The 230,686-nt window shown below is 42.0% G+C and carries 216 protein-coding genes, 2 tRNA genes and 1 pseudogene (2 of these 219 cut by a window edge); 113 read left to right on the forward strand and 106 right to left on the reverse strand.

The genetic code is table 11. The annotated features are described in order from the left end of the window. The 3 genes in view from BM043_RS00485 to BM043_RS00495 are tightly spaced (at most 42 nt apart) and all read right to left on the reverse strand, a layout consistent with a single transcriptional unit that may run on beyond the window. A protein-coding gene (locus tag BM043_RS00485; protein ID WP_092788285.1) for a LytR/AlgR family response regulator transcription factor crosses the window boundary here: on the reverse strand, positions 1-507 show its 5' portion. Its footprint begins 267 nt before the window's first position; the window shows 507 of its 774 coding nt (coding positions 1-507); it begins with the start codon at positions 505-507; the stop codon falls past the left edge of the window. After that, positions 504-1,529 carry a sensor histidine kinase gene (locus tag BM043_RS00490; protein ID WP_092788286.1) on the reverse strand — a complete coding sequence of 342 codons (1,026 nt, stop codon included), beginning with the start codon at positions 1,527-1,529 and terminating at the stop codon, positions 504-506. The genes BM043_RS00485 and BM043_RS00490 overlap by 4 nt, the downstream gene beginning before the upstream one ends. A gap of 42 nt (positions 1,530-1,571) precedes the next feature. Then, positions 1,572-2,315, reverse strand: coding sequence for a hypothetical protein (locus BM043_RS00495; protein WP_092788287.1), 744 nt, complete (start codon positions 2,313-2,315; stop codon positions 1,572-1,574). A 229-nt stretch (positions 2,316-2,544) separates the two neighbouring features. Between BM043_RS00495 and BM043_RS00500 the strand changes: the two genes are divergently transcribed. Next, positions 2,545-3,210 carry a C40 family peptidase gene (locus BM043_RS00500; RefSeq protein ID WP_092788288.1) on the forward strand — a complete coding sequence of 222 codons (666 nt, stop codon included), beginning with the start codon at positions 2,545-2,547 and terminating at the stop codon, positions 3,208-3,210. A 59-nt stretch (positions 3,211-3,269) separates the two neighbouring features. Here the strand turns inward: BM043_RS00500 and BM043_RS00505 are convergent, their stop codons facing one another. The 5 genes from BM043_RS00505 to mltG form a co-directional block, all read right to left on the reverse strand. Continuing rightward, positions 3,270-3,551: a hypothetical protein gene (locus tag BM043_RS00505; protein ID WP_092788289.1), complete on the reverse strand. Its 282-nt coding sequence runs from the start codon at positions 3,549-3,551 to the stop codon at positions 3,270-3,272. 247 nt (positions 3,552-3,798) lie between these two features. Then, positions 3,799-3,883: transfer RNA gene (locus BM043_RS00510), tRNA-Ser, on the reverse strand. Between the two features lie 153 nt (positions 3,884-4,036). Beyond that, entirely contained in the window at positions 4,037-5,005 is a 969-nt protein-coding gene (locus BM043_RS00515; RefSeq protein WP_092788290.1) for a YihY/virulence factor BrkB family protein, read from the reverse strand. A gap of 12 nt (positions 5,006-5,017) precedes the next feature. After that, positions 5,018-5,422, reverse strand: a complete 405-nt coding sequence (locus BM043_RS00520; RefSeq protein ID WP_092788291.1) for an acyl-CoA thioesterase — start codon at positions 5,420-5,422, stop codon at positions 5,018-5,020. A 2-nt stretch (positions 5,423-5,424) separates the two neighbouring features. Beyond that, the gene (gene mltG / locus BM043_RS00525) at positions 5,425-6,468 is read right to left on the reverse strand and encodes an endolytic transglycosylase MltG (RefSeq protein WP_092788292.1); all 1,044 of its coding nucleotides are present in this window, start codon (positions 6,466-6,468) and stop codon (positions 5,425-5,427) included. Positions 6,469-6,602: 134 nt separating this feature from the next. On the opposite strand from mltG, the gene BM043_RS00530 reads away from it, so the two are divergent. The 4 genes from BM043_RS00530 (at position 6,603) to BM043_RS00545 (ending at position 11,168) form a co-directional block, all read left to right on the forward strand. After that, on the forward strand, positions 6,603-7,025 hold the full coding sequence (locus BM043_RS00530; RefSeq protein WP_092788293.1) for a (deoxy)nucleoside triphosphate pyrophosphohydrolase: 423 nt from the start codon (positions 6,603-6,605) through the stop codon (positions 7,023-7,025). 11 nt (positions 7,026-7,036) lie between these two features. Then, positions 7,037-7,666 (forward strand): L-threonylcarbamoyladenylate synthase, encoded by a 630-nt coding sequence (locus BM043_RS00535; protein ID WP_092788294.1) that lies wholly within the window; start codon positions 7,037-7,039, stop codon positions 7,664-7,666. Between the two features lie 262 nt (positions 7,667-7,928). Further along, positions 7,929-8,552, forward strand: coding sequence for a WbqC family protein (locus BM043_RS00540; RefSeq protein WP_092788295.1), 624 nt, complete (start codon positions 7,929-7,931; stop codon positions 8,550-8,552). Positions 8,553-8,633: 81 nt separating this feature from the next. Continuing rightward, positions 8,634-11,168, forward strand: coding sequence for an ATP-dependent Clp protease ATP-binding subunit (locus BM043_RS00545; RefSeq protein ID WP_092788296.1), 2,535 nt, complete (start codon positions 8,634-8,636; stop codon positions 11,166-11,168). Between the two features lie 119 nt (positions 11,169-11,287). Here BM043_RS00545 and BM043_RS00550 read toward each other — a convergent pair whose 3' ends face one another. After that, a complete protein-coding gene (locus tag BM043_RS00550) occupies positions 11,288-11,575 on the reverse strand; it encodes a hypothetical protein (protein WP_092788297.1) in 288 nt (95 codons plus the stop codon). A 207-nt stretch (positions 11,576-11,782) separates the two neighbouring features. Here BM043_RS00550 and BM043_RS00555 point away from each other — a divergent pair, with 207 nt between their 5' ends. Together BM043_RS00555 and BM043_RS00560 are read left to right on the forward strand one after the other, a co-directional pair. Next, on the forward strand, positions 11,783-12,769 hold the full coding sequence (locus tag BM043_RS00555; RefSeq protein WP_245752869.1) for an NHL repeat-containing protein: 987 nt from the start codon (positions 11,783-11,785) through the stop codon (positions 12,767-12,769). A gap of 65 nt (positions 12,770-12,834) precedes the next feature. Continuing rightward, complete coding sequence (locus BM043_RS00560; RefSeq protein WP_092788299.1) at positions 12,835-14,130, forward strand: sensor histidine kinase; 1,296 nt, start codon at positions 12,835-12,837, stop codon at positions 14,128-14,130. Here BM043_RS00560 and BM043_RS00565 read toward each other — a convergent pair whose 3' ends face one another. The 3 genes from BM043_RS00565 to BM043_RS00575 are packed head-to-tail and all read right to left on the reverse strand — an operon-like array spanning position 14,131 to position 16,804. After that, positions 14,131-14,700 carry a LutC/YkgG family protein gene (locus BM043_RS00565; protein ID WP_092788300.1) on the reverse strand — a complete coding sequence of 190 codons (570 nt, stop codon included), beginning with the start codon at positions 14,698-14,700 and terminating at the stop codon, positions 14,131-14,133. It abuts the gene before it with no gap. Continuing rightward, the gene (locus BM043_RS00570) at positions 14,697-16,055 is read right to left on the reverse strand and encodes a lactate utilization protein B (protein ID WP_092788301.1); all 1,359 of its coding nucleotides are present in this window, start codon (positions 16,053-16,055) and stop codon (positions 14,697-14,699) included. Before BM043_RS00570 ends, BM043_RS00565 begins: the two co-directional genes overlap by 4 nt. Next, the gene (locus BM043_RS00575) at positions 16,052-16,804 is read right to left on the reverse strand and encodes a (Fe-S)-binding protein (RefSeq protein WP_092788302.1); all 753 of its coding nucleotides are present in this window, start codon (positions 16,802-16,804) and stop codon (positions 16,052-16,054) included. Before BM043_RS00575 ends, BM043_RS00570 begins: the two co-directional genes overlap by 4 nt. A 241-nt stretch (positions 16,805-17,045) precedes the next feature. Between BM043_RS00575 and BM043_RS00580 the strand changes: the two genes are divergently transcribed. The 6 genes from BM043_RS00580 (at position 17,046) to BM043_RS00600 (ending at position 23,545) form a co-directional block, all read left to right on the forward strand. Further along, positions 17,046-18,698: an arylsulfatase gene (locus BM043_RS00580; RefSeq protein WP_317042363.1), complete on the forward strand. Its 1,653-nt coding sequence runs from the start codon at positions 17,046-17,048 to the stop codon at positions 18,696-18,698. A gap of 204 nt (positions 18,699-18,902) precedes the next feature. Beyond that, complete coding sequence (locus BM043_RS19765) at positions 18,903-19,028, forward strand: hypothetical protein (protein WP_262481149.1); 126 nt, start codon at positions 18,903-18,905, stop codon at positions 19,026-19,028. A gap of 348 nt (positions 19,029-19,376) precedes the next feature. Further along, positions 19,377-21,080, forward strand: a complete 1,704-nt coding sequence (locus tag BM043_RS00585; protein ID WP_092788303.1) for a GMC oxidoreductase — start codon at positions 19,377-19,379, stop codon at positions 21,078-21,080. Between the two features lie 43 nt (positions 21,081-21,123). Continuing rightward, positions 21,124-21,990 (forward strand): sugar phosphate isomerase/epimerase family protein, encoded by an 867-nt coding sequence (locus tag BM043_RS00590; protein ID WP_092788713.1) that lies wholly within the window; start codon positions 21,124-21,126, stop codon positions 21,988-21,990. Positions 21,991-22,101: 111 nt separating this feature from the next. After that, a complete protein-coding gene (locus BM043_RS00595) occupies positions 22,102-22,329 on the forward strand; it encodes a hypothetical protein (RefSeq protein ID WP_143071012.1) in 228 nt (75 codons plus the stop codon). Positions 22,330-22,351: 22 nt separating this feature from the next. After that, positions 22,352-23,545 (forward strand): DUF4221 family protein, encoded by a 1,194-nt coding sequence (locus tag BM043_RS00600; protein ID WP_177188394.1) that lies wholly within the window; start codon positions 22,352-22,354, stop codon positions 23,543-23,545. A gap of 279 nt (positions 23,546-23,824) precedes the next feature. On the opposite strand, the gene BM043_RS00605 is transcribed toward BM043_RS00600, so the two are convergent. Continuing rightward, positions 23,825-24,409: a YceI family protein gene (locus BM043_RS00605; RefSeq protein WP_092788306.1), complete on the reverse strand. Its 585-nt coding sequence runs from the start codon at positions 24,407-24,409 to the stop codon at positions 23,825-23,827. Positions 24,410-24,914: 505 nt separating this feature from the next. Here BM043_RS00605 and BM043_RS00610 point away from each other — a divergent pair. Together BM043_RS00610 and BM043_RS00615 are read left to right on the forward strand one after the other, a co-directional pair. Then, positions 24,915-26,021 (forward strand): App1 family protein, encoded by a 1,107-nt coding sequence (locus tag BM043_RS00610; protein WP_092788307.1) that lies wholly within the window; start codon positions 24,915-24,917, stop codon positions 26,019-26,021. Between the two features lie 59 nt (positions 26,022-26,080). Next, on the forward strand, positions 26,081-27,058 hold the full coding sequence (locus BM043_RS00615) for a glycosyltransferase family 2 protein (RefSeq protein ID WP_092788308.1): 978 nt from the start codon (positions 26,081-26,083) through the stop codon (positions 27,056-27,058). A 14-nt stretch (positions 27,059-27,072) separates the two neighbouring features. Here the strand turns inward: BM043_RS00615 and BM043_RS00620 are convergent, their stop codons facing one another. Continuing rightward, the gene (locus BM043_RS00620; protein ID WP_087937557.1) at positions 27,073-27,459 is read right to left on the reverse strand and encodes a helix-turn-helix domain-containing protein; all 387 of its coding nucleotides are present in this window, start codon (positions 27,457-27,459) and stop codon (positions 27,073-27,075) included. Positions 27,460-27,487: 28 nt separating this feature from the next. After that, positions 27,488-27,670, reverse strand: a pseudogene (locus BM043_RS00625) (type II toxin-antitoxin system HicA family toxin). Positions 27,671-28,372: 702 nt separating this feature from the next. Here BM043_RS00625 and BM043_RS00630 point away from each other — a divergent pair. The 3 genes from BM043_RS00630 to BM043_RS00640 are packed head-to-tail and all read left to right on the forward strand — an operon-like array spanning position 28,373 to position 30,758. After that, a complete protein-coding gene (locus BM043_RS00630; RefSeq protein WP_143071013.1) occupies positions 28,373-29,299 on the forward strand; it encodes a hypothetical protein in 927 nt (308 codons plus the stop codon). After that, positions 29,292-30,008 (forward strand): hypothetical protein, encoded by a 717-nt coding sequence (locus tag BM043_RS00635; protein WP_092788310.1) that lies wholly within the window; start codon positions 29,292-29,294, stop codon positions 30,006-30,008. Before BM043_RS00630 ends, BM043_RS00635 begins: the two co-directional genes overlap by 8 nt. An 18-nt stretch (positions 30,009-30,026) precedes the next feature. Next, on the forward strand, positions 30,027-30,758 hold the full coding sequence (locus tag BM043_RS00640) for a hypothetical protein (RefSeq protein ID WP_092788311.1): 732 nt from the start codon (positions 30,027-30,029) through the stop codon (positions 30,756-30,758). A 42-nt stretch (positions 30,759-30,800) separates the two neighbouring features. Here BM043_RS00640 and BM043_RS00645 read toward each other — a convergent pair whose 3' ends face one another. Together BM043_RS00645 and BM043_RS00650 are read right to left on the reverse strand one after the other, a co-directional pair. Further along, positions 30,801-33,224: a penicillin acylase family protein gene (locus BM043_RS00645; protein WP_092788312.1), complete on the reverse strand. Its 2,424-nt coding sequence runs from the start codon at positions 33,222-33,224 to the stop codon at positions 30,801-30,803. Between the two features lie 160 nt (positions 33,225-33,384). Continuing rightward, on the reverse strand, positions 33,385-33,831 hold the full coding sequence (locus BM043_RS00650) for an Hsp20/alpha crystallin family protein (RefSeq protein WP_092788313.1): 447 nt from the start codon (positions 33,829-33,831) through the stop codon (positions 33,385-33,387). 280 nt (positions 33,832-34,111) lie between these two features. Between BM043_RS00650 and BM043_RS00655 the strand changes: the two genes are divergently transcribed. Further along, positions 34,112-35,215 carry a Gfo/Idh/MocA family protein gene (locus BM043_RS00655; RefSeq protein ID WP_092788314.1) on the forward strand — a complete coding sequence of 368 codons (1,104 nt, stop codon included), beginning with the start codon at positions 34,112-34,114 and terminating at the stop codon, positions 35,213-35,215. A 2-nt stretch (positions 35,216-35,217) separates the two neighbouring features. Here the strand turns inward: BM043_RS00655 and BM043_RS00660 are convergent, their stop codons facing one another. The 6 genes from BM043_RS00660 to BM043_RS00690 all read right to left on the reverse strand — a co-directional run bounded on the left by BM043_RS00660 (position 35,218) and on the right by BM043_RS00690 (position 39,189). Then, the gene (locus BM043_RS00660) at positions 35,218-36,186 is read right to left on the reverse strand and encodes an NAD(P)-dependent alcohol dehydrogenase (protein ID WP_092788315.1); all 969 of its coding nucleotides are present in this window, start codon (positions 36,184-36,186) and stop codon (positions 35,218-35,220) included. A 17-nt stretch (positions 36,187-36,203) separates the two neighbouring features. After that, positions 36,204-36,575 (reverse strand): VOC family protein, encoded by a 372-nt coding sequence (locus tag BM043_RS00665; protein WP_092788316.1) that lies wholly within the window; start codon positions 36,573-36,575, stop codon positions 36,204-36,206. 37 nt (positions 36,576-36,612) lie between these two features. Then, a complete protein-coding gene (locus BM043_RS00670; protein ID WP_092788317.1) occupies positions 36,613-37,716 on the reverse strand; it encodes a Gfo/Idh/MocA family protein in 1,104 nt (367 codons plus the stop codon). A gap of 410 nt (positions 37,717-38,126) precedes the next feature. Further along, positions 38,127-38,342: a hypothetical protein gene (locus BM043_RS00680; RefSeq protein ID WP_092788318.1), complete on the reverse strand. Its 216-nt coding sequence runs from the start codon at positions 38,340-38,342 to the stop codon at positions 38,127-38,129. A gap of 48 nt (positions 38,343-38,390) precedes the next feature. After that, a complete protein-coding gene (locus BM043_RS00685) occupies positions 38,391-38,618 on the reverse strand; it encodes a hypothetical protein (RefSeq protein ID WP_092788319.1) in 228 nt (75 codons plus the stop codon). A 22-nt stretch (positions 38,619-38,640) separates the two neighbouring features. Next, positions 38,641-39,189 (reverse strand): hypothetical protein, encoded by a 549-nt coding sequence (locus BM043_RS00690; RefSeq protein ID WP_092788320.1) that lies wholly within the window; start codon positions 39,187-39,189, stop codon positions 38,641-38,643. A gap of 323 nt (positions 39,190-39,512) precedes the next feature. On the opposite strand from BM043_RS00690, the gene BM043_RS00695 reads away from it, so the two are divergent. From BM043_RS00695 to BM043_RS00735, 9 genes are all read left to right on the forward strand, one after another. After that, complete coding sequence (locus BM043_RS00695; RefSeq protein WP_092788321.1) at positions 39,513-40,925, forward strand: anthranilate synthase component I family protein; 1,413 nt, start codon at positions 39,513-39,515, stop codon at positions 40,923-40,925. 11 nt (positions 40,926-40,936) lie between these two features. Next, a complete protein-coding gene (locus tag BM043_RS00700; protein WP_092788322.1) occupies positions 40,937-41,503 on the forward strand; it encodes an anthranilate synthase component II in 567 nt (188 codons plus the stop codon). Between the two features lie 24 nt (positions 41,504-41,527). Beyond that, positions 41,528-42,538 carry an anthranilate phosphoribosyltransferase gene (gene trpD / locus BM043_RS00705; protein ID WP_092788323.1) on the forward strand — a complete coding sequence of 337 codons (1,011 nt, stop codon included), beginning with the start codon at positions 41,528-41,530 and terminating at the stop codon, positions 42,536-42,538. A 9-nt stretch (positions 42,539-42,547) separates the two neighbouring features. Beyond that, on the forward strand, positions 42,548-43,363 hold the full coding sequence (gene trpC, locus BM043_RS00710; protein WP_092788324.1) for an indole-3-glycerol phosphate synthase TrpC: 816 nt from the start codon (positions 42,548-42,550) through the stop codon (positions 43,361-43,363). Next, positions 43,363-44,001: a phosphoribosylanthranilate isomerase gene (locus BM043_RS00715; protein WP_092788325.1), complete on the forward strand. Its 639-nt coding sequence runs from the start codon at positions 43,363-43,365 to the stop codon at positions 43,999-44,001. Before trpC ends, BM043_RS00715 begins: the two co-directional genes overlap by 1 nt. 12 nt (positions 44,002-44,013) lie before the next feature. After that, a complete protein-coding gene (gene trpB, locus BM043_RS00720; RefSeq protein ID WP_092788326.1) occupies positions 44,014-45,192 on the forward strand; it encodes a tryptophan synthase subunit beta in 1,179 nt (392 codons plus the stop codon). Between the two features lie 354 nt (positions 45,193-45,546). Continuing rightward, entirely contained in the window at positions 45,547-46,320 is a 774-nt protein-coding gene (gene trpA / locus BM043_RS00725; RefSeq protein ID WP_092788327.1) for a tryptophan synthase subunit alpha, read from the forward strand. An 85-nt stretch (positions 46,321-46,405) separates the two neighbouring features. Further along, positions 46,406-47,425: a 3-deoxy-7-phosphoheptulonate synthase gene (aroF, locus tag BM043_RS00730; RefSeq protein ID WP_092788328.1), complete on the forward strand. Its 1,020-nt coding sequence runs from the start codon at positions 46,406-46,408 to the stop codon at positions 47,423-47,425. 80 nt (positions 47,426-47,505) lie between these two features. After that, positions 47,506-47,757, forward strand: a complete 252-nt coding sequence (locus tag BM043_RS00735) for a type II toxin-antitoxin system Phd/YefM family antitoxin (RefSeq protein ID WP_092788714.1) — start codon at positions 47,506-47,508, stop codon at positions 47,755-47,757. A 79-nt stretch (positions 47,758-47,836) separates the two neighbouring features. Here BM043_RS00735 and BM043_RS00740 read toward each other — a convergent pair whose 3' ends face one another. The 5 genes from BM043_RS00740 to BM043_RS00765 form a co-directional block, all read right to left on the reverse strand. Then, complete coding sequence (locus tag BM043_RS00740) at positions 47,837-48,124, reverse strand: type II toxin-antitoxin system RelE/ParE family toxin (protein ID WP_092788329.1); 288 nt, start codon at positions 48,122-48,124, stop codon at positions 47,837-47,839. Next, positions 48,117-48,356 (reverse strand): ribbon-helix-helix domain-containing protein, encoded by a 240-nt coding sequence (locus BM043_RS00745; RefSeq protein ID WP_092788330.1) that lies wholly within the window; start codon positions 48,354-48,356, stop codon positions 48,117-48,119. Before BM043_RS00745 ends, BM043_RS00740 begins: the two co-directional genes overlap by 8 nt. Before the next feature lie 78 nt (positions 48,357-48,434). Beyond that, positions 48,435-49,433, reverse strand: coding sequence for a 6-bladed beta-propeller (locus tag BM043_RS00750; protein WP_177188395.1), 999 nt, complete (start codon positions 49,431-49,433; stop codon positions 48,435-48,437). 243 nt (positions 49,434-49,676) lie between these two features. Continuing rightward, positions 49,677-50,711: a BF3164 family lipoprotein gene (locus BM043_RS00760; RefSeq protein WP_092788333.1), complete on the reverse strand. Its 1,035-nt coding sequence runs from the start codon at positions 50,709-50,711 to the stop codon at positions 49,677-49,679. Between the two features lie 100 nt (positions 50,712-50,811). Continuing rightward, the gene (locus tag BM043_RS00765; protein ID WP_092788334.1) at positions 50,812-51,081 is read right to left on the reverse strand and encodes a hypothetical protein; all 270 of its coding nucleotides are present in this window, start codon (positions 51,079-51,081) and stop codon (positions 50,812-50,814) included. Positions 51,082-51,567: 486 nt separating this feature from the next. Here BM043_RS00765 and BM043_RS19435 point away from each other — a divergent pair, with 486 nt between their 5' ends. From BM043_RS19435 to BM043_RS00800, 8 genes are all read left to right on the forward strand, one after another. Beyond that, a complete protein-coding gene (locus BM043_RS19435) occupies positions 51,568-51,744 on the forward strand; it encodes a helix-turn-helix domain-containing protein (protein WP_177188396.1) in 177 nt (58 codons plus the stop codon). A 365-nt stretch (positions 51,745-52,109) separates the two neighbouring features. Continuing rightward, positions 52,110-52,892, forward strand: coding sequence for a phenylalanine 4-monooxygenase (locus BM043_RS00770; RefSeq protein WP_092788335.1), 783 nt, complete (start codon positions 52,110-52,112; stop codon positions 52,890-52,892). A gap of 166 nt (positions 52,893-53,058) precedes the next feature. Beyond that, a complete protein-coding gene (hisH, locus tag BM043_RS00775; RefSeq protein WP_092788336.1) occupies positions 53,059-53,655 on the forward strand; it encodes an imidazole glycerol phosphate synthase subunit HisH in 597 nt (198 codons plus the stop codon). A gap of 148 nt (positions 53,656-53,803) precedes the next feature. Further along, positions 53,804-54,517, forward strand: a complete 714-nt coding sequence (gene hisA, locus BM043_RS00780) for a 1-(5-phosphoribosyl)-5-[(5-phosphoribosylamino)methylideneamino]imidazole-4-carboxamide isomerase (RefSeq protein ID WP_092788337.1) — start codon at positions 53,804-53,806, stop codon at positions 54,515-54,517. Between the two features lie 167 nt (positions 54,518-54,684). Further along, positions 54,685-55,440: an imidazole glycerol phosphate synthase subunit HisF gene (hisF, locus tag BM043_RS00785; RefSeq protein WP_092788338.1), complete on the forward strand. Its 756-nt coding sequence runs from the start codon at positions 54,685-54,687 to the stop codon at positions 55,438-55,440. 346 nt (positions 55,441-55,786) lie between these two features. Beyond that, complete coding sequence (gene hisIE / locus BM043_RS00790) at positions 55,787-56,383, forward strand: bifunctional phosphoribosyl-AMP cyclohydrolase/phosphoribosyl-ATP diphosphatase HisIE (RefSeq protein WP_092788339.1); 597 nt, start codon at positions 55,787-55,789, stop codon at positions 56,381-56,383. Between the two features lie 111 nt (positions 56,384-56,494). After that, the gene (locus tag BM043_RS00795; RefSeq protein WP_092788340.1) at positions 56,495-56,731 is read left to right on the forward strand and encodes a DUF433 domain-containing protein; all 237 of its coding nucleotides are present in this window, start codon (positions 56,495-56,497) and stop codon (positions 56,729-56,731) included. Further along, positions 56,728-57,078 carry a DUF5615 family PIN-like protein gene (locus tag BM043_RS00800; RefSeq protein ID WP_092788341.1) on the forward strand — a complete coding sequence of 117 codons (351 nt, stop codon included), beginning with the start codon at positions 56,728-56,730 and terminating at the stop codon, positions 57,076-57,078. Before BM043_RS00795 ends, BM043_RS00800 begins: the two co-directional genes overlap by 4 nt. Before the next feature lie 2 nt (positions 57,079-57,080). Here the strand turns inward: BM043_RS00800 and BM043_RS00805 are convergent, their stop codons facing one another. From BM043_RS00805 to BM043_RS00845, 9 genes are all read right to left on the reverse strand, one after another. Further along, positions 57,081-58,400, reverse strand: coding sequence for a S41 family peptidase (locus BM043_RS00805; protein WP_092788342.1), 1,320 nt, complete (start codon positions 58,398-58,400; stop codon positions 57,081-57,083). A gap of 49 nt (positions 58,401-58,449) precedes the next feature. Beyond that, positions 58,450-58,842 carry a Dabb family protein gene (locus BM043_RS00810; RefSeq protein WP_092788343.1) on the reverse strand — a complete coding sequence of 131 codons (393 nt, stop codon included), beginning with the start codon at positions 58,840-58,842 and terminating at the stop codon, positions 58,450-58,452. A gap of 194 nt (positions 58,843-59,036) precedes the next feature. Beyond that, entirely contained in the window at positions 59,037-59,927 is an 891-nt protein-coding gene (locus tag BM043_RS00815; protein WP_092788344.1) for a hypothetical protein, read from the reverse strand. 170 nt (positions 59,928-60,097) lie between these two features. Then, complete coding sequence (gene typA / locus BM043_RS00820) at positions 60,098-61,903, reverse strand: translational GTPase TypA (RefSeq protein WP_092788345.1); 1,806 nt, start codon at positions 61,901-61,903, stop codon at positions 60,098-60,100. 224 nt (positions 61,904-62,127) lie between these two features. After that, on the reverse strand, positions 62,128-62,826 hold the full coding sequence (locus BM043_RS00825) for a hypothetical protein (protein WP_092788346.1): 699 nt from the start codon (positions 62,824-62,826) through the stop codon (positions 62,128-62,130). Next, the gene (locus BM043_RS00830) at positions 62,823-63,512 is read right to left on the reverse strand and encodes a hypothetical protein (RefSeq protein WP_245752872.1); all 690 of its coding nucleotides are present in this window, start codon (positions 63,510-63,512) and stop codon (positions 62,823-62,825) included. The genes BM043_RS00825 and BM043_RS00830 overlap by 4 nt, the downstream gene beginning before the upstream one ends. Beyond that, a complete protein-coding gene (locus tag BM043_RS19830; protein WP_092788347.1) occupies positions 63,512-63,856 on the reverse strand; it encodes a DUF5615 family PIN-like protein in 345 nt (114 codons plus the stop codon). The genes BM043_RS00830 and BM043_RS19830 overlap by 1 nt, the downstream gene beginning before the upstream one ends. After that, positions 63,856-64,086: a DUF433 domain-containing protein gene (locus BM043_RS00840; protein ID WP_092788348.1), complete on the reverse strand. Its 231-nt coding sequence runs from the start codon at positions 64,084-64,086 to the stop codon at positions 63,856-63,858. The genes BM043_RS19830 and BM043_RS00840 overlap by 1 nt, the downstream gene beginning before the upstream one ends. Positions 64,087-64,140: 54 nt before the next feature. Then, on the reverse strand, positions 64,141-64,485 hold the full coding sequence (locus tag BM043_RS00845; protein WP_092788349.1) for a PadR family transcriptional regulator: 345 nt from the start codon (positions 64,483-64,485) through the stop codon (positions 64,141-64,143). A 173-nt stretch (positions 64,486-64,658) separates the two neighbouring features. On the opposite strand from BM043_RS00845, the gene BM043_RS00850 reads away from it, so the two are divergent. Then, complete coding sequence (locus tag BM043_RS00850; protein WP_092788350.1) at positions 64,659-65,573, forward strand: glutaminase; 915 nt, start codon at positions 64,659-64,661, stop codon at positions 65,571-65,573. A gap of 14 nt (positions 65,574-65,587) precedes the next feature. On the opposite strand, the gene BM043_RS00855 is transcribed toward BM043_RS00850, so the two are convergent. After that, on the reverse strand, positions 65,588-66,040 hold the full coding sequence (locus tag BM043_RS00855; protein WP_092788351.1) for a YciI family protein: 453 nt from the start codon (positions 66,038-66,040) through the stop codon (positions 65,588-65,590). A gap of 772 nt (positions 66,041-66,812) precedes the next feature. On the opposite strand from BM043_RS00855, the gene BM043_RS00865 reads away from it, so the two are divergent. From BM043_RS00865 to BM043_RS00880, 4 genes are read left to right on the forward strand one after another with little or no spacing between them, the layout of a single operon-like run. Next, entirely contained in the window at positions 66,813-67,175 is a 363-nt protein-coding gene (locus BM043_RS00865) for a response regulator (protein ID WP_092788353.1), read from the forward strand. Positions 67,176-67,234: 59 nt separating this feature from the next. Further along, positions 67,235-68,032 (forward strand): MlaE family ABC transporter permease, encoded by a 798-nt coding sequence (locus BM043_RS00870; protein WP_092788354.1) that lies wholly within the window; start codon positions 67,235-67,237, stop codon positions 68,030-68,032. Further along, positions 68,032-68,784 carry an ABC transporter ATP-binding protein gene (locus BM043_RS00875; RefSeq protein ID WP_092788355.1) on the forward strand — a complete coding sequence of 251 codons (753 nt, stop codon included), beginning with the start codon at positions 68,032-68,034 and terminating at the stop codon, positions 68,782-68,784. The genes BM043_RS00870 and BM043_RS00875 overlap by 1 nt, the downstream gene beginning before the upstream one ends. Beyond that, on the forward strand, positions 68,781-69,755 hold the full coding sequence (locus BM043_RS00880; protein WP_092788356.1) for an MlaD family protein: 975 nt from the start codon (positions 68,781-68,783) through the stop codon (positions 69,753-69,755). Before BM043_RS00875 ends, BM043_RS00880 begins: the two co-directional genes overlap by 4 nt. 9 nt (positions 69,756-69,764) lie before the next feature. Here the strand turns inward: BM043_RS00880 and BM043_RS00885 are convergent, their stop codons facing one another. After that, complete coding sequence (locus tag BM043_RS00885) at positions 69,765-70,811, reverse strand: endonuclease/exonuclease/phosphatase family protein (protein ID WP_092788357.1); 1,047 nt, start codon at positions 70,809-70,811, stop codon at positions 69,765-69,767. 150 nt (positions 70,812-70,961) lie between these two features. On the opposite strand from BM043_RS00885, the gene acnA reads away from it, so the two are divergent. Further along, positions 70,962-73,736, forward strand: coding sequence for an aconitate hydratase AcnA (acnA, locus tag BM043_RS00890; protein ID WP_092788358.1), 2,775 nt, complete (start codon positions 70,962-70,964; stop codon positions 73,734-73,736). 31 nt (positions 73,737-73,767) lie between these two features. Here acnA and BM043_RS00895 read toward each other — a convergent pair whose 3' ends face one another. After that, positions 73,768-74,547: a hypothetical protein gene (locus tag BM043_RS00895; RefSeq protein ID WP_092788359.1), complete on the reverse strand. Its 780-nt coding sequence runs from the start codon at positions 74,545-74,547 to the stop codon at positions 73,768-73,770. 122 nt (positions 74,548-74,669) lie between these two features. Between BM043_RS00895 and pgi the strand changes: the two genes are divergently transcribed. Beyond that, the gene (gene pgi, locus BM043_RS00900) at positions 74,670-76,313 is read left to right on the forward strand and encodes a glucose-6-phosphate isomerase (protein WP_092788360.1); all 1,644 of its coding nucleotides are present in this window, start codon (positions 74,670-74,672) and stop codon (positions 76,311-76,313) included. A gap of 62 nt (positions 76,314-76,375) precedes the next feature. Here the strand turns inward: pgi and BM043_RS00905 are convergent, their stop codons facing one another. The 4 genes from BM043_RS00905 to recQ are packed head-to-tail and all read right to left on the reverse strand — an operon-like array spanning position 76,376 to position 81,765. Further along, a complete protein-coding gene (locus BM043_RS00905; RefSeq protein ID WP_177188397.1) occupies positions 76,376-76,828 on the reverse strand; it encodes a gliding motility lipoprotein GldH in 453 nt (150 codons plus the stop codon). Next, positions 76,821-78,239: a regulatory iron-sulfur-containing complex subunit RicT gene (gene ricT / locus BM043_RS00910; RefSeq protein ID WP_092788362.1), complete on the reverse strand. Its 1,419-nt coding sequence runs from the start codon at positions 78,237-78,239 to the stop codon at positions 76,821-76,823. The genes BM043_RS00905 and ricT overlap by 8 nt, the downstream gene beginning before the upstream one ends. A 40-nt stretch (positions 78,240-78,279) precedes the next feature. After that, complete coding sequence (gene purD, locus BM043_RS00915) at positions 78,280-79,569, reverse strand: phosphoribosylamine--glycine ligase (protein ID WP_092788363.1); 1,290 nt, start codon at positions 79,567-79,569, stop codon at positions 78,280-78,282. Between the two features lie 15 nt (positions 79,570-79,584). After that, positions 79,585-81,765: a DNA helicase RecQ gene (gene recQ / locus BM043_RS00920; RefSeq protein ID WP_092788364.1), complete on the reverse strand. Its 2,181-nt coding sequence runs from the start codon at positions 81,763-81,765 to the stop codon at positions 79,585-79,587. A gap of 97 nt (positions 81,766-81,862) precedes the next feature. Here recQ and BM043_RS00925 point away from each other — a divergent pair, with 97 nt between their 5' ends. Continuing rightward, a complete protein-coding gene (locus BM043_RS00925; RefSeq protein WP_092788365.1) occupies positions 81,863-82,831 on the forward strand; it encodes a KpsF/GutQ family sugar-phosphate isomerase in 969 nt (322 codons plus the stop codon). 8 nt (positions 82,832-82,839) lie between these two features. Beyond that, positions 82,840-83,913: a mannose-1-phosphate guanylyltransferase gene (locus BM043_RS00930; RefSeq protein WP_092788366.1), complete on the forward strand. Its 1,074-nt coding sequence runs from the start codon at positions 82,840-82,842 to the stop codon at positions 83,911-83,913. Between the two features lie 20 nt (positions 83,914-83,933). Here BM043_RS00930 and rlmB read toward each other — a convergent pair whose 3' ends face one another. Further along, entirely contained in the window at positions 83,934-84,710 is a 777-nt protein-coding gene (gene rlmB, locus BM043_RS00935; protein WP_092788367.1) for a 23S rRNA (guanosine(2251)-2'-O)-methyltransferase RlmB, read from the reverse strand. Beyond that, a complete protein-coding gene (locus BM043_RS00940) occupies positions 84,683-85,918 on the reverse strand; it encodes a GWxTD domain-containing protein (RefSeq protein ID WP_092788368.1) in 1,236 nt (411 codons plus the stop codon). The genes rlmB and BM043_RS00940 overlap by 28 nt, the downstream gene beginning before the upstream one ends. A gap of 61 nt (positions 85,919-85,979) precedes the next feature. Between BM043_RS00940 and BM043_RS00945 the strand changes: the two genes are divergently transcribed. Continuing rightward, entirely contained in the window at positions 85,980-86,756 is a 777-nt protein-coding gene (locus BM043_RS00945; RefSeq protein ID WP_092788369.1) for a class I SAM-dependent methyltransferase, read from the forward strand. 50 nt (positions 86,757-86,806) lie between these two features. Here the strand turns inward: BM043_RS00945 and BM043_RS00950 are convergent, their stop codons facing one another. Then, positions 86,807-89,791 carry a glycosyltransferase family 117 protein gene (locus BM043_RS00950; RefSeq protein WP_092788370.1) on the reverse strand — a complete coding sequence of 995 codons (2,985 nt, stop codon included), beginning with the start codon at positions 89,789-89,791 and terminating at the stop codon, positions 86,807-86,809. Positions 89,792-89,950: 159 nt separating this feature from the next. Here BM043_RS00950 and trxA point away from each other — a divergent pair, with 159 nt between their 5' ends. The 13 genes from trxA (at position 89,951) to BM043_RS01015 (ending at position 102,180) form a co-directional block, all read left to right on the forward strand. Next, positions 89,951-90,271, forward strand: coding sequence for a thioredoxin (gene trxA / locus BM043_RS00955; protein ID WP_092788371.1), 321 nt, complete (start codon positions 89,951-89,953; stop codon positions 90,269-90,271). Between the two features lie 86 nt (positions 90,272-90,357). Then, a complete protein-coding gene (locus tag BM043_RS00960) occupies positions 90,358-91,779 on the forward strand; it encodes an MBL fold metallo-hydrolase (protein WP_092788372.1) in 1,422 nt (473 codons plus the stop codon). A 91-nt stretch (positions 91,780-91,870) separates the two neighbouring features. Then, complete coding sequence (locus BM043_RS00965) at positions 91,871-93,283, forward strand: hypothetical protein (protein ID WP_092788373.1); 1,413 nt, start codon at positions 91,871-91,873, stop codon at positions 93,281-93,283. A 37-nt stretch (positions 93,284-93,320) separates the two neighbouring features. Beyond that, a complete protein-coding gene (locus BM043_RS00970) occupies positions 93,321-93,893 on the forward strand; it encodes a YeeE/YedE family protein (protein WP_377901302.1) in 573 nt (190 codons plus the stop codon). A gap of 12 nt (positions 93,894-93,905) precedes the next feature. Beyond that, on the forward strand, positions 93,906-94,394 hold the full coding sequence (locus BM043_RS00975) for a DUF6691 family protein (RefSeq protein WP_092788374.1): 489 nt from the start codon (positions 93,906-93,908) through the stop codon (positions 94,392-94,394). Positions 94,395-94,649: 255 nt separating this feature from the next. Next, complete coding sequence (locus BM043_RS00980; protein ID WP_092788375.1) at positions 94,650-95,807, forward strand: MFS transporter; 1,158 nt, start codon at positions 94,650-94,652, stop codon at positions 95,805-95,807. Then, on the forward strand, positions 95,804-96,541 hold the full coding sequence (locus BM043_RS00985; protein ID WP_092788376.1) for an acyl-[acyl-carrier-protein] thioesterase: 738 nt from the start codon (positions 95,804-95,806) through the stop codon (positions 96,539-96,541). The genes BM043_RS00980 and BM043_RS00985 overlap by 4 nt, the downstream gene beginning before the upstream one ends. A gap of 84 nt (positions 96,542-96,625) precedes the next feature. Next, on the forward strand, positions 96,626-97,690 hold the full coding sequence (locus BM043_RS00990) for a c-type cytochrome (RefSeq protein WP_092788377.1): 1,065 nt from the start codon (positions 96,626-96,628) through the stop codon (positions 97,688-97,690). Continuing rightward, a complete protein-coding gene (locus BM043_RS00995; protein ID WP_092788378.1) occupies positions 97,687-99,039 on the forward strand; it encodes a hypothetical protein in 1,353 nt (450 codons plus the stop codon). The genes BM043_RS00990 and BM043_RS00995 overlap by 4 nt, the downstream gene beginning before the upstream one ends. Positions 99,040-99,533: 494 nt before the next feature. Then, the gene (locus BM043_RS01000; RefSeq protein ID WP_092788379.1) at positions 99,534-100,523 is read left to right on the forward strand and encodes a fatty acid desaturase family protein; all 990 of its coding nucleotides are present in this window, start codon (positions 99,534-99,536) and stop codon (positions 100,521-100,523) included. 2 nt (positions 100,524-100,525) lie between these two features. Continuing rightward, positions 100,526-101,722, forward strand: coding sequence for a DEAD/DEAH box helicase (locus BM043_RS01005; protein ID WP_092788380.1), 1,197 nt, complete (start codon positions 100,526-100,528; stop codon positions 101,720-101,722). A 9-nt stretch (positions 101,723-101,731) separates the two neighbouring features. Then, complete coding sequence (locus BM043_RS01010) at positions 101,732-101,980, forward strand: cold-shock protein (protein ID WP_087937636.1); 249 nt, start codon at positions 101,732-101,734, stop codon at positions 101,978-101,980. Positions 101,981-101,985: 5 nt separating this feature from the next. Next, on the forward strand, positions 101,986-102,180 hold the full coding sequence (locus BM043_RS01015; protein ID WP_087937637.1) for a cold-shock protein: 195 nt from the start codon (positions 101,986-101,988) through the stop codon (positions 102,178-102,180). 79 nt (positions 102,181-102,259) lie between these two features. Here BM043_RS01015 and BM043_RS01020 read toward each other — a convergent pair whose 3' ends face one another. Both BM043_RS01020 and BM043_RS01025 read right to left on the reverse strand, forming a co-directional pair. After that, on the reverse strand, positions 102,260-103,249 hold the full coding sequence (locus tag BM043_RS01020) for a 2-hydroxyacid dehydrogenase (RefSeq protein WP_092788381.1): 990 nt from the start codon (positions 103,247-103,249) through the stop codon (positions 102,260-102,262). Positions 103,250-103,251: 2 nt separating this feature from the next. Continuing rightward, positions 103,252-104,433 (reverse strand): hypothetical protein, encoded by a 1,182-nt coding sequence (locus BM043_RS01025; protein WP_092788382.1) that lies wholly within the window; start codon positions 104,431-104,433, stop codon positions 103,252-103,254. Between the two features lie 131 nt (positions 104,434-104,564). Here BM043_RS01025 and BM043_RS01030 point away from each other — a divergent pair, with 131 nt between their 5' ends. Next, complete coding sequence (locus BM043_RS01030) at positions 104,565-104,990, forward strand: Dabb family protein (protein ID WP_092788717.1); 426 nt, start codon at positions 104,565-104,567, stop codon at positions 104,988-104,990. A gap of 5 nt (positions 104,991-104,995) precedes the next feature. On the opposite strand, the gene BM043_RS01035 is transcribed toward BM043_RS01030, so the two are convergent. Continuing rightward, positions 104,996-105,394, reverse strand: a complete 399-nt coding sequence (locus tag BM043_RS01035; RefSeq protein WP_092788383.1) for a hypothetical protein — start codon at positions 105,392-105,394, stop codon at positions 104,996-104,998. Positions 105,395-105,494: 100 nt separating this feature from the next. On the opposite strand from BM043_RS01035, the gene BM043_RS01040 reads away from it, so the two are divergent. Further along, entirely contained in the window at positions 105,495-106,100 is a 606-nt protein-coding gene (locus BM043_RS01040; protein ID WP_092788384.1) for an alpha-ketoglutarate-dependent dioxygenase AlkB family protein, read from the forward strand. On the opposite strand, the gene BM043_RS01045 is transcribed toward BM043_RS01040, so the two are convergent. Both BM043_RS01045 and msrA read right to left on the reverse strand, forming a co-directional pair. Next, a complete protein-coding gene (locus tag BM043_RS01045) occupies positions 106,097-106,483 on the reverse strand; it encodes a response regulator (RefSeq protein WP_092788385.1) in 387 nt (128 codons plus the stop codon). The two genes, BM043_RS01040 and BM043_RS01045, sit on opposite strands and share 4 nt — an antisense overlap. A gap of 346 nt (positions 106,484-106,829) precedes the next feature. Beyond that, positions 106,830-107,903, reverse strand: a complete 1,074-nt coding sequence (gene msrA / locus BM043_RS01050; RefSeq protein ID WP_177188398.1) for a peptide-methionine (S)-S-oxide reductase MsrA — start codon at positions 107,901-107,903, stop codon at positions 106,830-106,832. Between the two features lie 211 nt (positions 107,904-108,114). Between msrA and BM043_RS01055 the strand changes: the two genes are divergently transcribed. After that, the gene (locus BM043_RS01055; protein ID WP_177188399.1) at positions 108,115-108,711 is read left to right on the forward strand and encodes a porin family protein; all 597 of its coding nucleotides are present in this window, start codon (positions 108,115-108,117) and stop codon (positions 108,709-108,711) included. Here the strand turns inward: BM043_RS01055 and BM043_RS01060 are convergent, their stop codons facing one another. Further along, positions 108,712-109,365 carry a GDSL-type esterase/lipase family protein gene (locus BM043_RS01060; RefSeq protein ID WP_092788388.1) on the reverse strand — a complete coding sequence of 218 codons (654 nt, stop codon included), beginning with the start codon at positions 109,363-109,365 and terminating at the stop codon, positions 108,712-108,714. It abuts the gene before it with no gap. Between the two features lie 220 nt (positions 109,366-109,585). Here BM043_RS01060 and BM043_RS01065 point away from each other — a divergent pair, with 220 nt between their 5' ends. The 3 genes from BM043_RS01065 (at position 109,586) to BM043_RS01075 (ending at position 111,438) form a co-directional block, all read left to right on the forward strand. Continuing rightward, positions 109,586-110,686, forward strand: coding sequence for a DUF4407 domain-containing protein (locus BM043_RS01065; protein WP_092788389.1), 1,101 nt, complete (start codon positions 109,586-109,588; stop codon positions 110,684-110,686). Positions 110,687-110,767: 81 nt separating this feature from the next. Next, on the forward strand, positions 110,768-111,025 hold the full coding sequence (locus tag BM043_RS01070; protein WP_092788390.1) for a DUF6364 family protein: 258 nt from the start codon (positions 110,768-110,770) through the stop codon (positions 111,023-111,025). Continuing rightward, complete coding sequence (locus BM043_RS01075; protein ID WP_092788391.1) at positions 111,022-111,438, forward strand: type II toxin-antitoxin system VapC family toxin; 417 nt, start codon at positions 111,022-111,024, stop codon at positions 111,436-111,438. The genes BM043_RS01070 and BM043_RS01075 overlap by 4 nt, the downstream gene beginning before the upstream one ends. Positions 111,439-111,475: 37 nt before the next feature. On the opposite strand, the gene BM043_RS01080 is transcribed toward BM043_RS01075, so the two are convergent. From BM043_RS01080 to BM043_RS01095, 4 genes are all read right to left on the reverse strand, one after another. Continuing rightward, positions 111,476-112,225, reverse strand: a complete 750-nt coding sequence (locus tag BM043_RS01080; RefSeq protein WP_092788392.1) for a DUF5995 family protein — start codon at positions 112,223-112,225, stop codon at positions 111,476-111,478. Between the two features lie 3 nt (positions 112,226-112,228). Further along, entirely contained in the window at positions 112,229-112,954 is a 726-nt protein-coding gene (locus tag BM043_RS01085) for a VIT1/CCC1 transporter family protein (protein WP_092788393.1), read from the reverse strand. A 259-nt stretch (positions 112,955-113,213) separates the two neighbouring features. Continuing rightward, on the reverse strand, positions 113,214-113,609 hold the full coding sequence (locus BM043_RS01090) for a DUF779 domain-containing protein (RefSeq protein WP_092788394.1): 396 nt from the start codon (positions 113,607-113,609) through the stop codon (positions 113,214-113,216). A 74-nt stretch (positions 113,610-113,683) separates the two neighbouring features. Further along, complete coding sequence (locus tag BM043_RS01095; RefSeq protein ID WP_092788395.1) at positions 113,684-115,210, reverse strand: aldehyde dehydrogenase family protein; 1,527 nt, start codon at positions 115,208-115,210, stop codon at positions 113,684-113,686. A 170-nt stretch (positions 115,211-115,380) separates the two neighbouring features. Here BM043_RS01095 and BM043_RS01100 point away from each other — a divergent pair, with 170 nt between their 5' ends. Beyond that, positions 115,381-116,307: an AraC family transcriptional regulator gene (locus tag BM043_RS01100; protein ID WP_092788396.1), complete on the forward strand. Its 927-nt coding sequence runs from the start codon at positions 115,381-115,383 to the stop codon at positions 116,305-116,307. 447 nt (positions 116,308-116,754) lie between these two features. Here the strand turns inward: BM043_RS01100 and BM043_RS01110 are convergent, their stop codons facing one another. The 3 genes from BM043_RS01110 to BM043_RS01120 form a co-directional block, all read right to left on the reverse strand. Continuing rightward, positions 116,755-117,408 carry a peroxiredoxin gene (locus BM043_RS01110; protein WP_092788398.1) on the reverse strand — a complete coding sequence of 218 codons (654 nt, stop codon included), beginning with the start codon at positions 117,406-117,408 and terminating at the stop codon, positions 116,755-116,757. A 204-nt stretch (positions 117,409-117,612) separates the two neighbouring features. Then, on the reverse strand, positions 117,613-118,689 hold the full coding sequence (gene cydB / locus BM043_RS01115; RefSeq protein WP_092788399.1) for a cytochrome d ubiquinol oxidase subunit II: 1,077 nt from the start codon (positions 118,687-118,689) through the stop codon (positions 117,613-117,615). Positions 118,690-118,691: 2 nt separating this feature from the next. Continuing rightward, positions 118,692-120,086 carry a cytochrome ubiquinol oxidase subunit I gene (locus BM043_RS01120; protein ID WP_092788400.1) on the reverse strand — a complete coding sequence of 465 codons (1,395 nt, stop codon included), beginning with the start codon at positions 120,084-120,086 and terminating at the stop codon, positions 118,692-118,694. A 289-nt stretch (positions 120,087-120,375) separates the two neighbouring features. Between BM043_RS01120 and BM043_RS01130 the strand changes: the two genes are divergently transcribed. Further along, positions 120,376-121,023, forward strand: coding sequence for a Crp/Fnr family transcriptional regulator (locus tag BM043_RS01130; protein ID WP_092788718.1), 648 nt, complete (start codon positions 120,376-120,378; stop codon positions 121,021-121,023). Here the strand turns inward: BM043_RS01130 and BM043_RS01135 are convergent. The 3 genes from BM043_RS01135 to BM043_RS01145 are packed head-to-tail and all read right to left on the reverse strand — an operon-like array spanning position 121,016 to position 122,677. Beyond that, a complete protein-coding gene (locus BM043_RS01135) occupies positions 121,016-122,047 on the reverse strand; it encodes a glycosyltransferase family 4 protein (RefSeq protein WP_092788402.1) in 1,032 nt (343 codons plus the stop codon). The genes BM043_RS01130 and BM043_RS01135 overlap by 8 nt on opposite strands. Further along, positions 122,044-122,385 (reverse strand): HepT-like ribonuclease domain-containing protein, encoded by a 342-nt coding sequence (locus tag BM043_RS01140; RefSeq protein WP_092788403.1) that lies wholly within the window; start codon positions 122,383-122,385, stop codon positions 122,044-122,046. The genes BM043_RS01135 and BM043_RS01140 overlap by 4 nt, the downstream gene beginning before the upstream one ends. After that, the gene (locus BM043_RS01145) at positions 122,369-122,677 is read right to left on the reverse strand and encodes a nucleotidyltransferase family protein (RefSeq protein WP_092788404.1); all 309 of its coding nucleotides are present in this window, start codon (positions 122,675-122,677) and stop codon (positions 122,369-122,371) included. The genes BM043_RS01140 and BM043_RS01145 overlap by 17 nt, the downstream gene beginning before the upstream one ends. Before the next feature lie 171 nt (positions 122,678-122,848). Between BM043_RS01145 and BM043_RS01150 the strand changes: the two genes are divergently transcribed. After that, positions 122,849-123,967: a 6-bladed beta-propeller gene (locus BM043_RS01150; RefSeq protein ID WP_092788405.1), complete on the forward strand. Its 1,119-nt coding sequence runs from the start codon at positions 122,849-122,851 to the stop codon at positions 123,965-123,967. Positions 123,968-124,028: 61 nt separating this feature from the next. On the opposite strand, the gene leuS is transcribed toward BM043_RS01150, so the two are convergent. After that, positions 124,029-126,803, reverse strand: a complete 2,775-nt coding sequence (leuS, locus tag BM043_RS01155) for a leucine--tRNA ligase (protein WP_092788406.1) — start codon at positions 126,801-126,803, stop codon at positions 124,029-124,031. 172 nt (positions 126,804-126,975) lie between these two features. Between leuS and BM043_RS01160 the strand changes: the two genes are divergently transcribed. From BM043_RS01160 to BM043_RS01175, 4 genes are all read left to right on the forward strand, one after another. Next, entirely contained in the window at positions 126,976-128,565 is a 1,590-nt protein-coding gene (locus BM043_RS01160) for a peptidase dimerization domain-containing protein (RefSeq protein ID WP_092788407.1), read from the forward strand. A gap of 137 nt (positions 128,566-128,702) precedes the next feature. Continuing rightward, positions 128,703-129,176, forward strand: coding sequence for a GNAT family N-acetyltransferase (locus BM043_RS01165; RefSeq protein WP_092788408.1), 474 nt, complete (start codon positions 128,703-128,705; stop codon positions 129,174-129,176). A 134-nt stretch (positions 129,177-129,310) separates the two neighbouring features. Further along, on the forward strand, positions 129,311-129,937 hold the full coding sequence (locus tag BM043_RS01170; RefSeq protein ID WP_092788409.1) for a 7-carboxy-7-deazaguanine synthase QueE: 627 nt from the start codon (positions 129,311-129,313) through the stop codon (positions 129,935-129,937). 577 nt (positions 129,938-130,514) lie between these two features. Further along, positions 130,515-131,624: a GAF domain-containing protein gene (locus BM043_RS01175; RefSeq protein ID WP_092788410.1), complete on the forward strand. Its 1,110-nt coding sequence runs from the start codon at positions 130,515-130,517 to the stop codon at positions 131,622-131,624. Between the two features lie 433 nt (positions 131,625-132,057). Here the strand turns inward: BM043_RS01175 and BM043_RS01180 are convergent, their stop codons facing one another. Then, positions 132,058-132,711, reverse strand: coding sequence for a DUF6266 family protein (locus tag BM043_RS01180; RefSeq protein WP_092788411.1), 654 nt, complete (start codon positions 132,709-132,711; stop codon positions 132,058-132,060). Between the two features lie 681 nt (positions 132,712-133,392). On the opposite strand from BM043_RS01180, the gene BM043_RS01190 reads away from it, so the two are divergent. The 10 genes from BM043_RS01190 (at position 133,393) to BM043_RS01235 (ending at position 149,116) form a co-directional block, all read left to right on the forward strand. After that, a complete protein-coding gene (locus BM043_RS01190; RefSeq protein ID WP_317042365.1) occupies positions 133,393-135,501 on the forward strand; it encodes an OmpA family protein in 2,109 nt (702 codons plus the stop codon). 437 nt (positions 135,502-135,938) lie between these two features. Beyond that, positions 135,939-138,911: a SusC/RagA family TonB-linked outer membrane protein gene (locus BM043_RS01195; RefSeq protein ID WP_092788412.1), complete on the forward strand. Its 2,973-nt coding sequence runs from the start codon at positions 135,939-135,941 to the stop codon at positions 138,909-138,911. Positions 138,912-138,924: 13 nt separating this feature from the next. Beyond that, the gene (locus BM043_RS01200; RefSeq protein WP_092788413.1) at positions 138,925-140,361 is read left to right on the forward strand and encodes a RagB/SusD family nutrient uptake outer membrane protein; all 1,437 of its coding nucleotides are present in this window, start codon (positions 138,925-138,927) and stop codon (positions 140,359-140,361) included. Positions 140,362-140,375: 14 nt separating this feature from the next. Next, positions 140,376-141,233: a DUF4843 domain-containing protein gene (locus BM043_RS01205; RefSeq protein WP_092788414.1), complete on the forward strand. Its 858-nt coding sequence runs from the start codon at positions 140,376-140,378 to the stop codon at positions 141,231-141,233. Positions 141,234-141,354: 121 nt separating this feature from the next. Continuing rightward, positions 141,355-144,789 carry a S8 family serine peptidase gene (locus BM043_RS01210; RefSeq protein WP_177188400.1) on the forward strand — a complete coding sequence of 1,145 codons (3,435 nt, stop codon included), beginning with the start codon at positions 141,355-141,357 and terminating at the stop codon, positions 144,787-144,789. After that, positions 144,786-145,487, forward strand: a complete 702-nt coding sequence (locus tag BM043_RS01215; RefSeq protein WP_092788416.1) for a hypothetical protein — start codon at positions 144,786-144,788, stop codon at positions 145,485-145,487. Before BM043_RS01210 ends, BM043_RS01215 begins: the two co-directional genes overlap by 4 nt. 128 nt (positions 145,488-145,615) lie before the next feature. Beyond that, positions 145,616-146,035, forward strand: a complete 420-nt coding sequence (locus BM043_RS01220; protein WP_092788417.1) for a 6-pyruvoyl trahydropterin synthase family protein — start codon at positions 145,616-145,618, stop codon at positions 146,033-146,035. A gap of 254 nt (positions 146,036-146,289) precedes the next feature. Continuing rightward, the gene (locus BM043_RS01225) at positions 146,290-146,598 is read left to right on the forward strand and encodes a four helix bundle protein (RefSeq protein ID WP_092788418.1); all 309 of its coding nucleotides are present in this window, start codon (positions 146,290-146,292) and stop codon (positions 146,596-146,598) included. Positions 146,599-146,646: 48 nt separating this feature from the next. Next, complete coding sequence (gene lpxB, locus BM043_RS01230; RefSeq protein WP_245752873.1) at positions 146,647-147,753, forward strand: lipid-A-disaccharide synthase; 1,107 nt, start codon at positions 146,647-146,649, stop codon at positions 147,751-147,753. Between the two features lie 85 nt (positions 147,754-147,838). After that, positions 147,839-149,116 carry a serine hydrolase domain-containing protein gene (locus BM043_RS01235; RefSeq protein WP_092788420.1) on the forward strand — a complete coding sequence of 426 codons (1,278 nt, stop codon included), beginning with the start codon at positions 147,839-147,841 and terminating at the stop codon, positions 149,114-149,116. Positions 149,117-149,195: 79 nt separating this feature from the next. On the opposite strand, the gene BM043_RS01240 is transcribed toward BM043_RS01235, so the two are convergent. From BM043_RS01240 to BM043_RS01295, 11 genes are all read right to left on the reverse strand, one after another. Further along, positions 149,196-150,971 (reverse strand): glycoside hydrolase family 9 protein, encoded by a 1,776-nt coding sequence (locus tag BM043_RS01240; protein ID WP_092788421.1) that lies wholly within the window; start codon positions 150,969-150,971, stop codon positions 149,196-149,198. An 81-nt stretch (positions 150,972-151,052) separates the two neighbouring features. Continuing rightward, positions 151,053-152,456, reverse strand: a complete 1,404-nt coding sequence (locus BM043_RS01245; RefSeq protein WP_092788422.1) for an MFS transporter — start codon at positions 152,454-152,456, stop codon at positions 151,053-151,055. An 87-nt stretch (positions 152,457-152,543) separates the two neighbouring features. Beyond that, the gene (locus BM043_RS01250) at positions 152,544-152,903 is read right to left on the reverse strand and encodes a DUF2200 domain-containing protein (protein WP_092788423.1); all 360 of its coding nucleotides are present in this window, start codon (positions 152,901-152,903) and stop codon (positions 152,544-152,546) included. A 26-nt stretch (positions 152,904-152,929) separates the two neighbouring features. After that, positions 152,930-153,874 (reverse strand): tetratricopeptide repeat protein, encoded by a 945-nt coding sequence (locus tag BM043_RS01255; protein ID WP_092788424.1) that lies wholly within the window; start codon positions 153,872-153,874, stop codon positions 152,930-152,932. Between the two features lie 41 nt (positions 153,875-153,915). Next, positions 153,916-154,878, reverse strand: coding sequence for an NAD(P)-dependent oxidoreductase (locus tag BM043_RS01260; RefSeq protein WP_092788425.1), 963 nt, complete (start codon positions 154,876-154,878; stop codon positions 153,916-153,918). After that, positions 154,875-155,366 (reverse strand): VOC family protein, encoded by a 492-nt coding sequence (locus tag BM043_RS01265; protein WP_092788426.1) that lies wholly within the window; start codon positions 155,364-155,366, stop codon positions 154,875-154,877. The genes BM043_RS01260 and BM043_RS01265 overlap by 4 nt, the downstream gene beginning before the upstream one ends. A 5-nt stretch (positions 155,367-155,371) precedes the next feature. After that, positions 155,372-156,535, reverse strand: coding sequence for a mandelate racemase/muconate lactonizing enzyme family protein (locus BM043_RS01270; protein WP_092788427.1), 1,164 nt, complete (start codon positions 156,533-156,535; stop codon positions 155,372-155,374). Beyond that, positions 156,532-157,419 carry a sugar phosphate isomerase/epimerase family protein gene (locus BM043_RS01275; protein WP_092788428.1) on the reverse strand — a complete coding sequence of 296 codons (888 nt, stop codon included), beginning with the start codon at positions 157,417-157,419 and terminating at the stop codon, positions 156,532-156,534. The genes BM043_RS01270 and BM043_RS01275 overlap by 4 nt, the downstream gene beginning before the upstream one ends. 322 nt (positions 157,420-157,741) lie before the next feature. Next, positions 157,742-158,644, reverse strand: coding sequence for an NAD-dependent epimerase/dehydratase family protein (locus BM043_RS01285; RefSeq protein ID WP_092788430.1), 903 nt, complete (start codon positions 158,642-158,644; stop codon positions 157,742-157,744). Positions 158,645-158,725: 81 nt separating this feature from the next. Next, a complete protein-coding gene (locus BM043_RS01290) occupies positions 158,726-159,166 on the reverse strand; it encodes a nucleoside deaminase (RefSeq protein WP_092788431.1) in 441 nt (146 codons plus the stop codon). Between the two features lie 69 nt (positions 159,167-159,235). Then, entirely contained in the window at positions 159,236-160,375 is a 1,140-nt protein-coding gene (locus BM043_RS01295; RefSeq protein ID WP_092788432.1) for a DUF4221 family protein, read from the reverse strand. A 510-nt stretch (positions 160,376-160,885) separates the two neighbouring features. Here BM043_RS01295 and BM043_RS01300 point away from each other — a divergent pair. The 3 genes from BM043_RS01300 to BM043_RS01310 all read left to right on the forward strand — a co-directional run bounded on the left by BM043_RS01300 (position 160,886) and on the right by BM043_RS01310 (position 163,844). Further along, positions 160,886-161,248, forward strand: a complete 363-nt coding sequence (locus BM043_RS01300) for a hypothetical protein (protein WP_092788433.1) — start codon at positions 160,886-160,888, stop codon at positions 161,246-161,248. A gap of 205 nt (positions 161,249-161,453) precedes the next feature. Beyond that, complete coding sequence (locus BM043_RS01305) at positions 161,454-162,800, forward strand: outer membrane beta-barrel protein (protein WP_092788434.1); 1,347 nt, start codon at positions 161,454-161,456, stop codon at positions 162,798-162,800. A 207-nt stretch (positions 162,801-163,007) separates the two neighbouring features. After that, positions 163,008-163,844, forward strand: a complete 837-nt coding sequence (locus tag BM043_RS01310) for a hypothetical protein (RefSeq protein WP_092788435.1) — start codon at positions 163,008-163,010, stop codon at positions 163,842-163,844. Between the two features lie 84 nt (positions 163,845-163,928). On the opposite strand, the gene BM043_RS01315 is transcribed toward BM043_RS01310, so the two are convergent. From BM043_RS01315 to BM043_RS01365, 10 genes are all read right to left on the reverse strand, one after another. Further along, positions 163,929-164,201, reverse strand: coding sequence for a hypothetical protein (locus BM043_RS01315; RefSeq protein WP_092788436.1), 273 nt, complete (start codon positions 164,199-164,201; stop codon positions 163,929-163,931). 573 nt (positions 164,202-164,774) lie between these two features. Continuing rightward, positions 164,775-165,821, reverse strand: coding sequence for a hypothetical protein (locus tag BM043_RS01325; RefSeq protein ID WP_143071015.1), 1,047 nt, complete (start codon positions 165,819-165,821; stop codon positions 164,775-164,777). Beyond that, complete coding sequence (locus tag BM043_RS01330) at positions 165,818-166,231, reverse strand: hypothetical protein (RefSeq protein WP_092788438.1); 414 nt, start codon at positions 166,229-166,231, stop codon at positions 165,818-165,820. The genes BM043_RS01325 and BM043_RS01330 overlap by 4 nt, the downstream gene beginning before the upstream one ends. After that, positions 166,228-167,391: a DUF4221 family protein gene (locus tag BM043_RS01335; protein ID WP_092788439.1), complete on the reverse strand. Its 1,164-nt coding sequence runs from the start codon at positions 167,389-167,391 to the stop codon at positions 166,228-166,230. The genes BM043_RS01330 and BM043_RS01335 overlap by 4 nt, the downstream gene beginning before the upstream one ends. A 451-nt stretch (positions 167,392-167,842) precedes the next feature. Continuing rightward, a complete protein-coding gene (locus BM043_RS01340) occupies positions 167,843-170,983 on the reverse strand; it encodes a VPS10 domain-containing protein (RefSeq protein WP_092788440.1) in 3,141 nt (1,046 codons plus the stop codon). A 122-nt stretch (positions 170,984-171,105) separates the two neighbouring features. Next, complete coding sequence (locus BM043_RS01345; protein ID WP_092788441.1) at positions 171,106-172,563, reverse strand: DUF6600 domain-containing protein; 1,458 nt, start codon at positions 172,561-172,563, stop codon at positions 171,106-171,108. A 365-nt stretch (positions 172,564-172,928) separates the two neighbouring features. Next, positions 172,929-173,933, reverse strand: a complete 1,005-nt coding sequence (locus BM043_RS01350) for a Gfo/Idh/MocA family protein (protein WP_092788442.1) — start codon at positions 173,931-173,933, stop codon at positions 172,929-172,931. Then, a complete protein-coding gene (locus BM043_RS01355; RefSeq protein ID WP_092788443.1) occupies positions 173,930-174,130 on the reverse strand; it encodes a hypothetical protein in 201 nt (66 codons plus the stop codon). Before BM043_RS01355 ends, BM043_RS01350 begins: the two co-directional genes overlap by 4 nt. Positions 174,131-174,198: 68 nt before the next feature. Continuing rightward, positions 174,199-175,665, reverse strand: a complete 1,467-nt coding sequence (locus tag BM043_RS01360) for a Gfo/Idh/MocA family protein (RefSeq protein WP_092788444.1) — start codon at positions 175,663-175,665, stop codon at positions 174,199-174,201. Positions 175,666-175,742: 77 nt separating this feature from the next. Continuing rightward, positions 175,743-177,200: a PhoPQ-activated pathogenicity-related family protein gene (locus BM043_RS01365; protein WP_092788445.1), complete on the reverse strand. Its 1,458-nt coding sequence runs from the start codon at positions 177,198-177,200 to the stop codon at positions 175,743-175,745. A gap of 98 nt (positions 177,201-177,298) precedes the next feature. On the opposite strand from BM043_RS01365, the gene BM043_RS01370 reads away from it, so the two are divergent. Next, complete coding sequence (locus BM043_RS01370) at positions 177,299-179,434, forward strand: glycoside hydrolase family 97 protein (RefSeq protein WP_092788446.1); 2,136 nt, start codon at positions 177,299-177,301, stop codon at positions 179,432-179,434. Between the two features lie 96 nt (positions 179,435-179,530). Here the strand turns inward: BM043_RS01370 and BM043_RS01375 are convergent, their stop codons facing one another. Then, positions 179,531-180,691 carry a sialidase family protein gene (locus BM043_RS01375; RefSeq protein ID WP_092788447.1) on the reverse strand — a complete coding sequence of 387 codons (1,161 nt, stop codon included), beginning with the start codon at positions 180,689-180,691 and terminating at the stop codon, positions 179,531-179,533. A gap of 241 nt (positions 180,692-180,932) precedes the next feature. Here BM043_RS01375 and BM043_RS01380 point away from each other — a divergent pair, with 241 nt between their 5' ends. Continuing rightward, entirely contained in the window at positions 180,933-181,517 is a 585-nt protein-coding gene (locus tag BM043_RS01380; protein WP_092788448.1) for a hypothetical protein, read from the forward strand. Here BM043_RS01380 and BM043_RS01385 read toward each other — a convergent pair. Beyond that, positions 181,514-182,086 carry a hypothetical protein gene (locus BM043_RS01385; RefSeq protein ID WP_092788449.1) on the reverse strand — a complete coding sequence of 191 codons (573 nt, stop codon included), beginning with the start codon at positions 182,084-182,086 and terminating at the stop codon, positions 181,514-181,516. The two genes, BM043_RS01380 and BM043_RS01385, sit on opposite strands and share 4 nt — an antisense overlap. A 143-nt stretch (positions 182,087-182,229) precedes the next feature. Here BM043_RS01385 and BM043_RS01390 point away from each other — a divergent pair, with 143 nt between their 5' ends. From BM043_RS01390 to BM043_RS01405, 4 genes are read left to right on the forward strand one after another with little or no spacing between them, the layout of a single operon-like run. After that, positions 182,230-184,293, forward strand: coding sequence for a tetratricopeptide repeat-containing sensor histidine kinase (locus tag BM043_RS01390; protein WP_177188401.1), 2,064 nt, complete (start codon positions 182,230-182,232; stop codon positions 184,291-184,293). Then, complete coding sequence (locus BM043_RS01395; RefSeq protein ID WP_092788451.1) at positions 184,290-185,039, forward strand: LytR/AlgR family response regulator transcription factor; 750 nt, start codon at positions 184,290-184,292, stop codon at positions 185,037-185,039. Before BM043_RS01390 ends, BM043_RS01395 begins: the two co-directional genes overlap by 4 nt. A 54-nt stretch (positions 185,040-185,093) precedes the next feature. After that, on the forward strand, positions 185,094-186,782 hold the full coding sequence (locus BM043_RS01400) for a sulfatase family protein (protein WP_092788452.1): 1,689 nt from the start codon (positions 185,094-185,096) through the stop codon (positions 186,780-186,782). Positions 186,783-186,817: 35 nt separating this feature from the next. Continuing rightward, positions 186,818-188,500, forward strand: a complete 1,683-nt coding sequence (locus BM043_RS01405; RefSeq protein ID WP_092788453.1) for a sulfatase family protein — start codon at positions 186,818-186,820, stop codon at positions 188,498-188,500. A 30-nt stretch (positions 188,501-188,530) separates the two neighbouring features. Here BM043_RS01405 and BM043_RS01410 read toward each other — a convergent pair whose 3' ends face one another. Beyond that, positions 188,531-188,722 (reverse strand): hypothetical protein, encoded by a 192-nt coding sequence (locus tag BM043_RS01410; protein ID WP_092788454.1) that lies wholly within the window; start codon positions 188,720-188,722, stop codon positions 188,531-188,533. 239 nt (positions 188,723-188,961) lie between these two features. Between BM043_RS01410 and BM043_RS01415 the strand changes: the two genes are divergently transcribed. Then, the gene (locus tag BM043_RS01415; RefSeq protein ID WP_092788455.1) at positions 188,962-190,323 is read left to right on the forward strand and encodes a transglutaminase-like domain-containing protein; all 1,362 of its coding nucleotides are present in this window, start codon (positions 188,962-188,964) and stop codon (positions 190,321-190,323) included. Between the two features lie 64 nt (positions 190,324-190,387). Here BM043_RS01415 and BM043_RS01420 read toward each other — a convergent pair whose 3' ends face one another. Both BM043_RS01420 and BM043_RS01425 read right to left on the reverse strand, forming a co-directional pair. Continuing rightward, positions 190,388-190,609: a hypothetical protein gene (locus BM043_RS01420; protein ID WP_245752874.1), complete on the reverse strand. Its 222-nt coding sequence runs from the start codon at positions 190,607-190,609 to the stop codon at positions 190,388-190,390. A 69-nt stretch (positions 190,610-190,678) separates the two neighbouring features. Then, entirely contained in the window at positions 190,679-191,911 is a 1,233-nt protein-coding gene (locus BM043_RS01425; RefSeq protein WP_092788456.1) for an MFS transporter, read from the reverse strand. A gap of 269 nt (positions 191,912-192,180) precedes the next feature. Here BM043_RS01425 and BM043_RS01430 point away from each other — a divergent pair, with 269 nt between their 5' ends. Then, positions 192,181-192,402, forward strand: a complete 222-nt coding sequence (locus tag BM043_RS01430; protein WP_092788457.1) for a hypothetical protein — start codon at positions 192,181-192,183, stop codon at positions 192,400-192,402. Continuing rightward, positions 192,402-192,722, forward strand: coding sequence for a type II toxin-antitoxin system RelE/ParE family toxin (locus BM043_RS01435; protein WP_092788458.1), 321 nt, complete (start codon positions 192,402-192,404; stop codon positions 192,720-192,722). The genes BM043_RS01430 and BM043_RS01435 overlap by 1 nt, the downstream gene beginning before the upstream one ends. A 59-nt stretch (positions 192,723-192,781) precedes the next feature. Here the strand turns inward: BM043_RS01435 and BM043_RS01440 are convergent, their stop codons facing one another. Together BM043_RS01440 and BM043_RS01445 are read right to left on the reverse strand one after the other, a co-directional pair. After that, entirely contained in the window at positions 192,782-193,369 is a 588-nt protein-coding gene (locus tag BM043_RS01440) for a Crp/Fnr family transcriptional regulator (protein WP_092788459.1), read from the reverse strand. Between the two features lie 7 nt (positions 193,370-193,376). Next, positions 193,377-194,693 (reverse strand): aminotransferase class I/II-fold pyridoxal phosphate-dependent enzyme, encoded by a 1,317-nt coding sequence (locus BM043_RS01445; RefSeq protein ID WP_092788460.1) that lies wholly within the window; start codon positions 194,691-194,693, stop codon positions 193,377-193,379. Positions 194,694-194,881: 188 nt separating this feature from the next. Here BM043_RS01445 and BM043_RS01450 point away from each other — a divergent pair, with 188 nt between their 5' ends. From BM043_RS01450 to BM043_RS01470, 5 genes are all read left to right on the forward strand, one after another. Next, the gene (locus tag BM043_RS01450; protein WP_092788461.1) at positions 194,882-195,928 is read left to right on the forward strand and encodes a cytochrome-c peroxidase; all 1,047 of its coding nucleotides are present in this window, start codon (positions 194,882-194,884) and stop codon (positions 195,926-195,928) included. A 122-nt stretch (positions 195,929-196,050) separates the two neighbouring features. Next, positions 196,051-198,243 (forward strand): S9 family peptidase, encoded by a 2,193-nt coding sequence (locus tag BM043_RS01455; protein ID WP_092788462.1) that lies wholly within the window; start codon positions 196,051-196,053, stop codon positions 198,241-198,243. A gap of 206 nt (positions 198,244-198,449) precedes the next feature. Then, positions 198,450-199,652: an ATP-binding protein gene (locus BM043_RS01460; protein WP_092788721.1), complete on the forward strand. Its 1,203-nt coding sequence runs from the start codon at positions 198,450-198,452 to the stop codon at positions 199,650-199,652. Positions 199,653-199,714: 62 nt separating this feature from the next. Further along, the gene (locus BM043_RS01465; RefSeq protein ID WP_092788463.1) at positions 199,715-201,346 is read left to right on the forward strand and encodes a M1 family metallopeptidase; all 1,632 of its coding nucleotides are present in this window, start codon (positions 199,715-199,717) and stop codon (positions 201,344-201,346) included. Between the two features lie 95 nt (positions 201,347-201,441). Then, the gene (locus BM043_RS01470) at positions 201,442-202,275 is read left to right on the forward strand and encodes a cyclase family protein (protein ID WP_245752876.1); all 834 of its coding nucleotides are present in this window, start codon (positions 201,442-201,444) and stop codon (positions 202,273-202,275) included. Between the two features lie 9 nt (positions 202,276-202,284). Here the strand turns inward: BM043_RS01470 and BM043_RS01475 are convergent, their stop codons facing one another. Further along, positions 202,285-203,169, reverse strand: coding sequence for a PIG-L deacetylase family protein (locus BM043_RS01475; RefSeq protein ID WP_092788465.1), 885 nt, complete (start codon positions 203,167-203,169; stop codon positions 202,285-202,287). A gap of 89 nt (positions 203,170-203,258) precedes the next feature. Further along, entirely contained in the window at positions 203,259-204,116 is an 858-nt protein-coding gene (locus BM043_RS01480) for an N-acetylmuramoyl-L-alanine amidase-like domain-containing protein (RefSeq protein WP_092788466.1), read from the reverse strand. A 172-nt stretch (positions 204,117-204,288) separates the two neighbouring features. On the opposite strand from BM043_RS01480, the gene BM043_RS01485 reads away from it, so the two are divergent. Beyond that, positions 204,289-208,029: a DEAD/DEAH box helicase gene (locus BM043_RS01485; RefSeq protein WP_092788467.1), complete on the forward strand. Its 3,741-nt coding sequence runs from the start codon at positions 204,289-204,291 to the stop codon at positions 208,027-208,029. 57 nt (positions 208,030-208,086) lie between these two features. On the opposite strand, the gene BM043_RS01490 is transcribed toward BM043_RS01485, so the two are convergent. The 3 genes from BM043_RS01490 to BM043_RS01500 all read right to left on the reverse strand — a co-directional run bounded on the left by BM043_RS01490 (position 208,087) and on the right by BM043_RS01500 (position 211,205). Then, a complete protein-coding gene (locus BM043_RS01490) occupies positions 208,087-208,896 on the reverse strand; it encodes a hypothetical protein (protein ID WP_092788468.1) in 810 nt (269 codons plus the stop codon). Between the two features lie 194 nt (positions 208,897-209,090). Then, the gene (locus BM043_RS01495) at positions 209,091-210,713 is read right to left on the reverse strand and encodes a Gfo/Idh/MocA family protein (protein WP_092788469.1); all 1,623 of its coding nucleotides are present in this window, start codon (positions 210,711-210,713) and stop codon (positions 209,091-209,093) included. A gap of 3 nt (positions 210,714-210,716) precedes the next feature. Continuing rightward, positions 210,717-211,205 (reverse strand): DoxX family protein, encoded by a 489-nt coding sequence (locus BM043_RS01500; protein WP_092788470.1) that lies wholly within the window; start codon positions 211,203-211,205, stop codon positions 210,717-210,719. A gap of 223 nt (positions 211,206-211,428) precedes the next feature. On the opposite strand from BM043_RS01500, the gene BM043_RS01505 reads away from it, so the two are divergent. Continuing rightward, on the forward strand, positions 211,429-211,818 hold the full coding sequence (locus BM043_RS01505) for a hypothetical protein (RefSeq protein ID WP_143071016.1): 390 nt from the start codon (positions 211,429-211,431) through the stop codon (positions 211,816-211,818). Positions 211,819-211,824: 6 nt separating this feature from the next. On the opposite strand, the gene BM043_RS01510 is transcribed toward BM043_RS01505, so the two are convergent. The 3 genes from BM043_RS01510 to BM043_RS01520 form a co-directional block, all read right to left on the reverse strand. Next, on the reverse strand, positions 211,825-212,517 hold the full coding sequence (locus tag BM043_RS01510; protein ID WP_092788472.1) for a DUF5995 family protein: 693 nt from the start codon (positions 212,515-212,517) through the stop codon (positions 211,825-211,827). A 124-nt stretch (positions 212,518-212,641) separates the two neighbouring features. Beyond that, the gene (locus BM043_RS01515) at positions 212,642-212,839 is read right to left on the reverse strand and encodes a helix-turn-helix transcriptional regulator (protein WP_092788473.1); all 198 of its coding nucleotides are present in this window, start codon (positions 212,837-212,839) and stop codon (positions 212,642-212,644) included. Further along, complete coding sequence (locus tag BM043_RS01520; protein WP_245752879.1) at positions 212,836-213,228, reverse strand: hypothetical protein; 393 nt, start codon at positions 213,226-213,228, stop codon at positions 212,836-212,838. The genes BM043_RS01515 and BM043_RS01520 overlap by 4 nt, the downstream gene beginning before the upstream one ends. 265 nt (positions 213,229-213,493) lie before the next feature. On the opposite strand from BM043_RS01520, the gene BM043_RS01525 reads away from it, so the two are divergent. From BM043_RS01525 to BM043_RS01570, 10 genes are all read left to right on the forward strand, one after another. After that, positions 213,494-215,128, forward strand: a complete 1,635-nt coding sequence (locus tag BM043_RS01525) for a hypothetical protein (protein WP_092788475.1) — start codon at positions 213,494-213,496, stop codon at positions 215,126-215,128. After that, positions 215,125-215,709 carry a hypothetical protein gene (locus BM043_RS01530; RefSeq protein WP_092788476.1) on the forward strand — a complete coding sequence of 195 codons (585 nt, stop codon included), beginning with the start codon at positions 215,125-215,127 and terminating at the stop codon, positions 215,707-215,709. Before BM043_RS01525 ends, BM043_RS01530 begins: the two co-directional genes overlap by 4 nt. A gap of 262 nt (positions 215,710-215,971) precedes the next feature. After that, on the forward strand, positions 215,972-219,046 hold the full coding sequence (locus BM043_RS01535) for a type I restriction endonuclease subunit R (RefSeq protein ID WP_092788477.1): 3,075 nt from the start codon (positions 215,972-215,974) through the stop codon (positions 219,044-219,046). Next, on the forward strand, positions 219,043-220,659 hold the full coding sequence (locus tag BM043_RS01540) for an HsdM family class I SAM-dependent methyltransferase (protein ID WP_092788478.1): 1,617 nt from the start codon (positions 219,043-219,045) through the stop codon (positions 220,657-220,659). The genes BM043_RS01535 and BM043_RS01540 overlap by 4 nt, the downstream gene beginning before the upstream one ends. A gap of 10 nt (positions 220,660-220,669) precedes the next feature. Beyond that, entirely contained in the window at positions 220,670-221,677 is a 1,008-nt protein-coding gene (locus BM043_RS01545) for a virulence RhuM family protein (RefSeq protein WP_092788479.1), read from the forward strand. Then, entirely contained in the window at positions 221,670-223,028 is a 1,359-nt protein-coding gene (locus BM043_RS01550; RefSeq protein WP_092788722.1) for a restriction endonuclease subunit S, read from the forward strand. The genes BM043_RS01545 and BM043_RS01550 overlap by 8 nt, the downstream gene beginning before the upstream one ends. A gap of 49 nt (positions 223,029-223,077) precedes the next feature. Continuing rightward, the gene (locus BM043_RS01555) at positions 223,078-223,488 is read left to right on the forward strand and encodes a hypothetical protein (RefSeq protein WP_245752881.1); all 411 of its coding nucleotides are present in this window, start codon (positions 223,078-223,080) and stop codon (positions 223,486-223,488) included. Further along, entirely contained in the window at positions 223,485-223,922 is a 438-nt protein-coding gene (locus tag BM043_RS01560; protein ID WP_092788481.1) for a helix-turn-helix domain-containing protein, read from the forward strand. The genes BM043_RS01555 and BM043_RS01560 overlap by 4 nt, the downstream gene beginning before the upstream one ends. Continuing rightward, a complete protein-coding gene (locus tag BM043_RS01565; protein ID WP_092788482.1) occupies positions 223,919-224,368 on the forward strand; it encodes a preprotein translocase subunit SecB in 450 nt (149 codons plus the stop codon). Before BM043_RS01560 ends, BM043_RS01565 begins: the two co-directional genes overlap by 4 nt. A gap of 70 nt (positions 224,369-224,438) precedes the next feature. Beyond that, positions 224,439-224,984 carry a hypothetical protein gene (locus BM043_RS01570; RefSeq protein ID WP_092788483.1) on the forward strand — a complete coding sequence of 182 codons (546 nt, stop codon included), beginning with the start codon at positions 224,439-224,441 and terminating at the stop codon, positions 224,982-224,984. A 52-nt stretch (positions 224,985-225,036) separates the two neighbouring features. Here BM043_RS01570 and BM043_RS01575 read toward each other — a convergent pair whose 3' ends face one another. The 4 genes from BM043_RS01575 to BM043_RS01590 all read right to left on the reverse strand — a co-directional run bounded on the left by BM043_RS01575 (position 225,037) and on the right by BM043_RS01590 (position 227,849). Continuing rightward, positions 225,037-226,197 (reverse strand): ImmA/IrrE family metallo-endopeptidase, encoded by a 1,161-nt coding sequence (locus tag BM043_RS01575; RefSeq protein ID WP_092788484.1) that lies wholly within the window; start codon positions 226,195-226,197, stop codon positions 225,037-225,039. A gap of 105 nt (positions 226,198-226,302) precedes the next feature. Next, positions 226,303-226,376 (reverse strand) — tRNA-Asn (locus tag BM043_RS01580). Positions 226,377-226,520: 144 nt separating this feature from the next. After that, positions 226,521-227,375 carry a hypothetical protein gene (locus BM043_RS01585; RefSeq protein ID WP_245752883.1) on the reverse strand — a complete coding sequence of 285 codons (855 nt, stop codon included), beginning with the start codon at positions 227,373-227,375 and terminating at the stop codon, positions 226,521-226,523. A gap of 72 nt (positions 227,376-227,447) precedes the next feature. After that, complete coding sequence (locus BM043_RS01590) at positions 227,448-227,849, reverse strand: hypothetical protein (RefSeq protein ID WP_245752885.1); 402 nt, start codon at positions 227,847-227,849, stop codon at positions 227,448-227,450. A 101-nt stretch (positions 227,850-227,950) separates the two neighbouring features. Between BM043_RS01590 and BM043_RS01595 the strand changes: the two genes are divergently transcribed. Both BM043_RS01595 and ctlX read left to right on the forward strand, forming a co-directional pair. Then, positions 227,951-228,826, forward strand: coding sequence for a hypothetical protein (locus BM043_RS01595; protein ID WP_092788486.1), 876 nt, complete (start codon positions 227,951-227,953; stop codon positions 228,824-228,826). A gap of 3 nt (positions 228,827-228,829) precedes the next feature. Further along, the gene (gene ctlX / locus BM043_RS01600; protein ID WP_177188402.1) at positions 228,830-229,759 is read left to right on the forward strand and encodes a citrulline utilization hydrolase CtlX; all 930 of its coding nucleotides are present in this window, start codon (positions 228,830-228,832) and stop codon (positions 229,757-229,759) included. A 147-nt stretch (positions 229,760-229,906) separates the two neighbouring features. Here the strand turns inward: ctlX and purB are convergent, their stop codons facing one another. Then, positions 229,907-230,686, reverse strand: the 3' portion of a protein-coding gene (gene purB, locus BM043_RS01605; protein ID WP_092788488.1) for an adenylosuccinate lyase. It continues 564 nt past the right edge of the window; the window shows 780 of its 1,344 coding nt (coding positions 565-1,344); its start codon lies off the right edge, out of view; its stop codon occupies positions 229,907-229,909.

Raw genomic sequence — 230,686 nt, forward strand, 5'->3', positions numbered from 1 at the left:
AAAGAAAATCACCTGACTTATTTCCAAAAAGTAAGTTCCCCTAGCATTGGGCACGGTGATTCGTGTTTTAAAATTAGGTTTTGTTTTTCCCTTGCTGTCCATGAGTTGTTGAATTTGCTCCAGCCAAGCGGATTGATTGGCAGGCTTTTGAGAGAGAAAAAGAAATTTATCCCAGGCCTGTTGAAATTTGTCTAGACTGAATGGTTTCAGCAAATAGGCGATCCCATTACCTTCGAATGCCTGCATCCAAAATTCATGATAGGCCGTGGTGAAAATAATAGGGCAGGGGAGCTTAATTTCGTCAAAAATCTGAAAAGCATTTCCGTCTCGCAGTTCGATGTCTGAAATGATTAAGTCAAGTTTTGGATGCTTGCTGAGAAATTCAATCCCATCTGCCACAGACTCCAAATAGTCGACGAGATGAGTAGACTGTTTCATTTCTTTCAGGTAGCGCACAAGTTTTTTTTGAGCGGGAATTTCATCCTCTAGGATCAAAATATGTATCATGGGATCAGGGGAAGGGTGACCGAGAAATGATTTTCAGATTCAGTGATTTTCAGGGAACAGGCACTCAAAAGCTCCACTTGTTTACTGAGATTGCTCAGGCCTGTACCGCCTGCATGTCTTGGCTTTTGGAAAGGAATTCGGTTATTGCTGACTGTCAGGCTATCGCTCAGTCGAATCTGTATGTTTACCGGATTTTTGATGGTGCCAAAGTTGTGAAAAACGGCATTTTCGATCAGCAATTGTAACGTTAAGGGAGGGAGTTGCCCGGAAGGATTTTCCACTTCCGTTTCTAAGTGATAGGCCTCTCCGTATTTTTCTTGAATAAGCTTAAAATAGCTTTTGGCAAAGTCCAGTTCGTCTTTCCATGAAACCAATTTCTTTTCAGATTTGGCGAGGGCATAGCGGTAGAGTTCAGCAAAATTCTGCAAAAAAGTAGCCGCGGATTTGGGATTTTCTTCGATCAACTGATCCAAAACATTGAGATTGTTGAATAAAAAGTGAGGGTTAAGCTGCTGCTTGAGGGATTGTATTTTGGATTCGGCCAAAGCCAAATCATACGCTGAGATGGCTTCCTGATGCGCTTTTGATTTTTGGAATAACAAAAAGGCTAGGTAAAATCCCCCATAAATCATAAAGTCAAGAATGCGGGAAATATGGGTGCTGAGGATGATTTCCGGGGTGAAGTTTCGCTCCCAAGTATCAAATCCCAAGGAAATAAGCATAGAAATGATATTTCCTATGAACAGGTATGCGATCAATCCAACCAAAAAACTCAGGATTGCTTTTTTCCATTGAAGGGGAATCCAGGACTGGGGATGGAATTTTTGAAAAGCAAGTCGTAAACATAGAATAATCAACAGCACCTGAGGAATGGTGACCAAGGCCGATTCTGGCGTAAGTACATACCAGTCAATTAACTGTCCGGGAGCCACACGGTTACGAATGGAGTCCAAATACGCAAATAGAAAAACCAAGCCTAAAAAGCCGGGGCTCAATTGGAGGCGGGAGAATAACTGCTTCATGCTGGGTGTAAAAAAGGGGGATTGCTTCCCCCTAAATTAGCTCTAATTATTTTCTGGCCATGAACTGGTGACATTCCCATTTTGGTCAAAAGCTTCCAGTTTTGGATTGTTGTTTTTGTCCAGATAGAACATTGCTCGGGGCATTCCCCGATCGTCAAACAAAAATAAACCGTTGTTTTGACTTCTTGATTTGCCGAGCATAATTCTTGGCGCGCCTCCGATCAATTCCTGAGATTGATATTCGGCATACTTCTTTTTGAAAGCCTCAGGATCACTTTTTCGAAGTCCTGCTAGTTCCTGCATGATTTCAGCAGTTTTTTCCTGAGATTCATTGGCTGGACGATCATTAAATACCAAGGAAGAACTTACGTATCGCTCATCTCCCTGCTGAGAATCGGTGGTCAGCAGCTGCATGACTTGGTCTCCATCGTACTGGTCAAATGTAAGAGACAGGCCAGCACTATGTCCGTTTTCTTTCTTTTCCCCATCGTAAATCAATCCTCCGCATTCAATCCCGTCTTCGTTGTAAAATAGCATTCCTGCACGCTTTTTCCGGTTGATATTAGTAGGTCTTCCGTTGATTTTTTCGGTTCCGTTTGGGAAAAGCCCCGAATTGGTTAGGATGAGTTTGACAGTACCATCCGCCTCGACGATATTGATCCGCTGCACATCGATGGTTTCAAATTGCTGATTTCCGTTTCCTTTAAAGGAGGAAAAAAAGAGAAATGAAGAGCTGATCGCTGCTGTGGCAGCAAATGTTCTAAGAAAGATGAGTTCTTTGTTCATGTGTTTGTTGGTTTAAATTGATGGTCAAAAGTAGGCGAGAGCCTAGGGGGGAGAAACCCAGAAAAAACAAGCACTGGAAAATTTCAAATGAGCAAAGAAAAAGCGGACTTTAGCGCTTCATTTTTTTTACGTGAAAATAAAGGGAAAGTAAGCGTATCTTCTATTGTACTATCAATCAATAACTTGTATCTTGATCGAAGTTTTCTATTTACTTTCTCAACTGCTTTTTATGGAAAATTTACTTCAAATCGCCATCAATGAAATCGGCGTCAAAGAAATTCCCGGAACGGGCAACAATCCTCAAATCATGAACTATGCCCGAGAGTCGGGATTCCCAGATTATGTTTCCGATGATGTAGCTTGGTGCAGTTTATTTATGAACTGGGTAGCACAAAAATCGGGACTGGAGCGAAGCAAAAGTCTAGCGGCACGATCTTGGCTGAATTTTGGGATACCAATTTCCAATCCCGAACCGGGAGATGTGGTAATTTTCTGGAGAGGAGATCGTGACTCTTGGACGGGCCATGTGGGGATATTTATGGGTTTTTCACATGATCTGAACCGGATTTATTGCCTCGGTGGGAATCAGGGGAATCAAGTTTCAGTCACCGCTTATGGGGCGGATAGATTGCTGGGATTTCGGAGATTGAGGTCGGATTCGGCAGTGGGATTTTCGCGTAAAAATCTGGAAAAAGGAGATACCGGACAGGAAGTGATTTTTCTACAGGATGCGCTAAAACAGCTGGGTTTTGACCCTGGAACATCGGATGGAGTTTTTGGGCCAAAGACACATCAGGCTTTGATTGATTTTCAGTCTACCAATAGTGACCTGACCCGAAACGGGATTTTTGATAAAGCGACAAGGGAGTTTCTGACGCAGCTGCTGAATCGATAAGTTTGGTGGAATTGGATTCGAATGCCTTTTTTCTGGCGAGGTATACTTAAAATAATTTCTCAATCACCTGACTCTTTTCGTCTTTCCTCCATTTTTTTTCTAAATCGTTCTCTTTTCTCCTCCTTGACTCTAATTATTTTTTTCCGAAAAATCAGAAACAAAATAATGATGATGACGGGGATGATAACATAAATAACCAAATTGCTATCCTCGCTGAGGTCCACTGGCCCGGTGGGCTTAGGGAGTCCTGGTTGGTTTTGCGCATAGGATAGAAGCGGAAGGAAGTAGCTTAGTCCAAAAATGAGGGTGATCCTTTCGATGGTTTTTAGTATAAGAGGCATTTTTTTTGGGTTTTCTTTCTCCTTAAACTAATGAAAATTTCACTGAGAATAAAATTTAATTCTTCTGGATTTGGGTTTGCTTTAGGGAAAAGATTACCAAAAAATAGGTCTCGAATGGAAATGGAATAGGTCTCGATTTTTCCGCAAAAAATCCGAATAATATGATTAAAAATGAGTCAAGCGAAAAATAAAAAAGCCCCAAACCATTAAAATTTGGAGCTTTTCGAAAGACTTGATTAACTAAAAGCAGAGGAGGAGGGATTCGAACCCCCGGTACCTTGCGGTACAACGGTTTTCAAGACCGCCGCATTCGACCACTCTGCCACTCCTCTAATTCCTTGTAGGACCGTTATCCCATTTCGGAATGCAAAACTAGTATGAAACTCTACTTTTGCAAAGCAATTCCTCGCAAATATTTTTAACTGATTGATTCATTTTGACTTATTTTTCTAAAAGCTCAAATTGGATCTCTCCTTTTTAAGGTTTTACTTTTCAATTGCCTTGTCTGCATGTTCCTTTTCTTCTTTCCTGACTTTGCGCTCATCAATCAAATCCAAGGTGACATTGACTTCAAATGAGATCAATACAATCAATGAGGTAATATAAAGCCACAGCATCAAACCAATCAAGGTTCCGATCGAACCGTAAAGTTTGTTGTAACTCGCGAAATTATTTAGGTAAAAGGTAAATAAATAAAAGCCCAAGGTGATCAGCAAGCCCGCTAAATTGGCGCCGATAGAGAAAAAATGCCATCGGTCATGCACCACCGGCGCATAGCGGAAAATAAAGGCAGAGGTGAAATAAAACACCGCGATAAGCACCAAGAGCTTGAGAAAGTTAAACAGAAAGATTAAAAATTCAGAATTGAACAACTGCATCTCCTCAATTCGTGCAATAACATAGCCTCCCAAAATCATTATTGAACTTGCCAAAACCACAGCCACGACCAAACTGAACACTATTCCTACTGCGATTACACGACTTCGGATAAATCCGCGACTTTCTTTGGTCCGATAAACAGAGTTAAAAGAACTCATCATCGACATCACTCCCTGAGTCGAAGCAAAAAGCGCAAAAAAGAAACCCAAGGAAAGTAAGCTTTGTCTAGGCTTGGAAACGATATCCATAATGGTGGTTTCCAGTTCTTCATAGATGTCACCAGGTAGGATTTCCTGGACAAAAAGCAGAATATTTTCCGTCGTCACATAGGGAATCAAATCCTGCAAATAAGGAATCAAATTCAACAAAAAAAGGAGTAAAGGGAATAAGGCAATCGTAAAGCTGAAGGCCATCGAACCGGCCCGCTCCGCAATATCGTCCTTGTATAGTTGCCTGACAAAAAGCTCTCCTACATCATAGACGTTTTTGTCAGGGTCCCCAAAGTGTATACAGCGCAGTCTTTGGGCCCAAGTCAATAAACGGTCTTGGATGTTTTCAATTTTTTGTTTTACCACGGGGTAAATCGGCTAAAAGTATGGTTTCAATAAATCTAACAAATTCTTTGGAGGTCTTGTTGGTTGATGGCTTTCTTTTTTCAGAAAAGTAAGGGTCGTCCATCCTTCAGTAATGAGTTCATCCTGTTCATTATACACCTCATATTCAAACCTGATCCGCACCCCGGGCAAAACCGGAATCCTGGTTTTGATGGTCAAAAGCTCATCATATTTTCCCGGCTTGATGTAGCGAAAGTGACTTTCTAATACGGGCATCATCACACCCTCTTGCTCCATTTGACTGTAAGAGAAACCAATACTTCGCATGGCCTCCACCCGGGCTACTTCAAAATACATGGCGTAGTTGCCATAGTAAACATAACTCATCTGGTCAGTCTCTGCATAGCGAACACGCAGTTGGGTTTTGGCTTGATACATGGTTAAAATATTTTGGCAGCGTTCAGGGCAGCCTGATACCTTCGGGCATTGGCATTGTGCTGAGCCAAATTGGTGGCAAAAGCATGATAACCTGAAAAATCCTCCTTGGCACAAAAGTAAAGGTATTTGTGATCCTCGGCGTTGAGCACGGCATCCAAGGCGCTGATATCCGGCAGGTTAATTGGGCCGGGAGGTAATCCGGTGTATCGATACGTATTGTAGGGACTGTCCGTTTCCTTGTGTACATTGAGTACCCGCTTGATGCTAAAGTCGCCCATAGCAAACACCAAGGTGGGATCTGCCTGTAGCGGCATATTCAGCCTCAGTCGGTTGAGGTAAACCCCGGCAATTCTCGGTCGTTCATCCGCTTTTTGACTTTCTGCCTGCACGATACTTGCCAGAGTGGAAACTTCAGTCGGGCTAAGTCCCTTGGCTTCGGCTTTGGCTTTTCGATTTTCCGTCCAAAAATTCTGATATTCTCGATACATTCGGTCAAATAAGGCCTCAGCGCTGGTATTCCACCAGACTTCGTAGGTATTGGGAATAAACATGCTCATGATCGTTTCTTCCTCAAATCCAAATTTGCGGATATTGACCGAATCCTGAATCAAGTCTAAAAATTGAGCTTCCGAAATCTCCAGATTGGAAGTGATTTTTTCGGCAAGATCTTGTTTGGTTCTTACGTTGTTGAAGGTGATCCTGACAGGAGTTTGATTGCCAGACCGCAGCAATCGAACCAACTCCAAATTGGTCATATTGGGCTGAATGGTGTATAATCCCGGTTTGACCAGTTCCTGATAATCCAGAACCTTAGCGACAAAGGCGAAGCTTACCGCATCATTGATCAATTCCTCCTCAAAGAGTTTGTTGGAGACAAATTTGTAATTGGCATTACTCGGAATCCGGAACGCCTGAGGTTGCTCCGTGCGGGTTAGGACATTGGGGCTGTAAAAAACCTGATAGAAATAAAAGGACATGGAAATCCCCAACACCGAAAAGGTGATGATCAAGATGAGTAGCAGTTTTTTCTTTTTATCCTCAAGCATAGTCGGCAAAATTAAATAATCCTCCCGAATAGAACGCAGTCAGCCGCTTTTTGATCCTGGATTTTAAAGGAAATGGGTAAAGTTTTCTCTTTTGGGTAAGTTTGTTCTTTTAATGTCACTGTTCCTTCTATCAAATGAGTTCCGAAAATATCACGCCACTCGCCGTAAGCTGTGCTCTTATTGTACAAAATCAGCAGGTATTGGCCGTGAAGCGATCGGTAGGAATGGACTTGGCGGGCTATTGGGAGTTTCCCGGTGGCAAAGTGGAGACAGGTGAGAATCCTGAGCAATGTCTGATCCGTGAAATTAAAGAAGAGCTTGATTTGATCGTGGAACTGATTTCCGATTTGACTCCGTCGGTTTTTGATTATCCGGGAAAAAGGATTCAATTGATTCCTTTTTTGGTAAGAATAAAATCCGGCGAGATCCTACTTAAGGAACATGAAGGAGCGGTTTGGCTAGGGGAAAATGAACTTTTTGAAGTAAATTGGGCTCCTGCTGATATTCCGATTGTTCGAGAATTGAAGCTTCGATGGAGTGAATTCTTTACAAACTAAAATCATATAAAATGGCTGCCGAATTTATTCGACTGTACGAAGAAAATCCAGATCCCAAGCGTATCAGGCATATTGCCGAGCTGCTCAGGGACGGAGCTGTGGTGATTTATCCGACCGATACGGTTTACGGGATAGGCTGTGATATTACCAATCAACGCGCGGTGGAGCGGATCGCTAAAATCAAGGGAATCAATCCCAAAAAACACAACTTTTCATTTATCTGTGCAGATTTGAGTGATATTGCCCAATACACTCGCGTGATCGGAAAACCCGTATTCAAAATGATGAAAAAAGCATTTCCCGGACCTTTTACTTTTATTTTGGAAGCGAGTTCACAAGTGCCCAAAATCATGCAGATCAATAAAAAGACGGTGGGAATCAGGGTGCCTGATCATAATGTGCCGAGGATGTTGGTCAAAGAACTGGGTCAACCTATTCTGACCACCTCGATTCATGACGAGGACGAAGTAATTGAATACAGTACAGATCCGGAGTTGATTTTTGAAAAATACCAAAATCTCGTCGATGTGGTGATCGATGGGGGCTATGGCCAAAATGTGGGTTCTACCATATTAGATTGCACCGGCGAGGAAGTTGAAGTGGTGCGAGAAGGACTCGGCCAATTGGAGGATATTATCTGATAATTTTTTGGACACTTCGGAATTCATCATTTCTATCTCATCATTCGAAACTTCAATAACTCGGTGGGTAGTTTCGTGATTTTCAGCTTTATCATGTAAAATTTCTGAACAGACCACTGTAAACTACAACTGCCTATTTTATAAGATTTCTGTCTTTACCTAGTCAACTTGCATCTCCCACGGTCTTTTGGGGGACACTGCTTATTTCTTCAATTTCCCCTTATTTTTGTAACCCCATTTCTGTCCATTCACAAGTGCATTCATGTCTACCATTGCTATCGACCTTCAATACTTGCCCAATCTCGAATTTTTTTGTGCGATTTGGGAGGCGGAGGAAATTTGGCTTTGTTCGGAAGATAATTATCAGCGGAAATCCTGGTTTAACCGCACTCAGATCAAACTGACCAATAAAGTAGAAACGCTCTCCGTGCCCATTGTAGGAAGAAGGCCTAGAGTTCCTTTGGCTGAAGTGATGATCGATTATAGCCAAAATTGGCAAAAAAATCATTTGAGGGGAATTCAAAGTGCCTATGGCAAAGCTCCTTTTTTTGAGTTTTTTTTCCCATACCTCGAAAATGTTTTTGAAAAAAAGCCTGCCTATTTATGGGACTTAAATCTGGGATTTCTGACAATCTGTCTTAAACTGCTGCAGCGACCTGTCAAATTGCGAAAGGTCGAAAAAAAGGCAATAGTACAGGCAGATGTCGACCTAAGATGGCTCCTTAGGCCAGGAGGAGACTTTTCGGATCGCAAATACTATCAGCCAATACCTTACCTGCAGCTATTTGGCTTAGACTTTGAGCCAAACCTTTCGATACTGGATTTGCTTTTCTGCGAAGGACCTTCTGCGAGGAGACTAATCCAAAAGTCAATAAAAAAAGAATGAACAATCGTTAAATTGATTGTGTTTTTAAAACAAATTCGGTAACATACGTACAGGATTATTAAACAATCAGAAAGGAATTTAATGGAAGCAAAATTTTCGAACAGAGTCAAAGAGGTGATCTCACTCAGCCGCGAGGAAGCGCTTCGCCTGGGTCATGATTATATCGGTACAGAGCACCTCTTGCTGGGGATGATTCGTGAGGGCGAAGGTGTGGCTGTTTCCATTCTCAAAAAGCTGGGGGTGCCTTTGGATGAGCTTCGATCATCGATCGAACGCGCAGTGAAAGGTACTGCAAACCACAATGTAAAGAATATGGCAAATATCCCTCTGACCCGACAGTCGGAGAAGGTGTTGAAAATAACGTATCTGGAAGCTAAAATTTTCAAAAGTCAATTGATCGGAACGGAGCATCTGTTGCTTTCCATTTTGAGAGATGAGGAAAATATAGCCACCCAGATTCTTAATAAATTTGACATCAATTATGAAGCCGTGAAAGAGATGCTGGAAATGCAATCCGATCCCGGAATGACTCCGCGCTCACGAGCTGAGGCAGAGGATTCGGATGATGATGGATCCAAATTATTTGGTAACCCTGGTAGTGGGAGCGGAGCCTCCAAAGCAGGTGCGGAAAAATCGCGTACCCCGGTTTTGGATAATTTTGGTCGGGACCTGACCAAAATGGCAGAGGATGACAAACTTGATCCGATTATCGGTAGAGAGAAAGAAATCGAGCGGGTAGCTCAGATTTTATCACGAAGAAAAAAGAATAATCCAATTCTTATCGGTGAGCCCGGAGTAGGGAAAACCGCTATTGCCGAAGGTTTGGCATTGAGAATTATCCAGAAAAAAGTATCCCGTGTACTTTTCAATAAGCGCGTGGTTACGTTGGACCTGGCTTCTTTGGTAGCAGGAACCAAATATAGAGGGCAATTTGAAGAGCGAATGAAGGCCGTGATGAATGAGCTGGAAAAGTCGCCGAATGTAATCTTATTCATCGATGAGCTGCATACTATTGTTGGTGCTGGAGGAGCTTCGGGTTCACTTGATGCCTCTAACATGTTCAAGCCGGCACTTGCCCGTGGAGAAATCCAATGTATCGGAGCTACTACACTTGATGAATATCGTCAGTATATCGAGAAAGATGGAGCCTTGGCCCGAAGATTCCAGATGGTGATGGTGGATGCCACCTCTCCGGAGGAAACCATCCAGATCCTAAATAACATCAAGGATAAGTACGAAGATCACCACAATGTAAACTATACACCTGAGGCCATCGATGCCTGTGTGAAAATGTCCGACCGATATATTTCTGACCGATTCCTTCCGGATAAAGCCATTGATATTTTGGATGAGGCTGGGGCACGGGTTCACATCAACAATATCCACGTACCGGAAGATATTTTGAAGCTGGAAGAAGAAGTGGAGAATATCAAAACGGAAAAAAATCGGGTAGTCAAATCCCAGAAATACGAAGAGGCTGCACAGCTGCGGGATAAGGAGAAAAAACTACTCGAGCAACTGGATCAAGCCAAATTGCGATGGGAAGAGGAGAGCAAGTCTAAGCGGTTTACCGTGGACGAGGACAGTGTCGCGGAAGTGATCGCCATGATGACCGGGATTCCTGCCAAGCGAATCGCACAAAATGAAGGTGCGAAACTGCTGAATATGAATACAGAGCTTTCTGGAAAAGTGATTGGTCAGGAAGAAGCGATCAAGAAGTTGACCAAAGCCATTCAGCGAACTCGGGTAGGACTGAAAGATCCTAAAAAGCCGATTGGTTCCTTTATTTTCCTTGGACCTACCGGTGTGGGTAAAACCGAATTGGCCAAAATGCTGGCCACTTACCTATTCGACAAAGAAGATTCCTTGATCCGAATCGATATGTCCGAATACATGGAGAAATTCTCCGTTTCCCGATTGGTGGGAGCGCCTCCAGGATATGTGGGGTATGAAGAGGGTGGACAGTTGACCGAAAAGGTGAGAAGAAAGCCTTATTCTGTGGTATTGCTTGACGAAATCGAAAAAGCTCACCCGGATGTATTCAATATTCTTCTCCAAGTGTTGGACGATGGGATTTTGACAGATGGATTGGGTAGAAGAGTAGATTTTCGAAATACCATCATCATCATGACTTCGAATATTGGGGTTCGTGATTTGAAGGACTTTGGAGCAGGAATCGGTTTTGCAAGTAAGGCGAAGCAGGACAATCAGGATGAAATCATGAAATCCACGATTCAGTCTGCCTTGAAAAAAGCCTTCAGTCCGGAATTCCTCAATCGCTTGGATGACGTAGTGGTATTTAATTCGCTGACTCAGGATCATATCTTTAAGATTATCGATATTTCCCTGAAGAAGCTTTTCCACAGAATCACCGATCTAGGATATCAGATCGAACTGACCGAAAAAGCAAAAACCTTCCTTGCCGAAAAAGGATACGATCAGCAGTATGGTGCCAGACCACTTAACCGTGCGATTCAGAAATACTTGGAAGATGCAGTAGCAGAGGAAATCCTCAAGGGCGACTTGTCCGAAGGAGATGTGATTACTGCCGACTATCCGGGTGAAGGTTCGGAGTTGACTATTTCAGTGAAAAAGAAAGAAAAGGCCGAAGAATAATTGTCAAGTTTATAAAATTGAAAATCCCTAGGCCGATAAGTCTAGGGATTTTTTTATACCCTACTGGTGCAAGTATTCTGATTTACCGTCCAAAAACAAGTTTGTTCCTTCTCTTTTCCTCAAATCGAAAGAATAAAAAACAACAAAGAAACCGCCAAAATCAAGGTCATCACTTTGGCTTTTTCTACGGTTTCCGTACTGATTTTTCGCTTACGAAGCACTAATACAGCAAGACTCAGACCGATCAGTTGAAGTAAAATAGCCACCCCGTTAAGTGGTCCCATAGGAGCTTGATAAAAAATAAAGTGGGAATTCAGTAGGGAAATAGTTCCCAAGACGATTCCCGTAATTCCAAATAAAAAGGAGCGCTGCAATAATACGCTTTCCGGCTGATTGGTCCATTTCATACTTGCTAGACTTAAATTATGCCTCGAAGATAAGCAAGCCACTATCAAATCGTAGCCTTTGAAAGTGAATTCCTGATTAATTATCCCAGTTTTTTGGGTCCAACTGCGATTTGTTAATTTTTCTCCAATAGCTTAACTTCAAAAAACGCTTTCCTTATGTCCTCTCGTCGAAAATTTCTTCAAACCTCCTCCCTAATAGGCCTAGCTATGAGCATCAAACCAAATTTAATCTATTCCAACCCTTCCATGATTTTAGGCCATGGCGATTTTAAATATCAGGTAGATAAAAAATGGGGGATGCTGGATTTCGCAAAATTCCCCGTGAATAATTGTCATGAAATGGTGATGGATCGTAAAAAGCGGATGATTCTGCTCACAGACGAAGCTAAAAATAATGTGATCATTTACGATCAATCCGGGAAGTACCTGGACTCTTGGACGCTGAATCTTGCTGCGGCCCATGGTCTTACTTTGGTGGATGAAGGAGATGCCGAGTACCTGTGGATCGTGGACAATGGAGGAAAAGTCCTGAAAACCACATTGGAAGGAAAAATCGTAACCGAGATTGCTTCTCCGATATCTGAAGGAATCTATGAGCAAAATATGCCCTATGTGCCTACCGAAACAGCCATTGCTCCAAACGGTGACTTGTACATTGCAGACGGATACGGTTCCCAGTACTTTTTACACTATGATTCGAAGGGGAATTTTATCCGGAAATTTGGTGGGGACGGACACGAAGATCATCAGTTTAAGACCGCCCATGGCATTACCATTGATCAGCGAGGAGGGAAAGAACCCACTTTATTGTGTACTTCGAGAGGACATAATTCTTTCAAGCGTTTTACGATGGATGGAAAATACTTGGAGACGATATTTTTACCCGGAGCTTTCGTTTGTCGACCTGTCATTGATGGCGATGAACTCTATGCAGGCGTATGCTGGTCCCGACTTAAGTACCTGGAGCAAATGGATAATTCGGGATTTGTAACGATTTTAAATAAAGAAAACAAGGTAGTTTCCAATCCGGGAGGCACGTCCCCTACGTACGTGGATGGAGAACTGCAATTAATCAAGCAAGAGAATCCCGTATTCCAGCATTGCCATGACGTATGCATAGATCAGGACAAAAACATCTACGTCTGCCAGTGGAACGCCGGAAAATCATATCCTATCAAACTGATCAGAGTTTAATTTCGTTATAACTATCAAAAATGATTTTTATATCTTAATTTTATACTTTCAAATATTTTTCCAGAATGAATTTGTCAAAAATTGACTGGCCTGATTCACTACACGATTTGCAGGCTAAAATTTCAGAAACTTTTGCATTGCTTGCCGGGCTTTTATTATTGTTTTTGGGAGCTTCTGATTACTTTCTCGGCCTGGGAGTCTTCATTATCACGGTCAAGTTTATCCTCGCCTTTCCTTTTTTTCTAGGGTATTTTTGGATGAAAAAAAAGGGGAATCATAATCTGGTGATTCAGTTGCTTTTAGCGGTAGGATTATTGGCTGTGACCTTAAATTATTTCTATAATGAAGGCTATCGTGGACCTACGATTTACACCATTTTTATAGTAATCGTATCTGTTGGAATTTTTATCAAAAAGAAACTAGTTCAGTTTATTTGGCTTGGAGGTGCTATTCTACTTTATTCCACATTTTTCTATTTAGAAATCAAAAACATCATCGTAGTAGAGCAGCATTATACTGGTCTGGAAAATTTATTTTGGGACCATATCGTCACCTTGTTGTGGTGCGGGCTTTTCGTTTTTTTTGGAGTATATATTTTTGTGAGCAACTATCAGAAACAAAATGTTACTTTAGAAAATCTCCGTAAACTCAATGAGCAAAACCTAAAGGAACTTTCGGAAATCAATCTGAAAAAAAATCAACTCCTGGCGATGCTTACCCATGATTTGAAAAATCCTATCGGGACCTTAAGTACAACTCTTGATCTCATGGATGCCATGGAAATGGATGAAAGAGAGTTGGATATTATTTTCAAGGATCTAAAAAATCAAAGTTTTCACCTCAATAATGTCCTAAACAATACCCTGAGTTGGGTGAAAACTGAGCTTTCTGATTTGGAGGCCGAGTTGGTTTCGTGTAGTCTTTTGAAGTTTAGTGAGGAGCTGGTCAAAACAATGGAATCTCAGGCTAATCGCAAAAATCAACACATCCAATTTGAGTTTTTGGGTGAAGATAGAACGCTAGAATTGGAGGCGAATGAGATCAGAATTATTCTCAAAAACCTATTGGATAATGCCATCAAGTTTTCTCCAGAAGGCAGTACAATTCACTTTCAGCTCAGCGTGGATAATCAAAAAATCCGTTGGGAGGTCATTAATAGTGGGATAAGTATTCCTAAAGAAATCCGAAAAAACCTTTTTGAGTTTCAGGTAAAATCCTCTTTTGGAACCAAGCGGGAAAAAGGCACTGGGCTTGGACTTCATTTGTGTAAAAAGATTGCAGATAGCTTAGGAATTCATCTGGGTTTTGATCTCTCAACCCATGGAGAGAACCGCTTTTTTCTAGTTCGGGAAAACCAATAATTAATCTTCACACCAAACTACTCGAAGACTTTTTGCCCCGTGGGCTCCGATGACCAAGGATTGTTCGATATCCGCAGTTTTAGAAGGCCCAGCCAAAAAGAGTCCAAAGCCCGAGTTCGAATCTTGAATCCGTTTATAGGCATCGTGCATCGTCGCGACAAGCTGCTTTTTGCTAAGGATAATGACTAGATGCTCGGTGATAAAAGGAAGGGCTCTTAGGTTTAGATTTTTATCATCCAACCAAATGGCGCCGTTTTCGGCTGTTCCAAACTGTCCGTCTATAATTGCCAAATTCAACTCAGCCAACTCGTGCGCATCTGTTGGGATTTGGATAGAATTAGGGTAATTAAAATGCTTGGATATACTGAGTACTTGTTCAAATTCCTGACTTTTCAGCCAATTTTCAAATTCACTTAGTTCAAAGACTTCCCCTTTATTGGCTTCAATAGCTTTTTTAAATCCAGACACCAGGTTTTTTGCGGAGGATATCAAATTCCATTCGGGCAAAGGTTTATCGGCGACCGGATTGCCAGTTCTGAGTTTTTCTAAAATTATACTTCTGCTGTTCATAAACGATTATTTTTATACCAATCCCGAAAGCTCTCTTTGGGTACTTGGGGCAGGTCCCGTTGCTTTCCCCAGCTATTCAAAGGGTGATACAGAATAGAATTCGGCAATGCTTGAATTACTTTCCGCATCAAGGTACCTGAAATTCGATAGGCAAGGGGACTTTTAAAAATCCCTGAGGCCAGTTTCATGCTTAGGTTTTTTGGCCGATCGGGGTTGGCTTTGGTGATTTCTTGACGCCATTCGTAAAGCTGCTCATGAATATTGATTTTCACTGGACAGACATCACTGCAGGAGCCGCAAAGCGTGGAGGCAAATGGTAGGGTGCTGTGTTTTTTGAGATCTGTCCCAGGAGATAAAATGGAGCCAATTGGTCCCGGAACCGTGCTATCGTAGCTGTATCCCCCGCTTTTTCGGTAGATCGGACAGGTATTCATACAGGCTCCGCAGCGAATGCATTTTAGGGAATTTCGGAATTTTTCCCGTTTCAGTTGCGCACTTCTTCCATTATCCAAAAGGATCAAATGAATTTCCTTTCCGGATGCCGGACTTCTGAAATGGGAACTGTAATTGGTGATGGGTTGTCCCGTGGCCGACCTGGCCAAAATCCGCATAAACACGCCCAAATCTTTTCTGCGAGGAATGATTTTTTCGATTCCCATACAGGCGATATGGACATCAGCTAAGTGCACACCCATGTCGGCATTTCCTTCATTGGTACAAACCACAAATTCCCCGGTTTCGGCAACGGCAAAATTGACTCCGGTTATTGCTACTTTGGCATTTAAGAATTTTTCGCGGAGATGGATTCTTGCAGCCTGTGTTAAGTAGTAGGGGTCTTCATTTCCTTTTTCGGTTTGGAGTTTTTCGTGAAAAAGCTCGGAAATTTCCCGTTTTTTCAAGTGAATAGCCGGCAATACAATATGACTGGGCGGCTGATTCAGAAACTGAACGATCCGCTCGCCCAAGTCGGTGTCCACTACTTCCACTCCGTTTTTTTCCAAAAAGGGATTCAGGTGACATTCCTCGGTCAGGATGGATTTACTTTTGACGATGGATTGACACTGTTTGCTTTGGATAATATCCAGAACCAAGCGATTGTGTTCCTCTGCGTTTTGAGCCCAGTGAACTTGAATTCCATTTTTATTGGCATTTCGTTCAAACTCCTCCAGATAATCCGCCAAGTGATCCAACACATGATCCTTGATTTGGGAGGCAGTTTCCCGTAATTCTTCCCATTCCGGAATAGTCTTGGTGATTAGGTCCCGTTTTTTTCTAACAAACCACAAGGTCTCGTCATGCCATTGGGTTTTCTCAGCATCTTGGATAAATAGGCTTGCTTTTTCCGAATGGCTCATGATATGGCTTGGTTTAGAATCTCGGCGATATGCATGAATTTCAGTTTTTCATGCTGTCTTTTGGCTATTCCCTCCAGGTGCATCAGGCAAGATACATCGCCGCCTGTGATGATTTCTACCTGATGGGAAGTATGATCCCGGAGACGATCATTGCCCATTTGCACGGAGAGAGCTTCTTCACTGACAGCAAAAGTTCCCCCAAATCCACAGCATTCATCTTTTCGATCGAGCTCCACCCAATCCAGCCCTTCCAGTTGACTTAGGAGCTGTTTTGATTTGTTGAAATCTGCAATATTCAGTTCACTACTCGCTCCCAATCTCAGGCCTCTTAAGCCGTGACAGGAGGCGTGATAACCTACCCGATGGGGAAATTTCCCCTGAATCGCCACTTTGAGAATATCAGTGAGAAACTCCGTGAGTTCAAAAATCTTGTCTTTGATTTCGGGAAAAGACGGGTGGATTTTTGCAGAAGCGGGAAAGTGCTCCTTGATATGGAGTACGCAGCTGCCGGATGGGGCTACGATGTAATCGAAATGCTGGAATTGTTCGATGAAATGCAGGGAACTCCCTTCGGTATCACGTTCATAACCCGAATTGGCCAAAGGCTGTCCGCAGCAAGTTTGTCCCAACGGAAAGCCTACTTGGCAACCTAGTTTCTCCAGCAACTCCAAACTGGCAATACCCACCTGGGGATAAAACTGGTCAATGTAGCAGGGGATAAATAATCCAATGTTTTTGTATTCAGGCATGTTTTTAAGCAATAGATCTATCCTGCTTTGAAGAAGAGAATAGCGTAGGATTCTTCAATTTTTGTTTTCCTGTTCAATATCTGGTATCTAATGCTTAAAGCCAATGATATTCCGTGTCAAATTTAAAATTCAAGCGATAATAGCGGAAAAAACACAGCTTTCGATTTAAACGTAACCTGATTAAAGTTTCAGCACAACGGCTTTTCTACTATCTTGAATGCGGAAATGTTAATTCTTTATTATGTATATCCGCTTTCTTACCAGTAAGAATTGTGCACGGACCAAAATGAGGGTTGAAGTTCAATTTAAGCAAACTTCGCCTGCCAGCCGAGGCTGGGTCATCGGTCATCGGTCTCCTGTGCTGAGCAAAGTCGAAGCATCCAGCCGCTTAAGCAAAGAAAATATGGCTACTGGTATAATTGCGGATAATCAGTTTCTTTATCTTATGTCCCGATCAATTTTAGCGCTAATTCTTGGTTTCCTTTTTTCTTGTGACCCAAAGCCAGATTCCAAAACTGAAGCCCAATCCAAACCCAATGTCATTTTCATCTTAGCGGATGATTTGGGCTATGGGGATGTGGGTTTTATGGGTAATCAGATTATCGAGACGCCTAATATCGACCGGCTGGCTGAAGAAAGTTTGGTTTTTACCCAGCATTATAGCGGTAATACCGTCTGTGCCCCATCGAGATCGGCTTGGATTACGGGTTTGCATACTGGACATACCCCAATTCGGGGAAACAAAGAAGTACAGCCCGAAGGACAATATCCCATGCCGGATACGCTGATGACTATTCCCAAATTGATGAAGCAGGCGGGCTATGTCACAGGTGGATTTGGGAAATGGGGTTTGGGATTTATCGGGACAAGTGGGGATCCGATGAGTCAGGGTTTTGATCAGTTTTACGGATACAACTGTCAGCGCTATGCGCACCGTTACTATCCAGGACATATTTGGGATAATGATCAAAAAGTAGAACTCCCGGAGAACGGTTGGGAAAACAAAGTGACCTATGCCCCAGATCTGATTCATCAGCAGTCATTGGAGTTTATGGAAGAAAACCGGGATAATCCCTTTTTTCTTTTTCTACCGATCATTATGCCCCATGCCGAACTGGCAGCTCCTGAGGATGAAATTTTTGAAAAATACCGACAAAAAATCGGAGAAGAGAAGCCGCACATCGGAGGAAAAGCCGCAGACTACGGTCCGGATATGAATATTGGGGCTTATCAATCCCAGCCTTATCCTCGCGCCACACATGCAGCCATGGTGGAGCGAATTGATCGCTATGTAGGTGAAGTTATTGCCAAACTTGAGGAATTGGGAGTTCGGGAAAACACCCTGATCTTCTTTGCCAGTGACAATGGGCCTCACCGGGAAGGTGGACATGATCCAGACTTTTTTGATAGCAATGGTCTTTATCGGGGATATAAGCGGGATTTGTACGAAGGAGGTATCCGCACTTATTTGATCGCCAACTGGCCGGGGGTGATCGATGGAGGAAGGGAAAGTGACCATTCGTCAGCATTTTGGGACATGTTGCCCACCTTGGCTGAACTGACCGGTCAAGAACCTCCAAAAACTGATGGGGTTTCTTTCTTGCCAACTTTGATGAATCAGGAAGAACAGAAGAAACATGAATATCTGTATTGGGAATTTCACGAACTAGGCGGAAGACAGGCCATTCGACAGGGAGATTGGAAACTGGTAAAACTTAATGTGAAAAATCCAGGCGAAACAAAGGTGGAACTCTATAACATTGCTGAAGATCCGGGAGAAGAGCGGGATTTGGCAGTGGATTTTCCGGAGAAAGTGGAGGAATTGGTGTCTTTGATCGAAGAAGCTCATCAACCCAATTCGATATTTCCACTTTTTGAGTCTGAAAAAGAATAAAACATCCATTTTTTGTGCATAAACTGCTAAAATATGTTGATAAGTTGTGTTTTTAAAGCGTTTAAATTGGGGAAAAATTGTTAATAAAAAATTAGGTAAAAACTTGTTTCCAGTCATTTTTTGATGCAATTTTATATCACCAAGTCAGAGATAAAAGAAGGGAGATACGACTCCTGCATCTTAGATTGAAATATGAAGTCGGACATGAAGGAAGGCTTACTCTTGGGTAAGTTTTTGAGACGGGCAACCGCAGAAATGTCATTTAGACTGGCCAGAAGTGTACTTCTCCGAAGTACTCATGATGCTAGCGAAGGGGCAAGATTGTTATGATTTTGTCTGAGAGGGGAAACCACAGAAGCACATGCAGATTGATTTAACTGATGGACGTTCTCATTTGAGATGGTTTCAGTCTAATGATGAAGAACCTGGGTAACTGGGGGAATTCATAATAACTGTAGCTTGGCGCAGTTTAGGAATTACGATTCCTAAGGTGTGAAACGGGAAGTGATCGAGAGATTGCTTCCCGTTTTTGTTTTTAGGGAGTTTGAAAAATTTTTTGTCTCCGGTCTTTGGTCTTCCTGCTTTCAAACCAATTTCTTACCTTTTGTATTGAAAACACTGGGAGAATTGACTGGTTTTTGATTGCTTCTCCCAAATTTTCTCAAACCCAAAACTACCATGTCAAACCTTAACCTAAAGGTCAAACAGCAAAACACCTATGATGCCATCGTCATCGGTTCGGGTGCCAGTGGAGGCTGGGCCGCAAAGGAGCTCTGTGAAAAAGGATTGAAAACGCTGGTTCTCGAGCGGGGCCGAATGGTTCGCCACATTGAGGATTATCCTACCGCATCCAAAGCGCCCTGGGAATTTGAATTCCGAGGAACCGTTCCCATCGAGAAGCGTTCTGGAATCGGTGCTGCCCGTTGGGGACGAGAAGAAACGATGCATTGGGCTTTGGCCGAAGATGAACAGCCCTATATCGAGGAAAAACCATTCCGCTGGTTTCGTGGCTATCATGTCGGTGGGAAATCCCTACTTTGGGCCAGGGGAACGCAACGTTGGTCGGATTATGATTTCGAAGGACCGGCTCGGGATGGTTTTGCGGTGGATTGGCCGATTCGATACCAGGATTTGGTCCCTTGGTATGAGCATGTGGAGCGATTTGTGGGCTTTGCAGGTAGTCGGGATGGTTTGCCCGAGCTTCCCGATCAGATCGTGCAACCCGGCTTTGAGCTGAGTTGTATTGAGAAACACTACAGTGAGCAGTTAAAAAAAATATACGGTGACCGGCATTTGATTCAAGGGCGTTGTGCTCATCTCACCGACCCTCAGGATATTCACCGGGAGCAGGGGAGAAACAAATGTCAGCATCAGAATATGTGCAATCGAGGCTGTGTGTATGGCGGCTATTTTTCAGCGAATGCCTCTACCCTTCCTTGGGCTGAGAAAACGGGTAATCTCACCCTTCGACCGGACTCGGTGGTCGAGTCCATTATTTATGACGAGCAGAAAGAGAAAGCCATTGGCGTGCGTATCATCGACCGATTAAGTAATGAGCAAATCGAGTTTTATGCCAAAGTCATCTTTGTAAATGCTTCTACGATCAATTCCAATGCGATTTTGCTCAACTCTAAATCCAATCGCTTTCCCAATGGCCTTGGGAATGACAATGGCCTGATGGGTAAATTTATGGCCTCCCATAACTATCGCGGGAAAGGCTTTGCTACTTTTGAAGGATTTGAAGATAAAAAAACTGAAGGACAGCATCCAGGGCATGCCTATGTGCCGCGCTTCCGCAATGTATTCAAACAGGATACGGATTTCCTCAGAGGCTACGCCATCGGGATGGCTGGAGGTCGCCAACTCAGATCAGATACCGATGCGATCGGGCATCAGTTGCGGGACAATCTCCTCAATCGAGAATATGGACTTTGGACCATGGCCGCTTGGATGCAGGGGGAAATGATCCCCGTCGAATCCAATCACATGCGGTTGAGTGAAAGTGAAACCGACAAATATGGCATTCCTAAAATTATTATGTCTGTCGAATGGACCGAAAATGACGATAAGATGACACAGGATTTTATCGATCAGCAGACCGAAATGTACGAGCGAATGGGCTTTAAAAATATCAGCGTTTCGGATTCCCAAGCACCTCCTGGCTCGGATATCCACGAAATGGGAGGCGTGCGCATGGGGAAAGACCCGAAAACATCTTTGCTCAATAAGCATAATCAGTTGCATCACTGCAAAAATGTCTTCGTCACCGACGGTGCCTGCATGACAAGTACGAGTACTCAGAATCCTACGCTGATGTTTATGACCCTGACCGCCCGGGCTGCAAACTTTGCAGTGGAGGAATTGAATAAGCTTAATTTGTAAATTATACCCGCTGATTTTGTGGGAATCCAAACCCAAAAAACCTATGAAAAAGAACCTGTTACTATCCCTATTGGCTCTAGCTTGGATGATTTTACCGAGCGAATCCCAAGCCCAGAAAAAAGGAGAACCTTTGTACCAAGCTCCACTTGGAATAGCCTCCTATACATTTAGAAACCATTGGGAGCACGGAGTGGAGAAAACACTGGATATCATTCAAGAGATGGGATTCAAGGAATTCGAAGGGGGTGCACCTCAGGGTGTGGAGCCGGCGGCATTTAAAAGAATGTTGGCTGATCGGGGGATATCTATTCCATCGACTGGCGCGGGATTTGAACAGATCGAATCCGACCCTCAAGCGGTAGCTGATCGTGCCAAAGCCCTGGGTGCCAAATACGTGATGTGTGCCTGGATTCCTCATCAGCGGGGACAGTTTTCCAAAGGAGACGCAGACCGAGCGATCAAGGCATTTAACGAAGGAGGAAAAGTGCTCAAAGAAAACGGCATCACTTTCAAATATCATGTGCATGGCTATGAGTTTCAGCCTTATGAAAATGGAACGCTCTTCGATTATTTGGTGCAAAATACCGATCCCGAATACGTTTCCCTACAGATGGATGTGATGTGGACGCATTTCGGGGGAGGGGATCCCGCTGGATTGCTGAAAAAATACGGAGATCGATGGGTTTCGCTTCATCTGAAAGATTTCAAAAAAGGTGCTCCCAAAGATAAGACGGGATTGACTGGGCCTGAAAATGATGTGCCTCTGGGTGAAGGCGAACTTGATTTCCCCGCTATTTTGAGAGAAGCCAATAAAATCGGGATCAAGCACATGTTTATCGAAGATGAAAGCGAGCATGAAATCGAGGCCCTGCCCAAAAGTATTGCGTATTTGAAGAGTCTGAGGTATTGAGTTTAAACCTGATAAAGACCGGTTAAATTATAAATACGCCTTTTGTAATATATATATATATATAATAAAACGTATTATTATCTCAATAATAGATGATTAATTTTAAACACAATGAAAAATTTATTTACAATTTTAATGTTCAGTGGATCTTTGCTTTTAGGATTTTCTTCAGAAGGTAAAACCTACTGTACTGTTGATGAAAATGGGAACAACCCTAATTTTTGTAGGGCAGGTGCGAATCCCGGGGACGCATATTGTTTTACATGGGGTACTGGAACGGCATGTAATGGAAATGCAACAATTAAACCCAATCCTGACGATCCAGAAATTGGTGATTAAAATGGATTAAATCAATTTCATTTTGGAAAAGGTTTATTGGGTTCAAAGCCTATTGTTTTTACTTATTATTTCCGGTTGTGGTCGGAATAACAATAGTTCCTATCAGGAATTTTCAGAGGAAAATCATCTGATTTTTTCTGATTCGTTAAAATTGTCAGAATCAGGATATTTTTCATTAATGTTAGATCAGTCCATCGGACAAACATCTAATTCAATGAGCTATTCGAGTTCGGATGATGTATTGTCAATTTTTAATATTTTGAACCATTCGCTTTATCTTTTTAATGGGGAGAATGGTAAGATTTCTTCAATAATTCCTTTGGAATTTGAAGGGCCAAATGGTGTGGGGGATTTGGGCTTGATTTCATCGCATTTGATCAAATCTCAGAAAGAGATTTATTTATACAATCAAAACATAGGAGTTTTATTTAAAATTGATTCTAGCGGTGTAATACTGAATAAAGCTCGAGTGACCGATTATAGAGATGAGGCGAATTTACCTGTACCTTATCCATCCACGATGCGGCCTTTTTACGTGAAAGGTGATTTAGTTTTCTTTCCCTGTGAAATAAACAATCGGCTTTCTGATTATTCATCATACCCAGCTGTACTACGATATGATCTTGGAAAAAAGGAAGCTAAGTCCATTATTTCTTTTTCTAGCCCATATAATGAAGCCTATTGGGGGCCTTACTATAAATATCAGCCGTCGCTAACATTTGGGCCAAAAAATAATATTTATGTGAGTTTTCCGATTGATCATACTATTTATATTATGGATTCAAATGGTGATTTTGTAGATTCAAGGTATGTCGGCTCAAAATTCATGAAAGAATTTGAACCTTATCAAGAGGATGTGGAATATTGGAAATCCGTAGATTTATCTGTGGCAGATGAGCGGGAGCGAATTCATGGATATTCGACAAGTGAATATAGATCAATTTTATATGACGAAACAAATTCTCTTTTTTATCGAATTTGTTTTATTAGGCCATCGGAGGAAGAAATATTGAATGAGGTATATGATTTTGATATTTCAATTATTATAATGGATAAAAATTTAAATAAGGTCGGTGAGTCTGTTTATCCTAGCTCGAAATATAACTTTGATATGATTTTTTTAAGGAAAGGAGAATTATTTGTTAAAAGAAATGATTTAAGTGAGAAAATAGAAAATGAAATAGTTTTTGAAATGTTAAAACCAGAAAAGTTATGATGAAAAAATTAATTGTGTTCTTTAGTATTTCCTTTTTGTTCTGTCTTTAACTAAATGCAGGAATTTGTTTAGGAGATCCGGATGAAGAAAAATTAGTTGGACATTGTCGTCCAGCTGCTAATCCAAATGATGGTAATTATTGTTATTTATCGGGTACAGGACCTCTATGTGCTTCTACATTAATTAATGGTAATGTTGTGCCTGTAGAACCTGAGATTGGAGACTAATTACTATAAAAAGGCCAGGGAAGTAATCCTGGCCTTTTTTATGTGTTTTCTATCAAATTGTGGCCACCAACTTCACGTCCAGTTTGACTTCATCGTAAATCATTTGGTCTCCTAAGTTTTCAAAGAAATTTCCTGAGCGAAACTTGATGTCATAATCGGTTCGGTCAAAAGTAAGGGCTCCGACTGCGGTAATTGTGGTGCCAGCCACAGTCACTTTTGCAGGAAAGGAAGCAGGATGACTGATTCCTTTGATGGTCAAAACTCCCGAAATCGTGTAATCCGTGCCATTACTTGTTTTAGCTTCGGTAATCTCAAAGGTGGAGGTATTGAATTTTTCTACGGAAAAGAAATCATCAGATTTCAGATGATTAGTCAGATTGCCATTGGACTTGGGATCGGTGAGGTCTTCAACTGTAAGATTGACCATGTCCATATCGAAGGTTCCTCCGGTGATTTTTTCATCCGAATAGTCCAATTCGGCATTTTTGATTGGGACATAACCCCAATGGTTACCGGTGACTTTGGAAGCTTCCCAGCGAACTTGACTTTCGGAAATAATTACTGTAGCAGGTGTGGCTAGCTCCCATATGGGGAAAATAGTGCTTGCGATAAAGATTAATGCGGCAATGATTTTCATAGGATTGAAGCGTTAGTTTGTTTGAATGATTTTTTGGGATTAAAACCCAAACATTCTAACGCATGGGTAGGTAATTGTTTGTGTTTTTATAATCAATGGTCAAGAAGGATGATAATTGAGCGAAAAAAGCAGGATAAAAGGTTTGTCTATAAAATTGAAATCATGTTTGGCAGATTTTATCTTTGTAAGAGATTCATTTTGAAAAAGTTGCCATTGGAAAATTTTTTCAAGATAATAGATGTGAATATGTCAAACTCAAGTTCCTAACAAAATCCATCCAGTCCCTGGAGAGTGCTCGGGTCTGATGTTTTCCTACCCTCCCACAAAAACGAAACAAACGGACACCGAGCGACGGTTGGTGAGCGATGTCGAACCAAGTCGAGGTGGATATTGAGAAAACTTGTGTACTGGCAGAATTCCGTATTTCCACATAAAAAAAACAATTGAGGAATATTAAAGTATGCCTTGATTTTGCTCATTTCCCAAAATATTCCCTCTTTAAGGGATGAATTTGTCACGGCTACTTCCCGCTCTTTATTTTTTCAAAAGGAAAGTTTCACAAGCCAAACTTTGGGTCTGGATTAAATTGGGCTGGGTAAAATCCATTCTGATTCAGCCGTATTTGGGATTTGGCAGCGAAAAAGAAATTTACCTTGCCGGTCGGGTATTAGTGGACAAGGGCATTACTCCCGCAAACCCCGAGGATCGATTTTGGAAGAATTTCCGCACCATGCAAAAGCGGTTTTTTACCATTGTCATCCCCGAAGTGGCTGTCTTGGCAATCTGGGAAGGAGAGCACGTTGAAGTGCAAACGGATGAGGAAGGCTATTTTGAGTTTAGAATTCACCCAAAAAACAAACCTGATCCGGCATGGCATGCCATTTCCCTCTCTCTCAAAAAGGGCTTGCTCAGGAATCAGCCCCATGTCACTGCCGAGGGACTTATTTTCATCCCCTCTTCACAGGCAGACTTTGGCGTGATTTCAGATATTGATGATACCGTGGTGCCAACCGGAGCGATGAGGCTTTGGGACATGCTGAAAACTACCTTTGCCAAAAACGCCCATTCCCGAGTTCCTTTTCCCGGAGTCTCGGCATTTTACGAAGGGCTTCACAAAGGGGCTGCAGGCATCCCCAGCAATCCGCTTTTTTATGTGTCCAGCAGTCCATGGAATCTCTATGATTTTCTGACCGAATTGATGGAAGTTCATCAGATTCCTCCCGGTCCATTGATGCTGCGAGACTTGGGATTGTCCCGGGATCAATTGATCGCAGGCAGTCATCGAGACCATAAATTGAAACAAATTCGCCATATTTTGGGTGTTTATCCCGAATTGAATTTTATCCTCATCGGGGATAGTGGCCAAGAAGACCCGGTTATTTATCGGGAAATCATCGAGGAGATGCCGGGTAGAATTTTGGCAGTTTATATTCGAAATGTGGCCAATCGAGAACTTAGACAGCTCCAAGCGGAATATCAAAAACTGGAAGTACCTTTTGTTCTGGTCCAAGACACGATGGAGGCAAGTGCTCATGCTGCGCAAAATGGCTGGATATTGGAAGCTGACAGAAGTGAGATTCAGCGTAAGAAAGTAAAGGACGAGGAGGATTAAAACCAACTTGGTATTTTCTCAAACGGGAAGCCTTAAATTTGATAAAGTTTAAAACCCAAATGACCTTTTCAAAACCGGAAAATCCGCTGATCAGTATTTTAATTCCCTTTAAAAATTCCGCTCCATGGCTCTCGGAGTGCTTGGAATCGATTCAAAGTCAAACGTTATCAGATTTTGAGGTCCTGGGAATCGATGATCATTCTGAGGATCAAAGCCGCTTGATTTTTGAAGAATTTGCCAAGAAGGATGCTCGGTTTCAAATCTTCCAAAATCCAGGAGATGGAATTATTCCTGCGCTGGAATTTGCTTTTTTTCATTCTAAAGGAAAAATGATTACTCGCATGGATGCGGATGACACCATGCCGGAGCGGAGACTGGAGCTGATGAGCAATCGCTTGAAGCGATGTGATTTGCGGACCGTGGTTACCGGGAAGGTGCTTTACTTCTCCGAGCATGAAGTAAGTCCAGGCTATCTGGATTATCAGAGTTGGCTTAATGACATCAACATGCACGGAGATCAATACGCCAATATCTATCGGGAATGTGTCATAGCCTCACCCAATTGGCTGACTTTTCGGGAGAATATCGAGTTGGTGGGTGGCTTTGGGGGGTTGAGTTATCCTGAAGATTACGATCTGGCGATCAAGTGGTATGAAAGGGGAGTGAAATTTGAAGCGATTCAGGACTTGACGCTTTATTGGCGGGAGCATCCGGGTCGAACATCCCGAAATTCGAATTCCTACAGTCAAAGAGCATTTTTTGAGCTAAAAATCAATGCTTTTTTAAACCTGGACTATCGAGGAGGCCCCTTGGTCATTTGGGGAAAGAATCCCAAATCCAAGTTGATTTCCAAAATTCTCAAAGGCAGGGGAATAGCATTTGAAATCCAGGATTTGGAAGACTATGAAAGTATCGAAAAACTGGAGAATCCCCAGCTTTTGGTGGCGGTGTATCCGCCTGAAAAGGAACGAATCGAAATCCAGAAATACCTGATGCTAATCGGGATGAAGGAAGGGACCGATTGGTGGTGGGTTTGATTCAACTAATTTCTTTAAACAAAAATACTTGCTTCTTTGAGTTCAGTGGCTAATTTGTGCAATGTCTGTTCGATTTTTTTAGCCTGTTCGAGTGAAGGATTTTTAATTCCAGATACATACTGCCTCAAAAGTCCAGGATTCATTCCTGCTTGTTGAGCCACATTAGAAATTTTTAAAAAATTAAAGCGTTGAAATAAAGCTGAAATATCAAAATGGTGCTCAAATTTGACGGCATTTGGATTTAAGTTTTCAATTTCCAGCAGCAAATTTTTGATTTTTTGTTCGAGTTCTGAAATGGTACTTCCAAAATCGGTAATCAGATTTTCTTCAAACACTACTCGGCCCCAGAGTAATTTGTCTTTGCCTCTTTCAATAATAAGCGGGATTTTTACAATTTTCATTTTTTATACTTTCTGATTTGGCTGTTTATTATTTGAGTCCTGCTTGCTTCAAAATTGAGTTTAATGTCCCAATCGGGATATCTCCGCAATGAACTGGAACAGTTATTTTTCATTTCTTTTCGGAATGGATAAGTCGAAGGTGACTTCCTTTTTGAGCTTTTATGACCCAACCTTTTTGATGAAGTAATTTGAGCAAGTCTTTTACTTTCATTTGCTAAAAGTAGCGAATTTGCTACATGTTAAAAAGATTCAAAGAGAAAATCAATGAGTTCAGGCCATCCTCAATCCAAAAAATGAAGTAAGAATAGGGTTTTTGGTGTAAGGAGGTTATTGAATGATAGTAACTTATTTTTTAAATAATTGTTTATAGCAAACTATTCAATCGTCATCGAATAGCTAATAAAGATTTATAAATATTTGAATAAATTCTTGTTCGTTTAAATTATGAAACCTAGATTACTGCCATTATTTAATCAAACTTTATTTTTATGCACAAATTACACACACACACAGCGGGTAAACTTGGTTTTCCCAAAAGCTTCTGGAATGGGGGCTTGTTCTCTTTTGGTCTTCGATTTTTAGCGTTGATCACAGTTTCCTTAATTTATTTCTCTTGTAGTGAAATAGAAGAACCACCGCAATAGATAAAAGAATTGGAAAAGATTGCAAAAAAATCCAATATCAATCTTGATGAACCCGGGTTGAATTTTGCATCAGCTTTTGCCAATGGATTGAGGAATGAAACGTTAAGGGGTTTTGTTAACGATAAGATCCAAGAACAATTTGATGGGGATTTTAATTTTCTGTATTACACAGAAAACCCAGCCCCATCGGAGGTCCAAATTCGAAGTCCATTACTTTTGAAGAGGCATTGTTCGGTAATCAAAACAATTTTAAGGTCAATAATTCAAATTTGGATTTTGATCCGCTGATGCAGGTGGCTTTGCGGGGAGCAGATGAAGATCTTAATGCAATGAATGAAATTGGGGAGGATATTCCTGTTCTTTATATCTCTCCAAATCAAGATCTTGAAGAAAATCCAATTGTTCCTGTTTTTTATGCTTCAGGCGAAATTGGGGAGTGGGATATCCAAAATGTTCCAGATAATCCGGTATTAGTTGTTAGTATGAATGAGCGACTAGTTAAAGTCAGTCGAGGACAAAATTTAAAAATTGCTTTAAACGATTGTATTGGTGAGTCGGATCCATACTTCAGTGATGAGACCGATGATTATTACTTTTATGATGATTATTATTGTGGGGGTACTTCTGGAGGCGGAGGAAGTGGAGATACAGGTGGAACTGGCGGTAATTCTGGCTGTGACCGAAACCTAAATAATAATCCTGATAAACTTGATCGTGCAAAGTTTGAGTCAATGTATTGGATGAGGCAAGCAGAAGAATGGTTAGATGGAGCACCTGAAGTATACTATATTCTTTTTACAGGATCTTCCCAAGCTAATCTTGCTCAATTACCCCCAAAAGCACTTCCTGTAGTAGATCGAAGTAAATGGAAAGATTGCGGGGTATTTACCTGTAATCCAGAATGGCTATATAATATCAATCTTGAGATGTTTAACTGGGACCTACAGTTGTATGGGCAAGCTGTTACGATTCGCTTTTATGAATATGACCCTGGGGATTCAGAGACTAGATCTTATAGTATGTCGTTCAAAGATGCTGCTGGAAATACACAAACATTGACACAAAGTACTACTGTTTCAAACAATGATTTTGATTTGTTTGGTTCTCCTGTAGATTATTGCGATGATGTTACTGGCTCTGATTTGAAAATTTATACTACAGGGAGATTTCAATTTGGTATTAAAATAGATGGGTAGATTAAAATTTATATTGATTGCCTGCCTGGCATTTTTAGCCGGGCATGCAGTTTTTTCCCAGGACCTCAAAGTAGGGTTTGGTCTGGTAGATGAGCGGGTTTCCAATGGAACCTTTATTGAAATTGATACGGTGTCGGTGTATGAGCAAACCAACTATTCTACCTCTGACCCGATGCCTTATGTTAGGTTTGATTATCCTTTTTCTGATAGATTTTCAGGGAATATAGGTTTTCAGTTTCATAAAAAAGCAATTGCTCTGGCAGTAGAATACACATCGGAAACCTGGTCAGATCCTCTTCAATCTCTTGGAAAAGGTGGGGGTACAGGGATGTATTTATTGGAATTTCCTATAGGAGGAAGTTATAAACTGATCGATAAGGAGCATTTTGACCTTATGGTTGATCTTTCAGCAGTGCCAGTATGGGTGCTTCCTGATCCTATCCCGCTAAATGTAGAACCTCAGGGAATCGATTGGACACAGGAAATAATCGATGCGCTAAATGCTGCGCAAACCATCCCGAAATCCTTTTATATGAACTATCAATATGGTTTATCAGCAGAGTACAAGCGCTTTGGGCTGACACTCTTTAGAACTGCCAATATGAACCGATCTATTAGCAATGGCTATACACTTTATGGTCAACAGTATAATTTCCCCAGGAGGACTCGATCGACGAGAATCGGCTTATATTATACTTTTGGAATGTAAAAGAAAGAAAAGAACTAGATGGTTAAAGTCAAATTCTTACTCACTGCCTGTCTGGTCTTAATTGCCGGGCAGGCCGTTTTTTCCCAGAGTTTTAAAGTGGGTTTTGGACTCGTAGATGAGCAAAGATGGTTCGCTTCTCAAATCTCTTTGGATACTTTAATAGGATATGAACAAACAAATGGATCTACAGGTTATCCTATGCCTTTTGTAAGTTACCAATATCCAGTTTCTGAAAAGATTCAACTTAATATTGGTATCCAATACCATGAATCCAGAATTGCCTTTGCTGTAGAATATACCTCTGATTCTTGGCCGGATCATATTCCTTCGATAGGTAAAGGCTGGGGTACTGCCACTCGAAATATTGAGATTCCCTTAGGTGGAAGCTATCAGCTCATTGGTTCAGAGAAGGTAAAATTATTACTTGACCTTTCCGCTGTTCCTGTTTTTGCAATTCAAGATTTTGAAAAATTGGAGATAGAGCCTCAAGGAATTGATTGGACTCAGGAGGTGATCGATGCGCTGAATGCTTCTGAGACTATCCCGAAATCCTTCTATATGAATTTTCAATATGGACTTTCTCTGGAATACAAGAGCTTTGGGCTTACTCTTTTCCGAACGAACAATATCAATCGCTCAATTAGCAATGGATATAATCTATATGGACAGGACTATACTTATCAGCGAAGAACCCAGTCAACAAGATTGGGTTTGTATTATAGATTTGAATTTAAGAAGGAAAAGGAATAATACTCCTTGTTTGAAAAAGCCTAGGAATACCTTGGGCTTTTTTTATTTATCAGGGTTCAATATCCTTTCCTCCGCCTTCTGCGTCAACACATGTTCCTTGGCGAAGGGAATACCCACAAATTCATCATTGGCCCATTTAGGGAAGAGATTTTTGTAGAACGGACTTTCCGGATTGCCGGACTGACCGGGAGTATTGATCCCGATGGTTTTTTCCCAGTCTTCGGTATCCACCACGATGCGAAAGGAAGCCCCCGAAGTATTATTGTCTCCGTAGGCATTGGCTCCCGGAGTGAAGCTGTATCCTCCCCGGGGCAAGGTTTCGGTATTGAGTTTGGCTTCCCATTCGGCATTCACCACTTCGCCTAAGGGATGACGGATTTTCGCATGTTTGTAGTCTGCCTGTCCGTATTGCCAATCTGATGGGTTTTTCCCTAGTTTTTCTTCCAAAGCTTCGATGGTTTGTTCAAAACTTTCGGCCAGGATCTGATCTCGGTTTTCGACTGGGTTTCGGTCATACATCATTTCGGGATTGTCCATCCATTCCAGTACCTGCGTCAATTGAATACTTCCCAACCAGGGTTTCGCCTCATCAGGAATCATCAATTCGGAAATGGTTCTTCGCAATATCCGCTCCCACATCACATAAACTCCTGCTGCTACCGAGTTTTTATCCAATACAAAATCCCAAGACTGTAGTACTTGATTTAAGGAATCTGCTCGTTCAGTTTCCAAGGATACATTCTTAAGAAAGGGCACCAATTTTCTTGCGGGCAAAGCCAAGTAATCGTTTTGCAAAACCCCTAATTCCTCGACGGTGAATTTTTTATCCTGACTCAGTACCTCTTTGATTCGCTCTCCTCTGAAATCATCGGCCCATTCAAAGCCTAAAGCTTCAGGGTAAGCGTAATCATCCGGTGCTACATTTTGATTGGCTGTAGCGATGAAGCCGGATTCGGGGTTTACTGCATTTGGTCGGTCGGCAATCGGGAGATAGTCCTCCCATTCGTAGCGTCCATCACCCATGGTAGCGACCAAGCCGGAGAAACCTTTTCGGATCGGTGCGATTCCTGTTGCCTGCCAGCCGATCGTTCCGTTTTTATCTGCCCAAACCATATTTTCGGCTGGAATATTATTGTACGTACAGGCATCGCGAAATTCCTCCCAAGTCGTGGACTGATCCATACGTAAACTCGCCAGATAAGGAGCTGAACCCGTTTCCAGCCAAGCACATTCCACAGCAACGGCCTTATTAAGCTCTTCATCGATAAAGGTCACGGGACCATGACGGGTGTAATAATGGGTGATAATTTCATCTTCTTGGCCTTTTACCCGGATCGTATCTTGGATGCTTTCCATTTCTAGCCATTCATCCTTGTATCGGTACTGGGATGGGTTGTCGGGATTTAGATCATAGACCCGCAAATCTTCATTATCGGTGGAGAATATGGTCAATCCCCAAGCCCCATGATCATTGTGACCGATGGAAACTCCTGGAATGACCGGTTCACCAGCACCGACCACATTCCAGCCCGGCGCATTCAGATGTACCCAGTAGCGCAAGGAAGGAATGGCCTGCAAGCGATGCGGATCATTGGCCATCATGGGAAAGCCGCTTTCAGACTTTTCCCCGGCAACCACAAAATTATTACTGCCCTGAGCAAAAGCGTCTGATTCCAAGGTGAAGTTTAATTCCTCATCCAAGTAGGCCGCAGCCTTTTCAAATTCTTCGGCTTCTCTTCGGAATTCTTCCCGAATATCCTCAGGCTGAAAGCGAACTCCCCGCCTAAAAGCCCGATAAGGCACCAAAATATCCTTCATCAGCAATTCATCCGGAATTCTCGGATCCAAATCCAAGACGGGTTCATTGGGGTGGAAATAGTAAAGTTCTTTGGCTTTTTCCGCACCGATTTGACTGACTACCCGGCTGATGTTAAGTTCATCGGTGACATTTTCGAGCAATCCTTGATGGCGGGAAATCACCACCTCCCAGGTCCAGGGCTCGGGTTGGATGCCCAGCATTTGAAACTCGATCGGAAGACTTTCTGGATTTTGTCGCGCTTCCTCGATGTAAGTGTTGATTCCGGCGACGAAGGAATCCACGATTTCCACACCGCGGGGGTGATAGTGTCGAAGTTCTGTTTCTTTGTCACCTCGAAATTTGAAAAGTCGAACGCCCCGATCTCGTTCCAGTTCCCGCTCCCCTAGAATTTCAGCCAAAGCCCCTGTTGCCTGTCTTCGCCAAAGCTCAAACTGAAATAGCCGGTCCTTGGCCGCCAAATAGCCTTGGGCAAAGAAGAGATCTTCCTCATTTTGCGCAAAAATATGATTAATCCCATTCACATCTCTGATGACCTCGACCTCCTCATTTAGCCCTTGGATGGTATTTTTGTTTTCTTGTTTCTGACAAGAAAAAAGCAGGAATGAAAATATCAGAAGAGGCGTGAAGAGTAGCGATTTTGTGTGCATAGGTGGTCAATTTGGTACGGAATATTTGATTTATCCAGCTCCTTTCCAAAGAAAATGTGATGGATGGGATGCTTTCTTGAAAAAAGAAAACCCCGGCTATTCCAACCGGGGCTCAATCAAACCAATTAAAAATATTACTACGAGAAATCTTGAAGTCCTTTTAGCCGACCTCGATTGCTTTTTTGGTTTCACTGACTTTCAGTGCGTTTTTTGGAAGGACGATTTTTAAGAGTCCATTTTCATAAGTGGCGTCGATTGCTTCTTGCCGGATATTTTCTGGTAGCGCAAATGCACGACGGATGCTGGAGTAGGAAAATTCTTTCTTGCGATAGTTTTCCTTTTCCTCTTCTTTTTTGTGCTCCTTTTCGGCTGAAATACTCAGTACACCCTCGTTGACTTCTACTTTAAAGTCCTTCTTTTCAAATCCCGGTGCCGATAGTTCGAGTTTGAATTCTTTTTCATTCTCGATCACATTGGCAGAGGGAACCTCCACGGTTTTATCCGGGAACCAAAATTTCTCCTCCCAATCAAAGGGATTTTCTGCTCCGAAGAAGTCCTGAACCATTTTGGGCCAGAAACCTCCGTTTCTTTTAGCTAAAGTGCCCATAGCTTTGTTTCGTTTTGTTAGGTTAAAGCTCCGTTTATTTTCAGGCTTTTGCTATGATAAAAGTCACAGAGTGAGCTGATTATTGTGAGATTATTCTATTTTTTATTGAAAATTAAATTAATAAAAAGAATCGACCAACCGGTTTAAAAATCACTTTGCTGATTAGTGATACAAGGAAATTTTTGAAGAGGAAATCATCCCTTTTCATGGGTTGGAAAATTGAATTTTTGATTAAAAGCGAAAAGAATTGTATTTTCCATCTAACTGAAAATATTCCGCCATGATTGATTTTTCCCGAAGAAATAGCATCAAAACCATTGGTTTAGCAGCAGGTATCACATATTTAAATCCGATGTCTTTTATACCAGCAAAAAACAAGAAGATGAAAGATAAACTTGGGGTGGCCTTGGTCGGCTTGGGGTATTACAGCACGGATCTTTTAGCTCCTGCTTTACAAATGACCAACCATTGCTACCTGGCTGGAATAGTGACGGGCACACCGGAAAAAGAGAAAATCTGGATGGACAAATATGGGATTCCGGAGAAAAACGTGTACAACTACACCAACTTTGACACGATCAAGGACAATCCGGACATCGATGTCGTGTATGTGGTTTTGCCTCCATCCATGCACCGCGAATATGTGGTGCGTGCTGCTGCCGCAAAAAAAGAGGTATGGTGCGAAAAACCCATGGCTGTCACTGCCGAGGAATGCCAATCCATGATCGATGCCTGCCAATCCAATGGGGTGAGCTTGGCCATCGGGTATCGCTGTCAGCACGAGCCAAACACGCTGGAGTATCAGCGAATTGTCAAAGAAGGTTTATTAGGCTCTGTAAACCGCGTAGAATGTGCCGCAGGCTATCGGGAAAATCGAACCAATCACTGGAAGCAAAAACGTGAAATGGGAGGAGGTGTAATTTATGACATGGGCGTCTATTCTATTCAAGGAGCTCGATTGGGATCAGATCTCGAGCCCATCGCAGTCAAATCCGCTAAAATTTGGACAGAGCGACCGGAAATTTACCAAAATGGCTTAGGTGAAATTGTAGAAGCTGAATTGGAATTTCCAGACGGAGTGACCGCTTGGATTAAAACGAGTTTTGCGGAGAATATCAACTTTTTGACTATCCACTGCGAAAAGGGAGATATTGAAATAGCACCTTTTCAGGCCTATGCCGGAATCAAGGGGAAAAGCCCACTCGGAGAGATCAATTTCCCCTATGAGGTGCCTTGGCAGCAAGCCAATCAGATGGATCAGGATGCGTTGTCCATCATGAACAATCAACCCATGAAGGTGCCCGGAGAAGAAGGAAAACGGGATATTCGAATTGTAGAGGCGATTCTGGAATCAGCGGAGACTGGAAAACGGGTTGTGATCTAGGATCAAATTTCAGGGTCCATTTTTACGATGACGTTTCCGATTTTCTTTCCCTGAGAAACATAGGAATAGGCTTCCTGGATTTCAGCCAATGAAATCACCCGATCAATCAGGGGATTGAACTGCTTTTTAAGCAGAAGTTCGCTCATTTTTGAGAGTGAACCTTTCAGGTCTTGAGGAAGGGGGAAAATCACTTTTTTATTGCTCAAAATCGGTGTGGTTAAAGCAAGGAAAATATTTTCCCAGTTGGGTCCCAATTCGGATGAAAGATAGGATCCTTTAGGATAGAGCAAGGGTTTACAAATGGTAAATCTGCTTTTTCCTACAGCATCTAAAATGGCGTGAAACTGCTCCCCACAGTCCAAAAAGTTTTCCTCCAATCCATTAATAACCCGATCTGCTCCAAGAGCTTTTACCCGATCCACCTGACCTAAGCTTACCGCGGTCACATGGATACGCTTGGCTTTGAGAAGCTGAATTGCAGCCGAACCAATTCCACCCGTTCCGCCGATAACCAAGGCTCTGTCCTCAGGTTGTAAGTCAAGTTTATTGATAAAATTGATGGCGTAATGGGCCCCTTCGATGCAGGCGGCAGCGATAACAGGATCGATTCCTTGAGGCAGTTTTTGGAGGTGTTTGAAAGCGCCGGTACAAAAATACTCCGCATGACTTCCTATCCCATTGTCTTTCATTCCCCAGACCATTTCGCCCTCGTCAAAGTCACTGACTAGATTTCCCACCTTAGTGACTTTACCGGTAAAATCGGTTCCCGGAATCGGGTTTCGGGGTTTGGGCCATCCTACAAAAAGCCGCATAATCCATGGCCAGCCGGTAAGCACTCCCAAATCTGTTCGGCTGACTGAAGTGGCGATGACTTTGATTTGAATTTCATCGGATTGAGGCTCCGGTATGGGGAGTTCTTTCAGGACGATTCCCGAAGAATCGGTGTAAGAAGTTCGGTAGACAGCTTTCATATGAAAAAGGAAAGAAATTAGACGTGCTGATCGATCAAAATGGCATTGCCATCGGGATCAAAAAATAGAATACTCCCTGGCCCGTTTGCATTTGGGTCAGTTTCTTGGGCAAGTTTGATGCCTTTGGATTGGAGTTCATTTTGGATGCTTCTGACATCATCAAAGTCTTCGACTAGTCCCGCTTCTTGATCCCAGCCGGGATTGAAAGTGAGGATGTTTTTTTCAAACATTTCATGAAAAAGGCCGATCAAGGTCTGCTCATTTTTCATGATGAGGTAGTTTTGTTTTTCGCTTCCAGCAAAAACGCTAAACCCTAGGTGTTCATAAAATTCCTTGGAGGCTTGGAGGTTTTTGACGGATAGGCTAATGGAAAAGGCGCCGAGTTTCATAAGCGTGGGGAGTTTGGGTTTTGAAATTTAAGTTATTTCAATCAAAATAAATCGTTTTCCCTTTTTTGGCACTTTCCTTGGCAGCTTCCAGTATTTCCATCACGATCAGATTGTTTTCCAAGGAATAGAGATCAAATGGTGGAAGTTTAATTTCATGGTGAATGACAGCCTTAAGTAAAAGGAATGGATCGGGATAAGGTGGATCAAGCTCGGGGAGTTCAACTGTTTTTTCTTGAAATCCATCATAGCCTTCTGCCATTCTTGTACGCAGTTGGTTGCGATCATCAGCATAGATAATGCCTTTTTCGGCATAGATTTCCATATCTTTTCTGCCGATGGGCCAGTTCCAAGAAGCTTGAATGATTAATTGCTTGTCCGGATAGTTGACGATGATCGTGGCATCATCCTCGACTTTGGGGTTATTTTGAGGCTGAAGTTGCTGGGTGATGGCGGTGACAGACAGGGGGCGCTCCCCATTGGTAAGCCAGGTCATCAGATTTGCTCCATAGCAGCCAAAGTCCATCAAAGCACCACCACCGTTGAGTTTGGGATCGGTCAGCCATTCTAAAAACTCCGGGCCGACCCCGATTTTTTTGGGACCTCGGTGCCCGTCTCGGACGATGACTTTTATTGCTTTGCCAAATTCGCCTGATTCCAAGATTTCCTTGGCTTGGTGATTGGTCGGATACCAGCTTGTTTCGTAATTGGTCAAAAGATGAATCTGATGTGTTTGGGCCAGATTTGCCATTTCTTGGGCATGTTCGAGGCTTACAGCAAGTGGCTTTTCGACCATGACGTGAATGCCTCGTGGAGCAGCGGCTTGTACGATTTTCAGGTGCTCAAAGGTATTTGCGAAGGCAGCCACAGCCTCGGGTTGGGTTTCCTCGAGCATTACTTCCAAATCCTTAAAAACCAAATCCATTGAAAACCCGTACTGCTCTGCGTATTTTTCAGCTAATTCCTGATTTGATTCGGCAATTCCCACCAACTCAAAATCACCACGATCGATGGCTGAAAGCACCCAGCCTACATGGCCGTGGGTGAGGCCAGCAACTGCTAATTTCAGTTTTTCTTCCTGTCCTAATGCAAAGGCAATGGACAAGTAAAAAAGGAAAACAAATGAGGATAGTCGTTTCTTCATGGAAAGAATACTTTTTTCAGGTTTAAGTTTGGGTGTTTTGAGGTTTCAAACTCCGAATAGCCTTCCATTTTGAGTTCAATTCCCCTAATCTCTTAAAGAATCAAGTAGTAATTTGATGTATTGATCGGTTACAGATTCTTTTTTAGACTAATCATAAATAGAAAGAAGGTAAACTATTCCCTCGTCTAATACAAAGCTGGTTATTATTCTAGCTCCTCCAGACTTTCCCTTTCCTTTACTTGCAATAGCTAATCTGATTTTGTAGCAGTTTTTAAAAATTTGAATCCCTTGATTAGGTTTTTGGGAAAGGCTGCTGGCTAATTCTTTAATCTCAAGTTTAAGTGAGGGGTATTTTTTGAGAAGTTTTTTTTATTCTCGATCAAATTCAGGTAAAGTTTTGACTTTGAAAGTCATAATTCCGAGAGGAGCTCGTCGATATCTTTTGCCTGTAATTTTCCTTTTTTTACTTCTTTCAATTCTTTATACCCTTGAGCCACACTTTTTGCAATTTTGATAGATTCTTCATCGGTTTCGGACATTGAAAAATTCACTTTCAAAGCTTCTAAAATTGCTTTAATCGTGGTTGCTTCTTCTTCGTTTTTTGGTTTGATGAGTATCGTTTCCATGTCTTAAATATACGGATAAACTCGTTAATTTTAATCCTTTGAAACTATTTATCCTTTCGCCAATAGCAGCTGAAATTCCAATGCCCCGCAGGGCTGAAATTCATCCTCAGCTAAATCCTCAAAAATCTCTTCGTCAAATTCCATTTCTGTTTTTTCGACCTTGCCATCTGGATGGACGATGAGTTCGGTTCCGGTGAAATCTTCAGGGTTCACCATCACTAAAACCTTATAATCGTCAAAAATGCGCTTAAAATACTGTGCAATCGTTTTGGCCATGATTTTCTTGTAAAACTACAAATTAGCGGTTGGATGTGATCACATGGTTTTGATAAATGACTTCCGTTGGGGGATTTTGAGTTTCTTGGATTCTTCGAAACAAAAACATCGCCTGAGCTAAAAAGTCGCTTTCCTCAAAAGTTTTTGTGGGTGTAAAAGCGTGGTTTTTGACGAGAAATAGCGGTCCATAGGTCCCGGTAATTTCATACCCATTTGGAGATCTTTTTCTCCTCAATTTGATCTCAGATCCATCTGCAAATTCAATCCGGGCATTTCCAAAGAAAAATCCACCCTTACCTCGCGCAATTTGACTATCAGACCTTTGATCCAAGATTCGGATATCTTTAATGAAAGGCCTATTACGATGGTAAAAAAGCCGATAATTCCTTTCTTCTGACTCCAATTCGGCATAGCGAAATCCGGGATCAACTTTTAAAATAGCCTCCTCACCTTTAGAATCTTGATAATTCACTTCAATCATTGGGATTTCCCAAGTAGAGGAACTTTGTGCATTTACCCAATAAAAAGAAAAAAGGAAGACAGCTGTCGAGAGGATGCTTTTGGATTTCATGGTTAAAGAGTTTGGATTCAAAGTTTTTACGCAGGAGAAGATAAGTAAGTTTTCGGTGCCGAATGGAGGATTTCCAGTCCACGATTGTGGATTGAAAAAAAATTGACCAAAATATGTTGAATTTACTTTTTCTTTTCGGTTCCCTTCCTAAATTTGCCGAAGTCTTATGAAAACAACTGCAAACAAGTACTGGTGGTGGCATACTGAAACTTTCCCGGGGAAAGCACAGAAAGCCCTTGCCTAAAATTTGGATGCAAGAACTATACAATCGGCTTACTGGTTTCCCCCGGTAAGCCTTTTTTTATGTCAAAAATTAACCACTCATGAACCACGTCAAATTTCCGATTCTGACCACTTACAAAAAGCGATTGGCTGACACGATCACCCCTGTAAGTATTTACCTTCAAATTCGAGATCGATTTGCCAATCCCATTTTGCTGGAAAGCTCCGATTACCATGGACAGGAAAATAGCTACTCCTATATCTGCTTTAACCCGCTGGCGACCTTCTCTTTCAATGCGGGAAAGGTCTCCGAGAAGTTGCCCAATGGAGAGGAACTAAATTACGAGGTGACTCCCGAAAAGCCACTAATGGATCATTTGAGAGCTTTTGGGAATAAATTTGACCCTACCCCAGACAAATTTAAATTTAGTACAAACGGACTTTTTGGCTACATCCAATATGATACGGTTGGTTGGTTTGAAGACATCAAGCTGAGTAAAACCCAAGCCAATGACATTCCGATGATGCACTACTCCATGTATCAAAATATCATTGTGGTGGATCATTATAAGAATGAATTGCACCTTTTTGAGCATCGGGTAGCCGGCGCCGAAAATCCCGAATACATGCCTGAGATTGAGCAACTGCTTAATAATAAAAATATCCCTGCTTATTCCTTCAAAAAAGTGGGAGAGGAAGTTTCCAACTATACGGACGAAGAATTTCTAAAAATTCTCAATCAAGGTCGCGAGCATTGTTTCCGCGGAGATGTGTTTCAGATTGTACTTTCCAGACGCTTTACGACTGAGTTTAAAGGCGATGAATTCAATGTCTACCGGGCACTTCGTTCAGTCAATCCATCTCCCTATCTTTTCTATTTTGATTACGGTTCGTTCAAGGTTTTTGGGAGTTCGCCAGAGGCACAAATTGTAGTAAAAAGTCGAAAAGCGACGATTTTCCCCATTGCCGGGACTTTCCGACGCACAGGAAATGACGTTGACGATGCAGAATTGGCGAAGAAGCTCTTTGATGATCCCAAGGAAAATTCCGAGCACGTGATGCTGGTTGATTTGGCGAGAAATGACCTTTCCCGATCTTCGGATGTAGTCAATGTAGATGTATTCAAAGAAATCCAATACTATTCCCATGTCATCCACTTGGTGTCCAAGGTAACGGGTGAGCTTCCTGAGGGAGCCAATCCTTTGCAACTCGTCGCTGATACTTTTCCTGCCGGAACGCTTTCTGGAGCGCCAAAATACCGGGCTATGGAATTGATAGATGAGTTAGAAAATATCAGTCGTCAGTTTTATGGTGGCGCGATTGGTTACTTAGGTTTTAATGGGGATTTCAATCATGCCATTTTGATCCGATCCTTTGTTTCAGAAAACAATCAATTGCGGTTTCAGGCGGGAGCGGGAGTGGTGGCCAAATCTTCCATTCCCTCCGAACTTCAAGAGGTGGCGAATAAATTGGAAGCACTGAGAGTAGCGCTAAGAGCGGCAGAAACTATTTGAACCTATAAATCATGAAGATATTAGTTCTTGATAATTACGATTCCTTCACCTACAATCTGGTGTACATCATCCGGCAGCTCGGCTATGGAGATCAAATGGAAGTCTTTCGGAATGATAAAATTTCGATTGAAGACGTCGCTCAATACGATAAAATCTTGCTTTCGCCGGGTCCGGGTGTGCCTTCAGAGGCGGGAATTATGCCCGAATTGCTCAAGCGGTATTCTGCCGAAAAGTCAATTTTAGGAGTTTGCTTAGGTCACCAAGCGATAGGTGAAGCTTTCGGCGGTAGCTTGATCAATCTTTCCGAGGTTTTACATGGAATAGCTTCCCAAGTCAAAGTGGAAAAGGATTTGCTTTTTGAGGGAATCCCCGATACTTTTCCTATCGGAAGATATCACTCTTGGGTCATTGACGAATCCACCCTTTCGCCAGACTTGGAAGTGATTGCGAGAACTCCGGATCGACAGATCATGGCTGTTCGTCATAAACAGTTTGCGGTAAGGGGAGTTCAATTTCATCCCGAAAGTATCCTAACCGAAAACGGAGTTAAAATCATTCAAAACTGGTTGGAATCTTGATTTCTACCAAAAATCACCTGAATAATGAAAGAAATTTTAAACCAACTGATCGAGCATAAAACGCTGAGTCAAATTCAAGCCAAAGAGGTGTTGAAAAATCTCGCTTCTGGGGCGTACAATTCCTCTCAGGTAGCGGCTTTTATGACGGTGTATTTGATGCGTTCGATTACGGTCGAGGAGCTACGCGGATTCAGAGAAGCCATGCTGGAGCTCTGCGTGCCTGTCGATATTGCCGAATACGATGCGATGGACCTTTGTGGTACAGGGGGAGATGGTAAGGATACATTTAATATTTCTACCCTTTCTTCTTTTGTCGTGGCAGGCGCCGGTCAACATGTAGCCAAACATGGCAATACCGGCGTTTCTTCGATTTGCGGTTCATCTAATTTGCTCGCCTATTTTGGCTATGAGTTTACCAATGATATAAGCGAAATTCGTCGCTCGCTCGACGAGGCTGGAATTTGCTTTTTGCATGCTCCGCTATTCCATCCCGCGATGAAAAATGTGGCTCCGATCCGAAAGGAACTAGGGGTGAAGACCTTCTTCAATATGCTTGGCCCCATGGTCAACCCCAGCTTTCCCAAAAAGCAATTAGTCGGCGTATTTAGCTTGGAATTGGCACGGCTCTATGCCTATCTCTATCAGGAAAGTGACGCGCAGTTTTCCATTCTCCATGCTTTGGATGGCTATGATGAAATATCGCTGACAGGAGATTTTAAAATGATTTCTAATTCGGGTGAAAAGCTTTTTAGTCCTGAGCGGATTGGTCTTTCTAAGCTAAAGGCAGCAGAAATTAAAGGAGGGGAAACCGTACAGGAATCCGCTAAAATCTTTGAAAATATCTTGAAAGGAAAAGGAACCAACCCTCAAAACGAAGTCGTTTTAGCTAATTCGGCTGCAGCATTAGTTACCGCAAATCCAAATTTATCATTTCATGATGCGGTAGCTCAGGCTCGAGAAGTTTTGATGAGTGGAAAGGCCCTCGAAGTATTTAACGGTCTTGTCAATCCAAAAACTTCTGTATCATTCGCTTAAACATTGATTATGAATATTTTAGAAAAAATAATTGCAGATAAATATCGGGAAGTAGCCGAGCGGAAAAGCTTGATTCCCACCAAACTTTTGGAGAAAAGTATCTTCTATGATGGCAAGGTGGTTTCCATGAAAAAGTATGTGACTGATCCGGAGAAATCGGGGATTATCGCAGAATTTAAGCGAAAGTCTCCTTCCAAAGGGCTGATCAATGGTTCGGCTTCTGTGGAGCAGGTCAGCATTGGTTATATGCAAGCAGGAGCTTCAGCTTTGTCTATTTTGACCGATCAGGAATACTTCGGAGGCAGCAATGAAGACCTCAAAATTGCGAGAAAATTCAATTTCTGTCCGATTCTCCGCAAGGACTTCGTGGTGGATGAATACCAAATCATCGAAGCCAAATCCATCGGCGCAGACTGCGTGCTATTGATTGCGGCAGCGCTGGAGTCAGAGAAATTGAAGTCTCTTGCCAACTTTGCCAAAAGCTTGGGCATGGAGGTATTGCTGGAAGTACATGATGGGGAGGAATTGAAAAAAAGTCTGAATGATGGAGTGGACTTGGTAGGGGTGAATAACAGAAACCTGAAAACCTTCGAGGTCTCGATTGATACTTCGCTGGAGCTCGTGACTGCGATTCCGGACTCCTTTATCAAGATTTCCGAAAGCGGTATTTCTGATCCCAGGGCATTGATGCAGTTGAAAAAAGCGGGTTTCGACGGATTTTTGATTGGAGAAAACTTTATGAAATCCAGTCGTCCCGAGCAGGCAGCTTATAACTTTATCAAGGAATTTAAACGATTGGCAGCAAGCGAACTTTCAGAAGCCTAATGGAAATCAAAGTCTGTGGCATGCGTGAATTGGGGAATATCCAAAGCTTGATCGCTGAGGTGAAGGCGGATTGGATGGGATTGATCTTTTATCCCAAATCCCCGCGCTATGTTTCCGAGGATCGAGCGACAGAATTGAAAGGAATTGCGGTGAAAAAAGTCGGGGTTTTTGTCAATGAAACAGAAGTGGAAATTCTCAGAAAAGTAGGCTTATTTCAGCTGTCGGCAATTCAGCTTCATGGAAATGAATCCGCAGAATTTGTCAAAAAATTATCAGAACAAACTACTTCTGAGCTTTGGAAAGTAATTTCTGTATCGGAAAAAATTGATTGGAAAAGCTTGGCAGCTTATCTGCCTTATGTAAGCAAGTTTCTTTTCGATACAGCCACCAAAGCGCATGGAGGATCTGGACGAAAATTTGATTGGTCTGTTTTGGAAACTTATCCCTTCGACAAAGGCTTTCTCTTGAGTGGGGGTTTGGATGAAGAAAGTGTGGAGGAAATTGCAGCTTTGCAGCGTCAAATCCCTCAACTCGAAGGGGTAGATTTGAATTCAAAATTTGAAGATGCGCCAGGTTTGAAAAATATTGAAAAACTGAAAAAATTTAAACAAAAGCTTCTTTCTCAAGAAGCAATTTAAACGGGAGAAGATATGATACGCGTAGATGAAAAGGGGTTTTACGGCAAGTTTGGGGGTGCGTACATTCCTGAAATGCTCCATCCCAATATTGAGGAGCTGAGGGAAAATTACGAATCTATTGTGGCTTCTGAGGAATTCCAAGAGGAGTTTCAGTTGTTGTTGCGGGACTTTGTGGGAAGACCGACACCGCTTTATTTTGCCAATCGGCTTTCAGAAAAATTCGGAGCCAAAATTTACTTGAAGCGTGAGGACCTTTGCCATACCGGAGCGCACAAAGTGAATAATACGGTTGGACAGATCATTTTGGCCAAAAAGCTTGGTAAAAAGCGAATTATCGCAGAGACCGGAGCAGGTCAACACGGCGTGGCTACGGCCACCGTTTGTGCCTTGATGGGCATGGATTGCACGGTTTACATGGGGGAGCTGGACATTGAGCGGCAAAAACCCAATGTGGAGCGAATGAAAATTCTCGGTGCGAAAGTAGTACCGGCAACTTCCGGTTCGCGCACACTCAAGGATGCCACCAATGAAGCCATGCGTCAATGGATCAACAACCCCGTGGATACGCATTACATCATTGGATCGGTAGTGGGTCCGCATCCCTATCCAGAGATGGTAGCACGTTTTCAGTCGGTGATTTCGGAGGAAATGAAATGGCAGCTGATGGAAAAAGAAGGGCGAGAAAATCCCGATTTGGTGGTCGCCTGTGTAGGTGGAGGCTCCAATGCCGCAGGAGCATTTTACCATTATTACAATACCCCTGAAGTACGATTGATTGCTGCGGAGGCTGCAGGATTGGGAATCAGCAGTGGAAAATCGGCTGCAACCACCGTTTTGGGGACTCCTGGTATTTTGCATGGTTCGAAGACGATTCTGATGCAAACCGAAGATGGACAAGTGGTGGAGCCACATTCTATTTCCGCAGGGTTGGATTATCCGGGAATCGGACCGGTTCATGCTCATTTGCATGAAATCGGACGGGCAGAATTTGTGGCTGTTGAGGATGAGGATGCGATGAAAGCGGGAATCTTACTCAGCCGTACCGAAGGAATCATTCCGGCCATCGAAACCGCTCATGCCATCCATGCGCTGAATTTGATCGAGTTTCGAAAGGACGACGTGATTGTAATCAACCTTTCCGGTCGGGGAGACAAGGATCTGGAGACGTATATCAAGTGGGGAGGATATTGAGATTTTAGAATTTTGATTTACGATTTACGAGGCCAATTTGGAGTTTGACCTTCAATTATAAAGTTATTCGGAGCAGTTAGTAAATTTTAATTAGCTAAAATTCGAATATTGCTAAAGCGAAATCCTAAAAGGATTGAACCGTGAATAGCCATGGGTGAAACCCATGGTGAAAGGGAGTTTAAAATATATCTCAACCCTGAAGGGGTTGAACTTAATTAGAAAATTAGATTTTAGAATAATGAGCTACGATAATTCATAATGTTTAAATCATTCGTGCCGAAAGTTTAAATTTTGGATTCAAGGTTGGAAGTTCAGCAAGCGTCGTAAGTCATAATTCGTACATCGTAAATATTTATGAATCGCATACACTATTTATTCAAGAACAAACAGGAGCGGGTGCTTTCGATCTACTTTACGGCAGGTTTTCCACTCTTAGAAGATACGATTCCGGTGATGGAAGCCATTCAGGCCGGAGGAGCGGATATCATCGAGATAGGAGTGCCCTATTCTGATCCCATTGCAGATGGTCCGACCATTCAAGACAGCAACAAGATCGCGCTGGAAAATGGAATGAGCATGAAAAAGCTCTTCGAACAACTCAAGGGTTTCCGTGCCAAAATCAATATTCCTGTGGTTTTGATGGGGTATTTGAATCCCATTATTCAGTTTGGAATGGAGGGCTTTTGCAAAAAGTGCAAGGAGGTTGGGATCGATGGGTTGATTCTACCGGATCTGCCCATGCAGCAATATTTGGATGAGTACAAAAGCGTTTTTGAGGAATATGGATTGGTCAATACTTTTCTGATTTCTCCCCAGACTTCTGAAAAACGAATCCGTGAAATTGATGAAAATACCGATGGCTTTATCTATATGGTTTCGGCACATTCGATTACGGGAGCAAAAAGTGGAATCAGCGAAGAGCAAATCACCTACTTCAAACGCGTTCAGGAAATGAACCTTAAAAACCCTCGCCTGATTGGCTTTGGTATTTCCGATGCAGAGACCTTCAGCATCGCTTCAACCTATAGCCATGGAGCCATTATCGGTTCAGCTTTTATAAAAACTGTAAAAGACTCAAAGAATTTAAACCAAGATATTCAAGCTTACCTTCAATCTGTTTTGAATTGAAAAATTATTTAACTCTACAATTACCTTTCAATTAAACATGATTACTCTGAAGTCGTAAATCGTACTTCGTAAATCAAAAATCGATATGATTATCCAACTACAACCCGATATTTCTTCCAAGCAAAAGGAAACCCTGATCGAACAGGTCAACGGAATCGGCTACAAAACCACTGAGGTAAAAACCCAATTGGGGGATTACATCATCGGAATCGGCAAAAAAGAATTTGATATCCGTAAAATCGGTCAACTTGACGGTATTCGGGATATTCATATCGTCTCTGACGAATATAAACTGGTCTCCAAAAAATGGAAAGCAAAACCTACTTCCGTAGACTTGGGAGACGGAGTTTTTATCAAAGACGGAGAAATGGCCATCATCACCGGGCCCTGCTCGATCGAGTCTGAGGAGCAAATTCAAAAGGTGGTCAACCATTGTGTGGAAAACGGAATCCGGATGATGCGCGGCGGGGTCTTCAAACCCCGAACTTCCCCCTATGCCTTTCGGGGAATGGGCATCGATGGTTTGAAACTTTGGCATTCTATCGCCTCCGAAGCCGGGGTGAAGATCGTCACCGAAGTGATGCAAACTTCCCAAATCGAGGAAATGTATCCGTATGTGGATATCTATCAAGTAGGGGCCCGAAACTCCCAGAACTTCAACTTGCTCGACGAGCTTGGAAAAGTAGACAAAGCCGTAATGATCAAGCGTGGAATCTCCGGAACAATCGAAGAATTGCTTCAGTCTGCGGAGTATGTGTTCTCCGGAGGAAATGAAAAGCTGATTTTATGTGAGCGCGGCATCCGAACCTACGAAAAGGCATCTCGAAACACCTTGGATCTTAATGCTATTCCAATTCTCAAAGCCAAGTCCCATCTTCCGGTGATCGTGGACCCATCTCATGGAATTGGTATTCGCGCCTATGTGCCACAGATGGCCTTAGCCGGAGTGATGGCGGGTGCTGATGGTATTATCTATGAATCCCATGAGATTCCTGAAAAGGCCTATTCGGATGGACAGCAGACCTTAGATTTTGCACAAAGCGCACGTTTGGCTGCTTGGATTAGGGAAAGTTTTGCGATGCGGAAAGGGTTTGATTTGCTTTAAGGGCGTGATTCTATCTTTAAGGAAACTTGAATTATTTTATTTACGTACGGAAATAAGTACAGATATAAAAATAATTGGCGATGAAGGTTGTGAATTATACGGATTTGAGGGTAAACCTAAAGAAAGGGTTTGATTTGGTGGTAGATGATCTGGAGGAAGTGATTATAAAAAGAAAAGACAACCGAGACTTGGTCTTGATATCCTTGGATGAATACAATGCTTTGAAAGAAACCAGCTATTTACTTAGTGGAAAAAACAGGGATGTACTTATGAAATCCCTTGAAGAAGCTAAAGCGGGAAAAATCATTGAAAAACCTTTGATTGAAGAATGAGTTTGTTTGGTCGGTGATGGCTTGGGGGTTTACTTTTACTCGCAAAGCATTGACAAGAAAAAATTCAAACGTATCATTACTAACGGATTTGAGAAAGGTCTTGTCTTCCTACGATAGCCATGATTTCTACTATTTCTTGATTGATTTTAAAATAAATACTTTCACTGCCACAGACGCAACGCCTATACTCTGGTTTAATGTGCTCCATAGATTCGAAAGAGAAGGGCCTTTGAGCGATCATTTCAAAACAATTAAATAAATTGTTGTAATATTTCTCCGCTTGACTCATTCCAAATCTTTCTAACCCAAATAGGTAAATTCGAATCAAATCATTTTTTGCCTCTTGGCTTAATTTATATTCAGCCATTGATCAATTTCTTGGCTTCTTTCAAGATTTGGTCCTTGGTATCATTGGTAAAGCCACTGCTTTCCGCTTTTTCTAATTTAGCTCTCAGCCAATCAATTTCTGCCTGTTGCTTTCTTGCCTGCCGAATCAAGTCATTGACCAGTTCGCTTTTACTACTATATTCCTGATTTTCCACTTGTGCCTTTAGCCATTCATCATTTGGTTCCGTCAGTGAAATACTTTGTCTTGCCATGGTTCTTTTATTTGATGTAAAAATACATCAAAATTGAATCACTTTCAATATCTTAGGTTTTGATGATGAAGGGATCAATTAAAAATCAATGGTTTTGATTACAAAGCCTTCATCATTCTCTTTTTGTCCCTGTATGAGTTGATAAAGGGAATTTCCTTTTGTCGTCATCAGGCAAGGACTTGCTCCCAAAATTTTATTGGATTTATAGACTTGGGTCAGTTCAAAGTTATCATCTAAGACATAATATTTGTCAAACCTATGAGAACTGTTGGTGATTCCCTTTTGAGCATCGCCTTCATAATATCCCACTTCGGATATCAAAACCATCCCTTTATCTAAAGCGGAAATCCCCGTAACAGTGCTATTTTCATTGATGAACTTCACAGCTTGATTAAAATCCGAATTGACCATATCCACCGGGTTGGTTTTGATTTCTCCAACCTGAAATTCCTCATCTGTAAGGCTTGTTTCTTCGATAGATTGCATAGTGGTAAGGTCAAACTTGTTGATTTTAAGCTCATCCGAAGGGATGTAAATCAAATAATTGTTTTTTAAATCTATCCCTCCCGAGCAGGAAAAAATATCTAACAACACTTGTTCATTACTGACTTCACCCAGGCTTTTTTCTAATTTCCCTAAACCTAAATCATAGACTTGGATATATGAGTCCATAAAGCCACCTTTAGTGTAGGCGATGAGTTTGTCTTCAAAAGGGGTAAAATTACTAATGGCCCGATCAAAAATTTTAAATTCTTCTATCGGATCACCGTCTGGGGTATAAGTGATGAGTTTTAATTGTTGACTACACCAAAGATAAATTTTCCCATCGTAATACTTTACAATGGAGGGATTCTGAAACTGCAAAGGGCCATTTCCCTCGGCCTGAATTACTTTTTCTTGATTGCCATCTTGATCATAAATAATCATTTTGGGCGAGTTCAGATCAGTCAGGACAATCCTACCGTCCTCCATGATGTCAAAAGATGAAGGGCTTCCCAGTAAAGATAAATTATCCTGAAGTTCTGCCAGCGATTGGAAATTGGGTTCTTTTGGTGAAGATTTTTCGGTATTTGTCAATGAATTGTTTTCACAAGAAAAAAATAGGAAGAAAATGTAACTAAAGAATGGTAGAAGCTTTCTCTGCATTTCTTTGAATAAAATTGTTAATTTCAATATTAGTAATAGAATTCCTTTTTTCAAATCCAGAAAAGAAATCACCGAGGAATTTGAGATTTCTGCCAAAACCCTAACCCGCTGGATTCAAAAGGAAAAACTGGTTATTTCCCGAGGTTCGATTTCCCCTAAGGAACAAGAACTGATTTATTCTAATGTATATTTATAAAGGGTAAAAGGGTCTTCATCATTGTCGTAGGTAAGACCATATAAGTAATTGTCTTCATATACTGTAATTTGATACACTTCTTTATCTAGAATTATTTTTTTTCTGGGTTTACCAGAGTGATCAAAAACCAAAACTGTATTCGATACGTATTTAAACTCTTTCTTGTCAGTAATGTAAAGCAAATAAATAAAATTTTCGGTTATAATGCTGGAATAATAGTATTTTAATTCACCAATTAATTCATTTGAAGGTAAAGGATCTGGACCAACAATATTTACTTCTTGATTAGTACTTAAGTTAATTATTTGAAAAAGAGGGATATTGAAATATGAAATTAAGGCAATGTCTTTACAGTTGCTGATTTCGGCTTGGTTCAAGGTCGTTTTTTGATCAAAATCGTTTAACTTTTCGTAATTCAAATTCAATTTTGGAAAATTCCCAAACTGTCTTAAGTCAGATAAAGAGTCTGTTGTTTTTCCTACAATAAGCCTGGAATCCTCATTGTAATTTCCAAGTATATAAAATTTCTCGTCGAATTCTATTACCCCATTGCTATGCATTGCTTCTTTTACTGTGTATTCACCTTTTAATCCTTTATCTTGAATTATTGAATCCTTATTATAAATTAATATTTTTCCTATTTCATGGTCCAAGATTCCGATGTCGTTAAAATTAAAGGGGAATAATTTCCATGCATTAGGGACTTCCCCAGGCCCCATTCCTCTACTTCCGAAACGTCCTAAGTGTGTTTCATTTTTTAGATTGATGATATGGACTAGATTGCCTGGACTTCTTTCTGCTATTAATAGATAATCTCCCACTAGCCCAATTGAACTTGGAAAAATAAGGGAATCCGAAATTTTATTTAATGGTTGTCCCGTAATCTTTGTAACAGATTCAAAGTCAGAATGGGAAAATTGTGAATCCTGATTTAAGAGCTTTCTTTCATTTTGAGTACAACTTATTGTTAAAATTGAGAGAAAGCTTATTAAAAGATTTTTCTTAATATTCATTTGCTTTTCTAATCGTATAAAAAAGATCTATGCATTAATTTGCTATTATCTTAGTTTCGAACTATTTAACCTGAGATAGAATTGATCTTTCATTTTTCAATCACCCTCCCATACCAAAATCTCTGCTCATTCCGATACATATTCCAATTATCGGATATCCATTAGGATCAACTGTATTTATGTAGCAATCTCCCTTCGGATCTATTTTGCAGTTGCCATAGCATGTTTCTGGTTTGCTAGACTGTGCGTATACGGTATTTCCAGAAAATTTTTTTAATCCATTTATACCTACTCCAAAGTTTAAGGATAGAGCAAAAATGAATATTCCTAGAATAAAAGGTTTTCTAATTTTTTTAATTGCTGTTTTCATGATAATTTTATTTAAGTAAAGTTGATTTAATTATTTACCCTTCATCGGACTTTTAATAATTTAAATTCAATTAGAATTGACTTTTGCTAGTTAGAATAAGATGGTTTTTGACTTTTTTCTCTTAATATTCTCCTGTTGCATGCTATGAATACACCAAGTAAAATCTTATACCTACTGAGGAGGAAAAGCAAAATTTCAGAATAAAATTTCTTCACCCTATTTTTCCTCAACGAAAGAACCGATTTTAGTTCATAAGCCTGCAAACATTTCAATTAGCCTGTTTCACTTTCTCATGAAATAAAGGTAAAAGATTTATTAATTTTATTTTCGGACAATTTCGGACAATTTGATTTACTATTTGGAAGGAGAAGGGTGTGTCTCTACGGAAGATTCGGAATGATTTTTAATTTTCACAACTTTTTCTTGGATTATTAAATGAGCTTTACTTTCTTAAGCAATATTTCATAGTTAATTCATCTTTTTAATATGAGAACGTACAGAGCAAAATCCAGACAAGAAATCGCCGAGGAATTTGGAATTTCTGCTAAAACCCTAACCCGATGGATTCAAAAGGAAAACTTGTCGATTACTAGAGGTTTGGTTTCCCCTAAGGAACAAGAACTGATTTATTTGAAATTTGGGATGCATCAAAAGGCTTCCTAATTCCCGCTTTCCAATCTCAAAACCAGAAACTTTTGGTGATTTGTAAAATAAGCTTGTGTTAGGCCGTTTCCCTTTGTAAATTCACACCGTGAATCCAACCCCAAGAACCTATATTCATCATTCTCACTATCCGCTTCAATGAAGGAATGGGATGAGTATGGTTTTTTGTGAACGATATCGAAGCCTATTCCAATTGCGGAATGGGCTTTTTTCGTTTTAAAGTCACCTCAACAGGCTAGGCTGCTTTTCCGAAAGCAGTTCCTGCTTCAGGAGAAGTAGGATAAGGGTGAGTGATCGAAGCTGGATAGCTTGGAAAACTTAAAATAAAGGAAAGAGTTAGAAAATATATAAACCCAACAAGAAATATGACTGATAAACCAAGAGATTGGGTCTTTAGTGACCCGAGATTGCAAGACCTCAGGCAGGAATATGAAGCCTATACCCCAGAAGATTTTAAGGTATGGAAGATTCTCTATGAGCGACAAATGCCCAACTTACCTAAAGCAGCTTCGCAGGCTTACTTGGATGGAGTGGAAATCGTCAAGTTTACAGCTGATCGCATTGCTAATTTTGAGGAACTCAATGAGATTTTAAAAGAAACCACAGGATGGGCTGTGCAAGTTGTTCCAGGCTTAATCGATGATGATCTGTTCTTTGGTTTACTAAACAACCGCAGGTTTCCTTCTTCCACTTGGCTGCGCAAAATGGAGCAGTTGGACTATCTCGAGGAGCCGGATATGTTTCACGATGCCTTCGCTCACATGCCCCTACTGACCAATCAACCCTATGTGGATTTTCTGGAAAAGCTTTCTGGAATTGCGTTGAAGCACATCGATAATCCTTGGGCGATCCAGTTGCTTAGCCGGATTTATTGGTTTACGATCGAGTTTGGATTGATCCGTGAAAATAGGGAGTTACGAATCTATGGAGCAGGGATATTGAGTTCCAAAGGGGAAACGAAATTTTCCCTTTCTGATGAACCGGCACACTATCCTTACGATGTGCGCCGAATCATGAATCAGGAGTATTGGAAAGATAAATTCCAGGATAAATACTTCGTGATCGAAAGTTATGAGCAACTTTACAATTCCCTTCCAGAAATTGAGAAGGTTTTGGAGGAAATGTTGACTAAAGAGCCAAGAAGCTAGAATTAAGAAAACAGAAATTTTGTCCGGTGTCAGATGACCGATGTACGATGGGGCATCCGACATCGGACACCGTGCATCTCACTAATTAACAAAAAATGATTGAGGATAGCAGTCTGAAGATCGGGTAATCCTTCCGTCTTTCGTCTTCGGTCTTCGGTCTTTTCCTATGAAAGTAGCCGTAATCAAATACAACGCAGGAAATGTGCAGTCGGTCTTGTATGCTTTAGAGCGACTCGGAGTAGAGGCCGAACTGACCGATGACCCGGATAAAATCCGATCAGCGGATAAAATCATCTTTCCCGGACAGGGAGAGGCGAGTTCGGCCATGACTTACCTCAAGGCCCGCCAACTCGATCAAGTCATCCGGGAAATCAAGCAACCCTTTCTGGGGGTTTGCTTGGGCTTACAATTGCTTTGCGAACACTCCGAGGAAAATGATACGGATTGTTTGGGGATTTTTCCCGTGAAAGTGAAAAAGTTTATTCCAGAAAACTCTCAGGAATTTAAAGTTCCGCATATTGGTTGGAATGAGCTGGAAAACCTCGCTGATGATGTGCTGCTCCGGGATTTACCAGAATCCAAATTTCTGTACTATGTGCACAGCTATTATGCCGAATTGAGCGAGGTGACCATCGCGACCACGCATTATATCCATGACTTTACCGCGATTCTTCATCGAGACAATTACTGGGCAATTCAGGCTCACCCGGAGAAAAGCAGTACGGTGGGGGAGAAAATGCTATCTAACTTCTTAAACATATAACCAATTTACGATTTACGAATGACGATTTACGACCTCTGCCGGTACTCCAATCATTTCATTCAAAGCTCACCCCTTGAAGATTGGGCTTGAAGTCCTTTTCTGTGTCGTAAATCAAAAATCGTAAATCGTACTTTATTCAAATTCTCCCATGTATATAATACCAGCAATTGATCTAATCGGAGGCAAATGTGTCCGCCTCAGTCAGGGCGACTACAGCAGCAAAAAGGAATACCATGACGATCCGCTCGAAATGGCCAAGCGATTTGAAGATGCAGGAATTTCGCGTCTGCATTTAGTGGACTTGGACGGTGCCCAAGCCAAAAAAATCATCAATGCTGAGGTTCTGGAACGAATCTGTGCTGGAACGAATTTGCAAGTGGATTTTGGCGGTGGAATTCAAGCGGATGAGGAAATCGAAAAAGCCTTTTCCCTGGGAGCAAGTCAAGTCACGGGAGGAAGTATTGCTGTGAAAAATCCGGTCCTTTTCGAGGAGTGGATTACCAAATTCGGTTCCGAGAAAATCATTCTGGGTGCAGATGCCAAAGATCGAAAAATTGCAGTTGGAGGCTGGGAGGAAACCACTTCGGTGGATTTAATTCCCTTTATCAAAAGCTATTTCGACAAAGGAATCCGCTATGTCATCTGTACTGACGTGGCCAAAGATGGCCTGCTTCAGGGTCCTTCGGTGGATTTGTATCAGGAGATTTTGCAGGAAATTCCGGATTTGAAATTAATCGCCAGTGGAGGAGTTTCTTCGGTAAAGGACTTGGAAGAGTTGGAGAAAATCGGGGTTTATGGAGCGATCGTGGGAAAAGCCTACTACGAGGGAAGGGTGAGTTTGGAAGAATTGGCAGCCTTTTAATTTACGATTTCGATTTTTGATTTACGACATCCAATTGGATTTTAATCAGTAATCTCAACCATGGATTTCTAGGATTGAAGTTCCCCAAAATCCCGTAAATCGTCATTCGTAAATCGTAAATTTTCTAACATCGAATAAAGAATTAAGAAGTTTTTGAATAACCAATTATGCTAACTAAGCGAATCATTCCCTGCCTCGATATCAAAGATGGTCGTACAGTCAAAGGAGTTAACTTTGTGCAACTCCGAGATGCCGGTGACCCGGTGGAGCTGGCGAAAATCTACTCCGATGAGGGAGCTGACGAACTCGTGTTTTTGGATATCACGGCGACGGTGGACAAGCGAAAAACATTAGCCGAACTCGTAACCAAAGTAGCCAAGGCGATCAATATTCCCTTTACCGTCGGTGGGGGAATTTCTACAGTGGAGGACGTAAAAGTCCTCTTGGCAGCGGGTGCGGACAAGATTTCCATCAATTCGGCTGCAGTAAAGAATCCCGTAGTGATTGATCAGATGGCTCGGGAGTTTGGTTCCCAGTGTATTGTCGTGGCGATTGATACCCGAAATGTGGATGGGATTGATTTTGTCCATACGCATGGAGGAAGAAAACCCACTTTGCTCAAAACCCAAGCCTGGGCACAGGAAGTCGCTGATCGGGGCGCTGGGGAGGTTTTGTTGACTTCCATGGACCATGACGGTACCAAAGCAGGCTTTGCCAATGAGCTGACCGCGGAGATTTCCTCAGCCTTGTCTATTCCTGTAATCGCCTCGGGAGGAGCGGGGAGTATGCCGCATTTCAAGGATGTGTTTACCTTTGGGAAAGCGGATGCGGCTTTGGCGGCTAGTATTTTCCACTTTAAGGAAATTCCCGTTCCGACCTTGAAAGAATATTTGATTGGGGAGGGGGTTAGTATCCGAAAGTAACCTTTGAGGTCTCTAAGAGCTCGAAGGTTTTAATAAATTATGGAAGAAACACAATTGAAATACGTTGAAATGTGGCCCGTTAAAACGGGCTGAAATATAGGATGAATTCATACTGAATTTATTTCGAGGCTGTCTCAAAAATCATTAGTCACTGCGAACAAAGCGAAGTAATCTATTCCGATTTAATTTAAATCAACATTGAGATCGCTTCTTTTCACTCGCTATGACTGAGTCTCATACTTTAGAGATAGCCCCATATTTCAATAGTATTTCTGTTTAGAAAAAAAATTTAGTTTAATTAAAACCAAAACCTTCGAGGTTTTGAAAACCTCAAAGGTTTAAGAATATGAACATCGACTTTGAAAAAATGAACGGCCTCGTCCCTGCTATCGTCCAAGATGCGATCAGCGGAAAAGTGCTGATGCAGGGCTATATGAACGAGGAGGCTTTAGCCAAAACTCAGGAAACGGGAAAGGTGACTTTTTTCTCCCGAAGCAAAAATCGGCTATGGACCAAAGGGGAGACTTCCGGGAATTTTATGGATTTTGTTTCTATGGCTGTTGACTGTGACGGAGATTCAATTTTGATAAAAGCCAAACCAAGCGGGCCTGTTTGCCATACGGGTGCTGATACCTGCTTTTTTGAAGTGAATGCTTCCAAAACGGGTTTTATCGACCAACTCCGGGCGATTATTAAGGATCGAAAAAACAATCCCTCCGATCAATCCTATACGGCCTCACTTTTTGCCAAGGGCATCAATAAAGTGGCCCAAAAAGTAGGAGAGGAAGCGGTGGAAATTGTGATTGAAGCCAAGGATGACAACAAAGAGCTATTTCTAGGGGAAGCGGCTGATCTGCTTTTTCACTATCTCGTGCTCCTGGAAGCCAAAGGCTATGAGTTGGATGAAGTGATGGAGGTGCTGATTCAGCGGCATCAGAAATAGAGTAATGAGAAACCATCGATCTTTTTGTTGCTAGTAGCAGGAAAAGTTGATGTCATAAGAATCTAAATTAAAGCAAGTCCGTTATTTACGTTAAAAGTATTAATTTGGAATATGAATTCGGACCTACTTGCTAGAATTACTAGCCATCCAGAAATCTGTCACAGCAAGCCTTATATTCGCGGAATGCGGTGGCCAGTCGAGGTTATTATTGATTTATTGGGTTCTGGAATGTCAGTAGATGAGATCATTGAAGATCATCCAGAATTGGAAAAAGAGGATATATTTGCATCCTTACAATTTGCCAAATTGGTTCTCTCTGGTAATTCTCTTTTGGATTTGGCGTCGTGAAATTTCTTTGTGATGTACATATCCCATTTAAACTAGTTTCATTTTTTCAGGATTTAGGATATGAATCTGTTCATGTGAATTCAATCCTTGAAGGATCAAGTACTAAATACTCTGAAATTGCAAAATTTGCAGATGAGGGAAATTATATTTTTAAAGACGCTGACTTTAAAATAAGTTTTCTCCTGAAAAGAAAGCCTAAGAAATTGGTGAAAATCAATCTTGGAAACATTTCTAACAAAGCTTTGATAGAGATCTTCAAAATACGGATTGATCAACTTTTAAAACTCGATTCGAAGCCAACGTTTTTGCTAGAAATAGGAAGTAGAAATGACAGTTTTATAGCTTGAAATCAATAAGAAGGAAACTCCTGCTGTAACCCTTTAAAAGCATCGATCATTTCCCATTTGGGTTGGAAAAAGGTACTTCTCATTCTGCCGCTAATGGTTCCGTTTTGGATAAACTGCAGGGCTGCAGCCAATCTGAAATCCTGTGGATCTCCCCAAGGAAACTGCGGGCTGTCTCCCACTTCAAAATCAGCCGGGAATCCCTCAAAATACTCCGCTTCTCCCTCAGCATTTGCCGTGGCAAAGGTGATGGGGACGAGCTCGACATCATTGTCAGCGAGTGTTCGATTGTATCGGGAAAGCGGAAAAGATCCTACCGGTTTTCCAAAGGTATTATCACCGATCAGCACCACATCCATGTACGGATTGAGCGAATTGATCACTAGTTCGGATGCCGATGCAGAACCTCTGCTGGTGATGAAGACTAGGCGATTCAGATTGAGTGAACCGAGCTTGGAGAAATTTTCAGAGTCATTAAAACTGGTCTTATCTTCGTTTAATTTATTGGTGTACATCAGACGCCCCGAATTGGCTGGCTGAATCAGATAGTTGAGAATTTGCTCTGCTACAGCCACGGATCCGCCGCCGTTGTAGCGCAAATCAATGATCAATTCATCGATGCCTTCCTGGGTGAAAAAGTCCATCGAAGCCTCTACCTCCTCTGATCGGGTCGGACTTAAACCTGCTGTGGCCTTGAAGCTTTGATATACCCAATAGCCTACGGTTTTTTCTCCAGCCTCAATCACTTCTTGATGCAGCACAGAATTAGACTGATATTCGGCTTTACTATTGGTTCTGGAAGTCGTGCTGCCATCAGGAAGTCTAAAGGTAAAGGTATTGCTGATTCCCGGTTCCGGAGGGCCGAGTTGGAAATCATATCCTCCCGAACTGGTTTGATATTCAGCGATGGGTTTGTCGTTAATCTCGATGATTTCCCAACCGCGCTGCCAACCGTCCTTTCCGGCAGGGGATTCTTCAAAGACAAAAGTCAGAAAGAGCTTTTCCTCCGAATTGAAGGCAAAGCCAAACCCATGACCGGCATTTCGTCCCACGAAGGCATTTTGAAATGCATCCTGAGTGGTGATGTAGGAAAAGCGGTCAAGGGGCTTGAAAATAATATCATCCAATAGCTCCTCGTTACTGGAATAATCCGTCGTATTGATTTGATTGGGGAGTTCCTGATTCCAGAAATACCATTCTTGCATAGTAGAAAAAATCGCCTCCTTCACTGGATCGGACTGGGAATTAGGGGTAGGATCATCTGTCGTTTGACAAGACCAGCATCCCAAGACCAGCAATCCGATTATCCATCTTAATTTTTTCATATCCCTTGATTTAATGGTATTTACGGAAATTGCCTAAATGTGGATGATATCAGATGGCGATATCGTACACTTTGACGGTTTTCCACATGGAGGAATACTTTTCGATAAAGGCCAAGTGCTGTGGATCCACCTGGTATTCGGCCTGATCTTCCAGACTGTCAAAAAATAAGGTACAGGAGACCTGCCAAGAATGATCAACCACTTCCCGTTTTTCGGTATCTGCAGGAGTGCCGGCGATGAATTTCCCGACGGTTTTGCATTTTCCCAGCATGGGAACAGCGGCTGTGAGAAATTCCTGAGTGTCGTTTTCATCGTGTAGCCAAAAGTACACTTGGTGGATCATTTTCTGTTTTTTCATCTTTTGTGCAATAGAGGTTATAGGTAAGAAAGCAGCAGCGGAGGCTGCCGAAATAGTTTTGAGGAAGTTTCTTCTTCGGTTCATTTTGTAGGTTTTAAGAATAAGTTTCAAAAGATAAAGAATTTTGAAAAGGAAGCATAGATTTTACCTTTTGGCCGTCTTTTTTTAATCTTAAGGCACTTCAAATTCATCAAAAATTACTATAAAAATTTAGGTTATTTATTGCCCAAAATAGCAAGCAAAATAGGCTGTTGTTTGACATGCAGCCTTTGCGGGGATTAATTATTGATATTCTCTCTTATATTTCTGATAAATGGGTGATTTTCCGTCAAAAGCAAATAATTGGTGATTCCATTATCATCCCTTTCCATAAGAGTAATAGAGTCTTCTTGGTAGCTGACGACTTTTAGTTTATTTGATTTTGCCCGAAGTGAGGGGATGGTGACAAAAATCGCATCTTCTGATCGGGTGATTTTTTCGATATCGAGTGCAATGCTTTCCCCTGAGTCGGTAAAAGAGGGTTTATCAAAGGTTTTTGGAGACCAGCCATTTCTTTTTAATACGACTTTTTGAAATGGGGTCAATTGCTGAGTTTTTAACATCTCCTCAATTTCATCCAGATTCAATTTTTTGTTCGAAAAGGCCATTCCCGAATAAGAGGTCTGAGTACTGTTCCCCGGGGTGTACTCATTTCCGTATTGATTTCCTCTTTGATATTGGTTTCCGATATAGACCGCATTGGCACCCATCATCGTAGCTTCATATTTTAATTTTTCCAAGGCTCTGTTATTGACCTTGTTGATGCTGGAAAGGGTAGTGACACCCGTAGCTTTTGAAAATAGATTACCCAGATTATAAAGCCCTGTGACCTCATCGGGATTAAACGTGAGATAAACATCCTTGGCGTCTGTTAAATTATTAACCGGCTTCAGCGGGGATTTGAAATTTTCCACTCTGCCACTTTCAAATTCTACTTTGGACACCAAAAATTTATTGATGGAGTAAACCACTTCTTCGTCCGGGTAAGTGTATTTGATATTGGATTGACCTATTTCTTTGACCTTGACTTCTTTGGGTTCTTCGGAAAGATAAATGAGGTCATGTTTTGATTGAGCGAAGGCTTGGCTGCCAATAAAAAAGACTACGGAAATAAGTAATAAAATGCGCATGGGGTAGGAATTAATGATTTACTGGATACACGGTGAAGTACTTAAAAAAGTTTAAGTTAATCAAAGAGAAATTCATAAATCGCTGGATAATAGGCAAGAAAAAAGACCTCAGTGAATTTCACCGAGGTCTTTGATCTATTTTCTATCTGTCTTTTTTCTTGTCTCTAACCTTACGCTTCTTTCTTCGCCATTCGATTTCGCTCGTTCTCATCCAAATAAATTTTTCTCATTCGGATGGATTTTGGCGTGATCTCCAAGTATTCATCCTTTTGGATGTATTCCATGGCTTCCTCCAAAGAGAATTTCTTCGCCGGAGCAATTCTGACATTATCATCCGAACCCGAGGCTCTCATGTTGGTCAGTTTTTTACCTTTCTGCACATTGACGACGATATCGCTGTCACGGGAGTTTTCACCGATTACCTGTCCGGTATAGAGTTCATCTCCAGGTTCAATAAAGAATGTTCCTCGATCCTGCAATTTGTCAATGGCATAAGCCGTACATTGCCCAGCTTCCATGGATATCAACGAGCCGTTATTTCGTTCCGGGATATTTCCTTTGAAAGGTTCGTATGCAGAAAATCGATGGTTCATGATGGCCTCACCCTGAGTGGCGGTCAAAACATTGTTTCTCAAACCAATCAATCCTCTGGAAGGAATTTTGAACTCCAAATGCTGCAAATCGCCCTTTGGCTCCATGATCAAGAGTTCTCCTTTTCGCTGAGTGGCCAATTCGATTACTTTTCCTGCCGTCTCCTGAGGCACATCTACGACTAGGGTCTCAATGGGCTCGTGTTTTACTCCGTCTATCTCTTTGAAAATCACCTGAGGCTGACCTACCTGAAGCTCGTAACCTTCTCTTCTCATCGTCTCGATCAACACAGACAAGTGAAGGATACCGCGGCCATAAACCAAAAATTTATCTTCTGAGTCGGTAGTTTCCACGCGAAGGGCCAGGTTTTTCTCCATCTCCTTCATCAATCGATCTCTGAGGTGACGGGAAGTCACGAATTTTCCTTCTTTGCCGAAGAAAGGGGAGTTGTTGATAGTGAAGAGCATATTCATCGTAGGCTCATCTATCGAGATTCTAGGAAGCGCTTCTGGCTTTTCCAAATCAGCTAAGGTATCTCCGATCTCAAAATCTTCAATTCCTGTCACTGCACAAATGTCTCCTGCGACTACTTCTGATACTTTCGCTTTTCCGAGTCCTTCAAAGACATGAAGTTCTTTGACTTTTACTTTTTTGAATACGCCGTCTGCTTTGCAAAGGGTCAGTTGGGCGTTTTCTTTGATGGTTCCTCTTTTGACTCGTCCGATAGCGATTCGGCCTACGAAATTGGAGTAATCCAATGAGGTGATCTGCATCTGCAGGGTCCCCTCGTCAATTTTAGGGGCTGGGATGTATTCTAAAATCGCATCTAAAAGTGGAAGAATAGAATCGGTTGGGTTTTTCCAATCGGGCCCCATCCAGTTTTGCTTAGCTGAACCGTACAAGGTGTGAAATCCCAATTGTTCTTCGGTCGCGTCCAAGTTAAACATCAGGTCAAAAACTGATTCGTGCACCTCATCAGGGCGACAGTTTTCTTTGTCCACCTTGTTGACTACTACGATTGGGGTCAGTCCCAAAGCAAGGGCTTTGCCCAATACAAATCGAGTTTGCGGCATAGGACCTTCGAAGGCATCCACTAGAAGGATAACGCCATCGGCCATTTTCAATACGCGCTCTACTTCTCCTCCAAAGTCGGCGTGACCGGGAGTATCAATGATATTGATTTTGGTGTCTTTGTAGCGAACGGAAACGTTCTTTGAAAGAATGGTGATTCCACGCTCGCGTTCCAAATCATTGTTGTCCAGAATCAAGTCGTCAAACTGCTGATTTTCCCGGAAGATTTTGGAAGCATGGATGATTTTGTCCACAAGCGTAGTTTTGCCGTGGTCAACGTGTGCGATAATCGCGATATTTCTGATATTCTGCATGATCTGCGTTTTTCGAGCCGCAAAGGTAGCGAAAAATAATGGGAGTTTGATTAAGGTAATGTGAAGTAAAAATCAGAATCTCATATTAGGTAAAAGTAGGCTGTGGGCACTAGTCAGGAAAGCAGAAGTTTAAGGTGAGAAATTGGAAAAAGCAGACAGTCACAGTAGGCAGCAAAGAGAGTCAGAATTCTTAAGTACGAAAGCTTAAGCCTTAAAAATGAATCTTACTCTTCTACGGATTCATAGAGTTTTTTGAGCTTTTCTGTCTCGGAGATGGATTGCCTGAGAAGTCTTGGGAGAATAAACGAACTGATTGCAAATCCAACGAGTACTACAGTGATTATAATTTTGAAAATGGAAAAAAATAAAAATGATCCCTCTTCACTCGATTTATACACGAACTGATAGGAATAAAGGCTGGCCAAGATGCCCATATTCAGGGCTTGAAAGACTTGAGTTGAGCCCATAAAGGAAGCGTAATTTTTTAAGTACTGGTATTTTTTCCAATAGGTGATGATAAAAATAGCACTACCTGCCAATACGAAACCTGCTAATAGTAAAACCCAAGCTTTGGGGTCTTCTAAAAGAATGGAGGTTTGGTAAATAAGTAAGCCCAGTAAAATCGGAAACAGTAGCCTATAGCTGGTCAAGAGCCTTTTTATTTCTTGCTTATAATTCGTCCACATCCTTTTTTCGATGGCTTTTTTATACGATTCTTCCAAGCCGCTAAACCCAAAAATCCCAAAACTGGCATGTACTTTTCGAAAGGCCTCTTCCAAATTTAAAGAAGGGTTTTCTTCCAGCAATTCTTCTACATTGCAGGCCACATGATCAAGAATCTCATATTGCACATCGATCTCGGGATAGCCTTTGTAGGAAATCAGTTTTTTGAGCTGTTTGATTTGTTCTTTAGAGAGTTTCATACCAAGGCCGTTTTGGATTTGATTTTCCAGACTTCCATCAAGGAAAGAAAGTACAAGACCAATCCCGCAGTCAAAACAGTGGCTAGTGGTGCTTGGACCTGATCATAGGGAAAGTCGAGTTCAAAAAGTCTGGAAAGAAAGAAGTTCATAGTATAAATGAGTAAAACTGGCAAATACATGCGTTCTGAAATAGGCAAAGCCAGAGAGGACTGTATCGGAATGCCATTTCCCTTAAAGGCTTTTTTGATCGGCTTTAGTTTTACATAGTTTTTCCAAGTGAAAATAAAGGAAGTGATAGTAAGCAAAATCAAGGGTGAAAGAATCATCAGTTGAGTTTCTCGTTCACTCCTGGTCTGAGTAGCAATCGTGAAAATAATCACCAAAATCCCTGCAAAAAACAACCACCTCGAAGTACAGAAATAGGATCGGATGACTTTCCATTGAGTTTGGTGGATGTCTTTTTTCGCCTCTGTTTTAAAATTGGCTTGCAGGGCATGGCAATATCCGTAGGTAAACTTATGGTCCAATTCAAAAAGCTGCTCCGAAAATTCTGATTCGGAATATTCCTGTAGATGACTGATGTAGTGGTCATAGATTTCCATCAGAATTTCGGCTGAGGAAATTTCTTTCCGCAGGATGGATTTACGGATTTCTTGGAGTTCTATGTCTGTTAGTTGACGGATCACTAGATTAATTTTATACTTTCTGGCGTAAGAATTATCAAGGAATATTTGCTGATTAAGGATTCTATTAATTCTCGGTTTTTTCTGAAATAACTCCTTAGCTCTTTGATTTTTAGGTTTCCCAGTTTAACGAGAATGAGTTTTGGAGGCTTTTTATGTAAGATAAATGAGTCATAGAAGTCTGAGTCTTTTGTTATTAGGATGCAATCATTGCTGGAGCAGTAATCATTTATTTCAGTATCACTAGTGGTTGTTCCTTTGGGAAAAGAAAGAACATGATTCACATTGTGGCCAATTAAATCATCGGCCAAAGAAGGAGGCAGGTTTGCATCCAAAAGGAACTTCATTATGCGCTGATTTTAAAGTCTTTCGTGTTTGCCATCTGCGCTGCATAAGCCAAACAGGCCAAGATATCTTCTTTTTCAAGATCAATGAATTCTTTTAATAAATCTTCAATAGTATCACCTCCAGCAAGGTATTCTAAAATGAAACTTACTGCATATCGTGTATTCCTGATCGTGGGTTTTCCATGAGCGATATCAGGATTGATTGTGATTCTTTTTAGTAAATCTTGCATATCTTTTTGTTTAGTTAAATTTTTTCTACCCCTCCAAAACCCTAAAAGTTTTACTTATACCAGTCCCGGTTTCCATTCAGGATCCAAAATCCTTTGGAGGTTGCCCACAAAACTTTGCAACTCGGACATTTTAGCGCTGACTTCCTTTTGACCGTCCTGGGTCAGACTGTAGTATTTCCGTACTCGATTTTCCACTTGTTGGATTTCGGTGGTCAACATCCCTTCCGCTTCCAGCTTATGAAGTGCAGGGTAGAGGGCGCCTTCCGTAATTTTGATCTCACCTTCCGTGAGTTCTTTTACTCGTTGGGTGATTTCATAGCCGTACATGCGCTCATTCTCTTCGAGAAGCTTGAGAATAATGGTTTGAAGACTTCCTTTGATCAGGTTATTGTTTGACATGTGTTTTTACTTTCGAGCTTGAATATATAAAAAAATTACATACCTAAGATTCCGATGTATTGTTTTTTTCTTAAAATCGATTCTTTGCAAAGCAGAAAAGAAAGTTTGACCGCTTACTAATAAATTTTATAGCCGTTTTTTTCAAGTCCCCATATTTTTCCCAACTTACTCTGATGGATTATCAATCAATCATCGAGGAAGTATATCAGGAAGTACAGCAGGAGAATCAGCGCGGTAAAGTGGCGAATTACATTCCTGAACTGGCCCATGTCAATCCCGATCAGTTTGGAATTGCACTCGTGGATCTCCAGGGAAATGTCTTTGCGGTGGGGGATTCTCAAATCCCTTTTTCGATCCAGAGTATCAGCAAAGTCCATACGCTGACGATGGTTTTTCCCAAATTTGACCCCCAACTTTGGTCCCGGGTCAATGTAGAGCCCAGCGGGAATCCTTTTAATTCGATCGCGCAATTGGAGTACGAAAAGGGAATTCCCAGAAATCCCTTCATCAATGCTGGCGCTTTGGTGATTGCCGACGCCCTTTGTAGCAAATATGATCATCCGACCGAACAGATTCTGGAGTTTATCAATGAAATCGCCGGAAAAAACTCCGTCAGTATCAATTCTGCGGTAAAAAACTCTGAAAAAAATCATGGGGAGCGCAATACGGCCTTGGCTTATTTTCTGAAATCCTACAAAAACTTCGATAATCCCGTCGATCAGGTTTTGGAGGTATATTTTTCTCACTGCGCCATGGAAATGACCTGCGAGGATTTGGCTAGATCTTTTTCATTTCTGGCCAATGATGGGTATTCTATTTTTGGAGAGCGGAAAATCCTCTCAGAAAGCCATGCCCGACGAATCAATGCACTGATGCTGACTTGCGGATTTTATGATGAAGCAGGGGAATTTGCCTATCGGGTGGGACTTCCGGGAAAGAGTGGAGTAGGGGGTGGAGTCGCCGCGGTCATGCCGCATAAGTTTAGCATTGCGGTATGGTGTCCAGAATTAAATGAAAAAGGAAATTCGGTCAAGGCGATCCGTGCTTTGGAACTCCTGACCGATAAGCTTTCCTTTTCGCTGTTCTGATTTTCCGGTAAACCTCAGATGGCTTCTTTGGCTATTTTTGAATGGAGTTCAAGAAGTAAGGGGAGAGCTGCTGAGGCATACCATTCTTTGAGTTCCATCTTGAGGATTCCGGCTTTGACAGAGGGGTCTGATTCGGTTAATTTCTGTGCTTCCTCGATGGACTCCACATTGAAGAAAAACAATCCCCGTAGCTCTTCATTTCCGAAGAAGGGACCGGCCAAAACCATCTTGCCCTCCTCGGCCAGTTTGGTGATATTATCCATATGTCCCCGCTGAAATTCGGCTCGTTCTTCTTCGCTATATTCATTGACCCGATCACCACGATAGAGAAAGGCAATGACGTATTTTTTCATGCCATAGTCATCGGCGCCCAGTTGGGTAGCAAGCTCTTGGTCAAAATTTTCTTGAGCAAATGAGGTGGCACAATACCCCAAGAAAAGGAAAAGCGATAGCAGTATTTTTTTCATAATGTTGAGCGATTTAATTGATGAATTAACAAATCTAAAATACTGTAATTTTTGGAAGGAATTGATTTTTTAAAAAAGAATAATAAGGCCAGAAACATGAGTTGGCTTAATTGGGAAAATGGAAAAAACGGAATCGATTAATAGATAAATTTAAAAGCGATTGTTCTATTATGAGTTTTCTTTTTGCTTTCAAAAATTGAAAAGAGCGGCCCTATTTTAGGCTTCAAAAGCGGATAAAATCTGGCAGGATATAAGGTTTATTTTTTGGGAAAACAGGAATCAAAAAATAGGAAATAGGAGAGGAGTTTCAGATTAATTCTAAGAATAGAATTTTTGAATTTCCAGAGAGAAAAACCCTCCTATAGGCAATGTCTATCAGAATATTCTTCAATTTTTTTGGCTTGAATCTTGCCTGATTCATTTGAGCAAAGTTAGGAATTTGTACCTTGTGGAATGATTCGATTATACTTCATTGATTGTAAATTAACTGGTTGATTTTAAATGATATATGATCGAATTAGTGTTGGCTTAATTAGTTTTGTCTAAAAAAATTAGATTAAACTAAAAAATAGAATTTATTAAAACTTGGACGATTGAAAATAATCCAACTCTCAAGATTTATCGTATTTGCCACTAATGTAAAAAATGTGAAGTCCTGAAGGGATTCCCGATACTTTTGTTCGGTAAAAGGATATAAAAAATAAACTTTAGACTTTCTGAATAAGAAAAAAAGAAGGATGAAATTGGTTGAAATTAGAGAACTAATTAAAGAATGAAAAGGATACAAATTTTGATTTTAGATGATGACAAAATCCAACATTTACTTTTACAAAAACGGCTTTCTTTAATTGAACCCAAGCCCGAATTGCATTGCTTTGATAATCCGATGAACGCCATTGATTTTTTGAAATATCATTCCATAGATTTGATATTGCTCGACTTGCATTTACCAGAAATGGAGGGTTGGGAAATAATCAATGAAATAAAAAAAATCGGAACTAAGGGCAGGGTTTTTGTACTTAGTGGATCGGTAGATCCTGAGGATAGAAACAGGATCGCGGATGATCCGTTTATCCAAGGACATTTTGAAAAGCCCCTATCACAGCTTGATCTGGAATCGATGCTGTCGCAATGAATCTAGGAAGGGGCTCCTTTAGAATATTTTAATTAATTTCGGGCATTCGAATCAATAATATGGCTGAAGAAGCAGATGACAGAAAGCCCTTGCTTTCGAAGAAAATAGATAAGTTTTTCAAAGGATTGGCAGATGCCTGGAGTTTTGTCAGGCGATATTTTCAGGAAGCGTTTTTGCCTCCTTTTGAATTTAAAGAACTCATTCACCAATGCTATCGCATTGGGGTGGAATCCCTGCCTCTGATTTCCTTGACTGGCTTTATTGTAGGGATCGTTTTTACCAATCAGTCTAGACCATCACTGTCTGAATTTGGGGCGAGTTCCTGGTTGCCTTCTTTGATATCCATAGCGGTGGTCAGGGCAATGGGGCCTTTGGTGACGGCGCTTATTGCCGCGGGTAAGGTAGGCTCAAGTATCGGTGCGGAGATTGGGTCCATGAAAGTAACTGAGCAGATCGATGCAATGGAAGTATCTGCGACTAATCCCTTTAAATTCCTGGTGGTAACCCGAGTGACGGCGACGACTATCATGATCCCCCTCTTGGTGATGTACACCGACTTTGTGGCCTTGATGGGATCATTTCTAAATGTCAATGCGAATGAAATGGTCTCTCTGACGACGTTTTTCTTTCAGGTATTTGAGTCCATCACCTTTTTGGATATTTGGTCTTCGGTCCTTAAATCTATCGTTTTTGGTTTTACCATAGGGATCGTGGGTTGCTATAAAGGGTACAATTCGACCAAAGGAACAGAAGGAGTGGGTCGAGCTGCAAACTCTGCGGTGGTGATTTCCATGTTTTTGATATTTATTGAAGAGCTTTTGGCCCTTCAGATCGTCAACGCAATCCGGAATATGTAATGAAGGAAAAAGTAGTAGAAGCAATCGGTCTAAAAAAATCATTTGGAGATCTTCACGTCCTCAAAGGTGTAGACTTGGAATTATACCGAGGCGAAACTGTAGTGATACTTGGGAAATCCGGTGCGGGAAAATCCGTTTTTATCAAAATCATGGTGGGACTGCTCACGCAGGATTCCGGTGTGATGCGGGTGTTGGGTCAAGACGTCGAAAAATTGAAAACCAAGGCCCTGAATACGCTTAGATTAAAAATCGGCTTTTCATTTCAAAACTCCGCCCTTTACGATAGTATGACGGTCAAAGAAAACCTGGAGTTTCCCTTGGTGCGAAACATTAAAAATCTGACTCGAAAGGAGAAAGACCTGAAAATCGAGGAAATGCTGGATAGTGTGGGTTTGCCCCAAACGATCAATCAAATGCCCTCGGAGCTTTCGGGAGGTCAGAAAAAAAGAATCGGAGTGGCCCGAACTTTAATCCTCAATCCAGAGATTATGCTTTATGATGAGCCTACCGCTGGATTGGACCCCATCACGTGTATGGAAATTAATAATTTGATCAATGAGGTGCAGGATCGATTTCGTACATCATCCATTGTGATTACCCACGACCTGACCTGCGCCAAAATCACAGGCGATCGAATGGCGGTCTTATTGGATGGACAGTTTCGATCCAAGGGTTCTTTTCAGGAGGTCTTTTCCAAGGCGGAAGATCAGCAAGTAAAATCATTCTACGATTATAATTTTATCGAATCATGAGAGGTGAAAATAAACGATCCGTTATCGTTGGCATATTTGTATTTATAGGAATTGCCATACTGGTAGCCGGGGTACTTACCCTGGGAGGACAGCAGAAGAAATTTGTCCAGGCGATTCAGCTCAAGGCGGTATTTGATGATATCGGAGGATTGCAGCCGGGGAATAATATTTGGTTTTCCGGGGTGAAAATTGGTACCGTCAAAAAGATCAATTTCTATGGAGATTCTCAGGTAGAAGTGGAGATGAATGTAGAGGAATCGGTTCAGGATTTTATCCGAAAGGATTCCAAAGCAACCATCAGTTCGGATGGATTGATTGGGAATAAAATCATCGTAATCTACGGAGGTACGACCATGGCTCCTGCAGTGGAAGATGGAGACAGGCTCGAAGCTGTCATGCCACTGGATACCGACGGAATGATGGAAACCCTTCAGGTGAATAATGAAAACCTGGTCGAAATCACCAATGACCTGAAAAAGCTAACTTCTCAGCTTGCCGCTGGGGAAGGCATCGTGGGCGCAGTATTGACCGACTCGGTCTTGGCGGATAACTTTAAATCTATCCTAGCCAATCTCAATCAGGCCAGCATCAACAGCAATAAAATGCTAACTGATTTGAATTCGTTTACCTCCAAGATGAATCAGGAGGGAAATTTATTCAATGATTTGGCTACCGATACTACGATGGCAACTGACCTCAAAGCTACGGTCGAAAGCTTCAAAAGCTCTGCAGCAAATACCGAAGAATTAACCGCGAAACTCAATGAAATATCTGCCAAACTGGATGATCCCAATACTTCCATGGGAATGTTGCTTAACGATCCGGAATTTGCGCAGCTTCTAAAAAGTACGCTTAACAACACTGACTCGGCAACTTACAATTTGAACCGTGGTTTGGAGGCTTTGGAATATACCTGGCCTTTCAGAAAAGGATTTAAGCGAAAAGCCCAAGCTGACGACAAAGAGAATTAAATCTTTCAATTAATTCATGGCAAGCCCGCTAGCGATTTTCTGGCGGGCTTCTTTTTTATCATCTCCATCCGCTTCTAGCGTATCGGTGTCATTGGTTTGAGTCAATACTGCTTTAATACTGATTGGGAAGTGATCCGATCCGACTCCGGAATGAACTTTCAGACTCGATAGGGCAAAGTGCTTACTGAGAAAAAAATGATCTAGCGGCCATCTGAAAACAGGAATTTTGGCGTGAAAGGTATTGTACATGCCTCGTCCCCTTCTGGGATCGGCCATTTCCGAAACTTTCAGAAATAACTCCGTGGTATAACTCCAGGCTACATCGTTCAAGTCTCCAAGGACTATCGAGGGGAGAGGATTGTTTTTTGATTTTTTGCCCACCATCAATATTTCAGCATCCCGCTCAGTACTTAGTGTATTTTGTCCGGGAACCGGTGGCGTAGGGTGAATGGCATAAAGGGTGATTTTTTTGCCATTTCGTAGCAATAAATCCAATTCTAAGGAAGGAATTTCGGGATCTATGAGGTATTGGATTTCTTTCCTGACAATTTCCAGATTGGTGTAGAAGAGTAAGCCGTAGGTATTTTCAAGAGGGATTTTCACATGATATTTGTATTTCTCCTCCAGCGGTTTCATTTGTTTTTCCCATTCCTTGTTGGTTTCGACCATAAACACCACATCGGGAGATTTTCGTTTGACTAACTTGATGATCTTATCGTATTTTTCATTGAGCTGATAAATATTAGCCACCAAAACATGAATCCCACTGTCGATGTTGTAGGCGACCCTGTTGATCATTTTTTTTCCAAAAGGGGTAAAAGGATACACTTTTTTGGCTAAAAAAAGTGATGCCAGGACCAAGCCAAAAATATAAGAAAGCGTTTTATTGGATAAGTCCGGGTCTAGATATAGCCAAGCTGCCAGAAGAAGGAGATTAATGATGAGTTTTTGGAGTCGGGGATAATCAAAAACCCGGATCCACCAATAGTCCCATTTGACCAAAGGAAGGAAAGTAGCTAGAATAAAAAATGAACTGAGAATTTCTAAAATCAACATTTGAAGTGGGTTTGAAAGGAGGAAGTTAAATCTTCATGTCCAATTTTCTACTCATTTTGCCAAAAAATAGATATCTTATAAGTCTTAGGAATTGAATCGATTCAATTCCAGTTGATTAATTGAAATAGATTTTTAACCAATACTAAAAGTATGAAGCTAGATCCATTTAACATCAAATCAAGTTTGAAAACTCCTCAAGGAGATGTGACTTATTGGAGTCTCAAAAAACTGGAAGAATCCGGCAAAAAGGTAAAACATTTGCCTTTTTCCATCCGGATTTTGCTCGAAAACGCTCTACGAAACTTTGATGATTTTGCCATCACTCGAGAACATCTCGATACCCTGCTCTCTTGGTCTCCTTCTCCCACAGACAAGGACATCCCCTTCAAACCCGCCCGGGTATTGATGCAGGATTTCACGGGAGTACCGGCTGTAGTAGATATAGCATCACTGCGTTCCGAAGCAAAGCGAAAAGGGAAAGATCCTTCTAAAATCAATCCCTTGATTCCGGTCGATTTAGTAATCGATCATTCGGTTCAGGTTGATTTTTTTGGCACCAATTACAGCTATCTGAAAAATGTCGAAGTAGAATATGAGCGAAACCGGGAGCGCTACCAATTTTTGAAATGGGCGCAAAAATCTTTTGACAATTTCTCTGTGGTGCCTCCGGGAATGGGGATTTGTCATCAGGTCAATTTGGAATACCTCGCTCAAGGGGTGATCGTAAGGGATGGAATGGCTTTTCCCGATACGTTGGTCGGTACAGATTCTCATACTCCCATGGTCAACGGGATCGGAGTAGTTGGCTGGGGAGTTGGTGGTATCGAGGCAGAGGCGGCTCTTTTGGGGCAGCCGATCTATTTTATCATGCCGGAGGTAGTTGGTTTGAAATTGACCGGAAAATTACCCGCAGGAACCACCGCTACGGACATGGTTTTGACCATCACCGAATTATTGAGAAGGCATGGAGTAGTGGGGAAATTTGTAGAAGTCTTTGGTCCTGGCTTGGATCATTTATCGGTGCCAGACCGAGCGACGATCTCCAATATGTCTCCAGAGTTTGGTTGTACAGTTACCTATTTCCCCATTGATAACCGGACCTTGGATTACATGTCCAAAACCAATCGAAGTGAAGAACAGATCGAGTTGGTCAAGGATTATTGCAAATCCAATTTGCTTTGGAGAGAGGATGAAAATTTGATTCAATATTCCTCTTTGGTGGAATTGGATCTGGGCACTGTCGAATCCACGGTTTCGGGCCCCAAGAGACCCCAAGACAAGATCCTGGTAAAGGATTTCAAAACGAAATTCGAAGAGCTAATTCATTCTGTACATGGCAGAACTTATATTCCGATTGATCAGCGCGAAGTGAGCCGATGGTTTGCTGAGGGTGGAGGTCAAGAAGGAAGAGAAAAAACCCAGAAAAAAACGGAGGTAAGCTATGAAACCAAAGTCAAGGACGGACTCAAAACCGTCACCGTAGATCTTCATCACGAAAAGTTTGAACTTCATGATGGTTCTATTGTCATCGCCGCCATTACTTCTTGTACCAATACATCCAACCCATCGGTGATGCTGGGAGCGGGTCTCGTTGCTCGAAAGGCCCGGGAGAAAGGCTTGGATGTCAAGCCTTGGGTCAAGACCTCTTTGGCCCCAGGATCCAAAGTAGTGACGGATTATTTAGAAAAGGCCGGCTTGATGGATGATCTGGAGGCTATGAAGTTTCACACCGTGGGATACGGCTGTACATCCTGTATCGGAAATTCAGGTCCATTGCCTCGGCACATCGCGACAGCAGTGGAGGATAATGATTTGGTGGTAGCTTCGGTGCTTTCGGGTAATCGGAATTTCGAAGCTCGAGTGCATCCCCAGGTAAAGATGAACTACCTGATGTCTCCGATGCTGGTGGTTGTGTATGCCATTGCCGGTAGGGTGGATGTCGATTTGTATAATGAACCAGTGGGATATGATCCCAACTTGGAGCCCGTGTACATGAAGGATATCTGGCCTACTCAGGAGGAAATCGACGATATCTCCAGAAAGGTCCTTTCTCCGAATGATTATGAAAAAAGTTACGGGGAAATATTTGAAGGAAATGAAATCTGGCAAAATCTGGAATCCGGGCATGGTGAAATTTATCCTTGGGATGATTCCTCTACTTACATCAAAGAAGCGCCATTTTTCAAAGGAATCAGTGAAGAAGTCCCTAGCCCTAAAAATATAGAAGGAGCGCAGGTGTTGTTGAAGCTGGGAGACTCCATCACCACAGATCATATTTCACCTGCAGGTTCATTTCGTGAGGATTCACCGGCAGGTCAGTTTCTCATCAAGCGCGGAGTAGAGCGCCCGGATTTCAATTCCTACGGGTCGAGACGGGGAAATGATGAGGTGATGATCAGAGGTACTTTTGCCAATGTTCGGATCAAAAATCATTTGGCCAAATCGGAAGGTGGTTTTACCACTCATATCCCCTCCGGGATGGAAATGAGTGTCTTCGAAGCCTCTCAAAAATACCAAGAAGCCGACGTTCCTTTGATCGTTTTAGCCGGTAAAGAATATGGTTCGGGTTCGTCAAGGGACTGGGCTGCCAAAGGGACCAATCTTTTGGGAGTCAAAGCGGTCATTGCGGAAAGTTACGAGCGTATTCACCGAAGTAATCTGGTAGGAATGGGGGTCTTGCCGCTACAGTTTTTGGAAGGAGAAAATGCGCTTTCGCTAGAATTGACAGGCGCAGAGAAATTCACAATTTCAGGAATTGAAAGCGGGTTAACCCCAGGTCAGGAATTATCAGTTTTGGCCCTTTCGGACAAAGGTGAGAAGCAGTTTAAGGTCAAATCCCGATTGGATTCAGAGGTGGAGATTGCCTACTATTCCCATGGAGGGATTCTCAATTATGTATTAAGGGGTTTCCTTAAAGATGAATAAGTTCACAAAGCCCGAGCAATCGGGCTTTTTTTTAATGCTTTTGATAGCTAATTGGTACATAGAGCCATTTTTTGGTTGGATTCTCAAAGGAATCTAAGGCGGGAAGAAAATTTCTACCCCAACCTTTGACGGCAGCAATTGCTCTTTCTGCCACATAAGGCTCGGCTCCCAAGGGATTGGCCCACTCGACTTTTTTGACCAAGCCTACTTCATCTACCAAAATTCCGACTATTACCCTTTGATTTGCCTCCTTGACTTTCTTTTGATCAATTTTCAGATGATTGAGAAGGTATAAATTCCAGGTCTCCAACGGTTCAGTAAACTGTGGCTCAAAGTCATTTGAATTTTTCATGCTTGGTTTTTCTTCACCATTTCGAATGACATGATAGGTTTGGTTTCCTTCAAATAAAACCTGTCCTACCTGCTTTTCATCAAAAAAGAAAGTTTCAATGAACTTTCCATTTGCCAAATTGGCAATTCGCTGAGAAAGTATATTTCCTTGTGGATCGTAGGTTTCTGTGGTTTTTTCTTTAAAATCTTCAGCTGTATTCGGCTCGGTTTTGATCACTTTAATCAGTCGATTTTTTCGATCAAAAATTCGCTTCAGTTTGACCGAGTCTTTGGTTAAAGAAGTCATTATAAAATAAGAGAATGAAGCACTGTCCTCCTCGGAAATCGGGTAAAAATGCTTATTCAATTTTTCAATCGTCTTATTTTGGCTAATGCCATGGAGCGGAGATCCCATAGCCAATCCAAAAGTCAAAATCAGCATCAGGAGGGTTTTGAGATTCTTGAAATTTAAAAAAATCATTTTTAGTCTTTTGATTCAATTGGCTAAGAAAAGAGAAAGATTCAATTCTTCAAAAGCCATTGGTACTTTTCCCCTCCAAGATTAATCTTAATTTTGTGCATCATTCCTATCATAACCTACTCATGCACGAAATTAACCCTTCGAAAACCCAAGCTTGGACCCAATTGTCCAGTTTGGCGTCAACATATAAAGATCTCACCATTACCTCACTTTTTGATGATCAGAGCAGATTTGAGCGCTATAGTCTTTGGCTTGAGGATATGCTGGTGGATTTTTCCAAAAATAAAGTAAACGACGAAATCAGATCGGCTTTGGTTGATCTTGCAAAAGAAACCAAACTCCAGGATGCCATTAATGCGATGTTTGAGGGAAAACCCATCAATCAGACCGAAAGACGGGCGGTGCTGCATACTGCTTTGCGTAATCGGTCCAATCGCCCAGTCTATGTAGACGGCGCTGATGTCATGCCCGAAATCAATAAAGTGCTCGAAAAAATGAAGCGCTTTGCCGATAAAGTCAATCAGGGGAACTGGCTAGGCTATACTGGCAAACCGATTAAAAGTCTGGTCAATATTGGCATCGGAGGATCAGATCTCGGGCCGGTGATGGTCACCGAAGCACTCAAACCGTATCAGTCTGAGGGTTTGGAATGCTTTTTTGTGTCCAATGTGGATGGAACGCACATCGCAGAAACGCTCAAGAAAATTGACCCCGAGACGACCTTGTTTTTTATTGCGTCAAAAACTTTTACCACCCAAGAAACCATGACCAATGCTCATACGGCTAGAAATTGGTTTTTGGATCATGCAAAAGAAGAATCTGCTGTTGCAAAGCATTTTGTGGCGCTTTCGACAAATTTGAACGGCGTTCAAGCATTTGGGATTGACCCGGATAACATGTTTGAATTTTGGGATTGGGTAGGAGGCAGGTATTCCTTATGGTCAGCTATTGGGCTTCCAATTGCTTCTGCCATCGGATTTCAGCATTTTGAGCAGTTGCTAGCGGGAGCATTCGCTATGGATGAGCATTTTCGAAACAGCGATTTTGACGAGAATATTCCGGTGCTTTTGGCTTTGATTGGAATATGGAATACTAATTTTCTGGGAGCTGCTTCTGAGGCAATTCTTCCCTATGATCAATACTTGCATCGCTTTGCAGCATATTTTCAGCAGGGAAATATGGAAAGCAACGGGAAGTGCGTCAGTCGAAACGGTGAGCGGGTGAATTACAGTACCGGACCCATTATCTGGGGAGAGCCTGGAACCAACGGGCAACATGCCTTTTATCAGTTGATTCATCAAGGCACTCAAGTGATCCCCTGCGACTTCATTGCGCCGGCAGTTTCTCACAATCCCATCGGAGATCACCATCAGAAGCTCTTGTCCAATTTCTTTGCCCAAACGGAGGCTTTGATGAAAGGAAAATCACTTCATGAAGTAAGAGATGAGATGAATCAAGCTGGTAAATCTTTAGACACGATCGACCAAGTAGCTCCGCATCGGGTATTTGAAGGGAATCGGCCGACTAATTCAATTTTGGTTCAAAAAATCACCCCATATACACTCGGAATGCTAGTGGCGATGTACGAGCATAAGATTTTTGTCCAAGGAGCGATCTGGAATATTTTCAGTTTTGATCAGTGGGGAGTAGAGTTGGGAAAAGTCCTGGCCAATGGGATATTGCCGGAATTGGAAGGTGAGGAGCCAATCAATGCTCACGATGCCTCGACTAATGGCTTGATCAATGCCTATAAAAAGATGCGCTAAAAATCAGTCGCAATTCAATTCATTAAAAAGCCGCCAAATTTCAATGAAAATGGCGGCTTTTTTTAGTCTATAATTTTTATCCCTGCGGCTTCTATCCCCGGAAGGTCCTCCACACGCATGTATTGGAGTAAAGTTATCGATTTAGTATTTTCTGGAATTGAAAAAGGTAAGGTATCGTATTTGGTGAAAGTGCTTCCAAATCCGTTTCCTAGTGGTTCCCCTGTTTTAGAATCGAAAAGTGGAACATCCAACAATTTATTTCCGATTACAGATTGAGTAGAATCTTTGCTGATCACTCGAATGTAGCAGTTGGAATACCCGTATTGTTCATTAAACCGAAGGGCGAGCAGGGTCTTTTTCTCATTCAAATCCAATTCTCCAAGGTCAAAGTTTAGGCTATCCGATGCATTCCACGTTTGATTGTCAAGAGCAATAAATTCCTCATAGACCCTATCCTGTCCACAGGAAAAAAAGAGGATTACGATCGAAGAAAATAAGTAGATTGACTTACTCATTACCTGAACCATTATTGGGATTAGGCCCCTGATTTCTCCGTGGAGGAAATTTACGTTTTCCCTCTTGCTGACTTTTTTGGGGATTTGGCTTTTGTGTACTTCCACTAGACTCTGGGTTTTGCGGTTTTTGGGGTTGTCCCTGGGCGCCCGGAGGTTTACGGCGATTTTTATTGCGCCGTTTTCTGTTTTCCGGATTAGCCTGATCCGGTTTTCTGGATTCAGTTTCTTGGTTTCGTGGATTTCGTGTCGGAGGAGATATTGGTTTTGCAGAAACCGGCAAATCTTGATTTTGATTATTTTGAGATTTGTTTCTAGGCTTCTTCTTCTTTTTCTTTTTGGTGAATTTCTTATCCAAAATCTCCAATTCCCGCGTGGACTGTGCAGCAAGATCTTCCAGTTCCGAGGATTCGTTAAACTGGAGGTTAAAAACCTTTTTTTCCTGATTGTTAAGGTCTTGAATTTCCTTTACCCGCTCGCAGGTAATGCTATGCCAGTCATTGTCGTGATTGTAACTAAACCACATCAGCTTTCTGAAAATGTCTGTTTTCTGGAGTTTAGCGGGACCCTGTTCGGTTTGAAGTGGTTTTTCTACGGATGGGATGTCTTTGATGGCATCCATGTAGGTGTCCAGTTCATAATTGAGGCAGCATTTGAGACGCCCGCATTGTCCGCTGAGTTTACTGGGATTGAGGGAGAGATTTTGATAGCGTGCAGCTGAGGTACTGACATTTTTGAAATCGACAAGCCAAGTAGAGCAGCAGAGTTCTCTACCGCAAACCCCGATTCCGCCCAATCTTCCCGCTTCTTGCCGAAGGCTGATCTGTCGCATTTCTACCCGGATTTTAAATTCTCCTGCCAACACCTTGATGAGCTCCCGAAAATCAACCCGCTCATCTGCGGAATAATAAAAAGTAGCTTTTGAATTGTCGGCCTGGTATTCTACATCGGACATTTTCATTTTCAGTCCGAGTTCATCTACGATTTGACGGCAACGATAAAGCGTGGGCATTTCCCGGTTTCGGGCTTCTTCCCATTTTTCCAGGTCCTTTGGATTGGCAATCCGATAGATTCTCAAAATCGAATCATCATTTCTGATTTTTCGCTTTTGCATTTGCAGTCTGACAAGCTCGCCTTGTAGGGAGACATATCCGATGTGGTGACCACTAGGCACATCGACGACTACAGGGTCTCCGGTATTGAGACTTAGGTAGTCCACATTCCGGTAGTATTCTTTTCTACCTCCCTTAAATTTGATTTCGACTATATCGTAGGTATCGACTTGGGGGATTCCCATGTGGGAAAGCCAGTCGAATGCATTCATTTTATTACAATCGCTCGTGCCGCAGGTGCCGTTGTTTTGACAGCCTCCGGAACCACCCGTAGTGGTGGAGCAGCTACTACATCCTGACATATATTTAGACAAGGCGTGAAAACCTTGATTAGTTTTGGGTTTAGTTGTTGAATGCTAAGATATCCTTTCCGATATCTTTTCGGAAATAGGATTTTTCCCATTTGATTTGAGAAACTGTCTCATACGCATTTTCAAGGGCCTTTTCCAGGGATCTTCCCATTCCGGTAACGGCGATTACCCGGCCTCCTTGATTGACCAAGTTTTTTTCTTGGTTAAATCCCGTACCCGCATGGAAAATGGTCGCACCGCTTGTTTTTTCGGGCAAGCTAATCGTAAATCCTTTTTCATAAGAACCTGGATATCCGCCACTAACCATCACAACGGTACTGGTAAAGTTATCTGATATTTTCAGCGAATAATCTTTTAGCGTTCCTGTACCGATTGACCAAAGTAAATCTACAAAATCACTTTCGATTCGGGGAAGGACTGCTTCGGTTTCGGGGTCACCCATCCGTACATTGTATTCGATTACATAAGGTTCACCATTTTTATTCATAAGACCTATGAAAAGGAAGCCTTTGTAAGGAATGTCTTCTGCTGCCAATCCGGCCACGGTAGGCTGGACGACTTGAGTTTCCACTTTTTTCATAAAGTCCGAATCTGCAAATACTACAGGCGAAACGGCGCCCATTCCACCGGTATTGAGTCCACTGTCTCCCTCTCCGATACGCTTGTAATCTTTAGCTTCTGGAAGGATACTGTAGCTTTTTCCGTCTGTAGCCACAAATACCGAAAGTTCAATCCCGGTAAGGAATTCTTCGATCACCACTTTGGAAGAAGCTGCTCCGAATTTTTGATCCAAAAGCATTTCTTTCAGAGCAATCTTGGCTTCCTCAAGACTATCGAGGATCAAAACTCCCTTTCCCGCTGCGAGACCGTCGGCTTTCAAGACGATGGGAAGTGATTGTTTTTCCAAATAGGCAAGGCCTTCCTCTAGTTGATTGGCATCAAAGGTCTCGTAGGCAGCAGTTGGGATCTGGTTTCGTTGCATAAAGCGCTTAGAAAAATCCTTGCTCCCCTCTAATGTTGCTCCGAGTTTAGGAGGTCCCACGACCGGTATTTTTTTTGTTTTGTCGTCGGCTAACAAAAAGTCGATCAATCCTCTGACCAGTGGTTCTTCGGGACCCACCACAACCAGATCGATTTGATAGTTTAGAATGGCGGTTTTGATCTGCTCAAAATCCGTGACCGAAATCTGAAGATTGGTGGCAATGGACTGGGTTCCGGCGTTTCCGGGGGCTACATAAAGTCGGTCGCATTTTGGGCTTTGTACAATTTTCCAAGCGAAGGCATGTTCACGTCCTCCGCTTCCCAATAGGAGTATATTCATTGATATGATTCAGGTTTAGTTGGCATGTTCAGAAATGAACTTGATTCGATAGACTCTTAGCTCGTCTTCGGCAAAGTCTTCATCCTCTAGTTCTTCTAAGGCTGCCTTGATATGGTCAGTTTCAGCATTCATGAAGTAATCGTGGAGGATTTCCTCCCGCTCATCATCCATGATATGATGAATGTAGTAATCGATGTTTAATTTTGTGCCGCTATAGATGATCTGCTCGATTTCTTGGAGCAATTCGCCCATGCTGAAGTTGAGATTTTCGGCGATCTCGTCCAGATCGATTTTACGGTCGATTTGTTGGATAATAGAAATTTTGACTTTTGATCGGGTGCCGGATGATTTGACGACCACATCTGAGGCAGTTTCTATTTCGTTTTCTTCTACGTAGTTGTTGATTAGCTTCAAAAAGCTCGAACCAAATTTAGCGACTTTGCCCATGCCTACCCCATTAATCTGGGCAAGCTCTTCTCGGGTGGTAGGATAGACCGTAGCCATTTCCTCTAAAGATGGATCCTGGAAAATCACATAAGGCGGAAGCCCCTTTGATCGGGCAACTTTTTTCCGCTCTGCCTTAAGCAGCTCGAAGAGTTTTTCATCATAGGCTACTCCGCCTGCATTGACTTCTACCTCCGGTTGCTCATTTTCTAATTCTTTCTCAAAATCATGATCTTCGAAAAAGGCCAAAGCGTAAGGTGCATCCAGAAATTTTGCTCCTTTACTTGTGATTTTTAGAATCCCGTAGTTTTCGATGTCCTTTTCTAGGAGATTCATGACTAGAGCCTGTCGAAACACCGAAGTCCAGCGTTTTTCGCTTTCCTCTTTTCCGGTTCCGAAAACCTCCAATTGATCGTGTTTGTAACTATCTACATAGTCGTTTTTCTCACCTAGAATGACCTTAACCAGATGATCCAATCCAAATCGTTCTTTGGTTTGCTTCACTGCCTCAAGAGCCGTTATAGCCAAATCCATTCCCTCGTAGGTTTCCCGATCTCGCTTGCAGTTGTCACAGAAGCCACAGTCATCATCCATGGTTTCTCCAAAGTAATTGAGGATAAATTTCCTTCTACATACTCCGGTTTCGGCATAAGCGGCCATTTCTTGCAAGAGTAGCTTAGCGTTTTCCCGCTCGGTTACGGCTTTGTCTTTATTGAATTTGTCCAACTTGACGATGTCATCATATCGATAAAACATCAGGCAGTGACCTTCTAATCCATCTCTTCCTGCCCGGCCGGTTTCCTGATAGTAACCTTCAAGAGATTTTGGCACGTCATAGTGAATGACATAGCGGACATCGGGCTTGTCGATCCCCATACCAAAGGCAATGGTTGCCACAATCACATCCACTTCTTCATTGAGGAAATCATCTTGATTTTTGATCCGAACGGCTGAGTCCAATCCCGCATGATAGGGGGCGGCGTTGATCTGATTGACCTTGAGGAGATTGGCGATTTCTTCCACCTTTTTTCTACTCAGGCAATAGATGATGCCGGATTTTCCCTTATGGGATTTGATAAATTTGATGAGGTGCTTCTTGGAGTCGTTTTTGACTTTGGGCCGGACTTCGTAAAATAAATTGGTTCTGTTAAAGGAGGATTTGAATAGATCCGCTTCCTCCATTTGCAGATTTCGCTGAATATCCTGCTGCACTTTCGGAGTGGCAGTAGCGGTCAGCGCAATGATCGGCAGGTTGGGAGCGATCTGTGCCACAATGGATTTGATTCTGCGATATTCTGGTCTGAAGTCATGTCCCCATTCGGATATACAATGTGCCTCATCGATCGCTACAAAACTCAGGTGAGCTTCTTTCAAAAATGCCACATTTTCCTCTTTCGTCAGAGACTCCGGCGCTACGTAAAGCAGCTTAGTCTTTTTTTTCAATACCTCGGCTTTGACCCGGTTTGATTCGGATTTGCTTAGGGTAGAGTTGAGAAAATGAGCATTGATTCCGATAGCATTAAGCTGATCCACTTGATTTTTCATCAAGGCGATTAGGGGGGAAATCACCACGGCAGTTCCTTCGGAAACTATTGCCGGAAGCTGGTAGCACAGTGATTTACCAGCTCCGGTCGGCATGATCACGAAGGTATTTCGCTTTTTGAGCAAATTATCGACGATCGATTCCTGATTTCCTCTGAATTGACTGAAACCGAATATTTTCTTAAGGTCTGCTTTTACTTTTTCTTCCACTTGGACGAGGGCTTTTAAGGTTAGTTAAACCCTGTAAACAGGAATGATTAATTACTTTTATACCTTTGTGCAAAATTAGTGATTAACACAGGTAAAATTGAATTTAGCTAAAAATATTAGAAATACAGCGCTAAGGGTCCTGCAAAATGAGGCTGAAGCAATCTTAAAGTTGAAAGATTATCTGAATGGTGATTTTGAGGCTTGCGTGCAGCACATCCTTCAGTCAAAAGGCCGCGTGGTGATTACAGGAATCGGGAAAAGTGCCATCATTGCTAATAAGATAGTGGCTACCCTAAACTCTACAGGGACACCTGCCTTGTTTATGCACGCCGCAGATGCGATTCATGGGGATTTGGGGATGATTCAATCCGATGATGTGGTCATTTGCATATCTAAAAGCGGCAATACCCCGGAAATAAAGGTATTGGTGCCCTTATTAAAGCGGTTGGGTTCTGTCTTGGTGGCTCTTGTAAGCAATTCGCAAAGCTATTTGGCTGAGCAAGCGGATTTTGTCCTGAATGCCACGATCGGAGAGGAAGCCTGTCCGAATAATCTAGCCCCGACGACAAGTACTACGGTACATTTAGCCCTGGGTGACGCCTTGGCCGTTTGTCTCTTGGAGGCAAGGGGTTTTACTTCGGAGGACTTTGCAAAATATCACCCGGGAGGTTCCTTGGGTAAGCAGCTTTACCTGAAAGTATCCGATGTCTTGGGAAGTAATGAGGTGCCTAAAGTGAGTGAAAATGCCAACTTAGCTGAAGTAATCGTCGAAATCAGTGGTAAAAGGCTGGGAGCGACAGCCGTGGTGGATGGCGCAGATTGCCTGAAAGGAATCATCACCGATGGAGACTTGAGGAGGATGCTCCAAAAATCGCTTGACATCCAACATTTGAAAGCCTCCGATATTATGACGGCTTCTCCTAAAACGATTTCAAAAGATGAATTTGCCATTCGTGCTTTAAATCTGATGCGTAATCATAATATCACACAGCTTGTGGCTATGGATGGGGAAAAAATCGCCGGATTTGTCCATATTCATGAATTAATGAAGGAAGGCATCGTTTAACCCAATCAATGAATAATAAACCCTATATCGTAATCATGGCAGGAGGGATTGGTTCCCGCTTTTGGCCATACAGCCGTAGAAAAAAACCAAAACAATTTCTGGATGTTCTCGGTACCGGCCGCACGCTACTTCAGATGACTTTTGATCGATTTAGTGAAATCGCAGACCCGGAGCAATTTCGGATAATTACCTATAGAAAATACGTCCACCTCGTCAAAGAACAACTCCCAGAGTTGACAGGGGATCAGATCCTGGTAGAGCCCAATCGTAAAAATACCGCCACCTGTATCGCCTATGCGACTTATCGGATTCATAGTTATGACCCGGATGCGACGTTGATCGTCACTCCGGTTGATCATTTGATTTTACAGGAAGGCAAATTTTTGAGAACTATCCAAAAGGCTGTTCTTGCTTCTCAGGAAGGTGACCGATTGATTACGCTCGGTATCAAACCCAATCGTCCAGAGACGGGCTACGGGTATATCCAATACATCGAAGGAAGTGGAAAGGAGGTATTGAAAGTCAAAACTTTTACCGAAAAACCCAATGCAAAGTTGGCGAAGACATTTCTTGAAAGTGGTGAATTTGTCTGGAACTCCGGGATGTTTGTCTGGAAATCGGGAAGTTTGATCAATGCCTTTCGGAAATATATGCCTGATTTGGCAGAAGTATTTGAAGAAGGAATGGAGTTTTTCGGGACTGATCAAGAAGCTGATTTTGTATCCAAGGCTTATCTGCAGGTCAAAAATATTTCTATTGATTACGGAATCATGGAAAAGTCCAGCGAAGTCTATGTGATTTTGGGGGATTTTGGCTGGGCGGATTTGGGCTCATGGAATAGTCTAAAAGAAAACCGGGAGAAAGACGAAAATCAAAATGTGGTGGAGGCAAATGCCCTCCTTTACAATACCAAAAATTGCTTTATCAAAACAGACAATGACAAGCTTGTAGTCGTTGAGGGATTGGACAATTTTCTGATCAATGAAACGGATAATGTCTTGTTAATCTGCTCCTTGGATGGCGATCGGAAGTTTAGAGAATTTGTTTCCAATGCCAGAAAAAAAGGAGAGGACTTTATTTAAGTCCTCTTTTTTTGTGGATTTTAAGCTTTCCGCTGTCGAATCGCCTCATAAATTGCAACACCGGCTGAGACTGAAACATTTAAACTTTCGATATTTCCCGCCATGGGGATTTTGACTTTTTGATCTACGATGCCCATGATTTCTTGGGAGATACCATCTTCTTCGGATCCCATGACCATCGCTACGGGAGCCGAAAAATCAGCCTCGTACATATTTTTTTCGGTCTTTTCAGTGATTGCGATCAACGAAAGCCCCATTTTCTGGAGATCCCGACAGGCATAAAACAGATTTTTGACCCGGGCAATAGGAATGTAATTCAATGCGCCAGCCGAAGTTTTGACCGCATCTGAATTGATTTGTGCACTGCCTTTTTCAGGGATGACAATCGCATCCACGCCTGCGCATTCTGCTGTTCGGGCGATCGCGCCAAAATTTCGGACATCGGTGATATGGTCCAAAATCAGGATCAAGGGGGATTTCCCCACAGCAAAGCAACTGTCCACGACATGGTCGAGGGAAGCGTAGGCGATGGATGACATCTGGGCGACGACGCCCTGATGATTTTTGCGGGTAATGCGGTTGAGTTTCGCCTCAGGGACACGTACCACGGGGAGATTGGCACTTTTACAAACTTGCAAAAGCTCCTTGATCAGGTCATTGTTGAGTTCCTTTTGAACCAGTACTTTGTCAATATCTTTTCCGGCATGGATAGATTCCATCACAGCTCTTGTTCCAAAAATAAAATCTTTTTCGTGGGCTCCTTTTTCGATCAAAAAGCCATCTTTCCGCTTCTCCATTGGGATATGTTTTTAAACCAGATTGGCTGATAAGCTCGGGATCGGTTTAAGGTGTAGTAATGTGGATTGAGTATGTTCTTTACCCGGGCAAAGGTAAATCGAATTTTTGAACTCTCGTCTACCCCCTGATAAGTCCATACCTCACGGTCCAAATAAAAATTTACCCCATGCGGCGGTCCCATGACAATGTAAACCATGCCTTTGTCGGTTTTCCAGCCTGCTTTGAAGTCGGTAAATAGGATATTGGCAAACTCCACTTGACGGAAATATTCCCGAATAAGCTCCTTTGCCGTGTCAGGGTTTTTGGTCAGATTGATCCAGTATTCATCCAGTGCTTTCTTCTTATCTTCGGCAGTTAGCAGGATCTCATGCTCCCGACGGGTGGAAATATAGGTGACCATTTGTACCATCTCTTCCCAATCCTTCACCTTTGGAAAAGCATCATGGGTGGTTTTTACTAATACACCATTGGTATCCGTGGTGTCTTGCTGAAAGAAATAATAGCCGAGTTCACTGAGTTCTTTGGGCACATTGGCCAGAAAATCACCTTCATCCACTACATCCAATTCCTTGGGAACGGGAGCAGGCTTGGTTTCCATTGGTGGATAGGGCACTTCAAATTCCATCGGATAGTAGAATCCGTGAAGATTTGGTCCCTTAGATGATTTGAAAAGTAGGGCTTCTCCAGCCGGTAAATAGGTCTGATCAAAAGGGACATCATTGGCATAATAGGCTCCGAAGGTTGGGTGAGAAAACACAAAAGAACTTTTCAATTCAATATGATAATAATAGGAGTCGCCCTGTCGGGTATCGAGTGCAGTCAATACGACAATGGCCTGTTCTTGATCGCTGGGTATTTCCATTTCCTTTTCAAATACCCAATGCCGGTCGGTATCAAATTTAAGGTCATTTTCTCCCAGTAAAACCGTATTCTCGGCAGTAATTGGCTCTTCATAGCTGCTAACCAAATTATAGGAAAAGCTGTAGGTGTTGAAATCGGAATTCTCTTCGATTTTCTCCACCACAAACTGAGTGGTAAAGCGGTTCGTTTCTTTTTTAATGGGGATAATTTTCAAAGCCAAACGGGAATACCTTGAATAGCGTAGAGTCTGATTCAAGTCGCTGAGAGAGCTTTGGGAAATCGCCTGAAATGGAGCTCCTGCGATCAGGAGTGAAAAAAGTAAAATCTGAATTAGTTTTTGCTTCATTGGGTGTTGATCTTCGGTTTTAAAAATTAACCTTACTTTTGCCAAAATAGTAAAATTTCTAATGGCTACCTATACAACGGAAATTGCATCTGATAAGTTAATCAGTGATAATCCCATTCATCAGCGCTTGCTCAAAGCCTATATCGCTGCCCAGCCTTGGATCAGCGGATCGCTGCTCGAAATTGGCTGTGGAGAGGGGCGGGGTGTCGAAACGCTCTTGCCACTGGCAGATTCTTACCTTGGCATTGATAAAATCGGAGAAGTCATCCAAGATCTCAGACGGAAATATCCCGCAGTGGAATTTAAACAAGCGGTCATTCCTCCATTTGAGGGGATTGTTGATCAATCTTTTGATACGATTGTGAGTTTTCAGGTGATTGAGCATATTGAGGATGACCGGCTTTTCCTTCAGGAAATTTACCGTATGCTCAAGCCTGGCGGGAAAGCCATTATTTCCACCCCAAATAACACCCATACCTTGTCAAGAAACCCTTGGCATGTCAGAGAGTACTTGCCGCAGGAATTGATCGATTTATCGGCTTCTATTTTTGATCGGGTGGAGGCAAAAGGTATAGGCGGAAATGAAAAAGTCTGGGCCTATCACGAAGCCAATCGGCAGTCCGTTCAGAAAATCATGCGCTTCGATATCTTAGACTTGCAGCACAAGCTTCCGGCTTGGATTCTGAGAATGCCCTACGAAATTCTCAATCGATTCAACCGCAATAAACTGCACAAACAGCAAGGCGATTCGGTCACTGGGATCAGCCATGAAGATTATCCTTTGGTCGATAAACCTACTTCGGGTTTAGATCTATTTTACATTCTTTGGAGAAAATAAAAAAGGCCGGATTTTTCGTCCGGCCCTTTCAATGAATCAGATTTTATTTTTTATCTGCGCTGTAATATCCCGGGCTCATTGCTTTCCGCCCCGACAAAATCCTCGAGTCGTAGCTTGAGTTCCTGCGCTCTTTCTTGATAGCCTCTTTCCTCCAATAGCGGAATGAAGTATTTGACCATTTCGATAGAAATCATCATTTCCCGATCATAATCCCGGTTTTCTCGGGTATAGTATTCGATCATATCCAGTGATTTTTTGGATATTTTGTCAATGATATCCAGCGCTTTTTCCTCTTCGCCCACTTCGAAAAACAAAGGAACTGACTGTCCACTAGAGAGGTCATAAGGAATAGCTTCATCAGGCATGACCTCCAGACCGTAATTGAGAATGTTAGCTGCACGCTCCATATCATCCTGATCCAACAGCGCGATGGCAATGCTGTTAATCGTGCTTCGATGGTTGGAGGCAAATCGTCGGTATTCCTCATCCAGATAGGCATCAGGATTGTTCATGCCACGGAAGGCAAATTTGGTCATGTAGTTTTCATAAGCCAAATCTACATTGACCAGCTCTTCCCTCACGTAGTCGGGTTTTCTGATTGGCAAGAGTCGATAGGTCAATCCTTCCATTACGACATGATCTTCGATATTAATTCCGATCGTAGCCAGTGAAGTATTATTGAAATAAATCGGTCGATCCCAATTGTTACTCGCGATCAAGTCCAGCAGCATCAAGGTTCCTTTGGTGACATACTGCCCTTTGATCTGAAGATTGATTTGAGGAGTGTATAGCGGCATAAACTCTTCCGGGATGATATTCTTTTCTGCCACCGTGCTGCTGTCCACTTCGAGAATAAGATTTCGGGACGGCACCATATTAACTTGGGCTTTTCCTCCGGTTCGCATTCTAAGCAATTCAGATCCCGAATTGAGCAGTTTTAAATACTCCCGAGCCGAAATCGCATCCATACCATCTCGCTCCATGACATAAAGCACGTCATTGGTTCCTTTTTGGTAGCGCTCAGGATCTAATGAAAATGGGAGCGGTTCGGATTCGTTGGCAGGCAAGGTCATTTGATCCACATACCAATCGGTGTCAAAGTAACTCAAGACGATCACCCGGACGTCGGTTCGGAATCCTTCCACTTCCTGCACATACCAGAGTGGGAAGGTGTCATTGTCACCTCCGGTAAATAGAATTGCATTTGGAGCACATGAGGCTAGGAAATTCCGTGCAGAATCGACTGAAAAGTATCTGCCTTTTCGATTGTGGTCATTCCAGTTTTCCGCTGCCATTAGTCCTGCTACCGGGATGGTAAGCAAGGTAGCTGCCAATCCGGCAGTCGCTAGGTTTTTAGTGGCTTTGGCAAGACCGTGCGCAATGGCCAAAACGCCCATCCCCGCCCAAATGGCAAAGGCATAGAAACTACCCACATAAATGTAATCCCGCTCTCGGGGTTCGACCGGTGGGGAATTGAGATAAAGCACCAATACGGCCCCCATCATCAAGAAGAGCATCAGGTTGATATAAAAGGATTTAGGGTCGACTTTGGCCTGAAAAAACAAACCGATGATTCCCAGCAAAAGGGGAAGCATCAGGTAATTATTATGGGCTTTGTTTTCTTTGATGTATTCGGGGAATTTATCCGAAAATGCATCAGACAGGCCGATCCATGGTGCATCGGAGAAGTCGCTTTCCCTTCCAGAGAAATTCCACATAAAATACCGCCAATACATGTGTCCCAGTTGATGGCTAAACATGAAATATAGATTATCTCCGAAGGTGGGTTCCTGACCTTCTCTCAAGCCCAGCTTTTGACGATAAATGCGCTTGTGGTTTTCTTGGGTGGAATAGATTCTTGGTAGAATAGTGGTCTTTTCCGGATCATAGGTGTTTTCCAGTTCATAATCCGCAATTTCATATTTTTCCTTCCCTTTTCGGTAAATGGGGTCACCTTCGACCTGATCTACCAATTGAGCAGTGAAATATTGCCCGTGAATCAAAGGCCGGTAGCCATATTGCTCTCGTTTCAAATAAGAGATATAGCTGATGACATCTTTAGGGGCATTTTGGTTAATAATCGGGTCTTGATTGGCTCGTATTACGATCAAGGTGTAAGAACTGTAGCCGATCAAAATAAAAATCAGAGAGAGTAAAATGGTATTCAATCCTGCCATCGCTTTGTTGCGAGAATAGCGATAGGCATAATACAAAGCCGTAAAAAAGACAATTCCAAAGAAAATAATTCCAGATCCAAACGGAAGACCCAGGCTATTGACAAAAAAGATTTCTGTAGCACCTGCAATGCTTGGCAGTCCCGGGATGATGAAGTTATTGATTATCACCAATGCAACACCGCCTAGGAAGAAAGCAATTACTCCTCCTTTAAGTGAGGGTTTTTGGTATTTTTTGAAATAGTAAATCAAAGCCAAAGCAGGTAGAGTCACCAAATTGAGCAAGTGAACCCCGATCGAAAGACCCACCAAATAAGCAATGAAAATCATCCACTTGTTTTCTTCTCTAGGATCTTTGATGACGTCCCACTTGAGAAAAGCCCAAATCACGATTGCCGTAAAAAAGGAAGACATGGCATAAACCTCAGCTTCGACAGCAGAAAACCAAAAACTATCTGAGAACGTGTAAATCAACGATCCTACAATCCCGGCGCCCATCAGGCTGATTACCTGTCCTTTACTTTCTTTGTTGGGAATCACCCCTAGGAGTTTTCTGCCAAAAAGTGTGATCGACCAAAACAGGAAAAGGATGGTAAATCCGGAAAACAAAGCACTTCCAATATTCATCCAATAAGCCACATTCAGCTCATTGCCGAAGGCTAAAAAACTGAATATCCGATAGACTAATAAAAAGAATGGAGCTCCGGGAGGATGGGGTACCTGAAGCTTGTAAGACACGGCGATAAACTCCCCTGGATCCCAAAAACTGGCAGTTTGCTCCACTGTTAGTACATAAACTAAAGTAGCCACTGCAAAGACCACCCAACCGGTAATGTTGTTGATTTGCTTGAAATTGAGCATTTATATCGAAATTTTGACGGACGAAATTAGGAAAAATATTCCCAAATCGTGGTTTTTTAGCACTTTTTAAAACATGCCTAAAAGTCTCCTGTGATTTTTATTACTGAACTTAGCTTTGGTCTTCTTTTATATTTGTGTCGTATTGTAAAGAACAGAAATATGAATACTCAGCCAAAAACATTTCAAGAATTGATCGATGGGGAAATTCCCGTATTAGTAGATTTCTTTGCTACCTGGTGCGGACCTTGCAAAATGATGCAGCCCATTTTGGAAGATACGTCTCGACAGCTTGGAGAAAAGGTGAAAATCGTAAAAGTAGATGTGGATCGCAATCAACTTGCCGCGAGTAAATTTCAGGTTCGTGGAGTTCCTACCTTAATCCTTTTTCATAAAGGAAAAATTCTATGGAGACAATCCGGCGTCGTACCTGCCCATCAGTTGGTTCAGGTCATTGAATCTCAAATTTTAACCAGTGCCTAATCAAATGTGACAAAAGTCATTTTGTTATACCTGTGATCTAAATAGTTTTGAAAAGTATTAATTATTGAAATTTAAAAATCAAGCATATGAAAATCGAACAAATCTATACGGGCTGTCTTGCCCAAGGTGCCTATTACATTGAGTCTGACGGAGAAGCTGCGGTCATTGATCCGCTTAGAGAAGTGCAGCCTTATATCGAAAAAGCCGAGCGAAGAGGAGCCAAAATCAAGTATGTATTCGAAACACACTTTCACGCAGACTTTGTATCTGGGCATCAGGATTTGGCCGCAAAAACAGGAGCCAAAATCGTCTATGGTCCTACCGGAATGAAGATGGGTTTTGAAGCGACAATAGCAGAGGATGGGCAGATTTTTGAATTGGGAAAATCCAAAATCAAGGTGATCCATACTCCTGGACATACGATGGAGTCGGTTTGTTACCTTTTGATCAATGAAGAAGGAAAAGAAGAGGCGATATTTACCGGAGATACGTTATTTATTGGAGATGTCGGAAGACCCGATTTGGCTCAAAAAGTCATCAAAGACTTGACTCAGGAAAAACTAGCGGCTCACCTGTATGATTCGCTTCGAAATAAAATCATGCCGCTTTCCGATGACCTGATTGTCTATCCAGCTCATGGTGCGGGATCAGCCTGTGGCAAAAATATGAGTAAGGAAACCTCCGATACACTTGGAAATCAAAAGAAGACAAACTATGCGCTTCAGGAAATGACCAAGGAAGAGTTTATCAAAGAAGTATTGACCGGATTGACGCCTCCTCCTGCTTATTTCCCTCAAAACGTCATGATGAATATCCAGGGATATGATAGTATCGACGAGGTATTGGAGCGTGGAATTAAGCCGTTGACCCCAGCCGAATTTGAAGCGGTGGCCAATGAAACTGGAGCGATGATCTTGGATACCCGTGATCCGCAGAATTTTGCCAAAGGATTTATTCCAAACTCGATTAATATCGGAATCGATGGGAGTTTTGCAGTTTGGGTTGGAGCCATGATTCCTGATTTGAAACAGGAGATTTTGGTAGTTGCCGACGAAGGAAGAGAAGAAGAAGTGATTACACGACTGGCCCGAGTTGGATATGATTATGCCCTAGGTTACCTCAAGGGTGGCTTTGAAGCGTGGAAAGCAGCAGGAGAGGAAGTTGATTCGATTACGTCTATCTCTGTCGATGAGCTGGCAAAAATAAAAGAATCCAATCCTGAGGCATTGATTCTAGATGTGCGAAAGAATTCCGAGTTCCTTTCAGAGCATGTCATCGGAGCTGAAAATGCACCACTTGACTACATCAACGACAGTATGCTTAAGGTAAATAAGGATAAAACCTACTATGTACACTGTGCAGGAGGATACCGATCTATGATCTTTAATTCAATTTTGAGAGCTCGTGGGTATGATAATTTGATAGATATCAACGGAGGATTCAAAGCGATCAAAGAATCTGAGAAGTTTAAGGTATCGGATTACGTTTGTCCTACTACCTTACTCTAAGAAGTAAAACAATCTCTAAATAAAAATGGCAGGCCTCCGGGCTTGCCATTTTTGGTATCCACCCTTAGGATGTGATTAAAGTCACAATTTTATGCCAAGAATCATCCGCAAATTTGCATTGTTATTTGGAATGGGAGTTTTCCTTTTCCTTAGTTTTTCGGTAAGTGCCCAGCATGGGCAACAGCCGGAATCAGAAAATCCAGACGAAAAGTTGTTTGGAAAAATCCTTGAAAGCGGTTCATTTGAATTTCATCTTCGATCTTTCTTTATGAGCACGCTCAACCAGGGAGATTTGACAGATTATTCGACTTGGGGAACAGGCGCAGGATTAGGGTATTTCAGCCCGAGATGGAAAGGTTTTGGGGTTGGATTTAGTGGGTTCTTTGTCTTTCGTCACTTCGAAAACAATATCACTGAAACAGATCCTCAAACTGGCCTTTTCAATCGCTATGAGATGCTCTTGTATGATGTTCATCATCCCGAAAACAACAAGGATATGGATCGACTCGAGGAGTTTTATCTTTCCTATCAAAAAGATCAAATCTCCATCTGGGCAGGAAGGCATCATTTTGAAAGTCCGCTGCTCAATGCATCAGATAATCGGATGCGCCCAAACCTGTACAGTGGGATCTCGGTAGATTATCTGCCCGGCAAATTCCGAATAAACGGGGCTTGGTTTTCTCATGTGATTTCGAGAGGATCTTTGGAATGGGTCCCTGTGGCCGAGTCTTTTGGAACGTACTCGACCGGAAGAAATCCGGTTTATGGTCTTCAGGATAGCTATCAGCATCACATAGAATCCAAAGGAATAGGAGTGATCGGGGCAGAATACAGTGGAGAAAGTGTTAAGCTAAAAGCTTGGAACTACCTCGCTGAGAATGTCTTTACGATGACCTTCTTGGAAAGTACGGGTTCTTTCTCCTCCAAAAAAGGTCAGCAGTTTCTTTGGGGTGCGCAAGGGTTTTATGAGAGTGCCTTGGCAGATGGAGGGAATCCTCGGATAGAAAATACCTATATTCTCAAGGACGAAAGTACCTACGGACTTGGATTACAACTGGGAATGGCTTGGCCCCATGCAAAGTGGACGGTAAATTACTTGGGGATTTCTGATCAAGGTCGATTTCTCTTTCCCAGAGAGTGGGGCAGGGAGCAGTTCTTTGTGAGTTTGCAGCGAGAGCGGCATGAAGGTATGGGAGGAGTCAATGCAATTATGACTCAATACGACCACACCTTTATCCATGACAAGCTAAAAATCAGCCTTGGAGCAGCTCATGTGAAAACACCTGATCTGAATAATGTCGAATTGAATAAGTATGGAGTTCCAACTTATTATCATTTCTCAGGGCTACTGGACTATCGATTTGATGGATTCTTCAAAGGCTTGGATTTTCAGGTGTTGGCCGTGTATAAAAAAGAAGACCGAGACCAACACATTCCCTTGGAATATGTCCTGAATCGAGTCAATATGATGAATATGAACTTAATCTTGGATTATAGATTTTAAATCAAAAAGCAATCAATAAATAAAACAATAATAAAATATGATGGAGTGGATAACTCAACCTTGGCCATGGTATGTGGCGGGCCCTTTAATCGGGCTGACTGTACCGGCTCTGTTAATTTTAGGAAATAAGACTTTTGGAATATCGTCTTCCCTGCGCCACGTATGTGCGGCTTGCGTGCCCGCCGGTATTCCTTTCTTTACCTATAACTGGAAAAAAGAAATCTGGAACTTGCTCTTTGTAGTAGGGATATTGATCGGGGGCTTTATCGCTACCTCTTATCTGGCAAACCCCAATGAAATCATTATCGCAGAGTCGACTATAGCAGACTTGACTGCGCTGGGCGTGACAGATTATGGCAATCTATTGCCAGCTGATATTTTCTCTTGGGAAAATCTATTTACCGCCAAGGGACTTTTGTTCTTTGTGGTTGGTGGATTTTTGGTGGGATTTGGTACACGATACGCAGGAGGATGTACTTCCGGTCACGCGATTATGGGGATTAGTTCCTTGCAGTGGCAGTCAGTAGTAGCTACGATGTTCTTTATGATCGGCGGGTTTCTGATGACCCACGTGCTGCTAGAGCCATTAATGAAGTTGGTAGGATTTTAATCAAGAATGAAGATGAAAGTAGCAGAAAAAATACAAGTTCAGGATCCACATTGCGAAGCACCTAACCTCCGCAGGGATCATGACAAAGGGTTGGAATTATTAAAATATTTGATTTTGGGAATTCTTTTCGGAATCGTATTTGTAAAGGCGGAGGTGATTTCTTGGTTTAGAATCCAGGAGATGTTTCGATTGCAATCTTTCCATATGTATGGGGTGATTGGTTCGGCGGTGATTACAGGAATCATTTCCATCCAAGTGATCAAGCGATTCGGAATCAAAACCATTCATGGTGAAGCGATCAATATTCCAAAAAAGGAATTTAGAAAAGGTCAAGTAATTGGAGGGTTTATCTTTGGCTTGGGATGGGCATTGACCGGAGCATGTCCGGGACCTTTATTTGCTCAAATCGGAAGTGGATACTCAGTGATTTTAGTGACGCTGGTTTCCGCTTTGGCAGGAACCTGGGTATATGGCCGTTTTTCGGATAAATTTCCGAATTAATAATAGGTAAGTTTTAACATGGTAAAGCCGCAAAATTTGAATTTTGCGGCTTTTTTAATTGAACACTTTTTTGATTATGAATCGAATCATCAAAATGATCGTCGCTATTATCACCCCCACAATAACAAATTCCATAAATCCAATTTTTAAAAAGAACCCACTCCGCCTGAAATAGTTTTTGCCAAGCCTGTAGGAATCCTTCTTTTTTTACTGGTAAACTTCTTTTATTTGCAGAACCTATTAAACCCTCAAACTATGAAGCCGCTGACCAAAAGGAGAATAGCCTTAGGCAGTTTATTCTTTTTTATTGGACTCTGTTTTGCCAGTTGGGCGGCACGGATTCCAGATATTCAATCCAAATTTGATTTGTCTGAAGGCCAGTTAGGTACCTTGCTCCTGTTTTTGCCGATAGGTTCGATGATTGGCTTACCGATTGCTGGATGGTCGGTTCATCACTATGGGAGCAGAAAGGTGATTCTGGTAGGTAGTTTTGCTTATGCCATGAGTCTTCCCCTGATTGGGTTGAGCCCGAGTACCTGGATTTTGATTCCGGTATTGATTCTTTTTGGTCTGCTGGGAAATATTATGAATATCGCTCTGAATACACAGGCTTTGGATCTCGAAGATCAAATGGGTAAGAGTATTCTGGCCTCTTTTCATGGGCTCTGGAGCATGGCGGGTTTTACGGGAGCTGGAATTGGTGCAGGAATGATTTTCTTGGAGCTTTCGCCATTTATTCATTTTATGATCGTGATGGGCATATCGACTTTGATTGTCTTATTTGCGCAGCGATTTGTCATTCAGGAAAAATCAAATGATGAAGCGGGTGGATTGGTGCTGAAGCGTCCCGATGATTTGCTTTTGCGGATCGGCTTGATAGCCTTTTTGGGAATGATGGCTGAGGGCTGCATGTTTGATTGGAGTGGAGTTTATTTCAAAAAAGTGGTGATGACAGATCCTTCTCTGGTGGCTCTGGGATATGTAGCCTTTATGGGAGCAATGGCTTCCGGCCGGTTTGTTTCAGATCGATTTATTCATCGTTTTGGTAAGGTTACCATCCTTAGAGCCAGTGGAATTTTACTCTTCTCCGGATTGACGATTTCTGTTTTATTTCCCACCATTCTTACGGCTACTTTGGGATTTTTGATGGTTGGTTTTGGTGTAGCCTCAGTTATTCCGGTAGCTTATAGCATTGCGGGAAGGTCAAAACTTTATTCTCCGGGTGTTGCCTTGGCTTTGGTCTCGACGATTTCTTTTTTCGGCTTTTTGCTCGGTCCGCCTTTGATTGGGTTCATCGCGGATTTATTTAATTTGAAGATATCATTTGCCTTGATCGCATTGAATGGTCTTGGGATCGCATTATTGGCTACGATCCGAAAGCAGGTATTTTTCCCACAACCTGAAATAAAATGACGGTACTTCCAGAAGGTTTTCAGTTTTCAAAAGCTTTTGAAATCGGCTCCTACCAAGTCAATCCCAAGGGACTAATCCGATTGAAAGATCTGGGAGACTTGTTTCAGGAAATTGCCTGGAAGCATGCGGATTCGGCGAATTTTGGAAGGATTCTTTTGGAGAAAAACCTCATGTGGGCACTTTCCCGGCTTGAGATCAAGCTGTGGAAATCCCCAGTTTGGGGACAGCAAATCACTATTTATACAGGAGGTAGGGGAATTGAAAAGCTGTATGCGTTTCGGGAGTTTTTGGTTGTTGCTGAGTCTGGAGAGGTATTGGCTAGAGCGATGTCCTCCTGGCTTTTGGTCCATACTGAAACCAAGCGGATTCAGCGTCCTGCTCAAGTTTTGACAGAGACCCTCTTTTCTTCCTCCAAACCTTCGGAATGGCAACCCCAAAAAGTGGATTTACCCAGTCTTCCTGCTCTAGTTGAGACTGAATATGTGGTACAGGCTTCTGATTTGGACCTATACGACCATGTTAACAATACAAGCTATATCCGACTGGTGGAAGATTTATTGGGAAGCCAAAATTTAACAGCTTCGACCCTTTTAATCAATTACATGGCGGAATGTAAACTTAGGGATCAAATTCAGCTTTCACTTTATCGTCTTGAAAATAGTACCTACATCAAAGGTCAAGTGAGTAACCGAATTGTATTTTTAGCTTCAGCGCTGGTGGTGGAAGACAAATAAAAGCTTTACTTTAATGTCATGTGATGGAAGTCACAGCATTTCGTTATTAAATCGGTGCATTTTTGTAGTGTATCTTCGAAATCTATGAATCAGATCGGAAAACCTTTTGTACAGCTGATTACGCTAATGGTAGGTTTGTTGGCATTAGCCACAGCTTTGGTGGGTGTGATTGGATTGGTGGTTTACCTCTCTTACTCGGGAGTCAAACTTCCTGAACTCGCTCCTTCAGAGCCCGAAGTTAAGCTGACAGCGGCAGTGGAGGCGCCCAAGCCTAAAGCATTAATGGATGTAGCTGGGATATGGGCAGCTCCAGATTGGGCCAGTGTCGATAGCGAACCGAATGCCGAATCCATCAAATATGGCAAAGAACTAGTAGCCAATACGGCCGAATACCTCGGTCCCAATGGGAAAGTGAAAAAAATATCCAATGGATTAAATTGTCAAAATTGCCATTTACAGGCTGGAACGGCCCCTTTGGGGAATAATTACAGTGCAGTAGCCTCCACCTATCCCAAAATCCGCGCTCGATCGGGACAATCTGAAGACATCGAAAAGCGCATCAATGATTGCTTTGAGCGGAGTTTGAACGGTCAGCCTTTGGAGCGAAATTCCAAGGAGATGATTGCGATGGTAGATTATATGAAGTGGCTTGGTAAGGAAGTTCCCCAAGGGGAAAAGCCAAAAGGAGTAGGGATTTACGAAGTACCGCTGATGGATAGAGCCGCAGACCCTATAAAAGGTAAGACTATTTATGAACAGCAATGTCAAAGCTGTCATGCCGCCGATGGGCAGGGACTTCCCAAGCCGGACGGTTCGGGATACACCTATCCACCACTTTGGGGAGAGCATAGCTACAATAGCGGGGCTGGATTATTTCGTCTTTCCAGATTTGCCGGCTATGTGAGAGCCAATATGCCATTGGGCGCTACGTTTGAGAATCCTTTGATTTCCGATGAAGAGGCCTGGGATGTGGCGGCTTATGTCAATAGCATGGATCGCCCTTCGCGCGATTTAAGTGCCGATTGGCCGGATATTTCCAAAAAACCAATAGATCATCCCTTTGGTCCTTTCAGTGATGGATTTTCGGAGGAGCAGCATAAATACGGGCCTTTTAAACCCATTAAAGAAGCGAAAGCCAAATCAGAATGAAAAGGATATTAATGGGGATAATGCTTTTATCCCCTTTTTTTTTACTTGCCCAAAATCAGGAAGAGGAAAAAAAGATCACTCTGACTCCGTTGGTCCACTTCCGGACTTTTTGGATGAGTACCACTTACCCCAGTGAATTCAAAGATGATTACTCCCTAGGCGCCTCGCTGAGCCTAGGTGCAAAAGTGGCCTATAGATCCCATTGGTCTTTGGAAAGCAGCTATAGGGCATTTGCGGATATTTGGAGCTCACAGATCTGGGAAGCAAGCCCGATTACAGGCAGAAGAAACCGCTATGAAATTGGGCTTTTTGACTTGCAGAATCCAGGAGACCGTGTTTTTGGGAGTTTTGAGAAGCTCAATCTCCGATATAAAAACAAGCAATGGAATGTAGCAGTAGGGAGAATGGATATCAATACCCCCTGGGTTAATCCGCAGGACGGCAGACTTTCGCCTACTCTTATGGAGGGAGTTAGTATTTCGTACAAACCGAATAATAAATGGACCTTCTCTGGTTGGTATATTGATCGGCTACGAGTAAGAGGAACGAGTCAATGGGCTAATCCGGGAGAGTCAGTTGGAATATTTCCAGTGGCAAGAGATCCCAATGGGATGCCCTCTCAGTATTTTGGAAATACCACGAGCAAGCGAATCACCATAGTCCAACTCACCCGGATGCTACCAAAGGGAAAAATTGAAATCTCCCAAACACAAGCGCATAATATTTCCAGTACCTTCTGGACAGAGTGGATTCACCGATGGAAAGAAGAGAGAACGGAGGAAAGTTGGTTTTCGGGCATTCAGATTGGCTATCAGAGCGGGATGGGTGAAGGCGGAAATGCTGATCCTAATTTCCAATTCAAAGATCCCAAGGATAAAAACTGGCTACTATCCACTCGGATAGGTTTTGAAACTAAGCGCTGGCAATCCCATTTGAATTTTACCAAAACAGGAGGAAAAGGTCGCTGGCTAAACCCCCGAGAATGGGGCAAGGATCCTTGGTTTACCTTTATTCCCCGGGAGCGAAATGAAGGTTATGAAAATTTTGAGTCCTTGGTACTTTATCTAGAATACATTTTCCCGAAAAGTAATCTGACAATTTATACTCATGCCGGGATCAATTGGCTACCCGATATCAATGATGCAGCTGCAAATAAGTATGCTTTTCCGTCTTATCGACAGATCAACCTTGGCCTAAAGCTGAAACCGAACAGGTGGGAAAAGCTCGATTTTCATTTGCTTGTGATGAATAAGGAAGCTATAAATGCCCCACAGCTCACTCCGGCGCAGCAATACAATAAGGTAGGAATGATTCATATCAATGGAATTCTGAACTGGAAGCTTAATTGATTCTTGGTATTGCTAAAACTCCGATAGAAAATTTATAGAAACGGAATTAGTGTTTCATGGGAATCGTTATTTGTCAATTTGGTAAAAAATTGAAAAATCTCACTGGTATAAATTTGGATTTTTTAGAAAATTAGGAAATCCGAAATCTTATTATCACCTTTGATCCGTGGAGAAGGAAATTACAAGAATTTCATCCACGATAGTTAAAGTCATCCAGCGTTGATTATCAACCTGCTTAAGTAGCAAATTCCAGAGTTCCTCCTTGCAAAGGTTTTATTCTCTTTTTCTACTTTTTTAATTGATCTGCCTCCAGGCGATAAATTAAAACCTGCAGCAACATCCCACGGGAACAATTAAGTTTATCACCAAATACTAAGTTTATTAAAACAGTAAGATTCTCAGAATCAGTTTTATCTGAATTCTCTCAAACCCTCCGAAGTAGAGTTTATGGTCATTTCAAGGCCACAAATCAATCTAAATACGGTAACGCACAAATGGTCCTCAAGACCGTAGTGCTACTCTCATTGTATCTTCTTCCTCTTTTGGCAGTCATTTTAGGCTTTGCCACGGAAACATGGCAGTTATTTGCCTGTTTTGTGCTAGCCGGATTTGGGATGGCAGGGGTAGGTATGGGCGTCATGCACGATGCCAATCATGGATCTTATTCCAAAAATCCTACAGTTAACAAATGGGTAGGCTACACGCTTAATTTAGTCGGTGCAAGTTCTACTGTTTGGAAAATTCAACATAATGTACTTCATCACAGCTACACGAATATCGATGAGCATGATGATGATATTAATGCCCCCTTCTTTTTGAGGTTTTCTCCCAGTGCAGAAAAAAATTCACTTCATAAGTATCAGCACCTATATGCTTGGTTTTTCTATTCCCTGTCTACTATAGGTTGGGTGACTGCCAAGGATTTTGTCCGATTGACCCGTTACCATAAAAAAGGCCTGGTCAAAGGAGAAAATGCTTATAGAAATAACCTCATTAAAATTGCTGCTTGGAAAATCGGATATTTTGCAGTGGTTTTAGGCTTACCGATTATATTCTCACCGTTTTCAGCGGGAATGATATTTTTGGCTTTCCTTGCCATGCATGCCGTGACTGGATTTGTCATTACGATGGTTTTCCAGACGGCGCATATTGTACCTGAGGTAGAATTTCCAATTGCAAATGAAGAAGGAATAGTGGAAGGTGAGCGGATGCTTCACCAATTAGCCACGACTTGCAACTTTGCGCCAAATTCCAGGATTCTGGAGTGGTTTATCGGAGGATTGAATTACCAGGTGGAGCATCATTTGTTTCCAGATGTCTGCCATGTACACTATCGAGATATATCGAAAATCGTAAAATCTACGGCTGAGGAATTCAATATTCCATACTATTCAAAGCCGAATTTTGTAGGGGCTGTTCTTGACCATTTTAAAATGCTCTATCTCTTGGGGAATAGTCCTGAGTTGGAGCCAGTAAAAGCCTAATCATGTATTTTAATCAAAGAAATAAACCAAAAGCTCAAGCCAAACCTCAGGTAAACCGAGGAGGTAGAGCGGTACCAAAAGCAGCTAAAGTTTCCAAACTGGATGCCAATCTGCTGATCAAAAAGGCTCAACCGAGTGGACAGGAAGGATTTAGATCCGAGCGCCCATTTTCAGATTTGCCTTTGAGCCGTCAGTTGCTTCAAAATCTCGAAGCAAAAGGCTACGAAACATTGACTAACATCCAGGAGCAGGCGGTTTTGCCACTGCTACAGGGAAGAGATTTATTGGGGATTTCTAATACCGGATCGGGTAAAACCGCGGCATTCTTGATTCCCATTATCGAAAAAATCAAATCTTCTTCAGAGCCTCGAACTGCATTGATTGTGACTCCTACCAGGGAGTTGGCACTTCAGATCGAAGAAGAATTTAAAAGTCTCACCAAAGGGATGGGATTGTTCTCGGCGACTTTTATCGGGGGAACGAACATCAATTCAGACTTTAAAACGCTGAGCAGGAAACTTCACGTAGTCGTAGGGACTCCGGGAAGACTTCTGGATCTGACCGATCGCAAGCTTCTGCATTTGAATAAGTTCGATACACTGGTATTGGATGAGTTTGACCGGATGCTCGATATGGGGTTTATCAACGATGTCAAGAAGATCGTACGGTCCATGACCAAAAGAACTCAAACCATGCTTTTCAGTGCGACTTTAGAGCCTACTCAAAAAGCCATGATTGATTCCCTATTGAATAATCCGGTGGAGGTCAAAGTCAACAATGGCGTGACTACCAGCGAAAATGTCGATCAGGAGATCATCAGATTAAAATCAACCGAAGATAAGTTTTTGGTTTTGGAAGGATTATTCCAAAATCCCGATTTGGAAAAAGTGATTATATTCACAGAGACCAAAAGACTGGCTGACCGATTAAGTAAAAAACTGAACCAATCAGGAATTCACTCCGGGTTGATTCATGGAAATAAATCCCAGAATTTCCGAAACAGAACGATTGAGGAATTCAAGAAAGGGGTAACACGAGTACTAGTAGCCACTGATGTGGCAGCTAGAGGTATAGACGTGGCTGATGTGACCCATGTGATCAATTATCAGCTTCCCATGTCTATGGATAGCTATATCCACAGAATCGGCCGTACGGGTCGAGCTGGCAAGACCGGCAGAGCCATCACATTTGTCAATTAAAAAGCTACAATGTCGAAAAATCAAAACACATTCATCAAAAAACAAAAAGCAGAACTTAAAAAAAGAAAACAAAAAGAAAAATTAGAAAAGAAACTAGCCCGCAAAGAACAGCCTAAAAGCGGGGACCTGGAAGACATGTTGGCCTATGTCGATGAGTTTGGAAACATTTCCGAAACTCCTCCGGAACCGGAGCCACCAAAAAAACAACCGATTTCTAGAAATCAATATTCAAATAACAAACAACAAAGTAAAAATTAGTAATCATGAATGAAGGAACAGTAAAATTCTTTAACACAACCAAAGGTTTTGGTTTTATTACACCAGCTGATCAAAGTGAAGATGTATTCGTACACCACTCAGGCTTGGTTCACGAGATCCGTGAAAATGACAAAGTTACATTTGACGTAGTTCAAGGTAAAAAAGGCGTAAATGCCGTAAACGTGAAAGTAGTAGGATAATTCCAAACGCTTTTTAAAAAATGAAATCCCCGATTCCTTCACAGGTTTCGGGGATTTTTTGTGACCTAAATATCAGTACTCAGTTTACTTCATTTTTTAATGGGTGACTCTGTTCGAAATCGTTCAGGTTTTCTAAGGTAGTCTTGGCGATTTGATAGAGCGCCTCGTGGGTCAAAAAAGCCTGATGACCAGTGATCAAGACATTGGGAAAAGTCATCAAGCGGGCAATCTGCTCATCTTGGAGGATTTCTTCGGATCGATTCTGAAAAAAGAGATTTTCTTCCTGCTCATAGACATCAATGCCCAAGTATCCGATTTTCCCGATTTTCAAGGCCCGAATGACTGATTTGGTTTCGATCAACGCTCCTCGAGAGGTATTGATCAGCATGCAGCCGTCCTTTATGAGTTGGAGAGAGTCTTTATTGATCATGTGTTTGGTATCTGGGGTAAGTGGACAGTGCATGGAAATGATCTCGGCTTTTTTTAGCAGATCATCGACTGATAAATAGGCAACTCCCAGTTCTTTTAATTTTTGATTTTCAAATGGATCAAAAGCTAAAACTTTGCAACCAAAACCCAAAGCAATTTTACAGAATGCCGCCCCAATAGCTCCTGTGCCGATGACCCCGATTGTTTTCCCATGTAGGTTCATTCCGGTTAACCCTTCGATTGAAAAATTATTTTCACGAACTCGATTGTAAGCTTTGTGGGTTTTTCGGCTTAAGGTCAGGATCAAAGCCATCGCGTGTTCGGCTACTGCCTCTGGACTATAGGCAGGCACTCTGACGACGGTGATGCCTAGCCTGTCTGCCTCTTGGAGATCAACTTGGTTGTAGCCGGCACAGCGGAGAGCAATGAGTTTGACACCTTCTTCTTTAAGTTTCTTGAGGGTGACTTTATCCAGGTGATCATTGACGAAAGCACATACAGCTTCATGACCTTTTGCCAGTATAGCGGAATATCTATCTAGTTTTGCCTCAAAATAGGTGAATTCATGACCAAAATTCGAGAGTAGTGGATCAAAGCTGGCTTTGTCATAGGACTTGGTACTGAAAAATGCAACGTTCATAATTAATTTTCTTGAATCTGATAAATGCCAAATCGGGTTACTTCTTCTTCTACCTCTGGATTTAAGGCTTCTTGAACCAAGAATTTTCCATCATCTAGGCCGAACAATATTTTTCCCTGAATAGAAGGGAGTTCGAAAGGTAATTGTTTTTGATTTTTGATCAATAAAATCCCCTGTTCATCTGGGTCGGATAGGGGTGAGTAAAGTGCATCATTTTCATTTCGAGTTTGATATTCTGCCTCCGATACTCCGGTAAAATACTTCAACAGATAGAAATTTGCGTCAATTTTAATCAAGTCAAGATTTCGACCGGCCATAAATCTCAGTTTATTCACGCGTTCATCATTGCCGGGAGTTTCGATCGGGAGAGGGGCGTATCTGAGTAGTTCTCGGTGATTGATGGGGATAGTCCGTTTTAAATTCAGATTAGGTAACTCGTAAATTTCAATTTCATCTTCGAGGGAATGTAGAAGGAGGAGCTCATCGCTTTCCTCATCGATCAAAAATGACTTGGTCATCAATTCTTGATAAATATTTTCGGATTCGAAATAGATTGAATTTTCCTGGTAAGGAATCACTGATTTCATATCTCCGTTTTGGATATTGATCTTGTAGAAGTTTTGCAGTGTATCTCTACCCTCTTCGTCCCGAATCAAATAGTGGGCAGACAGGTAGTTGGTCGGGCCAACCAAAAAAAAAGTGCTGTCTTCGTGTTCGAAATAGGGAGGTTTTCCCATCGGGCCAAAAGTCCGAATCGGCAGTGGAGATTGAATTCGCTGCTGATACACCACCTCATAAGCAGAATCATAGGTATAAATTTCAAAAGGGAGTTCTGCTACCCGTAAACCATCTGGCCCGAAACCTAAGCCGATCGGATTCCAGTTTCCGTAGAGCCCGGGACCTTCTCCTTTCTTTTTGACCCGCTTCAGAATCTCTCCGGATTCGCTGATTTCTAGGATTTCATCTTCTACCATGGAGTAGCCCAAGTAACGTTTTTCTTCAGACGAATAATCTCTAATTAATACTTGTGTAAAATTTTCAACTTCAAAAGAGTCGATTTTGACCAATTGATAGGTAGAATCTTCGACACTTTCCGTTGATTTCTGCTCCGAATCACAGGAAAATGCTCCCAAAATCCATGATGCGAACAAGATTTTTAGGATGATTTGTAAATTTCCTCTCATTATTATTAGTTAGTTTTTCTATTAAATATTCGTTGAATTTACTAAAAATGAATGAAAGAAAACCAAGCACAAAAAATATTCATGATTATTGGGCTAATTTTTGTAATTATCGAAGAATTAATCCCATTACCATGAAGAAGATTCTACTCAATCTGCCTTTTTTACTGATCTTGGCCTGCGGTACTGCTGAAGAGAAAAAGGAAGAAATTCAAAAAGAAGTTACCAAAGAAATTGTCATGACCTCACCCGATTCTGTATTAAGACATGTGGTATATTTTTCATTCAAGGAGGAATCATCCCAGGAGGACGTTCAAGGGGTGATCGATGCCTTTAGGAATTTACAGGATGAAATCGAAGGGATCAAGGGATTTGAATGGGGTGTGAACTCCAGTCCCGAGGGCATAAATAAAGGCTTGACTCATGCCTTTACGCTTACTTTTCATTCCGAGGAAGATCGAGATGCTTATTTGCCCCATCCTGCTCATCAGCGATTTGGTGAGATTCTAGGCCCACATTTGAAAGATGTGACCGTGATCGACTACTGGACCAGAAAATAGATTAATTAATCGTAGGGGACACCCGAGGTTTTTCCGTTTTCTTCGACCATGAGCACTTCGGTGACTACAAAGTTACTGGCCCCCCGCCAAGGGAGCTTGCCATGATATTCTTTGTATCGAAGTTCGACAAATTTACCTGATGCACGCTCTAGTTTGACGGCTACTTCCTCGTCAGCGACACTGAATCTAAACTCATTACTCTGCAAGGCACCGGCAGTGGGACTCTGAAAACCCTCCTGGACTACTCGCCCTTCGTAAGTTTTGAAAAGTATTCCTTTTTTGACAAAGTAATTTAAAGATCCGGCTTTTACTCCTTCACCAAAAACAAAATAAAATTTGTACCAAAATAATCCGGCTAGCACGACGATGAGAACTAGGCCGATAATGTATGCTGCTTTTTTCATAGTGAGTAGTTTGTCAATTAAAGATAAGGAGCCTTTTGAATAATTGAATAGCTCGTCTGAAAAAATAAACTTTCATGCTTCTGGCCTAGTTTTGATTTTGATGCAACAAGATTTATTTCTACTTAAATATAGAAATTTGCTTCCCTATCAGGGAGAAGTGGGTTTTTATGATGGATTTTTGGCGCAGGAGGTGGCGGATCTTTTTTTTAAACTCCTAGAAGATCAGGTACCTTGGAAGCAAGAACCCATTTGGATGTTTGGGAAAAAAGTAATGCAGCCACGTCTGACAGCGCTGTTTGGAGATCCTGGCGTGACTTATTCCTATTCAGGTATTGAAATGAAAGCCTTGGATTGGATTGAACCTTTGGCTGAAATTAGACAGCGATTAAAAGCTCATACCTCGGTAGATTTTACCCATGTTTTGCTCAACTATTATCGAGATGGTAAGGATAGTATGGGTTGGCATCGGGACAATGAGTCAAGTTTGGGTAAAAATCCCTGCATTGCCTCAGTAAGTTTAGGTGCTACGCGGAATTTTCAGATTCGCCATTATGAGTCAAAATCAAACAAAATTGACATTCCTTTAAATCACGGAAGCCTCTTGATTATGGCTGGAGAAAGTCAACACTTTTGGGAGCACCAAATCCCCAAAACCAAAAAAGAACTTGGCCCCAGAATTAATTTAACATTTAGAAAATTGATTTAAAAGATTGCCTGCTCTTTCAAGCGCTCCAGATAATGAAGCATGAGCGGTTTTTCGATGTATTCGATTACAGACGGGTAGTCCATCGCTTTTCGCTTATCCTCAAAATTGACTGAAGAACTCAATAGCATTACTTTGAGATTGGAGTAGAGTTTTAGCGTTTCTATGAAATTGAGGACGTCCCAACCGTTGATGTCGGTCATATAAATATCCAGAAAGATCAGGTATTTCTCAGTATTTGGGGGAGTGCTTTTTAGAAAATCAATTATTTTTTTGCCGCTATCAAATTTTTTGGGACTAGGATTCAATCCTGATTTTTTGATGAGGATTTCATGCAAAAACAGGGTGTCGAGATCATCATCAACTAAGAGGATATCAAATTTCATAGGGCAGAGTGTGGTGATAAAACTGTTGTAAAATATTCATTTTTATGGATGAAAAGAACAAAAAACCTTAGATATGTTTTATTTTTCTTAGAAAAAGCAAATTCAAAGGGGATTTTCTGGAATTTGTTTTGAGATTTTGCAAAAGTAATGGGAACAATTCGTCAAGCCGTCAATAGGTAATCTAAGTTACCTGAGCTAAGTAGAATTCTTCCTTATTGAAATTTTAAGATAAAAAGGGTGAGATTTTGCCTATTTCAGTACAAATTTATTAAAAGAGTATAGGCTGAATTTTTTTTGAAAAACAATAATAACTGGGCTGTCTACCGAAGACAGCCCAGTTAGATAATCAATCCACTAACCAAATAAAATCACCGTATCCTTCAGCTTCCATCTCGCCTTTAGGGATAAATTTCATCGCTGCCGAATTCATGCAATAGCGAAGTTGGGTAGGCTCAGGACCGTCGTAGAACACATGTCCCACATGGCTATTGCCCAGCTTGCTACGGACTTCGACCCGGCTCATTCCCATGCTTTTGTCTATTGGTTTATCGATGATGCGAGCATCGATCGGTTTGGTAAAGCTAGGCCAGCCTGAGCCTGATTCGTATTTGTCCCTAGAGCTAAATAATGGTGCTCCAGAAACGATGCACACATAGATTCCATCTTCTTTATTGCCGTTGTATTCATTTTGGAAGGCATATTCGGTCTCGTCTTCCATGGTAACTTCATACTGAAGAGTAGTCAGCGTTTCTTTGAGTTCAGCTTTCGATTTGGCCGGATACTTTTCAGCGCTGAGCTCAGGCCAATGTTCTTTGATAAAGGCATCTCTGCCACTGCCATTCCGATAGGCATAGTATTCAGTTGGATTTTTTTTGTAATAATCCTGATGATAATCTTCTGCCTCATAGAAGTTGGTGAACTTGATGATTGGAGTGGCCACAGGCTTGTCAAATTTTCCTGAATCATCCAATCGCTTTTTAGACTCTTCGGCTACTTTCTTTTGCTCGGCATCGTGGTAAAAAATGGCGGATTCGTATTGACTTCCCCGATCATAAAAGGAACCTCCGACGTCAGTTGGGTCATAGGTTTGCCAGAAAATATCCACCAATTCCGAATAGCTGATGACTTCGGGATCAAAGATGATTTGAACGGATTCGCGATGCGAGGTTTTTCCTCCACTGACTTCACCGTAAGTCGGATTTTTTTCTTTGCCACCGGCATAGCCTGACATCACGGAGACCACTCCGTCGAGATCTTCAAATGGAGCTTCCACGCACCAAAAACATCCACCGGCAAAAGTGGCTTTTTCCGTTTTTCCGGAGAATTGTTCTGTTTTATCCCCCTCTGTGCTTGCCTGTTCATTGGATTGCTCTGGCGAGGTGCAGGCCATCAAAACAGCCAGAAAAAGCGATAGTATCATAGGATTTATTTTAAGGTGATATAGCATGAATTAATTAATTAAATATTAGTTTCTAGAGTTTGGTCTTGTATTTGAAACTGGAAAGGAAACACCAAAGTTCGCCTTGTGTTTGGAGTCAGTTCTTAAGATTTACGAAATATCCATAAATATGGGATTGACCCTGCTCTTGAAAAATGAATTTCGGTGGTTTAGCTACCAAAATATGACCAAAATGAAGAAATCACTGATAGTTTCTGGAGTTGTCGTTTTGTTTATCTTTCAGGCATTCGCTGTTTTCGGACAGCAAGGATCCGGCCTAGGTGTAAAAGGGGGGATGAATTATAATACTTCTGGGAAATACTTCAAGGATGCCGAATCCGTATGGAAGGATCCTTTAGGTGTGGTGGGGTACCACGCGGGTATTTTTTACACGATGAATTCCTATGACATCTACCTGAGACCAGAGTTGGTGTATACCGAAACCCGATTCAATACGGGCTTGCAAGAGGCCGAAGCCAAGCGGATTGATGCACCGATTTTAGCTGGGATTCGCTTATTCAGAATCGTCAATGTGTTTGGCGGACCATCTTTTCATTATACACTTGAGGATAATTTTATTCCTGACAATTCGGAGGATTTCAACCGCCGCCTACGGATGGGCTATCAGTTTGGAATGGGCGTTTCCTTGGGGCCTGTGGGAGTGGACTTACGCTATGAGCGGGAATTCAATGATCAAAAATTTAAATTTGACCGGGTTTTTGGTCAGGATCAAAGCTTCCGTTCACAGCAAATTGTGCTGGCCGTTTCGCTACGGGTTTTTGGACCTTGATCAATCAAAGTAAGGCTTAAAAATCGATTCCCATATTTGATATCCTTCGGCATTTAAATGCAGCTGATCATTGAGGTAAAGCTCGGGTCTGGGCTGTCCGTTGGTATCTGTCAAAGCAGCCCAAGTATCCACAAAATTCACTTTTTCTTTTCTTTTTGAAAGTTGTAGGAGTTGTTGATTCAAATTCCGGTATTGGGATTCCTTTTCCCAGCGACTTGGACTGGGTTTAGCACCGATCAAATAAATTTCTGTCTGAGGGTTGGCTAGATGAATCCGGCTAATTATATCCTCAAAAGTTTCCATGATTTCCTCGGTTGGGACATCTGCCCAGATGTCATTGTCTCCTTCATAAATAAAAACTCGGGCTGGCTCATATTTCAAGACCAAAGGAAACAAATGGCGCTGAAGGTCCTTTGCCTGGGATCCTCCAAATCCAGTGTTGAGAAGTTCATGGTTAGGAAAAGTTTCAGCCAAATCACTCCACATTCGGATTGTAGAACTCCCCGTGAAAATAGTGGAGCCTGGAGCCCAAACTAAGCTGTCAATTTTCTCTGTGAGTTTTCTAACTTCCTGATCAAAGGTATTGGTTTGGCAAAATCCAATCTGCAGCGAAAGAAGGATTAGGTAGCTGAATAAGCCGATGAATTTTTTCATAGATCAAACATAATCTAAAATCAGGCATGTGCAAAACCGATCATCCCCTGCTCATATTCGTACAGGATGGACATTCTTCCTTTTTGTCCAAATTGTTTTTGATCCTCCAGAAATGCCATTCTATCCCTGTATTGGGGCAATTGTCCCTAGGTCAATCTGATAGGATGTTTTTGGTGAGATTTTAGCGTTTAAAATTCAGACCAAACATAAAATCTTACCTATGAACAATTTAACCCAATTTTTCTGGTTTTGCAGCGGTGCTAATTTTTCCATTCTCAAGCGGACTCCAACCGAATCGAATAAATATGTCGGGATCGGAGCTACGGTATTTTTTACCGGCGTATTGGCAGCCTTAGCTGCTGGTTATGCCTTGTTTACGGTGTTCCAAAGCTTGATCCCATCCATCGGTTTTGGGTTGCTTTGGGGCTTGATGATCTTTAATCTGGATCGATTTATCGTATCGAGTATGCGTAAAAAAGAAAATGCATGGGCTGAGTGGAAGCTGGCGATTCCGAGGTTGGTCTTGGCCGTACTGTTGGCATTAGTGATTTCTAAGCCGCTGGAATTGAAAATGTTTGAGCGGGAGATTAATCGAAAACTGGACGAGAAAAGGACGGAATTTATCGCAGAATCCAAGGCTAACTTGGCTAGAGGATTCCCTGAAATACAAGCTTTGGAAGCTAAAATTGATACCCTAAAGTCAGAAGTTTCTGATGCGGAGAACTTTCGGGATCAGGTTCAACAGGGATATGATGCAGAGCGCTTTGGAGAGAAAACAAGTGGAACCAGTGGGATTGTCGGACTAGGTACCAATGCCAAGAAGAAGGAAGAGCAGCTGGATGCTGCACAGCTGGCACTGGAGCAATTGAGAATTAGAAATCAAATTCGAATTGACACCATTGAAACCCAGATTCGTGAATTTATGGCTCTGCGTCAAGCTGAATTTGAAAAGCAGCAACCCGGAATCGAAGGCTTTGATGGACTGGCAGCCCGAATGGATGCACTGTCGATTTTGACCACCGAAAGTTCCGCAATGGCGATGGCCAACGTCTTTATCATGTTACTTTTTATAGCGATCGAGACAGCGCCGATTTTCGTCAAATTGATTTCGCCGCGCGGACCCTATGATGAACTTTTGGAATTGCACGAAGATCGCGTCAAGCTTTTTAAAGGTGAGAAATGGACGATTGCCAAAGGAGAATCCGAGGCTCGTGTAGGTTATTTTCAGGAAACACTTTTTTATGCTACTGATTTGAAAAAGGAGAAAACCAATCGGAAAAATCGAGCTGAAACTGATCGGGAATTGGCAAATTGGGATTGAAAAAGCGAAGAAAATGAGAGAGTTGCTTTGAATTACGTATAAATATTTTTTTCTTTACGGTATAAATTAATTGAGAGTGCCATGGATACTAAAATCACTTTGTCTTTTAATAAAGACATCATCAACAGAGCCAAGGATTTTGCCGATCAAAATAACATCAGCCTTTCTAGGCTGACGGAGTTTCTTTATGCTCAAATGACTTCCAAAAATTACCAATCGTTGGAGGAGCTACCGATTGCTGATTGGGTAAATATGGTGTCTGAGGGTGAGGTAGAATATAAGCGCTCGCCATCGAGTCGAAAAGCAATGAAAGATGAGTTTTTTGGTAGCAAAAAATGAAGGTTTTTCTCGATGCGAATGTTTTGGTTTCTGTATTAAATAAGGAATATCCGCTTTTTCCGCATTCGGCGCGAATCGTAAGTTTGGCTGATAACCTAAGCTATCAACTTTTTACGACCCCCATTTGCTTGGCAATCGCCTTCTATTTTGCAGAGAAAAAAAGTGGAGCGGGTCTTGCCAAACGGAAAATGGAAATTCTTTCTTCCAAGCTTCATATTGCTTCGGTCGATTCAGTAGTGGTTTCTCGAGCAGTTTCTGATCCTAGTGTAGTTGATTTCGAGGATGGTTTGGAGTATTATTCCGCTTTGCTGCATGATTGTCAAGCCATCATCACCGAGGACTCGGAAGGCTTTTATTTTTCTGAGATTCCCGTATTTGGATGTAGGAAGTTTTTGGATGAAGTGGTGTTTTGAACCGGCAACCATCTAACGACTTTGAACTTTTGGATGCTTATTTCATAGCCATTTGATCCAACTGTTCCATTGTTTTGCTGACGGATTTCCATTCTGCGAATGCTACGATTTTGATCAAAAAACCCAAGAGTTTTCCGGGATTGATGAGTTTGTTAGCCAATGCTGAGATGTTTTTGTCCCGGCCTTGAATTTGAAATTCCTTGTCAGGGTCTGTATGGTATTCACCTGCATATTTCCAAGCACCGTCCCGTGCTAGCTGAATGGAAAAGTTGAGCAGCATTTCATCTTTGCCCTTAGCCAATGGAATTAACCAGCCAAAAATCGGAGAAATCAGGCTGATATTAGCTTTGACACCATCGATCAGTTCGGCGAGAATTTCATTGATTTTATCAAAATCGGCTTTGATGTCCAATAGATTTTTTCCGTTCATGGTTTCTGAAGCAGCAATTCCTAAATCCAAATTAATATGCGCATTGATTCCCAAAAAAAGGTGTTGCAAAACCAAGTACTTGGGATTTTCACTTGCTTCAAAGGCTATTTTCCAACTTTGAGTCGGAGTTTGTCCCGATTTCCAAAGATCATAAGCTAGGATGAAGCGCTGGGCAAAAAGCACGTCCAGCAATTCCATTCGCGGATTATCCAGAAATTCCCCTGCCAAGATCCCGTCTCGGATTCTACGGGTGACTTGCCGGTAGAGAATAGCAAAGTAACCCATGCGGCTTTGGGTTTGATGGCATTCGGAAACGATTTGATCCATCCGGATTAGGACGTCGTTGATTGTCGTCATAGATCAATTGATAAAAAATCCTTCTAATAAATCCCCAACATAGTAAGCGACCAACGCGGCCAGTAGACCGAGACCGACAGTTTCTACAATACTTCTGAATGTGGAGGTTTGATTTGTCCAGCTTTTCATCCATCCAACTAGAAGAAATGCAAATCCAGTCAAAATACTGGTATATAGAAATATATGTTGATTGATTGGGCTAAAAAAATCAATTAAATAAACAAAAAGAGGGATGAAGCCCACCAAAACAAAAGACACAAGTGTAGCTAATCCGATTTTGAATGGACTCTTGTTTTCTTCCATCATTTCCAATTCGTCCTTCATCATTTCGGCCACCCAAAGGTCTTTGTTGGAGCAAATCTGATGCACGACCTGATCGAGCAAATCTCCTTTGAATCCTTTGGCAGCGTAGATTTCCCGGATTTCTTCCTTCTCTTTTTCAGGAATATTTTCCACTTCCCAATATTCTATTTTTTCATGCTTTTTGAAGTTTTCCTGATCTGTTTTGGCTGAAAGGTAGGCGCCAACTGACATTGAAAATCCATCTGCCAGAAGATTAGCAAAGCCCAAAATCAAAATAATTCCAGTATCCAAATCGGCCCCAAACCCACCAGCGACAACTGCAAAAGTGGTTACGGCTCCATCAATACCTCCGTAAACAAACTCCCGCATGTACTCCTGCAGCTTTCCCAGTTTCCGGTTTTGGCCATGAATTTCTAGTTCGCTCATAGATTTTGGGTAAAGTAAAAATTGCTTGAGCTATGAATATAAGAAATTATGAATATCCGTAATTCTGCAAGTAGCCAAATATTCTTTGATAATCGGGTTGGAAGACCGATGTCCGAAGACCGAAGTTTGCTCAAAGTGAACTTTCAAGCTGATTTTTGGTGGTTTAATTTCTTTACTGGCAAAGAAGCGGATAATTAGATAAGAAATATTGGAGTTTAGATATTCAGCTAGTCGATAAAAACTAATTAACCTTAAGCTCTTATGGGTTCAAAACTTCCTCGCCGGTTTTAGTAGGTTCGAGATTTTCAATTTCTTCCATAGTAAACATTCTGGATCGGATCATAAAACGGATACCCATTGGGATTTCGATCGAAAAACTGCTTCCTCTTCCGGGGGTAATATCCAAAGTCAGCTGGGTGTGTTTCCAATATTCAAACTGATCTGCGGACATGAAAAAATCACAACCATAGACTTCTCCCAGCCAAATATCCTGAGACCCGACTTTGAAATCTCCTTTTTCGAAACACATCGGTGAAGAACCGTCACAGCAACCTCCGCTTTGGTGAAACATCAGCTCCCCGCCGAATCGCTTTCTTAAGGTATCAATGGTTTCTTTTGCGGCATCAGTGATTAGGACTCTTTTGGTATAAGTCATGGGTTTTTGAGTTTTTTAAGCATTAAAAGGCGGGGTTTATTTTCCCCGCCTCTGATCCAAAGAAATGGTCAATTCTAGAAGAATCCTAATTTCTGCTTACTATATGAAATCAACATATTTTTGGTTTGACGGTAATGATTGAGCATCATCAGATGATTTTCACGACCAAATCCGGATTTCTTGTAGCCCCCAAATGGCGCATGAGCTGGATAGGCATGGTAACAATTGACCCAAACTCGGCCTGCCTTGATTGCTCTTGGTACCTGATAGAGCTCGTGTGCATCTCTTGACCAAAGTCCAGCGCCTAGTCCATACATCGTGTCATTGGCGATTTCGATGGCTTCCTCGGTGGTTTTGAAGGTGGTCACACAGGTCACCGGCCCAAAGATTTCCTCCTGAAATACCCGCATTTTATTATGGCCTTTGAGAATAGTCGGCTGTACGTAGTATCCATTTTCCAGTCCGGAATTCAAACCGGCTTTAGCTCCGCCCGTCAAAACGGTAGCTCCTTCCTCTTTTCCGATTTCGATGTAGGAAAGAATTTTCTCATACTGATCATTAGAAGCTTGAGCACCCATCATGGTGTCCTCCGCAAGTGGATGTCCCATTTTAATGGCTTTTGTTCGTGCAATCACCTTTTCCATAAAGACATCATATATGTCTTCATGAACCAAAATTCTCGATGGACAAGTACATACTTCTCCTTGGTTGAGGGCAAACATGACCGCGCCCTCCACACATTTGTCAAAGAAGTCATCGTCGGCATCAGCGATTGATTTCATGAAAATATTTGGGGATTTACCGCCTAGTTCCATCGTGACTGGGATGAGATTTTCAGATGCATACTGCATGATGAGTCGTCCCGTGGTGGTTTCTCCGGTGAAAGCTACTTTAGCCACCCTGGATGAAGTGGCTAAAGGCTTGCCCGCTTCAGGTCCAAATCCAGTCACAACATTCAATACTCCTGCTGGAAGCACTTCTGAGATCAGTTCCATCAAGACCATAATGCTGGTCGGCGTTTGTTCTGCAGGCTTCACGACGGTACAGCAACCGGCAGCTAGGGCAGGTGCAATTTTCCAGGTAGCCATCAGCAGCGGAAAGTTCCAAGGAATAATTTGCCCTACGACTCCGAGAGGCTCGCTGAGTGCGATGCTTACAGTATGCTCATCATGTTCTGAAATCGAGCTTTCGTCAGCTCTTATAACTCCTGCAAAATAGCGGAAGTGATCCACACAAAGCGGAAGGTCAGCAGCTCTTGTTTCTCTAAGAGCTTTGCCATTATCCATGGTTTCGATCCGGGCGAGCATTTCAAGATTTTGTTCGATGACGTCAGCGATTTTATTTAGGACTCTCGAACGCTCGGCCGCGGAAGTTTTGGACCAAGTTTTAAAAGCCTCATGTGCAGCGTCCAAAGCTTTCTCAATATCTTCCTTATTTCCTCTGGCAGCTTTCGAAAAAACCGATCCGTCAACTGGCGATATATTGTCAAAATATTCTCCGCTGCTGGGAGCTACCCACTTTCCGCCGATAAAATGATCGTATTTTTCTTTTACTTGTGGCCTTTCTACTGGAGTGGCCTGTGATAATGTTAGTGTACTCATTTTTCAGTTATTTTGGTTTTAATCAAAATTGCAGAATTAATACTTGAAAAAATGACACGAGATGCGCAAACAATGTCACTGAATTGCTGATTTACTATTTTTAAGAAAAAATCACCTATCAACCGCAATCCAGCACTTTTATAGTCAGATTGTTATTGGTAAATTACATGATGTCCCAAAGTAACTTTATCTCTGGAGTGCCTTGGAGAAATCCCAAGGACTTGAAAACTCTCGTCGAAAACCGTACAACTTACACCTTAGAGGATTGTGAGCTGAATATTTTTGAAACGCATCAGGAAGCCGCTGATGTCAATCTTGTATTTGGTGATTTGGTGCTGACCACCATGCTGAAGGGTAAAAAAGTCATGCATCTCTTTGATAAGCCGGGTTTCGATTATTTGCCTGGCGAATCGGTTATCGTTCCTCCCAATGAGGTTATGAAAATTGATTTTCCAGAAGCAAAATGGGAAAATCCAACGCAATGCATTGCACTCTCGATCTCAAAAGAAATGATCGAAAATACATTCAATATGCTCAATGAGCGATTTTCAAATCGGGTACTAACGCAAGAGTGGGGATTGGACTTGAGTTATTTTCACCTGATCAATACCAATGAATTGAGCGAAATCATCAATCGATTTATTAAAATAGGAGTGAAGGAACGTTCCCGAGAAAAAGATTTGATTGCTTCCTTGGCGCTAAAAGAACTCTTGATCCGATTGAGTCAGACTCAGGCCAGAGATATGCTCGAAAAGACCTACAAACAACTCGCTTCTGGAAATAGACTGGCCTATGTGGTTGATTATATCAAGCAGCGGATTCGTGAAGAGTTGAGTTTGGAGGAGCTTGCAAATCAAGCTTGTATGAGTAAGGCTCATTTTCTCCGGAGTTTCAAACAAGAGCTAGGTTTAACACCGATGGAATATGTGCTTAAAGAACGGCTTAAACTGGCCAAAAACTATTTGAAATTAGGAGGCTTCCAAATCAAAGAAGTCGCGATAATGGCTGGATTTAAAAATATCAGCTATTTCATTCGGGCATTCAAGCAGGAATTTGGGAAAACCCCAAAAGTATATCAAACTGGCTTGGCGGGGTAGCTTGATGTTGCCGCTTTAAAGACACTTTGCTCATGGAGATCAGGATTTTTTAAAAATTCTCAAAAAATTATTTACTGATTTTATGTATTTCTAATCATTTTCCTTAAGTTTAATAAATTTTGGTACTCAAAAAAGTTACTCAATCAATTTGTTTACCAAATTTTATATGGTTTTAATCCATTAACAATAGACCCACTTAGAGAGCTTATTTTCGAATAAGCTCTCTTTTTTTATGCCTAGTTTTTAATATTTTTTGAGGAAATAAAGAAAGGTGGTTTAAAATAAAACCTAATTTTTCAAAAATTATGTTGTATAATAAAAATCTGGTTTGATATCTGTAAATTTTATTGTCTAAATTATATTTTGTTTTTAATGTCGGATATAAAAAAACCTTCCCGAAAATTTCGAGAAGGTTTCCCACTTAATTAACCCTTTAATCCAAAAATCTTAATCTTTTGGTAACTCTCTCTTTGCCAAATAGAAATCTACCATTTCATAATCGCTCGCTTCTCGTTCAATCATTTCAGCGACGGTCTTTGGTGGAGAGACGATTGCCTTTTCGCCAGGGACCCAATTCAGCGGAAGCGAAACTTTATGCTTGTCGGCTGTTTGTAGGGCAATCAAAGCACGTTTGATTTCCTCCATATTTCGACCCACATTCAATGGATAGTACATGATTAATCGGATTTTTCCGGCCGGATCGATGAAGAATACCGCCCGAACCGCAGCAGTTTCACTTTCCCCGGGCTGGAGCATTCCATAGAGTTTGGATACGCTCATGTCGATATCGGCAATGATTGGGAATTCGAAAAGAACTCCTGTATTTTTCTTCACATTATTGACCCAAGCAATATGAGCGTGAATAGAGTCTATACTTAATCCCACCAGTTTGGTTTGATGCTCATCGAAGAAGTCTTGATCCAAAGCAAATCCAGTCATCTCTGTAGTACACACCGGTGTAAAGTCAGCCGGGTGGGAGAATAGAATCGTCCAAGAGCCCTTGATATATTCGGAAAATTTCATTTTTCCGGTAGTGGTCATCGCTTCAAAGTCAGGAGCAGGGTCTCCTATTCTTGGCATAGTTATTTGTTGGTCTTCCATATCTGTAATTAATTATCGTTTTTTAATATTGATAGAACAAATCTACCTCCTATCTTTTCTTTATATCGTGACTAAGGTCACCTCGGGGAGAGAATTCGGGCAATTAGTTTATAGATATTTTCTATACCCCATAAAAAAAAATCAGACAACCGAAGATGTCTGATTTTGAATGATTTGACTATGATTTTTCATCACCAAGACGACTTAATAACTGCTTTCGTCCAACTTTACTTTTCCTCGGTAAGTCCAGTAAATTATCGTGGTATATGCTGCCACAAAGGGTAAACCAAACGATGCAAGGATCGCCATGGTCTTCAGCGTGTATTGAGAAGATGCTGCATTATAAATATCCAGATTATAGGTCGGGTCGAGATTGGATATCATCATGTTAGGGAAGATGCCTAAAGCAAATAGTAAGACCACGGCGGCAATCATACTAGATGAGGAGATAAAGGTCCAGCCTTCCCGGCCTTTGGAGAGCACCCGCGGGATGTTGGCTATTGCCAAAATATTTAATAAAACCACCGTCCATGCAAAAACTGAAATCAGAGTTTCATGATTTTCTACCAACTCGTGTTTGCTACCCGGAAGATCGATCGTGCCAAAGGAGAAATTCGCGATCATCTCGGGCTTGAGATAAATAGTCAAGCCTGAAAAAAAGACGTAGAAAATTACAAAAATCCAGTAGTTCACTTTAACCCATTTTTGAACTTGTTTCTGAAGCTCCCCTTCTGTTTTCATGTTTAAATAAATCCCGCCATGTAAGGAAAACATGGTCAAGGAAAAAAATCCGGCTGTAATAGAATAGGGATTGAGCAGGTCGAAGAAATTCCCCTGATATTCCATATCGCTTCCAATAGGGAAACCTAGGACGACATTTCCAATGGCAATACCAAAAAGCAAAGCAGCTAAAATGGATCCGATACTAAAACCCCAATCCCAAAATGAACGCCATCGTGGATTTTCCTCTTTGCTTCGAAACTCAATAGAGACCGCTCTAAAGATCAAGGCAATCAACAGCAACATAAAGGGCAAATAAAACCCTGAAAATGCCGTGGCGTAAACATTCGGAAAAGCAGCAAATAGCGCTCCGCCAGCCGTGATTAACCAAACTTCATTGCCATCCCAGACCGGCCCGATCGCATTCATCAAAATGCGTCGGTCATGATCTCCCTTGCTTCGTAAATGAAGGATGCCTACGCCGAGATCAAATCCGTCCAAGATCGCATAGCCGATCAGTAAAATGCCCACTAGAATATACCAAACTACGTTATAATCCATGATTAATTCGGTTTAATGACGTCCATACGTTCTGACTTTTTATGATATCCAGCTTCTACATCACTGGAAAGATGCTCAGGCCCGTGTTTGATCTCCCGATCCAAGACATAGAGCCAGACGAAAAACAGGAGAATATACACCAGGACAAAAAGGGTCAGGGATATCATCACCTCAGGAGCTGAGATGGATTTCGAAACGCCCTCACTTGTTCGTAGCAATCCTTGTACAATCCACGGCTGCCTACCTCGCTCGGCAGAAACCCATCCCAGCTGATTTGCCATGACAGGAAGTGCGACAGCTGGAATGTAGAGCTTGATCAGCCAAGACCACTTTGGCGTGAAAAGCTGTCTTTTCCAAAGTAAGAATAAGCTCAGCAGCGTCACCCCAATAAATAACATCCCCAGTGCCACCATCAGGTGATAGCTTTGGAAAACCCCATTGACTGCGGGCCAATCCTCTTCTGGAAATTCCTCCAATCCTTTTACTTCTCCATCAAAATCTCCATGAACCAGAAAGCTGAGCATTCCAGGGATGGCGATCCCGGAGGTTTTCCTAGTCTCCGGATCAGTCCAGCCAAAAAGATAAAGTGGTGCGTTGGTTTGTGTTTCATATAGTCCTTCGAAAGCTGCCAGTTTCGCCGGTTGCCAGTCATTGACAATTTTGGCATGCTCATGCCCGAGAAAGGGCTGAGCGAGAGATGAAACAGCTGCAAGGCCTAAAGCAATGGCAAATGATTTTTTGGCGAATTCTACATGTTTCTTTTTGATCAGATAGTAAGCCGAGACACTCATTACCAGAAAAGCCCCCTGGATCCAAGCCCCAAAAATCACATGGGTAAATCGGACCATGGCAGAAGGGTTGAAGACCATTGCCCAGAAATCAGTAATCACTGCCCGACGGATGCCGTAATCCACCACGATCTCATAAGCGACGGGTGTTTGTTGCCAGCTGTTGGCCACTACGATCCAAAAACCGGAAAGAATACTGCCCACGGCGACCATGATGGTCGAAAACAAGTGCATTCCCGGCTTGACCCGATTCCAGCCAAAAAGCAAAATGGCCAAAAAGCCCGATTCCAAGAAGAAGGCAAAAATACCTTCCGCGGCCAAGGGTGAACCGAAAATATCTCCCACAAAGCGGGAATAAGTGGACCAGTTGGTGCCAAATTCAAACTCCATCACGATGCCGGAGGCTACACCAACTGAGAAGTTAGCGGCAAAGATCTTGATCCAAAATCGGGTGATTTTTTCATAAATCTTCTTTTTGGTGATCAAAAAGAGGGATTCATATATCACCAGCAATAATCCCAAACCGATACTGAAAGGAGGGAAAATGTAATGGAACATGATGGTAAAGGCGAATTGGATCCGCGAGAGCGTTTCGACATCCCAGTTCATAGCGTTGTTTTTTTAGATTTCTTGTAGGTCCAAAAAGCTATTCCAATAAAGATCAATCCCATGATGATTTTAAGAATTTTGCTGGTGTCAAATCCTCCGATAGATTCGGGTATAAAAGGAAGCCGATCAACTATTCGGAAAAAAAGCATAAGCCCCAGCCCAGCCAAAAAAAGAATTTTTACCTTTCCATTCATCATTTTTATTTTCTCTTTGGAACAAAGTGACACAAAATTAGCTTTGAAAAAAAAGTATGAGGTGACCCATGTCACTCACTTTAAAATTAGCCATCATGATAGAGAAATCGAAATCAATTTCCAGTTTTATTCAAGATCATTTTTCCAGTTTTGAAGCCGAGTTGGCAGCAGAAATTAAGGCGTGTGGGCAAATAGCCACTTTCAAAGCAGATGAATTGATGATGGATATAGGTCAAAAGGTAGAAATTATTCCTTTGATTGTATCAGGTTCGGTGAAGGTTTTTCGGGAAGATGAAGATGATCATGAGTTATTTTTATACTATTTGGCCGAGGGTGAAGCTTGTGCGATCACGATGATCTGCTCGGCTCGCGAAGGGTATTCAAAAATCAAGGCGATTCCTGAGGAGGATACCACCGTCATTGCTGTTCCGATTTCCAAGCTTGACGAGTGGATGATCAAATACAAGACATGGTATTATTTTGTGATGGACACCTATCAGGATCGCTTCGAGGAATTACTAAAAGTCGTCGATGGGATTGCCTTCCATCGCATGGATGAGCGCCTGATCGAATACTTGGAAAAGAATACTGAAGCGAGTCAGAGGAAAGTGGTGCAAAAAACCCATCAGCAGATTGCTCAGGAACTGAACTCGAGTAGAGAAGTGATTACTCGTTTACTGAAAAAACTGGAACAACGGGGAGTGGTAAAAGTCAACAGAAATCAGATCGAATTACTTAGCTAATCAAGTTTAAAGCCCTCAATAGTGCGTTTTTTCTTGTTTCAAAATTAAAGAAGTGGTCAATTCGCTCGGCGGATTTTTTTGAAAAGGAGCTAATATCCGTGTTTTGAAGTTCAATGATTTTAGATTCAAGAATGAAAAGGTCTTTTTGATTTAAAATCACTCCCGTATTCCCAATAATCTCCGGAATCGCCCCGACAGCCGAACCAATCGGCACACAGCCGCAGGCCATGGCTTCTCCTAGCGCGTTGGGGAAACCTTCAGATGTGGAGAGTTGAAAATAGAATTGATGGGAATTGTAATATTCCAAGAGTTCGGAAGCATCCATTTTACCTAAAACAGTCACATTTTCATTTGGAGAAAAATAGCCTGAGTCACCCACCAACGTAAAACTCCAATCAGCATGTTTTTTTGCCAATTTCTCGATCAAATCATAGCCTTTGACCTGTGCGCGGGAAGGATTAGAAGTACCTGTCGCCACGGAGATAAAACTCATGGGTTTTCGCTCTTTCCCTAAATTCCTCCAAAAATCAGTATCAAAGCCATTTGGGATCACCTGAATGGGAGTTTTCAAATCGGAAATCAGGTTGAGCAATCCTTGCTTGGGATTGATCTGAGGATCGTAGAAATAATTTTGCTTAACCAAAGCCTCCGCCACGGGCAAAATCAACGTACAGTTCTTAAAGGAATAAATGGTAGCTTTTCGGAGCCATTTTTTTCTGAAATTGCCATAGCCGATCTCCGGCATATTCATGCAGTCGGTGCCACCAGCCTGGATGCTGCATTTTTTTCCAAAAGCCTTCCCAAACCAAACCGGTAAAACGCTATGATACCCCCCAAAAAAGCAGAGATATTGATTTGTTTTGGGCAAAAACCAGAGCAATTGAAAAAACTGCAAAATGAAATAAAAAGGCAGTTGGATCGGACTTTGAGTAAATTCCAAAGGCTGGATCTCAGATACCGGCCGGATCATTTCTAAATCACGGTCGATAAAGGCGGTGTGAACAGGGAAGGTGTAGAGGATCATTTTTCCTCGAGGAGTTTTTTGACTTCTATTTTCAAAACAGGGAAGTGATCCGTTAGAGTTTTAGTGATTATTAAATATGAAATGGATTCATATTCATGAGCTATATAATTTCTGGCTCCAATGATTTCATTTGCGTCGGAGATCGGGATCTTGGGATCGAGTCTGATTAATCTTTTGGTGGCCTCACCTATAATTTCAAGATTTCGCTCAACTGCCCTAAGCGTCTTTCGATCTCCAGTTAGGTGTTCGATTGTGATTTCGTTTCCATCAAAGAAGGATTCGATTTCATCAATACAGGTCAAAATATCAAAAAGGTATTTTTTAATTTTCCGACTCATACAAAAGAGCTTTTGTTTCGTCTATTTCTTCTTTAAAGTAAGGATTGCTAACTGACCTGTATTCTATCAGATCAATTTCTCTATTAAGAAGTGTTTCCAATTCTTCTTTGAGAGTAAAAAAGTTAGTTACATACTTTTCAATATCTTGCATATGGAATTCCACCAAAAAATCCACATCGCTTTCTTCATTGAATGCTGTAGTCAGAACCGAACCAAAGGCATAAAGCTTCGCGACTTTGTGTTTTTCACAAAGGGTCTTAATAGCCTCACTATTTGCATTAAGTAGATTCACGAATTAAATATAAACTAATTCAATTAGAAAAAGAAAGGTTTAGAATGAGAGAGAAATGGGCTTTTTTACCAAAAGAAAGGTTGGGTTGGTAATGTGAAATATAAATAGGTAATTGTTGTAATTATTTAATCTTTACCATTATTTTAACTCAAGTTTCATAAAAAGTTAAAAATGAAAATAAAATTTATCCTCCCCATATGCTTGGGGTTTTTAGTGTCAGGATGTAGTGAAAACAAGAAAACTTTCGAGGTGGAGGTTTGGAATTTACATCAGACTCAATTATCCGAATTGAAACTTTCGGAATTGGTATCCAAAGATTATCAGTTAGTCCCGTTGGAGACCACGGATAGCTCTTTAATTTCCAAAATTGACAAAATAATCATTGGGGGAGACTATATTTTTGTTTTAGATGGGTTTTCAAATGATAAGGTGAAGCGTTTTTCCCAAGAAGGAAAATACCTTGGAAAAATAGGAAATGCTGGAGCCGGTCCCGGAGAATATCGAAATCCCGTCGATATGTATATTGATGGTGATTTTTTAATGATTTATGACAATCCAGATAATCTTTTAAAGTACGATTTTGAAGGGAAATTTATCGAAAATATACGAACTGGAGAAACCGGATTTAAGCTTGAAAAATCAGGAGATGGGAACTATGCGCTCATAAACGGGGGCTTAGAACACAATCTATTGGTGATGAATGAAAATTTTCAGGATAAAAAAACCTTTTTTCCATACAAAAGCAGATTTGTGGATCAGTTGATTCTTTATCCCTTGGTGAAGCTGAATGATGGCAGTTTGCTTTATAGGAGATATTTGAATGATACGATTTATAAAATTGAGTCCAAAGAACCCATACCTTATTTGGTGTTGGATCATGGGGAAGATTCATTTTCACTTGAAAAAAATTGGTCTGAAAAAGAAATTAATGACTCGAAACTGGAAGGAAGCCTTGCAAACTATGCAGTAAATCAATTGTATCTTGAAAATTCCACGCATCTATTGGTTTTCTTTTTCAAGAAATCTACTCCACAATTCGCTGTAAGAAATAAAAAATCCAAAGCATCAGTTTTATTGGATTTCATCAATTTTGAGAATGATATTACTTTCAGCCAGAATTTTGCCTTTACCCATGTCTCCAATGATAATTTTATTGCAGCCGTTGATCCTGCTTTTATTTTCATGAATAAATTGGAAAATGAATCTTATCCTGATAAAATGATGCCTATTTTGGAGGGTTTAGAGGAAGGAGATAATCCGATTTTGCTGATAGCGAAATTCAAGATTTAAATTAAATGAGAAGGTTAGTCAAACAAAAGGGCCGAAAGAATATCTCTCGGCCCTTTGATTTTTACACCACCAAATTCACAATCTTGCCCGGTACGACAATCACCTTTTTAGGGGCTTTGCCCTCGAGCCATTTTTGTACGGTAGTATCGGTCAGAGCCGCTTTTTCGATGTCTTCTTTGCTAAGATTAAGACTCAAGTTAAGCTTAGCCCGCATTTTTCCATTGATCATGACCGGATATTCGAAATTGCTCTCGACCAGATACTCTTCTTTGAATTCAGGGAATCGAGCAGTCGTGATCGAACTTGAATGACCCAACAGGGACCAGAGTTCCTCAGCGATATGTGGTGCATACGGAGAAATCAAAACCGCCAAAGGCTCCAACACTTCTCGCTTGTTGCATTTCAGTGCAGTCAGCTCATTTACACAGATCATAAAGCTGGATACCGATGTATTGAAGGAATAATTGGCCATGTCTTCTTCCATCTTTTTGATGGCTTTATGAAGAGCTTTCAGTTCTTCTTTGCTTGCTTTTTCATCAGGAACGGCAAATTCTCCTTTTCCGTCATGGTACAGGTTCCACAGCTTTCTCAAGAACTTAAACACCCCGTCGATCCCGTTTGTATTCCAAGGTTTAAACTGCTCCAAGGGTCCGAGGAACATCTCATACAATCTAAGCGTGTCGGCCCCATATCGCTCGATGATATCGTCCGGATTGACCACGTTGTACTTGGACTTGGACATTTTTTCTACCTCGGCTCCACATAGGTATTTGCCTTCCTCCAGGATAAACTCCGCATCGGCTAAGTCCGGTCTCCAAGCTTTGAATTTGTCCAGGTTTAGCTGATCATTGTGGACAATATTTACATCCACGTGCATGGCGGAGGTATCGTATTGATCTTTTAAACCTAAGCTTACAAATTTGTTGGTTCCTTTGACTCGATACACAAAATTTGACCTTCCCTGAATCATCCCTTGGTTGATCATCTTTTGGAAAGGTTCGTCGATGCTTACCACGCCCAAGTCGTACAAAAACTTGGTCCAGAATCTGGAATACAACAAATGACCCGTCGCATGCTCAGAACCTCCTATATACAAGTCCACCGCACCCCAGTAATCGGTTTTGGTTTTGTCTGCAAAAACGGTCTTGTTTTTCGGATCCATGTAGCGGAAGAAGTACCAGCTCGATCCTGCCCAGCCCGGCATGGTCGAGAGTTCTAAGGGATATTCTCCATCAGTGGTTTTATAGGTCCAATCTTTTGCCCTCCCAAGTGGCGGTTCCCCGTCTTCGGTTGGCAGGTATTTATCCACCTCAGGCAAAACCAAAGGCAAGTCTTTTTCATCAATCAAATAGGGCAAGCCATCCTTAAAATAAACCGGAAGCGGTTCGCCCCAATAGCGCTGACGGGTGAAAATCGCATCCCGCATGCGGAATTGGATTTTTCCCTTTCCGATTCCTTTTTCTTCCAAGAATTCGATGGCTTTTTCCATAGCTTCCTTCATGTACAAGCCGGATAAAAATCCCGAATTGATGATCAAACCGCCTTTGCCGGGGAAAGAACCGTTTTCCATCGAGCCTTCGATGACTTGTCTGACTTCCAACCCGAAGTGCCTAGCAAAGTTGTAATCGCGTTCGTCGTGTGCAGGCACGGCCATCACGGCGCCAGTGCCGTATCCAGCCAATACGTAATCGGCAACCCAAATCTGAATTTCTTCTCCATTAAATGGATTGATGGCATAGGATCCGGTAAAGGCGCCGGAGATGGTTTTGACATCACTCATGCGCTCTCGCTCAGAGCGGTTTTTGGCAACTTGAATATAGGCTTCAGCGGTTTCCCGCTGATCATCGGTGATGAGTTCGGCGGCTAAATCTGACTCCGGTGCCAAAGCCAAATAAGTAACGCCATAAATCGTGTCGATCCGAGTAGTGAAAACTTTGATTTTTTTATCAGAATCTTTGACTTGAAATACCATCTCAGCACCGATGGATTTTCCGATCCAGTTTCGCTGCATTTCTTTGATGGGCTCGGACCAGTCCACTTTTTCCAAGCCTTGCAAAAGTCGATCTGCATAGGCTGTGATTCGCATGGACCACTGCATCATTTTTTTGCGTTCTACCGGATGACCTCCTCTTTCGGAGAACCCGTCCTTCACTTCGTCATTGGAAAGCACCGTTCCCAGCGCCGCGCACCAGTTGACCGTGGTTTCAGCCAAGAATGTCAACCGGTATTTGAGCAGCATTTCCTGCTTTTCTTTCTTGGAATAAACATTCCAATCCGCTGCGCTAAAAGTCGGAGTATCCTCATCGCAAACTGCTTTTACTTGGAGATTCCCTTCTTTTTCAAATCGAGAAATGAGGGAGTCGATGGACAAAGCTTTGTCGGCATTCAAATCGTAATAGCTGTTAAACAGCTGCATAAAAATCCACTGCGTCCACTTGTAGTAAGATGGGTCCGAGGTACGAACTTCGCGATCCCAGTCGAATGCGAAGCCGATATTTTTCAATTGCTCGGTATAGCGTGCAATGTTCTGCTCTGTGGTGATGGCAGGGTGCTGTCCAGTTTGGATGGCATATTGCTCAGCGGGCAGTCCAAAGGAATCATAACCCATGGGATGAAGGACATTGAAGCCTTTGAGTAGCTTAAATCGGCTGACAATATCCGATGCGATATATCCCAGAGGGTGGCCGACGTGCAAACCTGCACCGGATGGATAAGGAAACATGTCGAGGGAGTAAAACTTGGGACGATTAGGGTCCACTTCGGCTTTAAAGGTGCCTTTTTCTTTCCAGTAGCCTTGCCATTTTTTTTCGGTTTCCCTGAAATTATATTCCGCCATAATTGAATATTTCTTTATTTTTAAGCTAAACGCCTGCAAAAATAGAAAAATCAAGTGGCTTTGGTAGTCAAATCTTCAATTCCTGTCGTGTTCTTATTTTTCCGCTGGTCAATTTTGTGATGGGAATTGGAAGCTTTTTGGTAATTTCCACTGGATCAATTAAGCTAATCAAATGACAAAAAAGGTACTATTCAGCCTATGCTTGCTTTTAGGAGTGAGCTTGGTGGCTTTTGGGCAAAAGAAATTTTCACCCAAACAAATCGAAGCACTAAAAACAGAAGTGGCTCAGGTCGTCCAAGACAATCATAAACAGAGTCAAATGATGGTGGACAAGATTTTCAGTTTTGCGGAGCTGGGCTTCCAAGAAATTGAATCCTCCAAATACCTTACCGGAGTTTTGGAGGAAAACGGATTTGAAATTGAAACTGGAATCTCCGGAATCCCTACAGCTTGGTGGGCCACATGGTCCAATGGTGACGGACCGGTCATCGCGCTGGGCTCCGATGTGGATAATATCCCCAAAGCCTCTCAATATCCCGGTGTAGCTTTTCACAAACCCATGGTAGAGGGTGCGCCAGGACACGGGGAAGGACATAATGCGGGGATTCCTTTGAATATTACAGCTGCACTCGCGGTAAAAGAAATCATGGAACGAGAAAATATCGGGGGCACGTTGATCCTTTGGCCGGGAATCGCCGAGGAGTTGGTGGCTGCAAAAGCTTGGTACACTCGGGATGGCTTATTTGAGGGGGTGGATCTGTGTATTTTTACCCATGTATCCAATAATTTGGGAGTGAGTTGGGGGCAAGCAAACGGAACAGGCCTGATTTCGGTTGAATATACCTTTTCGGGAGATGCCGCTCACTCTGCCGGAGCACCATGGAGAGGTAAAAGTGCAGCTGATGCTGCGGAGTTGATGAATATTGGATGGAATTATAAGCGGGAGCATTTGCATCCACTCAAGCGCTCTCACTCTGTCATAACTGATGGGGGAGATCAGCCGAATGTGGTTCCTTCCAAGGCTTCTATTTGGTATTATTTCCGAGACGTAAAGTATGATGGGATTATGGAAATGTACGAGCAGGCCAATAATATCGCCAAAGGAGCCGCTTTGATGACTGAAACCACGATGGATTACAAAGTGCTGGGGACGGCATGGCCGAGACATTTTAATAAAACTATCGCCGAAACTATGCACGCCAATATTCAAAACGTGGGATTACCGGAGTGGGATGAAAATGATCAAACCTTGGCCAAGGCAGTTCAAAAAGAAATGGGCTCTGAAGAAAAGGGGCTGGCTACTGAATTGGTTGACTTGGGAGTTCCATCTGAGGAGATCAGAAGTGGAGGTTCTGACGACATCGGAGATATTTCTTGGGTGGTACCGACGGTGACCTTGCGTTTCCCATCGAATATTCCCGGATTGCCGGGGCATCACTGGAGTAATGCGATTGCGATGGCGACTCCGATTGCCCACAAAGGGGTGACACAAGGTGCCAAAGTGGAAGCGATGACGATTTTGGACTTTTTGCTTCAGCCGGAGTTGGTCGATCAGGCTTGGGATTATTTCAACAATGTGCAAACCAAAGAGGAAACCTACAAGCCGATGATTACGGCAGATGATGACCCTCCGATTTACCTAAATGAGGGAATCATGAATCAATTCCGACCTGAGTTGGAGAAGTTTTATTACGATGAGACGAAGTACGATACCTATTTGGAGCAGTTGGGAGTAACGTATCCGACCTTGAAAAAAGACTAAGGATTTATGAAAAGCATCAAGACCTTTGAGGTTTTTGAAACCTCGAAGGTCTTTTGTCAAAGATGTTTAAAAAGGTGAAATGATGATTGGAAATGATACTTGATCTCGTAAATAGAAATTCGTAAATCAAAAATCTAATGGCACAAGACCACTCAACTTTCACCATCAGACAGGCTTCTCCTGCCGAATTGCTATGGGTTCATGAGCGTATTCCGGAGTTTTTTGGGAAAGAGGTAACGTTGAATTTTTACACGGATCGATTAAAAGATCGGCTTCATTTAGCTTTGGTAGCAGAAAAAGAAGGGGAGTTGCTCGGATTTAAAGTAGGATACCAAAGCGAAAAGCCCGGGACTTTTTATTCCTGGATGGGAGGGGTGAGGCCGGAGTTTCGAAAATTTGGAATAGCCAATGCGCTGGCGGAATATCAGGAAAAATGGGCGAGTTCAAATGGCTTTACCTCCATTTTTTTCAAAACCCGAAACCGATTACCTCCGATGATTAATTTTGGTCTTAGGCGGGGGTTTAAAATCGTGGAAGTCATTAGAAAAGGCGGAGTTGAGGATTACCGGATTGTGATGAGAAAGGAATTGGGAGGAAAGGCTAAAGCTTAAAATCAAAAATCTGAAAAAGTGTAGACTGGAAGATAGATTTTATAGTTCCTTGTTATTTTTCAATATTCCAATACTAAGCTTACCTTTGCACCCTCATTTAGCGGTCGAATCACCCGCTTTACCAAAAATTCACCATGACTACCCGAGAATTTGTAGACGCAGGGCTACAGCTTCCATTGATGGAGGCATTTTACACGATACAGGGCGAAGGTAAATTTACCGGGCATCCCGCTTATTTTATCCGGCTGGGAGGCTGTGATGTGGGTTGCGTTTGGTGCGATGTCAAAGAATCTTGGGAAGCTGGAAAATGGCCGATTGTATCCATTGAGGAGATTGTAGCAGGCGCTTTGGCGCATCCGGGAAGGTTAGTCGTGATCACCGGTGGTGAACCCTTGATGTACAATCTGGATCCTTTGACCAAGCTTTTGAAGGAAAAAGGCTTTACTACCAATATCGAAACTTCCGGAGCGCATCCTTTTTCGGGTGATTTTGACTGGGTGTGTTTTTCTCCCAAGAAATTTAAGAAACCCCATCCCTCCATTTACGAGCAAGCCGATGAATTGAAGGTTGTGATTTTTCATGATAGTGATTTCAAGTTTGCGGAGGAACATGCGCAATCTGTTAGGTCATCCTGCGAACTACGACTTCAGCCTGAATGGAGTAAAGCAGATATATTCACTCCTAAGCTCATTGACTATGTGAAAAGTCATCCTAGTTGGAAGGTTTCCCTACAAACACATAAGTTTATGGATATTCCCTAAGTCCTGATTTTTTCTTGCCATATCCCGCCCCTGGTTCGTGAAGACACGAACCGGAATAATTTGATAGAAAGAAGTTTGAGCTAAAGCTCATATGTAATACCAAGTCTTTTTGAAGAATTGGCTAAAGTTCCATTTCCATTCAAAAAAGGAATTCGTGCATTCGTGGCTGAAAAAGAAGCCGCCTATTCACGAATTTTTTCTTGCCATATTCCAGCCCCGGCTCCTGTCCCCATGAACCGGAATAATTTTGAAGTAGGATTAAGTTGAACTCTTTAACCTCTATATAAATGTTAGAAAATTGTCATCTGAGTAAAAATTTAAAGAATATAGTTGCTTGAATTGGTTTAGAGCTTTATCAGCGTAAGTTAAATATTTCTTGGAATGTAGGGTGGGGTTTGTTAGTTTTTTTAATTCTATTTGTCTCCCCTCAATTATTTTTTTAAATTAGAAGATAATGTAGTCTTGAAACTTCTTTTTCCACAAAAGGAGAGACGAGAATCTTAATACAATTTATTGTATATAAGAAGCGCTTATAAGTAATATAGAAGTTACTAATTTTCATTGAATAGAAGTTTAAATGAACCGAATTGAAGATTTAAAATCATATAATATCTTAGATACAGATCCTGAGCAGGAGCTGGATGAGTTAACCCAAATTGCTTCAGCGATTTTTGATACTCCCATGTCAATTATCTCTTTTATAGATGATAAAAGGCAATGGTATAAATCAAAGCTGGGAACAAATGAAACAGAGGTTGCAAAAGAAGAAACATTTTGTCAATTCTTACTGGATAAACCTAATGATTTATTGATCGTAAGGGATGCACAAAACGATGAGAAGTTTAAATATCATCCACATGTCACTTGTGAAAATGGCATAAAGTTTTACGTTGGGGTACCCCTAGTATCAAAGAAGGGGAATGTGCTAGGGACAGTCTGTGTAGTAGATTATGAACTAAGGGATGAGATACCGGAACATAAATTTGCTGCATTGAGGTTGATAGCAAAAAGAATCATGATGTATTTGGAAACTCGAAAATTAGTCTTTGAACAGGGTCAAGAAATAGAGTATAATGCCTACAGATTAAAAAAATTGACTGATTTGGCTCCTGGTGCGATTTTCAAACTTTCAGTTGATTCTCAAGGAGAAATCCAATTGGTGTTCATTAGTGAAGGAATAAAAAAGTTAATTCCTGAACTCACGAAAAAAGAATTAAAAAAGGACCCTAAAATAATCTTCGATTACATTAATGAAAAGGATAATGAGAAATTCAAAAGGGAACTTAAAAAATCATTTAAAAAAAATACTCCAATAAGTATTGAGTATCAGGTCAAATCGTCAGATGGTGAAGAGAAATTTCATTGGATGAGGGCAAATCCAAAGTCAATAGATGAAAAAACTATACATTGGTATGGCATAATTCAGGATATATCTTCTAAAATGAATCAATTGAAAGTATTCGAAAAGATTCTATTTGACATTTCTCATGTTATTCGGAAACCTACTGCTAATATTCAGGGAATAAGCGAAATACTCCATTCGCAAAGCTTGGATATTGAAGAAAAGGAAAGTTTTTGTGATATCATCGTAAAAGAAGTTGATCAATTAGATAAGAGCATAAGTGAATTAAATGAAAAGTATTTTTCATTAAAGGATGATTTTAGCAAAAATTGGAAAAAAAACTAGGTCATAATGTAAATATTAAACTCGGAAAAATTAGGTCATAGAAAATCTTCCTCTTCTAAGCTCTTATGAATAGGCTAAATCGCCATTCCTATTCAGAAAACTCAATTCGTACATTCGTGGCTTAAGAGTATAAGCCACTAATTCGCGAATTTTTCTTGCCATATTCTGTTCGTGTATCAGGAACAGGAAAAAATAGAGTTAAAGGTAGAAGTTAGTGACACTCACTTCGGCATAGGAGAGCTTATTTGAGTGAAGACCTACCTTTGCTGGCTAGGCAGGGACTCACGTGGACAGATCGGAAAAGTGGTCGATGAGAAACAGCCCACGGCGAAGTTCCCAATTCGTGCATTCGTTGCTCAAGAAGTAGCTGCTAATTCACGAATGGTCTCCAATTAGACTATTTAGAATCCTACCACCTTCTCCGGTCTCTAAATCACTCCAACTTCCCCAAATATTCCGAATTGCTAAGGATATATGACTTCCTCCAGATATTATATTGGCTAAAGGCAAAATAGACATGCCAGGGATAGTCCTTATTGGCTCCACCAAGGTCAACTTCTGCCAGCCCCTCCGATCTTCTGAATTTCTGCTCGACCCAGATGTATTTTTCCTGCTCGGGTTGATAAAGGACAATAAAAGTCTCGTCATTTGGCTTGGACTTGCCTTCTTCTGTACCAGCATCCCAGCTGATGCGAATTCCCGAGCCTGTTTTCTCCAAACTTGGATTTTGGGGTTCAAGTAGATTCCCCTTGCTGATCTTCAGAAAGGCCGGGTCGATTTTGGGTTCCCGCTCGGGATGATAGCCCTTATGATTAAGTTCGGCATAGGCCAGATGGATTCCTTTTTTGCTCTGGGTGAGGTATTCCTGATAGCCAAAATCCAGCACCCGCTTTAGTGGTTTGAGAAAGCGGTTGATGGTTTTGAGCTTTTCGCGCTGGAGGAGTTGGAGTGGGGAGGGATGGGTTTTGTTTCTGTGCGTACCACTGGGGCGAGTACGAACGACGGTCTTTCCGTTCATTGAATAGAAGACCAGGTTGCCGATTTTCCCCTGGGGGAAGAAGAGGTTTTTTGGCGGTAGATTTCCCATAAGTGACCTGCTTTGGTAAAAACTAAGCTTAATTTAGGAAAAGCAGGAATTTATACAATGAAAATGAGTGTTTTTTATAAAATAATAGATAAAAAATATAGGGTATATATAGCAATTGAAACTAAAAATATTTTAAAAAAAAACTAAATTTACCCTATAGATACCCTAAATAAACCCAACAACTCATATAGATCAGCATCGGATTATTCCCTGGACGGGTTCAGCGGGTTGGCCAAAGAATAAGGGAGTGCTGTTGGTCTGTGCCTTTTTGTTTTGCCTAGGATTGTTTCCTCTTTGAAGAGAAAGTAGGCATTTGACAAAGCCAATAAGAATTGGTCGTTTTATCCAGTTTTGAATTCGATTTTACTCACCTCCCAACCGGCAGCAACTTTCTAGCCTTTAGTTATAGAAAAGTTTGCCCCCATGAAAATAAAGCTATTCGTTGATTTACTTAATCCATGGGTCTGAACAGACAACCGGTAAAAGCAATCCCACGATTTTTAGAAAAGTGGACTATTTGTAAGGGGTCGCATAAACTACCAAGTTACAATTAAAAACGGCATTGGGGATAAATTTCAAATTGTTAAATATCCGATTTTCTAGTGATTTAAGTTCTCGAAACGAAGCTAAAGAATCATCCGGTTTGAATTGTTTCTCAAACGGAAATAAATCAATAAAGGGATGAGGATTTTTACTTTTTTATTGATTCAGGCGTTTGTCAGCCTAAAAATCCCAGCTCAAAACTGCTGCTACAGGCCGAGTGGAGCAAGGCTGAATGCTCCCTTCCAGAGATCATTGATTACGTTAAAAATCGTCCATTTTGGAAAATATCCCTACAAACTCATAAATTTATGGACATTCCTTGAGTTCATGCGCCCTGTTTTACTTCTGATTTGTTTCTTACTCTTAGGCTATAGTACTTATAGTCAGAGCTATTCGATCATAGATGGAAGGGCAATCCGTTTTTTTACCGAGGCCGAACAGCTTGTCAAAGAGCGGAGATATGAGGAAGCCGAGGAAAAATACCGGGATGCAATCAAGCGTGAGGGGTCATTTTTAGAAGCGTATGTTAAATTATCCCAACTTTTAATCACTCAAGGGAATTTGCAAGAAGCCGAGTCGGTAGCAGGTCTCGGGAAAAATAGACTTTCCGGAAAAAACGCGACCACAAAACATGCCGTTGACATTGGATGGGTTTTTTCCAATATTTATCTGAAAACAGGCAAATTTGATCAGGCCTTATCCCAGTTTAAAGAAATCGACCCACTTTTTGAGGATAGCTTTCGAACCAACATGTATTATAAAGAGATGAAAGCTCAAATGGATTTTTTGGAGCAGCATCTCGGAAACGTAAAAGACATTCAGCGCGAACAGTTGGAAGAGCCGCTCAATCAATACCAATTGCAGTATTTTCCGGTAATGACGGCTGATGGAGTTCAGATTCTTTTTACCAAGCGGGATGGAACCGGCAATTTTGATGAGGAGGATATTTATACTTCCTACGTCACCACGAGCGGAGGTTGGTCTCCGCCGGAAAGTATCGCTTCCACGATCAATTCAGCTTATAATGAGGGAACCTGTACGGTGACCGCTGATGGTAATATTTTGATTTATACTTCCTGCGATGCTCCGGATTCGGAGGGAAGTTGCGATCTCTATGTTTCCTACCGGGAAAACGGGCGCTGGTCTCGGCCAAAAAATATGGGCAAAGAGGTGAATTCTCGATCTTGGGATTCTCAGCCCTCCTTATCGGCTGATGGGAGGATTTTGTTTTTTTCTTCCAATCGACGTGGAGGTTTTGGGGGTAATGATATATGGTACACGGTGAGAATGTCGGATGGCTCTTGGTCAGAAGCCAAAAATCTGGGGAATGTGGTTAATACAAGTAAAGATGAAATTTCACCTTTTATGTTTTTTAATAATGAGATTTTGTTTTTTTCCTCAGATGGTCATCAAGGTTTTGGGGGGAAAGATATCTTTTTGTCCCGAGTGGAAGAGGGGGAATTTCAGGAGCCTGAAAATTTAGGATTGCCCATCAATGATCATCAAGATCAGGTCGCTTTATTTATTACTGCCCAAAAGGATTATGCTTATTATTCCGAAATGAGCTCTTCACCGGAAGGGGATCGCTCCTTGTTGTACCGTTTTCCTTTTCCTGAAGAAATTTATCTTGGCGATAATCTCATCGTGACGGGAGGTAAAGTACTCAACTCAAAAACAGGGGAGCCCGTGGATGCGACCCTGTCCCTAGTCGCGCTGACCAACGACAGTACATTATATGAGTTTAAAGCCGATGGCAAAACGGGGGACTTTATGATGCTCTATCCCGAGAAATCAATTTCTGGTCTATATGTAGAGAAGAAAGGCTTCCTGCCTAAGATTTATAATGTAGAGCGGGACTCCATTCAAAATGTGGAAGATCTGAAAGTCGAGCTAACACCGATTGCGGCAGGAGAAGAATTTGTATTTGAAAATGTCTTCTTTGATTTTGATAAATATGAGCTCAAGCCCGAATCGATGAGTTCGCTTACCCGATTAGTGAAATTTTTGGAAGAGAATCCCAATGTGAACATTATGATATCCGGACATACGGATAATGTGGGCTCAGCGGGATATAATAAAGCACTCAGTTTACAACGGGCAAAATCAGTTCAGGCCTATTTGGTGTCGCATGGAATTCACGAAGCCCGGGTAGCAACCGAGGGCAAAGGAGATACCAATCCGATGGTACCTAATAATAGTCCGCAAAACCAAGCCTTAAACCGAAGAATCACCATCCGGGTTTTATAAATTTTTGATACTTTTTAGATTTGATCTATGCTAAAAAGTATATCTAGTTTTTATCGGGAATTATATAAAATTCTAGCTAAGGGACATATTTTGTATTTAAATTGATTCAAAAGGGCTTTCAATTATGTATTATTTGGGGAAATATCTGTTTTTTGAAATAAAAAATTGTTGAAATAAATAATCGTCAAAATTGCATAAAATCGCTGTTGATGTATTTAAAATTAACTTTTGTTAACACTGGCTTAATGAGAATAATTTTTGGAATAAAGGTCTGATAATAGTAAAATATAAAATTTAATTCTGTTTTTCACCTATTTCACTTAGTAAAACTTCTATGTTTAGGTCAATTCTTTTATGAATTTTCTATGTGAGCCTCTTGGGATATTCAAAGATATAAGATATCATTGAGTCTAATTTAAACCATAATCAAACCAAATATGAGGAAAGTTTTACTTCTAGGACTCATGCTGTTTTTGGGAAGTGCTGTTGCATTTGCCCAAAGCCGTGTGATTACTGGTACGGTTACCTCCACAGAGGATAACTTAGGAGTACCAGGAGCGACTGTTCTGGTCAAGGGAACTACGGTTGGTACTGCCACAGATCTTGATGGCAACTATTCAATCAATGTACCTGCCGGAAGCAATGTGTTGGTTTTTACCTTTGTCGGGTTAAGACCACAAGAGGTGACCATCGGAAATCAGACTACAATCAATGTAGCGCTGGATCCGGATGTTCAGGCTCTTTCGGAGTTTGTGATCACATCTTATGGTGATCAATCAAAAAGAGAAATTACGGGTGCGATTGCATCAGTAAAAGGGGAGATCTTCCAAGATTTGCCCATGCAATCATTTGACCGTGCGATGCAAGGTCGGATTGCGGGTGTTCAGGTAACTTCTACTTCTGGTCAGCCAGGTGGTGCTTTGAACGTACGGATTCGTGGTGTTGGTTCGATCAATGCTGGAAATGACCCGCTATACATCGTAGATGGTGTGCAAGTAGCCAACGGGGGTCTATCCGGTCAAGGTTCTCAGAATGCGTTGGCTTCTATCAACCCAAATGATATTGAGTCAATTGAGGTATTGAAAGATGCCGCTGCTGCTGCAATATACGGAGCTCAAGCTGCTAACGGGGTAGTGATCATTACTACCAAAAAAGGGACTAAAGGAACGACAAAAACAAGGCTTTCTGTACAAGAAGGTACAGTACAACCTTTGGAGCTATACGACATGATGAATGCGAATCAACTGGCTACAATCAAGCGTGACGCGTACATCAATGCAGGTTTGAACCCAGCTTCTGCTGCTTCTACTTATGGTAATCCAGAGGATCCAAATCTTCAATCTTATGATTGGGTGGATGCACTTTACAGAACAGGTCGATTGAGTGTCTATGACCTTTCAGTATCTGGTGGAGATGAGAAGACTACGTTCTTCCTTTCTGGTTCTTACACTAAGCAGCAAGGACAAATTATCCGGTCTAATTATCAAAGAGCCACTGGACGTTTGAACTTGACTCACAGACCAAATAAAAAATTGACTGTTTCTGCTAATTTGTCATTGGCATTCCAAAACACGAACGGAACGATTGATCGAGGTAACTTCGTGAACGGTCCATTTGTGGCTGGATATGCAGCAAGACCAAATGTTCCGATTTATGAGGAAGATGGATCTTTTAGCAGATACCCCTCTAACCATTTATTTGGTTACCACATTGTTCAAGGTGTAAATGAAGAGTTAAGAAGTGGAAAGACTGTACAGACAGTTTCCAACTTGCAATTGAATTATCAATTTGCTCCATGGTTGAGCTGGACATCTTACTTTGGTCTTGACTTCTCTGACAACGCGGATATCAATAATAGACCTTCCACAATTCCAGTTTTCTCTTCGTATGGTGGTGCATCTGTATTTACTGGAAGAAGAAATACAAACTTGAATACCAACCACAACTTTAACTTCAACAAGAAATTCAATGATGTGCACACCGTTTCAGGTATCGTAGGATTTGAATACAAAGGAGCACAGTCTGACTTGCAGTCTGCTACCGGTAGAGGATTCCCTAATCCTACTTTGATTTATCTACAAAATGCTGCGACACCATTTGCTGTAAACTCAAACTTCACCGAGTATAAGCGTGCAGGTGTTTTTGGTCAAGCTAAATACGATTATGATGATCGCTATACCGCTGACTTTACCTTGAGAAGAGACGGACACTCTCGTTTTGGAGATCAAAACAGATGGGGTACTTTCGGGGCTGCTTCAGTGGGTTGGAGACTTTCTTCAGAATCCTTCCTTCAGGATGTGTCTTGGTTGGACAACTTGAGATTTAGAGCTTCTTATGGTATCACCGGTAACTCTGAAATCGCCAACTTTGCTTCTAGATCCTTGGTAGGTTCAGGAGGTCAGTACCTAGGTGGTGGAGCATTAACTCTATCTCAATTGGGTAACGATTTGTTGACTTGGGAAGAAGCAGAGACTTTCAACATTGGTTTGGACTGGACTTTGTTCAATGGTCGAATCATCGGTACTGTGGATGTTTGGAGAAAGAATTCCAGCGCACTATTGTTCAATACCCCACTTCCAACTGATTCTGGATTCGGTTCTATTACCCGAAATACTGGAGAAGTTAGAAACCAAGGGATTGATATTGACTTGCAAACTGTAAATATTGTTGCTGGTAAATTCCAGTGGAATACAGCTTTCAACATTACTTTCTTGCAAAACGAGTTGCTTTCCTTGTACGATGGATTGGATAGAATCGGTAACTCACTTATCGTGGGAAGACCAATTTCTTTCTGGTACTTGAATACCTACATGGGTGTGAACCCTGCTAACGGTCGTCAAATGTTTGATGATTTGAATGGCGGTTATACTTATGTAGCAGGTGAATCTACCTTGAGCTACAAAGGAAGTGCTTTACCAAGTAGCTATGGTGGTCTTTCAAATACCTTGAGCTACGGACCAGTTTCACTTGAAGTGTTCTTCCAGTATCAGTTCGGAAACATGGCTTTCAATCAAGATTTGTACAACCATGCTAACTGGGGTACAGGAACAGATAACCTATTCGTAAGCCAGTTGGATTACTGGAAAGAGCCAGGAGATATCAAAACTGTAGGTCGTCCTTATGAAGGTGGTCAAGCTCCAGGTACTTCAAACGTAAACACTGCTTCTACAAGACTTCTCAGTGATGGATCTTACATTCGTTTGAAGCAAGTGACTTTGAACTATACGCTACCAACTGTAGCAGCTAGCAAAATCGGTATGCAGAGTGCTACCTTGTTTGTACAGGGATTGAACTTGGCTACGTTTACTAAGTACAATGGAATCGATCCAGAAGCAAACTCAATCGGAGCTACTTACGGATCTTATCCTAACGCTAAGCAATTTGCAGCTGGTATCAATCTTAACTTCTAATTAAGAGACAAGAATGAAAAATTATATAAAAATCCTAACCTTAGGCGGAGCACTTGCAATGAGTGCATGTTCTGACCTTTTGGATACCGAGCCAAGACAAAGCTTGACCCCAGAATCGGGTTTTGCTGATGCCAATGGTTATCAGTCTCTAATCTTCACGGTATATGGTGAAATCAGAGGGTTCAATAATTATGGACAGCAATTGATGATTGCTCCTGAAATTATGGCTGACAACCTTCGTATTATTGCTAACACTGGACGATATATTGGTCAGGAAGCTAATGCGGATAGAGCTCACATTGGACTTTGGGGTACTGGACACTACGGTGCTATCAATGAAGCAAATATCGCACTTGCAGGAATCGACGAAGTAGAAGGCGATCAAGCCTTGAAAGATCGGATCAAAGGCGAAGCTCACTTTTTGAGAGCTTTATTATACTTCGATTTGGCTAAAGTCTATGGCTATGAGCCAGGAAGAGAAGTGAATGGCTGGAATCAATCAGTGGTAATCAGAACTACGCCTACTTTAGGTTTCTCTGATGCTGATTTGAGAACTAGAGCTACCAATAGAGAAGTATATGATTTGATTGAATCTGACCTTCAGACTGCTATCGGATTGCTTCCTACTGCCGAGAAGGGTACTTCAGCTGTATATCGCGCATCCAAAGGAGCTGCTGAAGCCCTATTGGCAAGAGTTTTCCTCTATGATGCAAAATATGCAGAAGCTGCATCTATGGCTTCGCAAGCAATGGCGACCTTTGGATTGAGCGATACAGGAGAAGGTTTGATGACCGCTGAAGAATATGTGGCAGGTTTCTCAACTTTCCCAAATCCAGAGTCCTTGTTTGAAATCGAAATCCGATCTAATGACTGGTCAACTGTAGATGGGGTGAATAACTCTGTTTGTTCTTTATCATCTAATTTATTCGCATCAGCACAGTTTATCTTAACTGCTTCTGATGAGCTCCTTGCTACCTATGAAGAAGGTGATGTGAGAAGAGATACTTGGGTAGCTACTACACGTTCTGGTGCTGACGGTACCGTTTATCGCTCTGATAAGTGGACTGGTTCTAAAGGAGATTTCTTGGAAAACCTACCGATTATTCGTGCTGCTGAGCTTTACTTGATCAGAGCTGAAGCTCGATATAGAACTGGTGACGAAGCTGGTGCGAGAGCTGATCTATCTGCACTTCGTGCAAATAGAGGTCTAGAAGCAGTGGCTGGCGGAGTTAGCGGAGATCAATTATTCAACTTGATCCTAACCGAGCGTAGAGTTGAGTTTGCTCTTGAAGGTCATAGATGGTATGATTTAAAGCGTAATGGATTGAATATTACTAAGCATGGTAGTTTCGAGGACGTACCTTATGAAGATTACCGTTTGTTAGCTCCGATTCCTCAGGCTCAGTTGCTTCTAAACGAAGAATTGGAAAATAACCCAGGCTATAACTAAAACTGGAACACAATATGAAATTAAATAGAATATATACATTAATTGCAGTTTTAGTTGCTTCTTTCACAGCTACTGCATGTTTTGACGATCCCGGAACGGAGACATTCTTTGGGGGCAATTACGTTGAATTCAACGATGCCAACCTTCCCAATGGATTGACTTCCCGTTTTGTGAGAACGAGCGACGATCAAACTGATGTTGTGGATGTTCAATTGAACAGAGTATCTACTGACGGATCAGGTGCGATCACAGTCAATATCGAAGTGGATCCTGCTTCTACTGCGGTAGAAGGTGTTCACTATGAGCTAAACGCTACTTCTGCTACTATGAATGCGGGAGAATTTGTGAGCACTATTCCTGTTACAATTTTGACTGGGAATATTGATCCATCAGAAACTCCTGACCTAATCTTGAATATCAGCAGTGTAACCGGTGCTGAGGTTTCTCCAAACTACGGTAGCCTTACAGTAGCTATTCGTGTCATCTGCCCTTCTGAGTTGGAAGGTGATTACACAGTATTCTGGGAATTCCTTCAAGTTGGTGATGGTGATGGGGGAGCTAGTCAAACTGCCTCTGATCTTGTATTAAGTGATGATCCTATTTCTTTTGAAGAAGTGGGTGCAGGTGCATACAATCTTAGCGACATGTCATTTGGTCTATATGCTGGCGTCTATGGAGATTCTTCTCCTGCCGGTCGTTTGAATGACAACTGTGATGTATTGACGGGTGCGTCTTCTAATCAAGATCAATACCAAGATCCATTTACGATTAACGGAACGGTTCAAGAAGATGGAACCCTTCGAATCGAATGGAGCAATACTTATGGTGACGGAGGTACTGTTATCCTTACTTCTGTAGAGGAGGAAGGATAAGATATTGTAAAATCTGAATTGAATAAATGTTAAAATAGGGGCTTTATGCCCCTATTTTTTTAAACTTTTATTAATTTCCTACGGTTTTTTATACAGAAAGAAAAAGTTAACTATGCGAAGTATGAAAAGTCTGCTTTTACTGTCAGGCATGTTCCTTTCAGTAGCCTTTGGGCAGCAGGTAGTGGGGCAGGAGCAGGGAAGTAATCAGAACTTTGAAAAGTTCAAGCAATCCTATCCACGGATATTTGAGTCAAAAAATTTGGTCTTAGAAAAGGCCAGACAAAGAGGCATACCTGCGACCATCGAATTGCCCAATAATATCAAAGCAGAGCTTCAGTATTTTGATGAAACAGATTCTCCGATATACTATACTATTTTTAATTCTACTGCCGCAAAAACAACCGGTGCCAATGCACTTCAGCCAGGGGGAGAGTTGAATTTAAATCTCAGTGGTCAGGGAATGACTGTGGGTATTTATGATCAAACTCGTCCAAAAGCCGACCACGTGGAGTTTGAGGATCGATTGACTCAAGTAGACGGCTCCACCGAAACAATTTCCAATCACGCTACACACGTCTCCGGAACTATTTTAGCGGCGGGTGTCAATACAAATGCTCGCGGAATGGCTTATGATGCGACAGGTTGGTCGTTTAATTGGGAGAGTGATTTGTCTAAGATGAATGGCAATGCCTATGACCCAGAAACCAAACCAAATGGACATATTCTTTCCAATCACTCGTATGGAAATATTGTAGGGTGGTATCGTAATGCTAGCAATAATTGGGTGTGGTCCGGTAATCCATCGATAGATGAAGATGAAGATTATCGGTTCGGTTTTTACAGTGCCAAAAGTAAAGGATTGGATGATTTGATGGTTGATAAACCCTATTATACCATTGTATGGGCGGCAGGAAATGATCGGAATGATACAGGCGATGGAACTCGAAATCCAGATGGACCGGATGATTCCATCGGACCTGAGGGAGTGGCTAAAAACGTGATCACGGTAGGTGCAGTAAGTGGAGTTCCGGAGTACACCGGACCCGGAGATGTTCAAATTAGTAATTTTTCAAGCTGGGGTCCCACGGATGATGGCAGAATAAAGCCAGATATCGTTGGGATGGGAGTGAGTGTTTTTAGTTCGGCGATTGCAGATGGAGGAGAGTCAGATAGTTATGCCTCACTTAGTGGGACATCCATGGCTTCCCCTAATGTTACCGGATCACTTCTTTTGCTTCAGCAGCTTTTTAATGAGCGGAATAATGGGCGATACATGCGTTCTTCCACTTTGAAAGGATTAATGATCAACACCAGTAAAGAGGCTGGTAATAACCCCGGTCCGGATTACATTCACGGATGGGGACTTTTGGATGTAAAATCCGCAGCAGAAATTATTCTCAATGAAAATGGTACTTCCCAATTTATCCGAGAAGAACTTTTGGAGGAAAATCAAACCTATGAGTATGAATTTATATCTGATGGAGTTACTCCCATCCGAGCTACGGTAGCATGGATAGATCCCTCTGGCACGCCTCCATCGCCCTCTCTTAATCCCGAAAACTTGATGCTGGTCAACGATCTTGATATGCGAATCATTGATGAGCAGGGGAATATTTACTATCCTTGGACACTGAATCCGGAGAATGGACCAAATGGAAGAGCTGCACAAGATCAGGATAATTTCAGGGATAATGTAGAGCAAATTCAAATTGATAATCCTACTTCGCAGCGTTATCGATTGGTCATCAATCACAAAGGAGATTTAACCAATAGCCAACAGGAATTTTCACTGATTTTCAAAGCTGGAATAATTGATGGAGCGGATGAAACCTTGTATTGGATAGGGGGAGAATCGGGAGATTGGAATAATCCAGCGAATTGGTCATTTACACTGGGAGGAAGCTCTGCCAACCGGATTCCTGATGGTGGCACTCGAGTGGTATTTGAAGGGTCTAGCGGTCAATCTGAAGTCAGTTTATCTGCTAGTTCGGAGGTGTTTAGCATCAACTTTTTTGGTAATCAATTGGTCAATCTTAACCTAGAGGGGAATACTATTAATATCTTAAATGGTCTGCGGATTAGCAATCAGATCACATCTATCGTAAATGGTACCATGCTTTTTGAAAACTCCACGGATAATCAACAATTGGTCGAACTCGGTCAGTCTGCCTTGGATGATGTGTCTTTAAAATTTGCCAGGGGATCTTGGCGAGTGATATCTGCAGATCATATGGACCGAGTTTGGATTGAAAATTCGCAGGTCCAATTTGACATCCCGATCATTAGAGCTACGGAACTTGTTCTTCAAGGAAACGCTGAATTGCAGGGGAATTTTGATTTAATCGAATTGGAAGGAGATTTTCAAGCGGGTCAAGGCACTGTGCTTCGCGAGGGTACCAACTTAAACTTTATTGGTAATTCGGGTAAATTCGAAAATAACTCCTCAAATCAGGCAATTAACCTTGCTGCCTTGTCTGGTTCCTATACATTAAATACAGGCGGCATAAGTGAATTGACGGTCAGTGATGCAACGCTACTAATGGATACAGAATCCATCAGCCTTAATCGATTGAGACTGGGTCAGGCGGCTACCGTTGATTTAGGAAATACAGGTGAACTTGCTGTCGCCGAAGAGATTGAGTCTATTGCTGAGTCTTCCGAACCGTCTGTCATCAGATCAAACACCAAGGGAACCATAGTTCATGATATTTATCGAAAGTATTGTTTTGAGAATATCGGAGTCGTCAATGTGGATTTTGAAGGAGAGGCTATTGTGAATTTAGGCTCGGGTGCAGTTATCGAAAATTCAACCGGGTGGTTAGCTCAAAATTGTGATGATGTGCTCTTTGCCAACTTTAGAGTTTCCTTTACCTGTGAGGGTGCGGCGGTTACTTTTGAGAATTTAAGTGAGGGACTGGCAGAGGAGTTTTCATGGAATTTTGCTGATTTAGGCTCATCCTCTTCGGAGCATCCTATATTTGTATTTGATTCTCCAGGAAACTATTTAGTATCCCTTGAGGTTTCAAATGAGACTGGATCAACGGTTTATGAGCAAGAAATTGAAATTTTGCCAAATGAACTCGCCAAACCGGTAATTGTTGCCAATGGAACGACGCTTACTTCTCAGCAGCCGGGTTCCTCTTATCAGTGGTATTTAAATGGAGAATTGATAGAAAGTGCCACCAGCAGGTCCCTAAATGCTTCAGAGGACGGAATCTATCAAGTGGCTATTTTTAATGAATCTTGTAATAGAATCTCAGATCCAGTGGTCATATCCGCACTGCCCGATCAAGAAGCCGAACTAGGGCGATTGGGAATATTTGTTGGCCCGGTTCCATCGGAAGATTTTGTCACCGTATCCGTAAATAATGATTACCAAGGCCCGATTCAGCTTGTTTTGATGGATATGGCCGGAAGAATATTCAGGAAAATTGATGCCAGTAAAAATTCAGATAAGTTAGAAATTGAACTAATTTTACCATCTAACCAAGGAATATATCTTATTCAAATAATAACCAACAATTTAACCGTACACAAGAAAGTAATTAAACAATGAAAAAGTTTTTGATAGTAGCAGGCTTATTGGCTTTTAGTCAGTCTTCATTTGGGCAAATTTCAAATATAAATATGAATGGAGCTCCTGCAAGATTAAACAGTTATAGCGAGATAGAAGGCTCCCCTTATCTTTTTGAAGATTGGGCAAAAGCTGACATCGAACTGAGCAATGCCGGATTGAAAGAGAATGTCGCCTACAAGTTGAACATTCATGATAATGAACTTGAAGTCATCAATGAAGCTGGAAACAAAATCTATCTTAACAAAGATTATGTAGAATATGCGCTTCTAGAGCGTCCAAGTATTCAATTGGCTAATGGAGAAGAGGGAATGCTGACTAAGCTCCTCTTCAAAAAAGGTTTTGATATGATTAAGGGAGTGGGAGAAAAGGACTTGGTCAATGTATTGGCAGAAGGAAAAAAATATTCGATCGTAAGAAAATTTTACTCTGATTTGGTCACTCCGCCTAAAAATTCTTATGCACCTACGGCGGGAAGAATGTTTGTGTTCGAACAATCATTTTACCTAATTGATAAGGATGAAAACGTGTCTTCTGTAAGAAATAAGACCAATAAAATTTTAAAATCACTGAACAAAGAAGATCAAGATATGGCTAAGAAGATCATTAAAGAAAGTAATCTTAATTTGTCCAGAGAGGATCATATTGTAATCTTTTTCCAGAAGTTGAACGAAGCGTAATTGATTTACTTCTGCTCGACAATACAACAAGCCCGGTGAAAATCGGGCTTTTTTCGTATTTCGACATTTTAGGTATTGGTTTTCAATCTCTTTTCTTTTGACTAAATTGCGGCGAATTTGAGACGCTGATGATCTACGTTTGCAGGAAGGAGCATTTTAATGCCGCACATAAGCTTTGGAACCCCAATTGGTCAGAGGAAAAGAACTTTGAGGTCTTTGGTCCCTGTGCCAATGTCAATTGGCATGGGCATAACTTTGAATTGATTGTCACGGTCAAAGGTCTTCCCGATCCGGAAACAGGCTTCGTCGTAGATCTCAAGCAGCTGAGTACCCTAATTCGAAATTTGGTCATTGACAAGGTTGATCACAAAAACCTCAACATAGATGTGGACTTTATGCAGGGGAAAATGGCATCTTGTGAGATCCTGATCATGGAATTTTGGAAAATTCTGGAACCTGCCGTCAAAGAAATCACCCCAAATGGAGGTCTTTTTAAATTGACATTGTATGAGACTCCGAGGAATTTCGTGGAGTATTTTGGGGAGTGATTAGAATTTTTTCACCACAGAGAACGCAGAGTAATTATGTAAACAGTAAATTGTAAGAGGTAATCAGTTTGGGGATTATTATAAATTGATTTGTTTCTCTCTCTGAGGGCTGATTTAACCTTTGGAGTTTTTTAGCTTTTTTCTGAACTTCAAGTAACCGTAATCAAATTAAAGGTAAAAGTGGCCTTTGTTAAAAATTACTATGATTTAGATGTTTATAAGCTGTCTCGAGAACTTGCCAGGGATGTTACCTAATTTCCAAGAAGTTTCCTCTAGAAGAGCGATTTTCACTTACAGATCAAATTCGTAGAGCTTCAAGATCTGTAGGAGGTCAAATAGCTGAATCTTGGGGGAAAAGGAGATATGTTAATCACTTTATTTCAAAATTGACAGATAGCGATGCAGAGCAATTTGAGACTAGACACTGGATAGAGGTGGCCTTTGACTGTGAATTGGTTTCTGAAGAAGAAGTCAATAAAATTTGTGATAAATGTGAATTAATTAATAGTAAATTGAATGCCATGATTGCTAAAGCTGATCAATTTTGTTTTAAGCATAAGTGATGTTTTTAAACTGACTACTTACCGATTACAATTTACCATTTACAAAATTTGAAGAGAATCTACATCATTTCTGGCGAGCGCTCAGGCGATTTGCACGCTTCCAATTTAATTCTGGCCCTGAAAGAGCAGGACTCAAGCCTGATATTCCGAGGAATGGGAGGAAGCTATTCTGAAAAAGCTGGAGTGGAGTTGGCAGTAGATTATTCCGAGGTGGCTTTGATGGGGTTTTTGGAGGTGGTTTTAGGCTTTCGCAAAGTCCTCAAATACCTGAAACTTGTCAAAAATGATATTCTTCAATTTAAGCCCGATGCGCTAATCTTAGTGGACTACGGTGGGTTTAATATGAAAATAGCCCAGTTTGCAGCCGAAAATCAGATTCCCGTCCACTATTATATTCCCCCTAAAGTCTGGGCTTGGAATCAAAAACGGGCACTGAAACTCAAGGCGTATACCAATCATATCTATTCGATTTTACCTTTTGAGCCTGATTTTTTTGAGCGCTTTGACTTGGCTGTTCATTACGTTGGAAATCCACTTTTGGATGAAATTCGGAAGTTTCAGCCTCATGACTTTTTCTTTCAAAAAAATGAGTTGAGTTATTCCCCTATTATTGCGCTACTCCCAGGAAGTAGAAAGCAGGAAATCCAGGCCATGCTGAGCAAAATGATTGAATTGGTATCGCGCTTTCCAAATGCTCAATTTGTAATCGCAGGAGTCAGTTCATTGGATAAGGAATTATATCTTCCCGCTCAAAAAGCAGGAATCAAGGTGGTTTTTGATCAAACCTATGATTTGTTAACTCATGCCACTGCTGCTGTAGTGACTTCCGGAACGGCTACTTTGGAAACAGCTTTGTTTCGAGTTCCTCAGGTTGTGGTTTATCGGACGAGTTCGGTATCCTATGCGATCGCAAAAAACTTGATTAAAGTACCATACATTTCGCTAGTCAATCTAATTGCTGATCAACTAGTTGTAAAGGAACTGATCCAGCATGATTTTTCAGTCCAGAACATTGAATCAGAATTACGACTGATTCTTTCGGATTCTGTCTACAAGGGACAAATCCTCCAAGGATATGATGTGATCAAAGAAAAAATCGGTGATCAATCTGCCTCTCAGAAAACTTCAGAATTGATTTTGTCCACCTTTGATTAATATAATCTAGCTTAAATCTTTTTGTGATTATATAGGCTATTATTTTGGTTTAAGTTACTTTAGCCAAATAAATCCTATATATCCGATGAAATTAAATTATTTTATTCTAGTTTTTGCTTTCTCCCTCCTCTCTGAAAATAGTTGGTCTCAAATACTCCTTCCGCCAAGCAATCAACCCATTAAGGGAATTGCTGAGGAAAGGATTTCCCGAATCGATGGCATGTTAAATGAAGCTATAACCCAGGAGAAAATTCCCGGCTTGGTCGCTATGATTGTGAAAGATGGCAAGGTGATTTATCATGAAGCCAAGGGAATGGCTGACGTCAAAAGTGGGAGAAAAATGGAGAAGAATTCGATCTTTCGGATTGCCTCTCAGACTAAAGCGATCACATCCACAGCAATAATGATATTATGGGAGGAGGGACATTTCCGATTGGATGATCCGGTTTCCAAATTTATTCCGGAGTTTAAATCTCCACAGGTGCTTACAGGCTTCCGCTTTTCCGATACGACCTTTTCGACCAAACCTGCGGATAAAGAAATCACAATTAGACATCTTCTTACCCATACCTCAGGACTGGGCTATGGCGTAATTGATGGGGATGAGCGAATGAAAATGATTTATCAAAAAGCTGGGGTGATAGACTTATTTACGACGGAGGATATTTCGATCGAAGAAAGTGTAAAGCGGCTGGCAAAACTTCCGCTTCATCATGACCCTGGAGCACGATTTACGTATAGCGAAGGATTGGATGTGTTGGGTTATTTGGTGGAAGTTGTCTCAGGAATGCCTTTTGATGATTTTCTAAAAGAGCGAATTTTTGATCCGCTCGATATGAATGATACTCGGTTTTATCTGGATGAAAAGCAAGGTGAGAGACTGGTGACTGTACATACCTTTCAGGAAAAAGAATGGGAGCCTTACCCAGTGACTTTTTATGATCCTGACTATCCCAAAAAGGGGGCGAAGCGATTTTTTTCGGGTGGCGCTGGGCTTTCGAGCACGACTGAGGATTACGCCAAATTTCTTCAAATGTACTTGAATGTAGGAATTTACAATGGGAAAAGGATTCTCAGCCCGCATACAATCAAAACCATGATGACCAATCAAGTGGGTGACTTACTCGGAAATGGAGGAAAAGATTACGGATTGGCCTTTGGGCTGGTAGATGAAAAGGGCGTGCAAATGGGTGGAATCGGAAGTTTGGGGACATTTGACTGGGGTGGCTATTTCAATACGCAGTATTTTGCCGATCCGGAGGAGAATATTATCGGATTGATTTTCAAGCAAATATCCGGTGCTGGAAATGGAGATGAGACGGGCTGGAAGTTTCGGCAGATGGTATTTACCTTACTTGACTAGTGGGGCTAGGTAAGAACTTCAGCCAAGACGCAAAGGTTGATCAGAAAAGGTTCCTCTCATTTTAGCGCTGAATTAGAAGCTATTTCTTTTGAGAAAAATAGCTCATCATAATAATTGATCCGGCTGTTCCGTCCATGGTAGGTTCATTGGTACTGTAATCGCCGACGGCATCATGGTAAACGACAAAGGGATTTTGTCGGCCCGGGTAGTCGTCAGGACGCTCTAGTGTAAGTCCAAGCAGATTAGAATGGATGGTTCTGAAAATCGGACCATCCACTAAGCCACCAGGGATTTCCAAATCCAGCAAAACATAGGGTGCTGTATGAACATAAATTGGATAGTCTCCCCATTCGGGGATTCCGGTGAACATGCTTGTACCCCATGGATTTTTTCCAAATAACCAATCCCGCTGCGCAAGTAAATAGGGCTGAAACGACTGATCTCCGCTCATTTTTTCATATAGTATCAATTGCGTAGCCAAAGAAGTCATGAGGTTATTTGAACACCAAATGAAGGGAATACCTACTTCAAATGGACTGCTTTTCGAGTTGGCAAGGGTATATTCAATTCCTTCTTTATAATATCCTTCCAGTGTTTTTTTGAACTCCTGATCCACCACTTCATATAATGAGAAATGCCCCAAATTAATAAATGGATAAAGTTGATAATGAGCGGCCGAATCCCGGACTGTCCAGGAGTCGGCATTTGAACTAGCCACTGCATAGTCTTTTGCCTGCTCCAAATAGCTAGAATCTCCCGTGGCTTTGAAAAGCTCCGCGGCACCCCACTCCATGTCGTCATTCCAGGTTTCTTCATTGTATCGATAAGGAGCTGAGTATGAATTTCCTTGTTGGAACCCTTCATTTTCCCTTCCGAGGGCATAAAGGCTTTTGGCAGATTTTAGACATTTTTGAGCAAAAACATCATCAAATTCCTTCCAAATTCTTGAACCTAAAGCCAATGCAGCGGCTGACCTTCCAGCCAAGTTTGCCATACCCGTAGCCTCACTTTGGTACTGCATCAAGCCCTGAGGTTTACCCGTGGCAAAATAAGCAGCTCGGTAGGAGTTTTCGCCCCAACCATAATCTGCATTATCCTTATTGGGAATTTTAAATCCCCGGTGATCTCGATCATCAGCGATTTGATGGATGAGTTGGTCGGGTTCTGTGTGTAATTTGAGCAACCAATCCAATCCCCATTTGGCTTCGTCTAGCACATCAGGGATTCCATTTTTTTCAATCTGTCCCAGTGCGTTTACTTGATCTTCAAATTGGTCGGGGAAAAGCTGATACGCCATTAGCATATGCCCGGTGGCATAACTCCCCGTGATCAGGTATTTCAATTGATCTCCCGCGTCATGCCAGCCACCAGAAGCATCCACATAGGTGGAATCGGGCATGGCACCATAGAATGACCTACCGTCTTGCAGATGGCAAACCATATCGAGGACGGGGTTATAACCACAGCGTTGTTGCCTCATAAATTCGAGTAGATATTCTTGCATTCCCTGATAAGCCTGATCGGAAATCTGGAATTTAGCGGAGGAACTTTTGGAGTCGGAATGCCAAAGAATAAAATCGCCCGTTTCCGTAATTGATGAAAAGTCCAGCAAATAATAATAAAAATTTCCCCAAACACCGGATTCAATAGCTTTGGGTTTGATCCGAATTGTGGAACTTGAATCCGGCAAGTGAACCAAATGGACTTTGGAACTGATTTTTTTTTTGGAAAAGATGACCGCTTTTTTCGTGTCACTAGGTTGAAATCCAATTTGGTTTACCGAAAAAAACACTTCTTGGGAAAAGCCAGAGAATGCCATTAAGAGGGTTAAAATACAGCCGATAAATTTCTTCATAGAGCAAAAGGTTAGCTTGGGTTGATGAAGATAAAAAAGTAGGATGATATTTCGGGTTTAATTTAGGTAAGCCAGGCAAAATTAGCTTCGTTGAGAGGTTAGATTATCTCCATCCCGGAAATGTAATTTTTGAAAAACCAATGCGGAGAGCATGGTCAGTCCTCCGATAATCAAAAAGGTATAACGGAAAGCATTGTGAATCTCATTATGAATTAGGCTGACATCTCCTTCAAATAGCTTTAAAACCACCAACCCAAAGGCAATCCCAAATCCAATGGCCAATTGCTGATTAACCGAAAGCAGGGAATTGCCACTACTGGTATGGTAGGGTCTTAAATTGGCGATGGCAATCGAATTCATCGAAGTGAACTGGATCGAATTAAAAAATCCCAAGACAGCGATAATAGGAATATGCCAGAAAATAGAGCTATCGATCCCGGGAATAGCTAGACAAGCAATCAAGAAACCGATAATCAGAGTATTGGTCATTAGGGTATTTCGGTATCCAAATCGATTTAGAATCCGGATCACCACCGATTTACCAAACATGGCCGTCAACGCCATCGGCGCGACAATCCAGCCCGAAATCACCGCAGACCTTCCATAAGCAACCTGAATCATCAATGGTAAAAGTAATGGTACTGAACTAATGCCAATTCGAGTTGCGAGATTCCCTATAATTCCCACCCGAAAAGTCCGCACCCGGAACAGGTCCAAAGGAAATATCGGATCATCGATCTTTTTGGCATGCCGATAATAGAAGTAGAGTAGTAAAAAGCCTAAAAACAAGCCAAATAATAAAGGAGTAGTTTGTACGGAATTTCCTAATAGTTCGAGCGAAATGGATAAAATAAAGGTGCCTGCGGCAAAAATCAAAAAGCCTTTGAGATCAAAGACAGAGGATACGGTCCTGAAATCAGGAAGGTAAATCATACTTAAAATAACACCCATTATGGCAATAGGAAGGTTAATTAGAAAAATCCAGTGCCAAGATAAATAATCTACCAAATAGCCGCCGACAAGTGGCCCGAGAATCGGACCGATAAGTGCGGGGACGATGGCATAATTCATCGCCTGTACCACCTCATTTTTCGGAAAAGTCTTGATCAGTGTGAGTCTGCCGACCGGTGTCATCATACTTCCCCCGATTCCCTGAATGACTCTGGATACTACGAGCTGATTCAGATTCTGCGAAATGGAGCAAAATAGGGAACCGATCGCAAATACAATCAAAGCAAAAATGAATACTTTTTTGGTGCCAAACCGATCGGCCATAAACCCACTGATCGGCATCAGTAAGGCTACTGTCAATACATAACTGACAATGGCATTCTGCATATTGAGCGGAGACTCTTTCAGATCTGCAGCGATGGACGGAAGAGAGGTATTCAGAATCGTCGAATCCAACATCAACATAAAAATGGCCGTTGCCAAAATCAAAGGAAGCACTTTTTTGACCTGAGGGCTGACGGAGGCTTGATTCATGAAGATGATTTTCTGTAAAAATTACGAATTCATAACATAGGCTCTTGGTAGAGGGTTCAGGTGAGAATAGATGAGTGAAAATTTGACTCAAGCAGTTCTCAGAATCTTCTCCATCTTCTTACCCTTGGCCAATTCATCGACAAGTTTATCGAGGTACCGGACTTTTTGACTGAGCAGATTTTCAATTTCTTCTACCCGATAGCCACAAATCAGGCCTTTGATCAGGTGAGCATGGGGATTCAGATTGGCAAGGGCAAAAAACTCCTCAAAAGTTACCTTTTGCTCGATGAGTTCATGGATTTTCTTTTCATCAAATCCAGTCAACCATTCGATAACTTGGTTTAACTTAGCTTTTGTCCGCCCTTTCCTCTCCACTTTTGTGACGTAGTGAGGATAAACCGATGAAAAAGTCATTGATGCTAGACGATCATCTGTAGAGGAGGCCATGATTGTGAAGTTTTGTTTTTGGTAAATTACTGTTTTTTCGATTCATCAAAATAATAGATCAAATCACTTTCTGCTGCCAAATACCCAAAAGATGTGAAGGCTTTTTCATCTACCAGTTCCTTCATCATTTGGGTGGCCTTGAGGGTGTCTCCATGATACAAATACCAATTGGCAATTCCGTATCGAACGGCATCATTGGAGGGACTGCCGGGGCCTTCCTCCATTAGAGAATCGACTGGAATCCATCCTTTATATAGCTCACAAAGATCGGCATAGCTTTGATTTTCGATTACGGTGGAGTCAGCATGAATCGCGGCCAAAAGTGAATCGGCTTTTTCTGGATTTCCCAATCGCTGCTGAATCATATAAAGCCAATGGGTGCTTGATACGATATTGTCGTAATGCGAACCACTTTCTCGGCAATTGAGATAGGTATCGTAGGCTTTTTCATAATCATGGATTAAATAATACGCCAATCCTAAGTGATAATAAATATTTCCGTGAAGCGAACTTACGGGAATATTCATCGCATTGGGCATCCCATCCGGTTCGATTTCATTTTCGGTCCCTTGGATCAACTCGGCAGCTTTTTCCAAGTCAGCGATGGCTTTATCATATTCTCGGAGCGAAATATATCGATGCCCCCGGTGACGATAAAGCTTGGGTTCGTTGGGAAACTTTTCGATGCCTTTAGAATAAATATCAATTGCTTCATCATACTTTCCAATGTACGCTGACCTTCGTCCAAACCAAATCAAACCTTCGAGATCTTCGGGATTTGCCTCATAGGTAGATTTTGCTTCCTCATAGTGAGTCAAAAGCTTTTCGGGAGGATTGGGTATTGGGAAAGTTTTTCCCAATGGTGTAGTAAAAGTATCTTCAGTCAAGGTCTCCTCCGTTTCAATATCTGCTGTTTTTTGGTTACAGGAATACAATAACAATAAAACTGCTAGCGTGGATAGTGCTTTCATTATTAGATAAATTTGAGGTACAGAGGATTGAAAGTAGTCGTTTATTCGGTCAATTCTTTTCGATTGAATATGCAGTTTTCCATCGGTTCCCGACCACTCAAAATCGCAAGGGTATTTTCCACGGTCATCGTACACATTTGGGTGTAGGTGGTTTTGGTTAGGCTTCCGACATGGGCGGTGATTAGGGTTTTGGGATGTTTGATTAAAGGATCATCATCAGCCTCAGGAGGCTCTACAGCCAAAACATCTCCAGCAAACCCACCTAATTTTCCAGAATCCAGCGCGTTGAGCAAAGCCTTCTGATCAATGATTTTTCCTCTTGCCGTATTGATCAGCAAAGCGCCGGGTTTTAGTTGACCCAAAGCATTTTCATTGATTAGATTTTCGGTATCTTGAGTCAAAGGCAAATGTAAGCTGACCACATCTGAGTTTTCCAGCACCTCTTGCAGAGAAAGATTGGGGTAAGGAACGGCTTCTTTAAAAGCGCTCCAATAGCAAATCTTCATTCCAAAAGCCTCTGCTATCCGGGCGACTTTTTTTCCAATATTTCCCATCCCCAAAATCCCGAGGGTCTTGCCATGTAGTTCATCGCCCACATATTTTCCACGATCGTTCCAGCGTCCTTCCTTGACCATGGTAAAGGCGGTAAATAAATTTCGCTGTAGATTTAGCATCAGGCTGATGGTATGCTCTGCAATGGTATTGGCATTGCTATTTGGAGCATTGACTACTTTGATTCCACGCTTACTTGCCTCATTAACGTCGATATTGTCGAGTCCGACTCCAGCTCGGGCGATGATTTTTAAGCTCGGAATTTGGTCCATCAAGGGAGCTCGAACCTGCCCTTTTCCACGGGTGATTATTGCTGAAATATCATTGGATTTTAAAGCAGCTTGAAGGCTCGATTCGTCCAGTCCCATGATGACTTCTACCTCTTCGGTTGATTCCAGTATTTCCATCGCCTCCTCAGCTAAGGTTTCAAGAAGAAGGATTTTTGCACTCATTTGTTTTTGTGATAAAGGGTGGCATCCTTGGATTTATATCCTCGGAAGTCGTTGCGTCCAGAAACATAGATTCCCGGTTTGAAAAGCTCATCCTGAAAGATTTTTGGATCGATATCAGCATCAGGTGCAGAAGAGAGTTCGACGAGATTTCCTGAGGGATCACGGACAAACATCTGAATCGGTCCATCGGGAAGTTGGCGTACATGTCCCCAAGGTTTGACATCGATTACTCCCAGTTCTTTCATCCGCCAATAAATGGTGTTGATGTCATCCACTTGCAGGCAGAGATGCCCGCGGAAAGAAAAGACATCTTCCCACTCGGTCAAGTGAAGCTGCTGGTCTTCGTTGATTTTAAAAAAAGCCGTAGGATAGTCAAAGAGAAAAGCCGGGATTACCTCCAAGCCGAGTTCTTTTTCATAAAACTCGCAAGCTTCTTCCAAATTGCTGACGACCAGGGCCACATGATTGATGTTGATTGCTTTTGCCATGATTTTTATTGTTTGAATTCGTTTACAAAATCCCAATTGGGTGTCAATCCCAACCCGGGCAGAGTAGGTTGAGGAAGCATTCCTTGCTCGTCCACAGCGATTTTTTCTTCGACGAGCTCATACATCATCGGATTGCCTCCAAGGGAAAATTCGATCACATTGGCTGACGGCGAGGCAAAGGCCACCGACACGCCTGCCATAAAGGAAAATGCCGATCCCCAACAATGCGGGGCAAGTTCGAGTTGATAGGTGTGCGCTAATTGGGCAACGCGCATCGCTTCGGTGATTCCTCCGATGATGGCACAGTCTGGCTGCACCACATCGAGAGCTTTCTCCGCGATCATATCCCGCACATCAAAGGCCGTATATTCACTTTCTCCCGCAGCGATGGGAATATAGGTGCTTGCCCTCACTTCGGCTGTACCGACCCGATTATCCGGGCTGATGGGTTCTTCAAACCAATACAGATTACAATCTTCCACTCCCCGACAAAACTGCTTGGCTTCCGGTACACTGAAGGTACCATGAGCATCGGTCATTAATTTGATATTATCGGGTAAAGCTTCCCTTGCCGCGCGTACCCGCTTGATGCTTTCTTTTACCGAATCATCCATGACTCCGACACGCATTTTCACCCCGGAAAAACCCTTATCGGTATAGCCTTTTAGCTGCTCGCCAATGGCGTCTGCACCAGCCCAGCCACCACTGGCATAGGCGGGCATTTTATCCCGGCAGCTTCCTCCCAAGAGATCAACCACCGGGACACCCAGCGCTTTCCCTTTGATATCCCAAAGGGCAGTATCGATTCCACTCAAAGCCGAAATAGTCAGGCCTCTTCTACCCAAAATAGGAAATTTCCTTCCCCTTGAGAGCGCATAATGGTCCCGGGTTCCGTTATACACGATTTCCCAAATCCGGTTGATTTGTCCCACATCTTGTCCGATGAGGGCGGGTTTTAATTCATTTTCTATACAACTCACGATGCTGGCACATGATCCCGATGAACCTACTGCAGCTTTGGCTTCGCCAAAACCCTGCAAACCGCTATCTGTGGTCACCACTACCAGGGTCATATCAAAATTGGTCAAAAGCCCATAGTCGGATCGATGCTGCTTTTCTTTTGGGATAGGGCAGCGAAGCCAAAATGCTTCAATATTGGCTATTTTCATTGGAGATAAGGTTTGAGTTGATCGATGGATCGCTGAGTCAGCATGGTGTAGAATTCCTCCGTCACGGCTGTACTGCCATGATCTTGCAAAAATTTCAGTTGCTCAGGACTCAAGCCTTCGGGTGCTTCATCGATGGAATTGGGGTAGGGGTTGGCTGGAGTGCGATCGATTGGTGGGCAAAATTCGACCGAAAGGACTTGATCGTATTCGATTTCCTTCAAGGTGCTCATAATCCGTTTCCAGTCCAGTTTGCCCATACCGGGTGCCATCCGATTGTTGTCGGCGACATGGAAGTTTACCAGACGGGAACCCACCTGCTTCATCGTGTCAAATAGATCCACCTCCTCGATATTCATGTGGAAGGTATCTAAGCAAACACCGCAATTTGGACCTACAGCTTCTGCAAGTGCCAAGGCTTGTGCACCTCGGTTGATGAAATAGGTTTCGAATCGGTTGATGGGTTCGATTCCTATTTTGAGGCCATTCGCCTCGGTGAATTTATAAATCTCCTTTACTCCCTCCACGGCCCATTCCCACTCCTCTTCGGGGCGGGCATCAGGGATGATTTTGCCTACTGTTCCAGGAACCAGAGAAATAACCTTTCCACCCAAATCAGCTACCAATTGGCCAAGATCAAGCACGTATTGAACAGATCTTTTGCGTTGGTCGGGATTTTTGGCCAGTAGATTTCGCTCTTCCAGCATCAGGGTGACAGATCCCCAGCATTGGATTTGATATTTTTCCAAAAGCTCTTTGACTTCGCTACTCTTGTAGCTTTCCGGAGCTCCTTGAATTTCAAGATGAGTATAACCGAGGCCAGAAATCCGCTGAAGGGTGCTTTCCAGCGTTTCGGCTCGCATCCAGTTATGAATGGCTATTTGCATAAAAAAACAGGTTTTTGTTTGATTCGCTTTAAGTTAATTGAAAATTTTGAAAAAGGTGGAGCGCGCGATTGAATTGAGGCTTTTTAGGCTCAACCTTCAAAATATTTTGATGATCGGTTGAAAAATTTTTGAATTGGCTGGAAATAAAAAAGCCTGATAAATCGTAATTTCTATTGAATAATAGTTCCGCTTCTTTACCTATAGATACCTTAAAAAATAACATTTAGCTAAGTCGAGGTGCAGGAAAATCAAATTTGGCTTATCGAAAAACGCTGTTCATTTATATTGTTGGGTTTATCGGGCTAAAGTTCAATTAGGTTCTTTATTCCCCTTTCACATACTTTCTCCAATTGTGCTGCTCTTTGAAGCCTAGGACTTCCCTGATTTTTCGATTGGAAAATAAAGCTTCGTGTTCTTCCATTTCCCATTTCAGCGGGACTCCTGGGAAAAAACGCTTAGCTAATTCTTTGCTGGGAATGATTGCTCCGTTGTGGTCATTGCCGGCGTTGAAAATCTCAAAACCTAAGCCGTCTTTTTGGATGCATAAATCCACAATTTGCCCCAAATCACGGGCATCGATATAGCAGAAAGCATTTCTGCGCCTGACCTCGGGATGCTTAAAATAGTGGGGGAAAAGCGTTTGATATTCGTGTGGCTCGATGACATTTCCGATTCGCAAAGCGTAGATATCCACTCCAGATCGACGCTGAAAAGCACGTGCGGTTTGTTCGTTCACTACTTTGGAAAGTCCATAACTATCCATGGGGTCCACGTCATATTCCTCGTCTAGCGGAAGGTAATTTGGGTTGGTTTGTCCATCCGAAAAGCAAATACCATAGGTCGTCTCCGAAGAGGCGATGATGATTTTTTTGATACCGAGTTTTATGGCAGCTTCAATTACATTGTAGGTGCCGATCGCGTTGACGCGGAAAGTTTCATTATCCGGATTGATTAGAATCCGTGCGACCGCTGCAAAATGGACCACTGCATCGAATTTGGGCACGCCCGTTCCCGGCTCCAATTCGTCAAATCCAGCATAGGAACTCATGGCATTGAACATTTGGCCGGAGTCGGTGATATCGGCTATCAAATTATCCACTCCGGGATGGTCAAGGGGCTTGAGATCCACATTCATGACTCGATGTCCTTGGTCGAGTAGGTAAGGGATGACGTGTTTCCCGGCTTTTCCAGATCCACCGGTGAAAAAGATGCGCTGTTTTTTCATAGTAATGTCTTTTCAGAAATAAAGTCTGATTTGGATAATTAGTTTGCCAAATGGCCTCAAACTAGAGGAAAAAATCTTCGATTAGGGTTCGCCGATGTCTTCGTTCCACAGGCTTGGGTTTTTCTCAATAAACTCCTCCATCATCTTTACACAAGTAGGATCATTGACTACGACTACTTCCACGCCGTTTTCTCTTAATAATTTTTCAGATCCCATGAAGGTGCGATTCTCTCCAATGATGACTTTAGGAATGCCATAAAGTAAGATCGCTCCCGTACACATGGGACAGGGCGAAAGGGTGGTATAAATGACAGACTCTTGATAGACAGACGCTGGTTGTCTTCCGGCATTTTCTAGGGCATCCATTTCGCCGTGGAGGGTTACGCTTTTTTGCTGAACGCGCTTGTTATGGCCTTTTCCGATGATTTTCCCCTGATGTACCAAAACTGATCCAATGGGAATTCCTCCTTCTTGAAGTCCGATTTTAGCCTCATTGATTGCTGCTTCGAGATACTCATCCATAATCTGGTTTATTTGATCGGTTGTATTGTAAAAATGATTGTTTTGGATTTTTTGAAATCAAAATATAAGCTATTTGGTCACCTCGATCAACTGAAAACGCAAGAAATCCTCTTGGATATCGGGGTTTTCGGGATGGTCTGCAGAAACCCAGATTCCTTCGTGATCCGCAAATAGGTAGCGACCATGAAACCGGTCTGGCTCTAAGTCCAACTCGCCAACTTTGTTGAAATCCGTATCCAAAAAAACCAGTCCCCATTTCGAAGCCAAAAAAGCATCGGTATCCAAGGTATTGTCGGGAATATCTTCATGCTTGCCAACCCGAACGATCAAGTCCTGAGCGTCCAGAGAATATACATCGGTATAAATATCCGTATGATTGATCATTTTCATGATTTCATTCATATCGTCAAACATGTTGGGCAGGGGCGAGGTCGGTGGATCCTCAGGAAAGCTAGAAAGTCCGGCAAAAGAGGAATGAATTTCTTCATCTTCCTGATAATAGATGTTGCGGAAATTCAAATTGATGATCGGCAGACCTGTTAGGCCAACGGCAAGGAGTGGAAAAATGGTCTTGTTGAGGTTGGTGCCAACAAATTCTTCGGGAAAGTAACTGATAGGCGAAAAGGAATTTTCTGTGGAATCGTAGCGAAGAAGATTCGGGGTTTTTGTCAATTCCTCTGGCGAGAGGCTGGTCCATTCAAAGGTAAGAGGAAAGGCGGCAAAGTATAACTCATGCTGATTTCGGACGAAGACATTTGAAAACAAGCTCACCCCTTGTTCCTGCAATTCTTCGGTATTGAACTGGACTTTATGAATGATTTGACCGCTACTGTCGATTTTGATGAGTTGGTTGCTTGCAGTAGTCAGGAAAAACTCCCCAGGATTATCGGCAAAGATCCCGGCGATATTTTTGCCGACGCCATTGGGCCCTTCTGTTTCCAGCTGTACGGTATTCACCAACTTGGTTTCCGGGATTGAGTAGGTTAGGATTTGATTCGTTTTGTAATCAAATAGGGCAAAATAATCCACTCCGAGAGGCATGAAGTAAGGTTCCAATTGCCCCACATCGGCAGGCAGTGGAAAGGTTTTAAATTTTTCAGTTAGTTTAAATTGATAATCGGATTTTTCTGGTTCATCTACTTTTTCAGAATGACATCCAAAGATCAGGGCCAATGAAAAAAGCGAAAGGTATAAAAGTGGTGTCTTCATGGAATTCCTTTTAGAATCAAGGTAGTTTTTTCAGAAATAAAAAGAAAGGTTTAGCCTAATAAAGGGAATTTTTCCTATTTGACGATGTTGATAATTTCAGTTTCTTCAAGTGCTTTGAGCTAGTACTGATCAAGGCGGGGAAAAAAGAGTCTCAATTTTCAGGGATTGATTAGCGCAGGAGAAAATCCTCAATTCGCCATCGAAATGTAAGTCTCCAAAGAGGAGAGGATTATTTTCACGTTTCTAACGCTACGTTTTGAATGGCAGGGATACTTTTGGTAATCAAATCGGATTCTTCGAAGAGATCAAATATCATATTACCAAATTTAAGTAGTTTATATACAGCGTATTCGATTAGAAAAAGTGACGATAGATGGGTAAGCAATGCCTTTTCTTTGATTTAATGCCGATCCATTTTTTTCGGGGTAAGCAAACAGCAACAATATTAAAATAGTATCCGCATGCTTGGAAATCCAAAAAAGAATTACTTTTGATTCGTCAATTCATAAGATGAAAAAAAGGAATCTTTTTTTGGGGATTTTTGCCGCTATTTGCGGGGTTATTCTACTTTGTCTTTCATCAGAATTTACGGCTGTTTCTGGATCCGGGAAATCACTTCCTGTTGAGACTAAAAATCAACTGAGTGCTGATTTTCTTTATGCCAATTCCCATGCGATCCAAGTGGGAGTGGCTGTGGATTACTTTTCCAATTCACGGGAAATCTCAAAATTTTTTGAATATACACTTTGGATCAGCCAAAAACAGCGTAGCTTTTTCAGGGTATTTATTCCTAGTCTTTCCTCAGATCTTATTGATTTTTTAATCCACTTTCATCGCAAAGCCCTCATCTTTCCCTTCCATTATTTTTGGTAATGCCTCCTTATCCAGGCAGTCTCAAACATTCATGCTGTTTCAGTAAGCGTATTCTCTTTCCTAAGACTTACTAGTCAAATAGGATCAGGAGCCAATCGGCTATTCCTCCGATTTACGTCTGGATACAGTCTGGTATTTGGTGATTGTCTTTTTCCATTTTACTCAAAAAGGAAATCCTAAAGGCGTCTTTCAAAAATAATAAGCAATGAAAAATATAATCCTAACAGCTTTTTTGCTGTTAATGACCGCTAGTTCCTATTCCCAGAGCATTTCTGGAGATAAACATCCAGCTCTTAATCATCCTGTACAACTTAAAGCCAATTTTATTTCTTCGAGCCCGAATAAAATTTCAGGTCCTGACCAAATCAAAATGGATAGTCTCAAGTCTCATCCTCCCCATCACGATGAACTTTCGATTTCTTTGGGAGGGTATTTGGAGACATTCTATTCGTATAATTTCAACAAACCCTCCAATAACATCAATGCATTAAGGGGCTTTGATTTTATAGCCAACTCGCTGACAGTGGGAAATTTTGTAATCGGGACAGATGCCCGATACAAAAACTTCAGCACCCGACTGGCAATCAATATCGGGATGACCCCTAGTCAATTTTACAAGCAGGAACCCGTGACCCCGGCTAGTAATATGGTGCCTTCACTATCCAGTAGTACTTGGCAGATGATCCAGGAGGCATTGATTAGCTATGATTTTGAGCGGATCAAAGGATTGACCGTGCAAATGGGGATCATGGCCACACCGATCGGGGTAGAAGGTTTGCCGAGTTTTCAGACTTGGGTGGGGAGTGCCAAAAACCATCATATGCATAAAAAGGATTACCGCGAAAACTGGAATTTTTCGCGGAGCAATGCCTTCATCCATGTGCCGGATTATCATAGTGGTATCCGCATGCTCTACACTCCGGATGAGAAAAGTACGTATTCTCTTTACCTGATCAATGGCCAAAATATGGTCACCGATAATAATCCGCAGAAGACGCTGGCCCTCTCGTACCTTTGGACTCCCAAACCCGGTTTTTACCTCAGTGCATTGTACATGGGAGGAAACGAGAGGCCTACTGGTTCTGTGGAAGGCAAAAGCTGGAGACATTTGTTTGATTTTCATACCAAATTTCAATTGAGTCCAAAGCTTACCCTGATGGCTCAATTTGTTCCAGGATTTGAAACTACCGAGGTAGGAACCAACAGTTTTGTCATCAATGCGGTCTACTTAAAATATGACCTGTCTGAAAAGACCAACCTGGCCATGCGCTATGAGCATCTTCTGGAGCGGAAATCAGCGGAATCCAACTCGAATTTTCTGGAAACCTTTGACGAAAACCAAGAGGCTGGATTGTATGGATTGACCGGGACGGTTTCGCATATCCTTATTCCGGATCACCTCATGATCAGAGGAGAATACCGATATGACTATGGGACGGAGGATTGGTTTTTTGAGGGATCTTTGCAGCCTTCGGGAAACAACTATTATCCCTTTAAGACCAATACCAATCAACAAAATACCGTTTCTTTCAGCGTGGTAGGCTGGTTTTAATCAGAAGGAAGACGGAGGTGATACTTCCGGTTAGTTTTTTGTTTTCGTCATAAAAGATAAAAAAGAGGGCGGCACTGTGGCTGACAGTTGCTGCCCTTTTTTTGTCGTTTGGATCAAAAAGTTATTATTCATAACTTATACTTGACTAAGGATCAGCGATATATGAGATCTATTTTAATTTTTGTTTTTACTTTATCCAACGTTGTCATGACAGCTGCACAAGATTCCAATCGGGTTAATTATTCACAATTGGGGATTTCATTTCTTATTCCTGATCAATGGCAAGGCCAAGAAACGAATGGTGGTGTTTTATTGCAAAGTCCAACTATACCGGGAATCATCCTGATCGCTACTCATCGGGAGTCCTTGGATCAAATTCGAAGTCAAGCCAATCAGATACTTCAGGATGAACAAGGAACCTTCCTCAATCCTTTTGGGGACTTGGAAGAGTTGAGTCCCACGATGCTTGCAAGGAATTTCGAGGGTCAATTGGAGGGAAATCCTGCCAAAACCTATCTGATCAGTATGGTCAATCCTACAGGTGGTCTGGGGCTGACGATTTTGGTAGCTTCCCAACCTGGGCAATTTTCAGAGGACTTGAAAAACACGGGAATAGCTTTAGCCCATTCCGTCCAATTTACGAAGGTGGATCGATCGGCAGAATTTGAGGAATGGAAAAACTTTCTTTCCGGTTGGCGATTGACCTATATGCATTCCTATGATTCACCCGGGCAGAACCAAGGGAATAACTACGGAGGGATTTCTTCGGAAAGAAGAATCGATCTCTGTCCCAATATGAATTTTAGATATTATGGAAAGAGTAAAGTAATCCTAGATGGGTTAAGCCCTTCTTTTAAAGAGACCCGTGGTGAGGGGACCTGGGATATTGTTTTAGGAGCCGATGGTACGCCCCATTTGGAAATGATCTACACCACCGGAGAAGTTTGGGAATACAAGTTGGAATATGTGGGGGATAAGCTCCTGCTGAATGGCGAGCGGTATTTTCGAACCAATAGCGGGAATGATGCGCCTCAGTGTTATTGATTATTTTCCATTTTGACAGGTTAATTCGAACAGGAGGATTTAGTGGATTTATCCAGCCATTCTCTAAAACTTCATTCGATAGAATCAATTATCATTGGTAGGAAAAAGCGTCAAAGTTTGTGTGAAATTATCTAACTCATGAGGAGTAGCTTGGAGGATATCCGTGTAAACTTGATGGAAATCTTTCCACTTGGTCTGCAAGGTGAAGGTAGTCCGGCGGATAGGGGGTAAACCTTCTGGCCAAATTAAAGTAGCTTTGTAATAGTCAAAGTTTTTTCGCAGCCATCGGAACGAGTTAAAGTCAGGATCCTGCGTTTCGGCTAATATCCGGATAAAAATTTCGTCTTCTTCAAGCATTTTTGGTTTGGTTTAAAGGAGTGAATTTGTAGTTCAACACCATATTCACTACAGTCAACTACTTTTCAAAGAGTAGTTTGGTGTCAATTAAATAGCTCATAAACTCATTTCTTGAAGCTCATCTTTGGACCAGTCCAAGTCTTCCTTATTTATTTGGATATCTTCTTTTGCGTAGAATCCCAACGTTCTTTTTACCGGTTTGGGAGATTGGAGCTCTTTTCCAAAATACCCAACAAGTTCTCCTGATTTACCTTTGATAACCTTGATCGTTACGCCGTTTTTTAACTGCTCGATGACCTCCGAAAATCGGGCTTTAAATTATCCGATGTGCATGGTAAGAATCATAGCTACTTGTTTTATGCTCAAGTTAGTACAAACTTGTCAAGGTGTCAAGGTGTCAAGAGAAGTCAATTTTTATCTATTTTTGATAGTAAGGCGTTTTGCAAACTCGCCTAGACCAGGCCTAAAAAATTTGATACGACAAATAAGCCTTACGTTTGGGGATTTCCTTACTTACGAGTTCCTAAGATAGGAGTTAATTATTTTTTTAATGCAAATGAAAAATGGATATAGCTAATTAACAGTTTCAAAAGACTTTATGCCAATGTAATATTCATTTTCAATCTCCTCAATTTGAAGTATATTTCCGCATTCATCGAAGTCAATAATCCCGTCTAAAACTATTTTTTCACGCACAACTCCATTCGATAAAGAGTGCTTCGTCAGCAATTTTTTATAAGGCTTACCGCTCTTTGACTTGTTTGCTAATTCGTGTAGGATTAATAATTCATTTCCATTAAAACCAAATTTTTTCGTTTTATCGTTTCGATATTTCCGTTGCTCTTCTTCGGGAAGTGAAATATAATCGACGTCATTTGGTATTTTATATTTACTGTAATCGCGATTTTTGGCCAAAGTAAAGTCAAAATTGGAAATACTTTTTTCTTCAAAACGCAATTCTGTAACGCTAGAATCTCTTTCGATGAGTACTTGTGCCCCATTTTCATTAGATTTTATGAAAAACGGGTTCTTTCTTGTTTTAAAATTAATCCTTTGGATGGATTCTAGCGTATTTTCAACTAAGTTTTTTTTGAAAAAATTCACTACTACTTCGTCTTCTACAATCCGCATACCTCTCAAGATAACCGTACCCTCACCTATAACTACTAGGTCTTCAATACCTAAATCAGTAATGTTTAACGAGTAATTATTTACCTCTTCCCCTTGAAGATTATAGACATTAATTGTTCTGTTACTTTGAAGGAAATAGATTTTATCCCCAAAAACATCAAAAGCGGGTGTAGTTCCACTTATAAAATTAATTTGCTTCTTATTTTCTGAGAGTGATTTGGAATTGAATGACAGTTTGAATTCAATTTTCCGGTCTGGTGAGAATTTGTACGCGTCTCCCCAAAATGGCACAAAAAATATACATCCGCCATCACTGGTCTTTTTTAATTCAAATCCATAATTTCTGATAGCAGGTTCTATTTCCATATAGATATCCGAGATAACAAATGGCGAAAAATCGAACACTCTGCAATCATCAGAGATTGAATTAGTTTGGGAAGTACAGGAGAAAAATAGCAATGATAATAATATTAGTGCGTGATTTTTCATGGTAGGGATAGATTTTTAGATGAGTAGTCGATCTGGGTTACATTCATTAGATGACCATCCTCCCTAAAAGAAAAAACCACAGGGAAACCACTGACTAAGCCTAATTCTACTGCTAATAATTCAGTGTCAAAATAAATATTAGGAATAAGATCTTCTCCTAGTAACATGCCCGCTTTCTTTATGCTTTTTGTGACCACAATTATCTGATATTCATCGATTTTACTTGCTTCTTGAGTAAGAGTTTTATGATTTACAAAACAGCTAGTGCATCCGTCTATGAAAATAATTAGCACTTTATTTCTAATTGGGATTTCTAACTTATTCAGGTACTTTTCAATTTTATTTTCTTGGGAAGTCGTTTTTTTACAGCAAAAAAGACAAAGAATTGCTAAGAGGTAGGTATACTTCATCTGATTTCATACATATCGAATACTACATTGTCCTCATCTAGATTCTTGAAAAAAGGATTTGTTTTAGGTAAGTAAAGCCCTTTCTCACCGATAAAGGAGTGATATAAATTGTAAATATTGCCAGGGAAAAAATATTCGTCTTGAAGTTCCCAATTTTCATTATAAATCATAATACTGAAATCATTTTTGAATATAGAGGAAATTGAGTTATCTGTATCAGGATCGAAGTTTCTGCCTAGTTGAACAAATCTTAAATATCTTTTTCTATATGGGTCCTGTATGATTTTGCAATAATGGGTATTTGAAATAATTAATTCTAGACTTTCAGAAGGCCCTGTATTGGCTATGTTAGGAAAATCTTGATTTCGATATTTGCTTTTTGAATATATGAGTTTTTTATTTTCCATTTCAAAATCGAATATAATTATACTGTCTAAAGCATTCCAAGAATAAATCCATTGCATTTCAGAATCTAAAATTCGAGAAGAAACAGAAAGGTAGATAGGGAATGTTTTGTCTTGATAAAAGTGTGGGAATCCAGATTTTGGAAACAAAAATACAGAATCCGTGACAAGATTAAATCTCCCAGATAATTGGTGGTTTTCAGCTAATACGCCCGGGACAGCAGTATTTTTTAAGATTCCTTGATCAAAATATAAAGAGTTTTTAACAAAATAAGTTGGATTTGCGGAATTCGAAAAGTGATTAATCAAACCTGGAACTACTTGATTTTTATTAGAAATAGGAGAATACCTTTTAGAAATATCACCATTTGAATCTATAAGAGTAGTATTAAAAAGTGACATTTTTGGAAATATAAAAATGCTATCCTCATTTTGATAGAAAAAACCACCTAAATTAGTGATTGATTCGGGCCCCTGAGAATTAAATGATATTCTATGTATTAAATTTCCAGTTTCTAACGAGTAAATATCTAAACTTTGATTGACCAAATTTAAATTTAGAAAGGATTCATTCTTTGAAAATTTATTAATTTGATGATAATTGAATTCAGGAGTTGATTTTTCATCCAAATGTAAAATTAAAGAATCCGCTAGGACCAGATTGCTTTCGAAACCGATCCCAGCTTTTTCTTTTTCACTTTTGCAGGAAGTCAATGCACATATTGCAAACAGTGTGTTTAGTATGATTTTCTTCATGAATCAATTGATATCATGTGGTTTATCCAAAAGTAGGAGCGGACATGCAATCACTATGTGAACCTGCACAACCTCCACTTGGAAGCAGCGTGCTATAAACTTGAATATTTCCGTTGCAATCATATACTGATGCATCAGGATCGCCCGAACAAGGACCACCTCCTGAAACAAGTTCGCATCCTTCGGAAGGTGGAAGTCCGCAGTCTGCGAATAGGCTAATTTGGAAACAAAATACCATAACTATGGTAATGGATAGGAAAATTTTTATTTTTTTCATGGTTATTTTGTTATTAAATTTCTTAAAGATATATATATATATAAGAAGCAAATAAAGGGTGGGTATTTTTTAAAAATTTTCAATTTTTTTTAGAGTTCGTCTAATAATGTTGAATTAAAACCTCAATTGAATAGATTCCTTCCTTTCTAATTTTCAATTGGTTAAGCCATTATCTTACTCCACAAATAACACCCCGACTCCCTTCTCCGTAGCCAATTCATTAAATCCCGGAACAGCCGTCTGAATCAGTCTTTCTCCCTCGGCTTTTAACGTATTCCATTCTTCCATTAGTCGGGCATATTCGGTCCTGGTGCCTTCATTGATTTTGGGAATGCTGCTTTCTCCATGGTTGAGCATAAAGAGGAAATTGGCGGTGAATTTATTTGGAAAATTCTCCACATCGTCGTAAGCGGTTGAGCGGCGCTGAATCATCTTTTCGTCCCAGGCTTTGAGCGCTTTCAGCAGGTTTTCTCCTTCAGTTTTCAAGGCCGCATATTCACTTTTGCCTTCCAGTTTTTTCAGGAGGTTGGCAAGTTGATCCTGATAACCCTTGGCGGTATTCACCATCTCATGCATGGTCATCACTTCGGCTTCCAAGTTGCTCATCCAGTCATGGTAGGCCTGATAGTCTGCTTGACTCAACTTGTAAGCAGGGATATCCTTGATTTGGGCTTTGGATTCGGCTGTCATTCCCTCGCCGCTCAGTCGGATGGTATAGGTTCCCGGGATGGCTTTATGCCCCCGATAGCTTGACTCGATGTAAGCTCCCGGAATGCCCGGCATGGTCGGATAGCGCAGGTCCCAGACAAATCGGTTTAGCCCTTTTCGGGTGGAAATCGTCGGTTCCAAAGGAGGTCCACCGGCCCAAGTTTTGGCTTCGGGATCTTTTTTGGAGGAAATACTTCTCACCAAATTTCCTTGCGAATCTAAAATCTCTAAAGTCAATTCCGTAGAGTCTGAAATAGACTCCGGAAGGGAATAATGAATCACCATGCCATTGGCGGGATTCAATCCCTCGAAAGGATGAGTACCTGAAAAATCCTCCAGATTACCTCCATTCATAGTGGAGTACCAGTTGCCCAAGAGCGCATCTTCTGGCGAATATAGCGTGATTTCCTCTACTTGTTCTTTCACCTCACGTACCACATTCAGTTCGTCCAAAATCCAAAAAGATCGACCCGAAGTCGCTACGATCAAGTCATCATGGGCGATTTTCAAATCGGTAATGGGCGTGATCGGTAGATTAAGCTGAAAAGTATTCCAATTTGCTCCTCCATCTCGGGAAATGTACATGCCCTGCTCGGTACCGGCAAATAGCAATCCCTTTTTCTCAGGATCCTCCCGGACTACCCTGATAAATGCTCCGTAAGGAATTCCCATGGAAATATTCACCCAGCTTTTGCCGTAGTCCGTGGTCTTGTAAAGGGCAGGAGTGTAGTCATTGAATTTGTATCGGGTAGTCGCAATATAGGCCGTTGCGGGATCATGTGGGGAAACCTCAATGGCATTGATTAGGCATTCCTCTAAATCTTTCGGCGTGACATTCGTCCAGGTTTTTCCATTGTCCTGAGTCAAGTGTACCAATCCATCATCACTTCCCACCCAGATCACTCCGGCTTCATGGGGGCTTTCCATCAGATAGGCGATGGTCCCATAGTTTTCAGCACCTACGGCTTCATTGGTAAAGGGCACGCCGGGAGTTCCCTGTTTTTCTTTCTCATTTCGAGTCAAATCCGGAGAAACTTCTGTCCAGCTTTGACCCCAATCTTGAGTTTTCAGCAGCACTTGGGCAGCATGATAAAAGGTATTGGGTTCATGCTGTGACCAAATAATGGGCGCGTTCCAATTGAAGCGGTATTTCATGTCTTTTGCGCTCATTCCTAGGTATTGGATCGGGGCCGCCATGATATTGGTCGAACCCTGAGTTTCCATATCCAGCACTTCAATGGTCCCCTGATAGCTGCCACCGAGGACGTATCTTGGATCATCCGGATCAAAGGCTAAAAATGCGCTTTCCCCACCTGCGGAATAATTCCAATGCTCCTGACCAATGCCACTCCGGCCCAAAGCCATGCTGGAAATGACCACAGAAGTATTATCCTGCTGCCCGGCATAGATCCGGTAGGGGAACTGATTGTCGGTATTAATCCGATAAAATTGCGCCGTCGGCATATTGCTCTGGGTGGACCAGGTTTTTCCTCCATTAAAAGAGATCGAACCTCCGCCATCATCCGCCAAAATCATGTTGTTGGAGTTTTTGGGATTGATCCAAAGGTCATGGTAATCTCCATGTGCTCCGTCTATGGCTTCGAAAGTCTTTCCGCCATCAAAGGACTTCAACATCGGCGCACTTTGCACCCAAACGGTATTTTCATCATTCGGATCGGCAAACACCTCGATGTAATACCAAGCCCGCTGAGTGAGTCGATTATCCTTGTTGACCAAGGTCCAGCTTTCTCCGGCATCATTCGAGACAAAAAGTCCGCCTAAATCTTTATAAGTATCACTTTCTATCAAAGCATAGACTTTGTTGGAATTGGCACGGGAAACAGAAATGGCCATTTTGCCTTTTTGCTCCGGTAATCCGTTTTCGATTTTTTTCCAAGTTTCTCCCGAATCGGTGGATTTGTACAGCCCTGAACCCGGACCGCCTGATTTCACTTGCCAAGGGAAACGCTGATGCTCCCACATGGCGGCGTAGAGGATTTCGGGATAGTTCATATCTATGGAAAGCTCCACGGCTCCCGTTTTATTGTCTACGAATAGAATCTTTTCCCAAGTCTCACCTCCATCGGTGGATTTGTACACACCCCGCTCTTCATTGGGCGCATATAGGGCTCCCTGTGCTGCTATATAGACAATGTCTGGGTTGCTGGGATGAATTTGGATTCGTGAGATATGTTGGGTTTGTTCCAGACCCAACTTTTTCCAGGTTTTGCCCGCATCGGTGGATTTGAGGACGCCATCTCCATAGGAGGTCATCACACCGCGTGGAGCATGCTCGCCCATACCCACGTAGACGATATTGGGGTTACTTTCGGAGACTGCCACGGCACCTACCGAACCTGTAGTAAAAAATCCATCGGAGATGTTTTCCCAATGCTGTCCTGCATCGCTTGTTTTCCAAAGTCCTCCGCCGGTAGTGCCGAAATAGTAGGTCAATGGATCATCCACTACTCCGGTGGCTGTCACCGATCTTCCGCCACGAAAAGGACCGATATTTCGGTATTTGATCGGAAGATTTTCGTCAAAGTTGACTTGGCCAATTGCCTCAAACAAAATAAAGGCAAAGACCACAAAGATGCTATTCTTCATGATTTGGTGGTTTTGGCTTTAAGTTAGGGAATTGAGCTGAATTTTGGGCAAATCAAAAAACACCCGTGGACAAAAAAAAACCATCCCGAAAATTGAGATGGCTTTATACATATAATGTTTAATTAGTTGTTTCTTCCATTTCCCCTCGAACTTCCAGAGGATCTCGCTGGTGCTTTCTTAGGAGTAGAGCTTCTGGCAGGGGCCTGTACCCGAGTATTACTTCTCGCTGGAGCTTGGACTCTGGTGTTACTTCGAGCAGGAGCCTGAACTCGGGAGTTACTTCTTGCGGGTGCTTGAACTCGCGTATTTCGACTAGCCGGAGCCTGAACTCTGGTATTCGAACGTGAAGGAGCTGATTGCACGCTTCGCTGCCGGGTAGGAGCTGGAGCCTTTTTCACCGAAGGAGCCTGTCTAGATTGCTGCACTCTGCCACTGTTTGGCGACATCCCTCTTGAGGGGCTCGTTCTCACGCTTGATTCGCGACTTGGGCTTGCAGGTCTGCTTACCGTTCCTTGGCGATTGGCATTTGGAGCCGTTCGGGTCTGTACAGATCTTCCGTTTTGCTTGGGTGCCTGATAGGGTCTGCTTTCAAAAGTTTGGCCTCCTGCTGATCTTGGGCTGGAGTTTCTGTTTTGAAGTGTACCTGATCGGCTTGCACCGGTAGCTGCACGATTGGTTCCAGTACTATTTCTGATCGCAGGGTTTGCAGATCGGCTGCTCGGCGCTTGATCCATGGTTCGGCTTCTGCTTGGACTTGCTGCGGAGCTACCTCTACGATTCAGCGCTTCTCTGGAATCAACTACCCGAGAAGGCCGTGCATCAACTGATCTTCCATTGGTTCGGGCTAAATCAGGCCGATAGAGATTGACTTCATTTCGGCTCAAATTTGCTCTTCCGGGACGATCGCTTTGCCTCACATTGTAGACATTGACACGTCTTCTGGTGAGTTGCTCGACTTCACGTCTGCTAGGTCCGGCGATGTAGGTGTTGTTATTGTACACCACCGTATTGTTGATGATTTTGGTTCGGTTGATGATTTTCACGCGGGTATTGTGCGAAGCGTAATATCTCCAGCCGTAGGGATCGTACATTCTGCGATGAGGCAAGAATACCCAGTGAAAGCTAGGGATTCTAAAGCCAACCGAAACCGAAATCCGCGGTCCCAAGGGTGCCCATCCATAATGTCCTCCGCCACTTCTCCAACTCACCCAAGCCGGTCCCCAATCGTAACCCGGGATCCACGCCCAGCTTTGATAATAATCATCAAAGTACCATCGGCCATAGTGAAATGGCGCCCATCCCCAGTCGTAGTAGGATACCCAGGTATTTCCAAACTCGGTCATGACCCAGTGGCCATTGGTACCATAAGGATGAAAATCCTGACCTACTGCAGGAAGCCAGATGTAACCGTAATTGGCGTCCTTGACCCAGTCGCCATAAGGCATCAGTTCGTCATAAAATACCTGAAAGGATACGCCTCGGAAATTTTCAGCTTTGGCGTCTTGGGAGGAAAACAGGCCCAGGGAAATGAATCCCACCATCAAGGCCGCAATCCATCGGGAGAGAAGTGTAGTTTTCATGGTTTGTTGGTTAAGTTGGACAAATAATCAGGGCAGGTTTAGTGGTTGCTTTCAATTACCTAGATGCAAAATTTTACATAAAGGATGCATGCATACTAAATCTAAAACCAAGCCAAAATTCAAATCTTTTTGAAAATCGAACTGATTTCAATTAGTTTATCGTAAAAAAATTAATGAATGTTCGATTTAAATATTTTATTAAATGAAAATAAATTCATTTTTAAATCAACTTAATCGAAAAAATAAATTAATTGAATTTTATCAAGTTAAAAAATTTCAAAAGGATTTCTGAGTTTCTTTAAAAACTTTACGGAAAATGGCGGTTTGAGGGTTTTTGCCTTTTCCTTAATTTTTACTTAAGATTTTTAGAATATTTTTTGTTGGGTCAGTTTTTCCAAAACCCAATTGGTCCAGGAGGCGCTCTCACCAGTACTCGGGCAAGCACTTTTTCCCAATAAATCTTCGACAATCAAAGCAATTAAGGGTTGCTGAATGTGCGGAGGTAAATCAAACCGAAAATAGGCTTCCTCGGCTCTGTCTTTTTTAAGGTAAAATTCACCTTTTCCAAAAGTCTCAAACCGGATTTGTCCCAGACTCCCATCAATGATGATTTGATCGATTTGATTTTCTTGGGCACTGGCAAAGCTCCAATTGCCTGTACCTACTGCACCATTTTCGAAAGCAAAACTGCCTACTACGGTATCTTCGGCTTCATACAATCCCGCTTGATTGGTCTGAAAGCCGTAGGCATCCGTGATTTTTCCCAAGAAAAATTGGAGCAAATCGATTTGATGAGAAGCCAAATCGTAAAAATATCCTCCTCCGGCGATTTGTGGATTCACCCGCCAATTGTTTTCCAATTGGGCGATGATCTCCGGCTCGGGTTCCTGACGCATTTGGATATGGACAGTTCGGATATTACCGATTGCTCCCTTTTCGATCAAATCCTTGATTTTGACAAAATGGGGGAGTGCTCTGCGATAGTAGGCCACATACAGCGGTACATTGGCTTTATCACAGATTTCGATCATTTCTTGGCATTCTGTATAAGTGCGGGCCATGGGTTTTTCCACATAAACCGGTTTTCCAGCCTCTGCCGCCAATCGTGTATAGTGAAGGTGCAAATGTGGAGGCGTGGCGATATAAATGGCATTCACCTTCGGATCCTCGATCAAGGCCTGAGCATCGGTGTACCAGTTAGGGACATGATGCCGCCGTGCATAGTCTTTGACTTTTTTCTCATTTCGCCGCATTACGGCAATCAAACGACTATTTGGAACCAAGTTCATCGCAGGTGCGGACTTGACTTCGCATACATTACCGACTCCGATGATGCCCCAGCGAACTTCCGAGTCTTGAAATTTTTTCATGATTTTCCTTTAAATCGGAGACCATCAATCACCAAACTCAAACCAGTCTGAAACACAATCAACCCCGCGGTCCCGTACCAAAACCAAGGTTCACCCGAAAGTTTGTTGAGTCCGGCATCAATGCACAAGGAAAGACCGGTGCCCGTCAAAAGTAATCCACCGACGGATTGAAGCCAGTAACGTGTATTTTTAGTCATTTGTCTTTACGGTTAAAACACCAAAAGCCGCAAATACACGGCTTTTGGTTGTAAAATTTCTCTGCAATTTACACTTCAAATCCCGGACGATATTCTCTTCCGACGAATTGATTGGCTTCTTCCAAATTGGTAATTCGCATGTTCTCACCGTCCCAAAGTAGTTTTTTGCGGGCGAAAAACTCTTGACGACCTTGTGCATTTTCTTTTCTGAGCATGTAGCTTCGAATGGCGAGATTTCCCATCAGCACCGTTTCGGTCATCGGTCCGGCATAGTCAAAGGATGAAGTCAAACCTTGATGCTCAGTGGAACCAAATCCAGCTTTGCAAGCCTCAACCCACAATCGCTGATGTCCATATTCCCGCTCCATTCCTTCTTCGCTTTGAGGACCTTCCTCTTTCGTGCCGTCATTCAGATATAATTTTGGCATCAGAGGAGAAGAGTCGTTGATATTGGTGGAAATGATTCCTTTTTCTCCGATGATCAATACCCCATTTGCCGAATTGGCACCACCAATATCGTCATTGGCAGGGATGATATCCGGATGAGCAGGCCGGATTCCGCCATCCATCCAGGTCATTTTGATCGGGCTTTTGCTCTTTTGGGTTTCTGAAAAGTTTAGGGTAATCATCGAGGAAGCCGGGCAGCCCTCTGGATTATAATCCGGGGTCCACATTTTTGAGAAAACAGAACCTACTGAGCATTCTGCATCCAGTGGATAATGTAATCCAAGCGTCCTAAATGGAATATCAATCAAGTGACAACCTACATCACCTAGCGCACCGGTACCATAAGCCCACCATCCTCTCCAGTTGAAGGGATGAAGATTTGGGGTAAAAGGAATTTCCTCAGCCGGTCCTAGCCACAGGTCCCAATCCAAGGCATCAGGTTTGGCTCCCGGTTCAGGTTTGGGGAAAGGTCCTCCTTGCGGCCATACGGGACGGTTGGTCCATACTTCCACTTTTGAAACTGCTCCGATTCTGTCCTCATCGACCCATTGCTGAACCAGTTTAAGAAGCGGATTTGATCCGCCTTGATTTCCCATTTGGGTGACCACTTTTTGGGAGCGGGCCATTTCAGTCAGCATTCGGGCTTCCCGAATATTGTGCGTCATGGGTTTCTGTACATAGACGTGTTTGCCGCGCTCCATGGCGTATTTTGCCGCAGGTCCATGCACATGATCTGGGGTAGAAATGGTCACTGCATCAATGTCGGTTTCCTTGTCAAGCATTTCACGGTAATCTGCATAGAGTTTGGCCTTTGGAAAGCGATCGACGGAGCTTTTGGCGGAGCCGGAAAAATCCACATCACAAAGTGCCACTACACGTTCCCTTCCTCCCACAGAAGCCAATTCGATATCGCTGGCACCTTTTCCTCCCGCACCAATGGCAGCCAAATTCAGCTGATCCGAAGGTGCGGTAAATCCTGCTCCTCCGAGGACATGCCTCGGAACAATAAGAAATGAAGAGGCTATTGCCGCATTTTTAATGAAATCCCTTCTGGATTGGCTCGAAGGTTCTTGGTTTTGCTTTTTCATAGGTTTAAAAAGGGTTTGTTGTTCAAGAGACAAGTTATTAATTCTTTTGGGCGGATGTTTTTTTTTGGTATTAAAGGTTAATTATTTTCTTGAGCTGCCAGTTCTACTTCCGGTTCAAAGGCTTCGAAAGGATATTGCCGAGGCAGGATTTCAATCCCTGAGGTTACTTTGAGCGGGGTCTTTCCCGCAAATGTCATTTCCACAAAAAAGCCCCGAAAACCCTGTTCAGGTTCTGTCATATTTACTTCCAATCGTCCCTCGGACGGCATACTGATTTCTTCCGCTGTCCAGTTTGGACCAAATTCATCCACTCGAAAATCCCGGGAAAACTGATTATACGCCGTCCAAACCTTGACAGAAATGGGAAGCTGATCTTTGGGCGTTTCGATGATAATTTTATCCTCGGTGACGTCCCAGCTGTATTCAGGTCGCTCTTGATCGCTCAGTATAGAAGCATAAAAGGAAATCAAATTTGGAAAGGCGTCAGATTCGCTCAGGTCATGTCCATAATTGGGTACATACTGAATGTGTTTTTCACCTTGGAGATCATCCCAATAAAACTCCCAGCTGTCAGGTTGGAAAAACTGGTCTCCAGCAGCGTTGATGAGTAATTTGGGTATGGATAAATCGTCCACGAATGAATAGGGCTCAGTGAGTTCAAGGAGTCGATCAAATTCGGAGGTTCCCATCCATTCCATAATTCCCTCTCGCACATAATCATTTACCGCAGGGGCCCAAAAGCCATAGTTTCTCCAATGATGCTGAAATGAAGGCTCCAGATTGAGTAGGTCAATGACTACAGGAGCAATGGCGATTACCCGATCATCGGTGGCTGCGGTAGTCCAAGTGGTCCAGCCCCGCTTGGATGCGCCACCCACGAAAAAATGCTTGAGGTCTAACTGATAATTTTCCTTTACTACTTCCGTGACCGCATCCATGGCCAGTTTTACGGCTTTGGTCATGGGAAATCTTGCCAGCCAAATCGCATCCTCATCCTTGGCTCCGCCTTCTAGAAATTTGCGCCAGCCGTAAGCAATGATTGCATCCTCATAGCGCTCCCCAAACTCATCTCCGACAAAAGTCAAAGGCTGAAAGGGAATATTATGAATCTGGGCCACTACAGAATTGGTCTGAAGTGCCGCAGCTTGGATTAATTTGTCCGGTTCGGTTGGCATGGGGGTATCTTTGCTGCCACCTCCGATCCACATCATCCCTGTTTCAAAGGTAGTTTCCTTGGGGACCATCAGCGAAACCCAGTGCCACCATTCGGTTTCATCGACCAGACTATCTTCGAGCCAATGCTGGGAATACATTTTCAATACATGAAAATCCGCCTTTTCTCCCTTTTCGGAATGAACCAATTCGAACCTAAAATTTGGATCGGGTGCTTGCACGTATTTTTTGAGCAAGTCTTCGCCTTGAGAAATTGAAGGTTTCTTCGTTTGGTTTTCTTTTGGAGATTCACAGGAAAAAAATCCCAAAATCAATAAGAAAATAAGGGGAGCGACTACTTTTGACAAAGAATTGAATTTCATAGTTTGAAAGGTAGTTTGTATTGAAAATCTACTAATTTTAAATGCTGGCTACAAGATTTGGCTGAAAAAGCTTTTCAAAGATCAAAATATTGACAATCATGCGAATATCCCGATTTATCCTTGCCTTTATTTTTACAATTTCTTCAGGAGTTCTTTCTGCCCAAGAAATCTCCTCGCCAGACGGCAGCTTTACCTTGAGCTTTTCGCTGGATGCTAGTGGTGCACCTACTTATCAGCTGAATTTTAAAGATCAACCTGTTATTGAGTCGAGCCGGCTAGGCTTGGATTTGATTAATGATTCAGTAGACTTGCATATGGGGTTTCGGATTTTGGATACGGAAACTACTTCCTTGGATGAAACTTGGAATCCGGTATGGGGAGAGGAGAGTGAGATCCGGAATCATTACCAAGAGTTTTTGGTCAAGCTGGAGCAGGTGTCCACAGAGCGAAAATTGAATATTCGGTTTCGCCTTTTTGACAGCGGATTGGGTTTTCGCTACGAATTTCCCGTCCAAGAGGTGATGGGCCATTTTGCCATTGCTGAGGAACTCACCGAGTTTGCCATGACTGGAGATCATACGGCTTTCTGGATTCCAGGTGATTACGACACCCAGGAATATGATTATACCGAATCCAAACTTTCGGAAATTCGGGATTTGATGGAATCGGCCATTACCCCAAATGCTTCCCAAACTCCGATTTCGGAAACGGCAGTTCAAACGGCTTTGATGATGAAATCAGAAGAGGGGCTTTATATCAATATTCATGAAGCGGCGCTGATTGACTATGCAGCGATGCATCTGGAGCTAAATGATAAGCAAATGATCTTTCGAAGTCATCTGACGCCAGATGCGCAAGGGGTAAAAGGCTATTTGTACACGCCTGCGCAATCTCCTTGGCGAACGGTCATCGTCGGGGAAAGTGGAGCCGATATTTTGGCTTCTCGAATCACGTACAACCTCAATGAGCCTTCAAAAATCGATGAGACCGCTTGGATCAAACCGATGAAATACCTGGGAGTTTGGTGGGAAATGATCACCGGTCAGAGCTCTTGGGCGTATACTGATGAACTCCGAGCTGTCAAATTGGGTGAAACGGACTATTCCAAGGTACAACCCAATGGCAAGCATGGAGCGACCACTGAAAATGTGAAAAAATACATTGATTTTGCCGCTGAGCATGGATTTGACGGGGTGTTGGTCGAAGGCTGGAATGAGGGCTGGGAGGATTGGTTTGGCAATTCAAAAGATTATGTGTTTGACTTTTTGAGCCCTTATCCGGATTTTGATTTGGAGGGAATCGCCGCTTACGCTAAAAGCAAAGACGTGAAAATGATCATGCATCATGAGACTTCCTCGTCGGTTCGCAATTATGAGCGACATCTGGATGAGGCCTATCAGCTGATGAAGGACTATGACTACCCCGCGGTCAAAAGTGGCTACGTTGGAAATATGCTTCCCCGAGGTGAGCATCATTACAGCCAATGGCTGGTCAATCATTATCAGTATGCTGTGGAAAAAGCTGCCGAATACCAAATCATGGTTAATGCGCACGAGGCAGTTCGTCCGACAGGAGTAGCCCGGACTTGGCCCAATCTGATCGCCAATGAATCTGCAAGAGGCACAGAATATCAGGCTTTCGGGGGAAATAAGGCGAATCATGTGACGGTGTTACCATTTACTCGGCAGATTGGCGGACCGATGGATTACACTCCGGGGATTTTTGAAATGGATGTCTTCAACGGGTCTCATGTCAATAGTACGCTGGCGAATCAACTGGCGCTCTATGTGACGATGTACTCCCCGCTTCAGATGGCCGCCGATTATCCGGAAAATTACAAGCGCTTCCCCGATGCTTTCCAGTTTATCAAGGATGTGGCCTTGGACTGGGAAAAGAGTGTGTATTTGGAAGCTGAACCGGGATATTATTTGACAATCGCTCGTAAAGCCAAGGAAAGTGGAGAATGGTTTGTGGGAAATGTCAATGGGCTTGATGGACGAACGGGAGAGATACCTTTTGACTTTTTAGAAGAAAGAAAAACGTACATCGCCGAAATTTATTCGGATGCCTCAGATGCCCACTTCAAAACCAATCCACAGGCCTATGAAATTCGAAAGGTCCGGGTGGATTCCAAATCAGTTTTGGAGCAGTTTTCCGCACCGGGTGGAGGCTATGCGATCCGAATTTATGAAGCAGATAAATCTGAATTGAAAGGTGTTAAAAAGCTCAAGTGAGTGGAGGAAGTGGTCGGTGAAGACACCGACCACGGCGACATATATTCCAATCTCAGCAATCGGGACATTAACCGCGGGAGCGGTGAAGTATGGTTCTTATTTCCATTTCACTGATTTAAATACAATTTGCCGGTAATTGTCTCTTTCGTAGAGGATCCCTAGGGTGTTTTTATCCAGGTTCACCAAATCCGAATAAGCTGTCCAAGCGTTTTTTTCACCATTCTCATTCGAGTCAATCAGGATATTTTTTGTCCAAGTTTTTCCCTCATCGTAGCTGATTTTGATCGTCAAATGATTGCGTTCTTCTTCGCTAGCCGCATTAGAGTGGGCGAGGATGGTTTTTCCGTCTTGTGCTCCAATGTTTAGGATAGAAGCCTGACAAACTGGGTCAGGAAGTTGAGGCTCAAAGTAACTTTCTTCCCAAGTTTGACCTCCGTCAGAAGAATACGACAGAATTCGCTGCCGGATATCTCCTTTTTGATTTCGACTGCTCATGATCATCCGTCCGTGGGTTAGTTCTGCTGCAATGGATTCATTCGAACCGCCAAATTTGACCGATTCAGAAAGGCTAAAAGTCTGACCATGATCATCTGTAAAAAAGCCATGAGCTTGATAGTCCGACCAGTCTGAAATGGGGTCACCCGCCGAATGATTGGCGGCCACGTAGATTCTGCCTTGGTGAGGGCCATGTTGAAATTGAAAGGCATGTCCGGGTGTATTGGCATAGTGCCTCCAGTCTTCGGGGTTTTGATACTCCGGGTTGAAATCAGGATTATTCGGAAGGTGGACCTGTGTGGTGATGTTTTCAGGAGTGGTCCAGCTTTTTCCCAAATCAAAAGAGGTAATCATCCAGGTTTCTCGTACCCCTCGGTTCATCCGGATGTCATACTCATGATTATTTCCGGTATTGTAAAACAAAAAAACGACCCCATCAGGAAACTCGGGATTGTGAAGGTCGACGACTGGAGCGGGATTGCCGGCTTGAAGGCTATCATAGTCGACTAAGGTTTCCAGGTTTGACCAATTTTCCCCTCGGTCATTACTTCGTTTCATGACTAAGTTGATATCCCCAAAATCATCCGTTCCGTTTACTCGGCCTTCGGCAAAGGCTAGTAATTCCCCATTGGGCAAATTGATAATGGCAGGAATGCGATAGATGGCGTGACCTTCTTTATCGGCCTCAAAAACGAGGGTTTCTTGTGCCAAAAGGAGATGAGAAAAGCAAAATAGGGAAAGGAGCAGGACGTATTTGGTCATTTTGGGTCTGGATTTCTTGGACTAAATAAAATGAAAAATTAGGGTTTTGGAAGGAAATTGATTCTTCTCTATTGATTAAAATTTAAAAATGGGTTGTTAAAGGAAGATTTGATAAATTTTTGGCTAAGCTTCTACAGATCAATTCAAGTGGATTTTTTGATCATTTAATCAATTAATTCCCGCAAAAAATAAGTGATGCTTGTTTAGGTAAAGTTTCGTTTTCACTTTTCTCAAAAAAAGGATGAAAACGAAATCACTTGTCTGGGCTATTGTTGTTTTTGGGATCTTTTCCTGTAGCGGATCTGAGGAAGAACCGAGGGATTCCAATCAAGCCTTTCTCAGTTTTAAAGTCAATGGTGAATTAAAGGAATTCGAGGTAGCCAATAGTCCCATGGGCTTCTCGTTCAACTCGGAAGGGCCTGTTTATTTAGCGACTTTTATGGTTTTAGCTAATCCGGTTGATGGTACCAAAAATTTTATTTCCGGGTTTTTAAGAAATGAAACCCTTTTTGAACCCAATGAAATCCTGGAAATGCAAAATCCAATTTTTTATCAGGGAATTCCTATGGTCCGAATCCAATTAACCTATTCCAATGAAGCTGGCGAACTCTATAATGCTGTACTTTTTCAGGAGGATTTTCCTGCTCTTTTGGCAACGGATGATGCCAGGTTTCGATTTACGGAGATCAGCGATAATTGGGTAAAAGGGGAATTCAACGGAATTTTGGTAGGTCCGGTATTCGAAACCACAGGAAGAGGGGATACTGAATTGCGGGTTACGGAAGGTAAATTCAGTATGCCGCTCTTCCGAAGCAATCTGCCTTAAAGTTTGACAGCCAATCCCACATTGAGAAAAGCCACCCCGTAACCCAATTCACCAAATACGGCCAAGTTGGGGTTGAAATAATAGCGTGCTCCACCAAAAATGGTCAGTCCGGCTGTATTTCCAAAGTTTCCCGAGTTTCCTGTATCAAAACCTGAATTGTCTTCATAGGAATAATTCAGGAGGTTATAGCTAGCCATCAATCCGGCATAGAGATCCAACTTTTCATTTTGAATCTGGGTAAAATGCAAAGCTCCCCGCACTCCGATAATGGTATAGTTCCACTTGGATTTGGATTGGATTGTACCCGAATTGGTTTCATAGGAAAAACTTTTGTATCCGACATAGCCCCCGATACTGATAATTCCGACTTCGCCTGCTTCGGCGACTCCCTGCTCATACATGAGGCTGATGGCTGGGATTTGACTACTGTAATCAAAGCCGCCAAGAGAGCTTCCAATACCGATTCCTGCGGAAAAAACTTTAGTAGATTGATCAAAATTCTGGGCATTTCCTGTCAAGATTGTAGAAATGCAGATTAGAAATGTGAGTGTTAGATAGACTGTTTTCATGATTTCAAATTTTCAGTCAAACTAGGATCTATTTCTAAAAAACTGAATCCACAATGATTTTATGCCTTAATTGCCTTATTTCCTGTGGCTTTTCAACTGATTTTTGTAAAAAATCCCGTAATTTATTTGCTGATTTAATGCACATGAAAAAGTTTTTTGCACTACTTCTTTTTGTTTTTATGGCTGGGAATCTGAGGGCTCAAAGTCAGATTGATTCTTTGCTGCGGGAGATTAATAAACCAATGCTTTCGGATAGTTTGCGTGCTTTTTTACACAGCGAAATAGCCTTTGAATTTGCGGGTGTAGATCCGCAGAGAGGTTTGGTTTATGCAGATTCGGCTATTTCATTTGCCCAAAAAGCGAAAAACCCTTCGCTAGAAACTTCCGCACATAACAGCAAGGGTGTGAATTATTGGTATTTGGGTGAGGATTCTCTGGCTTCGGTAGAATATCAAAAGGTACTAGAAGAGCATTTGCATTCCGGTAATCTCAAAGGTCAGGCTACAGCTTCGAATAATTTGGCCTTGCTTTCTTACAATCGAGGCGATTATCGTTCAGCATTGGAAAATCACGAGAAGGCAAGCCGAATTTTTGAAGAATTGGATTTGCGAAAAAACCTCATCAATAGCCTGGCAAATACCGGAGTTGTCTTTTTGGCCTTGGCGGATTATCCCAAGGCGCTGGAGTATTTTTTGGAAGCGATGAAAAAAACCGAAAATGGAGATATTTGGGAAAGGGGAAATATCTCCAATAATTTGGGGTTGGTGTACAAAAATTTAGGGGAATTCACCCAGGCTGATTCGGTCTATCAGGTGGCAGTAGCTGAATATGAAAAAAACGGAAATCTACAAGCCCAGGCAAATTCTCTTGGGAATTTGGCAGCAGTCAAGCAACTTCAGGGAGAGTTGGTTTTGGCTGAAGAACTAATTTTAGAAGCGTTTAAAATCAACAGAAAAATCGGAAATCAGCGGAGAATTGCATCGGATTTTAGTACGCTTTCTTCCATTTATTCTGAAATGAATCAGTCCGAAAAATCCGGAATAGTTCTAGATAGTGCCATTCAATTGTATCGTTCGGTGGGGGAGAGACTGAACCTTTCAAAGGTCCTCCTCGAAAAAGCAGCTATTGAAAAAAACCGGGGGAACTGGAATTCAGCTCAGCGTTTGGAGCTGGAGGGATTAAGACTGGCTCAGGAAAGCACCTCACTGGAGGCCCAGAAAAACGCATGGCTTGGCTTGGCAGAAACTTATCGGGGAAAAAGAGATTTCTCAAAGGCCTTGGAAGCCTTTGAGCGCGCACAACATTACAAGGATAGTATTTTTAACGATGATAATCGAAAGCAAATATTAAGACTTCAACTAGGTCACGAGTATGATCAAAAAGCTCAGGCAATGCAGTCTGAATTTGAGAAAGAACGGATCCTGCTCGATCTTCAAACCCGTGAAAGTCAACTCAAAGCCCGGCTTTATTTGATGGGTTTGCTGGTAGTATTGCTAGTGGGCGCAGGTTTATTTTTGATATTAAAGCATCAAACTAATCAGCGAAGGAAACTTTTGCAGCAACGCTATCAGACAGAAATCTCAGAATTGGAATTGAAAGCGCTAAAAGCACAAATGAACCCTCATTTTATATTCAATGCACTCAGCTCCATCAGTAATTTTTTACTGAAAAATGAACCTGAGGAAGCAGATCGATATTTAACCAAATTTGCACGAATGATTCGAAAAATACTCGATTTCAGCGAGCTGAAGGAGATCTCGATGGAAGAGGAAATTCGCTTTTTGAGGGATTACATTCAAATCGAAGCGCTTCGTTTGGGCAAAACCATCGAGCTTCAAGTCGAAAATCCCGATCGGGTGGATCTCGCTGGGATCAAGGTCCCTCCTTTGCTTTTGCAGCCTTTGGTCGAAAACAGCATTTGGCATGGCATTGCCAAAACCGAAGAAAATGGTCACATCAAATTTCTTTTTGAGCGCAGCGAAATCGGGGTTCAACTCAGCTTGCGGGATACCGGAAAAGGACATAATCTACCTATTGAGCTTTCTGGTGACCATCAGTCTATGGGAATGAAATTGGTCGAAAAGCGCTTGCTGAATTCTCGGAAAAGTAGGGTTACGGAAAAGCCTATTTTCGATTTTGACGTCGATTCAGAGGGTTTTTGGGTTAGATTGCAATTAAATTCTCCTCAAAACCTAGTTAATTCATGATTCGATACGCCATTGTGGAAGATGAGCCTCAAAGCGCTGAGCGATTAAAGTTACTGATGGAGCGATCTCATCTGGATCTGTTTGAGCTAATTGGAGTAATCAAAAAGGCCCAAGAAGTCCTCGGATTTTTCCAAGAGAATTCTCCGGATTTGGTCTTTTGGGATGTGGAACTGGGTGAAAAAACAGCCTTTGAACTATTGGCTGAAATCCCCAAAAAGGATTTTCAAATCATCTTCACTACTGGGCATCAGGAATATGCTCTTCAGGCGATTAAAGCAAATGCTCTGGATTATTTGCTGAAACCCGTTGATGCAGAAGAATTAGCCAAATCACTTAAGCGAGTTGAGGTCCAAAGAAGCAACGGGGTCAATCCTTCAGATTTAGAAGCGATTTTGAAATCGATTCTTCCTTTAAAAAATCTTCAAAAAATAGCCTTGCCGACTGCCTCAGGGTTGGAGTTTGTACCCATTGATTCGATTCTCCGATGCCAAGCCGATGTGAATTACACTCATTTTTTTCTTCGGGATGGACGAAAAATCACCAGTTCCAAAACCCTGAAAGAATATGAAATGCAGTTGGTTTCCCAGGACTTTTTTCGGGTTCATAACAGTCATTTGGTCAATTTGAAGGAGGTGAGGTTTTACACCAAAGGAAAGGGAGGCTTTTTGACGCTGAATGACGGGACTGAAGTGGAGGTTGCTTCGAGGAGAAAAGAAGAGCTTCTGCAGATTCTTAAAGGGTTTTGAATTGGGTTGGGAATTTGTAATTTGACATTTACTTAAGACCCAGCCCACAGTATCATGAAAAATTTATCGCTAAGCTTTTTATCAATCCTAATTTTTGCCGGATTGCTAAGTTGTAATGACCCTGAAAATCAAGCTCCAGATCGCCCAAATATCGTCTTTATCATGTCCGACGATCATGCCTATCAGGCAATTTCGGCCTATAGCGATCATTTGATCGAGACGCCAAATATTGATCGGATCGCCGAAATGGGGATGCTTTTCACCAATGCCACTGTGACCAATTCCATCTGCGCGCCGAGTCGGGCGACGATTTTGACAGGTTTGCACAGCCATCTCAATGGTAAAATTGACAATGACTTTCCCTTCGATACAACCAATGTGACTTTTCCCCAGCTTTTTCAAGAGGCAGGCTATCAGACGGCCATGTTTGGGAAGTTGCATTTTGGAAATAACCCCAAAGGCTTTGATCAATTCAAGATTTTGCCCGGACAAGGGGCCTATTACAATCCCGATTTTATCACCAAAAATGAGGGGAATATTCAGGTAGAAGGTTATGTCACGGATATTATTACCGACATGACCTTGGACTGGCTGCAGCATGAGCGAAGGGAAGAGGATCCCTTTTTACTTTTTTATCTGCACAAAGCTCCCCATCGGGAGTGGTTGCCTGCTGAGCGACATATTGCAGATTTTACGAGTAGGGCTTTTGTAGAGCCACCTACACTTTTTGATGATTATTCTGGAAGAGGAAGGGCTGCGAAAGAAGCCGAAATGAATCTGCTCAAACACATGAACTGGGCTGGTGACTCAAAAATCTATCCTGAGGTTATGGAGGAGTTGGGAATACCGGATGCTTCGGGATGGGACAAAGGGGCTTTTCAGCGCGAAGTCGGTCGACTCAATGATTCTCAGCGTGCCAATTGGGATGCAGTCTATGGCCCGATGAATGAGGAGTTCAAAGCAAACTATGCTGACATGACCGAGGAAGATTTGATGAGATGGCGCTATCAGCGATACATGCAGGATTATTTGGGGACGATTCAGGCTGTGGATGAAAATGTAGGTCGCGTTTTGGATTACCTTGAGGAGAAGAATATGATGGAAAACACCATCATCGTCTATACCTCGGATCAGGGTTTTTACTTGGGAGAGCACGGTTGGTTTGATAAGCGATTTGTGTACGATGAATCATTCAAAACCCCGCTTTTGGTGGCTTGGCCGGGAAAAGTGCAACCTGGATCAACATCCACCGAGATGGTTCAGAATCTGGATTTTGCCCAGACTTTCTTAGACGCAGCCGGCATTCCTGCTCCAGAATCTATGCAAGGCGAAAGTTTGGTTCCCTTGCTCACGGGGAAAACTGAAAAATGGACTCGGGATGCGGTTTATTACCACTACTATGAATATCCTTCGGTTCATATGGTCAAGCGTCACTACGCCATTGTCACCGAAGAGTACAAACTCACCCATTACTATTTTGATACGGATGAATGGGAACTCATCGACCGAATCAATGATCCCATGGAGCTCAAAAATGTATACGAGGATCCTGCTTATGCTGAAATTAGGGAAGAATTACATAAAAAACTGGATGGTTTACGCGAGAAATACGGAGATAGTAAGGAGCTTTCCCAGCAGTATTTGGACAACTATTTGGATCGGCTGGAAGAAACGCAGCAATTTGGAGCGGCCAATAAAGAAGTGACAAAACAAATTTTGGAAGATCGAAAAAAATCAAATTGATCCGATTTTCCCCCATATCTAACCCTCAAAAACCTATGAAGAATATCCTTTCCATTTCTCTTTTGGGCTTAGCTGCAGGAGTTCTTTTTTCCTGTCAGCCTCAAGAAGAAAAAGTCAGCGAGCGACCCAACATCATTTTTATCATGTCTGACGATCACGCCTATCAGGCGATTTCGGCCTATGATAATTCCCTGATCGAGACGCCCAATATTGACCGAATTGCAAAAATGGGGATGCTTTTTACCCAGGCTTCGGTGACCAACTCGATTTGTGCACCTAGCCGGGCTACGATTTTGACCGGAAAGCATAGCCATATGAATGGAAAAATCGATAATCATTTCCCCTTTGACACGACCAATGTGACTTTTCCCCAGCTTTTTCAAGAGGCCGGCTATCAGACCGCCATGTTTGGAAAATTGCACTTCGGAAACAACCCAAAAGGTTTTGATCAATTTAAGATACTGCCGGGTCAAGGGGCTTATTTCAATCCGGATTTTATTACCAAAAATGAGGGAGATATTCAGGTGGAGGGATATGTCACGGATATTATTACCGATATGACCTTGGATTGGCTGCAGAATGAGCGGAGAGAAGAGGATCCATTTTTACTTTTCTATTTGCATAAGGCGCCGCACCGGGAATGGTTGATGGCAGAGCGGCATTTGGAAGAATTCACCAACCGGACTTTTCCCGAGCCACCGACTTTGTTTGATGATTATGAAGGCAGGACCTATCCGGCGGAGGAGGCTGAAATGAATATTTTTGAGCATATGGCTTGGGCGGGAGACAATAAGCTTTTCCCCCAAACCATGGATGAGCTTGGCCTGGAGGAGATCGGTTATGATAAAAGCCGCTTTGATTATCAGGTGAGCCGACTGACCGATTCGCAGCGGGAGAATTTTATGGAAGCTTATGGCAAAGTCAATGAGGAATTCAAAAAGGCCTATCCTACCATGAGCGAAGAAGATGTTATGCGCTGGAAATATCAGCGCTACATGCAGGATTATTTGGGGACGATTCAGTCTGTAGATGAGAATGTCGGACGGGTGTTGGACTATTTGGAAGAAAATGACCTGATGGAAAACACCATTATCGTGTACACTTCTGATCAGGGATTTTACCTAGGCGAGCATGGCTGGTACGATAAGCGATTTGTCTATGACGAAAGCTTCAAAACGCCACTTTTGGTGGCTTGGCCGGGAAAAGTAGCGGCGGGAAGTACTTCGGATGAACTGGTCCAAAACTTGGATTTCGCCCAGACATTTTTGGATGCAGCGGGAATCGAGCAGCCTGCAGATATGCAGGGGGAAAGCTTCATTCCTTTGCTCACCGGAGAACTAGAAAAATGGGATCGGGATGCGGTGTATTACCACTACTATGAATATCCCGCAGAGCACATGGTCAATCGTCACTATGCCATCGTGACCAAAGAATACAAGCTGATCCATTATTATTTTGTAGAGGATAGCTGGGAGCTGATCGATCGGGTAAAGGACCCGATGGAGCTCAAGAATGTGTATGATGATCCAGAATATGCGGTTATTCGAGAGGACTTACACCGACGACTTGATGAGCTGAGGGTGAAGTATAAAGACAGTTCCGAGCTCAGTCAAGATTATATCAATCGATTTATGGAGGATGCACGAAACGGGAAAGTTTGGGGCGTCACCAAAGAAAAAGTGGAAGAAATCGAAAAGCGAAGAGCCGAAATCGAATAAGTGAAAAGCCCAAGCCGAAAACTTGGGCTTTTACTTGGGTGATAAAATCCGAAAAGGAAAAAGGATAATATTCCGAATCAAATCAAAGGATAATTCTACCGCAAAACCCAAAAGCCGGAAAGGCAACAGCAACAGCCAGATAAATGGATATAGGATAATGGCGATGATGGCAATCGGCCAGCAGAGCACCAACAGAATCAGCCAAAGTAGGAATGTAAGCATGCTGATAATCGGTCAAGATTTATACCAGTTGGGTTAATCTTTTGAAAATAAGAAGTTTATAAAAACTCCAATTTCCGAAACTGTTCAGTTTCAAAACAGAATTGGTAAAAAGTGGACAATTTTAAGTTGATACATCGCTACTTTCTTCTTGAGTGGTTTAAACAATGACATGGCTTTTGGGAGTTTGCAAGAAGAAATGAATCAAAATGTTACCTTAGCCGAATGAATCAAGAGTTGCTATGAGAAAATTAAAATACGTGATTTTAGGAGTTGCTTTAGGAATATTTTCCTGTCAGTCAACCCCTGAAAAAGAAAATCAAATTACGGAAACGGAAGAAACGCCAAGTGAAGATCGGGTTTCAATTGCAGAAATAGAGGTAGGAATTAAGTCTTTTATCGATCAAAAAACAGTCGAAAATGGAGGTTATTTTCCCGTTAAAGATGAGAATCACGACCTTCGCATGAAGCTGGTCCGCGTACATACCGAATACCTTTCTAACTTGGGGCCTCAGTCTCATTTTGCCTGTGTGGATTTGGTAGATGAAAGTGGCGATGTCTATGATGTGGATTTTTTTATGGAAGGGACTCCGGGAGATATGGATGTCACCCGCACGTCGGTTCATAAACTGAACGGAAAACCTTTTTACAGTTGGAAACAAAATAAAGAAGACAAAACCTGGTATCGCGTGGCATTAGAAGAATCAAACAATACACTTTTGGGAGTGATCGAAGGGGAAGATGCCTTTGAATTTTACTATAACGCCTCAGTTCCTCCACTAGACGGACCGGCTAAAATGTGGGTTCCTCTGGCCGAATCAGATGAATTTCAGACCGTCACCATCGAATCCATCGAAGTGCCAGGAAAGCAGCAAAATCTCAAAGATCAGATTTATGACAATAATTTATTGTTCATGGAATTAGGTCCGGAGGATAGTGGAAAAGAGCTAGAAATCGTCTATTCGGTCAAGCGAAAGGAAAAGGGTCCTTATGAAGCATCGGCTCCTGATCCGGCAGTTTATTTAGCCTCCAATATTCTTATGCCCAAAGGTGGACGGTTTGAAGAGATCGCTAAGGAGGCTTTGGGAGAAAAAATCAACGATAGTCACTTGGTTCAGGCACGTGCACTATACGATTACATTATTGACAATATGCGTTACATGAAATTTGGGGATTTTGGGAAAGGGGATTCTAATTATGCCTGCGATTCGAAGACGGGGAATTGTACCGAGTTTCACAGCTTCTTTATTTCGCTAGCTCGATCGGTGGGAATCCCAGCCAAATTTTCCATTGGGGCTTCGATTCCTTCAGATCGGAATGATGGTGGAATCGATGGTTATCACTGCTGGGCGGAGTTTTATGCTGATGGCAAATGGTGGCCGGTAGACATCTCAGAGGCGAATAAATACACGGCTTTGGCAACGTATTATTTTGGAAGACATCCTGCCAATCGGATCGAATTAAGTAGAGGCAGAGATTTGCAAGTCAGCCCGGGACCTGCCTCAGGACCGATTAATTTTATCGCTTATCCGTATTTGGAGATCGATGGGGAAGAAGTAAAAGTAAATTCCCGGTTTTCATTTATGAGAAAAGTGAATAGTTAAATGACCCTGCTTAAAATAGATTTAAGAAAACAAAAGAGGCCGCAAATTTTGCGGCCTCTTTTGTTTAATTGTCTGGGTGCTCCCCGCCTTCTGCAGGGTGTTCGGTAGAATCACCTTCAGCAGGATGCTCCCCGCCTTCTTCAGGGTGCTCAGAAGATTCTTCAGCCGGTTGCTCAGTAGCTTCCTCAGTCGAATCCGCTTTTTTTCCTCCACAAGAGGAGAGTCCAGTGCCTAAAATGAAACCTGCCAAAGCAAGCATCATGAAGATTGTTTTTAGTTTTTTCATGGTTGATGGTATTTTAAATTATCGCTGTAAAGATAGGAGATGTTTTACTCAATCAAAACAAGTGAAAATTCAATTGATTTGAATTGATTTATTCGATTTTAAGTTTTTTGGCATTCGGAACTGAATAATGCCCGCCGAAAGGACAGTCAATACCCCGATTAGCAAGATCGCTGAGGTGATCCCAAATGAATCCGCTACGATTCCGGAAAGGATTGCGCCTACTGCATAACCCAAATCTCTCCATAGCCGGAAAGTTCCGATACTTTCGGCCCGCTGCATGGGATTTGTTGCATCCGCAATAGCCGCCATAAAGGTAGGATAAACTAGCGCAGTGCCAAGGCCAAGCACCGCAGAGATGGCAATAAACCCGAAGTTACTCGATTGAGAAGGAATCAGTAAAATTGCAAGTCCTTGTGCCAACATCCCGAAGAATAGCATCTTCTTTTTGGAATAGAGATCGGCCATTTTCCCCGTAAATAATTGACCCAATCCCCATACTGCAGGGTAGATCGCTGTAATGATTCCCACCATTTCCAGGTCGACTTTTTTACTCATCAAAAGTATAGGCAGCAATCCCCAAATCATCCCGTCGTTGAGGTTATTGATCAATCCCGCCTGGGTAATCGAACTCAGGGTTTTATTAAGAAAAGTTGTCTGCATAAAAACACCTTTCAATTCGGGCTGACTGGTGTTTTCTCGTTCTTTTTGTACAAATTTTCTCGTGTCTTTGACCCAAAAGATGGAAAGGATTAAACCGATCACTGCGATCCCCATTCCCATCAAAAATGGATAAGGTCGAATGCCGTATTGACTGGCTAGGTAAGCCGTGAAAAATGCGATTAATCCTACCGCCAAATAACCTGCAAATTCATTCAATCCCATTGCTAATCCCCGGTTTTTCTCAACCACGAGGTCAATTTTCATCACTACGGTACTACTCCAGGTCAAGCCTTGACTGATTCCAAGAAGCACATTGGCAAAAATGACCATGTTCCAAGACTGAGTGTACAGCAAGATCAAAGGAATAGGCAACGCGATGATCCATCCAATAATCAACAGGTTTTTTCTTCCCCATTGATTGGCCAGTTTACCGGTGAAATAATTGCTGATTGCCTTGCTGATACTAAAAGCCGTGATGAAAGATAGGACGGCGGCCGAAGAGGTGATTCCAAATATTTCTTTGGCAAATTCCGGAAAAATAGATCGCTCCAAACCGACCATTGCTCCGACGAAAGCATTGACAATGATCAGTAGGATAAACTGATTTAGATTTTCGCGAAGGCCGAGTTTTGCCGTGGACATGTAACTATTTTTTACAAAGATCCTGTTTGCGAGAAGCCTATCCTTTTACAAATGTTAAAAAATGGTTAGTCTGTATTTATTTTTTCAGAAAGAAACCAATTTACAAATGGTCTAATCATTTTCGTTATTTTTGGTCAAAAGCAGATCAATTTTCATTAAAAATAAACGAAATTAGCTTTTGAGCAGTGAGAGATAAATTTGCACAACGATCTTCACGATTTATTATGTTACAGACCTTAAACTAATTTAAAAAGATAAGAAGTACACTTATGAGCTTACAATACATCACAGACGAAAGAGGGCAAACGACCGGAGTATTTATACCTATTTCGGAATGGATTAAACTGAAATCTAAATTCGAAGGTATTGAAGAAGAGGCACAAACTATTCCCAAGTGGCAGAAGGAGATCATTAGGGAGCGAATTAAAAACACCAAACCTGAGGAATATCTTTCTTGGAATGAAATTCGTGATCAACTTAAACTTGGCTAATGGATTTTAATTTTGAGCTTAGGTACAACCCACATATTTATTTAGATATTCAAAAGGCGGTTGATTTCTATACAGAAGAAACCAAAAGTGACCAATTAGGAAGACGGTTTATTCAACATGTGGAAATTACCCTCTCAAAGCTCAATCAAGCAGCACTGAACTATCAAGTCCGATTTGATGATGTTCGGATGATACCAGTTCCTTCTTTCCCTTTTTTAGTTCACTACCGTGTTTCTGAGGAAACTAATACGGTTTTTGTAGAGGCAATTTTTCATGTTCGTGAAAATCCTGAAACGTGGCAGACAAGGTTAAAGAAATAATATATTTGACACCCTTTTAAAGACAATAGAGGTCATTTTTCTAAAATCACTCTAAATTTCTAGCCATTTTTCTGCCCTCGGATACGACTCAAACTCACCTGGGTAATTCCTAAATAGGAAGCGATGTGTTTCAATGGAATGCGTTGGATAAACTCAGGTTTTTCTTCCAAGAGCTTTTGATAGCGTTCCTCGGCAGGGTGAAATTGTATGCTTTCGATTCGATTTAAAGTATTTACATAAGCCAACTCGGTAATCTTGCGAAATAGGCGCTCCAAATCTGGAAAAGTGTCAAAAAGACCAAAAAGTAAGTCGGAGGAAATTCCCACAAATTCGGTTTGCTCTACCGCCTGAATGGCCTTTTGGCTGGGCTTGCCGGTAAACAGACTTTCGGCACGAATAATCAGATCATTTTCAAAAGCAAAATACTCAGTGATGTCAATTCCGTCTTTGTAATAATAGATTCTGGCCAGTCCTTTTTTGACAAAATATATGGTTTTGCAGGTAGCCCCGATGGGTTGGAGATCTTGATTTTTGGGGATGGTGACTAGCGAGCAAATGGATTCGATCGCATTTTTCGCATCCGAATTTAGTGGATGGATTTGATCGAAAAATTCAAAAAGATGATGAAAGGCTGAATCGGAACTCATGTTTTTACTAGGATTGGTTTTGAAAGAATTTGGTCAGTCTTTTCATCGCCTCCTTCAAGGTCTCTTGATCGACTCCTGAGATGACCATGCGGAAAAGTCCCTTTTTTTGATGTCCAAAACCGTTGGCTGGAGTCAACAAAACGCCCGTTTCCTCATAAATTTTTAGCCAAAAATCATGTTGGGCAGAATCAGTTTGCTCTAGCAAAAATTGAGATAGGTCCATCCACACAAAAAGACTCCCGTAAGAGACTTGATAGGGAATATGGTTTTCTCGAAGTGACTTGACGACGATAAGGTAGGAATCAGTCAGCCGTTTTTGGCTTTTTTGTACAAAATCTTCCATAAAGGCATCATCTTTCAGTACTTCCTGCATAACCCACTGGGTATAGTTGGAAATGGAATGCCCGAGACCTGCATTTCTGTAGCCGGTGATTAAGGCTTCGTGATAAGAATGAAGCAGTCCGATGCGAAATCCTGAAATCCCCAAATCTTTGGAAAATGAATACCAGAGATGAAGCCAGGGACTTTTTCGCTCAGCCATCAATTTCCCAAATGATAAAAATTCAATCGGCTTGGGATAGTCATTGCTGAGTTCAGGATGGGAAATGTCAATTTGAGAAAGTCCATAGATTTCATTGACGATGAGATGAACTTCATTTTGCTCGCACCAGTCTGCAAGCCGTTCCAATTGAGTGTAGCTGTAAATCATGCCGGTAGGATTGTCCGGACTGGTGAGAATCAGCATGCGGAAAATACTTCCATTCGCCTCGATTTCATCTTTGGCTTTTTGTAGCAGATCAGTATTGATGGAAACACCAGACTTGAGCTCGGCCAACTCCTGATGAGTTTGCAAATCATAGCGTTTCAATCCTGGCAAAGCGCCCAAATCACCTGAATAAACCGGATAGGCTGGGGCAGGAATAACTGCCGTGTCTCCGGGATTTCCAAGTAAAAATGCAGTCATCTCGATCACGGAAGTGGCACCACCGGAGAAAGCCAGCGTTTCGGCAGGCATAGGAGATTTAGTCAAAAATTTAGATAAAAACGAAGCGGTAGCTTCTCGGAAACTCGGTGCGCCTGCTGGATCCGTATAGCTCGCAACCCATTCAGGGATATCATTTTCTCGGGTTACTTGTTGAATTCGATCTCTGAGCATCTCCCAGCAGAGGTGATTTTCTGCCACATTCATAGAGATTTTTCCAGATGGATTTTCGGTGGGGTGAAAGCGGTTTTCTTCAGCTTCGTAGTACAATTCCAAATCAATCCGCATCGGATTTTGGGATGCCGATTGACCGATTTTTGAGAGCGTCTGTTTTTCAATCATAGGCTCAATCTAAGATTATGCTGACAATTTTTCTAAAAAAAGCAGCCGGAATATTTACGGTGATTTCTGAACTATCTCACTGCTAATCAAAAATATAATCATAGATAAAATCTATTGATTTGAAATAGTGATCGTGATCACAATCGGTTCAATTTTTAGGGTTCACATTTGTATAAAATTTGACTACTATGAATCGCATCATACTACCTCTGCTTATCCTTGGCGCATTATTTTCCTGTGCTGAACCGTCGTCTTTGGATAAACCTTTGATTTATGATCAAGAGGACCCCAATCGGCCCGAATTGATGAAAAAAGCGCAGGATGTTTTCCAATCGGTTACTCCAAGAGAATATACTCCCAATCCCTATGAAAAAGTTCAACTGGGGAAAATGCTTTATTTCGACAATAGGCTTTCTAAGGATGGGAATATTTCCTGTAATTCCTGTCATAATCTAGAAACATTCGGGGTAGATAATCTCCCCACTTCGCCTGGGGACACGCATGAGTTGGGAGGAAGAAACTCACCAACCACACTATACGCCTATATGCATAGACAGCAGTTTTGGGATGGTCGGGCCAAAGACGTGGAAGAACAGGCCGGAATGCCGATTCTTAATCCTGTGGAGCATAATATTCCCTCAGAGGAGTTTCTGGTCGCACGCTTAAAATCAATCCCAGAGTATGTGGAGAAATTTGCCAAAGTATATGGAGAGCAAACTCATGAAACGCTGACTTTTGATCATATCGGGGATGCGATTGGGGCCTTTGAGCGGCGGTTGAATCCAAGAAGCCGATTTGATGAATATTTGGATGGCAATGATGAGATGCTTACCGCTTTGGAAAAAGAGGGGCTCACCATCTTTATGGACGAAGGTTGTACCACCTGTCACAGCGGTGTGGCCTTGGGAGGAAGTATGATCCAGAAATTCGGAGTGTATCAAGATTACTGGGAGCTCACAGGAAGTGAAACCATCGACAATGGACTTTATGACATCACCAAAAATGAGTCCGATCGATACCTATTTAAATCTCCAAGTTTGCGGAATATCGAAAAGACCTATCCCTATTTTCATGATGGAAGTGTGGATAGTCTCTCAACCGCAGTACAGATCATGGCACAAACTCAGCTGGGTAAGGAGCTCGAAGAAGAAAAAGTGGAGAAAATTGTTGCCTTCTTAAAATCACTGACTGCTACACCCGATGCTGAATTAATCGCGGTGAAAAATAGGGAATAAGATCTCAGCATATAAATAAGCTGAAACGAAATCTGGTTTTAATTTCAAAATTTTGGCTTTAAAAAGTCAAGGAACCCAAAATTGAAGTATATCTTAAGCAAATAAACTATTACGTTGATTGTATGAGATCTATTACTTTCTATTTCCGGGTTTTTTGGCTTTTTCTTTTGCTCACTTCTTGGAATGTCTCTCAGGCCCAATCCATCAAATGGCATGACTCCGAAGACGCCTATTTTCAAATTCAATCCAATCAGATTGTCCGGCTAGAACTACCCGATCAGCGGTCCCAGATATTGGTGAGTGCGGAGGATTTGAGAACCGAGGCCAATCAGACGCTGAGTATTCGGGATTTTACTTTTTCAGACGACGGAAAAAAGCTCCTGATTTATACCAATACTAAGCGGGTTTGGCGACTCGAAACGCAAGGTGATTATTGGGTGCTGGATTTGCAAAGTAAAAAGCTTCAGCAAGTAGGAAAAGACTTGAAAGCATCCTCTCTTCGCTTTGCCAAGTTTTCTCCCGATGCCAGTCAAGTGGCTTTTGTGAGCGAATACAATCTCTATGTGGAGGATTTGGAAAGCAGTAAAACAACCCAATTGACCTTTGACGGAAACCGAAAGCTGATCAACGGTACCTTCGATTGGGCCTATGAGGAGGAATTTGCTTCGCGCGATGGTTTTCAATGGAGCCCGGATGGGAAGCGGATTGCATTTTGGCAATTGGATGCCAATCAGATTCGGGATTTTTACATGGTTAATAATACCGATTCAGTCTATTCTCAAATCATTCCTGTCGAATACCCGAAAGTGGGAGAATCCCCCTCTCCCGCAAAAATCGGGGTGATCGAATTGGCTGATCAGGAGCTTACTTGGCTGAATATCCCCGGAGATCCTGCCCAGCATTATTTGCCTCGGATGGAGTGGAATTCACCGGATTTGCTTTTGCTGCAGCAGCTCAATCGCAAGCAAAATCAGTCTAAAATCTTTGCTGTAGATATTTCGAAAAACGAAGCAAAAGTCATTTTTGAGGAAGAAGATGAGGCTTGGATCGATGTACTTTCGAGCTGGGAAAATGTGTACGCGCTGACTTTCAGACATGAATTCCAATGGATCAATAATCGAAAGGAGTTTTTATGGTTTAGCGAAAAAGGAGGTTGGAGGCAGCTTTATAGAATTAGCTTGGATGGGAAAGAAACTCCGATAACTCCAGGAGAATATGATGTGATCAATTTGCTGCGTGTAGATGAGAAGAATAACCGGATTTATTTCCATGCGTCCCCAGAAAATGCCACCCAGAAATACCTGTATGCTGCGCGATTGGATGGAAAAGGGAAAGCCGAACGAATCACTCCCGAAGTCTTGGAAGGCACGAATGTATATTCGGTTTCGCCGAGCGGAAAATTTGCCTTCCATCAATTTCAGAACGCTTTTACCCGTCCGATGGGCGAATGGATCAGCCTTCCTGATCACAAATCCTTAGACGAAGGGAGAAGCATTATAGCAAACCTTTCGAAAAATCAGGAAGAAAAGAAGGTCGAGTTTTTCAAAATAAAAACTGAAGATGGGACAGAAATGGACGGCTGGATGGTCAAACCGAATGATTTTGATCCAACAAAAAAATATCCAGTGGTTTTCTACGTGTACACTGAGCCTTGGGGTGCCAATGTCAAAGATACCTACGGAGTGGGCCGAAATCGACTTTACGATGGTGACATGGCAGCGGATGGCTATATCTACATTTCGATCGATAATCGGGGAACTCCCGCCCCGAAAGGAAGAGCTTGGCGAAAAAGTATATATCGCAAAATCGGTCGATTAAATATTGCTGATCAAGCAGCAGCGGCAAAGCAAATCTTGGAATGGGATTACGTGGACCCAGATCGGGTGGCCGTTTGGGGCTGGTCCGGTGGAGGTTCGGCTACGTTGAATCTGCTTTTTCAGCATCCTGAAATTTATAAAACGGGTGTTTCCATTGCTGCTGTAGCTAATCAGTTGACCTATGACAATATCTATCAGGAGCGCTACATGGGTTTGCCTCAGGAGAATTTGGAGGATTTTGTGGCGGGTTCGCCGATTACCCATGCCAAAAACCTGCAGGGCAACTTACTCTACATTCACGGGACCACGGATGACAATGTGCACTACGCCAATGCGGATATGCTGGTCAATGAACTGATCAAACATGGCAAAATTTTCCAATTTATGCCTTATCCCAACCGCTCTCACTCGATTTCTGAAGGGGAGGGAACCAATGCTCATCTAAAAAAATTATACACCGATTATTTGAAAAGACATTGTCCTCCGGGAGGAAGATGAGAGTTTAGAATCAAGAGACAAGAGCTTAGATTTAAGGAATATTGAAAATATTCAGATCAAAATTTTTCTAATACCGATCTTGAATTCCCTTGAAAAGGGATTGTTTATTTGAAAAAATGCTTTGAGTTCAGATCAAAATATAGAAAAATTGGTTTGAGTTCAGAGCAAAAAATATTAATTTTGGTTTGAAGTCAAATCAAAATATTGTGGAAGAGCTTGTTAATTATCAGAATATTCTTCTCACCAATGTCAAAAAACATTGGAGAAGGTATCTTTTTACAGAATTACATGCGGATGAGCGCCTATTGGGAATCAAGGGGCTAAGAGGGGTTGGTAAAACCACGCTTTTGCTTCAATACTTAGTCGGTGCCTTAGAAAAAGGGACCAAAGGGCTGTTTGTAACAGCAGAACACCCATATTTTTATCAGCATAGTATTTTTGATTTGGCGTCTTTGTGGGTTTCCTATGGAGGAGACTTGTTGTTGATTGATGAAATTCACAAATACCCGAATTGGTCTCGAGAGTTGAAATTAATCTATGACGGCTTTCCTCATTTGCAGGTGATTTTTACCAGTTCATCGGCTTTGGATCTCTATCAGGGAGAAGCGGATTTGAGCAGAAGACTCGATGTGCAAGTTCTCCATGGATTATCTTTTAGGGAGTATCTTTCGCTTAATGGAATTGGACATTTTGAGTCGGTTACCTTGGAGGAAATTTCTGCCGATCCGCAGAAGATTCCATCTGAAATTATCAATCAGCTTAAAAGCCCCATTTTACCTTTATTTAAAAACTATTTGGCTTCTGGATATTTTCCATTTTCGAATGAACTAAAAAAGGAACGCATCCCTCAACGCCTGATTCAAATTCTAAATACTGTTTTGGAGTCCGATCTTTCTATGGTAGAAGGTTACAGCGCTGCCAATGTCACCAAAATCAAAAATCTGCTGGGTGTGATTTCGGAAACGGTACCTTTTGAACCTAATATTTCAAAACTGGCTGAGAGAATGCATTTGGGTAGAAATACCATCAATATCTATTTGAAGAATTTGGAAGATGCCAAAATCCTCAATCTTCTTTTTGAACGAGTTAAAGGGATTAGCCAACTTCAAAAGCCGGCAAAAATCTATCTTGAAAACAGTAATTTTCTATATGCTTTTCAGCAAAATCCCTCAATAGGCACCATTCGAGAAACTTATATACTCAATCAGCTTCGTAATTCTGGACATCTGGTCGGGTCGAGTAAAAAGGGGGATTTCAAAATAGACGAAAGTATAGTGCTGGAAGTGGGCGGTAGAAATAAAGATTACACTCAAATAAAGGAAGTTGATAATGCTTACCTAGCTGTCGATGATCTTGAGATTGGCTTTGGAAATAAAATTCCACTTTGGCTTTTTGGGTTCTTATATTGAGTTGTTTTTTGGAAATCTAATGTGTCCTAAATCTATTGATAAAAAAAATAGTTTAACTAAATATGATAAGAATCAAAAATGTATTGATATTGATTTTGACACTAATGTCACATTCGGTTTTAGCCCAAAATCTTCCCACCCGTGCCGATACCTTAAGAGGAAGTATCACGCCCGAGCGGGAATGGTGGGATTTGAATTATTACCATCTCTCGGTGGAGGTTTTTCCCGAAGAGCAGTCCATCAAAGGAAAAAATCTCGTCCGTTACCAAGTTAAAAAACCTGCTCAGATCCTTCAGATTGATCTGCAGGAGCCCATGGAGATTACCTTGGTAAAGCAGGATGGGATTGAACTTTCATTTAAGCGGGAAGGTGCAGCACATTTTATCAGTTTAAAGAAAGAACAAAAGTTGGGCGAAATTGAAGAATTGGAAATTAGCTATGAAGGCAAGCCTAAGGTTGCCTTTCGTCCCCCTTGGGATGGCGGAATTACCTGGCAAAAGGATGCCAATGGCGAGCACCTGATCGCCAACTCAAACCAAGGAATCGGTTCCAGTATTTGGTGGCCGAGCAAGGATCATCCCGCTGATGAAGTGGATAGTATGATGATTTCGGTGACCGTGCCCAAAGATCTTATGGATGTATCCAATGGACGGCTGATCGAGGTGGAGGAAAATGAAAAGACCAAGACTTACCATTGGTTTGTCTCCAATCCCATCAATGACTACGGAGTCAATATCAGCATCGGGGATTATGTGCATTTTGGTGAGGAATATGAAGGGGAAAAAGGAACCCTTACCATGGATTATTATGTCTTGCGGAACAACCTGGAGAAAGCCAAGAAGCAGTTTCAGGATGCTATCCGCATGATGGAGGCCTTTGAGCATTGGTTTGGTCCCTATCCTTTTTATGAAGATGGCTTTAAACTCATCGAGGTGCCCTACTTGGGGATGGAGCATCAGAGTGCCGTCACCTATGGCAATGGCTATCAAAACGGGTATTTGGGTCGGGATTTGAGCGGAACTGGCTGGGGTCTGAAATTTGACTTTATCATCATTCATGAGGCGGGACACGAGTGGTTTGCCAACAATATCACCTATCAGGATGTAGCTGATATGTGGATTCACGAGAGCTTTACCAATTACTCCGAAAGCTTATTTCTCGAGTATTTTTATGGAAAAGAAGCGGGGCAGGAATATGTTCGCGGGACACGAATGAATATTGCCAACCAAAGCCCGATAATCGGAATCTATGGGGTCAATCGTCGGGGTTCGGGAGATATGTATTACAAAGGAGGGAATCTGCTCAATACGCTGCGAGAGGTGATTGCAAACGATGAAAAATGGAGGAGTATTCTACGAGGATTGAATGAGGAATTTTACCATCAAACCGTGACTACTCGCGAGGTGGAGGAGTATATGGCTCAACGGGCAGGGATAGATTTGCAGCCCTTTTTTGATCAATACTTGAGAGCGAGCAGCCTTCCGGTTTTGGAGTATTATTTCACCGAAAAAAGTACGCTCCATTACCGATGGAATGGAACCGTTCCTGCTTTTGCTATGCCAGTGGATGTGATGCTAGGAGAGGAGAAAATCAGATTGAAGCCGACTACGGAATGGCAGGAAATGAACGTGAGAGATCAAGCTGATTTGGAGTCAGATCCGGATTTCTATATATCGGTATTGAAGATGCGGTAATGGACCAATTGAATCGCAAAAAGGCTGGAATCCTTAATCAGACTTCGTTTTTTGGGCTTCGTTTTTTTACCTTATTCTAAAATTTGAACTCATTGATGATGAACTCAACAAAGAAATATTCGCAGTTGATAGGGGTTACAGGCTTAATTATATTGATTTCTTGTCAACAGCAGGAAGAGGAAAAAGAGGTCAAGGTATTTCCTTTGGCTGAGGCCGAATGGATTGATTTGAGCTATACGTTTGATTCGACGACACTTTATTGGCCAAATAATCCGGATGGCTTTCAGTTGCGGGAAGATGCCGCTGGTATGACTGATTTGGGCTATTATTATTCTTCTTATACGCTATTGACTCCCGAACACGGAGGGACGCACTTGGATGCCCCAATTCATTTTTATGAAAATGGAGAAACAGTGGATGAGCTTTCGCTTTCCAAATTGACGGGTGAGGCTGTGGTGATCGATGTCAGTGCTCAGGCACTGGACAATCGGGATTACTTGATTGATTCGGTGGCTGTTTTGGATTGGGAAAAGGAGTATGGGCAAATTCCCGACAATGCCATGGTCTTGTTTCGAACGGGTTATGGACAGTTTTATCCAGACCGAGAAGGGTATTTCGGCACCGCCAAAACCGGTGAAGAAGCGATTCCCGAATTACATTTTCCTGGAATTGATCCCGAAATGGCCGCTTGGCTTGTCAAAAACCGTAAAATCAAAGCCGTAGGATTGGATACTCCAAGTTTGGATTATGGACAGTCCAAAGACTTTGCGGCACATCAAGCCTTAATGGAAGCGCAGATTCCGGGTTTTGAAAATCTTGCTAATTTGGATCAGTTGCCCGCCAAAGGAATTTATGTGGTGGCGCTGCCCATGAAAATCAAAGGAGGAAGCGGTGGCCCACTTCGGGTGATTGCCACGGTTTTGGAGTGATTTTTGAGGTTAATTATTGGATTTCCCTAGCATAGGAAATAAGCGCTTAATCTCTGATTCGCTGGGTTGGCTGCCGTATTCGCAGATCTCAAAAGCTTCTGCAAATTGAGCTTTATCTGCAGCTTCGCTTCCATACCATTGTTCCAAAGCTGCTCTGACGCTTGGATTTGGAGCCAATGCTCGTTTGGACTTTAGCCATTGGATTCGTTCTTCTTTACCTTCTGGAATTTCATCCGGGTCATTTGATATCCAAGGGAGCCATTCATAAAACTGGGATACATGGGCATCCAATGCATAAATTTTTTGATCGATCACCGAGGTAATGTCGATGGCGATATCCGGTGAAAAAGGATTGGGTTTTTCAAAATGGTCCTGATAGTATAAGAAAACTGGATTTTTGCGCAGCGGAGGAGTATCGGCCGCTATATTGGGAACGCCCACCATAAAAGCCGCATCCTGAACCAAAACTCCGGTATAGCGATGATCGGGATGATAGTCATTGGTGCGATGTGAAATGACCACATCCGCTTCCCATTCCCTGATTTTCCGGATCACATCTTTTCGGATTTCCAACGTAGGCATGAGTTCTCCGTCATGATTATCCAAGACTTCATAGGTGATGCCCAGTCTTCGGGCGACTTCCTGGGTTTCTGCATTTCGGCGAACCGCAAGCATACCACCACCCATTTCCATATGCCCGGCGTCACCATTGGTGATGGAGAGGAATTTAACTTCGTGACCTAGTTGGGAAAAAAGGGCCGCAGTTCCTCCTGATTTGATATCGCAATCGTCGGGATGTGCTCCGATCATCAGGATTCGCAGGGGTTTTTCCTGAGCCAATCCGAGTTGAAATAGAAAGCAGGAGAGGATTAGGGTGAAGATTCTGGTTTTCATAGGTTTTTGGGTAGAGATTTATGTCTAAACCTAAGTTAGACTAGGAAAACAAGCAAGCCAAATTGTATCTATGGTGAATTTGGAATTGCTTAATTCGCTATACCAGGGATTAATCTCGCTACCATAATTCCCGATTGACTTCGATTTCCAGCCAAGTAATCGTGCAGTGGTTTTTCGGAGATCTCTACTTCCTTGTTGGCAGAGCTGGCATGCATCAGGTGAATGCGACCATTTTGCTCGACGGCAAATCCCACATGTACCATATCCAAATTGGAAATGGAAGTGGTAATTGCAATCAAGTCTCCAGATTGGATTTGATTTTCAACTACACTAATTTGATCTTTTGGGATGAAATAATAGTCTCGGATTCGAATGGAGGCTTCGATATTTTGCAACTGCTCCACGTATTCCCGGTTGCTGAGCTGGGAGTAAAACTGTGGATTTTCACTCATAAAGGTGGGCTTGTTTTCATAAGGAATTCCATCGATTTCTTCAGTGATATCTTTGAGAATGCCCTTTTTAGCATTGACAGCCATCCAGTCCGAGAAATAATGAAGACGTGAGGGGTAGCCCTGATTCAAACCTTCTCGATAGCGGATGTATTCCAGTTCCTGCTCAAAAGTTTCGAAATCATTTTCCCCTCGCTGAGTCATTCGAGCTAGGGTCACTACGGTTTCCAGATAGGTCGTGCAGTCCACGCCTTGTAGGTCAATGACGAGCTGTTCGGGACCGGGGATTTCCAGTGTTTTTTCCACATAAGGAGTGCCTCTAAAGCTTTTTCCAATGTCGACAACGAGCTCGTTTATCGTTTGCGTTCTAGGGTCGAAACTGGGAAGGAGTTCTAATGCTTGATCTAATCTAGTCCTAGACTCCGGAGTACAGACAGTTTGTGGCGAGCCAAGAAAGGGAACAAGAATTAGCACGAGGAAAAAAAGAATAGACTTCATTTTCTGGAAAGTTCTGGTTCTAAGCGAAGGTAGGGAATTGTGGTGTTTTGTCCTTGAAACGAAGGGGAGTTCCGAAATAATTTATTTGTCAATTAATGTCAAAAACATTTTTTTTTACTCGAATTGATTTCTAACTCTTAATTTTAAACCAATCATTTCATCCTACTAAGTCATGCAATTTTTAACCCCAAATCAAAGTCAGCTTCTCAATCGATTGATCAGCAAATATCCCAATATTTTAATGGAAAGGGGAGAAAATATTTATTTTAGAGGTCAGGTCCATTTGCTTGAAGAAGAAGAGGATGAATATCCCTTTGAGGATTTTGCCTTTCTAGTGGAGGGGAGCTCAGGAAATGAATACAGCGTAGATCTTACGCTAGATCTAGACAAACCCCGAAAGACCCCGAGTTTCTATGAAGACACCTTTTGTGATTGCCCTTATTTTGGGGATCATGCTAAGTGTAAACATGTGGCAGCGGCCATGATTTTTCTCTTCAATATGGAAGTCAATGACCCACAGTTGGGTTTTTGGGGATCCACAGAATTTAAAGCTAAACCAAAAGGAAAAGAAAAACCCAGCTATCCTACCGAGTTCATTGTCGAAAAGGATGAAATTTCAAAAATATCGGAGCTATTGCCTTCATTTGAAAAAGAAGCAAGGCACAGAATTTACCAAATTCAGTTTAGACCTGATGGAATCAGGTATGCATTAGAATTGCAGTTTTACCCGATAGAGATTGGGGTTCGGTATAATGAAAAAACCGGGGCATTGAAATTAACCTATACTGAAAGCTACTCCAGTGTTATTCCAGCGGTTTACACTTTTTTGAAAGAACGGTTTGGAGATTATTATCAAGATTATTGGTTTTTGACCGAGTCTTTGAGAAATCAAGTGAGAAGAGAAAAACTTCAGGTATTGGGCTTTAATTCTCCCTCCAAAAAGGATTTGGAGCAGGTTGACTTTACCTTAAGGGGGGATAAAATTGATTTTAACTTTTCAGGATCACTTTCTGGATTGATGAGTGCAGAAAATATTCTGGCTAAATTAAAAGCATTCAATCAAGATCCGATGGCAGCTTTCCCAGCTAAAATGGAAGAGACTCCTATTACCAAGGAAGTTGGACTTTACAATCTTGGGATGGTTTTTCGGATTGGATTTCATTCAGAGTTTGGCGGTGTGATTCCAATTATTGGAAAGCCCAAAAAGTATGACCCGACAGGAATCGAAACTCGGCTGGATGTCCTCAGTGATCCATTTGATCCTAGATTGAAATCTCAAGAAGGGGTAGAATCTTTACTGCTACTGGCTGATTCGATCAATACAAGGATTGATGGAGATAAAGAAGCACTTTGGAAATCGCTTACCTCACTAGTGGATCGAATTCAGGGAAAGGTTCCGGTTTTTCGATTTTCAATTTATGAGCTTCGCAAAAATTTTTCTAAACGAGACTTGGAAGGCCCGTTGGAAATCGAAGAAGTGAATGCAGCCATGAAGCTGACTCTCCTGGGGAAACTTTATGAACTTAAACTCATCATTAGTACCGAAGAGAAAGAATACGATTTGGGTCAAAGCGACAATCAATTCAAATTTGGAAATGGAATCGGTATAGATGGTAATAAAAAGCTGCTTTTTCTGAGAAGTTACACCATTCTGAAAGGAATAGAGATCCTCCGTCCTTTGATTCCGCTTCGATTTGTGGAGTCGGATCTTCCCTTGCTATTTGAGAAAATCATTCACCCGTTGAGCCAATTTCTACCTTTTCAGGATGAGACGGATTTCCTGAATTTCGAGGTTCGGGAGTTGAAAATTGAAGAACAGTTGTACTTTTCTCAGGCAGGTGGACTCATAGCTCTGAAACCGATTATTCAATATGGTGAGGACTTTTGGGTCAACCCGTTAAGTTCTGAGTTGATGCTGGATAAAGAGACGGGTTTTGTGGTGGAGCGAAATTACGATGCAGAAAATGATTTCTTAGACTTTATCCAGGGGCTACATCCCAATTTTTTTGGGAGTAGACCCCTTCACAGTTTCACGATCAAAGGAGTGGATTTCGCTTCAGGAACTTGGTTTTTGGAGTCTTTTGACCAGCTTTCGGAGCGAGGTGTGAAAGTCTTTGGCACGGAGAACCTAAATATTAAGCGTTATTCTCCTTTTGACGCCACTGTTTCCATGCAGGTCAGTTCAGGTCTGGATTGGTTTGATACTCAGATTGAGGTGAATTATGGAAAGGAGAAAGTCCCGTTTAAAAAACTGAAAAGAGCCTGGCAGGATGGGGAATCTTATATCCAGCTGGAAGATGGTAGCCTAGGGAAGGTTCCCCAAGAATGGATGAAAAAAGTTTCTAGACTACTTCGTGCAGGAGAGGAGACCGAGGAGGGAGTGAAGCTTTCTAAAATCCATTTTATGCTGATGGAGGACTTTGAAGAAAGCGAGGGCTTTGCAGAAGTGATGGCAGAAATTGAGTCAAAGAAGAAAAAAATGAAAGAATTTACCGGCTTGCCTAAAGTTCAGGTTCCCGATAAATTACAAGCTGAGCTCCGACCTTATCAGAAATCTGGTTTGGAATGGTTAAATTTTCTGAGAGAATTTGGCTGGGGTGGTATATTGGCTGATGATATGGGCCTGGGCAAAACGCTGCAAGTGATTGCTTTATTGACGCAACTTGCCGATAAAAATACCGGTTTTCGCGGATTGGTTGTCGTTCCGACCACCCTGATTTTTAATTGGAAAAAAGAGCTTGATCGGTTTGCTCCCCACCTAGATTACTTCATTCACCATGGAGAGCGTTACGACACCGTGGAGGAACTTTCCAAACACCAATTGGTGATTACCAGTTATGGATTGGTCATCAATGATTTAGAAATACTGAGCCAACTGGAGTTCGACTTGATCGTCGCAGATGAGTCACAGGCTATCAAAAATACTTCTTCACTTCGGTACAAATCCTTGCTGAAGCTAAAAGGAAAGCAGCGTTTGGCTTTGACCGGTACGCCCATTGAAAACGGAATTCATGAACTTTTTGCACAGATGAATTTCACCAATCCGGGCTTTTTCAAAACGTTTGGGCACTTCAAGGAAAATTACCTACTTCCGATAAAAAAAGGAGAGCAGGAAGTTACCCAAACCCTGAAGAAGCAAATTATTCCCTTTGTCCTAAGACGGACCAAAAAGGAAGTCCTAACCGAGCTTCCAGAAAAAATGGAGGAATTTCTTTATTGTGAAATGGGTGCAGAGCAGCGCAAAATATATGAAACGTATAAGGCGCGTTATCGGGAGTTTCTCTTAAAAAAGTTTGATGAGGAAGGAGAAAACCAGTCTAAAATGTTTGTTTTGGAAGGCTTGACCAAGCTCCGTCAGATTTGTGACTCTCCCAGATTAATCGGTGAATCAAATCATCTTTCCAGTTCAAAAATTGAGGTGCTAAAAGAGCATATTTTGGAAAAAACTGGGAATCACAAAATTTTAGTGTTTAGTCAGTTCGTAAAAATGCTGGATTTGATTCAAAATGAACTTCAACAATCGGGGATTTCGTATGCGTATCTGGATGGCAAGACTTCACTAAAAGACCGCGAAAAGGAAGTGTCCAAGTTTCAATCAGATGATGAGATTCGGGTTTTTTTGATTAGTCTCAAAGCAGGTGGTACTGGGCTCAACCTGACTGCTGCTGACTATGTTTATATCGTGGATCCTTGGTGGAATCCAGCGGTAGAGAACCAAGCCATCGATCGCTGCTATCGAATGGGACAGGAAAAGCATGTCATGGCGTATCGAATGGTCTGTCAGGAAAGTATTGAGGAGAAAATCATTGCCCTAAAAGTGACCAAAACTCAATTGGCAGACGAAGTGATTGCTGAAGGGGAGGGACTTTTGGCAGGAATGGATAGGGAAACCATGTTGAATTTATTTTCCTAATTGGTTTTCGAGGGCAAACGCATTCGATTAGTTTATGGGCAGAATTTCAAATTTCATCTAATCCTCTAGATTTAAAATGGATAAGGGAAGTTTATAGGCTACTTCTACCAACCAACCTTCTATTCGGATAGTATTCGAAAAGCTGCCGGATTGAGTTCCATCGGTCCAAGAATAAGTGATTTCTCTAAGCGAGCTGGGTGCTGATAAAACGTGACTCACTTGCAGCGTTAAAAAAGAGGATTTGAATAGTTGAAGTTCTGCATGGAGACCCATTTTGTAGAAACTTTTGAAATTGGGTTCGTTTATTTTGAAATCAATAGCTATTCCCTCTGTCTGGGAAGAACCATAATATGGAAAAGGTCCGTTTTTACTGGGGCGATTTGTGGTATGGAAGATTATATTACCCGAGGCGTGAGCACCGACCCGAATATTTTTTTTGGAATTAACAGGAATATCGTAGCGAACTCCGAGCGGTAGAAAAAGGGAATTAAGATTGGCTTTAGTTAGGATATTTCGCTCAAGAGAACCTAACTGGTGAAGAATTTCTGAATTATGCCAACTAAAACCAAGTCCGGTTTCTAGTGATACATTGCCTAATCGATGACCATAGATGGCTTGAATAATTCCGTCCATTTCTCCGGAAATTGGAAGGTAAATATTATTTCCGTTCGTGGAAAGATGCCGGCGAAGTCCAGCCTGAACACCCCAGTAGGGACCATCTTGGAGGCTTAGTTCTTGACGGAGTTTCCGTTTTTCGTAGGTAGAAAGTTTTCCTTCAGTATAGACCGCGTGGTCTTTGACTTGGGCAGCAAGTGAACTGCTGATGAGAAAGGAAAATATAACCGGGAGGATTGATTTTAATTTCATAGATTTTAAAATTTAAAAATTAACGGAATAAATAACTAGTTCGGTATATCCCTGAAACTATTTTTTCCAATTGAAATTAAATTCCCAAATACCTGAGCTTAGGGTTATCCTTTCCATGTTTAGGATTCTTCCAAATCAAAAATGCCCAAGTCTTCCATTCGCAAGTGGATAGAATGACCTGGGCAAATGGGTGATTAAACAACTACGGAGTTATCCAGCAAAATCGCATCGAGATCCTCTCCTGGCAGTGCGATGATTTGTTCGGTGCTTGGATCCCATTCGATTTTTCGGCCGATTTTGTAAGAAAGCCCTGCCATATGTGCAGTGATGGCTTCTTCGAAACCTTCCACTATACCGCAGCTTGGTGTACCTCCATTTCGGATACAACTCAACCATTCCCGCAGGTGAAGGAAGGTGGAATCCACCCGCTTTCCATCCCGGTAGGTCCAGAGTAAGCCTTTGTTGGCAAAATACTTGGCAGTGGCCGAAGTCACCGCATCCACACCATCTGCACTGGGATCGTATTGGTAGATGGGTACTACTGGGTCGATTTTCCCTTCGGCGATCATTTCCTTATATTGGGAAGAGCGGGGATCGGCATGGATCGTGAGCACATTTCCCAGTTCCATGCTTGCATCGTGTCCCATGAGGACGGTGCCTCGGTCAAATTGATTCCCCAAAGTGGCACTGTAAACCAAGCTCATTCCTTTTTCTTTTCCATTTTCCTGACTGGAACCGGTGCTGAAATCTGGAAAGTCCATATTGACTTGCATGACATCCGGAACATTTCTCCCGTCTCTATGAGTATAGACGCCACCTGAGGCGGTGACATATTTTGGAATTCCCATGTTTAGCACACAATTGATTCGATCATAATCATGGGTGAGCAAATCCCCCGATAAACCGGAACCGTAGGCCCACCACTTTCTCCAGCGAAAGAAATGCTCTTGGTTGAAATCCACCACAGGGGCATTTCCCAAAAAGGCATTCCAGTCGATGGTTTCCGGAGAGGCATCCGGGTGAATCGGATATTGCCAAGCACCATTATCGTCGTTTCGATTGGTATTGGTGACGACCAAGGAAACATGGCCGAGGGTATTTTTTGCGATTGCATCCTGTGCGGTCAGGAAGCTTAATGTTTGTCTATGCTGATGTCCGACGGCAAAGACAGAATTTGGATTTCGCTGTACTGCATCACGAAGGGCATAAGTTTCTGCTATGCTATGCGTCATCGGTTTTTCGACATAGGCATGAACTCCGGCTTCGATCGCTGAGATGGACATCGGCGCATGCCAATGGTCTGGTGTGGCGATGATGATGGCATCCACTTCTCCACTGTTGATCAGGTCCAGGTGTGTTTTATAGCGCTTGCAGGAATTTCCGTTTCGGTTGAAGGCCTCGACAGCTTTTTCCGCACGAATATCAAAAATGTCGCAGATGGCGGTAAGTTTTACATTTAGATTTTCTTGGGCTTGGAAATCATCCAAACGGGTGTCATTGGGGTCTTTTTCGCTAGCCTTGGCCATTTCCTCGAGCCATTCCGGCGTAGCAAAACCCAAAGCTCGCATCAGTTGCTCCCCTCTAATCCCAAAACCAATCAAACCCACTCGGAGCGGTTGGCCACTCATCGGACCTGAGGCGGGTGGGGGACTGGCTTTGATGTTGAGTTTTTCGAGAAGGTATTGCTTTTCCAGTTGAGCTTGGTTGACGGTATTTAGACCTGCAGCCCAAACCGTCCCAAGGATAGGGATTCCTGCGAGGCTTTTGAGTACTTCCCTGCGGGAAAATCCGGAGAATAGTTTTTTGTCAGTTGCCATGATTTAGAGGGTTTGGGTGGGTACGGTTGATTTCACAAAGAGTCTTTCCAAACCGAAAATTTTGGAAGTTGGAAACAAGAAAATTACCAGAAGCGCAGCTGCTTCGATGAGGTTTTTATTGATGATCCAATAGCTTCCTTCGGTGATTCCTTGCGGATAGCCTGGAAAAGGAGGGTGGGCCAAATAATAAAGTAGGAGTAAACCTATGCCGACAATACTGGCCAAGCGGGTTTTGAATCCGAGAATCAGCGCTATTCCAACCAAAAGCAGTGCGGTGATATTGAGCGTATCGACCATAGAAATCATGGATTCGCTGGCTAGCCAGGCAAAGAAGGATTCCAGATAAGTAGCACTGAGTAGGTAGCCTTTGGCGGTCCAAGAAGGACTGTGAAATTTGATGACGCCTTCATAAAGAAAATGCCATCCCACAAACAGTCGAAGGAATACTAAGGCGACCGTCTGGGTGGTGGAAAGTGGGTTAGATGGGGACATACTTTTGCTGAGTTTGATTGATCCTACGATGATAGTACCTTTTTCAAAAGAAAAATATGATGAAAATCAGTTGGTTAGCTGATGTTTAGGAAGGCTGTGTTTTTTGAAATTGAGTTCGAGAATTAAATCCTGTGATTTTTTACAGTGGAATAGTCTTAAACTCAAAAACTAAATCTCTAAACTGACGTAGTTTAGATTGATTCACTTTCCTTTCAACCTATTTATGCTAAAAATTCTGCCCTTCGTTTTGTCGTTTATGATTTCTGCCATTCATTTTTCCAAAGCTCAAACCGTGGATGGTGTTGCCTTAGCAGATATCGAATCCACCTATATTGAGCTTACCAGAAGAGGAAAAATCTTTAACAGGAATATCCAGCTAGAGGTTGATTTTGGTCAGGATAGATCAAAGGGGAGAATAAACGATTCTCAGGTGACGGACGAGAATGGCAGATTAGTCGAGTTTAATTCAATGGTCGATGCACTAAATTTTTTTGATCGCCTTGGCTATGAATACATTGATCGGGCGGATGTTGGCGAAAATCAGCCCCTTCAATATTTATTGAGAAGGAAAAAGGAAGAATTGGATCTGGCAAATAGTCCGGCTAGGGAGTAGGGGCATTCAGAAAATCCGTAATAAATTTTCTCCTCGTTCAAAGACCTCCGATTCTTGGTTAAGGATGATTTCCTTCCGTTTTTCTGGAGATTCGGCCTCCAAAAGGAGTTCGGAAACTTCCCAAACATCACCTCGCCATTCACAAATCATTTTTGATAGAATCCATTCATCAATGGGGCCGAGCACTTTGTCCACAATTGCCAAAGAAGGAGCGATTGGTTTGATGATCCGATCCTGCACCTCATCGATTGAAGCGTCTATGATGTGATTGACCAGTTCGTGGTCATTTTTCCGAAGCATTTTCCTGGAGATATCGCAGGAAGGCCACTCATTTTCCAGACAGTCATAGAGTGCCAAAGGGAGATCATAGTTGATGTGGGCATTGATGCCCAAAAGTAAATTTTGGAGCACATGGGTTTCTGGATTTTTAGTAGAGTCATGCGCTTGCTTCCATACTCGAGGAACCTCAGGATGCCCAGCTTGATACAAATCCAAGGCATCGAAATAATATTCCGAAAATCGAACCAGCAATTTACTGACCCATATGGGGTCTTTAAAATGTTTTGCTCCGATAGCGGAATACATATTTTGGCTCATCAGGGTATAGCATTGCAAAAAAACATGTCTGCGATCGCCGGATGTTTCCCAATCTGTTGATTCCTGATTCATCCGGTGCAGGAGTGAGGAGATGGGGTTCATGGGGTTAAAAATAGGGTTTTGCTTTGAAAAGTGGAGGGTAATAGGTCAGTTTAAACTGGTGAAATAATGAACTAGATTATTTTTAAAAAAAATATCCCTCCAGAAATAAACTAGAGGGATATTTTCACTCCGGCTGATAAAAGAACAGCTGCTCGATGGGGAGTTGGAAGAGTTGGGCCATTTTGAAGGCGGTGGTCAAACTCGGGTCAAACTTTTCCTTTTCGATGGCATTGATGGATTGACGGGATACGCCGAGGATTTCTGCCAACTCTTCCTGCGTTAATTTTCGCTCTACGCGAAGCTCACGAATTCGATTTTTCATTGAAATCGTCTTAAGTTAACGATCACGCTGACGAGGTAAGTAATGCCGATAAACATCACCACAAAAGAGATTTCTGCATCTCCCGAAATTAGATTAGTGGTGTCCAAAAGGGAGTAAGTCAGCCCTGCCACAACACTGAGACCTAGGGTAAGTGCCATGGCTTCGAGATGGATTTTCCGTTCAAATTCGTCAAAGTGATTAAACAAGTCCCGATTGGCGAGAATCATCAGGATTCCATTGACCAGATTAACAATAATGGCAAATGTGGTGAGGAAAATGTGATCATCCCAGATAAATTGGGGTCCAAAGGTGGCGATTGCCAAAGTAGCCACCCAGGACCATGTCCAGACGGCCAGCTTAATGATTCTTTTTCTTCGTTCTAGTTTCATGGTTTCCATCCTGCTATATGTATGGTTTACTTTACAAATGTAAATAAGATTTTACAAAAGTCAAGTTTTATTTACATTTCATTCAGCAAGAGAAAAATTAAAAATAAAGCTGCTTGGGATTGGTGCAACAGGGCAAGAATTCCTTACACTAATTGCTGCAAATTTAAAATTGAGAACTAGTATTTTTTACTAATAAAATTTTAGATAAAGGATCAATTGTAAATTTTTTTACAAGTAAATTTATCATTGACTTATAATAATCGCCATGAAAAATCAATCTGTAAAAGAATATTTTTCAGTAAGAGTGAGGGAGATTAACTTTCTTCTCCTAATATTTCTGATCAGTTTCCTACCACAATGTACTACCCAAAAGGTATCGAGAGAGCTCGTGGAAGTAGAGAATGCGAAGCAGCTAAATCCCAAAAGGGAGTATTTGAAAATTCACTTGAACAATGGAGAGCTATATGTACTCAATGATTGGAAAATAGAAGAGACTAGGCGGTTTATTGAAGGAACTGGGACACACCTAGATGCAAATCGGAGGCCTATGGTCAAAAGTCAAGGGGATTATCCTTCTGCCAATCCAAAGACCAACCCTGATTTACAGAAATTCAGAATTCCATACGATGACATCATCGTGGTGGAGACCAATGATAAAGGAAAAAACCCAGGAGTTGCCACCATGGTCGTCACTTCCTTGCTGACTGTTCCCTTGGCTATAGCCTGTAGCATCAATCCGAAATCTTGTTTTGGGTCTTGTCCTACTTTTTATGTCAAGGATCAGGATGGAGAGAAACTTGTGGCGGAGGGATTTTCATCCAGTATCAGCCGATCCTTGGAGGAAATAGATGTGGATATGCTGAATGTTACTTTTTCGTCAGGCCCTGTTGAAATCACGATGAAGAATGAGGCGCTCGAAACTCATATGGTAAAGTCAATAAGCCTCTTGGTTTGTGATAAGAATCCTGAAAACACAGTCTTTGCCGCTACCGACGGTAAATTTTATGAAGTAGATCAAATTACGAGCCCAAGGACCGCAACCTATCAGGGGACTTCGATCTTGGATAAGATTTCTTACCGGGATGAAGTCGAGTGGTTTAGTCTAGCTGATTCATCTAATCTCGCAACCAAAGAGGAAGTTTTCTTTGAATTTGAAAATTTTCCAGGTTCAAATGGCTTGGTGATCGACAAGAGGCAGTCTTTGATGACCACCTATCTTTTTTATCAAATGCTCGCCTTTAGCGGTAGTTCCACGAGTTACCTAATCGGGGAAATGGAAACCAGTAAACCCAAATATCAAAAAAGGATTAGCAAAATGTATGAATTGCTAGGGGGAATCGAAGTGGCTATCCGAGATAAAGAGGGCGAGTGGAAAGTGGTGGATCAGCTGACTGAATCGGGGCCAATCGCCTCAGACATGCATTTGATAAAACTACCTGTGCTCAATTCAGAAAAATTGAACCTTCGATTGAGATTTACCAAAGGACTGTGGCGGATCAATATGGTAAATCTGGCGCAAATCACCGGCGAAGTCATCCCCAAGCGGGTCTTTCCGGACAAGGTGTTGACAGGGGATTTCTCAGACACTGTGACCTTAAACAAATTAAATGATAAGACGAAGTACCTGGTCACTTATCCCGGTGATGAGTATCGGATTATATTTCCTCAGGAATCCCTTGCCGGCCGAGAGTATTTTTTGGAAAGTGAGGGGTACTACATCGAATGGATGAGAGAGGAGTGGTTAAAAGAAGAAAACTGGTCTAGGGTGAAGAAAGCAATGCTTTTTCCTTCCTCTTATTTAAAAAAGACGGCTCCTTTTTATAAGCTGAATGAAACCGAAATGGAGTCCATTTTTTGGAGTAGTAAATATGCAAAAGTTGAAAAACCCATCAAGCCATGAGACAGCTTCTTTTGATAGGAATATTTGCCCTGAGCGGCTGCGCATCCAACTTGGTGCAGGCTCCCAAAGGCTCGGTACCCAACCGGTCCAATTTAGATAGGGATGGATATGGAGGATATGTGACGCTAGTTGCGGACGGAAATTATATTTTGGGGGAACTAATAGGCAATCGAAATGATACGGTAATGGTTTTGGGTGAGCATGGACTGACTCGGGTGCCGATGGATCAAATTACATTCGGACAGCTTATTGCCCACGATCCGAATGATTATCTTGGGGTTGGTCTTTTATCGGTAATTCCCAATGCGCTTATGATGACCGTTGGAGGCTACGGCGGAGGGCCGATTGCTTATGGTTTAGTTTTCAGTGTTATAAATTTGTTTGGGATGTCCACGGCTATGGGAACTGAAGACCTGAAATTCAATGACTTTGATTGGTCCAAGGAAAAAGATGAATTGTTGAAATATTCCCGCTTTCCGGGAGGAATTCCAGAACCTGTGGATTTAGATAAATTAAGCACAAGGCCTATGCCTCCAGCCAAATCAAAAGATAAAAAGCGAAAAGATAAGAAGGCGATTTGATGGTTTGGGCCAGAGGATGAGGTTTTTAGAGTACTTTGAAAACTTCTCATTTAAGAGGGTTTTTGGGTGAAGAATGGGTGTCTTATTTCGGAAAAATATCGGCTGGAATAGAGTAAAAAATGGTTTAAAATGATTTAAACAAATCATTTTAAAACTAGAAAACATGACTTTTTGAATTATGTTTAATTTTATTTGCTTACATGAATTCCATTGAATATCTGCTTTTAATTAAGCATATTGAAAAAAACTTTTAAGACTTTTCATGGCTTTTAACGAAGATTCAAGGGTAAAAATTCCGGCTATTTTACATCTGATTAGGTTGGGGTTTACCTATATTCCTCAAAATCAACAAAATCGTAAAGAAGAGACGAATATCTTTGAAGAAATTTTTATCCAAAGTATTCAGAGAATCAATCCTCAGCTCGAGGAGCCTGAAATCAAAAGAATTCTAGAGGAGATTATTTTGGAATTGGATTTTGAGGATTTGGGCAGGAAGTTTTTTGAGCGTTTGACCTCTAATTCTGGGGTTAGACTGATCGATTTTCAGAATTTCTCCAATAATTCTTTCCATATTACCACCGAGCTTACCTGTAAAAACGGAGATGAGGAATTCCGGCCCGATATCACAATTTTAATCAATGGAATGCCTTTGGCTTTTATCGAAGTAAAAAAGCCTCACAACCGCGAAGGAATTATTGCAGAGCGAAAAAGAATCAATGAGCGATTCCGGAAAAAACATTTTCGGCGCTTTGCCAACATTACCCAGTTAATGGTTTTCTCCAACAATATGGAGTATGAGGACGGGATAGTTGATCCGGTTTTTGGTACCTTCTATGCCACTTCTTCCTACAAAGAACTTAATTTCAATTATTTCCGAGAAGATCCTGAATATCCAGTGAAACAAGGATTGAAGACCATTTCAGAGGAGCAAGAAAACGCCATTCTGAAAGACAATAACTTGATGGTCATCAAACATAGTCCGGAATTCATCACCAATAAATCTGAATTTACCCCTACGCATAGAATCCTTACCTCATTGTTTAGCCGGGAGCGGTTGTCATTTATTCTAAAGTACGCTTTAGCTTATGTAGAGGACGAAATAGGTCTGGAAAAGCATATCATGCGCTATCCCCAGCTCTTCGCGACAACGGCAATCGCCCAAAAACTCAGCGAAGGTAGGACCAAGGGAATCATTTGGCATACGCAAGGATCAGGAAAGACCGCCTTGGCGTATTTCAATGTCAAACACCTCACCGATTTCTATCAAAAACAACAGATTGTCCCCAAGTTTTACTTTGTGGTCGATCGGTTGGATTTGCTGATTCAGGCATCTACAGAGTTTAGCAATAGGGGGCTGAAAGTAAATCAGGTCAATTCTCGTCAGGAGTTTGTGGAGGACTTAAAGGCGGTGGGAGCTATTCACAATGATTCCGGGCTCCCGGAAATCACAGTGGTCAATATTCAAAAATTCAGTCAAGATGCCACTGTACTTGCCACACTGGATTATGACATTAATATTCAGCGAATTTTTTTCCTAGATGAAGCTCATAGAAGCTATAATCCAAAGGGCAATTACCTGGCAAATTTGATCAATTCAGATCGTAAAGCAGTTAAAATAGCCCTGACGGGAACCCCTCTGCTGCGGGAAGTAGCTGGAGATTATGACTCCAAAACACTATTTGGAAATTACATCCACAAGTACTATTACAACATGTCCATTGCTGATGGCTATACGCTCCGGCTGATTCGGGAGGAGATTGAGGGAAAGTTCAAAATGGAGATGAAGGAGCTGATGGATGCGATCAAAATCCAACATGGGGAAATCTCTAAAGCTAAAATCTATGCTCATCCTAAATTCGCAGAACCGCTATTAGAATATATACTGGAGGATTTGATTCAATTCAGAAGGGATCACCAAGATGCCTCCTTGGGCGGAATGGTGGTTTGCGATTCCTCTCAACAAGCAAAAGAACTGTTTCGCCTTTTTGAAACTAAGTATGGAAAGCAGGAAACGGATGCAGGAGTCTTGTTGGCTGCCGAGCCTAAGGAAAAGTATGCCACCCACGACACTCCGAGACTGAAGGCTGCCTTGATTCTGCACGATGAAAATGATAAAGGAATCCGAAAAGACTTGGTTAAGGTGTACAAAAAGGGAAATATTGATCTCCTTTTTGTTTACAATATGCTCCTGACGGGCTTTGATGCTAAGCGACTGAAAAAGCTTTATCTGGCTCGCGTGATTCAGGATCATAATCTCCTTCAAACGCTTACCCGGGTGAATCGTCCTTATAAAAAGTATAAATATGGCTATGTGGTCGATTTTGCGGATATTTCTAAAGCCTTTAACCGAACCAATAAACTTTACTTCGACGAACTTCAGGCGCAGCTGGGAGATGAAATGGAGCTTTACTCCGATCTCTTCAAATCCCCAGAAGAGATTCAGCAGGAAATTCAAGAAATAAAAGAAGTCCTTTTTCAGTTTGATTCGGAAAACAGGGAGATTTTCTCCCAGCAGATTGCGCAAGTCACGGATAAAGGATTGTTGATCCGATTGGTCAAAGCCCTGAGAATGGCTAAAGAGCTGAAAAACTTGATTGCGATCAATGGCTATGAAGCTTTGGATGGAGAAGCAGATTTTGAAGTTTGGAATAGACTCTTGATTGAGGCTCAAAATCGCCTGGATAATATCAATTATGTGGAAAGTCTGGGCAATGAAGATGAAACTATCAATATTATCAATACTGCTTTGGAAGATATTGTGTTTCAGTTTATCAAGGTATCCGAAAGTGAATTGGTTCTTGCCGATGAATTTAAGGATATGCTTAGAAAAACCAGAGAAAGTTTACGGGATAATTTTGACCAGCAGGACCCGGCTTTTGTAAGTTTGCGGGAAGAGCTGGAGCGAATTTTCAAAAAGAAAAATCTGAGTGAAGTCAGTCAGGAAGATTTGGCTGAAAATATGCCATTGCTTCGAAAAATCCACGAAAAAGCAAAAGAACTCAATCGCAAAAACAACAATATCAAGGCGAAGTACGGTCAGGATGAGAAGTTTGCTAGAGTTCATAAACGATTGATGGAAGAAAGTAAACTTTCCCAAAAACAGCTGCAATTACAAGCTGCTTTGTTGAAAGTCAAGTCTCAAGCCGATGAATCTATCCAAAACAGCAAGGATATCATGGGAAACGAGGAATTCTTCAAGCGCTACATGATGCAGCTCGTAATTAAAGAGTTTAGAAATGAACAAAGGATGAACATTGATTTCACTACTACTCAAGGAATCAATCAGCTCATCGTCAATGAATATATTTCACAATACAATTCTTCATCCCTAAGATGACGCAAGATTTAAATTTCATTACCAAAACAAAGGAACTCATTGACAACCTGAAAAGTGTCTGCGCCAATTATGGACTCGGCAATGATGGGAATGAGTTTAAGATTATTACTCAGGTATTCCTTTATAAATTTCTGAATGATAAGTTTCGCTATGAGGTCAAAAAAGCGAAACCGGAGCTCGCACTAGTGGAAAATTTTTCCAAGGCTTTGCAAGATATGCCAGAGGATGATTACTTGTTTTTGGTCAACTCTCTGGATGCCAATATTCCGAGATTACAGTCCCACCAGCTGATTTCACACCTTTACAACAACCAGAATAAAGAAGATTTTGCTAAAACATTTGATGATACGCTTCGCGATATCTCAGTGAAAAATGCGGATATCTTCTCGATTAAGTCCTTTACAGGGGCCAAGGATAAATTATTTGATGAATTGAGTCAATATATCTCAGACTCTTCCCAACGCGATGCCTTTTGCCGTGCTTTGGTAAACAAGCTCTTTGAGTTCAGCTTTGAAGAGATGTTTGAGGAGAAATACGACTTCTTCGCGACTATTTTCGAATACCTGATCAAGGACTACAACAGCGACAGCGGAGGCAAATACGCCGAATACTACACGCCCCACGCCGTGGCACGCATCATGGCGGCGATCATGGTTACCGAACCGGTCAAAGGCGTGCGCTGCTACGATCCGAGTGCGGGTTCGGGCACCTTGCTGATGAGCCTGGCCCATCAGATCGGCGAGCAGAATTGCAGCATCTATTCCGAGGATATTTCCCAAAAGTCCAGCACCATGCTGCGACTCAACTTGGTACTTAATGGGTTGACGCACAGCATTCCCAATATCATCAAGACCAATACCATCGCGCAACCTTACTATCTGAATCAGAAGTTTGACTATATCGTGTCCAATCCGCCCTTTAAGCTGGATTTCTCCGATTTCCGGGATGATTTGGAAAAGGATGCCTTCAAGGATAGATTCTATGCAGGGATTCCCAAGGTGCCCAAGGCCAAGAAAGAATCCATGGCGATCTATCTGCTCTTTATCCAACACATCATGCACAGCCTGAGTGAGAGTGGAAAAGCTGCTATTGTAGTGCCGACAGGCTTTATTACGGCTCAGAGTGGGATCGAGAAAAAGATCCGGGAGAAGCTGGTCAAGCAGGGCTGGCTGCGGGGTGTGGTGAGTATGCCGAGCAATATCTTCGCCAGTACGGGCACCAACGTCTCCGTGCTTTTCCTCGACAAGATGGCCGACTCAGCCCATATCGTGCTGATGGATGCCTCCAAACTTGGACAGACCGTAAAGGAAGGGAAAAACCAACGTACCGTCCTTTCCCGGGAGGAGGAGCGACAGATCATCGAGGTATTCAATGCCAAAGAAGCCGTCGAGGACCTTTCCGTGGTAGTCAGCAAAGCCCAGATTGCCGAGAAAAACTACAGCTTCAGCGCCGGGCAATACTTCGAAGTGAAGATCGAGTATGTGGATATTACTGCGGAGGAGTTTCAGGCAAAATTAAACGGCTTCGAAGAGCGCTTGGTCGGGATGTTTGCAGAGGGAAAGGCTTTGGATAGCGAGATCTTGGGGAGTTTGAAAAAATTGCAAATGAATTGATCGGGCCACCATGAAACCTAGAGATATTTTACTTTTCCAAAATGCCGACCAATCCGTCAATGTCTCCGTCTATTTTCTAAACGGGACCTTCTGGCTGACGCAAAAGACCATGGCAGAACTGTTTGATGTGGAAAGATCCGTGATCACCAAACATTTGGCTAACATCTTCAAAAGCGAAGAAATGGATAAGGACTCAGTATGTGCAAAAATTGCACATACTGCCGAAGACGGAAAAACCTACTCCACCAACTTCTACCGACTCGAAGCCATTCTGGCCGTAGGCTATCGGGTCAACTCCATGCAAGCAACGGACTTCCGAAAGTGGGCTACCCAAACACTCAATGAGTTTATCATCAAGGGCTTTGTGATGGATGATGAGCGGATGAAGCAGGGTAAGCACTTTGGGCAGGATTATTTTGACGAACTCCTAGAGCGTATCCGGGAGATTCGGGCGAGTGAACGCCGATTTTATCAAAAGATCACCGACCTCTATGCGCTGAGTACCGACTATGACCCGCAGAGTTCACAAACCAAGGAATTCTTCGGCATGGTCCAAAACAAGCTTCACTGGGCGATCACCGGAAAAACCGCAGCCGAGATCATCTATACCGAGGCGGATGCCTCCAAACTCTACATGGGCTTGAAAACCTGGAAAGATGCTCCTGATGGCAAAATCCTAAAAAGCGATGTGTCGATCGCCAAAAACTACCTCGCCCATCAGCATATTCAGGAACTGAACCGGATCGTGTCTGCCTACTTGGACTTGGCAGAAAACAATGCCCAACGGGGAAGGGCCTTCTCCATGCAGCAGTGGGCCAAGTTTCTGGACAGCTTTCTGGAGCTTTCCAGCTATCCTATCCTGCGGGACAAGGGGAAAATCAGCATGCTGGAAGCCAAGCTCAAAGCCGAGGGAGAATTTGACAAGTTTCGGGTCATCCAAGACCAAACCTATCAGTCGGATTTTGATAAGTTGATTGCTAAAACTAAAAAGAAAAAAAGCTCTAATTCTAATGAATAAAGAATTATCAACTCTTAGGCTAGGTCAAATTGGCAGTGTTAGGATGTGCAAAAGAGTGCTTAAAGAGCAGACTTCTGAATCTGAGGAAATCCCATTCTTCAAAATTTCAACGTTTGGGGATAAACCAGATACCTACATATCCAAAGAACTTTTTGAGGAATATGTAAATAAATATTCTTACCCCCAAAAAGGAGATATTTTAATCTCAGCAGCGGGGACTTTGGGGAAAATTGTAATTTTTGATGGTAAACCCTCTTATTTCCAAGATTCAAATATAGTGTGGATAGAAAATGATGAGAAAAAATTAATTAACGAATATCTCTATTACTTCTACAAAACGAATCCATGGGAAACAACAAACGGGAGTACTATAAACAGAATTTACAATGATAATCTCAGAAACATAAAAGTAACTTTTCCAAAATCAATCCAAGTCCAACAAAAAATCGCTAAAGTCCTATCCGACTTGGATGCCAAGATCGAGCTCAACAACCGCATCAATGCGGAACTGGAGGCGATGGCGAAGTTGGTGTATGAGTATTGGTTTGTGCAGTTTGATTTTCCCGTTGGCTTCGACTCCGCTCAGGCATCGGGATCCACTCAGAGCAATCCCGATGTCACCCTGAGCGAAGTCGAAGGGTATAAAAGCTCCGGCGGAAAAATGGTCTGGAATGAGGAGTTGAAACGAGAGATTCCGGAGGGGTGGGAAGTATTGGATCTAGAAAAAATTGAGGATAATATTATAACAGGAAAGACACCTCCTACTACAAATGAAGAATACTATAATGGTGACATTCCATTTATTTGTATTGGTGATGTAAGAGGGAATATGCATATAGTCAAAACGGAGATTACGCTTTCAGAAGCCGGAGCTAACACACAAAGGAATAAGTTCATTCCTAAAGGAGCTATTTGCGTCACATGTATTGCTAGCCCAGGTCTGGTTGGTTTTGCCACAAAAGATTCTCAAACCAACCAACAGTTAAATTCCATAATATGTAATAACCCTGAAAACAGATATTATCTGTACTTCTATTTGACCAATTACTTTCAATTTGCTAAAGCTAAAACGGGGAATACTTTTGCAAATATGAATAAGGGGGATTTTTCTACAATAAAAGTCTTAAAACCACCAAGAGACCTTCTTAACGATTTTACAAAAGTCTTAGAATCCTCTATAGATAAAATCCTCAACAACACTTTAGAAAACCAACAACTCTCTTCGCTTCGAGACTGGCTATTGCCGATGCTGATGAATGGGCAGGTAAGTGTCGCTGAAGCGGAAGAACGGCTGGAAGAGGAATTGGGGATGGTGGCGGAGAGGGAAAGGGAGGAGTATGGCCCGAAGTAGATTTTTTGATGAATGGCTTGATTAAATTAACCTATTGCTTAATTTTGGCATGAAAAGAAAGGCTGAACTGGTACAAGTTTCAAAAGATGGAAAAAAGGCCCTTTACCTGGATGAGGAAAACTCTGGGGAAATCATGGCTTTTTTGAAATCAGATCCAGCAAACTTGAAGAAGTTTAGAACAGCCGTAGAAATGATTTTAGACCACCAAGCTCCTAGGGATTTGTATGACAAGGAGGATTTTGAAAAAGGCTGTGAAAAGGTTACCGCTATTAAACTGTTTAAAGGGAAGAAAAATCCCAGAATCTATTGCCAGCAATTTGCAGATGGCGACACGGAGCGATTTGTCATTATTGGGATAGAACTGCTGGAAAAGAAGAAATCCCAAAAGCTGACATCTACGGAAAAAGCAATTATCAGAAGAGTATCCAAGTACGAGTACGACTTAAAACCCAAACCATGACAGATTCTATCAAAAAAGAATGGGAAGACCTATTTAATGAGAGTTCCTATGAAGACCGCGTCGCCTCATTGGCAGATGTATTGGCTTTGCAGTTTTTGGGCTTGGTAGATCGCAAGATGGAAATGGAAAGAATTTCCAAAAAGCAATTGGCTGAAAAAATAGGTACCTCGGCTGCCTTTATCACTCAGCTGTTTCGTGGAGATCGAAAACCCAATTGGAATACTCTGGCAAAAATGTCAATGGAGTTAGGTTTGGAATTTAAAGTCATGACCGAGGAACTTCTCCAAGAGAAAGTACAGGAAGAGCTAATTGCCTACCATAAGCGATGGTCCAAGACTCAAGAATATTTAAAATTAAAAGAACAAGTCACCAATCCTCAACTCGTCATGGCAGTCAGCCAAGCCGGAGAGGATGAATACGCTATGGCAGGATGAAAGCAAAATTTTCTCCCTTACAATTATTGGATTTCAAGCTTTTGGAGTCCCACTATGAATTTATAGTTCCTGAAGAGGACGAGGTAAATGTGCCGAATCTTTTTCAGTCTTATCCGGTGGATATTGATTTTGGGATAGGCAAAACAGAGGTAGAAGGTGAAATCCAGCTGTTCACCAAAGTAGAAGTGAATTTTGCCAAGAAGAAGCCTTTGCCTGGATATAAATTAATGGTTGAAGGAGGAGGAACATTCCGAATTCAAGATCCTGAAAATGTGGATGAAGGGTTGAGAAATAATCTTAGCCAGTTTACTACCCTGAACATGATGATCAATAACATCAGAAACATCATGTATCAAATCACCAACCTTGGTCCTATGGGTGGGTATTTATTGCCACCGATCGATATTAGTCAATTATTGAGAGATAAGGCAGAGGAAAAGAGTTAAGGAAGGGAGATGATAGTTTATTTTTTATGAAAGTTTTCAATAGCTTGATTATTTAACCTCATACCGATTCATGAAAGATCAATTAAAGGTATTCGTTGAAAATTTTCCAGTTACTCCCTGGTATGAGGAATGGGCACCTACAATCATTGCGCTTATTGCACTAATTACTTCCTTAATTTCACTTTATTGGAATAGAAGAGATTATATAAAAAGTACCAGACCATTTGTTTGGGCTTTATCTTACGGGTACATCGATCAAAGAACTGGGATCTTGATACCCTCTCCCGAACGCGTTGGTTTTAGAGTTTCGAATGCTCCAAGTAAGATTGTTGAATTCAGAATTAGGATTGAATTAGAAAATCAGACACTATTTTCTTTTAATGAAAAAAACTTTGTGAGGTTTCCTGATTCTGGTTCAGAATGGAGTTTTACTATAGGGCAAGCAGACTTTCAAAAAATATTCTCAAAAAGCCAGGGGAAAGAGAATCAACTAAAAAGAATAATTTCACTTGACTACTCTTCTTTGGATGGAAGCAAGATATATAATTATAATCTCTGGCAACAATTCTCTGTTGAAGACAACCAATGGAAGGATTTTAATGTAACTGCTGATTAACCCAATAGTGATTTAACCAAATTCAACAAAGAACTGGTATCGATCAATGCCCTCATCTCAGGTATTTTTCGAGTTGCTCGGGTTTGAGGTGAAGTGTTTTGCAGAGTTCGTATTCATTGATCACTCCATCAAAAAATGCGGTCTGAATGGCAGAAACGAACAAAGGGGATTGGATGGGTTTGGCTTGGGCTCCCATGCTTGGCTTACCCATTTCCTTTTCCAGTTCTCTTTTCTTTTTTTCCAGATCCTTCTTTGCCTGAATGGTATCCTCTTGCTCTTTTCTCATTTGACCATAGATCGCTCCGCTCATTTTTCCTTTCTGGACGAGATAGGTAAGAATGGCGGTAAAGCTGAGGTGGGTAGCATCGGAGATTGCTTTTATCACCTCGAAAGAGTAGTCATTGGTCTTTCCAATTTCTGGTAGTTGATCCAGTTCATTCAGCTTTTCACCAGCCAGAAAGGCAAAGGCGAAGGTATTGCACCAAGTCTCAATTTGGGAAATAGATCCTGCAGCCAATTGATCGTAATTCATAGACTCGACTTCCTCCTGATTGAGTAGGTAGTGTCCCAGTTCATGTGCCAGCGTAAAAATTTCCCGCTTGAAATAATCTTGGTTTCTTCTAAGTACGATGACGTTTGGCTGAAGGTAGAAGCCGTCAATATTGACTTTTTGCTTCAAGTTAGGACTCTCTACAAATTCAAAAACCAGAATGTTGGAGGCGGCAAATTTATTGATCATTGCTTCCAAGAATTTCTTTTGATCCTTTTTATACTTGGGAAGGAGGGCTAGGCGAACTTCCTCAGCCACATTTTTAGCTTCTTGATTTGTATTATAAATCGGTATGGATCTCTCTATTTTTAAATCTGAAAGCTTGGCAAGTCCCGAAATAGAAAGCTTCAATTCCTCAAATTGGTTGACAATCTTCTTGGTGGCTAAATTTAAGTCTGTTCCAAATTTTTCTTTTCTAAAAAAAATACTGGATTCTTTGGATTGTATTGGTGCAGCAGGATCTAGATAATACGACAGTCCTTTACTAAAAATTTTATCGATTCTTTTCAGGTGATTGATCTGAATTTCCGCTTGGAAAATATCCTCCCATTGAAGCTTGTTTTTTAATCCTTCACTGACAAGTTCCAAAAACTCTTCTTTCCCCAATCTGTATTGGGAAATGAGATGTTGAATTCGGGCGATATTGTAAGTAGTGGTCTCCAAGAATTCTAATTGCTCAAGGAAAATAAAGATTTAGATTGTTATTACAATCATTTTTCACGAGAATATAAAAATCAAAAAAAGCCACTCATTTCTGAGTGGCTTCAGCTCCCCCTCTTGGGCTCGAACCAAGGACCCCATGATTAACAGTCATGTGCTCTAACCAACTGAGCTAAGGAGGAATTTATTATTCCGGTACCGCTTTCCGATAACGTGATGCAAATGTAGAAGGCTAAGCGATTTTTTCCAAACCTAGATGTAAAAAAAAGCGAATTATTCCTGCTTATCCCAGTTTAGGTTTCACTTTCAGAGACTTATTTTTTCCCTCAGGTACTCTGAACGGATTTTTTGAGCATCCCATTGTAAATATAGGTGACTCCCAGGGTCATCAATCCGGCTATAATCGCCAAAATCACATTGAAATATGCCGGGGCGGAAAGGGTGAGTCTCAAAAAAATCGTAGCCAAAGCAAAGGAGGAATAACGGAACAGATTCAGGTATTTGGAACTGTATCGCAAGGAAAACAACAAAATAAACACATCGGCGAAAATCAACAGGGTATAGAATAATTCCAAGCTGGTATTGATGTGCTGATCTTGGTAAGAGGTGATCAAATCATAGACACCGATGGCTAAAAAACTTAAGGCTAAATAGATGGATATCAGCTTTTTGATACTGATAAAGCCACTTTGCTCCTCATAGTTTCCGGTAATCTGGACATGGCGTTGATTTCGATAAAAAACTCCCGTGATCAGAAATATTAAAATTGCCCCAAAAGCATCCGAAACGATCGGAGCCAACTCCCACATAAAGTCAATCTCCCATTTCAAATCGCCTAAATAATGTCCAAATTCCTTAAATGCATCCCGGAGAAGAATCAAAGAAATGATTTCAAACTGTTTTCCCACCGAATCCGCCACTGACCGAGGGATCAAAAATATCAAGCCCAAGATCTCAAAGATCAAAAGAACATTAAATGCCAGCTCGATTGAGAAAAAAGGCGATACCGAACTCAGGGGCGTTTGAATCTCCAAATAATTCATCAATCCCACCAAAAGGCCAAAAGCAAAAAACATCACAACAATATTACTGATGAGTTTATTGACATGGGGACTTTCCCACTGCTCATCGAGGTAGTCAAAAATCTTGATTTGGCTTTTAAAGAATCGGTGAATCAACATGCAAGTGGCTTACTAACTGTAAAGAAACTGAATGCCACTTTTGTTTTGGGAACTTTAGTCACCAAAGCGATTTTATTGATCCTTGGTACTGAATTTTCGCGAAAGCGTCTTGATAAATTTGATGCTGCGAAAGCGAAGAGCAGACCAGTCTTCATTGATGGCAATCTGCCTGACCACTTCAAAATCGTATTTTCCGGCGATTCCCCAACCCGAATCCCGATTGATGGAAACCTTATATTTCTTTGAGCTCCCTTTTGGATAGGCCATCCAAAGCAATTCATCCGATTTACAGGTTTTTTCGAGTTGTGGGAAAATATCCTTGATTTCATCTTCCGACTGTACAAAGGCCAGCAAAAAATCTGCTTTTTCAGACTCCTTGGCCAAATGTCCGGATTTGTTCCAGTCGCTCCTTAGGTGATGAAGCTCTTCGGGGAGATTCCAGATTTTGATTTTCATTCCTTCTTTAAAATTCATTTTTTTTAACAGGCTATCCATTTCTTCGAATTTTAGGCTTATCCATCAAAATATTGCTCCTTTGTAGGGCAATTGGCTAAATTTAGCCTAAAATAAAAATTATGAGGTTTATCTTTTCCATTTTGGTTCTTCTTCTTTTTAACGCTGCTTCTTGGGGACAAAATCAGCCTAAGGTGGATTCCATTTTTACTGAAGGGAAGTCCGTCAAAACGATCTCCAATCCCGAGTTGGAGGAAATGAGTGGAATGGCAATTTCAAGAAAGCATTCCAATGTTTGGTACACGCATACGGATAGTGGGGGAGAACCCATTGTTTATTTTTTGGATTTGGAAGGCAACGAGCTTGGAGAAATTACCCTGAAAGGTGTAAAAAACCGGGATTGGGAAGATATGGCAATCGGTCCAGGACCTGACGGAATGCCCTATATCTATGTAGCCGAAATTGGGGACAACTTGGCCGTTCATTCCGAGGTGAAGGTTTATCGGTTTCCAGAACCGGAGAATTTGAAAGAGAAATTAGAGGTAAACCCTGAGATCGCTACCTTGGTTTACCCCGGAGGAGCACGGGATGCCGAGTCTTTGTTGGTAGATCCAGTGGATGGGAAGCTGTATCTGGTTTCAAAACGCGACAAACGAAACACCTTATATTCTTTTTCTCAAGAGGCCTTTGGAAATGAAGGAATTACCGAAATGGAAGAGCACCATAAGTTTTCATTTTCCAGTAGCACCGCAGCCGATATTTCATCGGATGGTAGTCAGATTTTGATCAAAAATTATTTTGCGATCTATCACTGGAATCGGGAAAAAGGACAATCGCTAATAGAAGCGTTAATAGCGGCTCCGAAGCAGCTGCCGTATGTGCCCGAACCACAGGGAGAAGCCATTGCTTTTGAGCCTGAGGGAAAATTTTTTTATACGATCAGTGAAAAACGTTTTTCAATTTCCCCCGTGTTGTACCGATATCAAGCTAAGGATTAACCCATGCAAACTACTTCACATATCCTGATGGTTCGTCCAGCCAATTTCGGTTTTAACCCGGAAACAGCAGGAAATAACTTCTATCAAAAAACCGATCCTCGTGGACATGATGAGATTCAGCAATTGGTGCTGAGGGAATTTGATGGATTTGTGGCATTGCTGCGGGATCAAGGGGTAAAAGTAATCGTGGTGGAGGATACCAATCAGCCCGCTAAAACAGATGCGGTTTTCCCCAATAATTGGTTCAGTACCCATCCGGACGGGAGGCTTATTCTCTACCCGATGTACTCTCCCAACCGCCGTTTGGAGCGTCGAAAAGACCTGATTGAGCAGCTGATGGCATTGGGTTTTATGGTGAATGAAATTATCGACTTGAGTTTTTTTGAAGAGGACGAGCAATACCTGGAGGGCACAGGAAGTATGGTGATGGACCATGATCAGAAATTGATTTTTGCAGGATATTCGGTTCGAACCCATCTTGTTCCCTTGAAGTACGTGGCTGATTTGCTGGGATATCGGATCATTGGATTTGATGCACAGCAGGAAGTCGGGGGTAAATTCTCCCCTATTTACCATACCAATGTGATGATGCATATCGGTCGGGATTTGGCGGTGGTTTGTCTGGAGAGTATCCGCAAGTCTGCCGAACGAAGACAAGTGCAGGAGGCACTTGCCCAAAGCGGTAAAAAAGTCATTCCGATTACGGCCAAGCAAAAGTTTAATTTTGCGGGAAATATGCTTGAGGTGAGTAATGATGGCGGAGAGAAATTTACTGTGATGTCTCAGACAGCCTATGATTCCTTGAATGTGGGACAAATCCAACAAATCGAAAAATACACGACCATCATCAGCCCTCAAATCCCCACGATCGAAAAGCTCGGAGGCGGCAGTGCTCGCTGTATGCTGGCGGAGATATTTTTGCCGAAAAGCTAAGCTGTGAGTGAGGACACTCACAGCGGCGGAAGTAAGTGGGGACACTTACAGCGGCTGGATTGGTGAGATTTAAGACAACAGAGCGGCTGAAGCTTGCCTACCGCCAACTGCCGACTTTTTCAGCTTTCCCACCTGATTTTTCGGCTATTAAATCCCCGTGTAATTAAACGGCGTGATGACCTTCAATTCAGCCTTAACTTCATCCGACACATCTAATCCGTCAATAAACTCGGCAATGGATTTTTCGGTGATTTTGGTATTGGTTCGGGTCAAATCTTTCAAGGCTTCGTAAGGTTTTGGGAATCCTTCTCTTCGGAGAATCGTTTGAATGGCTTCCGCCACCACAGCCCAGTTATCTTCCAAATCCGCATCAATCGCCACCCGATTCAATTCTAATTTTCCCAGTCCTTTTTTCAATGATTCAAACGAAATCAACATATGGGCAAGCGGTACACCTATCGCCCGTAAAACCGTACTGTCCGTTAGGTCCCGTTGAAGTCTGGAAACCGGAAGTTTGGCAGCCAAATGCTCCAAAAGCGCATTGGCAATTCCCAAATTTCCCTCTGCATTTTCAAAATCGATCGGATTGACTTTGTGGGGCATGGCCGAGGAACCGATCTCTCCAGCTTTGATTTTTTGCTTGAAGTAGTTCATGGCGACGTATTGCCACACATCTTTCGAAAGATCTAAAAGAATCGTATTAATCCGCTTGAGCCCATCAAAAATAGCCGCCAGATTATCGTAATGCTCAATCTGAGTCGTCGGGAATGAGCGGCTTAAACCCAAATATTTTTCCACAAAATGGTTGGCAAAATCATTCCATGGCTGATTGGGGTAGGCTACCACATGGGCATTCATATTTCCTGTCGCTCCGCCGAATTTTGCTGAAAAGGGAACTTGGGCCAAAAGCTCCAATTGTTTTTCCAA

Origin of the sequence: Algoriphagus hitonicola (assembly GCF_900113375.1) — a bacterium.
Lineage (GTDB): Bacteria > Bacteroidota > Bacteroidia > Cytophagales > Cyclobacteriaceae > Algoriphagus > Algoriphagus hitonicola.

Excerpts from the sequence above, each read along its gene's own strand:
- BM043_RS00490 (WP_092788286.1), bottom strand. The coding sequence starts at position 1,529 with ATGAAGCAGTTATTCTCCCGCCTCCAATTGAGCCCCGGCTTTTTAGGC.
- BM043_RS00495 (WP_092788287.1), bottom strand. The coding sequence starts at position 2,315 with ATGAACAAAGAACTCATCTTTCTTAGAACATTTGCTGCCACAGCAGCG.
- BM043_RS00500 (WP_092788288.1), top strand. The coding sequence starts at position 2,545 with ATGGAAAATTTACTTCAAATCGCCATCAATGAAATCGGCGTCAAAGAA.
- BM043_RS00505 (WP_092788289.1), bottom strand. The coding sequence starts at position 3,551 with ATGCCTCTTATACTAAAAACCATCGAAAGGATCACCCTCATTTTTGGA.
- BM043_RS00520 (WP_092788291.1), bottom strand. The coding sequence starts at position 5,422 with ATGTATCAAGCCAAAACCCAACTGCGTGTTCGCTATGCAGAGACTGAC.
- mltG (WP_092788292.1), bottom strand. The coding sequence starts at position 6,468 with ATGCTTGAGGATAAAAAGAAAAAACTGCTACTCATCTTGATCATCACC.
- BM043_RS00530 (WP_092788293.1), top strand. The coding sequence starts at position 6,603 with ATGAGTTCCGAAAATATCACGCCACTCGCCGTAAGCTGTGCTCTTATT.
- BM043_RS00535 (WP_092788294.1), top strand. The coding sequence starts at position 7,037 with ATGGCTGCCGAATTTATTCGACTGTACGAAGAAAATCCAGATCCCAAG.
- BM043_RS00540 (WP_092788295.1), top strand. The coding sequence starts at position 7,929 with ATGTCTACCATTGCTATCGACCTTCAATACTTGCCCAATCTCGAATTT.
- BM043_RS00545 (WP_092788296.1), top strand. The coding sequence starts at position 8,634 with ATGGAAGCAAAATTTTCGAACAGAGTCAAAGAGGTGATCTCACTCAGC.
- BM043_RS00550 (WP_092788297.1), bottom strand. The coding sequence starts at position 11,575 with ATGAAATGGACCAATCAGCCGGAAAGCGTATTATTGCAGCGCTCCTTT.
- BM043_RS00555 (WP_245752869.1), top strand. The coding sequence starts at position 11,783 with ATGAGCATCAAACCAAATTTAATCTATTCCAACCCTTCCATGATTTTA.
- BM043_RS00560 (WP_092788299.1), top strand. The coding sequence starts at position 12,835 with ATGAATTTGTCAAAAATTGACTGGCCTGATTCACTACACGATTTGCAG.
- BM043_RS00565 (WP_092788300.1), bottom strand. The coding sequence starts at position 14,700 with ATGAACAGCAGAAGTATAATTTTAGAAAAACTCAGAACTGGCAATCCG.
- BM043_RS00570 (WP_092788301.1), bottom strand. The coding sequence starts at position 16,055 with ATGAGCCATTCGGAAAAAGCAAGCCTATTTATCCAAGATGCTGAGAAA.
- BM043_RS00575 (WP_092788302.1), bottom strand. The coding sequence starts at position 16,804 with ATGCCTGAATACAAAAACATTGGATTATTTATCCCCTGCTACATTGAC.
- BM043_RS00580 (WP_317042363.1), top strand. The coding sequence starts at position 17,046 with ATGTATATCCGCTTTCTTACCAGTAAGAATTGTGCACGGACCAAAATG.
- BM043_RS19765 (WP_262481149.1), top strand. The coding sequence starts at position 18,903 with ATGAAGGAAGGCTTACTCTTGGGTAAGTTTTTGAGACGGGCAACCGCA.
- BM043_RS00585 (WP_092788303.1), top strand. The coding sequence starts at position 19,377 with ATGTCAAACCTTAACCTAAAGGTCAAACAGCAAAACACCTATGATGCC.
- BM043_RS00590 (WP_092788713.1), top strand. The coding sequence starts at position 21,124 with ATGAAAAAGAACCTGTTACTATCCCTATTGGCTCTAGCTTGGATGATT.
- BM043_RS00595 (WP_143071012.1), top strand. The coding sequence starts at position 22,102 with ATGAAAAATTTATTTACAATTTTAATGTTCAGTGGATCTTTGCTTTTA.
- BM043_RS00605 (WP_092788306.1), bottom strand. The coding sequence starts at position 24,409 with ATGAAAATCATTGCCGCATTAATCTTTATCGCAAGCACTATTTTCCCC.
- BM043_RS00610 (WP_092788307.1), top strand. The coding sequence starts at position 24,915 with ATGAATTTGTCACGGCTACTTCCCGCTCTTTATTTTTTCAAAAGGAAA.
- BM043_RS00615 (WP_092788308.1), top strand. The coding sequence starts at position 26,081 with ATGACCTTTTCAAAACCGGAAAATCCGCTGATCAGTATTTTAATTCCC.
- BM043_RS00620 (WP_087937557.1), bottom strand. The coding sequence starts at position 27,459 with ATGAAAATTGTAAAAATCCCGCTTATTATTGAAAGAGGCAAAGACAAA.
- BM043_RS00635 (WP_092788310.1), top strand. The coding sequence starts at position 29,292 with ATGGGTAGATTAAAATTTATATTGATTGCCTGCCTGGCATTTTTAGCC.
- BM043_RS00640 (WP_092788311.1), top strand. The coding sequence starts at position 30,027 with ATGGTTAAAGTCAAATTCTTACTCACTGCCTGTCTGGTCTTAATTGCC.
- BM043_RS00645 (WP_092788312.1), bottom strand. The coding sequence starts at position 33,224 with ATGCACACAAAATCGCTACTCTTCACGCCTCTTCTGATATTTTCATTC.
- BM043_RS00650 (WP_092788313.1), bottom strand. The coding sequence starts at position 33,831 with ATGGGCACTTTAGCTAAAAGAAACGGAGGTTTCTGGCCCAAAATGGTT.
- BM043_RS00655 (WP_092788314.1), top strand. The coding sequence starts at position 34,112 with ATGATTGATTTTTCCCGAAGAAATAGCATCAAAACCATTGGTTTAGCA.
- BM043_RS00660 (WP_092788315.1), bottom strand. The coding sequence starts at position 36,186 with ATGAAAGCTGTCTACCGAACTTCTTACACCGATTCTTCGGGAATCGTC.
- BM043_RS00665 (WP_092788316.1), bottom strand. The coding sequence starts at position 36,575 with ATGAAACTCGGCGCCTTTTCCATTAGCCTATCCGTCAAAAACCTCCAA.
- BM043_RS00670 (WP_092788317.1), bottom strand. The coding sequence starts at position 37,716 with ATGAAGAAACGACTATCCTCATTTGTTTTCCTTTTTTACTTGTCCATT.
- BM043_RS00680 (WP_092788318.1), bottom strand. The coding sequence starts at position 38,342 with ATGGAAACGATACTCATCAAACCAAAAAACGAAGAAGAAGCAACCACG.
- BM043_RS00685 (WP_092788319.1), bottom strand. The coding sequence starts at position 38,618 with ATGGCCAAAACGATTGCACAGTATTTTAAGCGCATTTTTGACGATTAT.
- BM043_RS00690 (WP_092788320.1), bottom strand. The coding sequence starts at position 39,189 with ATGAAATCCAAAAGCATCCTCTCGACAGCTGTCTTCCTTTTTTCTTTT.
- BM043_RS00695 (WP_092788321.1), top strand. The coding sequence starts at position 39,513 with ATGAACCACGTCAAATTTCCGATTCTGACCACTTACAAAAAGCGATTG.
- BM043_RS00700 (WP_092788322.1), top strand. The coding sequence starts at position 40,937 with ATGAAGATATTAGTTCTTGATAATTACGATTCCTTCACCTACAATCTG.
- trpD (WP_092788323.1), top strand. The coding sequence starts at position 41,528 with ATGAAAGAAATTTTAAACCAACTGATCGAGCATAAAACGCTGAGTCAA.
- trpC (WP_092788324.1), top strand. The coding sequence starts at position 42,548 with ATGAATATTTTAGAAAAAATAATTGCAGATAAATATCGGGAAGTAGCC.
- BM043_RS00715 (WP_092788325.1), top strand. The coding sequence starts at position 43,363 with ATGGAAATCAAAGTCTGTGGCATGCGTGAATTGGGGAATATCCAAAGC.
- trpB (WP_092788326.1), top strand. The coding sequence starts at position 44,014 with ATGATACGCGTAGATGAAAAGGGGTTTTACGGCAAGTTTGGGGGTGCG.
- trpA (WP_092788327.1), top strand. The coding sequence starts at position 45,547 with ATGAATCGCATACACTATTTATTCAAGAACAAACAGGAGCGGGTGCTT.
- aroF (WP_092788328.1), top strand. The coding sequence starts at position 46,406 with ATGATTATCCAACTACAACCCGATATTTCTTCCAAGCAAAAGGAAACC.
- BM043_RS00735 (WP_092788714.1), top strand. The coding sequence starts at position 47,506 with ATGAAGGTTGTGAATTATACGGATTTGAGGGTAAACCTAAAGAAAGGG.
- BM043_RS00740 (WP_092788329.1), bottom strand. The coding sequence starts at position 48,124 with ATGGCTGAATATAAATTAAGCCAAGAGGCAAAAAATGATTTGATTCGA.
- BM043_RS00745 (WP_092788330.1), bottom strand. The coding sequence starts at position 48,356 with ATGGCAAGACAAAGTATTTCACTGACGGAACCAAATGATGAATGGCTA.
- BM043_RS00760 (WP_092788333.1), bottom strand. The coding sequence starts at position 50,711 with ATGAATATTAAGAAAAATCTTTTAATAAGCTTTCTCTCAATTTTAACA.
- BM043_RS00765 (WP_092788334.1), bottom strand. The coding sequence starts at position 51,081 with ATGAAAACAGCAATTAAAAAAATTAGAAAACCTTTTATTCTAGGAATA.
- BM043_RS19435 (WP_177188396.1), top strand. The coding sequence starts at position 51,568 with ATGAGAACGTACAGAGCAAAATCCAGACAAGAAATCGCCGAGGAATTT.
- BM043_RS00770 (WP_092788335.1), top strand. The coding sequence starts at position 52,110 with ATGACTGATAAACCAAGAGATTGGGTCTTTAGTGACCCGAGATTGCAA.
- hisH (WP_092788336.1), top strand. The coding sequence starts at position 53,059 with ATGAAAGTAGCCGTAATCAAATACAACGCAGGAAATGTGCAGTCGGTC.
- hisA (WP_092788337.1), top strand. The coding sequence starts at position 53,804 with ATGTATATAATACCAGCAATTGATCTAATCGGAGGCAAATGTGTCCGC.
- hisF (WP_092788338.1), top strand. The coding sequence starts at position 54,685 with ATGCTAACTAAGCGAATCATTCCCTGCCTCGATATCAAAGATGGTCGT.
- hisIE (WP_092788339.1), top strand. The coding sequence starts at position 55,787 with ATGAACATCGACTTTGAAAAAATGAACGGCCTCGTCCCTGCTATCGTC.
- BM043_RS00795 (WP_092788340.1), top strand. The coding sequence starts at position 56,495 with ATGAATTCGGACCTACTTGCTAGAATTACTAGCCATCCAGAAATCTGT.
- BM043_RS00805 (WP_092788342.1), bottom strand. The coding sequence starts at position 58,400 with ATGAAAAAATTAAGATGGATAATCGGATTGCTGGTCTTGGGATGCTGG.
- BM043_RS00810 (WP_092788343.1), bottom strand. The coding sequence starts at position 58,842 with ATGAACCGAAGAAGAAACTTCCTCAAAACTATTTCGGCAGCCTCCGCT.
- BM043_RS00815 (WP_092788344.1), bottom strand. The coding sequence starts at position 59,927 with ATGCGCATTTTATTACTTATTTCCGTAGTCTTTTTTATTGGCAGCCAA.
- typA (WP_092788345.1), bottom strand. The coding sequence starts at position 61,903 with ATGCAGAATATCAGAAATATCGCGATTATCGCACACGTTGACCACGGC.
- BM043_RS00825 (WP_092788346.1), bottom strand. The coding sequence starts at position 62,826 with ATGAAACTCTCTAAAGAACAAATCAAACAGCTCAAAAAACTGATTTCC.
- BM043_RS19830 (WP_092788347.1), bottom strand. The coding sequence starts at position 63,856 with ATGAAGTTCCTTTTGGATGCAAACCTGCCTCCTTCTTTGGCCGATGAT.
- BM043_RS00840 (WP_092788348.1), bottom strand. The coding sequence starts at position 64,086 with ATGCAAGATTTACTAAAAAGAATCACAATCAATCCTGATATCGCTCAT.
- BM043_RS00845 (WP_092788349.1), bottom strand. The coding sequence starts at position 64,485 with ATGTCAAACAATAACCTGATCAAAGGAAGTCTTCAAACCATTATTCTC.
- BM043_RS00850 (WP_092788350.1), top strand. The coding sequence starts at position 64,659 with ATGGATTATCAATCAATCATCGAGGAAGTATATCAGGAAGTACAGCAG.
- BM043_RS00855 (WP_092788351.1), bottom strand. The coding sequence starts at position 66,040 with ATGAAAAAAATACTGCTATCGCTTTTCCTTTTCTTGGGGTATTGTGCC.
- BM043_RS00865 (WP_092788353.1), top strand. The coding sequence starts at position 66,813 with ATGAAAAGGATACAAATTTTGATTTTAGATGATGACAAAATCCAACAT.
- BM043_RS00870 (WP_092788354.1), top strand. The coding sequence starts at position 67,235 with ATGGCTGAAGAAGCAGATGACAGAAAGCCCTTGCTTTCGAAGAAAATA.
- BM043_RS00875 (WP_092788355.1), top strand. The coding sequence starts at position 68,032 with ATGAAGGAAAAAGTAGTAGAAGCAATCGGTCTAAAAAAATCATTTGGA.
- BM043_RS00880 (WP_092788356.1), top strand. The coding sequence starts at position 68,781 with ATGAGAGGTGAAAATAAACGATCCGTTATCGTTGGCATATTTGTATTT.
- BM043_RS00885 (WP_092788357.1), bottom strand. The coding sequence starts at position 70,811 with ATGTTGATTTTAGAAATTCTCAGTTCATTTTTTATTCTAGCTACTTTC.
- acnA (WP_092788358.1), top strand. The coding sequence starts at position 70,962 with ATGAAGCTAGATCCATTTAACATCAAATCAAGTTTGAAAACTCCTCAA.
- BM043_RS00895 (WP_092788359.1), bottom strand. The coding sequence starts at position 74,547 with ATGATTTTTTTAAATTTCAAGAATCTCAAAACCCTCCTGATGCTGATT.
- pgi (WP_092788360.1), top strand. The coding sequence starts at position 74,670 with ATGCACGAAATTAACCCTTCGAAAACCCAAGCTTGGACCCAATTGTCC.
- BM043_RS00905 (WP_177188397.1), bottom strand. The coding sequence starts at position 76,828 with ATGAGTAAGTCAATCTACTTATTTTCTTCGATCGTAATCCTCTTTTTT.
- ricT (WP_092788362.1), bottom strand. The coding sequence starts at position 78,239 with ATGTCAGGATGTAGTAGCTGCTCCACCACTACGGGTGGTTCCGGAGGC.
- purD (WP_092788363.1), bottom strand. The coding sequence starts at position 79,569 with ATGAATATACTCCTATTGGGAAGCGGAGGACGTGAACATGCCTTCGCT.
- BM043_RS00930 (WP_092788366.1), top strand. The coding sequence starts at position 82,840 with ATGAATAATAAACCCTATATCGTAATCATGGCAGGAGGGATTGGTTCC.
- rlmB (WP_092788367.1), bottom strand. The coding sequence starts at position 84,710 with ATGGAGAAGCGGAAAGATGGCTTTTTGATCGAAAAAGGAGCCCACGAA.
- BM043_RS00940 (WP_092788368.1), bottom strand. The coding sequence starts at position 85,918 with ATGAAGCAAAAACTAATTCAGATTTTACTTTTTTCACTCCTGATCGCA.
- BM043_RS00945 (WP_092788369.1), top strand. The coding sequence starts at position 85,980 with ATGGCTACCTATACAACGGAAATTGCATCTGATAAGTTAATCAGTGAT.
- BM043_RS00950 (WP_092788370.1), bottom strand. The coding sequence starts at position 89,791 with ATGCTCAATTTCAAGCAAATCAACAACATTACCGGTTGGGTGGTCTTT.
- trxA (WP_092788371.1), top strand. The coding sequence starts at position 89,951 with ATGAATACTCAGCCAAAAACATTTCAAGAATTGATCGATGGGGAAATT.
- BM043_RS00960 (WP_092788372.1), top strand. The coding sequence starts at position 90,358 with ATGAAAATCGAACAAATCTATACGGGCTGTCTTGCCCAAGGTGCCTAT.
- BM043_RS00965 (WP_092788373.1), top strand. The coding sequence starts at position 91,871 with ATGCCAAGAATCATCCGCAAATTTGCATTGTTATTTGGAATGGGAGTT.
- BM043_RS00970 (WP_377901302.1), top strand. The coding sequence starts at position 93,321 with ATGATGGAGTGGATAACTCAACCTTGGCCATGGTATGTGGCGGGCCCT.
- BM043_RS00975 (WP_092788374.1), top strand. The coding sequence starts at position 93,906 with ATGAAAGTAGCAGAAAAAATACAAGTTCAGGATCCACATTGCGAAGCA.
- BM043_RS00980 (WP_092788375.1), top strand. The coding sequence starts at position 94,650 with ATGAAGCCGCTGACCAAAAGGAGAATAGCCTTAGGCAGTTTATTCTTT.
- BM043_RS00985 (WP_092788376.1), top strand. The coding sequence starts at position 95,804 with ATGACGGTACTTCCAGAAGGTTTTCAGTTTTCAAAAGCTTTTGAAATC.
- BM043_RS00990 (WP_092788377.1), top strand. The coding sequence starts at position 96,626 with ATGAATCAGATCGGAAAACCTTTTGTACAGCTGATTACGCTAATGGTA.
- BM043_RS00995 (WP_092788378.1), top strand. The coding sequence starts at position 97,687 with ATGAAAAGGATATTAATGGGGATAATGCTTTTATCCCCTTTTTTTTTA.
- BM043_RS01000 (WP_092788379.1), top strand. The coding sequence starts at position 99,534 with ATGGTCCTCAAGACCGTAGTGCTACTCTCATTGTATCTTCTTCCTCTT.
- BM043_RS01005 (WP_092788380.1), top strand. The coding sequence starts at position 100,526 with ATGTATTTTAATCAAAGAAATAAACCAAAAGCTCAAGCCAAACCTCAG.
- BM043_RS01010 (WP_087937636.1), top strand. The coding sequence starts at position 101,732 with ATGTCGAAAAATCAAAACACATTCATCAAAAAACAAAAAGCAGAACTT.
- BM043_RS01015 (WP_087937637.1), top strand. The coding sequence starts at position 101,986 with ATGAATGAAGGAACAGTAAAATTCTTTAACACAACCAAAGGTTTTGGT.
- BM043_RS01020 (WP_092788381.1), bottom strand. The coding sequence starts at position 103,249 with ATGAACGTTGCATTTTTCAGTACCAAGTCCTATGACAAAGCCAGCTTT.
- BM043_RS01025 (WP_092788382.1), bottom strand. The coding sequence starts at position 104,433 with ATGAGAGGAAATTTACAAATCATCCTAAAAATCTTGTTCGCATCATGG.
- BM043_RS01030 (WP_092788717.1), top strand. The coding sequence starts at position 104,565 with ATGAAGAAGATTCTACTCAATCTGCCTTTTTTACTGATCTTGGCCTGC.
- BM043_RS01035 (WP_092788383.1), bottom strand. The coding sequence starts at position 105,394 with ATGAAAAAAGCAGCATACATTATCGGCCTAGTTCTCATCGTCGTGCTA.
- BM043_RS01040 (WP_092788384.1), top strand. The coding sequence starts at position 105,495 with ATGCAACAAGATTTATTTCTACTTAAATATAGAAATTTGCTTCCCTAT.
- BM043_RS01045 (WP_092788385.1), bottom strand. The coding sequence starts at position 106,483 with ATGAAATTTGATATCCTCTTAGTTGATGATGATCTCGACACCCTGTTT.
- msrA (WP_177188398.1), bottom strand. The coding sequence starts at position 107,903 with ATGATACTATCGCTTTTTCTGGCTGTTTTGATGGCCTGCACCTCGCCA.
- BM043_RS01055 (WP_177188399.1), top strand. The coding sequence starts at position 108,115 with ATGAAGAAATCACTGATAGTTTCTGGAGTTGTCGTTTTGTTTATCTTT.
- BM043_RS01060 (WP_092788388.1), bottom strand. The coding sequence starts at position 109,365 with ATGAAAAAATTCATCGGCTTATTCAGCTACCTAATCCTTCTTTCGCTG.
- BM043_RS01065 (WP_092788389.1), top strand. The coding sequence starts at position 109,586 with ATGAACAATTTAACCCAATTTTTCTGGTTTTGCAGCGGTGCTAATTTT.
- BM043_RS01070 (WP_092788390.1), top strand. The coding sequence starts at position 110,768 with ATGGATACTAAAATCACTTTGTCTTTTAATAAAGACATCATCAACAGA.
- BM043_RS01075 (WP_092788391.1), top strand. The coding sequence starts at position 111,022 with ATGAAGGTTTTTCTCGATGCGAATGTTTTGGTTTCTGTATTAAATAAG.
- BM043_RS01080 (WP_092788392.1), bottom strand. The coding sequence starts at position 112,225 with ATGACGACAATCAACGACGTCCTAATCCGGATGGATCAAATCGTTTCC.
- BM043_RS01085 (WP_092788393.1), bottom strand. The coding sequence starts at position 112,954 with ATGAGCGAACTAGAAATTCATGGCCAAAACCGGAAACTGGGAAAGCTG.
- BM043_RS01090 (WP_092788394.1), bottom strand. The coding sequence starts at position 113,609 with ATGACTTATACCAAAAGAGTCCTAATCACTGATGCCGCAAAAGAAACC.
- BM043_RS01095 (WP_092788395.1), bottom strand. The coding sequence starts at position 115,210 with ATGAGTACACTAACATTATCACAGGCCACTCCAGTAGAAAGGCCACAA.
- BM043_RS01100 (WP_092788396.1), top strand. The coding sequence starts at position 115,381 with ATGTCCCAAAGTAACTTTATCTCTGGAGTGCCTTGGAGAAATCCCAAG.
- BM043_RS01110 (WP_092788398.1), bottom strand. The coding sequence starts at position 117,408 with ATGGAAGACCAACAAATAACTATGCCAAGAATAGGAGACCCTGCTCCT.
- cydB (WP_092788399.1), bottom strand. The coding sequence starts at position 118,689 with ATGGATTATAACGTAGTTTGGTATATTCTAGTGGGCATTTTACTGATC.
- BM043_RS01120 (WP_092788400.1), bottom strand. The coding sequence starts at position 120,086 with ATGAACTGGGATGTCGAAACGCTCTCGCGGATCCAATTCGCCTTTACC.
- BM043_RS01130 (WP_092788718.1), top strand. The coding sequence starts at position 120,376 with ATGATAGAGAAATCGAAATCAATTTCCAGTTTTATTCAAGATCATTTT.
- BM043_RS01135 (WP_092788402.1), bottom strand. The coding sequence starts at position 122,047 with ATGATCCTCTACACCTTCCCTGTTCACACCGCCTTTATCGACCGTGAT.
- BM043_RS01140 (WP_092788403.1), bottom strand. The coding sequence starts at position 122,385 with ATGAGTCGGAAAATTAAAAAATACCTTTTTGATATTTTGACCTGTATT.
- BM043_RS01150 (WP_092788405.1), top strand. The coding sequence starts at position 122,849 with ATGAAAATAAAATTTATCCTCCCCATATGCTTGGGGTTTTTAGTGTCA.
- leuS (WP_092788406.1), bottom strand. The coding sequence starts at position 126,803 with ATGGCGGAATATAATTTCAGGGAAACCGAAAAAAAATGGCAAGGCTAC.
- BM043_RS01160 (WP_092788407.1), top strand. The coding sequence starts at position 126,976 with ATGACAAAAAAGGTACTATTCAGCCTATGCTTGCTTTTAGGAGTGAGC.
- BM043_RS01165 (WP_092788408.1), top strand. The coding sequence starts at position 128,703 with ATGGCACAAGACCACTCAACTTTCACCATCAGACAGGCTTCTCCTGCC.
- BM043_RS01170 (WP_092788409.1), top strand. The coding sequence starts at position 129,311 with ATGACTACCCGAGAATTTGTAGACGCAGGGCTACAGCTTCCATTGATG.
- BM043_RS01175 (WP_092788410.1), top strand. The coding sequence starts at position 130,515 with ATGAACCGAATTGAAGATTTAAAATCATATAATATCTTAGATACAGAT.
- BM043_RS01180 (WP_092788411.1), bottom strand. The coding sequence starts at position 132,711 with ATGGGAAATCTACCGCCAAAAAACCTCTTCTTCCCCCAGGGGAAAATC.
- BM043_RS01190 (WP_317042365.1), top strand. The coding sequence starts at position 133,393 with ATGAGGATTTTTACTTTTTTATTGATTCAGGCGTTTGTCAGCCTAAAA.
- BM043_RS01195 (WP_092788412.1), top strand. The coding sequence starts at position 135,939 with ATGAGGAAAGTTTTACTTCTAGGACTCATGCTGTTTTTGGGAAGTGCT.
- BM043_RS01200 (WP_092788413.1), top strand. The coding sequence starts at position 138,925 with ATGAAAAATTATATAAAAATCCTAACCTTAGGCGGAGCACTTGCAATG.
- BM043_RS01205 (WP_092788414.1), top strand. The coding sequence starts at position 140,376 with ATGAAATTAAATAGAATATATACATTAATTGCAGTTTTAGTTGCTTCT.
- BM043_RS01210 (WP_177188400.1), top strand. The coding sequence starts at position 141,355 with ATGAAAAGTCTGCTTTTACTGTCAGGCATGTTCCTTTCAGTAGCCTTT.
- BM043_RS01215 (WP_092788416.1), top strand. The coding sequence starts at position 144,786 with ATGAAAAAGTTTTTGATAGTAGCAGGCTTATTGGCTTTTAGTCAGTCT.
- BM043_RS01220 (WP_092788417.1), top strand. The coding sequence starts at position 145,616 with ATGATCTACGTTTGCAGGAAGGAGCATTTTAATGCCGCACATAAGCTT.
- BM043_RS01235 (WP_092788420.1), top strand. The coding sequence starts at position 147,839 with ATGAAATTAAATTATTTTATTCTAGTTTTTGCTTTCTCCCTCCTCTCT.
- BM043_RS01240 (WP_092788421.1), bottom strand. The coding sequence starts at position 150,971 with ATGAAGAAATTTATCGGCTGTATTTTAACCCTCTTAATGGCATTCTCT.
- BM043_RS01245 (WP_092788422.1), bottom strand. The coding sequence starts at position 152,456 with ATGAATCAAGCCTCCGTCAGCCCTCAGGTCAAAAAAGTGCTTCCTTTG.
- BM043_RS01250 (WP_092788423.1), bottom strand. The coding sequence starts at position 152,903 with ATGGCCTCCTCTACAGATGATCGTCTAGCATCAATGACTTTTTCATCG.
- BM043_RS01255 (WP_092788424.1), bottom strand. The coding sequence starts at position 153,874 with ATGAAAGCACTATCCACGCTAGCAGTTTTATTGTTATTGTATTCCTGT.
- BM043_RS01260 (WP_092788425.1), bottom strand. The coding sequence starts at position 154,878 with ATGAGTGCAAAAATCCTTCTTCTTGAAACCTTAGCTGAGGAGGCGATG.
- BM043_RS01265 (WP_092788426.1), bottom strand. The coding sequence starts at position 155,366 with ATGGCAAAAGCAATCAACATCAATCATGTGGCCCTGGTCGTCAGCAAT.
- BM043_RS01270 (WP_092788427.1), bottom strand. The coding sequence starts at position 156,535 with ATGAAAATAGCCAATATTGAAGCATTTTGGCTTCGCTGCCCTATCCCA.
- BM043_RS01275 (WP_092788428.1), bottom strand. The coding sequence starts at position 157,419 with ATGCAAATAGCCATTCATAACTGGATGCGAGCCGAAACGCTGGAAAGC.
- BM043_RS01285 (WP_092788430.1), bottom strand. The coding sequence starts at position 158,644 with ATGAAAAAACAGCGCATCTTTTTCACCGGTGGATCTGGAAAAGCCGGG.
- BM043_RS01290 (WP_092788431.1), bottom strand. The coding sequence starts at position 159,166 with ATGGATGAGTATCTCGAAGCAGCAATCAATGAGGCTAAAATCGGACTT.
- BM043_RS01295 (WP_092788432.1), bottom strand. The coding sequence starts at position 160,375 with ATGAAGACACCACTTTTATACCTTTCGCTTTTTTCATTGGCCCTGATC.
- BM043_RS01300 (WP_092788433.1), top strand. The coding sequence starts at position 160,886 with ATGAAAAAAAGGAATCTTTTTTTGGGGATTTTTGCCGCTATTTGCGGG.
- BM043_RS01305 (WP_092788434.1), top strand. The coding sequence starts at position 161,454 with ATGAAAAATATAATCCTAACAGCTTTTTTGCTGTTAATGACCGCTAGT.
- BM043_RS01310 (WP_092788435.1), top strand. The coding sequence starts at position 163,008 with ATGACAGCTGCACAAGATTCCAATCGGGTTAATTATTCACAATTGGGG.
- BM043_RS01315 (WP_092788436.1), bottom strand. The coding sequence starts at position 164,201 with ATGCTTGAAGAAGACGAAATTTTTATCCGGATATTAGCCGAAACGCAG.
- BM043_RS01325 (WP_143071015.1), bottom strand. The coding sequence starts at position 165,821 with ATGAAAAATCACGCACTAATATTATTATCATTGCTATTTTTCTCCTGT.
- BM043_RS01330 (WP_092788438.1), bottom strand. The coding sequence starts at position 166,231 with ATGAAGTATACCTACCTCTTAGCAATTCTTTGTCTTTTTTGCTGTAAA.
- BM043_RS01335 (WP_092788439.1), bottom strand. The coding sequence starts at position 167,391 with ATGAAGAAAATCATACTAAACACACTGTTTGCAATATGTGCATTGACT.
- BM043_RS01340 (WP_092788440.1), bottom strand. The coding sequence starts at position 170,983 with ATGAAGAATAGCATCTTTGTGGTCTTTGCCTTTATTTTGTTTGAGGCA.
- BM043_RS01345 (WP_092788441.1), bottom strand. The coding sequence starts at position 172,563 with ATGAAAACTACACTTCTCTCCCGATGGATTGCGGCCTTGATGGTGGGA.
- BM043_RS01350 (WP_092788442.1), bottom strand. The coding sequence starts at position 173,933 with ATGAAAAAATTTCAAGACTCGGAAGTTCGCTGGGGCATCATCGGAGTC.
- BM043_RS01355 (WP_092788443.1), bottom strand. The coding sequence starts at position 174,130 with ATGACTAAAAATACACGTTACTGGCTTCAATCCGTCGGTGGATTACTT.
- BM043_RS01360 (WP_092788444.1), bottom strand. The coding sequence starts at position 175,665 with ATGAAAAAGCAAAACCAAGAACCTTCGAGCCAATCCAGAAGGGATTTC.
- BM043_RS01365 (WP_092788445.1), bottom strand. The coding sequence starts at position 177,200 with ATGAAATTCAATTCTTTGTCAAAAGTAGTCGCTCCCCTTATTTTCTTA.
- BM043_RS01370 (WP_092788446.1), top strand. The coding sequence starts at position 177,299 with ATGCGAATATCCCGATTTATCCTTGCCTTTATTTTTACAATTTCTTCA.
- BM043_RS01375 (WP_092788447.1), bottom strand. The coding sequence starts at position 180,691 with ATGACCAAATACGTCCTGCTCCTTTCCCTATTTTGCTTTTCTCATCTC.
- BM043_RS01380 (WP_092788448.1), top strand. The coding sequence starts at position 180,933 with ATGAAAACGAAATCACTTGTCTGGGCTATTGTTGTTTTTGGGATCTTT.
- BM043_RS01385 (WP_092788449.1), bottom strand. The coding sequence starts at position 182,086 with ATGAAAACAGTCTATCTAACACTCACATTTCTAATCTGCATTTCTACA.
- BM043_RS01390 (WP_177188401.1), top strand. The coding sequence starts at position 182,230 with ATGAAAAAGTTTTTTGCACTACTTCTTTTTGTTTTTATGGCTGGGAAT.
- BM043_RS01395 (WP_092788451.1), top strand. The coding sequence starts at position 184,290 with ATGATTCGATACGCCATTGTGGAAGATGAGCCTCAAAGCGCTGAGCGA.
- BM043_RS01400 (WP_092788452.1), top strand. The coding sequence starts at position 185,094 with ATGAAAAATTTATCGCTAAGCTTTTTATCAATCCTAATTTTTGCCGGA.
- BM043_RS01405 (WP_092788453.1), top strand. The coding sequence starts at position 186,818 with ATGAAGAATATCCTTTCCATTTCTCTTTTGGGCTTAGCTGCAGGAGTT.
- BM043_RS01410 (WP_092788454.1), bottom strand. The coding sequence starts at position 188,722 with ATGCTTACATTCCTACTTTGGCTGATTCTGTTGGTGCTCTGCTGGCCG.
- BM043_RS01415 (WP_092788455.1), top strand. The coding sequence starts at position 188,962 with ATGAGAAAATTAAAATACGTGATTTTAGGAGTTGCTTTAGGAATATTT.
- BM043_RS01420 (WP_245752874.1), bottom strand. The coding sequence starts at position 190,609 with ATGAAAAAACTAAAAACAATCTTCATGATGCTTGCTTTGGCAGGTTTC.
- BM043_RS01425 (WP_092788456.1), bottom strand. The coding sequence starts at position 191,911 with ATGTCCACGGCAAAACTCGGCCTTCGCGAAAATCTAAATCAGTTTATC.
- BM043_RS01430 (WP_092788457.1), top strand. The coding sequence starts at position 192,181 with ATGAGCTTACAATACATCACAGACGAAAGAGGGCAAACGACCGGAGTA.
- BM043_RS01435 (WP_092788458.1), top strand. The coding sequence starts at position 192,402 with ATGGATTTTAATTTTGAGCTTAGGTACAACCCACATATTTATTTAGAT.
- BM043_RS01440 (WP_092788459.1), bottom strand. The coding sequence starts at position 193,369 with ATGAGTTCCGATTCAGCCTTTCATCATCTTTTTGAATTTTTCGATCAA.
- BM043_RS01445 (WP_092788460.1), bottom strand. The coding sequence starts at position 194,693 with ATGATTGAAAAACAGACGCTCTCAAAAATCGGTCAATCGGCATCCCAA.
- BM043_RS01450 (WP_092788461.1), top strand. The coding sequence starts at position 194,882 with ATGAATCGCATCATACTACCTCTGCTTATCCTTGGCGCATTATTTTCC.
- BM043_RS01455 (WP_092788462.1), top strand. The coding sequence starts at position 196,051 with ATGAGATCTATTACTTTCTATTTCCGGGTTTTTTGGCTTTTTCTTTTG.
- BM043_RS01465 (WP_092788463.1), top strand. The coding sequence starts at position 199,715 with ATGATAAGAATCAAAAATGTATTGATATTGATTTTGACACTAATGTCA.
- BM043_RS01470 (WP_245752876.1), top strand. The coding sequence starts at position 201,442 with ATGATGAACTCAACAAAGAAATATTCGCAGTTGATAGGGGTTACAGGC.
- BM043_RS01475 (WP_092788465.1), bottom strand. The coding sequence starts at position 203,169 with ATGAAAACCAGAATCTTCACCCTAATCCTCTCCTGCTTTCTATTTCAA.
- BM043_RS01480 (WP_092788466.1), bottom strand. The coding sequence starts at position 204,116 with ATGAAGTCTATTCTTTTTTTCCTCGTGCTAATTCTTGTTCCCTTTCTT.
- BM043_RS01485 (WP_092788467.1), top strand. The coding sequence starts at position 204,289 with ATGCAATTTTTAACCCCAAATCAAAGTCAGCTTCTCAATCGATTGATC.
- BM043_RS01490 (WP_092788468.1), bottom strand. The coding sequence starts at position 208,896 with ATGAAATTAAAATCAATCCTCCCGGTTATATTTTCCTTTCTCATCAGC.
- BM043_RS01495 (WP_092788469.1), bottom strand. The coding sequence starts at position 210,713 with ATGGCAACTGACAAAAAACTATTCTCCGGATTTTCCCGCAGGGAAGTA.
- BM043_RS01500 (WP_092788470.1), bottom strand. The coding sequence starts at position 211,205 with ATGTCCCCATCTAACCCACTTTCCACCACCCAGACGGTCGCCTTAGTA.
- BM043_RS01505 (WP_143071016.1), top strand. The coding sequence starts at position 211,429 with ATGCTAAAAATTCTGCCCTTCGTTTTGTCGTTTATGATTTCTGCCATT.
- BM043_RS01510 (WP_092788472.1), bottom strand. The coding sequence starts at position 212,517 with ATGAACCCCATCTCCTCACTCCTGCACCGGATGAATCAGGAATCAACA.
- BM043_RS01515 (WP_092788473.1), bottom strand. The coding sequence starts at position 212,839 with ATGAAAAATCGAATTCGTGAGCTTCGCGTAGAGCGAAAATTAACGCAG.
- BM043_RS01520 (WP_245752879.1), bottom strand. The coding sequence starts at position 213,228 with ATGAAACTAGAACGAAGAAAAAGAATCATTAAGCTGGCCGTCTGGACA.
- BM043_RS01525 (WP_092788475.1), top strand. The coding sequence starts at position 213,494 with ATGAAAAATCAATCTGTAAAAGAATATTTTTCAGTAAGAGTGAGGGAG.
- BM043_RS01530 (WP_092788476.1), top strand. The coding sequence starts at position 215,125 with ATGAGACAGCTTCTTTTGATAGGAATATTTGCCCTGAGCGGCTGCGCA.
- BM043_RS01535 (WP_092788477.1), top strand. The coding sequence starts at position 215,972 with ATGGCTTTTAACGAAGATTCAAGGGTAAAAATTCCGGCTATTTTACAT.
- BM043_RS01540 (WP_092788478.1), top strand. The coding sequence starts at position 219,043 with ATGACGCAAGATTTAAATTTCATTACCAAAACAAAGGAACTCATTGAC.
- BM043_RS01545 (WP_092788479.1), top strand. The coding sequence starts at position 220,670 with ATGAAACCTAGAGATATTTTACTTTTCCAAAATGCCGACCAATCCGTC.
- BM043_RS01550 (WP_092788722.1), top strand. The coding sequence starts at position 221,670 with ATGAATAAAGAATTATCAACTCTTAGGCTAGGTCAAATTGGCAGTGTT.
- BM043_RS01555 (WP_245752881.1), top strand. The coding sequence starts at position 223,078 with ATGAAAAGAAAGGCTGAACTGGTACAAGTTTCAAAAGATGGAAAAAAG.
- BM043_RS01560 (WP_092788481.1), top strand. The coding sequence starts at position 223,485 with ATGACAGATTCTATCAAAAAAGAATGGGAAGACCTATTTAATGAGAGT.
- BM043_RS01565 (WP_092788482.1), top strand. The coding sequence starts at position 223,919 with ATGAAAGCAAAATTTTCTCCCTTACAATTATTGGATTTCAAGCTTTTG.
- BM043_RS01570 (WP_092788483.1), top strand. The coding sequence starts at position 224,439 with ATGAAAGATCAATTAAAGGTATTCGTTGAAAATTTTCCAGTTACTCCC.
- BM043_RS01585 (WP_245752883.1), bottom strand. The coding sequence starts at position 227,375 with ATGTTGATTCACCGATTCTTTAAAAGCCAAATCAAGATTTTTGACTAC.
- BM043_RS01590 (WP_245752885.1), bottom strand. The coding sequence starts at position 227,849 with ATGAATTTTAAAGAAGGAATGAAAATCAAAATCTGGAATCTCCCCGAA.
- BM043_RS01595 (WP_092788486.1), top strand. The coding sequence starts at position 227,951 with ATGAGGTTTATCTTTTCCATTTTGGTTCTTCTTCTTTTTAACGCTGCT.
- ctlX (WP_177188402.1), top strand. The coding sequence starts at position 228,830 with ATGCAAACTACTTCACATATCCTGATGGTTCGTCCAGCCAATTTCGGT.